Annotated in this window: 222 protein-coding genes, 10 tRNA genes and 1 other annotated feature (2 of these 233 only partly in view); of the genes, 129 read left to right on the top strand and 103 right to left on the bottom strand. The window is 59.0% G+C overall.

Annotated features, from left to right (window positions below):
- The 3 genes in view from metQ to metN are tightly spaced (at most 25 nt apart) and all read right to left on the bottom strand, a layout consistent with a single transcriptional unit that may run on beyond the window.
- Positions 1-629, bottom strand: partial view of a methionine ABC transporter substrate-binding lipoprotein MetQ gene (gene metQ / locus LRL22_RS04660; protein ID WP_216959259.1) — the 5' portion only. Its footprint begins 172 nt before the window's first position; 629 of the gene's 801 nt are visible here — the first part of the coding sequence; its start codon is at positions 627-629; its stop codon lies off the left edge, out of view.
- Between the two features lie 25 nt (positions 630-654).
- The gene (locus tag LRL22_RS04655; protein ID WP_005339070.1) at positions 655-1,308 is read right to left on the bottom strand and encodes a methionine ABC transporter permease; all 654 of its coding nucleotides are present in this window, start codon (positions 1,306-1,308) and stop codon (positions 655-657) included.
- Entirely contained in the window at positions 1,289-2,332 is a 1,044-nt protein-coding gene (gene metN / locus LRL22_RS04650) for a methionine ABC transporter ATP-binding protein MetN (RefSeq protein WP_216959256.1), read from the bottom strand. The genes LRL22_RS04655 and metN overlap by 20 nt, the downstream gene beginning before the upstream one ends.
- A 505-nt stretch (positions 2,333-2,837) precedes the next feature.
- Between metN and LRL22_RS04645 the strand changes: the two genes are divergently transcribed.
- Positions 2,838-3,293 (top strand): hypothetical protein, encoded by a 456-nt coding sequence (locus LRL22_RS04645; RefSeq protein ID WP_270904822.1) that lies wholly within the window; start codon positions 2,838-2,840, stop codon positions 3,291-3,293.
- A gap of 105 nt (positions 3,294-3,398) precedes the next feature.
- Here LRL22_RS04645 and ppgK read toward each other — a convergent pair whose 3' ends face one another.
- Both ppgK and queG read right to left on the bottom strand, forming a co-directional pair.
- Positions 3,399-4,139: a polyphosphate--glucose phosphotransferase gene (gene ppgK, locus LRL22_RS04640; protein WP_005339062.1), complete on the bottom strand. Its 741-nt coding sequence runs from the start codon at positions 4,137-4,139 to the stop codon at positions 3,399-3,401.
- Positions 4,140-4,250: 111 nt separating this feature from the next.
- Positions 4,251-5,405 carry a tRNA epoxyqueuosine(34) reductase QueG gene (queG, locus tag LRL22_RS04635; protein ID WP_270904821.1) on the bottom strand — a complete coding sequence of 385 codons (1,155 nt, stop codon included), beginning with the start codon at positions 5,403-5,405 and terminating at the stop codon, positions 4,251-4,253.
- Positions 5,406-5,465: 60 nt separating this feature from the next.
- Between queG and LRL22_RS04630 the strand changes: the two genes are divergently transcribed.
- From LRL22_RS04630 to LRL22_RS04580, 11 genes are all read left to right on the top strand, one after another.
- Positions 5,466-6,977, top strand: a complete 1,512-nt coding sequence (locus tag LRL22_RS04630; RefSeq protein ID WP_270904820.1) for an NAD(P)H-hydrate dehydratase — start codon at positions 5,466-5,468, stop codon at positions 6,975-6,977.
- A 10-nt stretch (positions 6,978-6,987) separates the two neighbouring features.
- Positions 6,988-7,461: a tRNA (adenosine(37)-N6)-threonylcarbamoyltransferase complex ATPase subunit type 1 TsaE gene (gene tsaE / locus LRL22_RS04625; RefSeq protein ID WP_005339056.1), complete on the top strand. Its 474-nt coding sequence runs from the start codon at positions 6,988-6,990 to the stop codon at positions 7,459-7,461.
- Positions 7,462-7,484: 23 nt separating this feature from the next.
- Positions 7,485-9,173, top strand: coding sequence for an N-acetylmuramoyl-L-alanine amidase (locus LRL22_RS04620; RefSeq protein WP_270904819.1), 1,689 nt, complete (start codon positions 7,485-7,487; stop codon positions 9,171-9,173).
- A 16-nt stretch (positions 9,174-9,189) separates the two neighbouring features.
- Entirely contained in the window at positions 9,190-9,369 is a 180-nt protein-coding gene (locus tag LRL22_RS04615) for a hypothetical protein (RefSeq protein WP_159158265.1), read from the top strand.
- A gap of 3 nt (positions 9,370-9,372) precedes the next feature.
- Entirely contained in the window at positions 9,373-11,238 is a 1,866-nt protein-coding gene (mutL, locus tag LRL22_RS04610; RefSeq protein WP_270904836.1) for a DNA mismatch repair endonuclease MutL, read from the top strand.
- Entirely contained in the window at positions 11,228-12,157 is a 930-nt protein-coding gene (gene miaA / locus LRL22_RS04605; RefSeq protein ID WP_270904818.1) for a tRNA (adenosine(37)-N6)-dimethylallyltransferase MiaA, read from the top strand. The genes mutL and miaA overlap by 11 nt, the downstream gene beginning before the upstream one ends.
- A gap of 72 nt (positions 12,158-12,229) precedes the next feature.
- Positions 12,230-12,493 (top strand): RNA chaperone Hfq, encoded by a 264-nt coding sequence (gene hfq / locus LRL22_RS04600; RefSeq protein ID WP_216980178.1) that lies wholly within the window; start codon positions 12,230-12,232, stop codon positions 12,491-12,493.
- 63 nt (positions 12,494-12,556) lie between these two features.
- Positions 12,557-13,843 (top strand): ribosome rescue GTPase HflX, encoded by a 1,287-nt coding sequence (gene hflX / locus LRL22_RS04595; protein ID WP_270904817.1) that lies wholly within the window; start codon positions 12,557-12,559, stop codon positions 13,841-13,843.
- Positions 13,844-13,934: 91 nt separating this feature from the next.
- Positions 13,935-15,086 carry an FtsH protease activity modulator HflK gene (gene hflK, locus LRL22_RS04590; protein WP_270904816.1) on the top strand — a complete coding sequence of 384 codons (1,152 nt, stop codon included), beginning with the start codon at positions 13,935-13,937 and terminating at the stop codon, positions 15,084-15,086.
- 3 nt (positions 15,087-15,089) lie between these two features.
- Positions 15,090-15,974 carry a protease modulator HflC gene (gene hflC, locus LRL22_RS04585; protein ID WP_005339038.1) on the top strand — a complete coding sequence of 295 codons (885 nt, stop codon included), beginning with the start codon at positions 15,090-15,092 and terminating at the stop codon, positions 15,972-15,974.
- A 106-nt stretch (positions 15,975-16,080) separates the two neighbouring features.
- Positions 16,081-16,269 (top strand): DUF2065 domain-containing protein, encoded by a 189-nt coding sequence (locus LRL22_RS04580; RefSeq protein WP_270904815.1) that lies wholly within the window; start codon positions 16,081-16,083, stop codon positions 16,267-16,269.
- Positions 16,270-16,350: 81 nt separating this feature from the next.
- On the opposite strand, the gene ispB is transcribed toward LRL22_RS04580, so the two are convergent.
- Positions 16,351-17,322, bottom strand: coding sequence for an octaprenyl diphosphate synthase (gene ispB, locus LRL22_RS04575; RefSeq protein ID WP_216949616.1), 972 nt, complete (start codon positions 17,320-17,322; stop codon positions 16,351-16,353).
- 242 nt (positions 17,323-17,564) lie between these two features.
- Between ispB and rplU the strand changes: the two genes are divergently transcribed.
- The 4 genes from rplU to LRL22_RS04555 all read left to right on the top strand — a co-directional run bounded on the left by rplU (position 17,565) and on the right by LRL22_RS04555 (position 21,291).
- A complete protein-coding gene (gene rplU / locus LRL22_RS04570; RefSeq protein ID WP_005304210.1) occupies positions 17,565-17,876 on the top strand; it encodes a 50S ribosomal protein L21 in 312 nt (103 codons plus the stop codon).
- Between the two features lie 17 nt (positions 17,877-17,893).
- Positions 17,894-18,151 carry a 50S ribosomal protein L27 gene (gene rpmA / locus LRL22_RS04565; protein ID WP_005339028.1) on the top strand — a complete coding sequence of 86 codons (258 nt, stop codon included), beginning with the start codon at positions 17,894-17,896 and terminating at the stop codon, positions 18,149-18,151.
- Between the two features lie 200 nt (positions 18,152-18,351).
- On the top strand, positions 18,352-19,554 hold the full coding sequence (gene cgtA, locus LRL22_RS04560; protein ID WP_005339026.1) for an Obg family GTPase CgtA: 1,203 nt from the start codon (positions 18,352-18,354) through the stop codon (positions 19,552-19,554).
- Between the two features lie 366 nt (positions 19,555-19,920).
- Positions 19,921-21,291 (top strand): YjiH family protein, encoded by a 1,371-nt coding sequence (locus LRL22_RS04555; RefSeq protein WP_270904814.1) that lies wholly within the window; start codon positions 19,921-19,923, stop codon positions 21,289-21,291.
- A gap of 183 nt (positions 21,292-21,474) precedes the next feature.
- Here LRL22_RS04555 and LRL22_RS04550 read toward each other — a convergent pair whose 3' ends face one another.
- Together LRL22_RS04550 and LRL22_RS04545 are read right to left on the bottom strand one after the other, a co-directional pair.
- On the bottom strand, positions 21,475-21,816 hold the full coding sequence (locus LRL22_RS04550) for a hypothetical protein (protein WP_270904813.1): 342 nt from the start codon (positions 21,814-21,816) through the stop codon (positions 21,475-21,477).
- Positions 21,817-21,916: 100 nt separating this feature from the next.
- On the bottom strand, positions 21,917-22,246 hold the full coding sequence (locus LRL22_RS04545; RefSeq protein ID WP_164537637.1) for a hypothetical protein: 330 nt from the start codon (positions 22,244-22,246) through the stop codon (positions 21,917-21,919).
- A 305-nt stretch (positions 22,247-22,551) separates the two neighbouring features.
- Here LRL22_RS04545 and LRL22_RS04540 point away from each other — a divergent pair, with 305 nt between their 5' ends.
- The 3 genes from LRL22_RS04540 (at position 22,552) to LRL22_RS04530 (ending at position 24,615) form a co-directional block, all read left to right on the top strand.
- Positions 22,552-23,541 carry an MsnO8 family LLM class oxidoreductase gene (locus tag LRL22_RS04540; protein WP_270904812.1) on the top strand — a complete coding sequence of 330 codons (990 nt, stop codon included), beginning with the start codon at positions 22,552-22,554 and terminating at the stop codon, positions 23,539-23,541.
- 3 nt (positions 23,542-23,544) lie between these two features.
- On the top strand, positions 23,545-23,991 hold the full coding sequence (locus LRL22_RS04535; RefSeq protein ID WP_107682585.1) for a bleomycin resistance protein: 447 nt from the start codon (positions 23,545-23,547) through the stop codon (positions 23,989-23,991).
- A gap of 123 nt (positions 23,992-24,114) precedes the next feature.
- The gene (locus tag LRL22_RS04530) at positions 24,115-24,615 is read left to right on the top strand and encodes a 2TM domain-containing protein (RefSeq protein WP_047436128.1); all 501 of its coding nucleotides are present in this window, start codon (positions 24,115-24,117) and stop codon (positions 24,613-24,615) included.
- Positions 24,616-24,736: 121 nt separating this feature from the next.
- Here LRL22_RS04530 and LRL22_RS04525 read toward each other — a convergent pair whose 3' ends face one another.
- From LRL22_RS04525 to lptD, 6 genes are read right to left on the bottom strand one after another with little or no spacing between them, the layout of a single operon-like run.
- Complete coding sequence (locus LRL22_RS04525; protein WP_113740483.1) at positions 24,737-25,558, bottom strand: symmetrical bis(5'-nucleosyl)-tetraphosphatase; 822 nt, start codon at positions 25,556-25,558, stop codon at positions 24,737-24,739.
- A 6-nt stretch (positions 25,559-25,564) separates the two neighbouring features.
- A complete protein-coding gene (gene apaG, locus LRL22_RS04520; RefSeq protein WP_005341038.1) occupies positions 25,565-25,927 on the bottom strand; it encodes a Co2+/Mg2+ efflux protein ApaG in 363 nt (120 codons plus the stop codon).
- A gap of 4 nt (positions 25,928-25,931) precedes the next feature.
- A complete protein-coding gene (rsmA, locus tag LRL22_RS04515) occupies positions 25,932-26,759 on the bottom strand; it encodes a 16S rRNA (adenine(1518)-N(6)/adenine(1519)-N(6))-dimethyltransferase RsmA (protein ID WP_236348086.1) in 828 nt (275 codons plus the stop codon).
- Positions 26,749-27,744, bottom strand: a complete 996-nt coding sequence (gene pdxA / locus LRL22_RS04510; protein ID WP_216980183.1) for a 4-hydroxythreonine-4-phosphate dehydrogenase PdxA — start codon at positions 27,742-27,744, stop codon at positions 26,749-26,751. Before pdxA ends, rsmA begins: the two co-directional genes overlap by 11 nt.
- Positions 27,744-29,042 (bottom strand): peptidylprolyl isomerase SurA, encoded by a 1,299-nt coding sequence (gene surA / locus LRL22_RS04505; RefSeq protein WP_270904811.1) that lies wholly within the window; start codon positions 29,040-29,042, stop codon positions 27,744-27,746. The genes pdxA and surA overlap by 1 nt, the downstream gene beginning before the upstream one ends.
- A 26-nt stretch (positions 29,043-29,068) precedes the next feature.
- Positions 29,069-31,513: an LPS assembly protein LptD gene (gene lptD, locus LRL22_RS04500; RefSeq protein WP_270904810.1), complete on the bottom strand. Its 2,445-nt coding sequence runs from the start codon at positions 31,511-31,513 to the stop codon at positions 29,069-29,071.
- Positions 31,514-31,687: 174 nt separating this feature from the next.
- On the opposite strand from lptD, the gene LRL22_RS04495 reads away from it, so the two are divergent.
- From LRL22_RS04495 to djlA, 3 genes are read left to right on the top strand one after another with little or no spacing between them, the layout of a single operon-like run.
- Positions 31,688-32,698 (top strand): aminoglycoside phosphotransferase family protein, encoded by a 1,011-nt coding sequence (locus LRL22_RS04495; RefSeq protein WP_270904809.1) that lies wholly within the window; start codon positions 31,688-31,690, stop codon positions 32,696-32,698.
- Complete coding sequence (gene murU / locus LRL22_RS04490; RefSeq protein WP_236301567.1) at positions 32,695-33,363, top strand: N-acetylmuramate alpha-1-phosphate uridylyltransferase MurU; 669 nt, start codon at positions 32,695-32,697, stop codon at positions 33,361-33,363. Before LRL22_RS04495 ends, murU begins: the two co-directional genes overlap by 4 nt.
- 19 nt (positions 33,364-33,382) lie before the next feature.
- Complete coding sequence (gene djlA, locus LRL22_RS04485) at positions 33,383-34,216, top strand: co-chaperone DjlA (RefSeq protein ID WP_129504666.1); 834 nt, start codon at positions 33,383-33,385, stop codon at positions 34,214-34,216.
- Positions 34,217-34,297: 81 nt separating this feature from the next.
- Here the strand turns inward: djlA and LRL22_RS04480 are convergent, their stop codons facing one another.
- A complete protein-coding gene (locus tag LRL22_RS04480; RefSeq protein WP_270904808.1) occupies positions 34,298-35,749 on the bottom strand; it encodes an aminoacyl-histidine dipeptidase in 1,452 nt (483 codons plus the stop codon).
- A 947-nt stretch (positions 35,750-36,696) separates the two neighbouring features.
- On the opposite strand from LRL22_RS04480, the gene gpt reads away from it, so the two are divergent.
- The 5 genes from gpt (at position 36,697) to LRL22_RS04455 (ending at position 41,632) form a co-directional block, all read left to right on the top strand.
- Positions 36,697-37,164 (top strand): xanthine phosphoribosyltransferase, encoded by a 468-nt coding sequence (gene gpt / locus LRL22_RS04475; protein ID WP_005339007.1) that lies wholly within the window; start codon positions 36,697-36,699, stop codon positions 37,162-37,164.
- Between the two features lie 172 nt (positions 37,165-37,336).
- Positions 37,337-38,605: an esterase FrsA gene (gene frsA, locus LRL22_RS04470; protein WP_005349360.1), complete on the top strand. Its 1,269-nt coding sequence runs from the start codon at positions 37,337-37,339 to the stop codon at positions 38,603-38,605.
- 62 nt (positions 38,606-38,667) lie between these two features.
- Positions 38,668-39,060 (top strand): sigma factor-binding protein Crl, encoded by a 393-nt coding sequence (crl, locus tag LRL22_RS04465; protein ID WP_005339003.1) that lies wholly within the window; start codon positions 38,668-38,670, stop codon positions 39,058-39,060.
- A gap of 179 nt (positions 39,061-39,239) precedes the next feature.
- Complete coding sequence (gene proB / locus LRL22_RS04460; protein WP_139461212.1) at positions 39,240-40,343, top strand: glutamate 5-kinase; 1,104 nt, start codon at positions 39,240-39,242, stop codon at positions 40,341-40,343.
- Entirely contained in the window at positions 40,343-41,632 is a 1,290-nt protein-coding gene (locus LRL22_RS04455) for a glutamate-5-semialdehyde dehydrogenase (RefSeq protein WP_270904835.1), read from the top strand. The genes proB and LRL22_RS04455 overlap by 1 nt, the downstream gene beginning before the upstream one ends.
- 96 nt (positions 41,633-41,728) lie before the next feature.
- On the opposite strand, the gene LRL22_RS04450 is transcribed toward LRL22_RS04455, so the two are convergent.
- The 5 genes from LRL22_RS04450 to rsgA are packed head-to-tail and all read right to left on the bottom strand — an operon-like array spanning position 41,729 to position 44,563.
- A complete protein-coding gene (locus LRL22_RS04450; RefSeq protein WP_270904807.1) occupies positions 41,729-42,118 on the bottom strand; it encodes a hypothetical protein in 390 nt (129 codons plus the stop codon).
- A 2-nt stretch (positions 42,119-42,120) separates the two neighbouring features.
- On the bottom strand, positions 42,121-42,372 hold the full coding sequence (locus LRL22_RS04445) for a DUF2960 domain-containing protein (RefSeq protein WP_005338984.1): 252 nt from the start codon (positions 42,370-42,372) through the stop codon (positions 42,121-42,123).
- Complete coding sequence (locus tag LRL22_RS04440; protein WP_005349372.1) at positions 42,362-42,631, bottom strand: VF530 family DNA-binding protein; 270 nt, start codon at positions 42,629-42,631, stop codon at positions 42,362-42,364. The genes LRL22_RS04445 and LRL22_RS04440 overlap by 11 nt, the downstream gene beginning before the upstream one ends.
- On the bottom strand, positions 42,628-43,500 hold the full coding sequence (gene asd / locus LRL22_RS04435; protein WP_181269912.1) for an archaetidylserine decarboxylase: 873 nt from the start codon (positions 43,498-43,500) through the stop codon (positions 42,628-42,630). The genes LRL22_RS04440 and asd overlap by 4 nt, the downstream gene beginning before the upstream one ends.
- 28 nt (positions 43,501-43,528) lie before the next feature.
- Positions 43,529-44,563, bottom strand: a complete 1,035-nt coding sequence (gene rsgA / locus LRL22_RS04430) for a small ribosomal subunit biogenesis GTPase RsgA (protein WP_204827376.1) — start codon at positions 44,561-44,563, stop codon at positions 43,529-43,531.
- A gap of 91 nt (positions 44,564-44,654) precedes the next feature.
- On the opposite strand from rsgA, the gene orn reads away from it, so the two are divergent.
- From orn to LRL22_RS04390, 8 genes are all read left to right on the top strand, one after another.
- The gene (gene orn / locus LRL22_RS04425) at positions 44,655-45,200 is read left to right on the top strand and encodes an oligoribonuclease (protein ID WP_111900716.1); all 546 of its coding nucleotides are present in this window, start codon (positions 44,655-44,657) and stop codon (positions 45,198-45,200) included.
- Between the two features lie 178 nt (positions 45,201-45,378).
- A tRNA-Gly gene (locus LRL22_RS04420) sits at positions 45,379-45,454 on the top strand.
- Between the two features lie 37 nt (positions 45,455-45,491).
- A tRNA-Gly gene (locus LRL22_RS04415) sits at positions 45,492-45,567 on the top strand.
- A 33-nt stretch (positions 45,568-45,600) separates the two neighbouring features.
- Positions 45,601-45,676, top strand: a tRNA-Gly gene (locus LRL22_RS04410).
- Positions 45,677-45,701: 25 nt separating this feature from the next.
- Positions 45,702-45,777: transfer RNA gene (locus LRL22_RS04405), tRNA-Gly, on the top strand.
- A 24-nt stretch (positions 45,778-45,801) separates the two neighbouring features.
- Positions 45,802-45,877 (top strand) — tRNA-Gly (locus tag LRL22_RS04400).
- Positions 45,878-45,901: 24 nt separating this feature from the next.
- A tRNA-Gly gene (locus LRL22_RS04395) sits at positions 45,902-45,977 on the top strand.
- A gap of 24 nt (positions 45,978-46,001) precedes the next feature.
- Positions 46,002-46,077: transfer RNA gene (locus LRL22_RS04390), tRNA-Gly, on the top strand.
- A 228-nt stretch (positions 46,078-46,305) separates the two neighbouring features.
- Here the strand turns inward: LRL22_RS04390 and LRL22_RS04385 are convergent.
- From LRL22_RS04385 to LRL22_RS04375, 3 genes are all read right to left on the bottom strand, one after another.
- Entirely contained in the window at positions 46,306-46,515 is a 210-nt protein-coding gene (locus LRL22_RS04385) for a cold-shock protein (protein WP_005338972.1), read from the bottom strand.
- Between the two features lie 273 nt (positions 46,516-46,788).
- Positions 46,789-47,457 carry a LysM-like peptidoglycan-binding domain-containing protein gene (locus tag LRL22_RS04380; RefSeq protein ID WP_047436096.1) on the bottom strand — a complete coding sequence of 223 codons (669 nt, stop codon included), beginning with the start codon at positions 47,455-47,457 and terminating at the stop codon, positions 46,789-46,791.
- Between the two features lie 99 nt (positions 47,458-47,556).
- Entirely contained in the window at positions 47,557-49,659 is a 2,103-nt protein-coding gene (locus LRL22_RS04375; protein ID WP_270904806.1) for a methyl-accepting chemotaxis protein, read from the bottom strand.
- Between the two features lie 274 nt (positions 49,660-49,933).
- Here LRL22_RS04375 and gltX point away from each other — a divergent pair, with 274 nt between their 5' ends.
- Positions 49,934-51,349 (top strand): glutamate--tRNA ligase, encoded by a 1,416-nt coding sequence (gene gltX, locus LRL22_RS04370; RefSeq protein WP_201908578.1) that lies wholly within the window; start codon positions 49,934-49,936, stop codon positions 51,347-51,349.
- Between the two features lie 172 nt (positions 51,350-51,521).
- Here gltX and LRL22_RS04365 read toward each other — a convergent pair whose 3' ends face one another.
- From LRL22_RS04365 to ettA, 3 genes are all read right to left on the bottom strand, one after another.
- Positions 51,522-52,865, bottom strand: a complete 1,344-nt coding sequence (locus LRL22_RS04365) for an NCS2 family permease (RefSeq protein WP_201955100.1) — start codon at positions 52,863-52,865, stop codon at positions 51,522-51,524.
- Between the two features lie 264 nt (positions 52,866-53,129).
- A complete protein-coding gene (locus LRL22_RS04360; RefSeq protein WP_005343410.1) occupies positions 53,130-53,459 on the bottom strand; it encodes a hypothetical protein in 330 nt (109 codons plus the stop codon).
- A 126-nt stretch (positions 53,460-53,585) separates the two neighbouring features.
- Positions 53,586-55,253, bottom strand: coding sequence for an energy-dependent translational throttle protein EttA (ettA, locus tag LRL22_RS04355; RefSeq protein ID WP_005358378.1), 1,668 nt, complete (start codon positions 55,251-55,253; stop codon positions 53,586-53,588).
- A gap of 242 nt (positions 55,254-55,495) precedes the next feature.
- Between ettA and LRL22_RS04350 the strand changes: the two genes are divergently transcribed.
- Both LRL22_RS04350 and LRL22_RS04345 read left to right on the top strand, forming a co-directional pair.
- On the top strand, positions 55,496-56,071 hold the full coding sequence (locus LRL22_RS04350; RefSeq protein ID WP_270904805.1) for a Crp/Fnr family transcriptional regulator: 576 nt from the start codon (positions 55,496-55,498) through the stop codon (positions 56,069-56,071).
- Positions 56,072-56,128: 57 nt separating this feature from the next.
- On the top strand, positions 56,129-56,692 hold the full coding sequence (locus tag LRL22_RS04345) for a YgjV family protein (protein ID WP_270904804.1): 564 nt from the start codon (positions 56,129-56,131) through the stop codon (positions 56,690-56,692).
- 8 nt (positions 56,693-56,700) lie between these two features.
- Here LRL22_RS04345 and LRL22_RS04340 read toward each other — a convergent pair whose 3' ends face one another.
- The 4 genes from LRL22_RS04340 to LRL22_RS04325 form a co-directional block, all read right to left on the bottom strand.
- Positions 56,701-57,555, bottom strand: coding sequence for a lytic transglycosylase domain-containing protein (locus tag LRL22_RS04340; RefSeq protein WP_270904803.1), 855 nt, complete (start codon positions 57,553-57,555; stop codon positions 56,701-56,703).
- Positions 57,556-57,710: 155 nt separating this feature from the next.
- Positions 57,711-57,899, bottom strand: coding sequence for a hypothetical protein (locus LRL22_RS04335; protein ID WP_043822919.1), 189 nt, complete (start codon positions 57,897-57,899; stop codon positions 57,711-57,713).
- Between the two features lie 202 nt (positions 57,900-58,101).
- Positions 58,102-58,707, bottom strand: a complete 606-nt coding sequence (locus LRL22_RS04330; RefSeq protein ID WP_270904802.1) for a DUF2076 domain-containing protein — start codon at positions 58,705-58,707, stop codon at positions 58,102-58,104.
- A 97-nt stretch (positions 58,708-58,804) separates the two neighbouring features.
- Positions 58,805-59,830 (bottom strand): NAD-dependent epimerase, encoded by a 1,026-nt coding sequence (locus LRL22_RS04325; RefSeq protein ID WP_270904801.1) that lies wholly within the window; start codon positions 59,828-59,830, stop codon positions 58,805-58,807.
- Between the two features lie 309 nt (positions 59,831-60,139).
- Between LRL22_RS04325 and LRL22_RS04320 the strand changes: the two genes are divergently transcribed.
- On the top strand, positions 60,140-60,751 hold the full coding sequence (locus LRL22_RS04320) for a YitT family protein (protein ID WP_270904800.1): 612 nt from the start codon (positions 60,140-60,142) through the stop codon (positions 60,749-60,751).
- A 101-nt stretch (positions 60,752-60,852) separates the two neighbouring features.
- On the opposite strand, the gene LRL22_RS04315 is transcribed toward LRL22_RS04320, so the two are convergent.
- The 5 genes from LRL22_RS04315 to LRL22_RS04295 all read right to left on the bottom strand — a co-directional run bounded on the left by LRL22_RS04315 (position 60,853) and on the right by LRL22_RS04295 (position 67,118).
- Positions 60,853-61,884 (bottom strand): ABC transporter ATP-binding protein, encoded by a 1,032-nt coding sequence (locus LRL22_RS04315; protein ID WP_270904799.1) that lies wholly within the window; start codon positions 61,882-61,884, stop codon positions 60,853-60,855.
- Positions 61,881-62,939, bottom strand: coding sequence for an ABC transporter ATP-binding protein (locus LRL22_RS04310; protein ID WP_270904798.1), 1,059 nt, complete (start codon positions 62,937-62,939; stop codon positions 61,881-61,883). The genes LRL22_RS04315 and LRL22_RS04310 overlap by 4 nt, the downstream gene beginning before the upstream one ends.
- 31 nt (positions 62,940-62,970) lie before the next feature.
- On the bottom strand, positions 62,971-64,788 hold the full coding sequence (locus tag LRL22_RS04305; RefSeq protein WP_270904797.1) for an extracellular solute-binding protein: 1,818 nt from the start codon (positions 64,786-64,788) through the stop codon (positions 62,971-62,973).
- Between the two features lie 151 nt (positions 64,789-64,939).
- A complete protein-coding gene (locus tag LRL22_RS04300; protein ID WP_013724081.1) occupies positions 64,940-65,983 on the bottom strand; it encodes an ABC transporter permease in 1,044 nt (347 codons plus the stop codon).
- A 109-nt stretch (positions 65,984-66,092) separates the two neighbouring features.
- Complete coding sequence (locus LRL22_RS04295; protein ID WP_031227629.1) at positions 66,093-67,118, bottom strand: ABC transporter permease subunit; 1,026 nt, start codon at positions 67,116-67,118, stop codon at positions 66,093-66,095.
- Between the two features lie 739 nt (positions 67,119-67,857).
- On the opposite strand from LRL22_RS04295, the gene LRL22_RS04290 reads away from it, so the two are divergent.
- The 8 genes from LRL22_RS04290 (at position 67,858) to LRL22_RS04255 (ending at position 77,006) form a co-directional block, all read left to right on the top strand.
- Positions 67,858-70,413, top strand: coding sequence for a TonB-dependent receptor (locus tag LRL22_RS04290; protein WP_088870049.1), 2,556 nt, complete (start codon positions 67,858-67,860; stop codon positions 70,411-70,413).
- Between the two features lie 108 nt (positions 70,414-70,521).
- Positions 70,522-71,286, top strand: a complete 765-nt coding sequence (locus LRL22_RS04285) for a DUF3450 domain-containing protein (protein ID WP_005338938.1) — start codon at positions 70,522-70,524, stop codon at positions 71,284-71,286.
- On the top strand, positions 71,283-72,656 hold the full coding sequence (locus tag LRL22_RS04280) for a MotA/TolQ/ExbB proton channel family protein (protein ID WP_005338937.1): 1,374 nt from the start codon (positions 71,283-71,285) through the stop codon (positions 72,654-72,656). The genes LRL22_RS04285 and LRL22_RS04280 overlap by 4 nt, the downstream gene beginning before the upstream one ends.
- Before the next feature lie 10 nt (positions 72,657-72,666).
- A complete protein-coding gene (locus LRL22_RS04275) occupies positions 72,667-73,194 on the top strand; it encodes a MotA/TolQ/ExbB proton channel family protein (protein WP_005338936.1) in 528 nt (175 codons plus the stop codon).
- A gap of 67 nt (positions 73,195-73,261) precedes the next feature.
- On the top strand, positions 73,262-73,669 hold the full coding sequence (locus LRL22_RS04270; protein ID WP_005338933.1) for an ExbD/TolR family protein: 408 nt from the start codon (positions 73,262-73,264) through the stop codon (positions 73,667-73,669).
- Positions 73,670-73,685: 16 nt separating this feature from the next.
- Positions 73,686-74,321 (top strand): energy transducer TonB, encoded by a 636-nt coding sequence (locus tag LRL22_RS04265; protein ID WP_005343441.1) that lies wholly within the window; start codon positions 73,686-73,688, stop codon positions 74,319-74,321.
- Between the two features lie 11 nt (positions 74,322-74,332).
- Positions 74,333-75,574 (top strand): tetratricopeptide repeat protein, encoded by a 1,242-nt coding sequence (locus LRL22_RS04260; protein WP_270904796.1) that lies wholly within the window; start codon positions 74,333-74,335, stop codon positions 75,572-75,574.
- Between the two features lie 511 nt (positions 75,575-76,085).
- Positions 76,086-77,006, top strand: coding sequence for a L,D-transpeptidase family protein (locus LRL22_RS04255; protein WP_005338927.1), 921 nt, complete (start codon positions 76,086-76,088; stop codon positions 77,004-77,006).
- 92 nt (positions 77,007-77,098) lie between these two features.
- Here LRL22_RS04255 and sppA read toward each other — a convergent pair whose 3' ends face one another.
- Positions 77,099-78,943: a signal peptide peptidase SppA gene (gene sppA / locus LRL22_RS04250; RefSeq protein ID WP_270904795.1), complete on the bottom strand. Its 1,845-nt coding sequence runs from the start codon at positions 78,941-78,943 to the stop codon at positions 77,099-77,101.
- 318 nt (positions 78,944-79,261) lie between these two features.
- Here sppA and LRL22_RS04245 point away from each other — a divergent pair, with 318 nt between their 5' ends.
- Both LRL22_RS04245 and LRL22_RS04240 read left to right on the top strand, forming a co-directional pair.
- Positions 79,262-81,289, top strand: coding sequence for an NADPH-dependent 2,4-dienoyl-CoA reductase (locus LRL22_RS04245; protein ID WP_270904794.1), 2,028 nt, complete (start codon positions 79,262-79,264; stop codon positions 81,287-81,289).
- 114 nt (positions 81,290-81,403) lie between these two features.
- Positions 81,404-81,952, top strand: coding sequence for an NAD(P)H nitroreductase (locus LRL22_RS04240; protein ID WP_042080611.1), 549 nt, complete (start codon positions 81,404-81,406; stop codon positions 81,950-81,952).
- 382 nt (positions 81,953-82,334) lie between these two features.
- Here LRL22_RS04240 and LRL22_RS04235 read toward each other — a convergent pair whose 3' ends face one another.
- From LRL22_RS04235 to LRL22_RS04220, 4 genes are all read right to left on the bottom strand, one after another.
- Positions 82,335-82,889: a sugar O-acetyltransferase gene (locus LRL22_RS04235; protein ID WP_270904793.1), complete on the bottom strand. Its 555-nt coding sequence runs from the start codon at positions 82,887-82,889 to the stop codon at positions 82,335-82,337.
- A 66-nt stretch (positions 82,890-82,955) separates the two neighbouring features.
- Positions 82,956-83,933 (bottom strand): D-2-hydroxyacid dehydrogenase family protein, encoded by a 978-nt coding sequence (locus LRL22_RS04230; protein ID WP_270904792.1) that lies wholly within the window; start codon positions 83,931-83,933, stop codon positions 82,956-82,958.
- Between the two features lie 202 nt (positions 83,934-84,135).
- The gene (prmA, locus tag LRL22_RS04225) at positions 84,136-85,014 is read right to left on the bottom strand and encodes a 50S ribosomal protein L11 methyltransferase (protein WP_270904791.1); all 879 of its coding nucleotides are present in this window, start codon (positions 85,012-85,014) and stop codon (positions 84,136-84,138) included.
- Positions 85,015-85,550: 536 nt separating this feature from the next.
- A complete protein-coding gene (locus LRL22_RS04220; protein ID WP_270904790.1) occupies positions 85,551-86,567 on the bottom strand; it encodes a zinc-binding alcohol dehydrogenase family protein in 1,017 nt (338 codons plus the stop codon).
- A gap of 100 nt (positions 86,568-86,667) precedes the next feature.
- Between LRL22_RS04220 and LRL22_RS04215 the strand changes: the two genes are divergently transcribed.
- Positions 86,668-87,540, top strand: coding sequence for a LysR family transcriptional regulator (locus tag LRL22_RS04215; protein ID WP_162504381.1), 873 nt, complete (start codon positions 86,668-86,670; stop codon positions 87,538-87,540).
- 1 nt (position 87,541) lies between these two features.
- Here the strand turns inward: LRL22_RS04215 and LRL22_RS04210 are convergent, their stop codons facing one another.
- From LRL22_RS04210 to acs, 7 genes are all read right to left on the bottom strand, one after another.
- Positions 87,542-88,969 carry a PTS transporter subunit EIIC gene (locus tag LRL22_RS04210; RefSeq protein WP_270904789.1) on the bottom strand — a complete coding sequence of 476 codons (1,428 nt, stop codon included), beginning with the start codon at positions 88,967-88,969 and terminating at the stop codon, positions 87,542-87,544.
- A gap of 89 nt (positions 88,970-89,058) precedes the next feature.
- Positions 89,059-90,516, bottom strand: a complete 1,458-nt coding sequence (gene panF / locus LRL22_RS04205) for a sodium/pantothenate symporter (RefSeq protein ID WP_270904788.1) — start codon at positions 90,514-90,516, stop codon at positions 89,059-89,061.
- A complete protein-coding gene (locus LRL22_RS04200; protein ID WP_270904787.1) occupies positions 90,506-90,769 on the bottom strand; it encodes a YhdT family protein in 264 nt (87 codons plus the stop codon). The genes panF and LRL22_RS04200 overlap by 11 nt, the downstream gene beginning before the upstream one ends.
- Before the next feature lie 207 nt (positions 90,770-90,976).
- Positions 90,977-92,317 carry an acetyl-CoA carboxylase biotin carboxylase subunit gene (gene accC, locus LRL22_RS04195; RefSeq protein WP_216951972.1) on the bottom strand — a complete coding sequence of 447 codons (1,341 nt, stop codon included), beginning with the start codon at positions 92,315-92,317 and terminating at the stop codon, positions 90,977-90,979.
- A gap of 15 nt (positions 92,318-92,332) precedes the next feature.
- A complete protein-coding gene (gene accB / locus LRL22_RS04190) occupies positions 92,333-92,788 on the bottom strand; it encodes an acetyl-CoA carboxylase biotin carboxyl carrier protein (protein WP_216951971.1) in 456 nt (151 codons plus the stop codon).
- Positions 92,789-92,824: 36 nt separating this feature from the next.
- Positions 92,825-93,274 carry a type II 3-dehydroquinate dehydratase gene (aroQ, locus tag LRL22_RS04185; RefSeq protein WP_139743401.1) on the bottom strand — a complete coding sequence of 150 codons (450 nt, stop codon included), beginning with the start codon at positions 93,272-93,274 and terminating at the stop codon, positions 92,825-92,827.
- A gap of 288 nt (positions 93,275-93,562) precedes the next feature.
- The gene (gene acs, locus LRL22_RS04180; RefSeq protein WP_139405692.1) at positions 93,563-95,509 is read right to left on the bottom strand and encodes an acetate--CoA ligase; all 1,947 of its coding nucleotides are present in this window, start codon (positions 95,507-95,509) and stop codon (positions 93,563-93,565) included.
- A gap of 169 nt (positions 95,510-95,678) precedes the next feature.
- Between acs and LRL22_RS04175 the strand changes: the two genes are divergently transcribed.
- Positions 95,679-95,957 (top strand): hypothetical protein, encoded by a 279-nt coding sequence (locus LRL22_RS04175; RefSeq protein ID WP_031227628.1) that lies wholly within the window; start codon positions 95,679-95,681, stop codon positions 95,955-95,957.
- Positions 95,958-95,987: 30 nt separating this feature from the next.
- On the opposite strand, the gene LRL22_RS04170 is transcribed toward LRL22_RS04175, so the two are convergent.
- From LRL22_RS04170 to torC, 5 genes are all read right to left on the bottom strand, one after another.
- Positions 95,988-98,435 carry a sensor domain-containing protein gene (locus LRL22_RS04170; RefSeq protein WP_270904786.1) on the bottom strand — a complete coding sequence of 816 codons (2,448 nt, stop codon included), beginning with the start codon at positions 98,433-98,435 and terminating at the stop codon, positions 95,988-95,990.
- Between the two features lie 153 nt (positions 98,436-98,588).
- A complete protein-coding gene (locus tag LRL22_RS04165; protein ID WP_005349490.1) occupies positions 98,589-98,957 on the bottom strand; it encodes a hypothetical protein in 369 nt (122 codons plus the stop codon).
- A gap of 7 nt (positions 98,958-98,964) precedes the next feature.
- The gene (gene torD, locus LRL22_RS04160; protein ID WP_139409947.1) at positions 98,965-99,633 is read right to left on the bottom strand and encodes a molecular chaperone TorD; all 669 of its coding nucleotides are present in this window, start codon (positions 99,631-99,633) and stop codon (positions 98,965-98,967) included.
- 99 nt (positions 99,634-99,732) lie between these two features.
- Positions 99,733-102,225, bottom strand: coding sequence for a trimethylamine-N-oxide reductase TorA (torA, locus tag LRL22_RS04155; RefSeq protein ID WP_270904785.1), 2,493 nt, complete (start codon positions 102,223-102,225; stop codon positions 99,733-99,735).
- Between the two features lie 27 nt (positions 102,226-102,252).
- Complete coding sequence (torC, locus tag LRL22_RS04150; RefSeq protein ID WP_270904784.1) at positions 102,253-103,419, bottom strand: pentaheme c-type cytochrome TorC; 1,167 nt, start codon at positions 103,417-103,419, stop codon at positions 102,253-102,255.
- Positions 103,420-103,564: 145 nt separating this feature from the next.
- Here torC and torR point away from each other — a divergent pair, with 145 nt between their 5' ends.
- On the top strand, positions 103,565-104,278 hold the full coding sequence (gene torR, locus LRL22_RS04145) for a two-component system response regulator TorR (protein WP_042080622.1): 714 nt from the start codon (positions 103,565-103,567) through the stop codon (positions 104,276-104,278).
- 36 nt (positions 104,279-104,314) lie between these two features.
- Here torR and LRL22_RS04140 read toward each other — a convergent pair whose 3' ends face one another.
- Positions 104,315-104,719 carry a GFA family protein gene (locus tag LRL22_RS04140; protein ID WP_139732875.1) on the bottom strand — a complete coding sequence of 135 codons (405 nt, stop codon included), beginning with the start codon at positions 104,717-104,719 and terminating at the stop codon, positions 104,315-104,317.
- A gap of 37 nt (positions 104,720-104,756) precedes the next feature.
- Positions 104,757-105,800, bottom strand: coding sequence for a TMAO reductase system periplasmic protein TorT (torT, locus tag LRL22_RS04135; RefSeq protein ID WP_270904783.1), 1,044 nt, complete (start codon positions 105,798-105,800; stop codon positions 104,757-104,759).
- Positions 105,801-105,870: 70 nt separating this feature from the next.
- Here torT and torS point away from each other — a divergent pair, with 70 nt between their 5' ends.
- A complete protein-coding gene (gene torS / locus LRL22_RS04130) occupies positions 105,871-108,696 on the top strand; it encodes a TMAO reductase system sensor histidine kinase/response regulator TorS (protein ID WP_270904782.1) in 2,826 nt (941 codons plus the stop codon).
- Between the two features lie 51 nt (positions 108,697-108,747).
- Here the strand turns inward: torS and LRL22_RS04125 are convergent, their stop codons facing one another.
- Positions 108,748-109,032, bottom strand: coding sequence for a hypothetical protein (locus LRL22_RS04125; protein ID WP_263085595.1), 285 nt, complete (start codon positions 109,030-109,032; stop codon positions 108,748-108,750).
- 324 nt (positions 109,033-109,356) lie between these two features.
- Between LRL22_RS04125 and glyA the strand changes: the two genes are divergently transcribed.
- From glyA to LRL22_RS04060, 13 genes are all read left to right on the top strand, one after another.
- On the top strand, positions 109,357-110,610 hold the full coding sequence (gene glyA / locus LRL22_RS04120; RefSeq protein WP_040068624.1) for a serine hydroxymethyltransferase: 1,254 nt from the start codon (positions 109,357-109,359) through the stop codon (positions 110,608-110,610).
- Between the two features lie 150 nt (positions 110,611-110,760).
- A complete protein-coding gene (nrdR, locus tag LRL22_RS04115) occupies positions 110,761-111,210 on the top strand; it encodes a transcriptional regulator NrdR (RefSeq protein WP_005338880.1) in 450 nt (149 codons plus the stop codon).
- A 97-nt stretch (positions 111,211-111,307) separates the two neighbouring features.
- Positions 111,308-112,417: a bifunctional diaminohydroxyphosphoribosylaminopyrimidine deaminase/5-amino-6-(5-phosphoribosylamino)uracil reductase RibD gene (gene ribD, locus LRL22_RS04110; RefSeq protein ID WP_033114136.1), complete on the top strand. Its 1,110-nt coding sequence runs from the start codon at positions 111,308-111,310 to the stop codon at positions 112,415-112,417.
- Positions 112,418-112,472: 55 nt separating this feature from the next.
- Positions 112,473-113,126, top strand: coding sequence for a riboflavin synthase (locus tag LRL22_RS04105; RefSeq protein ID WP_270904781.1), 654 nt, complete (start codon positions 112,473-112,475; stop codon positions 113,124-113,126).
- 149 nt (positions 113,127-113,275) lie between these two features.
- The gene (ribBA, locus tag LRL22_RS04100) at positions 113,276-114,385 is read left to right on the top strand and encodes a bifunctional 3,4-dihydroxy-2-butanone-4-phosphate synthase/GTP cyclohydrolase II (protein WP_088870028.1); all 1,110 of its coding nucleotides are present in this window, start codon (positions 113,276-113,278) and stop codon (positions 114,383-114,385) included.
- 130 nt (positions 114,386-114,515) lie between these two features.
- Complete coding sequence (gene ribH, locus LRL22_RS04095) at positions 114,516-114,986, top strand: 6,7-dimethyl-8-ribityllumazine synthase (protein ID WP_005338866.1); 471 nt, start codon at positions 114,516-114,518, stop codon at positions 114,984-114,986.
- 14 nt (positions 114,987-115,000) lie between these two features.
- Positions 115,001-115,414, top strand: a complete 414-nt coding sequence (nusB, locus tag LRL22_RS04090; protein WP_005343514.1) for a transcription antitermination factor NusB — start codon at positions 115,001-115,003, stop codon at positions 115,412-115,414.
- Positions 115,415-115,471: 57 nt separating this feature from the next.
- Entirely contained in the window at positions 115,472-116,431 is a 960-nt protein-coding gene (gene thiL, locus LRL22_RS04085; RefSeq protein ID WP_270904780.1) for a thiamine-phosphate kinase, read from the top strand.
- Entirely contained in the window at positions 116,428-116,922 is a 495-nt protein-coding gene (locus LRL22_RS04080; protein WP_005349509.1) for a phosphatidylglycerophosphatase A family protein, read from the top strand. Before thiL ends, LRL22_RS04080 begins: the two co-directional genes overlap by 4 nt.
- Before the next feature lie 487 nt (positions 116,923-117,409).
- Positions 117,410-119,134, top strand: coding sequence for a dipeptide ABC transporter ATP-binding protein (locus LRL22_RS04075; RefSeq protein ID WP_270904779.1), 1,725 nt, complete (start codon positions 117,410-117,412; stop codon positions 119,132-119,134).
- Positions 119,135-119,204: 70 nt separating this feature from the next.
- Complete coding sequence (locus tag LRL22_RS04070) at positions 119,205-120,761, top strand: ABC transporter substrate-binding protein (protein ID WP_270904778.1); 1,557 nt, start codon at positions 119,205-119,207, stop codon at positions 120,759-120,761.
- A 99-nt stretch (positions 120,762-120,860) separates the two neighbouring features.
- Positions 120,861-121,835 carry an ABC transporter permease gene (locus LRL22_RS04065; protein ID WP_270904777.1) on the top strand — a complete coding sequence of 325 codons (975 nt, stop codon included), beginning with the start codon at positions 120,861-120,863 and terminating at the stop codon, positions 121,833-121,835.
- 4 nt (positions 121,836-121,839) lie between these two features.
- Positions 121,840-122,781: an ABC transporter permease gene (locus LRL22_RS04060; RefSeq protein WP_270904776.1), complete on the top strand. Its 942-nt coding sequence runs from the start codon at positions 121,840-121,842 to the stop codon at positions 122,779-122,781.
- A gap of 128 nt (positions 122,782-122,909) precedes the next feature.
- Here LRL22_RS04060 and LRL22_RS04055 read toward each other — a convergent pair whose 3' ends face one another.
- Positions 122,910-123,125 carry a SlyX family protein gene (locus LRL22_RS04055; protein ID WP_005335285.1) on the bottom strand — a complete coding sequence of 72 codons (216 nt, stop codon included), beginning with the start codon at positions 123,123-123,125 and terminating at the stop codon, positions 122,910-122,912.
- A 14-nt stretch (positions 123,126-123,139) separates the two neighbouring features.
- Positions 123,140-124,108: a vegetatible incompatibility protein HET-E-1 gene (locus tag LRL22_RS04050; protein ID WP_043820853.1), complete on the bottom strand. Its 969-nt coding sequence runs from the start codon at positions 124,106-124,108 to the stop codon at positions 123,140-123,142.
- Between the two features lie 118 nt (positions 124,109-124,226).
- On the opposite strand from LRL22_RS04050, the gene fkpA reads away from it, so the two are divergent.
- Both fkpA and LRL22_RS04040 read left to right on the top strand, forming a co-directional pair.
- Positions 124,227-125,030, top strand: a complete 804-nt coding sequence (gene fkpA / locus LRL22_RS04045; RefSeq protein WP_005335283.1) for an FKBP-type peptidyl-prolyl cis-trans isomerase — start codon at positions 124,227-124,229, stop codon at positions 125,028-125,030.
- A gap of 151 nt (positions 125,031-125,181) precedes the next feature.
- Complete coding sequence (locus tag LRL22_RS04040) at positions 125,182-126,588, top strand: sigma-54-dependent transcriptional regulator (RefSeq protein WP_270904774.1); 1,407 nt, start codon at positions 125,182-125,184, stop codon at positions 126,586-126,588.
- A gap of 54 nt (positions 126,589-126,642) precedes the next feature.
- On the opposite strand, the gene LRL22_RS04035 is transcribed toward LRL22_RS04040, so the two are convergent.
- The 3 genes from LRL22_RS04035 to LRL22_RS04025 form a co-directional block, all read right to left on the bottom strand.
- A complete protein-coding gene (locus tag LRL22_RS04035) occupies positions 126,643-127,512 on the bottom strand; it encodes a hypothetical protein (RefSeq protein WP_270904773.1) in 870 nt (289 codons plus the stop codon).
- A 113-nt stretch (positions 127,513-127,625) separates the two neighbouring features.
- On the bottom strand, positions 127,626-127,961 hold the full coding sequence (locus LRL22_RS04030) for a hypothetical protein (RefSeq protein WP_107684268.1): 336 nt from the start codon (positions 127,959-127,961) through the stop codon (positions 127,626-127,628).
- 143 nt (positions 127,962-128,104) lie between these two features.
- On the bottom strand, positions 128,105-128,449 hold the full coding sequence (locus tag LRL22_RS04025) for a DUF2956 domain-containing protein (RefSeq protein WP_206877835.1): 345 nt from the start codon (positions 128,447-128,449) through the stop codon (positions 128,105-128,107).
- A 268-nt stretch (positions 128,450-128,717) separates the two neighbouring features.
- Between LRL22_RS04025 and ushA the strand changes: the two genes are divergently transcribed.
- Positions 128,718-130,442: a bifunctional UDP-sugar hydrolase/5'-nucleotidase UshA gene (gene ushA / locus LRL22_RS04020; protein WP_270904772.1), complete on the top strand. Its 1,725-nt coding sequence runs from the start codon at positions 128,718-128,720 to the stop codon at positions 130,440-130,442.
- A 133-nt stretch (positions 130,443-130,575) separates the two neighbouring features.
- Here ushA and dxs read toward each other — a convergent pair whose 3' ends face one another.
- From dxs to xseB, 3 genes are read right to left on the bottom strand one after another with little or no spacing between them, the layout of a single operon-like run.
- Positions 130,576-132,444 carry a 1-deoxy-D-xylulose-5-phosphate synthase gene (gene dxs / locus LRL22_RS04015; RefSeq protein WP_270904771.1) on the bottom strand — a complete coding sequence of 623 codons (1,869 nt, stop codon included), beginning with the start codon at positions 132,442-132,444 and terminating at the stop codon, positions 130,576-130,578.
- A 21-nt stretch (positions 132,445-132,465) separates the two neighbouring features.
- Positions 132,466-133,356, bottom strand: coding sequence for a (2E,6E)-farnesyl diphosphate synthase (gene ispA / locus LRL22_RS04010; RefSeq protein ID WP_064338656.1), 891 nt, complete (start codon positions 133,354-133,356; stop codon positions 132,466-132,468).
- The gene (gene xseB / locus LRL22_RS04005) at positions 133,357-133,608 is read right to left on the bottom strand and encodes an exodeoxyribonuclease VII small subunit (protein ID WP_005338838.1); all 252 of its coding nucleotides are present in this window, start codon (positions 133,606-133,608) and stop codon (positions 133,357-133,359) included.
- A gap of 211 nt (positions 133,609-133,819) precedes the next feature.
- Here xseB and pomA point away from each other — a divergent pair, with 211 nt between their 5' ends.
- From pomA to greA, 3 genes are all read left to right on the top strand, one after another.
- Positions 133,820-134,578: a flagellar motor protein PomA gene (pomA, locus tag LRL22_RS04000; RefSeq protein ID WP_005338837.1), complete on the top strand. Its 759-nt coding sequence runs from the start codon at positions 133,820-133,822 to the stop codon at positions 134,576-134,578.
- Between the two features lie 5 nt (positions 134,579-134,583).
- Positions 134,584-135,477, top strand: coding sequence for a flagellar motor protein MotB (locus LRL22_RS03995; protein WP_031227624.1), 894 nt, complete (start codon positions 134,584-134,586; stop codon positions 135,475-135,477).
- Positions 135,478-135,633: 156 nt separating this feature from the next.
- Positions 135,634-136,110 carry a transcription elongation factor GreA gene (greA, locus tag LRL22_RS03990; protein ID WP_005343528.1) on the top strand — a complete coding sequence of 159 codons (477 nt, stop codon included), beginning with the start codon at positions 135,634-135,636 and terminating at the stop codon, positions 136,108-136,110.
- Between the two features lie 76 nt (positions 136,111-136,186).
- Here greA and LRL22_RS03985 read toward each other — a convergent pair whose 3' ends face one another.
- Positions 136,187-136,768, bottom strand: coding sequence for a PilZ domain-containing protein (locus tag LRL22_RS03985; protein ID WP_216979376.1), 582 nt, complete (start codon positions 136,766-136,768; stop codon positions 136,187-136,189).
- Between the two features lie 103 nt (positions 136,769-136,871).
- Positions 136,872-137,168 carry a ribosome assembly RNA-binding protein YhbY gene (gene yhbY / locus LRL22_RS03980; RefSeq protein WP_033114153.1) on the bottom strand — a complete coding sequence of 99 codons (297 nt, stop codon included), beginning with the start codon at positions 137,166-137,168 and terminating at the stop codon, positions 136,872-136,874.
- Between the two features lie 97 nt (positions 137,169-137,265).
- On the opposite strand from yhbY, the gene rlmE reads away from it, so the two are divergent.
- From rlmE to pnp, 15 genes are all read left to right on the top strand, one after another.
- Entirely contained in the window at positions 137,266-137,895 is a 630-nt protein-coding gene (gene rlmE, locus LRL22_RS03975; protein WP_216979375.1) for a 23S rRNA (uridine(2552)-2'-O)-methyltransferase RlmE, read from the top strand.
- Between the two features lie 45 nt (positions 137,896-137,940).
- Positions 137,941-139,887: an ATP-dependent zinc metalloprotease FtsH gene (gene ftsH, locus LRL22_RS03970; RefSeq protein ID WP_042060094.1), complete on the top strand. Its 1,947-nt coding sequence runs from the start codon at positions 137,941-137,943 to the stop codon at positions 139,885-139,887.
- 59 nt (positions 139,888-139,946) lie between these two features.
- Complete coding sequence (folP, locus tag LRL22_RS03965; protein ID WP_270904770.1) at positions 139,947-140,792, top strand: dihydropteroate synthase; 846 nt, start codon at positions 139,947-139,949, stop codon at positions 140,790-140,792.
- 15 nt (positions 140,793-140,807) lie between these two features.
- Positions 140,808-142,142, top strand: coding sequence for a phosphoglucosamine mutase (gene glmM, locus LRL22_RS03960; RefSeq protein WP_005338823.1), 1,335 nt, complete (start codon positions 140,808-140,810; stop codon positions 142,140-142,142).
- Positions 142,143-142,273: 131 nt separating this feature from the next.
- Positions 142,274-143,038, top strand: a complete 765-nt coding sequence (tpiA, locus tag LRL22_RS03955) for a triose-phosphate isomerase (RefSeq protein ID WP_270904769.1) — start codon at positions 142,274-142,276, stop codon at positions 143,036-143,038.
- Positions 143,039-143,365, top strand: coding sequence for a preprotein translocase subunit SecG (secG, locus tag LRL22_RS03950; RefSeq protein WP_005338811.1), 327 nt, complete (start codon positions 143,039-143,041; stop codon positions 143,363-143,365).
- 7 nt (positions 143,366-143,372) lie between these two features.
- Positions 143,373-143,457, top strand: a tRNA-Leu gene (locus tag LRL22_RS03945).
- Positions 143,458-143,549: 92 nt separating this feature from the next.
- Positions 143,550-143,626 (top strand) — tRNA-Met (locus LRL22_RS03940).
- Between the two features lie 166 nt (positions 143,627-143,792).
- On the top strand, positions 143,793-144,251 hold the full coding sequence (gene rimP / locus LRL22_RS03935) for a ribosome maturation factor RimP (protein WP_005338809.1): 459 nt from the start codon (positions 143,793-143,795) through the stop codon (positions 144,249-144,251).
- Between the two features lie 14 nt (positions 144,252-144,265).
- Positions 144,266-145,768, top strand: a complete 1,503-nt coding sequence (nusA, locus tag LRL22_RS03930; protein ID WP_115544343.1) for a transcription termination factor NusA — start codon at positions 144,266-144,268, stop codon at positions 145,766-145,768.
- Positions 145,769-145,788: 20 nt separating this feature from the next.
- The gene (infB, locus tag LRL22_RS03925; RefSeq protein WP_005338806.1) at positions 145,789-148,482 is read left to right on the top strand and encodes a translation initiation factor IF-2; all 2,694 of its coding nucleotides are present in this window, start codon (positions 145,789-145,791) and stop codon (positions 148,480-148,482) included.
- A 55-nt stretch (positions 148,483-148,537) separates the two neighbouring features.
- The gene (rbfA, locus tag LRL22_RS03920) at positions 148,538-148,975 is read left to right on the top strand and encodes a 30S ribosome-binding factor RbfA (RefSeq protein ID WP_005338799.1); all 438 of its coding nucleotides are present in this window, start codon (positions 148,538-148,540) and stop codon (positions 148,973-148,975) included.
- Position 148,976: 1 nt separating this feature from the next.
- Positions 148,977-149,927, top strand: a complete 951-nt coding sequence (gene truB, locus LRL22_RS03915; protein WP_005338798.1) for a tRNA pseudouridine(55) synthase TruB — start codon at positions 148,977-148,979, stop codon at positions 149,925-149,927.
- A gap of 144 nt (positions 149,928-150,071) precedes the next feature.
- Complete coding sequence (rpsO, locus tag LRL22_RS03910; RefSeq protein ID WP_005338797.1) at positions 150,072-150,341, top strand: 30S ribosomal protein S15; 270 nt, start codon at positions 150,072-150,074, stop codon at positions 150,339-150,341.
- Between the two features lie 167 nt (positions 150,342-150,508).
- Positions 150,509-152,656, top strand: coding sequence for a polyribonucleotide nucleotidyltransferase (gene pnp, locus LRL22_RS03905; protein WP_005338796.1), 2,148 nt, complete (start codon positions 150,509-150,511; stop codon positions 152,654-152,656).
- 98 nt (positions 152,657-152,754) lie between these two features.
- On the opposite strand, the gene LRL22_RS03900 is transcribed toward pnp, so the two are convergent.
- The 11 genes from LRL22_RS03900 to LRL22_RS03850 all read right to left on the bottom strand — a co-directional run bounded on the left by LRL22_RS03900 (position 152,755) and on the right by LRL22_RS03850 (position 164,989).
- Positions 152,755-153,813: a protein-glutamate methylesterase/protein-glutamine glutaminase gene (locus tag LRL22_RS03900; protein WP_005338795.1), complete on the bottom strand. Its 1,059-nt coding sequence runs from the start codon at positions 153,811-153,813 to the stop codon at positions 152,755-152,757.
- A complete protein-coding gene (gene cheD / locus LRL22_RS03895; RefSeq protein ID WP_042080650.1) occupies positions 153,810-154,301 on the bottom strand; it encodes a chemoreceptor glutamine deamidase CheD in 492 nt (163 codons plus the stop codon). Before cheD ends, LRL22_RS03900 begins: the two co-directional genes overlap by 4 nt.
- Positions 154,302-154,304: 3 nt before the next feature.
- On the bottom strand, positions 154,305-155,108 hold the full coding sequence (locus LRL22_RS03890; RefSeq protein ID WP_005349557.1) for a CheR family methyltransferase: 804 nt from the start codon (positions 155,106-155,108) through the stop codon (positions 154,305-154,307).
- A gap of 57 nt (positions 155,109-155,165) precedes the next feature.
- Positions 155,166-156,920, bottom strand: coding sequence for a methyl-accepting chemotaxis protein (locus LRL22_RS03885; RefSeq protein WP_270904768.1), 1,755 nt, complete (start codon positions 156,918-156,920; stop codon positions 155,166-155,168).
- A gap of 43 nt (positions 156,921-156,963) precedes the next feature.
- Positions 156,964-157,533, bottom strand: a complete 570-nt coding sequence (locus LRL22_RS03880) for a chemotaxis protein CheW (RefSeq protein ID WP_270904767.1) — start codon at positions 157,531-157,533, stop codon at positions 156,964-156,966.
- Between the two features lie 12 nt (positions 157,534-157,545).
- Positions 157,546-159,471, bottom strand: coding sequence for a HAMP domain-containing methyl-accepting chemotaxis protein (locus LRL22_RS03875; protein ID WP_270904766.1), 1,926 nt, complete (start codon positions 159,469-159,471; stop codon positions 157,546-157,548).
- A 10-nt stretch (positions 159,472-159,481) separates the two neighbouring features.
- On the bottom strand, positions 159,482-161,692 hold the full coding sequence (locus LRL22_RS03870) for a chemotaxis protein CheA (protein ID WP_270904765.1): 2,211 nt from the start codon (positions 161,690-161,692) through the stop codon (positions 159,482-159,484).
- Positions 161,693-161,714: 22 nt separating this feature from the next.
- A complete protein-coding gene (locus LRL22_RS03865; RefSeq protein WP_270904764.1) occupies positions 161,715-162,041 on the bottom strand; it encodes an STAS domain-containing protein in 327 nt (108 codons plus the stop codon).
- Between the two features lie 13 nt (positions 162,042-162,054).
- Positions 162,055-162,423, bottom strand: coding sequence for a response regulator (locus LRL22_RS03860; protein WP_005338778.1), 369 nt, complete (start codon positions 162,421-162,423; stop codon positions 162,055-162,057).
- Between the two features lie 9 nt (positions 162,424-162,432).
- Positions 162,433-163,647 (bottom strand): methyl-accepting chemotaxis protein, encoded by a 1,215-nt coding sequence (locus LRL22_RS20435; RefSeq protein WP_342214619.1) that lies wholly within the window; start codon positions 163,645-163,647, stop codon positions 162,433-162,435.
- 253 nt (positions 163,648-163,900) lie between these two features.
- The gene (locus LRL22_RS03850) at positions 163,901-164,989 is read right to left on the bottom strand and encodes a ketoacyl-ACP synthase III (RefSeq protein ID WP_021230362.1); all 1,089 of its coding nucleotides are present in this window, start codon (positions 164,987-164,989) and stop codon (positions 163,901-163,903) included.
- A 226-nt stretch (positions 164,990-165,215) separates the two neighbouring features.
- Here LRL22_RS03850 and LRL22_RS03845 point away from each other — a divergent pair, with 226 nt between their 5' ends.
- From LRL22_RS03845 to LRL22_RS03835, 3 genes are all read left to right on the top strand, one after another.
- Positions 165,216-166,157 carry a LysR family transcriptional regulator gene (locus tag LRL22_RS03845; protein WP_270904763.1) on the top strand — a complete coding sequence of 314 codons (942 nt, stop codon included), beginning with the start codon at positions 165,216-165,218 and terminating at the stop codon, positions 166,155-166,157.
- Between the two features lie 127 nt (positions 166,158-166,284).
- Positions 166,285-166,893, top strand: a complete 609-nt coding sequence (locus tag LRL22_RS03840) for a LysE family translocator (RefSeq protein ID WP_058057313.1) — start codon at positions 166,285-166,287, stop codon at positions 166,891-166,893.
- 97 nt (positions 166,894-166,990) lie between these two features.
- Positions 166,991-168,850 carry a peptidase U32 family protein gene (locus tag LRL22_RS03835; protein ID WP_270904762.1) on the top strand — a complete coding sequence of 620 codons (1,860 nt, stop codon included), beginning with the start codon at positions 166,991-166,993 and terminating at the stop codon, positions 168,848-168,850.
- Positions 168,851-168,917: 67 nt separating this feature from the next.
- On the opposite strand, the gene LRL22_RS03830 is transcribed toward LRL22_RS03835, so the two are convergent.
- Positions 168,918-169,391, bottom strand: a complete 474-nt coding sequence (locus LRL22_RS03830) for a methylated-DNA--[protein]-cysteine S-methyltransferase (RefSeq protein WP_270904761.1) — start codon at positions 169,389-169,391, stop codon at positions 168,918-168,920.
- Positions 169,388-170,926: an AlkA N-terminal domain-containing protein gene (locus LRL22_RS03825; RefSeq protein ID WP_270904760.1), complete on the bottom strand. Its 1,539-nt coding sequence runs from the start codon at positions 170,924-170,926 to the stop codon at positions 169,388-169,390. Before LRL22_RS03825 ends, LRL22_RS03830 begins: the two co-directional genes overlap by 4 nt.
- A gap of 401 nt (positions 170,927-171,327) precedes the next feature.
- Here LRL22_RS03825 and LRL22_RS03820 point away from each other — a divergent pair, with 401 nt between their 5' ends.
- The 6 genes from LRL22_RS03820 to LRL22_RS03795 all read left to right on the top strand — a co-directional run bounded on the left by LRL22_RS03820 (position 171,328) and on the right by LRL22_RS03795 (position 175,193).
- Complete coding sequence (locus LRL22_RS03820; RefSeq protein WP_042054203.1) at positions 171,328-171,717, top strand: type IV pilin protein; 390 nt, start codon at positions 171,328-171,330, stop codon at positions 171,715-171,717.
- Position 171,718: 1 nt separating this feature from the next.
- Positions 171,719-172,138 (top strand): GspH/FimT family pseudopilin, encoded by a 420-nt coding sequence (locus LRL22_RS03815; RefSeq protein ID WP_005338751.1) that lies wholly within the window; start codon positions 171,719-171,721, stop codon positions 172,136-172,138.
- The gene (locus LRL22_RS03810) at positions 172,135-172,527 is read left to right on the top strand and encodes a type IV pilus modification PilV family protein (RefSeq protein ID WP_204484027.1); all 393 of its coding nucleotides are present in this window, start codon (positions 172,135-172,137) and stop codon (positions 172,525-172,527) included. Before LRL22_RS03815 ends, LRL22_RS03810 begins: the two co-directional genes overlap by 4 nt.
- The gene (locus LRL22_RS03805) at positions 172,521-173,081 is read left to right on the top strand and encodes a PilW family protein (RefSeq protein WP_204484026.1); all 561 of its coding nucleotides are present in this window, start codon (positions 172,521-172,523) and stop codon (positions 173,079-173,081) included. The genes LRL22_RS03810 and LRL22_RS03805 overlap by 7 nt, the downstream gene beginning before the upstream one ends.
- Positions 173,078-174,697, top strand: a complete 1,620-nt coding sequence (locus tag LRL22_RS03800; protein ID WP_270904759.1) for a DUF7305 domain-containing protein — start codon at positions 173,078-173,080, stop codon at positions 174,695-174,697. The genes LRL22_RS03805 and LRL22_RS03800 overlap by 4 nt, the downstream gene beginning before the upstream one ends.
- 94 nt (positions 174,698-174,791) lie before the next feature.
- Positions 174,792-175,193: a VOC family protein gene (locus tag LRL22_RS03795; protein ID WP_204484025.1), complete on the top strand. Its 402-nt coding sequence runs from the start codon at positions 174,792-174,794 to the stop codon at positions 175,191-175,193.
- Between the two features lie 118 nt (positions 175,194-175,311).
- On the opposite strand, the gene LRL22_RS03790 is transcribed toward LRL22_RS03795, so the two are convergent.
- From LRL22_RS03790 to LRL22_RS03775, 4 genes are all read right to left on the bottom strand, one after another.
- The gene (locus LRL22_RS03790) at positions 175,312-176,790 is read right to left on the bottom strand and encodes a carboxypeptidase M32 (protein WP_270904758.1); all 1,479 of its coding nucleotides are present in this window, start codon (positions 176,788-176,790) and stop codon (positions 175,312-175,314) included.
- A gap of 137 nt (positions 176,791-176,927) precedes the next feature.
- Positions 176,928-177,509 carry a DNA endonuclease SmrA gene (gene smrA, locus LRL22_RS03785; protein WP_159143130.1) on the bottom strand — a complete coding sequence of 194 codons (582 nt, stop codon included), beginning with the start codon at positions 177,507-177,509 and terminating at the stop codon, positions 176,928-176,930.
- Positions 177,510-177,696: 187 nt separating this feature from the next.
- Positions 177,697-177,876: a DUF3149 domain-containing protein gene (locus LRL22_RS03780; RefSeq protein WP_005338733.1), complete on the bottom strand. Its 180-nt coding sequence runs from the start codon at positions 177,874-177,876 to the stop codon at positions 177,697-177,699.
- Positions 177,877-178,012: 136 nt separating this feature from the next.
- Positions 178,013-178,900, bottom strand: coding sequence for a TraB/GumN family protein (locus LRL22_RS03775; protein ID WP_270904757.1), 888 nt, complete (start codon positions 178,898-178,900; stop codon positions 178,013-178,015).
- 88 nt (positions 178,901-178,988) lie between these two features.
- Between LRL22_RS03775 and LRL22_RS03770 the strand changes: the two genes are divergently transcribed.
- Entirely contained in the window at positions 178,989-179,321 is a 333-nt protein-coding gene (locus tag LRL22_RS03770) for a DUF1904 family protein (RefSeq protein ID WP_270904756.1), read from the top strand.
- Positions 179,322-179,412: 91 nt separating this feature from the next.
- On the opposite strand, the gene LRL22_RS03765 is transcribed toward LRL22_RS03770, so the two are convergent.
- The 6 genes from LRL22_RS03765 to LRL22_RS03740 all read right to left on the bottom strand — a co-directional run bounded on the left by LRL22_RS03765 (position 179,413) and on the right by LRL22_RS03740 (position 186,724).
- Entirely contained in the window at positions 179,413-180,240 is an 828-nt protein-coding gene (locus tag LRL22_RS03765; RefSeq protein ID WP_123173634.1) for an SDR family oxidoreductase, read from the bottom strand.
- Between the two features lie 137 nt (positions 180,241-180,377).
- Positions 180,378-181,826 (bottom strand): OprD family outer membrane porin, encoded by a 1,449-nt coding sequence (locus LRL22_RS03760; RefSeq protein WP_270904755.1) that lies wholly within the window; start codon positions 181,824-181,826, stop codon positions 180,378-180,380.
- Between the two features lie 499 nt (positions 181,827-182,325).
- On the bottom strand, positions 182,326-184,263 hold the full coding sequence (locus LRL22_RS03755; RefSeq protein WP_270904754.1) for a methyl-accepting chemotaxis protein: 1,938 nt from the start codon (positions 184,261-184,263) through the stop codon (positions 182,326-182,328).
- 105 nt (positions 184,264-184,368) lie between these two features.
- Positions 184,369-185,253, bottom strand: a complete 885-nt coding sequence (locus LRL22_RS03750) for a DMT family transporter (RefSeq protein WP_270904753.1) — start codon at positions 185,251-185,253, stop codon at positions 184,369-184,371.
- 189 nt (positions 185,254-185,442) lie between these two features.
- A tRNA-Arg gene (locus LRL22_RS03745) sits at positions 185,443-185,519 on the bottom strand.
- Positions 185,520-185,569: 50 nt separating this feature from the next.
- A complete protein-coding gene (locus tag LRL22_RS03740) occupies positions 185,570-186,724 on the bottom strand; it encodes a flagellar assembly protein FlgT (protein WP_019446850.1) in 1,155 nt (384 codons plus the stop codon).
- Between the two features lie 206 nt (positions 186,725-186,930).
- Here LRL22_RS03740 and LRL22_RS03735 point away from each other — a divergent pair, with 206 nt between their 5' ends.
- Both LRL22_RS03735 and LRL22_RS03730 read left to right on the top strand, forming a co-directional pair.
- The gene (locus LRL22_RS03735) at positions 186,931-187,551 is read left to right on the top strand and encodes a FlgO family outer membrane protein (RefSeq protein ID WP_005338718.1); all 621 of its coding nucleotides are present in this window, start codon (positions 186,931-186,933) and stop codon (positions 187,549-187,551) included.
- A 10-nt stretch (positions 187,552-187,561) separates the two neighbouring features.
- The gene (locus LRL22_RS03730; protein WP_064338605.1) at positions 187,562-187,987 is read left to right on the top strand and encodes an LPP20 family lipoprotein; all 426 of its coding nucleotides are present in this window, start codon (positions 187,562-187,564) and stop codon (positions 187,985-187,987) included.
- A gap of 88 nt (positions 187,988-188,075) precedes the next feature.
- Here the strand turns inward: LRL22_RS03730 and pheA are convergent, their stop codons facing one another.
- Positions 188,076-189,248: a prephenate dehydratase gene (pheA, locus tag LRL22_RS03725; RefSeq protein ID WP_005343631.1), complete on the bottom strand. Its 1,173-nt coding sequence runs from the start codon at positions 189,246-189,248 to the stop codon at positions 188,076-188,078.
- A 38-nt stretch (positions 189,249-189,286) separates the two neighbouring features.
- Positions 189,287-189,408: a sequence feature (Phe leader region), on the bottom strand.
- Between the two features lie 170 nt (positions 189,409-189,578).
- Here pheA and LRL22_RS03720 point away from each other — a divergent pair.
- From LRL22_RS03720 to LRL22_RS03640, 17 genes are all read left to right on the top strand, one after another.
- A complete protein-coding gene (locus tag LRL22_RS03720) occupies positions 189,579-190,190 on the top strand; it encodes an HAD family hydrolase (RefSeq protein ID WP_270904752.1) in 612 nt (203 codons plus the stop codon).
- Between the two features lie 18 nt (positions 190,191-190,208).
- Positions 190,209-190,487, top strand: a complete 279-nt coding sequence (locus tag LRL22_RS03715; RefSeq protein WP_005338699.1) for a DUF6482 family protein — start codon at positions 190,209-190,211, stop codon at positions 190,485-190,487.
- Positions 190,488-190,566: 79 nt separating this feature from the next.
- Positions 190,567-191,403, top strand: coding sequence for a hypothetical protein (locus tag LRL22_RS03710; RefSeq protein WP_042054408.1), 837 nt, complete (start codon positions 190,567-190,569; stop codon positions 191,401-191,403).
- Between the two features lie 106 nt (positions 191,404-191,509).
- Entirely contained in the window at positions 191,510-192,082 is a 573-nt protein-coding gene (locus LRL22_RS03705; RefSeq protein WP_118854234.1) for a DUF3157 family protein, read from the top strand.
- 189 nt (positions 192,083-192,271) lie between these two features.
- Entirely contained in the window at positions 192,272-192,913 is a 642-nt protein-coding gene (locus LRL22_RS03700) for an autotransporter (protein WP_005358569.1), read from the top strand.
- A 180-nt stretch (positions 192,914-193,093) separates the two neighbouring features.
- Positions 193,094-194,041, top strand: coding sequence for a YbgA family protein (locus LRL22_RS03695; protein ID WP_005343644.1), 948 nt, complete (start codon positions 193,094-193,096; stop codon positions 194,039-194,041).
- 69 nt (positions 194,042-194,110) lie between these two features.
- Positions 194,111-194,998, top strand: a complete 888-nt coding sequence (locus LRL22_RS03690) for a MerR family transcriptional regulator (protein ID WP_270904751.1) — start codon at positions 194,111-194,113, stop codon at positions 194,996-194,998.
- Positions 194,995-196,416 carry a deoxyribodipyrimidine photo-lyase gene (gene phrB, locus LRL22_RS03685; RefSeq protein WP_270904750.1) on the top strand — a complete coding sequence of 474 codons (1,422 nt, stop codon included), beginning with the start codon at positions 194,995-194,997 and terminating at the stop codon, positions 196,414-196,416. Before LRL22_RS03690 ends, phrB begins: the two co-directional genes overlap by 4 nt.
- Before the next feature lies 1 nt (position 196,417).
- The gene (locus tag LRL22_RS03680; RefSeq protein ID WP_270904749.1) at positions 196,418-196,846 is read left to right on the top strand and encodes a nuclear transport factor 2 family protein; all 429 of its coding nucleotides are present in this window, start codon (positions 196,418-196,420) and stop codon (positions 196,844-196,846) included.
- Positions 196,843-197,577, top strand: coding sequence for an SDR family NAD(P)-dependent oxidoreductase (locus tag LRL22_RS03675; RefSeq protein WP_270904748.1), 735 nt, complete (start codon positions 196,843-196,845; stop codon positions 197,575-197,577). The genes LRL22_RS03680 and LRL22_RS03675 overlap by 4 nt, the downstream gene beginning before the upstream one ends.
- The gene (locus tag LRL22_RS03670; RefSeq protein ID WP_270904747.1) at positions 197,574-198,833 is read left to right on the top strand and encodes an NAD(P)/FAD-dependent oxidoreductase; all 1,260 of its coding nucleotides are present in this window, start codon (positions 197,574-197,576) and stop codon (positions 198,831-198,833) included. The genes LRL22_RS03675 and LRL22_RS03670 overlap by 4 nt, the downstream gene beginning before the upstream one ends.
- Positions 198,830-199,612 carry a DUF1365 domain-containing protein gene (locus LRL22_RS03665; RefSeq protein ID WP_270904746.1) on the top strand — a complete coding sequence of 261 codons (783 nt, stop codon included), beginning with the start codon at positions 198,830-198,832 and terminating at the stop codon, positions 199,610-199,612. The genes LRL22_RS03670 and LRL22_RS03665 overlap by 4 nt, the downstream gene beginning before the upstream one ends.
- Positions 199,612-200,868: an SAM-dependent methyltransferase gene (locus LRL22_RS03660; RefSeq protein WP_270904745.1), complete on the top strand. Its 1,257-nt coding sequence runs from the start codon at positions 199,612-199,614 to the stop codon at positions 200,866-200,868. Before LRL22_RS03665 ends, LRL22_RS03660 begins: the two co-directional genes overlap by 1 nt.
- Before the next feature lie 2 nt (positions 200,869-200,870).
- A complete protein-coding gene (locus LRL22_RS03655; RefSeq protein ID WP_270904744.1) occupies positions 200,871-201,347 on the top strand; it encodes a DUF2878 domain-containing protein in 477 nt (158 codons plus the stop codon).
- A complete protein-coding gene (locus tag LRL22_RS03650) occupies positions 201,344-201,565 on the top strand; it encodes a TIGR02450 family Trp-rich protein (protein ID WP_019445887.1) in 222 nt (73 codons plus the stop codon). Before LRL22_RS03655 ends, LRL22_RS03650 begins: the two co-directional genes overlap by 4 nt.
- Complete coding sequence (locus LRL22_RS03645) at positions 201,522-202,064, top strand: chalcone isomerase family protein (protein WP_270904743.1); 543 nt, start codon at positions 201,522-201,524, stop codon at positions 202,062-202,064. The genes LRL22_RS03650 and LRL22_RS03645 overlap by 44 nt, the downstream gene beginning before the upstream one ends.
- 14 nt (positions 202,065-202,078) lie before the next feature.
- A complete protein-coding gene (locus LRL22_RS03640) occupies positions 202,079-202,618 on the top strand; it encodes a DUF3833 domain-containing protein (RefSeq protein WP_270904742.1) in 540 nt (179 codons plus the stop codon).
- Between the two features lie 73 nt (positions 202,619-202,691).
- Here the strand turns inward: LRL22_RS03640 and nqrM are convergent, their stop codons facing one another.
- The 9 genes from nqrM to LRL22_RS03595 form a co-directional block, all read right to left on the bottom strand.
- A complete protein-coding gene (gene nqrM, locus LRL22_RS03635) occupies positions 202,692-202,916 on the bottom strand; it encodes a (Na+)-NQR maturation NqrM (RefSeq protein WP_005338668.1) in 225 nt (74 codons plus the stop codon).
- A gap of 9 nt (positions 202,917-202,925) precedes the next feature.
- Positions 202,926-203,963, bottom strand: a complete 1,038-nt coding sequence (locus tag LRL22_RS03630) for an FAD:protein FMN transferase (RefSeq protein WP_270904741.1) — start codon at positions 203,961-203,963, stop codon at positions 202,926-202,928.
- A 3-nt stretch (positions 203,964-203,966) separates the two neighbouring features.
- Positions 203,967-205,190, bottom strand: coding sequence for an NADH:ubiquinone reductase (Na(+)-transporting) subunit F (nqrF, locus tag LRL22_RS03625; protein ID WP_005338656.1), 1,224 nt, complete (start codon positions 205,188-205,190; stop codon positions 203,967-203,969).
- Between the two features lie 32 nt (positions 205,191-205,222).
- A complete protein-coding gene (gene nqrE / locus LRL22_RS03620; protein ID WP_270904740.1) occupies positions 205,223-205,819 on the bottom strand; it encodes an NADH:ubiquinone reductase (Na(+)-transporting) subunit E in 597 nt (198 codons plus the stop codon).
- Positions 205,820-205,822: 3 nt separating this feature from the next.
- The gene (locus tag LRL22_RS03615) at positions 205,823-206,455 is read right to left on the bottom strand and encodes an NADH:ubiquinone reductase (Na(+)-transporting) subunit D (protein ID WP_005338644.1); all 633 of its coding nucleotides are present in this window, start codon (positions 206,453-206,455) and stop codon (positions 205,823-205,825) included.
- On the bottom strand, positions 206,448-207,236 hold the full coding sequence (locus LRL22_RS03610; protein WP_005338643.1) for a Na(+)-translocating NADH-quinone reductase subunit C: 789 nt from the start codon (positions 207,234-207,236) through the stop codon (positions 206,448-206,450). The genes LRL22_RS03615 and LRL22_RS03610 overlap by 8 nt, the downstream gene beginning before the upstream one ends.
- Positions 207,226-208,455, bottom strand: a complete 1,230-nt coding sequence (locus LRL22_RS03605; RefSeq protein ID WP_270904739.1) for an NADH:ubiquinone reductase (Na(+)-transporting) subunit B — start codon at positions 208,453-208,455, stop codon at positions 207,226-207,228. The genes LRL22_RS03610 and LRL22_RS03605 overlap by 11 nt, the downstream gene beginning before the upstream one ends.
- A 3-nt stretch (positions 208,456-208,458) precedes the next feature.
- Entirely contained in the window at positions 208,459-209,802 is a 1,344-nt protein-coding gene (locus LRL22_RS03600) for a Na(+)-translocating NADH-quinone reductase subunit A (RefSeq protein ID WP_270904738.1), read from the bottom strand.
- Positions 209,803-210,236: 434 nt separating this feature from the next.
- Positions 210,237-210,551, bottom strand: a complete 315-nt coding sequence (locus LRL22_RS03595) for a BolA family protein (protein ID WP_005349687.1) — start codon at positions 210,549-210,551, stop codon at positions 210,237-210,239.
- A gap of 204 nt (positions 210,552-210,755) precedes the next feature.
- Between LRL22_RS03595 and LRL22_RS03590 the strand changes: the two genes are divergently transcribed.
- The 5 genes from LRL22_RS03590 (at position 210,756) to LRL22_RS03570 (ending at position 215,594) form a co-directional block, all read left to right on the top strand.
- Positions 210,756-211,889, top strand: a complete 1,134-nt coding sequence (locus tag LRL22_RS03590; protein WP_270904737.1) for a methyltransferase — start codon at positions 210,756-210,758, stop codon at positions 211,887-211,889.
- A gap of 17 nt (positions 211,890-211,906) precedes the next feature.
- Positions 211,907-212,491 (top strand): YajG family lipoprotein, encoded by a 585-nt coding sequence (locus LRL22_RS03585; protein ID WP_005349692.1) that lies wholly within the window; start codon positions 211,907-211,909, stop codon positions 212,489-212,491.
- A gap of 2 nt (positions 212,492-212,493) precedes the next feature.
- Complete coding sequence (locus LRL22_RS03580; RefSeq protein ID WP_042053243.1) at positions 212,494-213,081, top strand: peptidylprolyl isomerase; 588 nt, start codon at positions 212,494-212,496, stop codon at positions 213,079-213,081.
- Between the two features lie 170 nt (positions 213,082-213,251).
- A complete protein-coding gene (locus LRL22_RS03575; RefSeq protein WP_270904736.1) occupies positions 213,252-214,631 on the top strand; it encodes an AmpG family muropeptide MFS transporter in 1,380 nt (459 codons plus the stop codon).
- A 156-nt stretch (positions 214,632-214,787) separates the two neighbouring features.
- Positions 214,788-215,594, top strand: a complete 807-nt coding sequence (locus tag LRL22_RS03570) for a nucleoside-specific channel-forming Tsx family protein (protein ID WP_005349699.1) — start codon at positions 214,788-214,790, stop codon at positions 215,592-215,594.
- 107 nt (positions 215,595-215,701) lie between these two features.
- Here LRL22_RS03570 and LRL22_RS03565 read toward each other — a convergent pair whose 3' ends face one another.
- Entirely contained in the window at positions 215,702-216,184 is a 483-nt protein-coding gene (locus tag LRL22_RS03565; RefSeq protein WP_005338634.1) for a YajQ family cyclic di-GMP-binding protein, read from the bottom strand.
- A 200-nt stretch (positions 216,185-216,384) separates the two neighbouring features.
- Between LRL22_RS03565 and LRL22_RS03560 the strand changes: the two genes are divergently transcribed.
- On the top strand, positions 216,385-217,338 hold the full coding sequence (locus LRL22_RS03560) for a ketopantoate reductase family protein (RefSeq protein ID WP_270904735.1): 954 nt from the start codon (positions 216,385-216,387) through the stop codon (positions 217,336-217,338).
- A gap of 37 nt (positions 217,339-217,375) precedes the next feature.
- Positions 217,376-217,936 carry a DJ-1 family glyoxalase III gene (locus LRL22_RS03555; RefSeq protein ID WP_064338583.1) on the top strand — a complete coding sequence of 187 codons (561 nt, stop codon included), beginning with the start codon at positions 217,376-217,378 and terminating at the stop codon, positions 217,934-217,936.
- Between the two features lie 111 nt (positions 217,937-218,047).
- Here the strand turns inward: LRL22_RS03555 and LRL22_RS03550 are convergent, their stop codons facing one another.
- Entirely contained in the window at positions 218,048-218,254 is a 207-nt protein-coding gene (locus LRL22_RS03550; protein ID WP_005338629.1) for a hypothetical protein, read from the bottom strand.
- A 131-nt stretch (positions 218,255-218,385) separates the two neighbouring features.
- Between LRL22_RS03550 and dinB the strand changes: the two genes are divergently transcribed.
- The 6 genes from dinB (at position 218,386) to rlmM (ending at position 225,001) form a co-directional block, all read left to right on the top strand.
- The gene (dinB, locus tag LRL22_RS03545; protein WP_204385167.1) at positions 218,386-219,441 is read left to right on the top strand and encodes a DNA polymerase IV; all 1,056 of its coding nucleotides are present in this window, start codon (positions 218,386-218,388) and stop codon (positions 219,439-219,441) included.
- Between the two features lie 66 nt (positions 219,442-219,507).
- Positions 219,508-221,649: a methyl-accepting chemotaxis protein gene (locus LRL22_RS03540; RefSeq protein ID WP_021230315.1), complete on the top strand. Its 2,142-nt coding sequence runs from the start codon at positions 219,508-219,510 to the stop codon at positions 221,647-221,649.
- 284 nt (positions 221,650-221,933) lie between these two features.
- Positions 221,934-222,854, top strand: coding sequence for a transcriptional regulator GcvA (locus LRL22_RS03535; RefSeq protein ID WP_005338622.1), 921 nt, complete (start codon positions 221,934-221,936; stop codon positions 222,852-222,854).
- A complete protein-coding gene (locus tag LRL22_RS03530; RefSeq protein ID WP_270904734.1) occupies positions 222,847-223,476 on the top strand; it encodes an alpha/beta family hydrolase in 630 nt (209 codons plus the stop codon). The genes LRL22_RS03535 and LRL22_RS03530 overlap by 8 nt, the downstream gene beginning before the upstream one ends.
- Before the next feature lie 51 nt (positions 223,477-223,527).
- Positions 223,528-223,914, top strand: coding sequence for a DUF423 domain-containing protein (locus tag LRL22_RS03525; protein ID WP_270904733.1), 387 nt, complete (start codon positions 223,528-223,530; stop codon positions 223,912-223,914).
- The gene (gene rlmM, locus LRL22_RS03520) at positions 223,907-225,001 is read left to right on the top strand and encodes a 23S rRNA (cytidine(2498)-2'-O)-methyltransferase RlmM (RefSeq protein WP_005338617.1); all 1,095 of its coding nucleotides are present in this window, start codon (positions 223,907-223,909) and stop codon (positions 224,999-225,001) included. The genes LRL22_RS03525 and rlmM overlap by 8 nt, the downstream gene beginning before the upstream one ends.
- An 82-nt stretch (positions 225,002-225,083) precedes the next feature.
- Here the strand turns inward: rlmM and LRL22_RS03515 are convergent, their stop codons facing one another.
- The 3 genes from LRL22_RS03515 to xni all read right to left on the bottom strand — a co-directional run.
- Entirely contained in the window at positions 225,084-225,542 is a 459-nt protein-coding gene (locus LRL22_RS03515; RefSeq protein WP_005358627.1) for a hypothetical protein, read from the bottom strand.
- Between the two features lie 117 nt (positions 225,543-225,659).
- Complete coding sequence (locus tag LRL22_RS03510) at positions 225,660-226,667, bottom strand: isocitrate dehydrogenase (RefSeq protein WP_270904732.1); 1,008 nt, start codon at positions 226,665-226,667, stop codon at positions 225,660-225,662.
- A 159-nt stretch (positions 226,668-226,826) separates the two neighbouring features.
- Positions 226,827-227,283 carry the 3' portion of a flap endonuclease Xni gene (xni, locus tag LRL22_RS03505; RefSeq protein WP_110303307.1) on the bottom strand. Its footprint extends 344 nt past the window's final position, so only the last 457 of its 801 coding nucleotides appear in the window; its start codon lies off the right edge, out of view — the gene reads right to left on this strand; its stop codon occupies positions 226,827-226,829.

Genomic DNA, 227,283 nt, shown 5'->3' with positions numbered 1-227,283 from the left:
TCGGTCGGGGTCAGACCAATCTGACCGGCGAAGGTGTTGTTGATGATGGCCAAGTCTACGTCTTCCAGCGAGCGCGGCAGTTGGGCTGCTTCCAGCTCGACAATCTTGAAGTTGCGCGGGTTGCTGGCGATATCCAGTACGGTGGCTTCCAGACCGGCGCCATCCTTCAGGGTGATCAGACCCTGTTTGGCCAGCAGGATCAGCGAGCGACCCAGGTTGGTCGGATCGTTCGGTACCGCGATCTGGGCGCCATCTTGCAGCTCGCTCAGCGCCTTGATTTTCTTCGAGTAACCGGCAATCGGATAGACGAAGGTGTTGCCAACCGGCACCAGCTTGAAGCCGCGATCACGTACTTGCGCATCCAGATAGGGTTTGTGCTGGAAAGCGTTGACGTCGATGCTGCCATCGTTCAGCGCCACGTTCGGGGTGACGTAGTCGGAGAAGTTGACCACTTCGACTGTCAGACCGTATTTCTCTTTGGCTACCTTGGCAGCCACTTCAACCAGTTCGGTCTCCGGGCCGGCAATAGCGCCCACTTTCAGAACCTTGCTCTCTTCTTTTTGACCGCAACCGGCCAGAACCAGACCAGCCAGCAGGGCAGCTGCAAAGGATTTGATGCCAAATTTCATAAAACCTCCTGTCAGAAATCGACGATTAACGATGATCACATTTGTTGACCAGGCGCTCACCCGCGCTCTGGATAAGTTGAACCAGTACTACCAGGATAACCACGGTCACCAGCATGACGGTCGGGTCAAAGCGCTGATAACCATAACGAATACCCACATCCCCCAGACCACCGCCACCGATGGCCCCGGCCATGGCCGAGTAGTTCACCAGAGTGACGAGGGTAATGGTGACGCTGTTGAGGATGCCGGGCAGAGCCTCGGGCAGCAGCACCTTGGTGATGATTTGCAGCGGTTTGGCGCCCATCGCCTTGGCCGCTTCCAGCAGGCCGTCCGGCACTTCCATCAGGGCCCCTTCCACCAGACGAGCGATGAAAGGGATGCAACCGACAGTCAGCGGCACTATGGCAGCGATGGTGCCGATACTGGTGCCGACAATCAGCCGAGTCAGCGGAATGATGGCGACCAGCAGGATGATAAAGGGCACCGAGCGACCCACGTTGACCACCATGCCCAGAGTACGGTTGAGCAAGGGGTTGGCCAGGATCTGGCCCGCCTTGGTCACATGCAGCGCTACGCCGAGTGGCAGGCCCAGCAGGCAGCCGAACAGGGCGGAGGCAAACACCATGATCAGGGTGTCGCCCAGGGCCGTGATGAGCAGATTAATCATGGCTTCGGACATAACCCATTACCTCCAGCTGAATGTGGTTGTCGATAAGGAACTGCTGGGTGGCCTCGCACTGGGCTTCATCCCCGAACAGCTCGGCCAGCAGGAAACCGAATTTGACGCCACCTGCGTACTCGATGTCTGCGCTCAGTATGCTGATGTCGATGTTGAAACGGCGGCTCGCCTCGGAGATCAGCGGCGTATCGACCGTGCTGCCGGTAAAGCCGAGTTTCACCAGCGGGTAGCTGCTCGGCACCCGCTCGCTGCTCATCCGATCCTGATACTCCTGCGGTACCTCCAGATGGATGGTGGAGTGGATGAAGTCACGAGCCAGCTGGGTCTTGGCATTGCTGAAGAACCAGGCCACTTCGCCCTGTTCGATCAGACGGCCGTCGCTGATGATGGCCACTTCGTCACAGATCCCCTTCACCACATCCATCTCGTGGGTGATGAGCAGGATGGTGAGCCCCAGCTTGACGTTGATCTCCTTGAGCAGGGTCAGGATCGAGCGGGTGGTCTGCGGGTCGAGGGCCGAGGTGGCCTCGTCACAGAGCAGTACTTTGGGGGCGGGTGCCAGTGCGCGGGCAATGGCGACGCGTTGTTTCTGACCGCCGGAAAGCTCGGACGGATAGGCCTGGGCACGGGCTTCCAGCCCGACCAGCGCCAGCAGTTCGGCAACCCGTTGCTGGATCTTCTCTTTGCTCCAGCCTGCCAGCTCCAGCGGAAAGGCGATGTTGGCAAACACAGTGCGGGAGGCAAGCAGGTTGAAGTGCTGGAAAATCATCCCGATCTGGCGGCGAGCCTGGGTCAGATCCCGTTCGCTCAGGGCGACCAGATCCTGGCCATCAACGATGACTTGACCCTCTGTCGGGCGCTCCAGCAGGTTGACACAACGAATGAGGGTACTCTTGCCGGCACCGGAGGCACCGATCACCCCGAAAATTTTGCCTTGGGGTACATGCAGACTCACATCACGCAGGGCGTGCACGGCGTCACTGCCTGTACCGTAGACTTTGTTGAGACCGATCAACTTAATCATGGATTCTTCCGTGCTAACAGCCTTAAAGCACAGGGCGCTACAGGCGGGGAAATTGGGCAGAGGTTCCACTGGGTTACTCTGTCATCATGGAGGATGATGCTAAGATGTCTGGATGGCCATGTCAATGCATGTTTTTACGTCTAGACGTCTAAAAAAGTGATAAGGATTTCTGTCAGGCGGATAACGATCAGGATGGTATTGTTGCTCTGCCAGATCCTGTTTCGTCCCTGCGGCAGATAACCGAATTAAAGATGGTTTATATCGGGTAAATGCTGGTTTTATTAGTGTGTCAGCCCGTTTTTGTTCACATCTGCTGTCGAGCTTAATGCTCCTCCATCGTTACACAAATTGCTGCACAAATCGTTCCCTATTCGCGACCGGATCACCTGACGGCCACTTTGTCGGCGTCAACCTTGATGCAGCGCAAGAGGGGCTCGGATAGGGATTGGGTCAGTTGCGCCGGTTTTTTATACTGATGATGTCGACAAGCATGGAGGGCAGTGCGATGAGATTCCAACAGATCAAAGAGTTGCTGCACTATCTTGAGCAGGTTCATCACCAGCTCGGACTCTGTTACGGGCGTTTGACCAGTCAGGTGGACAGCGAACGCAGCCGGATGTTGCTGGTCTATCTGCAAGGGCGTGAGGATGCGGCCAGTGCCCATCTGCACGAATATGCCGCTCATCTGGGAGAGGCGGTCAGGGAGACTTGGCTGAACCAGAGTTTCAGCGAGGATATGCTGCCTGCCATTACCCGCTTCGAGCTGCCGGCATCAGTCCAGACCCAGGATATCGTCACTCAGGTATGCCGCTGGGAAGAGCAGCTGGTGGGCGAGCTGAGCCATCTGGCCAGGGAGTGCCCGACACCGGCCACCACCGCTTTGCTCGAGAATCTGGCCGGGCTGGAGCAGACCCGCTTGACTCGGCTGGTGCACGGTGTGCATCGACTCGACGACATGTAGCGGGTGATAAGCACCAAACACGCAAGATGGCCGCAAAACAAAAGGGCCCGGCAGCAGTGCCGGGCCCTTTCTCTTGGATATCTACTGATTTGCAGTGAGCCTGGGTCAGCCCTGCTGCTCGGCCGCGTAGAGTGCGGCCCCGATAATGCCCGCCTGATTGAGGCTGGCCGCCGGAATAAGCGGCGCCCGGGTCTCGATGCGATCGACAAACTTATCCAGCTTGGCTGCGCTGCCGCCCCCCAGAATGAATAGGTCGGGGGAGAAGAGAAACTCGAGGCGCGCCAGATACTTGTTGAAACGCTTGCCCCAGCGGTTCCAGGAGAGATCTTCCCGTTTGCGCGCCGCATCGGAGCAGTAGTGCTCGGCGACCATTCCTTCCAGCATCAGATGGCCCAGCTCGGTGTTGGGCAGCAGATGGCCGTTGACGAAGATGGCGGTGCCGATGCCGGTGCCGACCGTGATGAGGATGATGACCCCCTTGCGATCCTTGCCGGCGCCAAAGCGCATCTCGGCCAGACCGGCGGCATCGGCATCATTCAGCACATAGCAGGGCTTGCCGGTGACATCGGCAAACAGATGCTCGGCATCGGTTTCGATCCAGCTCTTGTCGATATTGGCGGCACTCTTGGCAACCCCGTTGTGGATGGTGGCGGGAAAGCCGCAGCCCACCGGTCCTTTCCAGTCGAAATGTTCGACCAGCGCCTTGAGGGTATGGGCGATGGCGGCCGGGGTGGCCGGTTGCGGTGTGGCAATGCGATGGCGCTCGCCAATCAATTCGCCGGTTTTGGTATCGACCAGACAGCCCTTGATCCCTGAGCCTCCAATATCCACTCCCAACATATGCATCAGTGTTGTCCTTGTTGTGTGCCGACCAGTTTGCAGTGACCACGCTGTTATGGGCACTGCAGGTCGGCAGAGCATGAAAAAAGTGCTGCAATCCGGCAAGGGGCAGATCACTTATGCGTGATCCGACAGACCTTTTTCGATGCAGCGGATCAGCAAACGGGTCTTCTTGTTCTCTTCATCCTGACGCCGGGCAAGGGTGGCCAGCGCCCATTCGATATGTTCGGCCACCATGGGATCGGCGGTGGTCAGCCCCAGTTGCAGGGCCGCGATCACCTCGGGGGTCGCCGGGCCATTGCCAAGGGCGACTGCCAGATTGCGGCGCCAGCGCTGGTAACCGATGCGGCGGATCGGGCTCCCTTCGGTTTGCTTGAGAAAGTCGCTCTCGCTCCAGCACCACAGCGCCAGCAGGGGCGGGCGGTGCAGGCTTGGGCGGGGGCTAAAATCGGGTTCCGGGCTGGCATCTGCGTAGCGATTCCAGGGGCAGATAAGCTGGCAGTCGTCGCAGCCGTAGATGCGGTTGCCCATCAGGGGCCTGAACTCTTCCGGAATAGGACCGTCGTTCTCGATGGTGAAATAGGAGATGCAGCGGCGGCCATCCACCACATAAGGGGCAACAATGGCGCCGGTCGGGCAGATGTTGATGCAGGCGACACACTTGCCGCACTGCTCCTTCTCCACTGGCTGGTCGAGCGGCAGCGGCAGGTTGAGCAACAGCTCACCGAGAAAGAAGAAGGAGCCGGCCGATTCGTTGAGCAGCAGTGAGTGTTTGCCAACCCAGCCGAGGCCCGCCTTGGCTGCCAGTGGCCGCTCGAGGATGGGGGCGGAGTCTACGAAGGGGCGCCACTCACCCAAGGTCTCTTCAGTGCCTTGAAACAGCTCAGCGCAGCGCGCTTCGATGCGATCACCCAGCTGTTTGAGCCGGTTGCGCAGCACCTTGTGGTAGTCACGGCCGAGGGCATAGCGGCTGATATAGCCGAGGGTCGGATCGCGCAGGGTGGCAGCAAAGCCTGCCTCGAACGGCAGGTAGTTCATCCGCACCGACAACACCCGCACCGTGCCCGGCAGCAGCTCGTGGGCGCGCGCCCGCATCATGCCGTGACGTGCCATGTAATCCATGCTGCCGTGATAGCCCGCATCCAGCCAGGCCTGCAATCTCGGCTCTTCGATACGCAGGTCGGTGTCGGTGATGCCCGCCTGGTCAAATCCTAGCTCCCGTGCCCAGAGCTTGATATCGTGGGCCAGCTGGTGGAAGTCAGGTGCGCTCATGCGGCTTGGCCTGGCTGGCGTTTGCTGGCGTGGGTCGATTGATAAGAGGCGGGAGCCGTCATGGTAGAGATCATCAGGGGCGCGTTGGGCACAAAAGAGGGCGGCAGTTTACCACAGGGGCTGTGGCAGACTGAACAGATCCACACACTGGAGCGCAACTGGGTCGCGCATGAGGGGCAACCTCTCTATGCCCTGATGGAGCGAGCCGGTGCCGCGCTGCGCACCTATGCCACCCTGCATTGGCCCGACAGTCGCTGTTGGTGGATTTTCGTCGGCCCCGGTAATAACGGCGGTGATGGCTATGTACTGGCCCGCCTTGCCCGCCAGATTGGCATCGAGGTGGTGGTGATTGCCGCCAGAGCACCCGACCAGCTGAAGGGGGATGCCAGACGGGCCGCCGATGAGTGGCTGGCGGCCGGTGGCCGGGTCTGGCTGGCCGAGCAGTTTGATGGGGACCAGCACTCCACCCCGGATCTGGTGGTCGATGCCCTGCTTGGCACCGGCGTCAACACCTCCCTCTCGCCACTACTGACAAAGATCGTCGCAACAATCAATGGCTTGGCTGTGCCCGTGCTGGCGGTGGATCTCCCCTCCGGCCTCAACGGCGATACCGGCCGTGCCATGGGGGCCGTGGTGCAGGCCACTCGCACCCTCACCTTTATCGGTATCAAGCAGGGGATGCTCACCGGCGACGGGGTGGATTGCGTCGGCCAGCTCGACTGTGATCCCCTTGGCGTCACACCTGATGACACTATGCTGCCCGCCGCCTGGCGTATCGATTATCCGCTGCTCTGCACGCAGCTGACCCCGCGCCCGCGCGCTTCCCACAAGGGCTCTTATGGCAAGGTGCTGCTGGTGGGGGGCAATCGCGGCATGCAGGGGGCCATCGTGCTGGCGGCTCGCGCCTGCCTGCGGGCGGGGGCCGGGCTGGTGCGGGTGTGTCAGCATCCGGAACATCCGCCGGTCAGCCTCTATCAACCCGAACTGATGAGTCTCACTACCGCTGATGACGAGGGGTGGGCGTCGGTGCGGGTCATTGGCCCCGGGCTCGGTCAGGATGAGTGGGGAAGCGCGCAAATCGCCCGTTATCTCACCGACCGGCTGCCACTGGTTTTGGACGCCGATGGATTGAATTGGCTGGCGCAATCTCCCCGCCATCAGGATAATTGGGTGCTCACGCCCCATCCCAGCGAAGCAGCGCGCCTGCTGGGATGCTCCATTGCCGAGATTGAAACCGACCGGTTTGCCGCCGTGCAGGCGCTGCAGCGGCGTTATGGCGGTGTGGTGTTGTTAAAAGGGGCGGGAACACTTATTTATGACGGCGAGCGGGTCGCTCTCTGTTGTGAAGGCAATCCCGGCATGGCAAGTGGCGGCATGGGCGATCTGTTATCTGGTATAATCGCCGCCCTTTTGGCCCAGGGCTGGTCTGCCACCATGGCAAGCTGGCTGGGCGCCGTGATCCACGGCGAGGCCGCAGATCAGGCCGCCGCTGACGGCGAGCGGGGCATGCTGGCGTCAGATCTGCTGCCGCTGATCCGCAAACTGGTTAATCCCGACACCATTACAAGTTAAAAAGAAGAACATGGCAAAACAGTTGATGATGACACTGCCGGACGAGGCAGCAACCGTGGCACTGGGTGGCCGTCTGGCACAGGCCTGCCAGCAGGCGACCACAGTGTTTTTGCATGGCACGCTTGGCGCCGGTAAAACCACCCTGACCCGCGGCTGGGTGCAGGGCCTTGGCCATCAGGGCAAGGTAAAAAGCCCGACTTACACTCTGGTCGAACCCTATGAGCTCGATGGTTGGCAGGTCTACCATTTCGATCTCTATCGCCTGGCTGATCCGGAAGAGCTGGAATTCATGGGCATTCGGGACTATTTTGCCGCCAACACACTCTGTCTGGTGGAGTGGTCCGAGAAGGGCGAGGGCTGGTTACCGGCTCCCGACCTGGAAATTACCCTCACTTATGTAGGCGAGCAGCGCGAGGTTCTGATAGAGGCTCGCACTGCTATTGGCGAAGCCATTCTGGAACGGTTGTCATCTACGTGCGCTTGATCCTTGTTATTGCTCTCTCTTTGATGGCGTTACCCTCTTGGGCGAATCAGCTCAAGAGCGTACGAATCTGGCCATCACCGGATAACACCCGGGTGGTGCTCGATATGAGCAGCGCCCCCAATTACAACTACTTCACCCTCACCGGCCCGGATCGGCTGGTAATCGATCTGAAAGGGGCGAGCAACGCCGCCAATCTGGCCCGGATCGAGAACAACAGCGAACTGGTGCGCAAGATCCGCCAGAGCACACCGCTGGAGAAGGGCGGTCTGCGGCTGGTGATGGATCTCAGCTCCGCCATCAAGCCGGTGGTCTTTCCGCTGGCGCCAGCCGGGCCCTATGGTCACCGTCTGGTCATCGACCTCCCTTATGAAGAGAAGCGCTCGGCGGCAGCAGTGCAATCCACGCCTGTCGGTGGCAAGGGCAAGGGGGTGGTGATTGCCATCGACCCGGGCCACGGTGGGGAAGACCCGGGCTCCATCGGCCCGCGCCGTACCTACGAGAAGCGGGTCACGCTGGCGGTCTCCCAGAAGCTGGCGGCACTGATCGATCGTGAACCCGGGATGCGTGCCGTGCTGACCCGTCGTGGCGACTACTTCGTCGATCTCAACAAGCGCTCCGAGATTGCCCGCAAGGCCAAGGCGGATCTGCTGGTCTCTATCCATGCAGACAGTTTTCATAACTCGACTCCGCGCGGCGCCTCGGTCTGGGTCTTGTCGACCAACCGTGCCAACCGAGAGATGGGCAGCTGGCTGGAGAAACAGGAGAAGCAGGGCGAGCTGCTGGGCGGTGTCGGCAAGGTGTTGGCGGAATCCGATCCCAACCCCTATCTGGCACAGACCTTCCTCGACCTCTCCATGGACAAGTCCCGTGCCGAAGGATATGACGTCAGCCGCCAGATCCTGCGCTCCATGGGCAAGGTTGCCCGACTGCACAAGAAGGCGCCGGAGCATGCCAGTCTGGCGGTGCTGAAGGCGCCGGATATTCCCTCGGTGCTGGTGGAGACCGGTTTTATCTCCAACCATGCGGAAGAGAAGCTGCTGGCCACCGCCAGCTATCAGGACCAGCTGGCCCGCGCCATCTTCGAGGGGATCCGTAACTACTACCGCGCTCACCCGACCAAGGGGGCCATGCTGACCGGCAAGGGGCAGGTGAGCCAACCTGCCGCTACTCGCCCTGCACCGGTAGCCCGGCAGCCGGTGAGCCAGCCCTGGCAGGCACAGTCGCAGCCGGTAGTGACCAACAAGATGCCCGCCACCGCCCGCGACGGCGGTGCTGGGAGCGGCTCTGGCGCCGGGGTGATCAAGCCTTACTCGGCTGCAGCGCAGGAGAGCGGTGCACCGGTCAGCAGTGTGGGGGACTATGACAAATCGCGGATGCTCCGCCATGTGGTCAAACGGGGCGAGAGCCTCTCTCGCCTTGCCGAGAAGCATGGAGTGAGTCAGTCCACTCTGGTGGAGATCAACCAGCTGCGCAGCCGGGATATTCAGATTGGTCAAACAATCTATATTCCCCAGCAAGGGCAGAGCCGCGCTGCCGCCCCCGTTCGCAGTGACGACAAGTCGCAGATGATCCGCCATGTGGTCAAGCGGGGCGAGAGTCTCTCCCGCCTTGCCGAGAAACATGGGGTGAGTCAGGCTCGACTGGTAGAGATCAACAAGCTCAAGTCGCGGAATATCCAGGTAGGGCAGGTGCTCTACATTCCGCAAAACTGACGCGCGGGAGCGGGCGATGCCGCTCCCGCTGTTAGCGAATACCATCAGCAAGATTGAAATTCAGGAGTCAGCGATGCCGATCCGTATATTGCCCCCTATCCTTGCCAACCAGATTCCGGTTGGTGGAGAGGTGGTGGAGCGGCCCTCCTGGAGCCTTAAGAGACTGACCATCAGCAAGATTGAAATTCAGGAGTAAATGATGCCGATCCGTATTTTGCCACCCATTCTGGCCAACCAGATTGCAGCCGGAGAGGTGGTGGAGCGGCCCTCTTCTGTGGTGAAAGAGCTGGTGGAGAACAGCCTGGATGCGGGGGCCGACCGGGTCGAGATCGACATCGACAAGGGGGGCGCCAAGCTGATCCGCATCCGTGACAACGGTTGTGGCGTCGCCAAAGACGAGCTGGTGCTGGCGCTATCGCGTCATGCGACCTCCAAGGTGGCCACGCTGGATGATCTGGAAGGGATCAACAGCCTCGGTTTTCGTGGCGAGGCGCTCGCTTCCATCAGCTCGGTCTCCCGTCTCACCTTCACCTCCCGTACCGCCGAGCAGTCCGAGGCTTGGCAAGCCCAGGCGGAAGGGCGGGAGATGAGCGTCACCATCAAGCCGGCGGCCCATCCGGTGGGCACCACGGTGGAGGTGGTGGATCTCTTCTTCAATACCCCCGCGCGGCGCAAGTTCATGCGCAGCGAAAAGACCGAGTTTGCCCATATCGATGAGCTGGTGCGCCGCATCGCGCTCTCCCGCTTCGATGCCACCCTGATCCTGCGCCACAATGGCAAGGTGGTGCGCCAGTACAAGGCTGCCAATACCGTGCCGGAGCAGGAGCGACGTCTCGCCGCCGTTTGCGGCACTCCCTTCATGCACCATGCGCTGGCGGTGGAGAGCGAGCATAGCGACGTGCGTCTGTGGGGCTGGCTGGCGACTCCGGAGGGGGCAAGACCGCAAAACGATCTGCAATACACCTATGTCAACGGCCGGATGATGCGCGACAAGCTCATCAACCACGCTATTCGTCAGGCCTATGACGAGTTGTTGCCTCCCGACCGCTTCGCCGCCTATGTGCTCTATATCGAGCTGGATCCCCGTCAGGTGGATGTCAACGTCCACCCGGCCAAGCATGAGGTGCGCTTCCATCAGGCGCGACTGATCCACGACTTTATCTTTCAGGCGCTGTTTACTGCGCTGCGCCGCAAAGGTGTCAGTGCCGCTCATCAGGATGCGCCGCTGGCCGAAACTCTGGTCGAGTTGCCGGTCAGTCCGCAGATTGAATATCCCGGTCAGGCACCACGTCCCGAATGGTACGGTGCCGAGCACAGCTACCGGGCACCTGCACAGGTGCGGGAGGGGGGCGGTGGGGCTGGCCGAGCCAGCAATTATCAACCGCCCGAGCCCCCAAGCCGGGAGGCGATGCGCGGCATGGGCGCTCTGCTAACTACGCTGCCTATCGAAGCTGAGGCTGCTCCTGTGCAGCCCACTGATCCAGTGCCGTCACCCAAACAGGGGGGATGTCGCGCCCTGACACTGGTGGAGCAGGCCTACCTGTTGATCGAGCGGGATAATCAGCTGGCCCTGCTTTCGCTGGTACGCGCTGAGCGTGTGCTGCTACGCCATTGGCTGCTGGAGACCTGGGGTCAGGGACTGGCGGCCCAGCCGCTGTTGCTGCCGGTCTCCTTCAAGCTGCCGAAGAATTTGATCGCGCTGGTGACCGAGCAGGAACGTTTGCTGAAACGGATGGGGCTGGAGTTGAAAAGCGGGGGGCGCGACACCATGATCCTGACTCGGGTGCCGGCTCTGCTGCGCCAGACCGATCTGGTGCGTCTGTTACCCGAATTGCTGCAAATTATCGAGGGCGGATCTGACAGTGATGCTGGTCAGCAGGCTGAAGTATTATGCCAATGGCTGGTGGAGCAGGGGATAAGCCGCGAGAAGATATACGATTTTTCAACTGCCAGTCGTCTGCTGACGGAACTTGTGATTGATTTCAGTGACCAACTGGCAGACATTCGCATGGTGCGTCCCCTTTCGTTGGCGACCGTGCTGGAGGAGTTTGAACATGGCGAGTGACTTGCCGACCGCAATTTTTCTGATGGGGCCGACGGCCTCCGGCAAGACGGATCTCGCCATTGAACTGTGCCAGGCATTGCCTTGCGACATCATCAGCGTCGATTCGGCGCTGATCTATCGCGGCATGGATATAGGTACGGCCAAGCCGACCGCCGATGAACTGGCACGTGCCCCGCACCGGCTGATCGACATTCTTGATCCCGCCATGAGCTATTCGGCTGCCGATTTTTGCAAGGATGCCCTGCGGGAGATGAAAGAGATCGCCGACCGTGGCCGCATTCCTCTGCTGGTGGGCGGCACCATGCTCTATTTCAAGGCGCTGCTGGAGGGGTTGTCCCCATTGCCCTCTGCCGATCCCGCCATTCGTGCCGGGATTGAGGAAGAGGCTACCCGCCTCGGTTGGCAGGCGCTGCACGATGAGCTGGTGCGCATCGACCCGGTGGCCGGTGCGCGGATCCACCCCAATGACCCGCAGCGACTCTCCCGGGCGCTGGAGGTCTACCGCATCAGCGGCAAGACCCTTACCGAACTGACGCAGGTGCAGGGGGAGGGCTTACCCTATCGGGTGCAGCAGTTTGCCATCGCCCCGAGCGATCGCGCCGTGCTGCATCAGCGGATCGAACAGCGCTTTGACAAGATGCTGCAAGGTGGCTTTGAACAGGAGGTTCGTGCGCTGATGGCGCGCGGCGATCTGACCCCGGATCTCCCCTCCATTCGCTGTGTGGGTTATCGCCAAATGTGGGACTACCTGTGCGGTGAAGTGGGGTATGATGAGATGCGTTATCGTGGCATTGTTGCCACACGCCAATTGGCAAAACGACAGATGACCTGGTTGCGCGGCTGGCCCGATGTGACCTGGTTGGAATCTGGTGAGTCTGGCAATCTCGACCGCGTGCTTGCTCGCGCTGGTGCGGCTTGACACTCCCTGTATAATCAGGTTGTTATATTGATATTCGGTGTTTAAAAACAACAAACTATAAGGAAAAGAAAAATGGCTAAGGGGCAATCTCTCCAAGACCCGTTTTTGAATGCGCTGCGCCGTGAGCGGATTCCTGTTTCTATCTATTTGGTGAACGGCATCAAACTGCAAGGTCAGATCGAGTCTTTTGACCAGTTTGTTATCCTGCTGAAAAACACCGTGAGTCAGATGGTTTACAAGCACGCCATCTCGACTGTCGTACCGGCCCGTGCCGTTAATCATCACCAGCCCACTCCGGGTGGCGCGGCTGATGATCAGGGTGATGCCGAGGCGTGATATCCCTGGGCGAGTCGACTCGCCAACTCAGATTCATCATGATTCCTGTTAAGGAGCAAGCGCTTGTTTGACCGTTATGAAGCTGGCGAACAGGCCGTTCTGGTGCATGTCAACTTCAGTGATGAGGGTGAGCGGGAGGATCTGGAAGAGCTCAAAATGTTGGTGAGCTCGGCCGGAGTCAATGCGCTGGGGGTGATCACCACCAGTCGTAGTGCGCCCAGCGCCAAATTTTTTGTCGGCAGCGGCAAGGCTGAAGAGATTGCGTCCCAAGTCCAGATGCTGGATGCTGACGTCGTCATCTTCAACCATGCCCTGACCCCTGCCCAGGAGCGCAATCTGGAGCGTCTGTTCCAGTGCCGAGTGGTGGACCGAACCGGCCTGATCCTCGATATCTTTGCCCAGCGCGCCCGAACCCATGAAGGTAAACTGCAGGTCGAACTGGCCCAGTTGCGCCATCTTTCCACTCGTCTGGTGCGAGGCTGGACCCACCTTGAGCGTCAAAAGGGCGGGATTGGTCTGCGTGGTCCGGGTGAAACCCAGCTTGAAACTGACCGACGTCTGCTGCGGGAACGCATCAAGGCGATTTTGCGTCGGCTCGACAAGGTGGCCAAGCAGCGGGAGCAGGGACGCCGCGCCCGCAACCGCAATGAAGTACCGACGGTGTCACTGGTTGGTTATACCAACGCCGGAAAGTCCACTTTGTTCAACCAACTTACAGCTGCCAGCGTGTATGCTGCCGACCAATTGTTCGCAACTCTGGATCCCACCCTGCGTAAACTGGTGATCCGGGATGTGGGTGATGTGATTTTGGCGGATACAGTTGGATTTATTCGACACTTGCCCCATGATCTGGTCGCGGCCTTCAAGGCGACCCTGCAGGAGACCCGTGAAGCGGATCTGCTGCTGCATGTGGTGGACTGTGCCGATGAGCAGATGCAGGAGAATATCGACTCCGTGCAGCAGGTGTTGGCCGAGATCGAAGCCGATGACAGGCCCCAGCTGATGATCTGCAACAAGATCGACAAGCTGGCGGATCGTCCGACAGGTCTGGAGCGAGATGACGAGGGGCGCCCGTTGCGCGTCTGGTTGTCGGCCCAGACTGGTGAAGGTTGTGAGCATCTGTTTACGGCGCTGACCGAATTGCTGGCTGGCTCCATGGTGCATCACACCCTGCAGTTACCTCCTTCTGCCGCGAGATTGCGCAGTGCGCTCTATCAGCTGAAAGGGATTGAGCAGGAAGGTTTTAGCGAGGAGGGTGATTTCGTGCTGGAAGTCCGCTTGCAAGTGGCCGACTGGAACCGCCTCGTGAAACAGGAAGGTGAGAGTTTACAACGCTTTATCAGGCATTGATTCGTTGATGAAGATGAACCCTTAGGGGCTTCGCGACGTATGACGGCCCGATAGAGATGATATCCATCCGCATGTATTAATGGAGACGCTGATGGCTTGGAATGAGCCTGGTAACAACGGCAAAGACCGTGACCCTTGGGGGAATAACGGCAAGAATCAGGGACCCCCTGATCTGGATGAAATGCTGCGCAAAGTGAGTCGCCGTTTCGGTGGCTTGTTTGGTGGCGGCAAATCTGGTGGCGATGTAGGTCGCTTTGGTATCTCCATCGCGTTGGTTGTGGCTGTGGTGGTGTGGGTCGTCAGCGGCTTCTACACCATTCGCGAAGCGGAGCGTGGTGCCGTGCTGCGGTTTGGCAAGTTTTCCCATATTGTCGAGCCGGGCCTGCGCTGGAAGCCGACCTTTATCGATCAGGTGATCCCGGTGGACGTCGAGTCCGTGCGCTCCCTGCCTGCCTCCGGTTTCATGCTGACTCAGGATGAGAACGTGGTACGGGTCGAGATGGACGTGCAGTACCGTGTGGTCAATCCCGAGCAGTATCTGTTCAGCGTGACCAATGCCGACGAGAGTCTGGGTCAGGCTACCGATAGCGCCCTGCGCTATGTAGTGGGCCATACCCGGATGGATGACGTGCTGACCACCGGTCGTGAGAAGGTGCGTCAGGAGACCTGGCAGGTGATCGATGGCATCATCGAGCCCTACCAGATGGGTCTGCAGATCGTCGACGTCAACTTCCTGCCGGCGCGTCCGCCGGAAGAGGTGAAAGACGCCTTTGATGACGCCATCTCCGCTCAGGAAGATGAACAGCGCTTCATTCGTGAAGCAGAAGCCTATGCCCGTGAAGTGGAGCCCAAGGCCCGTGGTCAGGTGAAGCGTCTGGAGCAGGAAGCGGAAGCTTACAAGTCCCAGATCGTGTTGAAAGCCCAGGGTGAAGTTGCTCGCTTCAACGAGCTGCTGCCCCAGTATCTGGCTGCCCCCGAGCTGACCCGTGAGCGTATCTATCTGGAAACGATGGAAGAGCTCTATCAGCAGGCCAACAAGGTGGTGGTCGACATGCCGGCTGGCAACAACAGCATGATCTACCTGCCGCTCGACAAGCTGTCTGGCAAGCTGAAGGTAACCCAGTCTGATCGTGCCACTGCCGCCCCGGTCACAGAGCAGGTCCCCGTTTCCAACGAGGGTGCCAACTCTACCCCGACAATGCCGCTGCGTAGCGGTGACCGCTTCAGCTCAGGGAGAAACTGATAGATGAAAAAGCTAGCTATTGGTGCAATCGCTGTCGCGGCCATGGTCTGCTTCTCCTCTGTCTTTATCGTTGATGAAGGTCAGAAGGGGATTGTGGTGCAGTTTGGCAAGGTGAAGCGGGTTGACTCCGGTGAACCCCGCCTCTATGAGCCGGGCCTGCATTTCAAGGTGCCGCTCATCGACCAGGTTCGCAAGATGGATGCCCGCATCCAGACCATTGACAGCCAGGCCGACCGTTTTGTCACCTCCGAGAAGAAAGACCTGATCATCGACTCCTACGTGAAGTGGAAGATCGAGGACTTCTCCAAGTACTACCTGGCAACCGGTGGTGGCAACAAGCTGCAGGCTGAAGATCTGCTCAAGCGCAAGATCAACAACGGTCTGCGTTCCGAGATCGGTAACCGCACCATCAAGGACATCGTCTCCGGTGAGCGCAGTACCGTGATGGAAGATGCCCTGAAGAAGATGGCACGCTCCTCCGAGCTGGGTATCAAGGTGGTGGATGTGCGGATCAAGCAGATCAACCTGCCGGTGGAAGTCTCCAACTCCATTTACCAGCGGATGCGCGCCGAACGTACCGCAGTCGCCCGTGAGCACCGCTCTCAGGGTCGCGAGAAGGCTGAAATCCTGCGTGCCGATATCGACCGCAAGGTGACCGTCATGATCGCCGACGCCGAGAGTAACGCTCGCCAGCTGCGTGGTGAAGGGGATGCGGAAGCCGCCAAGATCTATGCCGACAGCTACAAGAAAGACCCCGAGTTTTTCAGCTTCGTGCGTAGCATGGAGGCCTATCGCAAGAGCTTTGCCGGTGGCAACGACCTGATGGTGCTCAAGCCGGACAGCGAGTTCTTCCGTTACCTCAAGTCTCCTCACGGCACCAAGCAGTAATCGCCACGAGGTCACATTCAAAGGGTCTGCATTGTCAGACCCTTTTTGTTTTTGGTGCCAATGCCAGCCGTCGACCCAGGGGGCTGGTTGCATTGAAGGAGGTCGGATGCTGACATCCATGCTGATAGGTTTGGGATTGCTGCTGTTGTTCGAGGGGCTCGGCCCGTTGTTGATGCCCAGAGCATGGCAGCAGATGTTGCGGCTGCTGAGCGATCAGCCAGCGGAGCAGTTGCGCCGTATCGGCGGTTCGCTAGTGGTGGCGGGTAGCGTGATCCTCTGGATGCTGAGTCGCTGAGTCTGGCGCAATGCACTGTCCAGCAGATAGCAGACAATAAAAAAGAGGCCGAAGGCCTCTTTTTTCATGCATGTCGTTTACTCAGGCACTGCGCTGCACGGCCATGTGGGCCAGTGTTTCCAGCGCCTGTTTGTGCGGGGAGTCAGGCAGGATGGCGAGGGCGGCAATGGCCTTGTCGGCCTCTTCCCTGGCTCGCATGCGGGAGTACTCCAGCGCGCCGGTACGGTCGAGAATGCCGAGGATCTGCTCAAGATGCTCCATGCCGTTGCGGTGCTCGATGGCATCGCGCACCAGCTGGCGCTCTTCCGGCGTACCCACTTCCATGGCGCGCAGCAGCGGCAGGGTCGGTTTGCCTTCGGCCAGATCGTCGCCGACGTTCTTGCCCATCTCTTCGCTCTGGGAGCAGTAGTCCATCACGTCATCGATGATCTGGAACGCGGTGCCCAGATACTTGCCGTAATCGGTCATGGCCTGTTCGACGGGCTCGGGCTGATGGGTCAGCACGGCGGCGAGTCGGGTAGCGGCCTCGAACAGCTTGGCGGTCTTGCAGTAGATGACCGTCATGTAGCTTTCTTCGGTGGTATCCGGATCGTTGCAGTTCATCAGCTGCAACACTTCCCCTTCGGCGATGGTGTTGGTGGCATCCGAGAGGATCTCCATCACCCGCAGGTTGGAGAGTTCGGCCATCATCTGGAAGGAGCGGCTATAGAGGTAGTCACCGACCAGCACGCTGGCGGCATTGCCAAACATGGCGTTGGCGGTCTCCCGGCCACGGCGCAGGTCGGATTCGTCGACCACGTCGTCATGTAGCAGGGTAGAGGTGTGAATGAATTCGATGATGGCGGCCAGTTTCAGGTGATCCTTACCCTCATAGCCCAGCGCACGCGCAGCCATCACGGTCAGCATGGGGCGCATCCGTTTCCCGCCGGCGCTGACAATGTAGAAACCCAGCTGATTAATCAGACTAACGTCGGACTGGAGTCGGGCCAGGATCAGTTCATTGACCGCCGTCATGTCGGCGGCACAGAGCGCACGGATAGTCTGTTGGTCCATAAGTCTCGTAACGTGACAGCAGCAATAACTGCGATTTTAGTAATGGCAGGGATTCTACACGATTTCACAATGGGTTACAGTTAGGCGTTTATCCACGGCGGCAGATATGCGCACAAAATAAACTTTTTGCTAAATTGGCCTTGCCTGAGCAGATCGATTTGCGTAGAATGCCCGCCCATTGTTATAGGTTTTTGCGCATGTCTAGCCTTGAGCAAAAGACATGCCTTTACGGAGTTAATCAAATGTACGCGGTATTCCAAAGCGGCGGAAAACAACACCGTGTGGCCGAAGGTCAAATCGTTCGTCTGGAAAAGCTGAACGTTGAGACTGGCGCTACCATCGACTTCAACGAAGTTCTGATGGTTGCTGCAGGCGACACTTTTAAAGTAGGTGCTCCTTTCGTTGAAGGTGGCAAGGTTGTAGCTGAAGTTGTGGCTCACGGCCGTGGCGAGAAAGTGACTATCGTCAAGTTCCGTCGTCGTAAGCACCATCGTAAGCAAGCGGGCCACCGTCAGTGGTTCACTGAAGTCAAAATCACTGGCATCAGCGCTTAATTAGAGGAGTCCGATAAATGGCACACAAAAAAGCTGGCGGTTCATCCCGCAACGGTCGCGATTCTGAAGCTAAACGCCTGGGCGTGAAGCGTTTCGGCGGCGAAACAGTTCTGGCTGGCAGCATCATCGTTCGTCAACGTGGTACCAAGTTCCACGCTGGCACCAACGTTGGTCTGGGCAAGGATCACACCCTGTTCGCTACCGCGACTGGTAAAATCCTGTTCGAAGTTAAAGGTCCGCTGAATCGTAAGTACGTTAGCATCGTTGCTGAGTAATTACGGACCGCAAGGATCCGAAGCCCCGCCAACAGGCGGGGCTTTTGTTTTTCTGACGTCTTTCTGATGTCGTTGACGAAAAAACGGAACGCAGCTGACTTTGGCTCTGACGGGCATGATTGGCAAGATGCGTATCGCCCGCAGGGGTCTGTACCACTATAATTGCGTATCGGTTTTTCGAATTAAGGTGACGGTTACCTATGAAGTTTGTTGATGAAGTCCAGATTCGAGTCGATGCCGGTGACGGTGGTAACGGTTGTGTAAGCTTTCGCCGTGAAAAATATATTCCCAACGGTGGTCCGGACGGCGGTGACGGCGGTGACGGTGGCGACGTATATCTGATCGCCGACGAGAACCTCAATACCCTGATCGACTACCGTTTCGAGCGTTTCCATGCTGCCGAGCGCGGTGAGAATGGCCAGAGCGCCAACTGTACCGGTCGCCGCGGCAAGGACAAGATCCTGCGTGTGCCTGTCGGTACCCGGGCGACCGATGAGGATACCGGTGAACTGCTGGGGGATCTGACCCACCACGAGCAGAAGCTGCTGGTTGCCAAAGGTGGTTTCCACGGTCTGGGCAACACCCGCTTCAAGAGCTCCGTCAACCGTGCTCCCCGCCAGAAGAGCAACGGTACTCCGGGTGAAGTGCGTACCCTGAAGCTGGAGCTGCTGCTGCTGGCCGATGTCGGCATGCTGGGTCTGCCCAACGCAGGCAAGTCTACCTTTATTCGCGCCGTTTCTGCGGCTCGCCCGAAAGTGGCTGATTACCCCTTCACTACCCTGGTACCGAACCTGGGTGTGGTGCGTGGTGAGAACTCCCGCTCCTTCGTGATCGCCGATATCCCGGGTCTGATCGAAGGTGCTGCCGAAGGTGCAGGTCTGGGTATCCGCTTCCTGAAACACCTCGAGCGCTGCCGCGTGCTGATCCACCTGGTGGATATCTGCCCGGTTGATGGCTCCGATCCTGCTGAAAATGCCGTGACCATCGTCAAGGAGCTGGAGAAGTACAGCCCGGAACTCGCTGGCAAGCCACGCTGGTTAGTGTTTAACAAGATGGACCTGATCCTGGAGGAAGAAGCCCAGGAGGTGATGGATCGCGTCAAGGCGGCCCTGAACCACGAAGGTCCGGTCTATGCCATCACTGCCATCAGCAAGGAAGGTACCAAGAAGGTCTGCTACGACATTCTGGATCTGCTGGATACCATGCCCCGTCAGCTGGCGGAAGATGCCAAAGATGCCATCGAGAAGGTGGAGTTCAAGTGGGATGACTACCACAAGAACCAGCTGGCCAAGGCTGAAGCGGAAGCACTGGCTGCCTCTCTTGCCTTCGATGAAGGGCTTGATGATGACGATTGGGATGACGACGAAGATGATGGCGTTGAAGTCATCTACGTCCGTGACTGATCCCCGTCACTCTCATTGAAAACCGGAGCCTGAACAGGCTCCGGTTTTTTTATGTCTATCGAGCAGCAACTCATTAGATATATTTGTGATATCACTTATTGCCTGCCACTGATAACCGATTATACTGCCCACCAAAATTAACAATAACGAAACAATCATCTGGCGATGTCGATTGAATCGATATGCGCCGCTGTATCTTATTGTTTTAATGGAAGGTTTGCCTGTGTAAATATTTATGCGCAGATTTCTGCATTAAGGGCTTGTTTGTGCATTTTTTTAGGGTATTCTTGCGCCCGTTTTGCCGGTTAATGCATGAATACGCAGGTTGGCCGGGCTAGGGAAAAGTAACATTAGGGCAGTCATATCATGTTGGAAAAGAGTCTCGAAGCACCTGCGGTCAATACTCGCCGTAATTTGTTGATGTTTCTGGTTCCGTCACTTATCGGGATCCTGCTGTTCATGACGCCGGTCGTCTATGACGGTAACGTCACCATCCCGGTGGCCGTGCTGGCCAAGCTGGTGCAGCGTGTTTTTGCCGATTATCTGGTCGCCATGGTCAGTGCGGTGATCACCACCACCATGCTGATGACGGTGATTGCCTGGTTGTTCAAGCCGGCGATTCTGGTGCGTCGTCCTTTCCTCAACAGCTTGTTCAATGTCTCCCCTTTCTGGGCCTGCGTGCGGGTATTGGGCGGTATCTTCGTGCTGCTGACCTTCTTCCAGGTGGGGTCAGAGGTGCTTTACTCCGGCGCAACCGGTGGACTGGTGCTCAACGATCTGCTGCCGGTGCTGTTTTCGGTCTTCATTTTTGCCGGCCTGCTGCTGCCGTTGCTGCTCGATTTCGGGCTGCTGGAATTTGTCGGCACCATGATGACCCGCATCATGCGTCCGGTGTTCCGGTTGCCGGGTCGCTCCGCAGTGGACTGCTTTGCCTCCTGGCTTGGCGATGGCAGCGTCGGCATCCTGCTGACCAGCAAGCAGTACGAAGGGAAGTTCTATACCCAGCGTGAAGCCGCGGTGATTGGTACCACCTTCTCTGCGGTCTCCATCACCTTCTGTCTGGTGGTGATCTCCCAGGTGAAGCTGGAGCACATGTTCGTCCCCTTCTACCTGACCGTCTGTCTGGCGGGGGTGGTTGCCGCCATCGTTGTGCCGCGTTTGCCGCCGCTCTGCTGGAAGAAGGACATCTATGCCGATGGCACTCCCCTGTGCCGCAAGCAGGAAGCAGTGCCGCACCAGCACAGCGTGATGAGCTATGGTTTCGAGCGTGCCCTGACCAAGGCTGACAGCATGACTGATCTCGGCGCCGTCGCGCGGGAAGGGGTGAAGAATGCACTGGATATGGTGTTTGGCGTGCTGCCGGTGGTGATGGCGATCGGTACCTGTGCCCTGATGCTGGCCGAGCACACCCCTATCTTCAACTGGCTTGGCGCCCCGTTCGTCCCCTTGCTGGAGCTGCTGCAACTGCCGGAGGCGGAAGCGGCTTCCAAGACCATCATGGTCGGTTTTGCCGACATGTTCATTCCGGCGGTGTTGGCCTCGACCATCGAGAGTGACATGACCCGCTTCGTGATTGCCGCCATGTCGGTGACCCAGCTGATCTATATGTCGGAAGTGGGCGCCCTGCTGCTGGGCAGCAAGATCCCGGTCAAGCTGTGGGAGCTGTTCGTTATCTTCCTGCTGCGCACTCTGGTTACCTTGCCGGTTATTGCCGGGGTGGCACACCTGCTGTTCTAAGGGCGCAGCGCAGTGAAAAACGGTCAACCTCGGTTGACCGTTTTTTTATGGCTTTTCCTCTTTTCTCCGGGCTTGATGGATGACGTGGGTTATTCGCAAAACGTTCTGCCTTGCAAGGTGTGGGTCATTCGCCGTGGGCTGAGTGTGGGTAACAAGAGAGAAGGGCCTGCGGGCCCTTGCTCATCAGTGTCCCTGCGGGTGGGGCTGTGCCAGCTTGCGGGGACACTGCACCAGCAGGGTATGGATGGTGAAGGTGCTGATCTGGGGGAAGCTCGGGCTAAATCCCCTCATCGGGTCGGTGCCCCCCATGCTCATCTGAACCTTGGTGAAGGTGTGCTGGCTGCGATCGGTTTCCTGATAGCCCTGCGGACAGCTCAAGCTTGCCTGTTGCTGGCAATCATCCGGCGCACTGCACTCGATCTGGAATCGTTGCAGCGAGGAATCTGCGGAGGTGAGCTCAGTGACAGTGGCGGGTGCGCAACCGGACAGCAATATACTGCCCAGCAGGACAATTCTCTGTGACATAAAAGGCGCGTGCTCTGTGGGACAAGAAAAGGGGGGAGCGTGCCGGCCGGACCCTTGGTATCCCGCGCCGGCCGCCCTATGGGTTAGCGTGACGTTATGCTCAGATCGGACACTGGATGGTTAACGAGTGGACCGTGTTGGCGATGCTATAGGGCTTGGCAGCTTGGTAGATTTTCTTCTCCTTGTCATAGCTTCCCCCCAGATACTGGGTGCTGTAGAGCGTCTGCTGGCGGCGGTCGGTTTCCTTGTAACCTTGCGGGCATGTCTGGTTGGCCTGCTGGAAGCAGGCTTTCATGCTGCTGCACTCGATGTAGAAGCCGCGCTGGCTGGGATCGGCAAGGTGCACCGGGGTGACGGTGGGGGTGGGGGGAGACAACAGGGCGCAACCGGAGAGCGTCAGCGCGCCCAGCAGAACGAGATGTTTTGACATAGATAACCTGAACAGTGTGGTGTGACAAAGAGTGAGGGGGAGTCTATTGCTCCCCCTTCGCTATAGGGGCACCGTTATAACCAGCCAGGGGCGCTCAGGCCAGCCCGCAAATGTAAGAAAATATGATCCACCCACGGGCTTGTGCAGCCAGCAGGATGAGCGTTCAAACAATACTTGCCTGAGATTTGTTCCGTTCGATTGCTGCCGCTTGGCAGGCAGAGTGTGGCAGGAGATAGTGATTCATTCAGGTATCCCGTGCTACATTGCCCCACTTGTTACTGGCCTGTAAATCAATGGAGTGACCCATGTCTGCCATCCCCTATTCCGTGCTCGATCTGGTGCCTGTTGCCGAAGGATCTGTGCCTGCCGAGTCGTTTCGCCGTTCGCGGGATCTTGCCCGCCATGCCGAGGGGTGGGGTTACCAGCGCTACTGGCTGGCCGAACATCACAACATGCCGGGCATTGCCAGTGCCGCTACCTCGGTGCTGATCGGCCATCTGGCCGAAGCCACCACCACTCTGCGGATCGGGGCGGGTGGCATCATGCTGCCGAACCACTCGCCACTGGTGATTGCCGAGCAGTTTGGCACTTTGGCTTCTCTCTATCCCGACCGCATCGATTTGGGCCTTGGTCGCGCCCCCGGTACCGATCAGCGCACCATGCGGGCGCTACGGCGTATGCGCAGTGGCGAGGTGGATGATTTCTCGGCCGATGTGCGTGAGCTGATGAGCTACTTTGGCGACGAGATCGGCGCGGTGCAGGCGGTGCCCGGCCAGGGGCTGCATCTGCCCATCTGGCTGCTGGGTTCCAGCCTTTACAGCGCGCAACTGGCGGCGGCGATGGGTTTGCCGTTCGGGTTTGCCTCCCATTTTGCTCCCGCCATGTTGCTGCAGGCGCTGGAGATCTATCGTAGCCAGTATCGCCCCTCTGCTCGCTGGCCCAAGCCCCATGCGGTGGTCTGCATCAACATGATCGCCGCCGACAGCGAGAAGGAGGCCCGCTTCCAGTTCACTACCGTGCAGCAGCAGTTCTTGCGCCTTCATCGCGGTGATGCGGGCAAGCTGCCCGCGCCGGTCGTCCAGCTTGGCGACGAGTGGGCACCTCGTGAGTTGATGGCGATGGAGCAGACCCTGGCCCGCTCTCTGGTGGGCGACCCTGAGCAGGTTCGTCACGGCCTCAAGGCGCTGCTGGCGGAAACCCGTGCCGATGAGCTGATGTTCAATGGGCCCATCGTCGATCATCAGGCCCGATTGCGCTCCTTTGAAATTGGCGCTGAGCTGATGCAGAGCCTGTAAGCCATGACGAACCCTACTGTCGCGGTGGATGGGCCGTATTGGAATCCCATGGTACCGGAGCTGTCGGTTACCGATCTGGCTCGATCTCTGGTTTTCTATACCGGTTTGTTGGGCTTCTCGGTCCGCTATCGGCGCGATGACCCTCCTTTTGCTTATCTTGAGCAGCAACAGATACAGCTGATGCTGGAGCAGGTACATCCGGCGGGTTGGCAGGTCGGGGCGTTGGAGCCACCGTTCGGTCGGGGGATCAATCTGCAGATGGAGCTGGCCGAGATCCAGCCGCTACTCGACCGATTGCAGGCCGCCGAGATTGCACTTTTCCGGCAGCCGACTGAGGTCTGGTATCCAGTGGGCGAGATGCTGGCCGGGCAGCGCGAATTTTTGCTGCAGGATCCCGATGGTTATCTGTTACGGTTTGTGCAATATCTGGGGGAACGAGCGGCTGACTGACAAGAACAAAATCTTAACCATCTGATTTTAAAGGACTGTCAGATGTATGTCGGCTATCTGTCGTGTCACCTTTCGCGGCGCAAGCCCTATGCTGGCCCTGTCAATTACCACAAGGAGTTCGAGATGATCGTCAGGAAGTTGAGATTGCAACGGGGTTGGTCCCAGGATCAGTTAGCAACGTTGACTGGTTTGAGTGTCCGCACTATCCAGCGGATCGAGCAGGGGCAGCAACCCGGACTGGAATCTCTCAAGGCCCTGGCTGCCGTCTTTGAACTCGATGTGGCTCAACTGGATGGATCAGAGCAACAGGAGCGCGAGATGAGAGGAAGTGACACTATGGGTCAGGATGCGGTGCAGGTATCGGCAGAGGAGCGGGCGGCAATGCGCTATGTGGAGGAGCTCAAGGGCTTCTATCACCATGCCGCCAGCTACGTGGTGGTGATCTGCGGGCTGTTTGTCATCAACTACCTGAGCAATCCGGAGTACATCTGGGCCTGGTGGCCAACCTTGGGGTGGGGGCTGGGGCTTGCCTCCCATGCTGTTCGGGTGTTTCAGCCCTTCAAGCTGTTTGGCCCCGAGTGGGAGCGGCGCCAGATTGAGAAGCGGCTGGGGCGCAAGTTGTAACCTAAGCAGCCCGGAAAACAGAGAGCCTAAAAACAGCAAGCCCGGCAACCAGCCGGGCTTTGTTATTGGAACGGGTTGTAGCCATCCGTGCGGCAGCAACCGCCAGATTGCTGCGTCCCCCCTAGCTGGCGTGAACCGGGCAGGGGGTGGCGATCAGGGCATCATCTTCGTAGCGCCAAAGGGTGAGGCTGTTGCCCCAGACGCAGCCGGTATCGAGTGCCTTGATGTCGCTCTTGCCGGTGTTGCCCATCAGCGCCGCCCAGTGGCCGAACACCAGAATGGGGTCATCTACGTGATGCTCGCGCTGCTCGAACCAGGGACGCAGCCCCGGGGTTGACTCCTTGGGGCCCTTCTTGCATTTGAAGTCGAGTCGGCCATCGAAGTAGCAGAAGCGCATCCGGGTGAAGGTGTTGATGATGTAGCGGTAGCGGTCGATCCCGACCAGATCATCTTTCCAGCCATCGGGCTGATCGCCATACATGTTGTGCAGCAGCCAGCTGTACTGGTCACCGCGCAGCAGGCTCTCTACCTCGCGGGCGCAGTTGCGGGCGGTGCGGACATCCCATGCGGGGGAGATCCCGGCATGCACCATCATGATGGGCAGATCCGGATGTTCGGCCAGTAGCGGGCGGTGGCGCAGCCACTCCAGCAGTTCATCCCGATCAGGGGCATCCATCAGGCTTTGCAGCTTGTCTTTCTTCTTGAGCGGTGCAACGCCATTAGCGACCGCCAGCAGGTGCAGGTCGTGGTTGCCGAGCACGGTAACGGCGCGGTTACCCAGCCCTTTGACAAAACGCAAGGTATTGAGTGAGTCCGGACCGCGGGCGACCAGATCGCCGCAGAGCCAGAGCACGTCTTGGTCGGGATCGAACGCGGCAAGATCCAGCAGACGGCGCAAGTCGTCGTAACAGCCCTGGATGTCACCGACAAAACAGTTCGCCATGAAACCTCAGTTGATAATATTGGGGATGGCCAGCGTGAAGGGGGCGATGGACGCCTCGAACTGCTGGCCAGAGCCATCTTGCAGGGTATAGCTCCCTTCCATCACCCCGAGCGGGGTCGCCAGCGGCACGCCGCTCTGGTAGCGGTAGGTCTCACCTTCGGCAATGACGGGTTGTTCCCCGACCACGCCCGGGCCTGCCACTTCCAGCATCTTGCCATTGGCATCGGTGATGAGCCAGCGCCGGTGCAGCAGTTGCACCGGGCCGGGTCCCAGATTCTCAATCTCGATCAGATAGTGAAACTGGTAAGGGTCTTTGGATTCCGCCACATATACGGGGTATGGGCGGATCTCGATGTGCGGGAGTGCCACAGGATCAGGCCTTTGGCTGATCTGCCAGCCAGTTGGCGATCATGACAAACTGCTCGAGGGAGAGATTCTCCGGGCGCAGGTTGCCATCGATACCAAGCTCGGTCAGCTGGGCGTCGGTGATGAAGTTGGAGAAGCTGTTGCGAATGGTCTTGCGACGCTGGCCAAAGCCTTCGGTACAGACGCGATTCAGACAACGAATGTCTTTTGCGACTATGGTCGGATTCTTGTGCGGGATCAGGCGTACCACGGCAGAGTCCACTTTCGGCGCCGGCTTGAAGGCGCCAGGGCCCACTTCCAGCACTGGCACTACCTGGCAGTAGTACTGGGTCATCACGCTCAGGCGGCCGTAAGCCTTGCTGCCGGGACCGGCGGCCAGACGCAGAACCACTTCCTTTTGCAGCATAAAGTGCATGTCTTCAACCCGGTCGGCAAACTCGCACAGGTGGAAGATAAGCGGGGTGGAGATGTTGTAGGGCAGGTTGCCGAAGATACGCAGTGGCCCCTTGCCTTCACCCATCAGGGTGCCGAAGTCAAAACGCATGGCATCCGCTTCGATAACGGTCAGCTTGTCCTTGAGGGTCGGGTGCTCACGCAGACGTGCCGCCAGATCCCGGTCCAGCTCGACCACGGTCATCTTGTCCATCTGGGAGGCGACCGGCTCGGTCAGCGCTGCCAGACCCGGGCCGATCTCCACCAGGTTCTGACCCGGCTGCGGATTGATGGCGGCCACGATCTGATCGATCACGTAGCGATCGTGCAAGAAGTTCTGACCGAAACGCTTACGGGCGGTGTGGCCCATGTGCACTTTGTTGCTCTGCACCTTACTGCTCATATCTTTTTTTCTCTACCATCTTGATGGCGTGGTTGATCGCGGTGATCAGGCTGCCCGAGTCGGCGAGGCCCTTGCCTGCCAGATCCAGTGCGGTGCCGTGATCCACCGAAGTGCGGATGAAGGGAAGCCCCAGGGTGATATTGACCGAACTGCCGAAGCCCTTGTATTTGAGCACTGGCAGACCCTGGTCGTGGTACATGGCGAGTACCGCATCCGCATCCTTGAGGTATTTCTCCTGGAACAGGGTGTCGGCCGGCAATGGGCCGACCAGATCGATCCCCTCCTGGCGCAGTGTGGCCAGGGCGGGTTCGATCACGTCAATCTCTTCACGTCCTAGATGGCCACCTTCCCCGGCATGAGGGTTGAGGCCGCAGACGTAAATACGGGGTTTGGCGATGCCAAACTTGGTGGCGAGATCCTCGTTGAGGATCCGGATCACCTTGCCGAGGCGATCCTCGGTGATGGCCATCGCTACATAGGCCAGCGGAATATGGGTGGTCGCTAGTGCAACCCGCAGTCCCTCGGTTGCCAGCATCATCACCACATCGGCGGTGCCAGACTGCTGGGCAAAGAACTCGGTGTGGCCGCTGAACGAGACGCCGGCCTGGTTGATGATCCCCTTGTGCACCGGTCCGGTCACCACGGCGGCAAATTCGCCGCTGAGGTTGCCATCGCAGGCGCGTTGCAGGGTCGCCAGCACATAGGCGCCGTTGCCTTCGTTCAGCTCGCCCGGTACCACGGGGGCTCCGAGGGGGACCGGACAGACGGTCAGGGTGCCCGCCCGCTGCGGATGAGCAGGGACTCCTGCATCGTAGGGCTCAAGCTCTATGGACAGCCCCAGCAGGGCCGCCCGCTCGCGCAGCAAAGCTGGATCGGCAATGACCACCAACTGGTGCGGCCAATCCTGCTGGGCAATCTGCAGCACCAGATCCGGGCCGATCCCGGCCGGTTCGCCCGGGGTAACGGCAAGGCGACGGCAGCTCATCAGCTCGCAGATCCTTCGACACGGATGTAAGCCTCATCACGCAGCTCATCCAGCCACGCCTGGGACTCTTCCACGAAGCGGCGGTTGTAGATCAGCTGATAGGCACGCTGTTCCAGAGCCTTGTCAGTGGCATCCTGGCTGCGACGATCTTCCACTTGGACGATGTGCCAGCCGTGGCTGGTGCGGAAGGGCGCGCTGATCTGGCCCGGTTGCAGGCGGTTAACCATGTCGCGGAACTCCGGCACATAGACGTTGGGGTCAGACCAGCCCAGTTCGCCACCCTGCACTGCAGAGCCCGGATCTTCGGAGTACTTCTCCGCCATGCTGGCGAAGCTGGCCTTACCGCTCTTGATGTCGTGCAGAATGCCGTCCAGCATCCCCTTGGCTTTCTCTTCGCTCAGGATGATGGAAGGCTTGATCAGGATGTGACGGGCCTTCACCTCGGTCTGCATCACCTGCTGCTGGCCCTTGGTGTCGAACACCTTGACGATGTGCAGACCGGCGCCGGAGCGCAGCGGGCCGACGATATCGCCCTTCTTGGCACCCTGTACCGCTTCGGCCATCAGGGTCGGCATCTCTTGCGGGCTCATCCAGCCCCAGTCGCCCCCTTCCAGCGCCTTGGGACCGTTACTCTCGGCAATGGCCAGTTTGCGGAAGTCGGCACCTTGCTTGAGGGCGGCCAGAATGCGCTCGATCTTGCTCTTGGCTGCATCCAGCTGGGCGGCGGTCGGGTTGTCCGGCAGTGCAATCTGGATATGGCCGACGTGGTATTCGTTCTGCTGTTGACCCTGTTTCTTCAGGATCTCCACCACTTGCTTCACCTCCTGCTCGGAGATGTTGATGCGACGGCGCACCTGGTTGCGGCGTACCTCGTTCATCAGGATCTCGCGGCGCACCTCTTCCCGATACTGGGCATAGGTCATCCCTTCACGGGCGAGCTGAGCGCGCAGCTGATCCAGGGTCATCTTGTTGTCGGCGGCGATGCCCTGAATAGCCTGTTCCAGCTGGGTATCGCTGATCTTCAGCCCCTGGCGCTCCGCCAGTTGCAGTTGCAGGCTCTCCTGGATCAGACGATCCAGCGCCTGTTTGCGCAGGGTGGCATCGTCAGGCAGGGACTGGCCGCTCTCCTGAGCGGAGAGCTTTACCTTGTTGACCAGTGCGTCCTGTTGGCTGGACAGCACCACGTCCTTGTTGACCACGGCCAGCACCTTGTCCATCAGCTCGGGCGCAGCCAGTGCGGCCTGGCTCATGGCACCGAACATTCCCGCGGTCAGCAGGGCAATCAGGGTCTTTTTCATATCCATCTCTCAAGGCTGGGCCAGCATCATTGCTGGCCTTTCAGATTAAACGGGCGAACATAGGGCAACAGCTCGGTATCCAGGGTGACGCTGCGGCCACCGGTACCCACGCTGCCAAGTCCCTTCATTTCAAACTGCAGACCAATGACTTTTTCCGAAGTGGGCTTCAGGGTGACGTTGTCCGGCTGATTGTGCCACTCCAGGCTCATGTTGATGCTCCAGCAGCAGGAGTCGTATTTGACACCGATCTTGCGGTCAATGTTCACATCCTGCTTGATGTCACGGTAGTAACCGCCATACATCTGCCACTGATCGGCGATCGGCGCCATCATCACCAGACCCGCCTGGCTCAGATCTTCTGCCAGCGCCGTGTTGGTCGGATAGCGATAGTCCAGGTTGCCATCCTTGATGTAGCGGTAGTTGACCTGAGTGGTCAGCTTGCCGGTTCGGTACTCGACTGCACCGTTGCCAGCCGTAAATTCACCCTCGGAGGTATCGTACTGGGTCCCCGCGTGGGCAAACCACTCATCGGTGATCCGGGCATCCCCCTCGAACGAGAGCAGGGAGCGAGCGTTGGTGCTTTCCGGATTTGAAGGGTAGAGGCGCACCTTGGGTGGTGTCATTTCGAAGGCCTGGGCCACCGCCAGACGCAACCGTTCATCACCCACATTGTCATAGACCCGGCTGGTCAGGCCAACGGTGACCCGATTGGCATCGCTGATGCGGTCGAGACCGGCAAAGCGGCGGTCACTGAACAGGCTGTAGTAGTCCTGACGGGTGGTGGTGGAGTCGTAGATCCCGATCTCGTCCTGATTTTTGTAAGGGATATAGAGGTACTGGAACTCGGGTTCCAGGGTCTGGGTGCCCTTGCCATCATACCAGTCGAGCGGCCGATCGAAGTTGACGCCCCCCTTGAGGCGGAAGGACGGCAGAGTACGGGTAATGGTGCCCTCTTTCAGGGTCAGCTGTTTGCTGTCTGTATCGGTGAAGCGGCTGCGGTCCTGGCTAACCAGATTATCGGGTACCTCCTGGTTGTAGGAGGTAAACATCAGCTTGTACTGACTGGTCAGGTAGTAACCCGGTGCATCCACCAGGGGCACGGTCAGGGTTGGCGCCAGATGCAGGCGGGTAGCGGTATAGCGCTCACCTGCTTGCAGAGTGGCGGCACTGCCACTGTCATAGCCAAACTTGGTCAGTTCACTGTTCCAGGCCAGATCGAACCACTTGCCTTGCTGATAGTAGTTGTAGTCGATACGCGGCAGCATCTCGTGGGGCAGCAGCGCATATGGGCTCAGGATCTGGTAGCGGCGCACCTCGGAGGTGAGGTTCCAGTTGGGCTGGTAGTAGCCGGCGGTAAAGGATTGCTGCAACTGGCTGTCGACCTGAGTACCCACTTGCGGGCTGAAGTCGTTGAAGTAGTTGTAATCCTTGTCGCGCACCTGGGTGTAGTCGATACCAAAACGCAGGCTGCCATCCATCAGGGCGGAACCGTGGCGGACGTTCATCAGGTAGCGATGTCCATCGGACAGGCCAGCCAGACTCGGATTGCTCGGGCTGTACTGCTTGTCATCCGCCAGATTTTCAAAATAGAGAGTGCCGGTGTGGGCGGGGTCCGGCATGTAGCGGAACTCCACCTGTTCCATCAGGCCGCGTTTGTCCATAAAACGGGAGGTGATGGTGGCATCGTAGTTGGGAGCTATGTTCCAGTAGAAGGGCTGGGTGATATCCATGCCGTTGCTGGAGCTTTGCTTGTAACCCGGGTAGAGCAGACCGGTCTTCCGCTCATCCTTGATGGGGAAGTTGATATAGGGGAAGTAGAACACCGGGTAATCATAGAGCCAGAGGCTGGCATTCCAGGCTTCGCCGAACACCTCTTTCTGGTCGATGTCGATGCTGCCCGCCTTGAGGGTCCACACTTCCTGACCGGGGGGGCAGGTGGTGTACTGGGCCCCCTCCATGGTGATGTTCTGGTTGTTGTTGGTCATCACCACGCGCTTGGCAAAGCCGCGTACCGGTGAGCCATGCACCTGATACTTGCCCTCCTCCAGTTCGGAGTTCTTGGTATCCAGGTTGGATTTGAGGGTCTTGTCGCTGGTGACGGTCACCTGACCGTCGTTGTAATAGATGTTGCCGATGGCGATGACATCCCGGCTCTTCTGGTCGAGCTGGGCATAGTCGGAGTCAAACTTGCGAACACCCTGACGAACCTTGACGTCACCTTCATAGACGGCGGTGCCGCCCTGTTTGGCCTCGAGACGGTCAGCATCAACCTCGACCGGCTGTGCGTTGGCATCCTGATCCGATGCAGGCTTCTCTATCTTGGGAACATAGTCATAGCAGAGACTATCGAGAATGCCGGTGGCTGGCGGCGCTTCGAACGGGGCCGCCTGCACCATCATAGGGGTGAGTGCGGGGGCCAGGCTGATAGTCAGGGCGATGGGATAGCGGTACCCCAGTGTCCATTTTGTCATGTGAAAGACTCGTGCAATCCGTGATAGATACGGTTGATCCAAGGCATGCATTTTACGACAGGTTTCATCGAGTTGACATTGCATGTCATTGCTTTATGTTAGCCGGCAATGATAAAGCATTATTGCGGCCAGGGCTAACAGCCAAGTGCTGCTTTCCACCTTGGTCCTCTACTTATGCACGATCGCGATTCCCTGCTATTGCAGTGGGCACGCCGTATTTCCGGTGATGCCAATCTTCAGTTGACCCTTATTTCCGGTGATGCCAGCTTCCGCCGCTACTATCGTGGTGGTGGTCTGGTGTGGGTGGATGCCAATCCGAAAACCGAAAAAAATCATGAATTTGTTCGTAACGCGGCGGCCTTGCAGGCGCGTCAGCTGTTGGCGCCAGAGGTGAAGGCGGTGGACTACGAACAGGGGCTGCTGGCGGTCAGTGACCTGGGCGATACCCAGCTGATCAGCTGCCTGAACGAACACAATGTGCTGGCTTGGTATGGCAAGGCGATTGATTTGCTGCCCCGCCTGGGGGCGGTTGAACTGGCGCTTGAACCCTTCGATGCGGCTTTTATGGCGCGGGAGAACAGCATTTTCCCCGAGTGGCTGCTGGGCCAGCATCTGCAGCTGACCCTGAGCCATGAAGAGCAGCAACTGCTGGACGAGACCTTCGCCTGCCTCACTGCCTGCAATCTGGCCCAGCCGCAGGGGGTGATGCATAGAGATTTCCACAGTCGCAACCTGATGGTGTGTGGCGGAGACACTCCTGATAGCAGCGAACTCGCCATCATCGATTTTCAGGATATGGTCATCGGCCCGCTCACCTATGATCTGGTTTCCCTGCTGAAAGATTGCTACGTACGCTGGCCGGACGCGGTGATCGAGCAGGGGATGCAACACGGTTTTGCCACTCTGCAGCAGGCGGGACTGCTTGGCGAGCGCGACTACGCCAGTTTCCGCCGCGATGCCGACCTGACCGGGATGCAGCGCCACCTCAAAGCGGCCGGAATCTTCACCCGCCTCTATCATCGCGACGGCAAGTCAGGCTATCTCAAGGATATTCCCCGCACCCTCGGCTACGTGGTGGATGTCTGTCGCCGCCATGGTAGCGCCTATCCGGTGCTGGCCCGTTTTGGTCAGTGGCTGGAGCAGGTGGTGTTGCCAGGGATCGCCAATGCAGGGGTAAAACCATGAAGGCGATGATCCTGGCCGCTGGCCGTGGCGAGCGGATGCGCCCGCTGACCGACCTGCTGCCCAAGCCGTTGCTGGCGGTGGGGGGCAAACCGCTTATCGTCCACCATATCGAAAAGCTCAAAGCCGCTGGCGTGACCGAGTTGGTCATCAACCACGCCTGGCTCGGCCACAAGCTGGTCGAGAGCCTGGGTGATGGCCGTGCGCTTGGCGTGACCATCCACTGGTCAGCCGAGGAGAGCGCACTGGAGACCGCGGGCGGCATCGTGCAGGCGCTGCCGCTGCTGGGCGCAGACCCTTTTCTGGTGATCAACGGCGATACCTGGCTCGATCTCGATTATCACACTCTGGTCAGCCAGCCCCTTGGCGATGATCTGGCCCACCTTTGGCTGGTACCCAATCCGCCCCAGCACCCGAGCGGGGACTTTGCCCTGCAAGAAGGGCGAGTCGTGGATACGCCAGCGTTTACCTTCAGCGGGGTCGGACTATATGATCCGGCGGCCTTTGCCGGTCTCGCGGGCGGCGCCCGCAAACTGGCGCCCCTGCTCCGTGACTGGATGGCGCAAGGGCGGGTGGGCGGCAGCCTGCTCGCTGGCGAGTGGCGCGATATCGGCACGGTCGACCGTCTGCGCGAGCTGGATGACCAGCTCCAGGCCCGCACTCATTAACTTCAAGAGGTCTTGAACCATGCGTATTTGGGGTAAGGTGCTGGGCGCCTTCTTCGGTTTTCTGCTCGGCAATATCATCGGCGCCCTGATTGGCCTCTGGATTGGCCACCGTTTCGACCGTGGCATGGGGCTGCAGGGGGCGTTTCGTCGCGGTCCGACTCAGGCGCAGCAAGCCGTCTTCTTCCATGCCACTTTCTCGGTGATGGGTCACATCGCCAAGTCCAGCGGACAGGTGACCGAACAGGAGATCCGGGTTGCCTCCAACCTGATGGATCGGATGCGGCTGGCGGGCGAACAGCGTGCCCGGGCGCAGGAGTCGTTTCGTCTCGGTAAGGAGGCCGACTTCCCGCTGCGCGAGACCCTGGCCGAGTTCCGCCGTGCCAGTCTGGGGCAGCGCGATATCCTGCGCTTCTTCCTCGAAGTGCAGTTGCAGGCGGCCTTTGCCGACGGGCGGGTGGAGGAGGGCGAGCGCGCCATTCTGCATACCATTGCCGACGAGCTGGGTTTCAGCCGCATCGAGTTGGCCCGCATTCTGGCGATGGCCGAAGCGCAGATGAACTTCTTCAATCAGGCCCATGGCCAGTATCAGGGGGGCCATTCCGGTGGCCAGCAGTATCGGCAGGCGGCACCCTCTGCGGATCGCCTCAAGAATGCCTACCAGCTGCTGGGGGTGAGCGAGAGCGACAGCGATCAGGATATCAAGCGCGCCTACCGCAAGGAGATGAGCAAACATCACCCGGACAAGCTGGCCGCCAAAGGGTTGCCGCCGGAGATGATGGAGATGGCCAAGGAGAAGACCCAGGAGATCCAGCAAGCCTGGGAGTGGATCCGCGAGGCCCGCGGCATCCGGTAAGCGCCAACGTCAGGTTGGAACAGACAATAAAAAGCCCCGCAGCAGTGCGGGGCTTTGTTTTGCCGTGTGGCGCAGGCCGGGTTATTTGGCCGGAATCGCTTCCAGCACGTGCACCAGCAGTTGCCAGAAACGCTCGACCGCCGGGATATGTACCTTCTCGTCAGGGGAGTGGGCACCGCGGATGGTCGGGCCGAAGGAGACCATGTCCCACTCCGGATAGGCGCTCTTGAACAGACCGCACTCGAGGCCGGCGTGGATCACCATGACGTTGGGCATGGTGCCAAACAGTGTCTGGTAGCTGTTGCGAACCAGCGCCATGACAGGGGAGTCCACGTTCGGTGCCCAACCTGGGTAGGCACCGGTGAATTCGCAGCTGGCGCCTGCCAAGGTGAACAGGGAGCGGGTCATCTGCTCGATGCTCTCGCGGCCGGAGTCAATCAGGGAGCGGATCAGGCACTGGACGTACACTTCGCCATCCTGAGTCTTGATGACCCCCAGGTTGGTCGAGGTTTCGGTCACGCCGGGCATGGCATCGCTCATGCGCATCACGCCGTTCGGGCAGGCCATCAGGGCATCCAGCAGGCGCTGCTGCAGGGAGACGCTCATCAGCTTGGCCGGTTTGGCGGCGCTGTTAACCAGCACGGTCAGGTTCGGCTCGGTGGCGGCCAATTCGGTCTGGTAGATCCCGGTGTAGCGGTCAACCAGCGCCTTGAACTCGTTTACGCTGGCAGCAGGCACCAGCAGGGTGGCACGGGCTTCGCGCGGGATGGCGTTGCGCAGGGTGCCGCCGTGGATCTCGGCCAGACGAACATCCAGCGGCTCGGCTGCTTTGAGCAGACGCACCAGCAGCTTGTTGGCGTTGCCACGGCCGCGATGGATATCGCAACCGGAGTGGCCGCCACGTAGCCCTTTGACCGCCAGCTCGAACGCTTCACCTTCAGCAGCATCAACCAGCTCGAGCGGGAAGCGGATATTGGCATCCACACCGCCAGCGCAGCCCATATAGACTTCGCCATCCTCTTCGGAGTCGGTGTTGAGCAGAATTTCGCCCTCCAGCCAGCCCGCTTCCAGACCGAATGCGCCGGTCATGCCGGTCTCTTCGTCGGTGGTCAGCAGCACTTCCAGCGGGCCGTGCTTGATGGTCTTGTCAGCCAGCACAGCCAGACAACCGGCCATGCCGATGCCGTTGTCGGCACCCAGGGTGGTGCCACGGGCCGTGACCCACTCGCCATCGACATAGGCATCGATGGGATCGTTGGCGAAGTCGTGTTTGGTGTCGGCGTTGGCCTGCGGCACCATGTCGATGTGGGCCTGCAGTACCACGGCTTTGCGGTTTTCCATCCCCGGGGTGGCCGGTTTCTTGATGATGATGTTGCCGACCTTGTCCTGCTTGACCGCCAGACCTTCTCCCTGAGCCCATTGGATGATCCAGGCGCTCAGTTTGGCTTCATGTTTGGAAGGGTGGGGGATGGAGCAGATCTGTTCGAAGAAATGCCAAATCAGTTTGGGAGAGAGAGAGCTAAGCTGTGCCACGTCGGGACTCCTTACCAGCACGGAATTAACAGGGCCCCATCAGCGGGCCGGGGAAGAGGATAACGATAATACAGTCAATCACACAAAAATGTGAGCAATCAGCGCAAATCGCAGGCAGCTTGTGCTGGCTGATGGCAACCAGGCAGTACGATCGTCAGGTTCGGACGACGCTGACCGACAGAAAAGAAAATATGTGACCGATCTCACAAAAATATTGAATTTAACGCACCGACTGGTAAATTAGCTCCCGTGGTTCGCCACCCGTCAGGATGACGATGAAAGCCTCCAGGGAACCGAAGCAAAGCAAGTGCGCCTCCATGGAACCGAGTGTTCGTTCAAGGATTTGAGCCCGCATTAAAGGTACGTAACTTGTTAAGCAATCAGGAGTTTCAATATGCCAGGCAGCAACTCAACCTATTGGTTTGCCCCTTCTTTGTATACCCAGGGTTTCAGCTACCCTAACCCCTTCGTCACTCGTCGCTAAGACGAGCTGCCCAACCAGGCAGAGGCGAGAAAGCAGCAGGTGCGTGAGGTAAATCCTCCCCCTGCTATTTTTTTATCTGCGATTTGCCGCACAGCCCATTTGGACTCGGCAGCAGGGACGGCAGGTTAGTCGTTTGGCGCTCTAGATGTGCCGAATGGAGAGGGTGATGCCGATTTTTCCTGTTTTTGGCATACGTTTGCCAGGCATTTTCTCTGCAAACGGTGCTATCATATCGGCCCAACAGCCTGTCCGCGGTTTGGACACATCATCTAACCGATCGCCGGATAAGCCCATCTTGCTTCCATTGTTATCAGATTTGCTGCCGAGGCTTAGCCCTGAGGCAGCCGAAGTGCAATCTGAATTCAGTCGGGCAAGGGCCGCCATTTACTGGCATCCGCAGGGATAATTGCGGATGTTGTTATTTTAAGTGATTGTTTTTAAATAACTATTCGAGATCGATAACATGCCGAAAAAGTTCTATGTGTCGTGGGACAACCTGCAACGTGAAGCTCGCCGTCTGGCCCGTCGTCAGCTGCCTGTCAGCCAGTGGAAAGGTATCATCGCGGTCAGTCGTGGTGGTCTGGTGCCCGCAGCCCTGATGGCCCGTGAACTTGGCATTCGTAATGTGGAAACCCTCTGCATCTCCAGCTATGACCATGACAGCCAGCGCGAGCTGGTGGTCGTGAAGGCTGCCACCACCGCCGGTGACGGCGAAGGCTGGCTGGTGGTGGAAGATCTGGTGGACACCGGCACCACCGCCAAGGCGATCCGCGAGCTCTACCCGAAGGCCAAGTTCATCGCGATTTTCGCCAAGCCGATGGGCGAAGCGCTGCTGGACGATTTCGAAGTGGCGATCCCGCAGGATACCTGGATCGAACAGCCGTGGGATATGGCACTGGAGTTCGCCACGCCGATCTGCGACGAAAAGTAACGGGATCGGGATGTGACGCTCGCTGCGTCCATTGGTCGCAACCGGCAATAATGGTTTCACAGGGCTCCAATTTGGAGCCCTGTTTTTTTGTCTATCAATCTGTTGCAGGGTGGCTGATGGGCAGTAAAAGTGGTTAAGATGAGCTATTGCCTGATATGAATGGGACACTATCTTGGACTTGAACGAAGACCTAAACCTGACCGAACAGCTCTTTACCCGCGTCAAGAAGGTATTGGAAACATCCGAGATCTCCAACTCCAGTGCGGCTGATCTGGCGCAAGCCGAGTCAGACGAGATGTTTATCGATGGCTCCATGTCAAAGAGCTGGTATCGCCTGCTGCGTCGCCCCTCCTGGACTTGGCAGGGGGCTGATCCCATCGAAGTGGAGCAGACCCTGGCCCGCATCGCCATGGCGACCGGCGAGCGCACCCACGATTGCTATCTCGATACCATCAAGGGCTATGTGCCCGGCAACTGGATCTACGAGTGGAGCCAGGTGGCTGGCAACTATTTCAAGCAGGGCCGTGAACTGCGCGAGAAGGGTGATCCTTCTGGCGCCTTGAAGCAACTGCTCAAGGCGGTGCGCTACTACTCCATCGCCAGCTATCCCCATCTCAAGGATGACGAGCTGGCGGATCAGGCCCAGCTGCTTGGCAACATGGCCTATCGCGAGGCGGGTCGCCTGTTCAAGGTGCCGCTCAAAGAGATCCAGGTGCCTTTTCGCGGCAAGCATATTCAGGGTTATCTCCACCTGCCGACGACCGAAAAACCGGTGCCGCTGGTGATCATCAGCGGCGGGATCGACTCCCTGCAGCTCGATTTCCTCAACTTCTATCTCAAACGGCTCGAGCCCAACGGTATCGGCATGCTCTCCCTCGATATGCCCGGGGTCGGCTATGCCGAGCATTGGCCGTTGGTGCAGGATACCAGCCGCCTTCATCAGGCGGTGCTCCATTACCTTTCCGAAGTGGCCTGGGTCGATCATCAGCGTATCGCCATGGTGGGAATGCGTCTGGCGGGCAATATCGCAGCCAGACTGGCCTTTATCGAACCGTTCAAGCTGCGCACCGTGGTCTGTGTCGGCGCCGGGGTCAATCAGGTGTTTACCAATCAGGAGCTGTTTGCCAAGTGTCCGCGCATGATGCGGGACAGTCTGGCCAACCGGTTGGGGGCGGATGCGGCGCAGTGGGACGGCATGCGTACCAAGTGCCAGGTATTTTCACTTAAAACACAAGGATTACTGGGGACTCGCACCTCTGTGCCGATATTGAGTATTGGACACAAGCGAGATTTTATTTGTCCCGAGCAGGATGTACGGGCATTGGCGGCGGCCAGTCGTAACGGCAAGGCCATCGTATTCGACAAACAGCCTTTGCTGGAGGTGTATGACAAGGCACTGGACGAAATCGTCGAGTGGCTGAAACAGCATTTGTGTACCTGATATTGCGCTAAAGAACTGACGCCATCCCGAGGTGGCGTGGCTTGTTTAACAGGGAGGTTAACATGTCTGAAAGAGTGACCTACAAGCGACTGCTGAGGCAGTTTGCTGCCATTGGCCCCTATTTGCGCGAAGATCTCTGCGAAGAGGGGCGTTATCGTTTCGACTGCCTGTCGGTCTGCGTCAGCGCCAAGCCGGCGCCGGACAAACGGGAGTTCTGGGGCTGGTGGCTGGTGCTGGAGCAGGACGATCACCACTTCCGTTACCACTATCAGCTCGGTTTCTACAATGCTGATGGTGAGTGGCTGGACAAGCCGATCCCCAAGAAGCACCAGGTAGAAGTGGAGCGGACCCTCAACCGTTTCTACAAGCTCATCAGCGACAAACTGACGGCTCTGGAGTGTCAGTTAGCGCCAGCGGATCAGGTCACCAATGAGTTGACCGTGACCGCCGCTTGATCCCTGATGCCCGGCGAGCAGCATCCCGCTGTTTGCCGGGCCATCAGTCAGCCATCTTCCCTTCCGCCCGCAATCATCCGGGCCTTTGCCACATCACCTCCCTCCGGCGTTAATTGCCTTGCAGGGCTCCATGGCCGTGGGTATAAAGATATTCCTTACTTTTTAGCCTTTATGCTCCCATGGAAAACAGAACCATAGTTGTCAAGTTGGGCACCAGCGTGCTCACAGGGGGGTCTTCCCAGCTCAATCGTGCCCATATGGTCGAGCTGGTCAGACAGTGTGCGGCCTTGCACCGTCACGGCCACAGGGTCGTGGTCGTCACATCAGGGGCTATCGCCGCCGGGCGTGAACATCTGGGTCACCCGCCACTGGCGCCAACCCTGCCCAACAAGCAGATGCTGGCGGCGGTTGGTCAGACCCAGCTGATTCGGGTATGGCAGGATCTGTTCAACCTCTACGGTCTGCATATCGGCCAGATGCTGCTGACCCGCGCCGATCTGGAAGATCGGGAACGCTACCTCAACGCCCGCGACACCATGCGCACCCTGCTCGATCACCGCATTATTCCGGTGATCAACGAAAACGATGCGGTGGCGACCGCCGAGATCAAGGTCGGCGACAACGACAATCTCTCCGCCCGCGCCGCCATTCTGGCGGATGCGGATCTGCTGATCCTGCTGACCGACCAGAAGGGGCTGTTTACCGCCGATCCGCGCACCAATCCCGATGCCCAGCTCATTGAAGAGGTGCAGACCATCGACGATACCCTGCGCTCGTTGGCGGGTGACAGTGTCAGCGGCCTCGGCACCGGCGGCATGGCTACCAAGCTGCAGGCAGCCGATGTGGCGCGCCGCGCTGGTGTCAACGTGGTGATCGCGACCGGCCAGATGCCGGAGGTGATCGGCCGTCTTGCCAAGGGCGAGCGGATTGGCACCCTGTTCCCGGCGCTGGCGTCCCCGCTGGAAGGGCGCAAGAGCTGGATCCTGGCAGGCCCGCCCCCTCACGGCGAAGTGCATGTGGATCAGGGGGCTGTCGCCGCCATGAAGGAGAAAGGCTCCAGCCTGCTGCCCAAGGGGATCGTCGCGGTCAGGGGCGACTTTATTCGGGGCGATGTGGTGCGCATTCTTGATCCCAAGGGCGCCGAGTTGGCGCGCGGTATCTGCCGTTACGACCATCTGGAGCTGGATAAGCTGCGTGGCGTCCACTCGGATCAGATTGAGCAGGTATTGGGCTATGGATACGGTTCAGTAGCCATCCATCGAGACGATATGGTGCTGCTCTAATCAGGGCGGCACGGCATGAACAAAAGGGAACCGAGATGAGTCTGGAGAAAATGGGGCAGGCGGCCCGTGAAGCCGCCTATCAGCTGGCCACCATCAGCACGGCGCAGAAGAATCGGGCGCTGGCCGCCATCGCCGACGAGCTGGAGGCGCGCAGTGAACAGATCCTTGCCGCCAACGCGAAAGATATCGCAGCCGGCCGAGAGGCTGGCTTGTCAGAAGCCATGCTGGATCGCCTGCTGCTCAATCCGGCCCGGCTGGCCGGTATCGTGGCGGATGTGCGCAAGGTAATCACGCTGGATGATCCGGTCGGCGCCGAAATGGATAGCCGGGTGCTGGAGAATGGCCTGCGCCTCTCCCGTCGTCGGGTGCCCATCGGGGTTATCGGCGTCATCTACGAGGCGCGTCCCAACGTCACCATCGACATCGCCAGCCTCTGCCTCAAGACTGGCAACGCCAGCATACTGCGTGGCGGGCGCGAGACCTTCCACTCCAATCTGGAGCTGGTGCGGGTTATCCAGCATGCCTTGGCTGCCTCCGGTCTGCCCGAGGCGGCGGTGCAGTACATCGACAACCCGGATCGTGCGCTGGTGGCCGAGCTGCTGCGCCTCGACCGCTATGTGGACATGATCATCCCCCGTGGCGGTGCCGGCCTGCACAAGATGTGCAAGGAAAACAGCTCCATCCCGGTCATCATCGGCGGGTTCGGTATCAGCCATATTTTCGTCGACGAGAGCGCCGATCTGGTGCGCTCTCTGGCGGTCATCGACAACGCCAAGGTGCAACGCCCCTCCGCCTGCAATGCCCTCGATACCCTGCTGGTGCACGAGAAGGTGGCAGCCACCTTCCTGCCGCAGCTGGTGACGCTGATGAACGAGCGCAAGGTGACGCTGGTAGCCGCGCCCAACGCCATGACGCTGCTGGCGGGCGCCGACAACCTGTGTGAGGCGGGGCCGGAGGATTTCGATACCGAGTGGCTCGGGCTGACCCTGGGGGTCAGGTTGGTGGCGGATGTGAACGAGGCGCTGGCCCATATGCGCGAGCACAACGCCGGCCACTCCGATGCCATCCTGACCAACGATCTGGCCAACGCCGAGCGTTTCGTCAACGGGGCCGGTTCGGCGGCTGTCTATGTCAACGCCTCCACCCGTTTCACCGATGGCGGCCAGTTTGGGTTGGGGGCGGAGGTAGCGGTGTCGACCCAGATGCTGCATGCCCGTGGCCCCATGGGGCTGACCGAGCTTACCAGCTACAAGTGGGTAGGGCAGGCCGATTACCTCAGCCGCGCCTGATAACAGGCTGTTGCAAAAACAAAAATGCCGACCACAGGGTCGGCATTTTTTTCGCTGGCATCGCACCGATACCACGCCGTGCGCTATCGCTTGGGGTTATTCCCCGTGATAGAGCACCTTGTCACCGGACTTGAGCACATAACCCTTCCAGATAAAGAGGGTGTAGCCGCTGCCCTGCCACGACCAGTTGCCCTCCGCACCTTGACGGGTCAGCAGGTGCTGCTCGCCGCTTGGTAGATGCAGTTCGGCCTGCGTCTGGTCGGTGTTGAACAGCACGAAGGCGCTGCTGGTCTGGCTGGCATCGGTTGGATTGAGCCGGATACCCTGCTCGAACAGGCGCACACATTTGCCGGTCAGCGCTGACCACTGATAGCCCGCACTGCCGATGCAGCCGTGGCTGTCGCGATCGCCGCCCACCAGATGTTGTTCCGGTGTACTGCATGCCGCCAGCAGCAGAGAGGCGGCCATCAGGGTCAATGTGCGCATGGTTACTCCTGAAGATCCCGTTCGATGACGATGTTGGAGAATCCCAACTCTTTGAAGTAGTTCTCCTGGTAATCCTTCACGCTTTTCTTATCACGGCGACAAACCTGAGCCAGCTGGGCCTCCATGGCGTGAAAACTGGTGAGATCCAGCCCTTCGGCAGCAGCGATGGCGTCATAGATGCTGCGGAACTTGTCGTTCGCGTAGCCGATCTCTTTGGCCTGTTTTTTATAGGTGTACGTAATCTTAAAGGCCATCTTGCCCTTCCTTCTTCGATTTGGCTTGCTTGCGCTGGACGTAGAGGTAGAGGCTTTCGACCTTCTCCCGAGCCCAGGGGGTCTTGCGCAAGAACTTCAGGCTGGACTTGATGCTCGGATTATCGGTGAAGCAGCGGATATTGATCTGCTGCCCCAGCTCTTCCCAGCCATAGTGCTCGACCAGTGCGGTGACGATGGCTTCCAGCGTCAGCCCGTGCAGCGGGTTGTTCTTCTGCGAGGCGTTCGGTTGCTCGCTCATGCCTGCTCCGCCAGCTTGGCAAAGGGCTGACCCATGCGGGTAGTGACCCCGTTGGCCAGATGGGGTTCGAAACCGGCCAGCATGCCCGGGCCAAACAGGCAGACCACGGTGCTGCCCAGCTTGAACAGGCCCATCTCGGCACCTTTCTGCAGGGTAATGGCCTCGTCGCCGCTGTAGTCCCAGCGCACCACCTTCTTCTCTTTGGTCGGCGCAATATTGCCGGCCCAGATGGTCTCGATGCTGGCCACAATAGTGGCACCAACCAGCACCAGCGCCATGGGGCCGTGCGGGGTGCGGAAGGTGGCGACCACCCGCTCGTTGCGGGCAAACAGGTTGGGCACGTTCTCGGCGGTGAGCGGGTTGACGGAGAAGAGATCCCCCGGCACGAACACCATGCTCTCCAGCACGCCGTCCAGCGGCATGTGGATGCGGTGGTAATCCTTGGGCGCCAGATAGATGGTGGCGAAATCGCCATCCTTGAATGGCGCCACCAGATCCTCATAGCCGCCCAGCAGCTCGCGGGCGCTGTAGTCGTGGCCCTTGGCCTGGATGATGCGACCCTGCTGGATCGGGCCGAGCTGGCTGACGGTGCCATCCACCGGCAGCGCCAGAGTCATGGCATCTTCTACCACGGGGCGGATACCGGGCTTGAGCTCGCGTGTGAAGAACTCGTTGAAGCTCTTGTAGTGGGCCGGACTCTCGTGCAGCGCCTCACTCATGTCGACCTGATACTGCTTGATAAAAGCCTCGATCACCCTGGTGGTGATGTTGCCCGCTTCGGCGGCGGCAAACTTGCCGATCAGACGGGAGAGGGCGTGCTTGGGCAGACAGTATTGACCGGCAATTTTCAGGTTGTCAGTAATGCTCATGTTCATCATCAACGTAGGTTTATTAGGGTCACAGGCGCGCTTGCTGGCGACCGTGACGGGCTTCCTGCATGGTTTCCAGGATGCGGTGATAGTTGTGGAAGCGATCGGCGCTGATAGCGCCCGCGTCGACCGCGGCGCGCAGGGCACAGCCGGGATCGTCCTTGTGGGTACAGTCGCGGAACTTGCAGCCACCCAGATAGTCGCGAAATTCGACGAAGCACCAGGTGATGCGGTCGGCTTCCAGATGCCAGAGGGCGAACTCGCGGATCCCGGGGGAGTCGATGAGATCGCCGCCGCTCGGGAAGTGGTAGAGCCGCGCCGTGGTGGTGGTGTGCTGGCCGAGCCCCGAGTTTTCGGAGATCTCGCCGGTGAGCACATCCAGCCCCGGCATCAGGGCGTTAGTGAGCGAGGATTTGCCCACCCCGGACTGGCCGACGAAGATGCTGATCTTGTCGGTCAGTGCGGCTTTAAGCTCATCGAGCCCTTCACCGCTCTCGCAGCTCACCAGCAGCACCTCGTAATTGAGTTTGCGGTAGGTTTCGAGCTGGCGTTCGATGCGCGCTCTAGCGGCATCATCGAGCATATCGACCTTGTTCAGTACGATGAGGGGGCGGATCTCCACATCCTCGGCGGCCACCAGATAGCGGTCGACGATATTGGTGGAGAACTCGGGCATCACCGCCGAGACGATGATGATCTGGTCGATGTTGGCGGCGATGGGTTTGACCCCGTCGTAGAAGTCCGGCCGGGTCAGTACCGAGTGGCGCGGATGCACCGCCTCGATGACGCCCGCTGTCGCGGCATTGAGGCCGGGACGCCACACCACCTTGTCGCCACAGACCAGACTGCTGATGCTGCTGCGCCGCAGGTTGCTGCGGTGGATGGTGCCATCGACCGCTTCCACGTCTGCGTGCTGACCAAAACGACTGATCACCACCCCTTCGATGGCCGGGCCAAACAGGGTGTCATCCACCACTGTGGTGTGATCTTTTTGCAGCCGCCGTTCGCGGTTGGCCTGGACGCGCCTTTGTTGACCCAGATTGAGTTTTGCTTTCTTTGCCACTCGATTCGCCAGTTTATGAACAGATCCAAAGCCAGTATGATACATGCAAATTGGCAAAATTCCGCCATTCCTCCCAATAGAGAGAGCAATCATGACAGTCAGCGCGCAGAACCTGGTATGGATCGACATGGAGATGACGGGTCTCGACCCCGAAGAGAACGTGGTACTGGAGATTGCCACCATAGTCACCGACAAGGATCTGAACGTACTGGCCGAAGGGCCTGTCATCGCCATTCATCAGAGTGATGAAGAGCTGGCCAAGATGGACGACTGGAACGTCAACACCCATACCAAGAGCGGTCTGGTCGCTCGGGTCAAGGCGAGTCAGCACGATGAGGCGAAAGCCATTGCCGAGACCCTCGCGTTCATTCGCCAGTGGGTGCCGGAGCGCACCAGCCCGCTGTGCGGCAACAGCATCGGTCAGGATCGCCGCTTCATGGTCAAGCACATGGCCGAGCTGGAAGCCTTCTTCCACTACCGCAACGTCGACGTCAGCACCATCAAGGAGCTGGTACGCCGCTGGCAGCCGGAACTGCTGGATCAGTTCAAGAAGAGCGGCACCCACCAGGCGCTGGACGATATCCGCGAATCCATCGCCGAGCTGCAGTTCTATCGCAGCCACGTCTTCAAGATCTGATTCCCCGGCAAGGGTTTGTCATACTCTGGCTGCTAAAATCGACAGTTCGGCCAGCTTTTGAGCGAACGCGCGCAACCAGACAAAAAAGCCCTTGCAATTGGAATGACTGCTCTTATAATTCGGCTCCCGTACAGTAGCGCAAGCAACCAAATGCTGTACGGCCTGTTTTAAGGTAGTTGCGGGAATAGCTCAGTTGGTAGAGCACGACCTTGCCAAGGTCGGGGTCGCGAGTTCGAGTCTCGTTTCCCGCTCCAAAAATCTGATGATGACACTGGTGCAAACCAGCCCGATGCGGGAATAGCTCAGTTGGTAGAGCACGACCTTGCCAAGGTCGGGGTCGCGAGTTCGAGTCTCGTTTCCCGCTCCAATCATCAGCCAGCCTCAAGACAACCAAATTGTTGCGGGAATAGCTCAGTTGGTAGAGCACGACCTTGCCAAGGTCGGGGTCGCGAGTTCGAGTCTCGTTTCCCGCTCCAAAAAATTTGTAAGTGATATTCCGATGCGGGAATAGCTCAGTTGGTAGAGCACGACCTTGCCAAGGTCGGGGTCGCGAGTTCGAGTCTCGTTTCCCGCTCCAATCACTTGCAGATGACATTCTGTTGCGGGAATAGCTCAGTTGGTAGAGCACGACCTTGCCAAGGTCGGGGTCGCGAGTTCGAGTCTCGTTTCCCGCTCCAAACATTTGTAAGTGACATTCCGTTGCGGGAATAGCTCAGTTGGTAGAGCACGACCTTGCCAAGGTCGGGGTCGCGAGTTCGAGTCTCGTTTCCCGCTCCAATCACTTGTAAATGACATTCTGTTGCGGGAATAGCTCAGTTGGTAGAGCACGACCTTGCCAAGGTCGGGGTCGCGAGTTCGAGTCTCGTTTCCCGCTCCAATCTCTCTTCGAAGTTTTCATAATCCCTTTGAATTGCCCTTCACATCGCGCCACGATGCGTTGTCGTATCTGGCGTTTACTCAGCGTGTCTCCGCCGCCTTTTGCAAACAGGAAGATGGTACGGGTTCATTGTGCGGGTTGTACGAGGGAAAGGTGGTTGGCAGGAAGAATTGCGGGCAAAAAAGAGGAGGGGCCTTGGCTCCTCCTGCATGATTCACTGGCGCGGGCTTAGACCAGAGTAACGTTTTCAGCCTGAGGGCCTTTTTTGCCCTGGGTCACAGTGAACTGGACTTTTTGACCTTCAGCCAGGGTTTTGAAACCGGTGCTCTGGATGGAGGAGAAGTGAACGAATACGTCCGGACCCTGGGATTGTTCAATAAAGCCAAAACCCTTGGTTTCGTTGAACCATTTTACCTGGCCGGTGCGAATGTCAGACATGTGCTAAATCCTATCAATAACAAAATGAAACTAAGCCCGTGCTGGGCTGCATTTGCCTTGCAAGCAGGGGTTGGCTCATGACTGACCACGTCTCTTTGTCCCAGTAGCACGCAGAACAATCCCTGTCTAAAGCACAAACGATTGTACGTTAGCGCCGATCCTTGTCAATTTGACCCCTTTCGTTTTTTGAACAAGCTAAAAATATTGTGAAGTCAGTAGCTTATTTGAAGATATTTGACTGAAAAAAACGGGAGGCCAGCGCCTCCCGTTTTGTTATTCCTTGAGGGCGAACCCTTCGCCCTGCCGGTCATAGCGGTAGACTGCCTGACCGTAGGAGCGGATCTCCACCCGCTGGATGCGGCGGGTGTCGTCCACCAGGATGAAGATAGAACGGCCCGATTGCAGGCGGGTCAGGGGACGATCCGGCCCCTCGATGGCGATCAGGCGGCTCAGCTCGGCACCCGGCAACTCGAATTTACGCCAGATGGAGTAGAGGGTCTCACCCGCCTGCACATCGTGTTGCAGCCAGGTGCCGTTGACCTTCTCTTCGACCGGCTTGGCTGCCGCGGGGGCACTGCCTGCCGCGCCACTGCCGACAGTTAGAGCTTGAGCAGGCACGGCCAGCGGCACTTCCAGTGAGCCGGAAGGGGCTGCTTTGGGGGCGGATGGTGCCGGCTCCCAGGCCAGCACCAGCAACCAGAGCGGGATCAGGATCAGCAGACCTATGGTGTTTTTGCGGGGCAGCGGGCTGGACAGCTTGAATTTGCCTGCTTTGGCATCCTGGCGACGTTGGCCGAGGTTGCTCATCCCTTGGCCAAAACGTTGGCGCAGGGACAGGGTCGCGGCATTGATGCGATGGAGCAGGGATCCTTGAGATTCGTCTTGGCGACGCTGCTGGGCTCGTCTGTTATGGCCTCGTGGGCGACGGTCCGGGGTGGGCACGGCATTTACCTCTCACTACATTGCCTGCCATCAGGCAAATTCGTCGCCTATGGTAAACGGACTCGCCCCCGAGGGGGAGAGTCCTGATGCGGAAAATTATCAGCTGAGACGAAATTGACCCAATAATTGCTGCAATTTGTCGGCTGCCTGACGCAAAGCCTGACTGGCTTTGGCCGTTTCGGTCGCATCCTGAGCAATGTCGTTGGCCAGTGCGTTGGTTTTTGACAGGTTGCCGGAGACGGTTTCTGAGACCGAGCTCTGCTCTTCGGCGGCGGAGGCGATCTGATAGGTCATGTCGTTGATGGTGGAGATGGCCTGGTAGATGCTGCCGAGCGCCTCTTCCGCCAGATCCGCTTCGCTCACTGCCTGATGGGTCAGCTGTTGGCTCTGGGTGATGGCGTTGACTGCATTGGTGGAGCTGAGGCGGATCTTCTCGATCAACTCCTGGGTGTTCTGTACCGCCTGCTGGGTATTGCCCGCCAGTTTGCGCACCTCGTCGGCCACCACCGCAAAGCCGCGGCCCTGTTCGCCAGCCCGGGCTGCCTCGATGGCGGCGTTGAGGGCCAGCAGGTTGGTCTGGTCGGCAATCCCCTGAATGACGGTGAGGATGCTGGTGATCTGGGCGCTGTCGTGAGCCAGCCCTTCCACCACTTCGGCCCCTTTACCTGCTTCCGCCGCGACCTTGTGCATCGACTGGATCACCTGCTGGAAGCGCTCCTTGCCCTGATCGGCTGCGCCTTGCGCCTGTTTGGCCGAGTCGGCGGTGTTGTTGGCGTGGGTGGCGACCTCCTGACTGACGTAGGACATCTCCTGCACCGCGGTCAGCATCTGCTCCATCTCCGCCTGATGGTGCTGCAGGTTGTTGTCGGTCTGGCCGGCGATGCGATCGGTATCACCGGCGTAGCGGTTCACCTCGCTGGCAGTCTTGAGCACATCCCCGAGCAGCCCTTGCAGCTTGTCGATAAAGCGGTTTATCCCCTTGGCGAGATCCCCTAGCTCATCGACAGATCGGGTCGTGAGGCGTTTGGTGAGATCCCCTTCACCATCGGCGATGTCATCCACCAGGCTGACCATCTGACGGATGGGGCCTGTGATGCTGCGGGCAATCACCAGCATGGTGGCCAGCGCCAGCACCAGTACGATAACGGCACCCACCAATTGCTGGGTCATGGCTGCCTGGTTCATGTCGCTCAGCTGGCTTTCCAGTTGATCGGCCCCCGCCAGTACCACCTTGTAGGGCAGGGTGACGATGATGGCCCAGTTGCGGCTCATTCCCGGTACCATGATGGGGACGGAAATACGGAATGACTCGTCCAGCTCCTGACGCTGAACTTCCGGTTTCAGGTACTGCTGCCACTGGTTGCCCAGCACCTTACTTGCGCTGCTGCCGAGCAGGCTGGCATCGCCGCTGGTGCCGGTGATGACACCGGCGGCGCTGACGATCAGGGTTTCGCCCTGGCCGTCATAGATGTTGCTGTTGAGGCTCTTGGCCTGACGGCTGATGGAGTCCACCGCCAGATCGAGCGCTGCGATCCCCTTGAACTGACCATTCACCATGATGGGGGTGGTGATGGTGCTGACCAGCACCTGCTGACCGTTGATATCCACCTTGAAGGGATCGATGAGGCAAGAGCGTCCTTCCCGTTTCGGGCAGGCGTAGTAGTCGTTGGCGGGATTGCCGAACTCGTCCGGGTCGGTTTTTTCGATGGAGAGCAGCAGATCGGTACCGATTTGATCCTTGTCGCGATAGAAGTAGGGCACGAAGCGCCCCTTGTCGTCACTGCCCAGCGCACTCTGGCCAGCAAAGCTGGCATCCTGACTATCGAAACCGTTGGGCTCGAAGCCGGCGAAGGCGCCATAAAGCTGGGGCTCCAACGCCAGTTGTGCCTTGAGCAAGTCGGTGGCCTGCTGGCGATCCAGCGGCAGTTTGCCTTGCTGTTGCAGGGCGAGGGTGCTGGCCATCTGCTGGGTGTAGGAGAGCCCTTTTTGCAGCAGCTGGGTGATGGTGGCCGCCTCGGCGCGGGCATTGGCGCTGACCTTTTGCCATGCCTCCTGCTGCAGCGCTTCACGGCTGGAGCTGATGGTGAGTTGTTGGGTCTGTTTGCCGGAGTATTGGTTGAGCAGGATCAGGATGACCAGGGCTGCGGTCATGGCGATCCCGGCCATCACTAAAATGCGATTCTGGATAGAACGGAACTGCATCGTCTCTTCCTTGTTCGTGAGAAGTGTGGTGAGCGTTATTTGGGTATCGACCGGAGGAGGCAGCTCTCCAGCATTGTGCATAGCAAATCGGAAACGGGGCTTCTGTTTTGCGATCCTCTTCAAATATCGGGCTACAGATGCAAATGGCGACAGATTTAATCCCCTACTTTAGCCCGCAATGGCGTCATGGTTTTCCCATCCGTGATTGTCGGTGCTAAAATGCGACGGTTTTTTCTAACGAATTGGCCCAAGGCCCTCTACACAAGGCTTAAAGATGAAAGTCAAAACCCGTTTTGCTCCCAGCCCGACCGGCTTTTTGCATGTCGGCGGTGCCCGTACCGCACTCTATTCCTGGTTGTTTGCAAAGAACCAGGGCGGTGAGTTTGTGCTGCGTATCGAGGATACCGATCTGGAACGTTCCACTCAGGAGGCCATCGACGCCATCATTGAGGGCATGGAATGGCTGGAGCTGAACTGGGATGAGGGCCCCTACTACCAGACCAAGCGCTTCGATCGCTACAACGCGCTGATCGACGAGATGCTGGCTGACGGCCGCGCCTACAAGTGCTACTGCTCCAAAGAGCGTCTGGAAGCGCTGCGTGAAGGCCAGATGGCCAACGGCGAGAAGCCGCGTTATGACGGCAAGTGCCGCGACCACGCCCACGATCACCCGGCCGATGCGCCGCACGTGATCCGCTTCCGCAACCCGACCGAAGGCTCCGTGGTGTTCGATGACCACGTCCGTGGCCGCATCGAGTTCGCCAACACCGAGCTGGACGATCTGATCATCCGCCGTACCGACGGCGCGCCGACCTACAACTTCTGCGTAGTGGTCGATGACTGGGATATGGAGATTACCCACGTGGTGCGTGGCGAAGACCACATCAACAACACCCCGCGCCAGATCAACATCTACAAGGCTCTGAACGCGCCGGTACCGGAATTTGCCCACGTCTCCATGATCCTGGGTGACGACGGTGCCAAGCTCTCCAAGCGCCACGGTGCAGTCTCCGTGATGCAGTACCGCGACGATGGCTACCTGCCGGAAGCGCTGCTGAACTACCTGGTGCGTCTGGGCTGGTCCCACGGCGATCAGGAGATCTTCAGCCTGGACGAGATGATCAAGCTGTTCAGTCTGGATGCCATCTCCAAGTCCGCCTCTGCCTTCAACACCGACAAGCTGCTGTGGCTGAACAACCACTACATGCGCAGCCTGGATCCGGCCTATGTGGCCAAGCACCTGGCCTGGCACATGGAAAACCAGAAGATCGACACCAGCAATGGCCCGGCGCTGGCCGAGGTAGTCACCCTGCTGGCCGAGCGCTGCAACACCCTGGTCGAGATGGCCGCCCAGAGCCGCTACCTGTTCGAAGAGTACGAGGCCATCGACGAAGCCGCTGCCAAGAAGCACCTGCGTGGCGTCGCTGCCGAGCCGCTGGCTCTGGCCAAAACCAAGCTGGCTGCACTGGATAGCTGGACTACCGAAGCGTTGCACGAGCTGATTGAAGCGACCGCTGCCGAGCTGGGTCAGGGCATGGGCAAGGTTGGTATGCCGCTGCGTGTGGCCGTCACCGGTCTGGGTCAGTCCCCTGCCATCGACGCCGTGATGGCGCTGGTCGGCAAGGAGCGCGTGCTGGCGCGTATCGACCGCGCACTGGCGTATATCGAAGCCCGCATGGCTGCCGAGTAACTGCTGCCAATGTGGCAGGCGAGGGGATAACCCTGCTCTGCCACATGCTGAATAGCAAAAATCCGAAACCACTGGTTTCGGATTTTTTTATGGCCATCGCACAGGCCGAAAATACTTTGGATAAAAAAATGCCAGTCAACTGACTGGCATTTTTATTGGGACAGAGTGCCGCTTAGTGGCTGTCGACCCAGACGAACTTGAGCACGAACAGCAGGGCCACCACCAGCACGCAGGGGTTGATTTCGCGCCAGCGGCCGGTGCCTGCCTTCATCACGCAGTAGGAGATAAAGCCCACGGCGATCCCCTCGGTGATGGAGAAGCTGAACGGCATCATCACTGCGGTCATAAAGGCCGGTACCGCTTCGGTCAGATCTTCCCACTTCACCCGGGTCAGCTCGGAGCACATCAGCACACCCACATAGATAAGGGCGCCAGCGGCGGCATAGGCCGGCACCATGGCGGCGACCGGAGAGAAGAAGATAGCCAGCAGGAACAGCAGGCCGACCACAATGGCGGTCAGACCGGTACGGCCGCCGACGGCGACGCCGGAGCTGCTCTCGATAAAGGCGGTAACCGAGGAGGTGCCCATGAAAGCTCCGCCGACGGAGCTGACGCTATCGACCAGCAGCGCCTGTTTCATGCGCGGGAAGTGGCCCTTGTCATCGGCCAGCTTGGCGCGGTTGGTGACGCCGATCAGGGTGCCGGAAGAGTCGAACAGGTTGACCAGCATAAAGGAGAAGATGATCCCGGCGAGGCTGATATCGAGCGATCCCATCAGATCCAGCTGGCCGAACACCGGTTCGATGCTGGGGGGCATGGAGACAAAGCCCTTGAAGGTGACATCGCCAAACAGCCAGCCCAGACCCGTGGTGACCACGATGGCGATCAGCACGGCGGAGTGGACGCCGCGAGCGGAGAAGATGCAGATCAGGAAGAAACCGAGCAGACCCAGCAGGCAGGGCAGGGAGGTGAGGTTGCCCACGGTCACCATAGTCGCGGGGCTGGCCACGACGATCCCGGCGTTGTGCAGGCCGAGCAGGGCGATCAGCAGACCGATACCGGCGGTGATGCCAACCCGCAGGGTGAGCGGAATGTTGCCGATCAGCCAGTAACGCACCCGCAGCAGGGTGAGGATCAACAGACCCATGGCACCCCAGAAGATGGTGCCCATGCCCACTTGCCAAGAGTAGCCCATACCTGCCACCACCACGAAGGCGAAGAAGGCGTTGAGGCCCATGGCGGGGGCCAGCGCGATCGGCAGGTTGGCCAACAGGCCCATCAGGATGCTGCCGATACCGGCGATGAGGCAGGTGGTGACGAACACGGCCTGGGTGTCCATGCCTGCCGCAGAGAGGATCTGCGGGTTGACGAACACGATGTAGACCATGGTCAGGAAGGTGGTGATACCGGCGATCACTTCGGTGCGGGCGGTAGTGCCATGGCCTTGCAGGGCAAACAGGCGCTCAAGCAATCCTTGCCCGGCGGCCTGATTGGCAGCTTGGTGTTGTTGATTCATGTTGGATTCCAATAGGTGACGTGAAATAAGCAGCAGGGGAACGGGCTATCCCATCCATGCGGGGTAAATTGCCCTGTTTCTGGCGGTTAAGTAACCAGACTCGTCCTGATACCGTGACAGCGCGCACATTTTTACACAGGCGGCGCCGTTTACAAACCCCGGATCTGCGAAGCAGATCAATGAATAGAGCAAAAATTCAAACGTTTGCTTTTTGAGCATGAAAAAAGGTTCTCAGCAGAGAACCTTTTATCGAAAATTGGGGGCTTAAAGGGTCTTGAAGTAGCGTTCGACCAGCTGGGCCAGCACCGAGTCGAGCCGGTCTTGCACTTCACCCAGTTCGCGGCCGAAGCGGCGTAGAAAGAGGCTGGCCTGCTCTTCGGTCAGCTTGCGCCCCTCGATAAAGAACTCCTGCTCCGGTAGTTGCTTGTCGTAGCGGGGGATCAGCACCCAGCTCACCAGCTCGGGCTCCACGGCGGCAAAAATCTTGGCGGCAGCAGCACAGAAGGTCTCTATGTGCTCCTTGCCATCCGGCCCGAGGCAACCCGGTTCAACCCGGATCTGGATGGTGAGTTTTTTCTCTATGGGGGTCGTCATCGTGCTACATCCATGCAAAGGCATCCGTCTAGGATTGTAAGCCAAAAGACAACAGAAAGGGGAGCCGGAGCTCCCCTTGTGACGTTGGTCGCAGCTGCGATGGTACGGCTTGTACCGACTGACAGCTTACTTGGCGATGCGCTTGTACTTGGCGCGGTGCGGCTGGATGGCCTCGGCGCCGTAGGTCTTCTTCTTCCACTCTTCGTATTCGGTGAAGTTGCCTTCGAAGAATTCGATCTTGCCCTCGTCCTGATAGTCCAGGATGTGGGTGGCGATGCGGTCGAGGAACCAGCGGTCGTGGGAGATGACCATGGCGCAACCCGGGAACTCCAGCAGGGCGTTCTCGAGGGCGCGCAGGGTTTCGATATCCAGATCATTGGTCGGTTCATCCAGCAGCAGCACGTTGCCGCCGGTCTGCAGCAGCTTGGCCAGATGCAGACGACCGCGCTCACCACCGGAGAGTTCGCCAACCCGCTTCTGCTGGTCGGAACCCTTGAAGTTGAAGCGGCCGATATAGGCGCGGCTCGGGAACTCGTAGTTGCCGATGCGCAGGATATCCTGACCGTCAGCGACCTCTTCGAATACCGTCTTCTTGTCATCCATGCTGTCGCGGAACTGATCGACAGAGGCCAGTACCACGGTTTCACCCAGGGTGATGGCACCGGAATCCGGCTGCTCCTGACCCGACATCATGCGGAACAGGGTCGACTTACCGGCACCGTTCGGGCCGATGATGCCGACGATGGCCCCCTTCGGAATGGCAAACGACAGATCGTCGATCAGCACCCGATCACCATAGGATTTGCGCAGGTTGGCCACTTCCACCACCTTGTCGCCGAGGCGCGGTCCGGGCGGGATGAACAGCTCGTTGGTCTCGTTGCGCTTCTGGTAGTCGTTGGTGTTGAGCTCTTCGAAGCGAGCCATACGGGCCTTGGACTTGGCCTGACGGCCTTTCGGGTTTTGACGAACCCACTCCAGCTCTTTCTCGATGGACTTGCGACGGGCAGCTTCGGAACTTGCTTCCTGCGCCAGACGGGCGTCCTTCTGCTCCAGCCAGGAGGAGTAGTTGCCTTCCCACGGGATACCTTCGCCGCGGTCCAGCTCCAGGATCCAGCCCGCCACGTTGTCGAGGAAGTAACGGTCGTGGGTGATGGCTACGACAGTGCCTTCGTAGTCGTGCAGGAAGCGCTCGAGCCAGGCCACGGATTCCGCATCCAGGTGGTTGGTCGGTTCGTCCAGCAGCAGCATGTCCGGCTTTTCCAGCAGCAGACGGCACAGTGCCACACGGCGGCGCTCACCACCGGAGAGGTGCTTGATCTTGGCATCCCAGGCCGGCAGGCGCAGGGCATCGGCCGCGCGCTCCAGCTGGTTTTCCATGTTGTGGCCACCCTGAGCCTGGATGATGGCTTCCAGCTCGCCCTGTTCGCGGGCCAGCTTGTCAAAGTCGGCATCCGGGTCGGCGTAGGCTGCATATACCTCGTCCAGACGGGCCATGGCGCGCTTCACTTCGCCAACGGCCTCTTCGACCGCCTCGCGTACGGTCTGCTCCGGATCCAGCTTCGGCTCCTGCGGCAGGTAGCCAATCTTGATGCCGGGCTGCGGACGGGCTTCCCCTTCGATCTCGGTGTCGATGCCTGCCATGATGCGCAGCAGGGTGGATTTACCGGCGCCGTTCAGACCCAGCACGCCGATCTTGGCGCCCGGGAAGAAGCTCAAGGAGATGTTCTTGAGAATATGACGCTTGGGCGGCACTACCTTGCCGACCCGGTTCATGGTGTAAATAAATTGAGCCATTGGCTAATTCTCTTCCTTTTCAGCAGGTTAATGTCTTGGCATTAACAGACTGATGTCGTGGTGGGGCCAGGTCGACACAGGTCAACCGGGTTCCAAAAAACCCGTCGATTGTAAACCAACGGACGAGGGGGGGCAAAGGCGGCACCCGGCTATGTCCCCCCTTTGCCAACAGGGTCACGCCTTGCTGCATCAGTCGTGCAATTTGGGCATGATGTGGGCTGCCGTTTTGTTCCGGAGCCGTCATGAACCCATCTCCTCAAGCCCCCCTGCTTGCCACCTTTTTGTGTGCCATGGGATTGGACGCCGCCCTGAGCGAAGCCCTCTGTCAGCGTTTGCCACGGCAGACGCTGCGAGCCGGTCAGGGGCTGTTGGCGCAAGGGGCCGAACAGGAGGCTGCCTTCTATATCGAAGCGGGCATCGCTCGCGCCTGCCACTACACCCGGGACGGACAGGAGCGCTGCAAGGAGTTCTACTTCGAAGGGGAGCTTTGCCTGCTCTATGACAGCTGGCTCACGGGGTCGCTCGCCCGCTACCAGCTGGAGGCGCTGACGGAGTTGCAGGTGGTGCGGGTGCCGCTCGCCCTGCGGGATGAGCCCGTCTGGCAGCCGGTCTGCATGGCTCTGTTGCGTCAGCAGCTCGGTTACAAGGAGCGCAAGGAGGCGTTTTTGCTGCTCCACTCCCCCGAAGAGCGCTATCGGGAGCTCTGCCACACCTTCCCCCACTGGCCTGCACGACTGACCCAAGTGCAGCTCGCCAACTACATCGGCATCAGCCCGGTCACCCTGTCGCGGATCCGCAGGCGCATTAACACGGGTTAATGCCGCTCTCCGGCCATCCCCTCATGCTGCGTCATCCAAATGACGGACGAGGGGTGGATGATGTCGCTGTTTCTGTGGTCGCAACTGGTGGTGAGCCTGGCCTTGTTGCTCGATCTGTTGTCGTTTCAGTTGCGGGATCGTCGCAGGATCCTGGCCTGTCTGGCCCTCTCCTGCGCGCTCAATGCCGGTCACTTTGCCCTGCTCGGGCAGTGGTCGGCCGCCTGCCTGTTGCTGCTGGCCAGCGTGCGCTTTCTGGTGAGTATTTGGCTGGTTCGCCGCATCTTGATGTGGTTTTTCATGGGGTTGGCCTGTGCGGCTGCGCTGGCGACCTATCAGGGCGAACTCTCATTGATCGGGCTGCTGGCCAGCCTGCTGCAAACCCGGGCCGCGTTTTGCCCGGATGATCGCCAACTGCGGCGCTGGATGCTGCTCGGCACCCTCTGCTGGTTGGCCAACAACCTGCTGGTGGGCTCTCCGGTCGCCGCACTGATGGAGGGGCTGTTTCTGGTCAGCAATCTGGTGGGCTACTATCGCCACTATGGCTTCCACTATTCGGCCGGTAGCGGTCATAACCATAGTTGTCGCAATCCGGAGCAGCCTTCCGAGCGGACTGGCAACTGAGAGTTCGCTCAGGGCTGCTTGTGGCCAGCGAAGTAGAGCACCCGTTTGACATACTCCCGGGTCTCGTCATAGGGCGGTATACCGCCATAGCGCTCAACTGCCTTCTCGCCTGCGTTGTAGGCTGCCGAGATCAGTACCCAGTCGCCATCGAAATGGCGATCCAGCCACTTGAGATAACTGACGCCACCCTTGATGTTCTGTGCCGGATCAAAGGGTTGAGTGACACCAAAACGCTGCTGGGTTTCGGGGATCAGCTGCATCACCCCCTGCGCATTCTTGGCGGAGACGGCGCGGCTTTCGAGGTTGGATTCGGCAATGGCGATGGCCAGCACCAGCCGCACATCGACCTGATGGCGCTTGGCTGCGTGGCGCAGCATGGTGGCCAGCTTCTGTTTGCCCGGTGACTGGCGCGCCAGATAGGCCTCGACATTGAACGGTGTGCTGGGCAGGGCGAAATAACTTCCTTGTCCGCCGCGCATGCCGACACCGCACTGATCGCCCATGGGAGCATTGCCGACCCGCGGGTTGTAGTAGCGGCTGGCCTGCTGGTTGCCAAGGCGTATCGCCATGGCGAGGTAGCTGTTGGCCAGCTTGGCGCTGCGTACCGAGGCGGGGCCGGTGGCGAGCAGGCGGCCGATCCGGAAATATCCTTCGGGATTGCCGGTGCTGGCGGCGACACAGTAAAGGGCGATGGCCTTTTGCAGATTGCCGTGTTGCTGGGCCACTTGACCCTGCTTGATCGCCGTCAGCGCCTTGGGGGCCTGTCTGAAATCCCTGCCCTGTGCCATCGCCTGCGGCGTACCTGCCAGTAACAACGACAAAAAAAGCAGCAAAAACAGTCCGTTTTCGCCGATGTGCCTCATGGGTTATCTCCTGTTTGAGTACAGAAGATATAGAGGAACATGGCTGCTATCGCCACGAACCCAGTGGATCCTGTTGTTATAGCGGGGGGATTTCAGAGAGCAAAACGGTATGGAACTAACGGTATCTCGACAGTTTCACACCATTTTTCATCCGGTTAAAAGTCGTGGTGATACTCCTGCTCATCCAGCACGGCGGGAGGAAGCGCGCGATAGAAGCTGCCAATTTCGCTGACAACCCAGAGCGAAAGCAGGGCCAGCAGGCTGAGCAGGGGAAGCAGAGAGTGGCTCTGGGTCAGGGCATAGGCCGCAATGGCGGCACCGGTCAAAAGCAGGGTTCGGATCATGGGTGGCTCCTTGTCGTCATGGGGGGGGGCGTGGCCACGGACAGAGCGCCTGGGGTCGGGAGTTGTTCCCGGGTGGCACGAAGCGCGCTGAGTATATCGCGTCATGCCGCTGCCGCTCCGTGGTGTCATCACACTTTCCATAGTCATGGGTTTCGTATCGAGTTGAGCCCCGCCAGATGCGGGGCCAGTAATGGTTTGACGGTCAGAAGAAACCGCCGTTGTTATCGTCACCGTCGGCCCAGCCGCCACTCAGGTTATCGTCGTCGAGAAAACTGCTGCCAGCATCGGGAGGTGAATCCCAGCCGTCCCAGCGTACCGGTTCCGCATCGACCGGATTGGCAATGGCCGCCGGTTCAATGATGTCGATGATCTCCTCGGGCCGGTTGTTGTGAAACAGTCCGCCGATCATATCGGCCAGCATCACGCCACCGGCCACACCGGCGGCGGTTTGCAGGGCGCCGCCCAAAAAGGAGCTGGCACGGGACGCGGGCTGGGCAGGCGCGGATGCCGGTGGCGGCGTAAAGCGCGGGGGCGGGCTGCTTTCGCTACCAAAAAGGCCGGAGAGAAAACTGCCGCTGCTCGGGGCGCTCTGGCTGGCTTCCAGCTCCTTGACCCGCTCGTTGAGGCGGGTAAGGGCTGCTTGCTGGATCAGCAGAGCCTGGGCCATGTAGTAGGGGGCATCGGGCTGCTGGGCCAGATGCTGGCGGATCAGCTGATCCGCTTGTTGGTCTCGCTTGCTATCCCTGGCTTGCGCTTGCTTGAGGCGGTCGAACAGTCCATCGATCAGACCCTGTTCCTGTTGTTGCATCTCAAATCCTCGCTATGGTGCGCAGACAGTGCGTTCAGCCATCCTAAAACCCGCGGGGCATCAGTGGTATCTGATTAACTCATCAATGACCGAGGGGTTACCCGCGCTCGTCAGCGGCGGGCCGATAGTAGTCGAGATACCAGCGGACAAACTCGGCAACACCTTGCTTGAGGGGCGTAGCGGGGCGCAGGCCGGTGAGGGAGTGGAGGGGCTCGCTGTCGGCCCAGGTGGCGTGCATGTCACCCGCTTGCATCGGCAGCATTCGCTTGATGGCGGGTTTGCCGAGGGCCTCTTCCAGCGCCTCAATAAAGTCGAGCAGCCGCACCGGCTGACCATGACCGATGTTGAGGATGCGATAGGGCGCTACGCTCTCGGCCGGGCTCTGCTCGTTGGCGTGCCAATCGGGATTGGGACGGGGTGGCAGGCCGGCCACGGCGAGGATCCCCTCGACGATGTCATCGATAAAGGTGAAGTCGCGGCTGAGATCGCCGTGGTTGTATACGTCGATAGGCTCTCCCGCGAGGATGGCGCGGGTGAACTTGATGATGGCCATGTCGGGACGGCCCCAGGGGCCGTAGACGGTAAAGAAGCGCAACCCTGTGGTGGGCAGGCCATAGAGCGCCGAGTAGGCGTGGGCCATCAGCTCGCCGCTCTTTTTGGTCGCAGCGTAGAGGGAGACCGGATGATCCACCTGCTGCGCGGTGGAGTAAGGCATCTGATCCCCCATGCCATAGACCGAGCTGGAAGAGGCGTAGATGAGGTGCTGGATCCCGTGCTGGCGACACCCCTCCAGCACCGTCAGCATGCCGGTGAGGTTGCTGTCGGCGTAGGCAAACGGATTCTCCAGCGAGTAGCGTACCCCCGCCTGAGCCCCCAGATGGATCACGCGCTCGAAACCATGACGGGCAAAGAGAGTAGCCATCGCTTCGCGATCCGCCAGATCGACCCGTTCGAAGTGGAAATGGGGATAACTGGCCAATTGTGCCAGCCGCGCCTCTTTCAGACTCACCTCGTAGTAGTCGTTAAGGTTGTCGATGCCCACCACCTGATGACCCGCCGCGCAGAGCCGGCTGGCCACATGAAAACCGATAAAGCCGGCAACACCGGTGACCAGATAGGTCATGGTTGGGGTCCTGTGCAGATCATGGGGCTCCTGACAGTGATGAGAAAAGGGGGTTGCGCGCTTTGTAGCAGAGCCGGCGCGTTTGCGCCATGGCAAACCGCCTCTGTCGGCGCGGCATGCTGCATCTTGGTGCAGCGGGTGTCAATGCCAGATGACAGGCACCAGAATGGGGCGTTCAGCCTGACTGTTGTGATCCTTTTCACAAAAAATAGACTGGGCCCCATAACGAAGCCCTGTGGACAGGGCTCGCAGCCCGCCCGCAACGGCAGGCGACAGACACTCTCTCTTTACTTCGCTTGGATACAGGTTATGGACAACACCTCGATTCGCACTGCCCATCCTATTTATGAGGATGTGCTGGCCCTGCTGACGGCGGCCGGCTTTGTTTCCCTCGGCATCTTTCTGTTTCATCAGGTTGGCCTGCTCACCGGTGGGACTGCCGGGCTGGCGCTGCTGCTGCAAAAGGTGACCGGCATCAGCTTCGGCCTGCTGTTTTTCGGCATCAACCTGCCCTTCTATGCGCTGGCATGGCTGCGGATGGGGCCACGTTTTACCTTCAACACCTTTGTCTCGGTGGCGGCGGTCTCCTACATGACCGATCACCTCAACGGGGTGTTGCAGATCGGCAAGATAGAGCCTCTCTATGCGGCGCTGATCGGCGGCACCCTGATTGGCATGGGGCTGCTCATCATGTTCCGTCACAAGTCGAGTCTGGGGGGCTTCAACATTCTGGCGCTCTTTATTCAGGATCGTTTTGGCATCCGGGCGGGCAAGCTGCAGATGGGGCTTGATTGCGCCATTGTTGTCGCCTCGTTTTTCGTGGTGCAGCCCAGGATCCTGGCGCTCTCCATCGTGGCGGCGGTTATCTGTAATCTGGTGTTGACACTCAACCACAAGCCCGGCCGTTACCAGATTGCCTGACAAGCTGCGGCAGTGGCTCGATAAGACAAGCGTGACCCGATAGCACGAGGCGGCCTGATAGCCGCCTCGTCTATTTCTACCCTGGGGTTTGTGCGCTGCGCCTAGCTCGCCTGCTCCAGCCTGCTGTCGCCGCTTATAGCGTTGCCGCTGATGGCGTGACCACCGACGGCGAGTGGGGTGTGGCAGGCCACCTGATGATGGGCCTCATCATACGCCTCAAGCTTGGGCGCCTTGCTTTTGCACAGCTCGGTCGCATGGGGGCAGCGCTGGTGGAAGTGGCAGCCGCTTGGCGGCGAGATGGGGGAGGGCACATCGCCGGTCAGCAGAATGCGCTGGCTGCGCCTGCGCGGGTCCGGTACCGGAATGGCAGAGATCAGCGCCTGGGTGTAAGGGTGACGTGGCGCCAGATAGAGCGACTGGGCATCCGCCAGTTCGACGATCCGTCCCAGATACATCACCGCGATCCGATCCGAGATATGTTTGACCACCGACAGATCGTGGGCGATGAAGATGATGGAGAGGTTCATCTCCCGCTGCAGGCTGAGCAGCAGGTTGACGATCTGCGACTGCACCGAGACATCGAGGGCCGAGACCGCCTCGTCGCACACCAGCAGCTTGGGCTTGAGGGCGATGGCGCGGGCGATGCCGATCCGCTGGCGCTGACCGCCGGAAAACTCGTGGGGGTAGCGATCCACCGCGCTGCCCGGCAGGCCCACTTTTGCCAGCAACTCCTGCACCCAGCCGCGGCGCTGCTCAGTGTTGCCTTTACCGTGGATGATAAAGGGCTCCTCCAAAATCTGGCCCACGGTGTGGCGGCTGTTGAGGGATTCTGCAGGATCCTGAAATACCATCTGCATCTCCTGACGCAGGGAGCGCATCTCCTTCGGGCTGAGGGCTGTGATATCGCGCCCCTCGAAGGTGATGGTGCCCGCGGTCGGCTCGAACAGCTTGAGCAGGCTGCGCCCGAGGGTGGACTTGCCGCAGCCTGACTCACCCACCAGCCCCAGCGTCTCCCCCTGTTTCAGGTCGAAGCTGATGCCATCCACCGCGTGAACCGTATATTGCTTGCGCAGGAACCCGCCTCCCAGCCGGAAGTGCTGCTTCAGATCCCTGACCGATAACAGAGTGCTCATACGGTCAACTCCTTCCAGTAGTGACAGGCGACATGGTGGCGCGGATTGAGTTGCTCCACCGCCGGAATGGCGCTGATGCAGAGATCGGTCGCATGGGGGCAGCGGTTGGAGAAGCGGCAGCCAGCGGGCATCTCGTGCAGAGCTGGCACCTGTCCCTTGATGGTCTTGAGCAGGCTCTTGGGCTCATCCTCAAGGCGCGGGATCGAGCTCATCAAGCCGTGGGTATAGGGGTGACGGGGGTGGTCAAACAGCTCGAACACGTCGGCCTGTTCTACCGCCCGCCCGGCATACATCACCACCACCTCGTCGCACAGCTCCGCCACTACCCCCAGATCGTGGGTAATAAAGATGATGGCCATCCCGGTCTGGGCCTGCAGCTCTTTCATCAGTTCGAGGATCTGGGCCTGAATGGTGACATCCAGCGCCGTGGTCGGCTCGTCGCAGATAAGCAGGTCTGGCTCGCAGGAGAGCGCCATGGCGATCATCACCCGTTGGCGCATACCGCCGGAGAGGTTGTGGGGATAGACCGCAAAGCGCTGGGCCGGTTCAGGGATCCCCACCTTCTGCAGCATGGCGATGGCCGCGGCTTTGCGCTGGGCCTTGTCATACTCCGGGCGGTGGAGGCGAAACACCTCCATCAGTTGCTCCCCCACCGTCTGCACCGGGTTGAGGGCCGTCATCGGCTCCTGAAAGATCATCGAGATGCGGTTGCCGCGCACCTTGTACATCTGATCCGGTGCAAGCGACAGCAGCTCCTCCCCCTGAAAGCGGATGGAACCGGCCACCACCTGACCGTGGGGTTTGGGCAAGAGCCCCATGATGGCGAGTGAAGTGACACTCTTGCCACAGCCGGACTCGCCGACGATCCCCAGCGTCTGACCCGGGGCCACCTTGAAGCTGACCCCGTCGAGCACCTTGATCTTGCCGTCATCAACGGCGAACTCCACCTCGAGATCGCGTACTTCGAGGATTGGGGCCTGATGCTGGCCGTTATCTGCGGCGAACTCCCCCCCGTTATCCGGTACGTCAAGGATGGGGACCTGGGTGTTGGGCATAACGGCTGCTCCCTTCGCAATGGCCTGAATATCAATGACGTGCATAGGTCTTGTCGAGCAGGTTGATGGGCGCCAGCGCCTCCCCTGCCTCCTTGGCGTTGCGGGTCTCTTCCTTCACCTTGGGATCGAGCCAGAGCAGACCACCGCTACTGTGAGGATAACCATCCATCGGCCAGTAGAGCAGATCCGGCGTGTTCTTGGTGGCAGGCACCTCCGGCAGCATCACATAACGCCAGCTGCTGGCCCGCACATAGTTGAGCTGCACCCCGGGCACGAAGATGGCGAGATCATAGATGCGCTGCTGGATCTGGCGGGAGATCTCGGCCCGTTTGGCCATGTCGAATTCGACGTTGTAGGCGTCGATCAGTGCGTCCAGCTCCTTGTCAGCCACGTTGAACAGGTTGTTGGTCTGCGGTTTGTTGGCATTGGCGGAGTGGAAGGACTCCCAATATTGTGGATAGAGACCGCCGCCGCCCCAGCCAAGCCAGGCCGCCTCGTGTTTCTTCTCCAGCATCACCTTGAAGCCGGTGGCGCCATCCACTAGGTTAAGCTCCAGATCGAGACCCGCTTTCTTGGCCTCCTCTTTCAACACGGTCAGGCGCTTGGAGTGCTCCTGACTGGTGTAGGTGAGTGCCAGCGTCAGCCGCTCCCCCTTCTCATTTTGCAGGATGCCGTCCGGCCCCGGCTTGTTGTAGCCGCCCTTGGCAAAGTACTCCCGCGCCTTGCCGATGTCATAAGCCCGCTCCGGCAGCGTCATGTCGGTGAACTCGCCAAAACCCGAGCCGAAGGTGGTGGCTCTGTCATAGTCGCCGCGCAGCACGGTCTCGATCATCTTGTCGATGTTGAAGGCGTGCTGGATGCCGAGGCGCACGTTTACGTCTGCCAGTTTGGGGTTGGCCACATTGAGGTGAACTCCCTGACCGCCCTGTTTGGTGTCGGTCATGGCCATCACCTTCTGCACGTACCCCTTCTTGTACTCCGGGGTAACCGCTTTTTCATGCCACCAGTTGGGTAGGATCATCTCGAAGGTATCGATCTCCCCTTTCAGGAAGTGGCGGAAGGCGATGTTGTGGTCGCGGATCACCTGCACCTTGATGGTGTCGATGTTGAATCTGTGCTGGTTATAGCGATCATCCTTTGCCCACCAATCCTTCTGCTTGCTGAAGGTGACCGACTTGCCCTTCTTGACGTCGCTGATCACGTAGGGGCCTGTGGTGGGCACCACGGCCCAGTTGTACTGCTTCACCCAGTTGGGGGTCAGCTTGTAGTAGTGCTTGGGCTGGGGCCACAGCTCGGTGGTGTTGAGCAGGTCCATCTTGGCCTTGCGGTTGCCCGCTTTGACCATAATGGTGTGATCATCGATCTTCTCTACCGCTACCACTTCAGTGGTGTAGTAGTTGTTGAACCAGGGCCCCTTGATGTGTTTGGAGCGCATCATCTCGTAGCCGAAGGTGTAGTCATCGGCATTGACCGGCTTGCCATCCGACCATTTGGCGCGGGGATCCAGCCTGAAGTAGACGGTCTGGCTGTCTGGCGCGATGGCCCAGTGGGTCGCCAGCGAGGGAATGGGGTTGCCGGTATTGGGGTGGAAGCTGATAAGTCGCAACTGGTTATCGAGAATAAAGGAGCGGAACGAACCGTTGGAGTCTGGCCCCACGGTGCGGAACGTCAGCGGAAAGCTCTCCACAAACATATTGAGGCTGCCGCCCGGTAGTGCCTTGGGGGAGGCGAACACCGGATCCGTGTCGTTGGTCTCCCATTTGAGATCCGCGGGCAGGCTGGCCGCCCAGACCCAGGATCCGTTTACCAGCACAAAGAGAGCACCTATCCATTTGATTTTATTTTTCATGTTTGACTTCCAGGTCTGGCCCCTGCACTGGGGGTCTTGATTGATAACGGGATTATCCCTTGCTCCCGGGACCGCCTATGGCGGCGGCCCGTCCTTCATTAATCACTGTTCGTTATCCGACGCCTGCCGATGCGCTTTGGTTGCGGCTGGCTCATTGGTAACGGGTAAATTTGCGCGGATCGAACGCCTCGCGGATCGCCTCGCCGATAAAGGAGACCATGATCAGCACCAGACTCACTGCTGCCACCACCGAGCTGACGATCCAGATGGCATCCAGATTGTTGATGCCCTGGGAGAGCAGCTCCCCCCAGCTCGGGGTCGGCGGTGCCAGCCCGAAGCCCAGATAGTCGAGTGCCGTCAGGGTGGAGATATTGCCCACCACGGCGAACGGCGCCAGGGTGACGATCATCATCAGGGTGTTGGGCAGGATGTGGTTGAAGATGATCCGCCCGGTGGTCGCCCCTTGTGCCCGCGCCGCCATCACATAGTCCCGCGCCCGCTCCTTGTAGGTGAGGGTGCGCATATACCAGGTGATCCCCATCCAGCCGAACAGCACGTTGATGGCGACAAATAGGCCAAAGTTGGGCTTGGCCAGCGACACCAGGATCATGATGACGTAGAGAAATGGCACCTGGGACCAGATCTCGATAAAGCGTTGCAGGATGAGGTCGAAGCGGCCGCCGAGAAAGCCCATCAGACAGCCGATGGTGACCCCGATGGCGTAACTGGCCGCCAGCGCGATAAAGGCAAAGCCGATGGCGATGCGAAAGCCGTAAACCAGTCGCGCCAGTACGTCGCGGCCGCTGGTGTCGGTACCGAGGAAGTGGCGCTCGGCCGCGCTGGGGGCGTAAGGCGGGTAGGCATCCTCTTTGAAATCCTGCTCGTAGGGGTTCCAGGGTACCGGCGGCAGCAACACCCAGTCGCCTTGGCCCTCTGCGGCAAACTTGGCCTTGAGCTGGCGGTAGTTGGTTTCGTACTCGTAATCGAGCCCGAACTGCTGACCGGGGATCACATCGCCATAGGTGGGGAAATGCAGCTGGCCCTGATAGCTCACCATCAGTGCCCGGCTGTTGACCAGCAGCTCCGCCAGCAGGGAGAGCAGCACCAAGGTGGTGAAGATGATGAAAGAGTAGTAACCGCGCTTGATCGACTTGAAGCGCTTGAGTTTTTTCAAGGTAACCGGATTGAGCTTCATGGTCAGTCTCCAAACCGCACGCGGGGGTCAACAGAAGGTGCAACGCAGATATCGGAGACGATATGGCGTGATATCCGCATCGGCATGGCAATAGAGGTCTGCTTCATGGTCAGTCTCCAAATCGCACGCGGGGATCAACGAGGGCAACGCAGATATCGGAGACGATATTGCCAATCAGCATCAGCATGGAGGTGATGGCCAGAATGCCCATGACGGTGGGGTAATCCCGCTCGACGATCGCCTCGTAACCGAGCAGGCCGATGCCGTCGATGTTGAAGATGGTCTCGATGAGGAAAGAGCCGCCAAAAAAAACAGTGAGCACAGACCCCAGGTGACTGGCGATGGGGATCAGGCTGTTGCGCATCGCGTGGTCGGTGACCGCCTTGCGAAACGGCAGTCCCTTGGCCACGGCGGTACGCACATAATCGGCCGACAGGTTCTCCATCAGGCTGTTTTTCATGGTCATGGTGAGGATGGCGAAATCGCCGATGGCGTAGGCGATAAGCGGCAGCAGGGCGTGGGCAAAGACAGTGCGGATCTGATCCCAGCTGCTCTCCATGTACTCAAAGTCGTCTCCCGGAAAACCGCCCATCGGCAGCCACTCCAGATGGAAGGCGAAGACGGTGATGAGGAAGATCCCCACCACATAGGCGGGCAGGGCATAGGCCATGTAGATAAGCATGGAGCTCAACGAGTCGAAGCGGCTGTTGTGCCTGAGCGCCTTCGCCACCCCGAGCGGAATGGAGACCGCATAGCTCAGCAGAAAGGTTGCCAGCCCGAAGAAGGCGGTAACGGGGAGCCGCTCCTTGATGAGATCCCACACCGGTTCGTAGTAGCGGGTCGATTCGCCCAGATCCAGCACCGCCAGCTTCTGCAGCCACTCCCAGTAGGCGACCAGCATCGGTTTGTCGAGGCCATAGAAGGCCTTGAGCTCCTCGATCTGTTCATCGGAGAGGGCCTGCGCCCCCTTGCTGCCGCTGGAGCGGCCAGATTCATTCTGGGAAACCTGGGCTTGCAGCAGCATGCGTTCGACCGGACCGCCCGGCACGAAACGGGTGATGGTGAAGACGAGCAGGGTGATACCGAGAAACGTCGGGATGATCAAAAGCATCCGGCGTAGGAAATACGACAGCATGGTGGAACCTCGTCCTTGTTGTTCTTTTTTGCGGCCAGTCAAATCCGGTGACGGGCCTGTCCTTCCTGGCATTACGCGCTGGATTGGTTGCCAAACTGCAGACAATCCGCTTGGCCACTGTAAAAGCTCTGCAACAAAAATCAAGTACAAGGAAATGGAAAACTGGGACAAATGACCCGCTGAGACCAAAAGCACCGAAAAATGACGTTTTTTATCTGAAAAGTGAAAATCAAAACAAAACGCTACTGCTCAACATTATTTTAAAAAATATAAACAGTTGTTTGTTTGAGTTTTTGGTGTTTTTAAGTTGTTGATTGGTAATGCTTTTTCTTTGGGTGTGAAATTGAAGGAAAACGATATCATCTCGACGATTTTAACTGTTATCCCCATGGGAGCGGTCAGGTTCAACCCTCATGAAGTTAGTGTTTTATTCTTATTAATGCCGATAAATCAAAATAAGATATAAACGGACAGCACGTTAACTAATAAGTTCATAAAATTTTAATTCAGCGCCATTTATGTCATTTAACAATGTTTTTACATTGCGCTGGTTGTTTTTGGCAGAATTATTCACTAATTATGCCGGTCAAAATTAATACACTCCGCTTATTCTACGCCTGACCTCGCCACACCCCTGCTCCATTGACGTCGCTAGTCAAAGATTGATAAGCCTTACACATCGCTCCAAAGAGGGCGGTATCAGGAAGCAAACAATAAACAACCAGGAAGGATATAAGCGATGCTTAGGAAGAGCAGAATCTCTGCTGCGATTGCGTTCGCCTTGGCGAGCCTTGCGGCGGCCCCATCCGTATCTGCCGAAGAAGGGCAGAACGTCGAAAAACTGCAGAAAATCAAAGTCACTGGCTCCCGTATCTCCCGTGTTGATGTTGAGGGGGCAACTCCGGTTGTCTCTGTCAGCAAGGCTCAAATTGAGCAGTCTGGTCAGCAGACTGTGGCCGATTATCTGAAACAGGCCTCCTACAACTCCTTTGGTGGTTACTCCCCTTCCTCTGGCGACTCCTATCAATCTCAGGGAACCGTTGGTCTGCGTGGTCTGGGCTCTACCCGTACTCTGGTACTGCTCAATGGCAAGCGGATCGCAGGTTCACCGACTATGGGTGGTACTTCCATCAACCTCAACACCATCCCCATGGCGGCGGTTGAGCGGGTGGAAGTGAACCTGGATGGTGGCTCCGCACTCTATGGTTCTGATGCCATCGGTGGCGTTATCAACGTGATCCTCAAAGAGGGTTTCGAAGGGCTGACTTTCCAGGGGCGTATCGGTTCGCCGACCGAAGAGGGTGGTGACGAGCAGAGTGGTTCCATTGTCAGTGGCATCACAGGGGACAAGGGTTCTCTGATGATGGTTTACGAGCACGATGTGAAAGATGTGATCTATTACAAGGATCGTGACTATCTGGCCAAGCAGGGTGCCGAAGCCCCCAGTATTTATGGTCGCAATATCAAGGGTGTTGATGCCACGACCGGCAAGACAGTTACCCGTACTCTGGACGGCATTGACTGTGCCAATACAGGCGCCGGTTTCGTGCCCGTGGGGACAGCCTGCCGCTTCGACTTTGCCCAGATAGCAGCCAAAACCGCTTCCCGGACGCGTGATACCGTCTATGTGAACGGCCGCTATCACATTAACGATAACGTGGACTTCGTTCCGCAGTTGATTGGCTCCCGCGTCACCAGTTTTGGTCGCTTCGCGCCAGCTGCCGGTGCCTTCACCGTGGATGGTTCCACCCCCGAAAGCGCAGCAGTCCTGTCTGCCAACAACTTCAGCACCGCAAAGGCTGCGACCGTTTACTACCGCTTTAACAACGTCGGCCCCCGTGACAACGATGTGACTGACATGACCGGTAACATGAACCTTGGTTTTGAAGGGACTGTGCCGACCGAAGCAGTAGGCGATCTGGAGTGGAATGCTGGTTACATGTATTCCAAAACAGATAACCGCAGCAATGGTTCAGGCTACGTTCTGGAGCCAGCAGTACAGACTCAGGTTAATAGCGGGAAATTCATTAATGGCAGCTTCTCTGATGCGGCCACCAAGGACCTTTCGTACGATACCAGCCGTACCTCCAAAATGGACTTCTTCCAGTGGTACGGTGGTCTGGGTTGGGAGATGGGTGAACTGCCCGCTGGCCCGGTCAGCTGGTATCTAGGGGCCGAGTATAACGATTGGGTTTACTCCGACACCTACGACAGCCAGTCCGAAGCGGGTAACGTACTGGGTTCATCCGGCAACTCCGGTAGCGGTGTGCGCGATGTGTTTGCCACCTACATCGAGAGCCTGATCCCCATCACCGAGCAGATCGAGTTGAACCTGGCGGGTCGTTACGACAAGTACAGCGACTTTGGCAGCGCCTTCTCGCCCAAAGCGAGTCTGCGTTATCAACCGCTCGACCAGCTGATGTTCCGTACCTCCTGGTCCCAGTCGTTCCGTGCGCCGGGTCTGGATGATCTCTATGCCGCAGACTCGTTCTCTGCCGACTTTGCCAAGGACTATGTAGGCTGCCAGGCCAATGGTATTGCCAACTGTTCCGAAGCGCAGTACGACACAACGCGTAAAGCGAACAAGAACCTGAAGGAAGAGACCGCCAATACCTTCACCATCGGGGCTGCTTACAACCCGCTGGACAATCTGAACCTGTCGCTCGATTACTACTACATCAAGATTGATGACGTGATCCAGCTGGCTACCACTCAGACCCAGTTCTATCAGGAGCTTAATACCGGCAGCAACCCGAACGTTATTCGTGATGCCAACGGCGATGTCGAGATGGTCTACGCCGGCATGGTCAACCTGGGGCAACTCAAGACCAGTGGTATCGACTTCAAGGCGGACTACAAGTACGACTTTAACTTCTTCACCATGCGCTATGACTTCGGTGGCACTTACATCCTGAAGTATGAAGAAGGTCTGTTTGCCGGTGGCCCAATGATCGACAAGAAGGGTTGGAATGCGTTGCCAGACCTTCGCTTCAACTCCGGGATCGGTGCCAACTTCCCGCAGTGGTGGAATCTGGATGCTTATCTGAGCGCCAACTATATCGACTCCCAGAGTCAGGATTACGTGAATGGACAGGAAGAGGGGCATATCGCTTCCAACACCGTCTGGAACCTGAACGTCGCGGTCGATACCAGCTGGAATGCCAAGATCCAGACCGGTGTGAAGAACATGTTCAACCGCGGACCTTCTCTGTCGAGCGATGGCTTCACCTATGAAGAAGACCTCTACGGCATCGACGGTCGCGTCTACTACATCGACTACACCCAGAAGTTCTAATCAACCCTGTTGATATACAACCTCAGCCGGCCCGGTCGGGCCGGCTGTGCCCAACGTCCAAGGAAGTTACGGAGATAGGGTAATCCTATGAAGACAAGGACCATTACAATGAAGAAAGCGCTCCTTGGCAGCCTGGTTTCGGCCGCCTTGTTGACCAGCTTCAATCTGAGTGCCGCCACTGCCGGTCAGGCCGTGGACGCTCAAGCCGCCACCGACAACGCATCCAAAGTTTCCCAGCAGAAGATCGACAGCTATGCCGAATCTGCCGAATCCGCACTGGCCCAGTACAAGGCAGCCCTGCGTCAGGTCGACAGTCTGCGCACCTACAACGAGCAGGTGAGCAAGATGGTCGAGTCCCAGAGCGCCGAGCTGGCGTCGATGCAAAAGCAGATCGCCCAGATCGACCAGACCAGCACCGAAGTGGTGCCCTTGATGCTCAAGATGATCGACTCCCTCGAGCAGTTTGTGTCACTGGATCTTCCGTTCCAGAAGGTCGAGCGCGAGGACCGCGTGGCGGCTCTGACCGACCTGATGAACCGGGCCGATGTCACCATCTCCGAGAAGTACCGCAAGATCCTGGAAGCCTACCAGATCGAGGAGGGCTTCAGCCGCACCATCGAGGCCTACAAGGCGAGTCTGGACAAGGATGGCAGCGAGAAGACCTACGAGTTCCTGCGCGTTGGCCGCATCGCACTGCTTTATCAGTCCCCGGATGGTCAGGAGACCGGCATGTGGAACAAGCAGACCCGCCAGTGGGAAGAATTACCCCAGGAGTATCGCAGTGCGGTTGAACAGGGCCTTCGCATCGCCAAGAAGCAGGCGCCTCCCGCGCTGATCAAGCTGCCGGTTCAAACTGCGGAGAAAGCATCATGAAAGGAATCAAACTTGCTATTGCCTCCCTGATTGCGGGAGCAACCCTGGTCACCCTGCCGGTGACCGCCGCCGAAAAACCGGTGGATCTCAATGCGCTGCTGAACCAGGTCAAGGCCTCCAGCCTGAGCGAATCCCAACTCAACAAGGAGCGGGAAGCCCGCTTCCTGGCTGACAAGAACGAGCAGGGGGCGCTGCTGGCCAAGGCCAAGGCCGAGCTGGCTGCCGAAACCGCCAAGGGCGAGCAGCTCAAGGCGACCTTTGATGCCAATGACAAGCAGCTGACCGAGCTGACTGAAACCCTGCGCCAGCGTTCCGGCAACATGGGCGAGATGTTTGGTGTGCTGCGTCAGTTCGCCGGTGAGTTCAAGGGGATCTTCAATGCCTCCGCCCGTCGGGTCGAGCATCCGGAGCAATCCGCCCTGTTGACCCGTCTGGCCGAGAGTAAAGAGCTCCCCTCCAGCGACGATCTGGAAGCGTTCTGGACCACCACCCTCAGCCGCATGGTGGACGGTGGCAAGGTGAGCCAGATCCCGGCGACCGTGGTCTACGGCGAAGGCAACCAGGCTGAGAAGACCGTCACCCAGATCGGCGAGTTCAACACTGTTTCCGAAGGCAAGTACCTCACCTTCGTGCCGGAGACCGGCAAGTTCGAGCAGCTCTCCCGTCAACCGGAGAAGAGCGTGCTGGCTCCCATCGCCGAGTTTGAACAGGGTGGTGACGGGGTCAAACCCATCTTTATCGACCCGTCTCGCGGCGTGATCCTCTCCCTGCTGGTGCAGTCACCGACTCTCAAGGAGCGGATCGATCAGGGTGGTTCCGTGGGTTATGTGATCCTGGCATTGGGGGTCATCGGTACCCTGCTGGCCATCTTCTGCGGTATCCGGCTGTCGCTGATCGGCTCGTCCATGCGCAAGCAGCTGAAATCTGATCAGATCATCAAGGGCAACCCCATTGGTGACATGCTGGGGGCCTACCAGAACCATCGCGGTGACAACATCGAGGATCTGGAGTCCAAGCTCGACGAGATCATCCTGCGCAACGTGCCCAAGTTCGAGAAGGGCATCAGCCTCATCAAGCTGATCGCCTCCGTCGCGCCGCTGCTGGGCCTGCTCGGTACCGTAGTGGGGATGATTGCCACCTTCCAGGCTATCACCCTGTTCGGTACCGGCGATCCCAAGCTGATGGCGGGCGGTATCTCCGAGGCGCTGGTGACCACCATGCAGGGTCTGGTCGTCGCGGTGCCCATGCTGTTCCTCTACACCATTGTGCAGACCCAGAGCCGTCGTCTGATCCAGGTGCTGGAAGAGCAGAGCGCCGGTTTCGTTGCCCGTTATCAGGAACGTCTGCACGCCTCCAAAGCCGCAGCGTAAGGAGTCACCCATGTGGTTCTGGTTGATTGAAGAAGTCGAGTCGGTCCGCCGGTTTTTGGGATTGGGGGGCGATGTACTGGTCGCCCTGTTCTTCCTGACCCTGATGATGTGGGCCCTGTTGCTGGAGCGCTGGTTCTACTTCATGGCGGTCTACCCCAAGCAGGTGAAGCAGACCAAGGCCACCTGGCTGGCCCGCACCGATCATCTCTCTTGGTCTGCCAAGCAGATCCGGCGCGAGCTGGTCTCACGGGTCGCCATGGCGGTGGACAAGGGGATGCCGGTCATCAAGGTGCTGATCGCTCTTTGCCCGTTGATGGGGTTGCTCGGGACCGTGGTGGGGATGGTGCAGGTGTTTGACACCCTGGCCATCACCGGCACCGGTTCGCCGCGGGCGATGGCATCGGGGATCTCCAAGGCAACGGTACCGACCATGGCGGGCATGATTGCCGCCCTTTCCGGCCTGTTTTTTGTCAACCAGCTCGATCACAAGGCCAAACTGGCGGTGCAAAAGCTGGAAGACAACCTGAAACACGGCTGATGCAGGATGCATACCCCCGGTGAGGCATGGCCTGCCGGGGGCACAGAACAAGCAAGGAGTTTCTGCTATGAGAAAACGTTACAGCGACAGCGGTGCTGACGAGGCGGCTATCGATTTGACCCCCATGCTGGACATAGTGTTCATCATGCTGATCTTCTTCATCGTCACCACCTCCTTCGTCAAGGAGTCCGGTGTCGAGATCAACCGTCCCAGTGCCAGCACGGCCGAGACGGTGAAGAAGGGCAATATCATGGTCGCGGTGCGCGAAAACGGTCAGGTCTGGGTCGACAAGCGGGTGGTCGAGGTGGGGGCGGTGCGCGCCAACATCGAGCGGCTGCGGGCCGAAAACCCGGAGAGCGCCGTGGTGATCCAGGCCGATAACGAATCCCGTTCCGGTCTGGTGGTGCAGGTCATGGATCAGATCCGCATGGCCGGTGTCCAGAACATCTCCATCGCGGCAGACAAGAGCAGCTGATGCCGGAGAGAGACCTATGAGATACCTGATATCGTTGGCGGTCTCCTGTGTGGTGGTGTTCTTTCTGTTTCTGGGAATGAACAAGCTGATCACACCGGATCACCGGGAGCTGGTGGAGAAGGATGACGTCACCATGACCGATTTCATCCGCCTCAAGCCCCAGGAGACCCTGCAAGAGAAACAGCGGGAGCTGCCCAAACCGCCGCCGCCCAAGCGTCCGCCGCCGCCTCCCGAGATGGAAGTGGCCAGCACGGATCGGCCGAAGATGGAGAGCGCGCCGATGGACATGCCCAAGCTCGACATCCCGGTCAACATCGGTGGTGGCAACGCGCTGGGTGCTTACAGCACCGGCGGCGGTGGTGGTGGCGTCGGTGGCAACAACGGCGCTATTCCGCTGGCGACCTTCGAGCCCATGATGCCCCGCAAGGCGGCACTGGCGGGGCTGGCCTCCGGCAAGGTGCTGGTGGAGTTCACCGTCACCGAGCGCGGCACCGTCAGCAACGTGCGGATCGTCAAGGAAGAGCCGCGCAGTTATGACCTCGGCAAAGAGGCGCGCAAAACCATCGCCAAGTGGACGTTCAAACCGGCCATGGTGGATGGCAAGCCGCAGGCGAGCCGTATGCAGCAAGAGATCGAGTTTGCGGTCAACTAAGGAAGGTGGCGATGAACAAGTTACACAAGATGATCCTCGCCCCGGTCGCCATGGCGGTGCTGCTCAGCACCGCCAGTTGGGCCGCCGAGCAGCCGGCCCTGTCGGATCGGGCCTATCGGGCGGTCAACAAGGCGCAGGAGCTGATCACCGAGAAGAAATACGGTGAGGCCAATGCCAAGCTGCAAGATGCGCTTTCCGGCGCGCGCGAGCGGGTCTACGACAAGGGGGTCATATTGCAGACTCTCGGTTTCGTGGCCGCCCAGCAGGAGAAATACGGTCAGGCGACCAAGTACTTTGCCGATGCCATCGCGACAGGCGGCTTGCCGCCACCGGTGGCCCAGCAGGTGCGTTACAACCTGGCCCAGCTCTATATGGCTGAGGGCAATTATCAGGGGTCGATCAAGACCATGAAGGAGTGGTTTGCCAACCAGGGCAAGGATGACAAGCCTAACTCCCATGCCTATATCACGCTAGCCAACGCCCACGTGCAGCTCAAGCAGTACCGTGACGCGATTCCGGCGGTGGATCAGGCGATCAAGCTGTCGGCAGGTAAAGCGCCGGAGTCCTGGTATCTGCTGAAGATGGGCGCTCACTACGAGCTGAAACAGTACAAACCGGCGACCGAGGTCCTGACCTCTCTAGTCAACATGTTCCCGGAGAAGAAGAAGTACTGGACCCAGCTGTCGGCCATGCATATGCAGGCAGGCAACGATACCAAGGCGCTGGCTGCGCTGGAGTCTGCCTATAACCTCGGCATGTTGACCGAGGCCGCCGAGCTGCAGCGCCTCGCCAACTACCTCGCCTTCACCGGTATTCCCCATCGCGCCGCCCGGGTGATGGAGAAGGGGATGAAGGACGGGGTGATTGAGCAGAACGCCAGCAACTACAAGACCCTTGCCAACTACTGGCATCAGGCCAAGGAGCTGGATCCGGCCATCGACACCCTGGCCAAATCCTATCAGCTGGCCCCGAGCGCCGATCTGCAGCTGAAAATGGCGCGCATGATGATCCAGAGCAAACGCTATCAGGATCTGGTGGCTCTGGCGGCCAAGCCGGCTCCGGGCGCCAGCGGTGAACAGCGTGCGGATCTCAAGTTCCTGACCGGGGTCGCCTATTTTGAGCAACAAAAGCCGAAGGAGGCCCTCAACGCCTTCACTCAGGCGGCTCAGAATGGCAACGTCAGCGGTCGGGCATCCCCCTGGATCAGCTTCCTCAAGGAGCAGAGTGGTGCGGGGGAGGCGGCCGTCCAGTAATTCCAATGACAACTACCTGTAGTCCCTTTTATGGTTGCCTGGTGGCTCCATTAACCGCTCTTCGGAGCGGTTTTTTTATGGTGGCTGCCGGCACCGGCGGGTGGCCGACGCACGGTTTTATCCCTCTTCATGCCAATAAAGAGCCTCCGTCGACATTGGCTTATCTCCCCGGATGCGACAAACGTTTTAGCTAGGGCTGCAACCGTGACACCAGGTGACACAGCGCTGTGGTTGATGGGGGCTTGGGTGGCTCGCTGACTGGCGGGCAGTGCCATTCATCTTTCACTCAGCTGCGACTTGCCAGTGTGGCTTTTGCCCTGTTGATAAGCGTCACATCGAAAACGGCTACTTTTAACAAGAAAAGCAACATATGGAAGTTGAAATTTTGGCCGACTCAGGAAAGAATGCGCGCTCGGTTATTGGCGTCGTGGGGCAGGTTGACCCGCCACCGGCAGACCGAGGATGAGACGGCCCCCGGCCCATTTGGTACAGGAAACCACACAGGAATTTTATGAATCCCCTTCGCACTGCCGCTTCGGCCCTTTTATGCACATTTGCGCTGGTCAGCCAGCAGGCTGCCGCCGTCGAGTACCGTCTGCCTGCGGCCAACAGCCGCCTGATCGGTGAAAATCAGGAATACGTGGTGCCTGCGGACAACCGTCCGCTGGAGCAGATCGCTGCTGACTTCCAGCTGGGTCTGACCAACATCATGGAAGCCAACCCGGGCGTTGATCCCTATCTGCCGAAAGCGGGTAGCACTCTGATCATCCCTCATCAGCTGATCCTGCCCAACGCGCCCCGCGAAGGGATCGTCATCAACGTTGCCGAGATGCGTCTCTACTACTACCCGAAAGGGAAGAACGTGGTGGAAGTACTGCCCATCGGCATCGGTCAGCTGGGGGTAAACACCCCGGAGAACTGGATCACCAAGGTAGAGCGCAAGCGCGCCAACCCGACCTGGACCCCGACCGAGAACATCCGTCGCCGCTATGCCGCCCAGGGCAAGACTCTGCCGGCAGTATGGCCAGCCGGTCCGGATAACCCCATGGGTCTGCACGCCCTCTACATTGGTAACCTCTATGCCATCCACGGCACCAATGCCACCTTCGGTATCGGTCTGCGGGTGAGCAGCGGTTGCGTCCGTCTGCGCGCTGACGACATCAAGTATCTGTTCGACAACGTGCCGGTCGGCACCCGCGTCCAGTTCGTCAACCAGCCGGTCAAGACCACGGTCGAGCCGGATGGCGGTCGCTACATGGAAGTACATGAGCCGCTGTCGCGTACCGAGGAGGAGTTTAACTCCACCGCCTCCGTGCCGCTCCCGATGACACCGGCCATCACCCGCTTCATCGCTCACGCCGAGTCTGACTCCAACGTGGTCAAGCAGGTGCTGGAACAGCGTACCGGTATGCCGACCCGCCTTAATCCCTGATTGAGCAAGTTGGCGGTGCCGCGCGCACTGGCTGAATAAAGAAAACGGCGACCAGATGGTCGCCGTTTTTTTATGGGGCATTCACCGCTTGCTTACTGCACGCAGACCGGGCAGAAGGCGTAGGTGCCTTGCGGATCGTTGAAGCGGGTAAGCGGGTCGAGACTGCGGTTCACTTCCACCAAGGCCTTGCCAAATCCTGCCGGCAGCCAGCTTTGCAACTGGGGGGCCAGCACGCGGGCACTGCTGTCAAACAGCTGGCGCAGGAACTTGTCCTTGGTGGACTCCTCCTGCTCGATGGGGGTCACCTGCCACTCCTTGAGGTTGGCCAGTTCGGCTGCTGCCTTGATGGCGTCATCCAGATTGCCGAACTCGTCCACCAGCCCCAGGGCCTTGGCATCCTCACCAGTCCAGACCCGACCTTCGGCCGCTTTTTCGGCCTCTTCTGGGCTCAGGCCGCGGCCCTTGCTGACCAGACCGATGAAGCGCTGGTAGGTATCCTCCACGCTCAGCTGGATTGCCTGACCGACGTGATCCGGCAAGGCGCGGGTCGGGCCGACGCCGACGTAATCTGTGGTGCCGACCCCGTCGGTATGGACACCGAACTGGGCCAACGCCTTGTCGATAGTGGCGAACATGCCGAACACCCCGATGGAGCCGGTGAGGGTGGTGGGGGAGGCGAAGATCTTGTCCGCATCGGCGGAGATCCAGTAGCCACCGGAGGCGGCATAGCTGCCCATGGAGACCACTACCGGCTTGCCTGCCTGTTTCAGGGCCAGCAGCTCGGCGCGGATCTGTTCGGCGGCGAAGGCGCTGCCGCCCGGGCTGTCGACCCGCAGGACCACGGCTTTGACCTTGTCATCGCGGCGGGCATCTGCCAGCAGGTCGGAGAGGCTATCACCGCCGATGGTGCCGGCAGGCTGGACGCCATCCATGATGGCGCCGCTTGCGACCACCAGACCCACCTCATCCTTGCCGCTCTGGGGATATTGTTCCGGAATGGCAGCCAGATACTCTTTCAGACCGACCCCTTTCCAGCCGTGGTCGTCCGCTTCACCCACCTCTTTAATGACCGCCTGGGTCATCTCGTCGCGGGTGGCCAGCTGATCCACCAGCCCGTTGTCGAGGGCGTAGTTGGCGGCATTGCCACCGGCTTTGCGCAGCAGCTCGAGGAAGCGATCCTTGCCCGGCGCGACCGCATCGGGTTCGATCTCCCGCTGCTCGGCTACATCGGCCACATAGGATTGCCACAGCTGATCCAGCCAGCGCTGGTTCGCTTCTTTGCTCTCGGGGGACATCTCGTCGCGGGTATAGGGCTCGACGAAGGATTTGTAGGTGCCGACCTTGAATACGTGCGGGGTGATGTTGAGCTTCTCCAGCGCTGACTTGAAGTAGGTCTGGTAGACCCCAAGCCCCTCGATCACCACGGCGCCGCTCTGGTTGAGCAGCACGTGATCGGCGTGGGCCGCCAGCAGGTATTGCCCCTGAGTGTAGAAGTCGGCCATGGCGATCACCGGTTTGCCGCTCTCCTTGAACTGGTCGATGGCGCTCGCCACCTCCTGCAGTTTGGTGAAGTTGGCTCCCTGCAGCCCTTGTGGCTTGATCACCAGCGCCTTGATGCGCTCGTCATCCTTGGCACTCTTGATAGCCCACAGCAGGTCGGAGAGAACGATCTCGCTCGGCTGCTCGTCGCTGCTGTCCATCTGGCGCAGCAACTGGACTGTGGGATCGGTCTGGGAGCGTTGCTCCACCAGCACGCCGTTGAGATTGAGGGTCAGCGCCCCTTCGATGGGCGCCTTGGGGGCCTCTTTCTGGCTGATGCTGAAGACGATGACCAGCACTACGATGAGAAACAGCAGATTGACCAGCATCAGCCGGGTGAAATTGAGCAGGCGCCACAGGCTGCGGAACAACCAACCCAGACCTTTGAAAATAGACATAGTCGCGTTATCGCCCTGTTAATGGGTAGAGAAGAGCCATTATTAACCAGTTGCGGGCGAAATTGCCATTTCCGACTGGCGGATCCCGCCTATCTTCGTTCAGGGCACGGCTGTTCGCTGAAAAATTGTCCAAACATTTGTTTGAAAAAGAATTTTCGATTCTTTACTCTAGCCTCAGTTTGATAACAAAAAATTAACTGGAGGCATCGTGAGCCGCTATCCGACCCTGCTGACCCCGCTCGACCTTGGTTTTACCCAGCTGCGCAACCGGGTGTTGGGCGTTGTTCCATGCACCCTGGCCTTAAAGAGGAAGGCATCATGAGTCGCTATCCCCATCTGCTGAAGCCCCTTGACCTCGGCTTTACCCAACTGCGCAACCGTGTGTTGATGGGCTCCATGCATACCGGCCTCGAAGAGGAGAAGGGCGGTTTTGACAAGCTGGCCGCCTTTTACGCCGAGCGCGCCCGTGGTGGCGTTGGCCTTATCGTCACCGGCGGTATCGCCCCCAACTTGCGCGGTCGGCTGGTGCCTCACGGCTCTCAGCTGAGCTTTCCCTGGCAGGTGAGCAAGCACAAGAAGGTGACCAGCGCCGTGCATCAGGAGGGGGGCAAGATAGCGCTGCAGATCCTCCATGCCGGTCGCTACGCCTATCATCCGTTCAGTCTGGCGCCGAGCGCCCTCAAGGCCCCCATCTCCCCGTTCAAACCGCGCGCCATGAGCGAGCGGCAGATCCGCGGCACCATTCGCGACTTCGCGGCTACAGCAGCGTTGGCCAAGGCGGCCGGTTATGACGGCGTCGAGGTGATGGGCTCGGAAGGCTATCTCATCAACCAGTTCATTTGCGAGCGCACCAACAAGCGCACCGATGGCTGGGGCGGCAGCAGTGAAAACCGGATGCGCTTCCCGGTGGAGATTGTCCGCGCCATCCGCGAGCGGGTCGGCACCGACTTCATCATTATCTTCCGCCTCTCCATGCTGGATCTGGTGGAGCAGGGCTCGACCCTGGAAGAGGTGATTGCCCTTGGCAAAGCGCTGGAAGCGGTGGGGGTGACCCTCATCAACACCGGTATCGGTTGGCACGAAGCGCGTATTCCCACCATCGCCACCAGCGTGCCGCGCGGCGCCTTCAGCTGGGTGACCGCCGAGCTGAAAAAGCATCTCAAGGTGCCGCTTATCACTACCAACCGGATTAACACACCAGAGGTGGCAGAGCGGATTCTGGCGGGTGGCGAGGCGGATATGGTCTCCATGGCGCGCCCTTTCCTGGCAGATCCCGAATTTGTCATCAAGGCGGCCGAGAACCGGGCGGACGAGATCAATACCTGTATCGCCTGCAATCAAGCCTGCCTCGACCATGTGTTCAAGCAGAAGCGCGCCTCCTGTCTGGTCAATCCCCGCGCCTGTTTCGAGACCGAGCTGACCTTTGGCCGCGTGCCCCAGCCCAAAAAGCTGGCGGTGGTGGGGGCGGGCCCGGCCGGGCTGGCGTTTGCCTGCTACGCTGCTGAGCGCGGTCATCAGGTGAGCCTGTTCGATCAGGCCAGCGAAATCGGCGGCCAGTTCAACTTCGCCAAGCAGATCCCGGGCAAGGAGGAGTTTCACGAAACCCTGCGCTATTTCGCCAAACGGCTGGAGAAGTGCGGCGTCGAGCTCTATCTCGGCCAGCGCCAGAGTGCCGAGAGCCTGCTCGGCGGCGGTTTTGACGAGGTGATCCTCGCCACCGGTATCCGTCCGCGCACCCCCAATATTCCGGGGATCGAGCATCCCAAGGTGATGAGTTATCTCGATGTATTGCGGGATCACAAACCGGTCGGCCAGAAGGTGGCGGTGATCGGTGCCGGCGGCATCGGCTTCGATGTAGCTGAGTATCTGGTCGAGAAGAAGGTGGAGACGGATGCCGATGGGCACCGTGATCACTGGCTCAAGGAGTGGGGCATCGACAAACAGCTTGGCGAGCGCGGTGGCCTCACGGTTCCTGAAATTGACGCCCCCGAGCGCCAGATCTGGCTGCTCCAGCGCAAGGAGAGCAAGGTGGGTGACGGACTTGGCAAGACCACCGGCTGGATCCATCGTACCGTGCTCAAGAACCGCAAGGTGCAGATGTTCTCCGGGGTGCAATATCTGGGGATCGATGACGAGGGCTTGCACATTCAGGTGGGCGAGTCCAAGCAGTGTCTGCCGGTGGATCAGGTTATCGTCTGCGCCGGGCAGGAGCCCCTTAAAGAACTGCAGGCCGGGTTGCAGGCTGCAGGCAAGCCGGTGCATATCATCGGCGGAGCCGACGTGGCTGCCGAGCTGGATGCCAAGCGCGCCATCCGGCAAGGGGCCGAGCTGGCTGCGATCATCTAGCCAACAGTGCCCTCGTGCCCTTTATAGTGCGATAAACCCCTGAGCCTCAGGGGTTTTCTTCATTCGGTGCTGTGCTAAGGTAGCGCCATCATTGCCCCAGAGAAGGAATTGCCCATGGATGCCCTCACCCTGTTGCTCAATCGCCACTCTTGTGGCCGTCTCGCCGATCCCGCCCCGAGCGGTGAGGTGCTCGATAATATCCTCAAGGCGGGTCTTCGCGCGCCGGATCACGGCACCCTGACTCCCTGGCAGTTCATTCTGTTTGAAGGAGAGGGGCGCGAGCGGCTGGGCAAACTGCTGGCCGAGGCGGCCCGTGCCCGTGGCGAAGATGAAGAGAGCATCAAGAAGTGCAGCGAAGCGCCGCTGCGGGCGCCCTTGATCGTCGCCGTGGCAACCCGTTATCAGGATCACCCCAAGGTGCCGAAACTGGAGCAGGAGCTCTCTGCCGGGTGTGCCCTGATGGCGATGCAGATGGCGGCGCAGGCGCAGGGCTTCAACGGTATCTGGCGCTCCGGCTGGTTTATCTTCGATGAGCAGATCAACAAGGGATTGGGACTGGCGGCAGAGGATCAGCTGGTGGGTTTCCTCTACCTCGGTACTCCCATGCTGGAAGCACGCAAACTGCGCGAGCTGCCGCTCGATGAGTTTGTCCGCCGTTTCTGACTCCTCGGCCACGTTGCAGTTGAGAGAAGCAAAGCCTCGAGAAATCGGGGCTTTTCTGTTTAACCGTGAATAGTAACCAGAGAAATTGGGGAAAATAAATGGCTCAAAGAGGCTTCGCGCGCCATAGCAGGTAATTATTTAAATAGTGCGATGTACCTCGCAATCCTGTTGTATTTCACTATGTAAAACGTTTGCGCATTCGCTAATATCTCCCTGCCAGTTTAGAAGGACACTCCTTCTAATTTTTCTGCGATGAGAGTCGCAATTCCGTAGCACCTTTTAACAGCCCAACGTCTTCGTGACATTGGGCTTTATTTTTTTATGGGGTGTCGGGGCTGTTGTGAACTGATGGCGGTATCGGCATACAACCCGGTTGGCTGCCTTATGCTCTGTTTTTGGCTGGCAGGATCCGGGCCGGGTTGCCGACTACCCGAATACCGGCCGGTACATCTTTGGTGACTACGGCGCCCGCGCCGACGATCGCCTCCCGCCCTATGGTGACGCCGGGCAGCAAGATGGCGCCGCCCCCAATCCAGACCTTGTCTTCAATGGTGACCGGCAGCGCCGTCTCTGTTCCCTGAATCCGTTCGTCGGCCTCCAGCGCATGGGCTGCGGTATAGATCTGCACGTTTGGCCCTATCATCACATGGGCGCCGATGCGAATGGGGGCATTGTCCAGCAGGGTCGCCCCCATATTGATGTAGGAGTCCTTGCCCAGGTGGATGTGGCGGCCATAGGTGCAGTAGAGGGGCGGGCAGATAAAGGCGTTCTCTGCCAGTTCGCCAATCAGCTCCGCCAGTAGTGCCCGCTGCTCAGCCTCATCTTCCGCCTGATTGAAACGGCGATAGCGCTGGGCCGCCTCCCGGCGCAACTGGGCCAGCTCGGGTGCCATGCAGTTGTACGGTTGGCTGCTAATCATCTTCTGGTATTCGCTCATGAAGGTTGCTTTCCTTTATCTGCCAGGGATTTGGATATTGGCGCCAATACTGCAGAAGTAACATGATTACCCACCCGATGTGGGCAGAACCAGGTTGGCAGGTCTGCCTTCGGCAAAGGCCAGCACATTCTCGAACGCCACGCGAAAGTAGAGTTCGTAGCTATTTTGCTCCACATAGCCGAGATGAGGCGTCGCCAATACGTTGGGCAGACGCAGCAGGGGCTCGCTTTCCTGTGTCGCCGGCTCGATGTCAAATACATCGAGCGCGGCCCGTTTCCCAGGATGGTTACTGAGCTCTGCATAGAGGGCGCCCGGCTCGATAAGTTCGGCACGGCTGGTATTGACCAGCAGAGAGTCAACTTTCATGCGGGCCAGATCTGCGCGGGTAACAGCGCCGCGGGTTGCCTCGCTCAGGCGCAGATGCAGCGTGAGGATATCGGCTTGACTGAAGAGAGCCTCCTTGCTGGAGGCGCAGGCATAGCCATCCAGCTCGGCCTGCCTGCGCGAAGCCTCACTGCCCCATATCAGTACCGACATGCCAAATGCCTTGCCATAGCGGGCGATCCGCTGGCCTATCTTGCCGTAGCCCCAGATGCCGAGCGTCAGCCCATGCAGCGTGCGTCCCAAACCGAGGTCACCAGATTGCTGCCATTGGCCTTGGCTTAACGCCTGGCTGTAAGCAGGTATATGGCGGGAGGCTGCCATGATGAGCGCCCAGCAGAGCTCGGCGGGAGCAATAGGGCTGCCGATCCCTTCTGCCACGGCAACGCCGTACTGCTGGCATAGTGCCGGGTCGATATGCTGGCTGACTTTGCCGGTCTGGCTGATGAGTTTAAGGGTGGGAAGCTGTATCAGCAGCTGTTCGTCGATGCGGGTACGCTCGCGGGTCAGCACCAGTGCTTCCATTCCTTCCAGCAGGGCGGCAAGGCGCGTTGGATCGGGTTCGCTCTGGTTGAGGATGGTGACGTCATGACCCGCCAGCAGGGCAAAGCAGGGGAGGTGGCGCACCTGATCCTGATAGTCATCCAGAATGGCAATCCGCATAAGAAATCCTTCTCGGTTGCGTTGGCTCGGACCGCTATCTTACCGGAATAAAAGGTGTCTGTTGTTTTCAAACGAACACAATCAGAAGGGAGTGCAATCAAGCCCATGTCCACGGACCGGGAAGAGCCTGACAGGCCAAAACAATCAGGGCCCCCGAACGGGAGCCCTGATGGCATGAGGTTGGCGTCTATGTTGCCCGCAGTTAGCCGTGCTTGCGGCCGGAGAGGCGGCACCACTCCTCCTTGACGGCGGTCGGGTCCATCTCGAACCACTGGCTGTAGATGGTTTCCAGCTCCGGTGCCTGGCTCTCCAGCACGCCGGAGAGGGCCATCAGGCTGCCCGGCTTGCCGTGACCGGCGATAAGTGGAGCCAGTTCGCGCAGCGGGCCGGCCAGGATGTTGGCGACCACCACGTCCGCTTCGACATCTTGCGGCTGGTCGGCTGGCAGATAGAGCTCAATCTGGTCGGCGACGCCGTTGCGCGCGGCGTTGTCGCGGCTGGCCTGAATGGCTTGCGGGTCGATGTCGATGCCGATGACGCGGGCGGCACCCAGTTTCAGGGCGGCGATGCCGAGAATGCCGGAGCCGCAACCAAAATCGACCACGGTTTTACCGGTCAGATCCAGCCCGTCGAGCCACTGCAGGCAGAGGGCGGTGGTGGGGTGGGTACCGGTACCGAAGGCCAGACCCGGATCCAGCATGACGTTGACCGCATCGGGGTTCGGCACATCGCGCCAGCTCGGGCAGATCCAGAGGCGCTCGCCAAACTGCATGGGGTGGAAGTGATCCATCCACTCGCGCACCCAATCCTTGTCTTCCAGCTGCTCGACCTTGTAGCCGACATTTTCGCCGAATATCTGCTGGAAGAAGGCGATGGTGGGAGCCGGATCGGTTTCGGCATCGAACAGACCCATCACTTCGGTCTCGCCCCAGAGCGGGGTTTCACCGGGCATGGGTTCGTAGACGGGCACATCCTTGGCATCCATAAAGGTCACCGCCTGGGCTCCACGCCCCAGCAGCATGTTGCTCACCTTGTCTGCGGTCTTGGCAGTGGCGTTGATTCGAATTTGTATCCAGGGCATGGCGTCGACTCTTCATAAATGTGAAACCGCGAGATTCTACCATCATGGGGCAGTGCTGTCGTGGTTTGCCCATGACGTGGAGGGATACGGGGGCTTTTGCCGGATTGGCACGGTTCCTGTATTGCTCTATGCAGGCGAAGACGACCGGTTTTCGCTGAACGCTTTGCTCAAGTTCCGTCATCTTTCACTGCCACCCTCGGGTGGCATTTTTTTATCTGCACTTGTTTGCCTGGTAAACAGGCTGCCAGACAAAAAAAAGCAAGGTCGACACCTTGCTCAAGGACGGGCTGACGCCGTTTTGGCGCATTCATGCTGCTGTTGGCACGCCAGATGCAAAGACTAATATGTCCTGAATAAGGATATGTGTGTGATTGTTACCCCAATGTTCAGGTATTCAGGCCATTTCTCGCGAAATGGCCTCTTTTTTGGCTGATTGTCGGACGTTGGCCTGCCACAGGCAGTCATGAATGCCGCTGGTTGTGCCCGTTTGGGGCATCTCCTTGGTGAACTTATCCCATCATGGTGCGTTGGAGGGCTTAGTTGGCAAAGCCGCTCATGTCGATTACCAGCTTGCCTACCATGCGTCCCGCCTCCACCTCGGCATGGGCCTGAGCCAGCGTGACCGGGGTCAGTGACGGGATGGTTCTGGTCAGAGTGGTCTGCAATACCCCTTCATCGACCAGTTCCGCCACCCGGCCGAGCAGGCGGTGCTGTTCGATCATGTCCGGTGTTTGGAACAGGGAGCGGGTGAACATGAACTCTTGGCTGAAGGTGACGCTCTTGCTCTTGAGCAGGGAGAGATCCCACGGCTCGCTCGATTCGGCGATGGTGCAGATATGGCCAAACGGGCGGATCAGCCCGGCCATGGTGGCCCAGTGCTCGGCGGTGGCGTTGGTGCAGAAGATGGCATCGACCTGGGTGATGCCAAGGGCGGTCAGCTCCTCCTGCAACTTGTGGTGGTTTACGACCTGATGGGCCCCCATCTCGAGGCACCACTCGCGGCTCTCTGGGCGGGAGGCGGTAGCAATCACCTCCATGCCGGTGAGCTGGCGGGCCAGCTGGATGGCGATGGAGCCCACGCCACCGGCGCCGCCGATGATCAGCAGTTTGCCACGGCTCTCGCGGGTGAGAGCGAAGCGTTCTAACAGGGTCTCCCAGGCGGTGATGGCGGTGAGCGGCAGGGCGGCGGCCTCCACATCGCTCAAGCTGGTGGGGGCGATGGCGGCGATGCGCTCATCCACCAGTTGCAGGGCGCTGTTGCTGCCCGGGCGGCTGATGTCGCCGGCATACCAGACCCGGTCGCCCGCCTTGAACAGGGTGACTTCGCTGCCGGTGGCGATCACTTCCCCCACCGCATCCCAGCCCAGTACCCGGGGCGAGCTTTCAATTTTGGCCTTGGGGGAGCGCACCTTGGTATCCACCGGATTGACGGAGGTGGCGGTGACCCGCACCAGCAGATCCCGCGGGCCCGGAACCGGATCGGGCAGGTTGGCGGCGATGAAGCAGTCGGGGTGGTTGCTTGGCAGATAGTGAGTCAGGGCAATGGCTTTCATGGTTTTTCCTTTCAAATCGCTGTGTTCGGGATTGCCACTCACTCTAGTCTGGTTGATTATCAAGATTAAGATGGGTAATCGGTAAAGACTGTTTGAATATATGAACAATGTCGATCTGGAGTTGATGGGGCTGTTTGCCACTGTGGTGGAGCAGGGAAGCTTTACCCGAGCCGCCGAGCTGCTTGGTATGCCCAAGTCATCGGTGAGCCAGAAGATCTCGCGGCTCGAATCCCAGCTCGGGGTGCGGCTGTTGCAGCGTACCACTCGCAGGTTGAGCCTGACCCCGCAGGGGGAGCTCTATGTGGAGCACTGTCAGGGGCTGCTGGCACTGGCCCGCAGCGCCAATCTGGCGATGGCACGGCTGCGCTCGGCCCCGGCGGGGCGGGTGCGGATCACCGCCCCCGAGGCGACCGGTACCCTGCTGCTTGGCCGGATCCTCGCCGAGTTTCGCGCCCTCTATCCCGAGGTGGTGCTGGAGCTGACCCTGAGCGACGATCAGCTCGATCTGGTGGGGGAAGGTTATGATTTGGCGCTGCGGGCGGCGCCGCTGAAAGACTCCAGCCTCATCTGTCGGCGCATCGGTCAGGTGGCGCGTCATCTGGTTGCAGCGCCCGCCTATCTGGCGGCCCACGGCATGCCGCAGCAGTTGAGCGAGCTGGGCCGTTATGCCTGTCTGGTGCACTCGGCCATGCCGGTGTGGCCATTGCAGGAGGGGGGCTGGCGGCCGCAGGGGGCCTGTGTCAGCAACAGCTTGTTGGCGCTGCGGGAGATGGCGCTCCATGACGGTGGGATTGCCCTGTTGCCACACCATGTCTGCGAAGGGGATTTGGCGGCGGGGCGATTGCAGAAGGTGTTGCCGGATCAGCCCATTCCGGCCAACCCGTTTTACCTTATCTATCCGAGCCGGGAGCATCTGGCCCCCGCTCTGCGCACCCTGATGGATTTCGTGGCCGAGCGCTTGCCGTTCGCCTGAGTTACCAGCTGCTCTGGCTGGCCGACTCCTGATTGGGTTTGAGGCCGAGGGGGACCGACTGGCGCTCCGCCAGCATGCGGATCTGCCCTTCAATCAGGCTGGCGCTGGGGCCCAGCACCAGCACCAGCTGGTGGTCGTTGAGCTGGATCCAGGAGAGGCAGCCCAGGCCCAGCAGGCGGGATTCATCCACCAGTGAAATATCACGCACCCGCAGGCTGAGGCGGGTGATGCAGACGCTCATCGCCACCAGATTGTCCATCCCGCCCAGCACCTTGAGGTACTGGATCGCCAGCATCTGCGGGTCTGAGGGGGCAACACTGGCAAGGCGCGGATGCTCCACCGCGATGGGCTTGCTCGGCATGCTGAGGGGGGCACGCTCCAGCAGCTGATAGAACAGCAGGGTGTAGGCAACGAAGAACAGGATACCGACCGGAATAATCCAGAAGCTGTGCTCCCCTGCCTGATAGCTCAGCACCAGATCCAGCAGGCCGGCGGAGAAGTAACTGCCCACCTTGATCCCCAGCCCGCTACAGACAGCGAGCGATAGCCCAGTTAGCAGGGCGTGGGCGAGAAACAGCCAAGGGGCGGTAAAGGCGAACAGAAATTCGATAGGCTCTGTGATACCCACCAGTGCCGAGGTGAGCGCCAGGGTGAGCAGCAGCCCGCCCTGTGGCAGCCGCTGCATCCGTTGGCGGTGCAGCCAGATGGCAAAACAGGCGCCCGGCAGGCCGAACATGATGATGGGGTAGAGACCGGCCACATACCCTTCATGAAGGGGCTGGGCGGTGGCCAGCGCCTGCAGGTTGCTCTCGCCAAGGCCGATGACGCTGCCCAATACCTGATGCAGCCCGAGCGGGATCAGCAGTCGGTTGAGTGTGCCGTAGCAGAAGGCGCCAAACGGCGTGGTGAGCAGCTCGGAGGTGAGCAGGGTCAGCCCGCGCTCCAGCGGTGGCCACAGCAGCGAGAGGGGGATGGCGATCAGCAGGCAGGCCAAGGCCGACACCAGCAGGCTGGGAAACTCCCCCCTGGCGATCTGCAGCCAGCGGGGTAGCGTTTGCTGGTGAACCCTGGGATAGATAATGGCGGTGGTGAGTCCCGCCAGCAGGCCGCAGATCATGTCGGCGTGCAGGTTGGGGGCCAGCGTATTGAAAGCGGTGCTGAGCAGCAGGAAGTTGACCGCACCCGCCAGCGTCTGTCCGCCCAGCTCCTGCCGACTCAGGCCAAAGGCGATCGCCACCGCATAGATGAGCGGCATCTGGCTGAAGATCGCCTGACCGGTGAGGGAGAGCACCGCCAAATCGAGCACGTCGGGTTGCCCAAGCCGGTAGATCAACGCCGCCATCGGCAGGATGGAGACGGGCAGCAGCAGGGCATAACCGAGCCGCTGCAGGGCTTGAGTAACGACTTGTCGAGTGGCTTTAACGGGCATACAGCGGCTACGTTCTGTGACTTGGCGCACAGTTTAACCGGAAAACACCTATTTGGGGATAGTTTTGGAACCCCTAATTTATATTTTTATTATCTCTGCCCGAAAAGCTCGCGCACTTCCCGCGAGGGCGGTGCCGTCAGCAGGCTGACCGTGATAAAGACCACCAGCGCCAGCGTGAGGCTTGGCACTATGGCGTGCAGGCCAGCCAGCTTGATCCCCCACTGACTCAGTACCCCATAACTGACGATGCCGCTGACCATGCTGGCCAGTGCGCCCGGGCCGTTGGCCCGCGACCAGTAGAGGCCGAGCACCAGTGGCCAGAGGAACACCGCCTGCAGACCGCCAAAGGCGAGCAGGTTGAGCCAGATGATCATCTCGGGGGGCTGCAACGCCGCCAGCAGCACTAGGGTGCCCAAGATCAGGGTGCAGAGCAGGGAGAGGCGGGGGATGCGCACCTCCAGCTTCTCCTGCTTTGGACTCAGATAGTTGAGGTAGAGATCCTTCACCAGAGTGGCGGAAGCCTGGATCAGCTGGGAGTCGATGGTGGACATGATGGCCGCCATCGGCGCCGCCAGAAAGACCCCGGCCAGCCAGGGGGGCAGCACTTCCATCATCAAGGAGGGCATGATCTTGTCCGGGCTGTCCATGCCCGGCAGGATGGCGCGGCCGAGGGCGCCCGCCAGATGCATGCCAAACATCAGCAGTGCGCTGACCACGGTGCCGATCAGAATGCCGCGATGGAGCGCCTTGCTGTCGCGATAGCCAAAGCAGCGCAGCGCCGAGTGGGGCAGCCCCACCACCCCGATACAGACCAGGATCCAGAAGCTCAGCATAAAGGGCTGGGTCAGCATGTCGCCAGCCCCTTGCGGGCTTACCAGCTTGGGATCGATCTCCCTGAGCTGGTGGATGAGGTTCGGCAGGCCGTCACCGGCAATCAGAATCCCCGCCAGCAAGGCGCCGGTGCCGATCAGCATGATGATCCCCTGCAGGGCATCAGTCATCACCACCGCGCGGAAGCCGCCGATGATAGTGTAGAGCAGCACACAGCTGGCAAACAGCATCAACCCCTGCTGGTAGGAGAGGCCGGTAGCGGTCTCCAGCAGGCGGGCGCCGCCGATAAACTGCACCACCATGGTCGCGATAAAGGCGAGGATGATAGTAACGGAGCCGAGGATCACCACCGCCTTGCTCTGGTAGCGGGCCCACAGCATGTCGTTGATGGTCACCGCATTGACCCGGCGGGCGATGATGGCGAACTTCTTGCCAAGCACCCCCAGGGTGAGCCAGACGGTGGGCAGCTGGATCATCGCCAGCAACACCCAGCCCAGACCGATCTTGTAGGCCGCGCCCGGCCCACCGATAAAGGAGGAGGCCGAGGTGTAGGTGGCCACTAGCGTCATCGCCAGCACCAGCCCGCCCATGCTGCGGTTGCCGATGAAGTACTCCTGCACGAAGTTGCCTTGCGCGCGATGGCGGCTGGCCCAGAAACCGACCCCCAGCACCAGCACCAGATAGATGACGAGCGGCAGCATCAACTCAAGATTCATGGGATGTCTCCTTGCCGGAAGGGGAGTGGGTATCGAGGGGGATCTCCACAAACAGCCGGTTCACCATCAGGGCGCAGAGCAGAATGAACAGCAGCGGCATCACCATGCAACTGAGCAGGAACCACAGCGGCAGCCCCCAAAACTCCAGCTGGAGCGGGATAAAATAGGCGGTGCCATACCAGGCAAAGAAGTAGAACAGGGTCAGCAGCAGGCAGAAAGCTGCTTCCCGGCGGGCGAGAGCAAAACGGTTCACCTTGGCCTCCGACAAATTTGAGGGGCGCAAGGATAACAAAAAAGGGCCATGTCGCCATGGCCCTTTTTCAGCAGAGGCTCCTTGCGGAGCAGACTTCCACCGGAAGTCCGGTCTCTATCAGCGATCCTTACAGACCCAACTTCTTGTGCAGATAGTGGGCGTTGGTACTGCCACCGTGCAATGTCATCGGGTCTCTATCAGCGATCCTTACAGACCTAACTTCTTGTGCAGGTAGTGGATATTGGTGCCACCGTGCTGGAAGTTTTCGTCTTTCATGATCTCTTTTTGCAGCGGTACGTTGGTCTTGATCCCTTCCACCACCAGCTCGTCCAGTGCATGGCGCATGCGGGCGATGGCAATGTCACGATTCTCGCCGTAGCAGATCAGCTTGCCGATCATCGAATCGTAGTGGGGAGGTACCTTGTAACCGGCATAAATGTGGGAGTCCCAACGCACGCCCAGACCACCCGGCGCGTGAAAGCGCTGCACCAGACCCGGAGAGGGCATGAAGGTGGCCGGATCTTCGGCGTTGATCCGGCACTCGATGGCATGGCCACGGATGCGGATATCCTGCTGGGTGATCGACAGGGGCTGACCGGCGGCGATGCGCAGCTGCTCCTTGATCAGATCGATACCGGTGACCATCTCGGTGACCGGATGCTCAACCTGGATACGGGTGTTCATTTCGATGAAATAGAACTCGCCGTTCTCGTACAGGAACTCGAAAGTACCCGCACCGCGGTAGCCGATCTCGATACAGGCGCGCACACAGCGCTCGCCGATGAACTTGCGCATTTCGGCGGTGATGCCGGGTGCCGGCGCCTCTTCCACCACTTTCTGGTGGCGACGCTGCATGGAGCAGTCACGCTCGCCCAGATAGAGGGCGTTGCCCTGGCCGTCTGCCAACACCTGAATTTCGATGTGGCGCGGGTTTTCCAGGTACTTCTCCATGTAGACCATGTCGTTCTTGAAGAACTGGCCTGCTTCGGATTTGGTTAGGGCAATGGCGGAGGCTAGCTCGGCCTCGCTGCGTACCACGCGCATGCCACGACCACCGCCGCCACCGGCAGCCTTGATGATCACCGGATAGCCGATGCGCTTGGCAATAGCGGCATTGCGCTTGGTGTCGTTGTCCACCGGACCGTCAGAGCCCGGTACACACGGTACGCCTGCCTTCTTCATCGCTTCGATGGCGGAGACTTTGTCACCCATCAGGCGGATGGTCTCGGCGCGCGGGCCGATGAAGATGAAGCCGGATTTTTCGACCACTTCGGCAAAATCGGCGTTCTCGGAAAGGAAGCCGTAACCCGGGTGGATGGCCACGGCACCGGTCACCTCGGCGGCGGCGATGATGGCCGGAACGTTGAGGTAGGAGTCGGTACTGGCTGGTTTGCCGATACAGATGGATTCGTCGGCCAGCAGCACATGTTTGAGCTCCCGGTCGGCGGTGGAGTGAACGGCCACTGTCTTTATCCCGAGCTCTTTGCAGGCGCGCAGGATCCGCAGGGCAATTTCACCGCGGTTGGCGATGACTACTTTGTCCAACATGGGTGGCGATTTCCCTTATTCGATGATGAACAGCGGCTCGTCAAATTCGACGGCCTGACCATTTTCAACCAGGATCGCTTTGATCACACCGGCCTTGTCAGACTCGATTTGGTTCATCATTTTCATGGCTTCGACGATGCACAGGGTATCGCCGACATTGACTTGCTGACCCACTTCCACGAACGGCTTGGCTTCCGGGCTGGAGGAGCGGTAGAAGGAGCCAACCATGGGAGAGCGCATCAGGTGACCGCTCGGTGCGGCATCTGCGGCCGGCGCAGCGGCAACCGGGGCGGCGGCTGGAGCGGCAACCGGAGCGGCTGCTTGCTGCATGATCATCTGCGGTGCGGCAGTGACCTGGCCTGCGAAGTTGCGGCTGATGCGAACGGACTCTTCACCTTCGGAGATCTCCAGTTCGGCGATGCCGGACTCTTCAACCAGTTCAATCAGCTTCTTGATTTTGCGGATATCCATTAGCATTCTCTTTCTTCTTTATCTGATCAGTGATTATCAAGCCGCGTGCAGATGGCGCACGGCCGCGGTTAAAGCGAATTGATAGCCATCGGCCCCCAGACCACAAATGACCCCTTTGGCGACATCAGACAGATAGGAGTGATGACGAAACGGCTCCCTGGCATGAACGTTTGACAGGTGAACCTCGATAAAGGGGATGGCGACACCCAGCAGCGCATCGCGGATGGCGACGCTGGTGTGGGTGAAGGCGGCCGGATTGATGATGATGAAATCCACCTGACCCATGGCCTGATGGATGCGGCTGACCAACTCATGTTCGGCGTTGGATTGCAGATGTTCCAGAGTGACACCGAGTTCGCTGGCGTTGAGCTTCAGATCGGCGACGATCTCATCGAGCGTCTTGCTGCCGTAGATACCCGGTTCCCGCTTGCCCAGCAGATTCAGGTTTGGACCGTTGAGCAGGAGAATTCGGCGATGTTGCGACATATTGAGTGCATCCTCGATGATCATGCTGCTATCTGTCAGCTATCTTGTGGACTACCTGAAATCTAGCCATTTTCTGCGCAAATCGGTGTGCCCTGGCACACAGATTTCGCAATTATATTGATTTCGTGAAAATTAGCAGCATTTTACTGGTCTAATCTCTACATCTGCCTATTTATTGCACGTTTCGACCTGAGATACTTCGTCGCTGCCACCTTGCTGTTTGCTGGCAGATAAGAAACGACAAAGCCGGCACAGGGCCGGCTTTGTTGAGCAACAAACGAAGCGGGATCAGGCTGCTTCCGACTTCTCGCGGATGAGTTTGTCTACTACCCCCGGATCCGCCAGGGTGGAGATATCCCCCAGGCTGTCGGTCTCGCCGGTGGCGATCTTGCGCAAGATGCGGCGCATGATCTTGCCGGAACGGGTCTTCGGCAGCCCCTCCGCCCAGTGGATCACGTCCGGCGTAGCGATGGCACCAATCTCCTTGCGGACCCACTCCTTCACCTCTTTGTGCAGCTCGCGGCTCGGCTCTTCCCCGGCGATCAGGGTGACGTAGGCATAGATACCCTGACCCTTGATCTCGTGAGGAACCCCCACCACCGCGGCTTCAGCGATCTTGGGATGGGCCACCAGCGCCGATTCAATTTCGGCGGTACCCATGCGGTGGCCAGAGACGTTCAGTACATCATCCACCCGACCGGTGATCCAGTAGTAGCCGTCCTCGTCGCGACGGGCACCGTCGCCGGTGAAGTAGCGGCCCGGGAAGGTGGAGAAGTAGGTCTGCTCGAACCGCTCGTGATCGCCGAATACGGTGCGCATCTGACCCGGCCAGGAGTCGGTGATCACCAAGTTGCCCTCGGTGGCACCTTCCAGCGGTTCGCCCATGTTGTCGACCAGTGCCGGTTGTACCCCGAAGAAGGGACGAGTCGCCGAGCCCGGTTTCAGGTCGGTGACGCCGGGCAGCGGCGTAATCAGGATGCCGCCGGTTTCGGTTTGCCACCAGGTATCGACAATGGGGCAGCGCTCGTCACCAATGGTGCGGTAGTACCACTCCCAGGCTTCCGGGTTGATGGGTTCACCCACCGAACCCATGATGCGCAGGCTCTGGCGCGAGGTGCCGGTGACCGCTTCGTTGCCTTTGGCCATCAGGGCGCGGATGGCAGTGGGGGCGGTATAGAGAATGGTGACCTGGTGCTTGTCCACCACCTGACTCATGCGGTTGGTGGCCGGGTAGTTGGGCACCCCTTCGAACATGATGGTGGTAGCACCGTTGGCAAGCGGCCCGTAGACCAGATAGGAGTGACCGGTGACCCAGCCCACATCGGCGGTACACCAGTAGATATCCTCTTCGTGGTAGTCGAACACATATTTGAAGGTGAGGGTGGCATAGACCAGATAGCCGCCGGTGGTGTGCAGCACCCCCTTGGGTTTGCCGGTGGAGCCGGAGGTATAGAGGATAAAGAGCGGATCTTCGGCGTTCATCGCCTCGGGCGGGCAGTCGCTGCTGACGGCGGCGGTCGCTTCATGCCACCAGATGTCGCGGTGGTTGTGCCAGGCGACATTGCCGCCGGTGCGCTTGAGCACGATCACCTTGTTGACCTGGGTATCCGGGTTGGTGAGTGCCTCATCCACATTCTTCTTGAGCGGCACCGGACGGCCACCACGCAGCCCCTCGTCGGCGGTGATCACGATGCGCGAGCCCGAGTCGATGATGCGACCAGCCAGCGCTTCTGGCGAGAAGCCGCCGAATACGATGCTGTGTACCGCGCCGATGCGGGTACAGGCCAGCATGGCGATGGCGGCTTCGGGCACCATGGGCATGTAGAGGCAGACCACGTCGCCGCGGTGAACCCCTTGTGCTTTCAAGACGTTGGCAAACTTGCACACTTCGCTGTGCAACTCGCGGTAGGTGAGTTTGCGATCTTCGGCGGGGTTGTCCCCTTCCCAGATGATGGCGACCTTGTCGCCACGCTCGGCGAGATGGCGATCGAGACAGTTGGCCGAGACGTTGAGCTGGCCATCTTCAAACCATTTGATGGAGACATGGCCCGGATCGTAGGAGGTGTTCTTGACCTTGCTATAGGGTTTCATCCAGTCGAGAATTTTTCCCTGCTCTCCCCAGAAGGTATCGGGATCCTCGACGGAGGCCTGATACATGGCGGCGTAGTCGCCCTTGTCTAGCAGTGCATTGCTGCTGATGTGGGGTTTGACCGGGTAGACCTTGCTCTCGCTCATCACTCACTCCTTTGAATACATACTTTTAATAATTAAGTAACAACTTATACCTTTGGCTGATGGGGGCAATTAGACTTTTGGATAGACAGCAACATTTGGTTACAGGGTTATGGGTGACACTCACGCAGTGAGTCGGTAAAAAGGAGGACTTCGATGGATGGAGGTAGTTATGTTTTCTCTATTGCTCTGTGCATCTCTGTGGCAGTTTGATACGACTGTTCTTGCAGACAAGCCTCCCAAAGAGTTTGCGATTACACACCAGGAGCCTTCACAGACTGTGCGGGAGCGGGTTGCTGATCAGCTTGGTCATGCATGGCAGGACAAAAAGTCGGGAACCAAGTTTTCCCTCAGTGAGCCAGGATCCCGTTACTCTGGCGACTCACCGCTCACTCGCATGGCCAATGACCGGGATAATGGCGGTGTTCCTACCCTGACGTTTGGAAAATAGTTTGATTGGCCGTTTGTTTCCTTGGTATCGCTAATGTTGAACGTTTTGGCAATCCAAGCGTTCGTACATCTGTTCTACATGCAGTGGTTTGCTGAACAGATAGCCCTGTCCTTCGCCGCAGTTGAGTGATTGCAAGAAGGCGTGTTGTGCCTTGGTTTCAATCCCTTCGGCGGTGACCTCCATATCCAGACTGTCGGCCAGATTGATGATGGTGCGGCAGAGCTCCCGACTGTTCTTGTCTTCCGGTAATGCCTGCACAAACGCCCGGTCGATCTTGATGCGATCGATCGGCAGGGTCTTGAGCAGACTCAGTGACGAGAAGCCGGTGCCAAAGTCATCGATGGCAATCTGCACGCCGAGATTTTTCAGGCGGGTAAAGAGATCCAGACTCTGTTCGACCCGCTGGATGATGCTCTCCGTCACCTCGATCTCCAGCCGTTCTGGCGGAAATCCTGTCTCGGCCAGAATAGCGGCGACTCGTTCAACGTAGCCCGGGGAGCGCATCTCCCGCACCGACACATTGACCGACAAGCGAGGCACCGGCAGTCCGGCGGCCAGCCAGTTTTGTCCCTGCTCGCAGGCGTTGCGCATCACCCACTCCCCAATTTTCTCGATCAGGCCGCACTCCTCTGCTACCGGAATAAAACGGGTCGGCGCTATCATTCCCTCATTCGGATGCTGCCAGCGCAGCAGGGCCTCCAGTCCACTCAGGTGGCCGTTGGCCAGATTGGTCATGGGTTGATAGAAGATGCAGAGCTGTTCGAGCTCCAGGGCCTTGAGCAGACCCTGCTCAATCTGCATCCGCTCGCGGGCTCGAGCCGCCATGCAGGGGGTATAGAACTGGAATCCGTTGCGCCCCTGACTTTTCGCCTCGTACATGGCGCTGTCGGCGGCGCTGACCAGGGTTTCCGGGGTGTCTGCATGATCGGGATAAATGGCGATACCGATACTTGCCGAGATCGCCACCAGCTCATGGGCCAGCTCAACAGGTTCACGCAACACGGTCAGCAGGGTATTGGCCAGGGTTGCCAGCTCGTCAGGCTCCTCCAGATAGGGGATCAGCACCAGAAACTCGTCTCCCCCGAGGCGGGTCGCCAGATCGTTGTGCTGCAGGCAGCCGCGGATCCGCTCTGCCAGCCGCTTGAGCAGCTCATCGCCGACTCCGTGGCCCAGGCTGTCGTTGATCAGCTTGAAGCCATCCAGATCAATAAAAAGCAGCCCCAACCGTTTGCGATTGAGCTGCGCGGTTTTCAGCTCAAGGGCCAGCCGCTCCTGCAACAGATGACGATTGCCCAGCTCGGTCAGGGGATCGTGATAGGCAAGGTGATTCAGCTCGGCCTCCACCTTGCGAATGGCGCTGATGTCGGAGAGGGCGATCACATAGTGAGTAGTGTTGTTGAAGTTGTCATAGACAGCGCTGATCTGCTGCCAGGAGGAGAAGTAGCTGCCATCCTTGCGCAGACAAACCATCTCGCCATGCCAGGCGTTGTTGCCGGGGCGCAGGTGATACCAGGGATAGTCGAGGTCGGTGTAGCGCCTGGGATGCATGATGATATCCGGGGTGCGGCCTATCACCTCCTCGGCATTGTATTGGGTCAGCATGGTGAAGGCCGGGTTGACCGACAGAATATGGTGCTCGCTGTCGAGGATGATGATCCCTTCGGCCGTGGTATCGAATACCACGTTGGCCTGATGGAGTCGCTCCTCCTGACGGCGGCGGGCGGTGGCATTGTGAATGACTCCCATGACCCGGTGGCCGACCGACTCGGTGGCGGGGACATGGTCGGCATGAATATCGACCCAGTGGCGCTCGTTGAGAGCGGTGAGGTAGCTCAGGGTGAGATGGATGGGGTCATGACTTTGCAGGGCGGCCTTGAGCTGGCTGCCGGATTCCGGTTCAAAACAGTCGACGAACGCTTGCAGCCCGCCGTGGAACTGGTTGGCCTCGATGCCCAGCAGCGGCTCAATTTGGCCGTCGAACAGCAGTCTGTCCTCCGCCACGTGCCACTCCCACACCCCGATTTGGGCCGCTCGCATTGCCAGTTGCAGCCGTTGTTCGGTTTCGTACTGCTCGGTGATGTCCCGCACGATGGCGAGGATGCCGTTTAGCTCCCCTTTCTCATCACGCATCGGGCTGTAGGTGGCCTGAAAGCGGCGTGAGCTGCTGTCGTACGCCGCGGTTTGGCCCGTGATGGCGATATCCACGTAGGGCATGCCGCTTCGCATGATCTGCTGAAACATAGGCTCCAGGGTCGGGGCCAGCTTGGGAACCACCTCTCTGAGGTGCTTGCCCTGATGCTCCTCGATGCTTTTGCCATTGATGTCGGCCAGCACCTGATTGACTTTACGGTAGCGAAATTCGCAGTCAAAGACGCCGATGCCCAGAGGGGCATTATCCATCAGCTGTTCCAGGACGGTGTGATCTGACAGCTGGGTCAACTTTGCCTCGGTGTCGGCGTTGAAAAGCTTCCCATCCATGATGACCTCGGCATTGATTGTTTTATCACTTGTATCAGTTGTCAGTATGGCACGAACTGTTTGGCCGGGAGTCAAGCGGAGTTATCTGGTTGTTTTGACGGCAAGAATAGGCAGAAAAACCTGATAAAAAGGGTGGAAAAAGGGGGCGAGTGGTTATCCCTTCTGGCGACCAAACGCCTGAATGCCGCGCACCAGTACCAGCCAGCCGAGCAGGTGGAACGGGAGGGCAAGCAGATAGAGCAGCAGGAAGTGCGACTCGCTGCCACTGCTGTTGATGAAGTCGATCCAGGCGGCCAGCAGCGCCAGCATGCCGGCGATCTGGAAGCGGCGGCGCAACACTACCTCGACGCCGAGATTGGCAAGGTAGAGGGTGAGCAGGATGCCGGCAAATCCGGTGAGCTGGGCGGTGCCGTAGAGCTCGCGATCCGGGTTGAACAGCAGCGCAATCAGGGGAGTAATGCCCTGATCCAGCGGGATCAGGGCCAGCAGCCAGCATGCAATCAGAAGCAGGGCTGTCTTCATCGCGGCCTCAGTCGGCGGACGGTGCCGGTTTGACCAGAGAGAGGTAGTTGGCATCCATCTTGAGGAAGACCCCCAGCAGGCGGGCACTGGCGCCGTAGAAGCCAAACCGGTCGGCGGCGCGACAGGCGCTTTCGAACTTGTCAAACCAGCCCAGCAGATGACCGTGCAGCAGTGCTTCCTGCTCGTCGAGCCAGCGTTCCCGCTCGGCCGCGTTCTTGGCTTCCGCCGCACGGATGATGAGATTGCCCATCAGATCCAGCTCGATGGCCAGATGGTCGGCAGGCTCTTTGTATTTATCGCTGACATTGATGCCGAGGCGATCGAGGCGGGCCTGCATCTCGGCCATCGGGGCCTGCATCAGCAGCTTGGCCTCGCCGCGGTAGAGCGATTCATAGGGCAGGGCGCCCTGTTTGGGATCCACCAGAAACAGGCCGGCGAAGTCGGCGGCAAGCTCCAGCTGGCGATCCGGGCGCACCAGCAGGCGGGCGATGGCATCGTTGAGCTCGGCCACGGCTTCGCGCATCGGATCCAGGGTGGAGAGGCTTTTCAGGAAGCTTCGCACATCATAGGTGTCATATTCGGCGATCTGCTCATCACTGAGTTCGGCGGCGAACAGGGTGGAGAACCACCAGTAGAGTTCGGCCCGGCGTTCGCTGGTAGCCATAAATTCCTGCATTTTTCCTCCGTGGATGGCAATCGGGAGCCTTGATGGCTCCCGATTCTAACGACTTTAAAAATAAAGGAAACTCAAGGGGGTGCTTTCGTCCCCCCGAGGTCAGAGTGCCGGGAACATGGGGTCGATGCCCTTGGCCGATTCCGGCGCGCCGAAGGCAGTGACGGCGGGCGCCTGTCCGCGGAACTTCTCGATCTCTACCAGCGCGGTATGGGCCGTGGTGGCCTGCGCCAGGCTGGAGGAGCCGATGTCGGCGGTCAGCACGTTGGGATCGCCGTAGGTACAGAGCGTACCCACCTTGCCGCCCTCTTGCGGGCCATACCAGGCACCTTCCTGTATCCGGACTACGCCAGGGGCGTAATCATCGCTCACCACCAGACCAGCCAATACCTGACCGCGACCGTTGAACACCCGCACCAGATCGCCGTCCTTGAGGCCGCGAGATTTGGCATCCTGCGGATTCATGTAGACAGGTTCGCGACCCTGCACCGTGTAGGTGGCGCGGTAGTTGTCGGAGGAGCAGAGCTGGCTGTGCAGCCGCTTGTCCGGGTGGCAGGATTGCAGGTGCAGCGGGTACTGTTTGCTGCCCGGCCCGCCGTGGGAGCGCTCGTAGGGCTCGATCCAGACCGGATGGCCCGGGCAATCCCCATAGCCGTAATCGGCGATGGTCTTGGAGTAGATCTCGATAAGGCCAGACGGGGTACCGAGGGGTTCCAGATCCGGCTCCTGACGGAACGACTCGTGGCGCACCCAGGGCTGGCCCGCCGGGAAGGTGACGAAGCCTTCGCCGTGCCAGAACTGGCTGAAACGGGGCAGTCGAATGCCGATGCCGCGGCCCTGCAGGCGGGCGTCGTCATAGATGCTCTGGATCCACTCCAGCTTGCTCTTGCCACCGGTGAATTCGGCCTCGCGACCGAAGCGACGGCAGAGATCAGCAAAGATGTCGTAGTCATCCCGCGCCTCGAACAGCGGCTCCACTACCTTGTACATGGCCAGAATGCCCGCGTTGGAGTGAGAACCCCACTGCTCGATGTCATCCCGCTCATAGGTGGTGGTGGCGGGCAGCACGATATCGGCAAAACGGCAGCTGGCGGTCCACTGGTGATCGATGCTGACCACGGTTTCCAGCTTGCGCCAGGCCGCGACCATCTTGTTGCGATCCTGCTGGTGGTGGAACGGGTTGTTGCCGCAGAACACCGCCATCTTCATGTGGGGGTAGGTGATGGTCTGGCCGTTGAAGGCGATCTGCTTGCCCGGATTGAGGATGCAGTCGACGAAACGGGCCACCGGAATGTACTTGGAGTAGCCCTTCCAGTCGCCGTCATGGAGCGGCTTGACCCCGGGAATGACCGAGCTGAAACCGGACATGATGGGGCAGCTGGAGGTGATGGTGCCCGCCCCGTTGTAGTGCCAGCCAAAGCCGTAACCGCCCCCCGGCAGGCCGATCTGGCCAATCATCGAAGCCAGTACCACCAGCATCCAGGCGTACTGCTCGCCGTGGTGCATACGCTGCACACACCAGCCGCCGATAAGCTGGGTGCGGCCGCTGCTCATGGTGCGGGCCAGCTCGCGGATGGTCTCGGCTGGTACGCCACAGATGGCGGCGGCCCACTCGGCGTCCTTCACCTGACCATCGCTGGTGCCCAGCATGTAGGGTAGGAACTTGTCAAAGCCGGTGGTGTAGTTCTTCAGGAACGCCTCGTCGTGGCGCTTCTCGCTGTAGAGGGTGTGGGCGATGCCCAGCATCAGCGGTACGTCGGTCTGCGGATTCAGGGTCACCTGATCGCAATTGAGGTACTTCTGGGTCTTGGATTTGACCGGGTCGACACTGATCACCCGGATCTCGCCCTTGGCCACCTTCTCTTTCAGCTGTGCCCAGTAGTCGTAGACGCTGTGATCCGGCACCAGCCAGCCCACCTGCAGGTTCTTGATGGGATCGGAGCCCCAGATGACGATAGTCTTGCTGTGTTCCAGCACCAGCGGCCAAGAGGTTTGCTGCTCATACACCTCCATTGCGCCCGCCACGTGGGGCAGGATCACCTGGGCGGCACCGGTGGAGTAGTCACCGGCCTTGGCCAGATAGGTGCCGTGCAGGTTCATGGCGCGCCCCAGCATGGCACCAGCGGAGTGCAGTTTGCCCACCGACTGCCAGCCGGAGTGACCGGCATAGAGAGCGCTCGGGCCATAGGTCTTCTGCACCCGCTCCAGCTCGTGATAGAAGAAGTCCAGCGCCTGAGACCAGGTGACCCGCACGAAGCGGTTCTGGCCGCGTTCGCTGGTGTCGGACTGGTGCCCCTTGCGCAGCCAGTCCAGCCGCACCATGGGGTAGCGGATGCGGGAGGGGTTGTAGACCACTTCACTCAAGGCCTTGAGCATGTCGGTGGGGTGCTTGTCGTGCTCGAACGGCAGGGTCTCGACCCAGCGGCCATCGACCACCCGGGCACGGAAGGCACCCCAGTGGGAGCCGGACTGCACCAGCTTGTCGCCGGACTCGGCGGCCATCACGGCGCGACCGAGCAGGGAGGGGCCGATCAGGGCAGAGGCACCGCTGGCCAGCAAGCCACCCAGAAAACCACGACGGGAAATATTGATCATCTTGTTATTCCTCTTTCGAATCCGGACTTAGTGGCTGCCCTGACCACCGGTATCGGCGGCATGGTTTTGCAGGTATTTGAGCAGGGTGCGCTCCTCTTCCTTGCTCAGGCGATAGTAGGCAGACATCGCCTTGAGTCCCGAAATCCAGCCGTTGGCAGTGAAGTGAGCGGGATCCGGCGCGCCGTGGCAGGAGTTGCAGGTGGATTTGTACATCTCGCCGGCGTAATCCCAGATCGGCTTGAGCGAGGACTCAAAGCCCTTGCCATCGACCCAGGCCTGCACCTGAACCTGTTCCCACTTGATATGGGTGGCGCTGTCGGTCTCCTGTTTGAGCACTTTCTCGCTCGCTTTCAGTTCATCACGGATGGTAGCGACGAAGACCCGCTTGCCCATGTATTCGCTCAGCACCCGGCCCTTGCCGTCGCTCTCGCGCCACCCTTCGATGGTCACCTTGAGGCGATCGCCGCTGCGGTCCACCACGTCGATACGGGAGGCGGGCAGCAGTTTGCCGACCGGGTCGGTGCTCTGTTCGCTGGCATAGAGATCTTTTTCACCCAGGTTGTAGAGGGTCTCGGCGGCTGGCGCCTCTTGCGCGTCCTTGACCAGAGTGGCGTAAGTGGCCCGGAAGCCCCCCGCCATGTTGGGCAGTTCGTGGGCGATGCCTTTGTGGCACTGGATGCAGTTCATGTTCTTCGCCGCCGCATCTTTCATCGCCAGCGCTGCCGCCGGGGACTGCTTGGCGTGATCCATGTTGTCGTAGCTGTGGCAGGACTTGCAGGTCTTGGAGTTCTGGCTGCTCATCCGTGCCCACACCTTCTCGGCCAGATGCAGGCGCCGGTCCTCGAACTTCTCCTGGGTGTCGATGCTGTGGCCTATGTACTCCTGATAGAGGTCGTTGGCCGCCTCCATCTTGCGGGCCACCTTGCCGACGAAATCCTTCGGCTGATGACAGTCGGTACAGACCGCCTGTACCCCTGAGGCATTCTTGAAGTGGATGGACTCCTTGTACTCCGGATAGACGGTGTCTTTCATGGAGTGGCAGGAGATACAGAATTCGAGGCTGCTGGTTTTCTCAAAGCCATAGTGCAGACCGACGGTGCCCGCGAGGGTGACACCGACGCCTACCAGAAGCAGCGCCAGTACCGACCAGCGACGGCTGGGGGTGCGCAGGAAGTGCCACAGTTTTTTCATCATGCTCTCTCACATCACTTTTTTGATGGGAGCCATGATAGGGAGGCGTTGTGAACAGGGCTGCCGCCACAAATTAATGAAATAGGGGTATTTATGACAAAATGTGAATAGAATAATCCTCCCTTGTCGACCATCGTGAACCCTGCCCATGAGCTACCACATTCTGGTTGTTGAAGATGATGCGGTTACCCGCGAGAAGCTGACCGGCTATTTCGAGCGGGAGGGCTATCGGGTGACGGCGGTCGAAAACGGCCAGGAGATGCGCGCCGTGCTGGCGGAACAGACGGTCGATCTGGTGATGCTGGATATCAACCTGCCGGGAGAAGATGGTCTGCTGCTGACCCGTGAACTGCGGGCGCGCAGCACGGTGGGGATCATTCTGGTCACCGGCCGCAGCGATGCGGTGGACCGGATTGTCGGCCTCGAGATGGGGGCCGACGACTATGTCACCAAGCCGTTCGAGCTGCGGGAGTTGCTGGTGCGGGTCAAGAATCTGCTGTGGCGGATCTCGCTGGCGGCCGCCGCGCCGAGCGAGCCTGCGGTGGCTGACGATGCGGTGCGCTTTGGCCCCTGGCGTTTTGATATTCCCCGCCGCCAGCTCAGCAAGGACGGAGTGCCGGTGCGTCTGACCAAGGCCGAATATGAAGTGCTGGTGGCCTTTGTCGCCCATGCCGGGCGGGTGCTCAGTCGGGAGCGGATCCTGACCCTCATCAGCCATCGCGGCGATGGCCCGAGCGATCGCACCATAGATGTGTTGATCCGGCGGCTGCGCGGCAAGATGGAAGCGGATCCGCGGGATCCCCAGCTGTTTGTCACCGTCCATGGTGAAGGCTATCTGTTTGCCGGCGAGATAGCCTCCTGATCCCGTTGCGGTGGCCCTGGCCTGTTTGACCGGGTATCAGACCGGCGGGCGGGTATCAAATTGCGGGCAGTCGTCGCCAATCTGGTGCCAGGGCGCCTTGGATCCGACGAAGATGTGAAACGCGGGTCGCTGGCTCGGCACATCGTCCAGTACCCCGAGGCGCAGGTTGATCTTGCCGCTGCTGCTCTTCTGGCTGAAGAGGCTGGAGCCGCAGTGACGACAGAAGGCCAGGGTGGTCTCTGCCGATTTCCGGTAGCGGCCGATGGCCTCTTCTCCCTTCACTATGGTGACCTTGCTGCCATCCAGTCCGCCGACCGAGGCGTAATCTCCCCCTGAAAACTTGCGGCATTCGCTGCAGTGGCAGTTCCCCATATAGTCGAACTGATCCGGCAGGGTCAGGGCGACGGCGCCACACAGGCAGCTGGCATGTAACTCTTTCATCTCTTCTCCTTGAGTGTGCTGATCGGATTTGGAACGGCTATTCGACCCGATAGACGGGACGAAAAGCGCCATCCGAGAGGGAATCGGCGGGGTCGGCCAGCGGCGCAGACAGCGTCAGAATGGGTGGCCCCATCACCCGCGGGCACTGTTCGGCATTGGCATCAGGGTGTTGCAGCAGGCAGACCGCCTGAGCGACCGCAAGGCGCCCCTGCAGCCGCATCTGATCGCTGTTGGCGGCCAGGATCTTGCCCCGGTGCAGGCCCCGCTGTATCCCGTGGCTGAAGTAGGTGCTCAACACCTGAGGCCGGTCGAGATGGCGCTGTGACAGTTCGTTGACCGCCACTTCGGCGGCGATGGCCCCTCCCACCAGATAGTCGAGGTCGGGATAGCGGGCCAGCGTCTGCTGCACCAGTGTACGCTGGATTTCCCGGCTGTTGTCGCCGCGCTCGGTGGTGACCAGCTTGATGGCGCTCCCCTTGATGGCGTCGGCAAAGCCCGGCTCGACAAAGTTGTTGCCGCCACTCGCCTGCGGGCCGGGGAAGAGGGCGACCGAGACCGGCTTGCTGCCGGCGGGGTGACGCTGCGCCAGCCAGTGGCCGATTTGCCAGCCCATCTGGTACCAGGAGACCCCCACCTTCGCCTGCACCAGACCGCTGGGCAGATCGTTGACCAACCCAAAGAGCGGCAGCGGCGTGGCCTTGATGGCCTCGCGCAAGCCCTGATAGCTCACCGCGCCGAGCAAGATGGCGTCGCTCTCTTCCTGCACGCAGCGCTGTAACTGCTGACGCTGCTCGGCGAGGGCGCCATAGCCCCCCGCTTCGTGGATCTGCAACTTGACTCCCAGCCGCTTCGCTTCGTCCACCATGCCCTGATTGACCGAGAGCCAGTAGGCGTCGCGCAGGTGGGGGTAGAGGGCACAGAGGGTCAGCGGTTTGGTTGCGGCGGGTTCCTGCCACTGCTGGCGCAGCGGCTGGCCGCTGAATTCGCCGCCGGGCCAGATATCGACCGCAAAGGCGAGGGCGGCGCGGGGAAGCATTAGCAACCAGATCAGCAACAACGGGGAGAGATAGACGCTTCGCATGGCCAGGGGTTTTGTTAAAGTGTTGGGCCATATTATCCGGTCAAAGCCGACCATAACCAAGGGACTTCCCGTGAGAATCTTTTCCGGCCTGGGTGGCAAGTTGCTGCTGGCCTTCTCCCTGATGGCGTTGCTGACCCTGAGTGCTTCCCTGCTGGGCTGGGTGGGGCTTAGCCATCTGCGCCAGCTGGAGCAAGGGGTGCAGCAGACTCTGGCCGATCAGGAGCTGGCGCGCACGCTCTCTCGCCTCAGCGGCGAGATCCAGAGCGCGTCACGGCTGCTGGCCACCGCAACCAGCGAGCAGGAGCGGGAGCATCAGGGACGCCTGCTCACTCTGCAGGGACAACAGCTGCAGCAGGTACTGGCGCAACTCGGTCGTGGGCAGGGTTCAACAAGCCTCGATCAGCTCAATCAGAGCATCATCGGCAATCTGGGTCAGCAGGGCTGGCTGGTGGGAGAGCGACTGACCCTGATGGCGCAGGGCGAGGCGCAGCGGGCCCGTCTGGTGGCGGCGGCCGGGCAGATCGCCGAGCTGGCGAGAAGCCAGATGGAGAACGCTGAAACCGTGATGGTGGCGGGATTGGGTTCCCTCTACCAACAGCAAGGCGCGCAGGCGGCCCGGACGCTGGATCGCCTGATGGAGCAGGATCTCGACTGGCTGGAGCAGATGACCGAGCTGCGTCATCGCACCCTGATGCAGCAGCAGCGCATCGAAGAGATGTGGCGCAGCGAACGGCAGGAACAGTTGCAAACGCTATTGCAAGAGGGGCAGCGGGAGCTGGCTATCTTGCAACTGCGGGCTGGGGCTGTGACCGACCCGGCCCGCCGGCAGGCGGTGGAACAGGCGCTGACCGTGCTGGCACAGAGCGACAAGCTGATGCAACTGCGCAGCGACTGGCTCGGCAAGGGGGAGGCGCTGCGGGTGCTGGCCAGTGCCAATGAGGCCCTGATGAGCAGCCTCAACCAGCAGGTCGGTGAGCTGGTCAGCCGTGCCCGCGATTCGCTGGGGCAGAGCCAGCAGGCGCTAAGTCAGCGTCTCAGGCTGCTGGAGCAGGCGCTGATGGGCATTGGCCTGCTCACGCTGGTACTGCTGATGCTGCTGATGTGGCGCATGGTCTACGGCCGGATCGTCTGGCCGCTGCAACGGGCGGTGGCGGGGATGAGCCGGTTGGTGCGCGGGGATCTGGCCCCCCTTGAGCCGATCGCCAGTACCGGGCGCGATGAGCTGGCGGAGTTGGGGCGGGCCCTGCAGGTGTTTCGTGACAATGCGGTGGAGCTGGGCCGTTATCAGCGCGAGCTGGAGTCGCGGGTTGAGGAGCGCACCCGCCAGCTCAGCCACGCCAACGAGCGGCTCAATGAGGAGGTGGAGAAGCAGCGGCAGGCCCGCGCCGAGGCAGAACAGGCCAACCGCGCCAAGTCGGTATTTCTCGCCACCATGAGTCACGAGATCCGCACCCCCATGAACGGCATTCTCGGGGGCCTGACGCTGCTGGAAGATACCCACCTGAGCGATACCCAGCAGCGCTATCTGGCCGCCATCGAGCACAGCGGCGAATCCCTGCTGGAGATCCTCAACGACATTCTCGACTACTCCAAGATAGAAGCGGGCCATGTGGAGGCGCGCCGCGAGCCCTTCCCCCTGTTCCAGCTGGTGGATGAGCTCAGCGCGTTGTTCCGGCCAAAGGCTGCGGCCAAGGGGGTCACCCTGGCGCTGGAATATGCGTCTGGGCTGGCGCCTGTGGTCGAGGGGGATCTGAGCAAGCTGCGGCAGGTACTCGGCAACTTGCTCGGCAATGCGGTCAAGTTTACCGCCCGTGGCCAGATTACCCTGACGGTGGCGCCTCTTGCCTGCCAAGGCCCTTGCGCCGAGCCCTGCATCCGGTTTGTGGTGCGCGATACCGGCCCCGGCATTCCGGCCGATGAGCAGGAGGCGGTGTTCGAGGCGTTTCGCCAGCGCAAGCGTGATATAGGCCATCAGGGCGGCACCGGGCTGGGACTGGCGATCAGCCGCAAGCTGGTGGCCGCCATGGGGGGCGAGCTGAACCTTGCCAGCGAACTGGGCAAGGGGTGTGAATTCAGCTTCAGTTTGCCGTTGCAGCGCTCGAGTGCCCAGCTGCCCGCTGAGGCACAACCGCTGCACCTTGGCCAGTCCCGCGACATCCTGCTGGTGGAGGATAACGAGATCAACCGGTTGGTGGCTCACGGTATGCTGACCCGCCTCGGCCATCGCGTCACCCTGGCGGAGGATGGTCGCAGCGCGCTGGCGCTGGTGACCGAGCGCCCCTTCGAGCTGGCGCTGCTCGATATCAATCTGCCCGATATGGACGGCATGACCCTGCGCGAGGATCTGGCCGCCATCAGTGAGGAGATGCATGAACGGCCGCTGCCCGCCATCGCCATCTCGGCCCAGATGTATCCGGAGGATATCCGCCACTGCCTTGCCGCCGGGTTTGTCGATTTTGTCGGCAAGCCGGTGCGGCTGGCGGTGCTGGCGAACGCCATAGATCAACTATTTCGGCAAGAAGGGGCCTCTATCGAGCCGCAGGTGCAGTTATCAGTAGCCGTGCCCCCAACTAACCACCCCGAGTGGGCCAATCCGGTGCTGGATGCCGATCTGCCCCTGCTCGGCATGGCGCGGATCCGTCAGCTGGTCGCGCTGTTTGAGTCGCAAGGGCGGGTGTTGGTGGATAAGTTGGCTCAGGGTGAGGGAAGTGAGCAACGTCAGCTGGCGCACAAGCTCAAGGGGAGTGCGCTGGCGCTTGGGTTGACCGAATTTGCCAGCCATTGTGCGGCTCTTGAGGCGGGAGGCGGGGAGCCTGCGACAATCGGGGCGCAATTTGAAGCGGCGGTGAGCGGGTTGCAGCAGTGGCTGACGGCCAACAGGGATGCGCCGTTCTGATCCCTGCTGGCGATGTACGGCGTTTAGGGAGGGTGGCCAGCCCCTGCGCCGTTATTCGATCTCGCGAAACAGCACCTGCTTGCACTTGGCACAGACCCATTCCCGGCGAAAATCGGTCAGGTGCACCATGCCCACCTCCAGCAACTCGTGGTGGCCGCAGTGATAACAGAAGATGATGTCGCCATCGACTGATTCAGGGTGGGCCGCCAGATAGTCGGCTTTGGTGGGGAGTTGATCCCACGAGGTGGTGTGGACATGCTTGCGTTGGCTGGTGTAGTAGACCCAGTAGAACAGAAAAAAGACAGCCAGGATCACGAATGTCAGCAGATGGTCCATCTTGAACTCCTCCGGTTAGGTGCAGCCCCTCGGATGCATGGCTGCAATCAGCTCCATCATCATTAAATTTGTTTCGAATGAATATGTTACAGGATGGATAAAGAGGGCGTTGTGATCCCCTTCGGGTTTTGCCCGTCCGCAGCGGGATGAAAAATGTGTCGTTTGGCGGAGCGGCCGGGGTATTGAACGGGGAGGGAATCTTGCTTTTTACAACATAAATTCAACATTTTTTTAGGTGGTTGGACTGTCTCTTTGATCCAGCTCACGTTACAATGGCCACGCCCACTTCACCTAACGCGCAAACGATTTTCAGGAGAGAAACGGATGTTGAAACGTGACATGACCATCGCCAATTATGATCCGCAATTGTGGCAGGCCATCACAGACGAAACCCGTCGTCAGGAAGAGCATATCGAGCTGATTGCGTCTGAGAACTACACCAGCCCCCGTGTCATGGAAGCCCAGGGCTCCCAGCTGACCAACAAGTACGCCGAAGGTTACCCCTCCAAGCGTTACTACGGCGGTTGCGAGTATGTGGATGTGGTTGAAACCCTGGCTATCGAACGCGCTAAAGAGCTGTTCGGTGCCACCTACGCCAACGTGCAGCCGCACTCCGGCTCCCAGGCCAACAGCGCCGTCTACATGGCCCTGCTGCAGCCGGGCGACACCGTGCTGGGCATGAACCTGGCCCACGGCGGTCACCTGACCCACGGCTCCCCGGTCAACTTCTCCGGCAAGCTGTACAACATCATTCCTTACGGTATCGATGAGTCCGGCAAGATCGACTACGACGACATGGAGCGTCAGGCTGTCGAGCACAAGCCGAAGATGATGATCGGTGGCTTCTCCGCCTACTCCGGCATCGTTGACTGGGCCCGCATGCGCGAAATCGCCGACAAGGTAGGTGCCTACCTGTTCGTCGACATGGCTCACGTGGCTGGTCTGATCGCTGCTGGCGTCTACCCGAACCCGGTGCCCCACGCTCACGTGGTCACCTCCACCACCCACAAGACCCTGGCTGGTCCGCGCGGTGGTCTGATCCTCTCCGCCGCTGACGACGAGGAGCTCTACAAGAAGCTCAACTCTGCCGTCTTCCCGGGTGGTCAGGGTGGCCCGCTGATGCACGTCATCGCCGGTAAAGCCGTTGCCTTCAAAGAGGCGCTGGAGCCGGAGTTCAAGACCTATCAGGCTCAGGTCGTGAAAAACGCCAAGGCGATGGCTGCGACCTTTATCGAGCGCGGTTACAAGATCGTCTCCGGCGGTACCGACAACCACCTGATGCTGGTTGACCTGATCGGTCGCGAGCTGACCGGTAAGGATGCTGACGCTGCATTGGGCAAAGCCAACATCACCGTTAACAAGAACTCCGTGCCCAACGACCCGCGCTCCCCGTTCGTCACCTCCGGTGTGCGTATCGGTACCCCGGCCATCACCCGCCGTGGTTTCAAGGAAGCCGAGTCCATCGAGCTGACCCACTGGATCTGCGACGTACTGGACAACCACGACAACGATGCCGTGCTGGCCACCGTGCGTGAGAAGGTGCTGGATATCTGCCGCCGCTTCCCGGTTTATGGCTGATAAGTCAGACCATCCGGTTTGAGACCAATGCCACCTGCGGGTGGCATTGTTTTTTCTGGCTTTTACCGGTTTTGGATGGCCGTGCTACACTGGCCGACCTAGATCCTGGCCCGCCGGGCCGGTCCCTGTTCCATTAACGCCGGAGGTCCGATGCATTGCCCATTCTGTAGTGCGGTTGATACCAAGGTGATCGATTCCCGTCTGGTGGCAGAAGGCCATCAGGTGCGCCGCCGTCGTGAGTGTCTGCTCTGTCACGAGCGTTTTACCACCTTCGAGATGGCCGAGCTGGTGATGCCCCGCGTCATCAAGTCCAACGGTTCCCGCGAGCCGTTCAACGAAGACAAGCTGCGCGCCGGCATCCTGCGGGCGCTGGAGAAACGGCCGGTGAGCATGGAGGCCATCGAAAAAGCGGTCAACCATATCAAATCCCGCCTGCGTGCCACCGGCGAGCGCGAAGTCGCCTCCGAGCTGGTGGGCAATCTGGTGATGGATGAACTCAAGAGTCTCGACAAGGTGGCCTATATCCGCTTTGCCTCCGTCTATCGCAGCTTCGAAGATATTCGCGAGTTCGGTGAAGAGATCGCCAAGCTGGAGAAGTAAACCGCCATTCTTACCCATGTTGCCGCGTCCGATTACGCTGCGCTAATCGAACCTACGATACTGCGTAAAGCCGAGATGTGTTGTCAAAGGAGCCCGGATGTTTAGTCAAGATGATTACCAATGGATGAGTCGGGCCCTCGAGCTGGCCCGCCGCGGCCGTTACACCACGGCCCCCAACCCCTGCGTCGGCGCCGTGCTGGTGAAAGATGGTGTGGTGGTTGGCGAAGGGTGGCATCAGAAGGCGGGCGAGCCCCATGCCGAGGTCTACGCCCTGCGCGCCGCCGGTGACAACGCCCGTGGCGCCACCGCCTATGTGACCCTCGAGCCCTGCTCCCACCACGGCCGTACTCCCCCCTGCGCCGAAGCGCTGATCAACGCCGGGGTGGCCCGGGTGGTGGCGGCCATGGTTGACCCCAATCCCCAGGTTGGCGGACGCGGCCTGCGCATGCTCTCCGAAGCGGGCATCAAGACCGATTTCGGCCTGCTGGCGAGCGAAGCGGAAGCGCTCAACCCGGGCTTTTTCAAGCGGATGCGTACCGCCTTCCCGCGAGTGACCGTCAAGCTGGGGGCCAGTCTCGATGGCCGCACCGCCATGGCGAGCGGCGAGAGCCAGTGGATCACCTCCCCGGATGCGCGCCGCGACGTGCAACGGCTGCGGGCCCGCCACGATGCGGTGCTCTCCAGCGCCGAAACCGTGCTGGCTGACGGCGCTTCCCTGACCGTGCGCTGGGATGAGCTGCCCCCCTCGGTCAAGGCGAGCTATCCCAAGGAGACCCTGCGCCAGCCGCTGCGGGTCATCGTCGATTCACAAAACCGTCTCACCCCTGACTTGCCGCTGTTCCAGAGCGAGAGCCCGGTGCTGCTGGCCCGTCACAAGGCGTCCGGCGAGTGGCCCGCGTGGGTGCAGCAGCTGGAGCTGCCGCTGCTGGATGGCAAGCTGGATCTGGTCAGCCTCTTCATGCTGCTGGCCAAGCAGAACGTCAACTCGGTACTGGTCGAGGCGGGCCCGCGGCTGTGCGGCGCTCTGCTGGAAAAAGGGCTGGTGGATGAGCTGGTGCTCTATCAGGCGCCCAAACTGATGGGCGACGAGGGGCGCGGGCTGTTCCATCTGCCCGGCCTGACCCGGCTGTTCCAGGCGCCCAAGCTCGCCATCAAGGATGTGCGCATGGTGGGGCCGGATATTCGCATTACCGCCAAAATAGCCTGATCTTTCAATGTTCAAGGGGGCATCTGCTGCCCCCGTCATCAGCAAGGTGATCTGCATGTTTACCGGAATTATCGAAGCGGTGGGGACCCTGGCCGAGCTGCGCCGTCAGGGGGAGGACATGGCCCTTACCGTGCATGCCCCGAGCCTGGATTTTAGCGACGTCAAGCTGGGCGACTCCATCGCCACCAACGGCGTCTGCCTCACCGTGGTGGCGCTGGGCGACAAGAGTTATACCGCCGACGTGTCGCTGGAAACCCTCTCCCGTACTGGCTTTGCCGCCGCCAGAGTGGGCGATCGGGTCAACCTCGAGAAGGCGCTGATGCCCACCTCCCGCCTCGGCGGCCATCTGGTCTCCGGCCATGTGGATGGGGTAGGGGAGGTGAAAAGCGTCTCCAGCAGCGGCCGTGCCATCGAGTACTGGATCAAGGCGCCGGGGGAACTCTCCCGCTATATCGCCGAGAAGGGCTCCATTGCGGTGGATGGCATCAGCCTCACCGTCAACGCGGTGCAGGGGGACCTTTTCCGCCTGACGATCGTGCCCCACACCGCGCAGGAGACCACTATTGCCAGCTGGAAGCCGGGTCACAAGGTCAACCTCGAGGTCGATCAGATCGCCCGTTATCTGGAGCGGCTGATGATGGGAAAAAGTCAGGAGAGCAGCGCCTCGACCCTGACCATGGAGACGCTGGCCAAGGCCGGTTTTCTCTGACGGTGTGCGCTGAGTCTGGCCACCAAAACGATTTTCTGTGATCCCGCTCTGATTGAAATGGAGCCGCTAGCCCCAATCTAGAGCAACATACACACGCATTTGCGTTGAGCCTGCGGGCTCAACCCCCAAGCACACTGATGGAGTAGCCCATGGCGCTGAGCACAACCCAGGAAATCATTGCCGATATCAAGGCTGGCAAGATGGTGATCCTGATGGATGACGAAGACAGGGAGAACGAAGGGGACCTCATCATGGCCGCCTCCTGCGTCCGTCCGGAGGATATCAACTTCATGGCCCGCTACGGCCGTGGCCTCATCTGCCTGACCCTGACCCGGGATCGCTGCAAGCAACTGGCGCTGCCGCTGATGGTGGATCGCAACAATGCCCAGTTCTCCACCGCCTTTACCGTCTCCATCGAGGCGGCAGAAGGGGTGACCACAGGTATCTCAGCCGCCGATCGCGCGGTGACCGTGCAGGCGGCTGTGGCGCCCAATGCCAAGGCGGCCGATCTGGTGCAGCCGGGCCACATCTTCCCGCTGATGGCGCAGGATGGCGGCGTGCTGACCCGTGCCGGTCACACCGAAGCGGGCTGCGATCTGGCCCGTCTGGCCGGTTTCGAGGCGGCCGCCGTCATCGTCGAGATCCTCAACGAAGATGGCACCATGGCGCGCCGTCCGGATCTGGAGGTGTTCGCCGAGCAGCATGGCATCAAGCTTGGCACCATCGCCGACCTTATCGAGTACCGCAACCAGCACGAGACCACTGTCGAGAAGGTGGCCGAATGCAAGCTGCCGACCGAGTTTGGCGAGTTCGACCTCATCACCTTCCGCGACACCATCGACAATCAGGTTCACTTCGCCCTGAAAAAGGGTGAGGTGCAGGCTGACCAGCCGACCCTGGTGCGGGTCCATCTGCACGATGTGCTGAGCGATCTGCTGCTGACCGACCGCCACGCCGCCCGCAGCTGGCCGCTGCCCAAATCCATGGCCCGCATCGCTGACGAAGGCGGGGTGCTGGTGATTTTGGGGGCGGAATCCCATGGCGCCGAGCTGCTGGCTAGGGTCAAGGGTTTTGAAGCCGCCGACAAGGGGTTGGCGCCGGAAGGAGCCAAGTGGCAAGGCACTTCTCGCCGCGTTGGTGTGGGTTCCCAGATCCTCAAGGCGCTCGGCGTGAGCAAGATGCGCCTGTTGAGCTCGCCGAAGAAGTACCATGCCCTCGGTGGTTTCGGTCTGGAAGTGGTTGAGTACATCGGCGAGTAAGCGCGCCGGACTGGTTACATCGCGATCATGGCCGTCTATTGCGGCCATGGTTTTTGTCGTGGGTCTGTTGTGCTAGAATGTGCGCACTTTTGACTCCGGCCCTTTTGATTGCACAGATACAGGATTTCCAATGAAGGTTATCGAAGGAAATATCGCCGCTCCTGAGGCGCGCGTTGCTATTGTTGTTGCCCGTTTCAACAGCTTCATCAACGACAGTCTGGTGAACGGCGCGGTGGACGTACTGAAGCGTCAAGGTCAAGTGCAGGACAGCAACCTGACACTGGTAAAAGTGCCGGGCGCGGTTGAAATGCCATTGGTCATCAAGAAGCTGGCCAAGAGTGGTCAATACGACGCCATCGTGGCGGTCGGTACTGTCATCCGTGGCGGCACCTACCACTTCGACCTGGTGGCAAACGAGAACAGCAAGGGCATGGCCCAGGTAATGATGGAATATGAAATTCCCGTTGCCTTCGGTGTGCTGACCACTGAAAACATTGAACAAGCCATCGAGCGTGCAGGTACCAAGGCGGGTAACAAGGGTGCAGAGGCTGCACTGGCAGCGCTCGAAATGATCAACGTCCTGAAAGAACTGGACGTGTAACGAGGAGAAGTACATTGAAACCGTCTGAGCGCCGTAAAGCCCGCCATTGCGCCACCCAGGCCATCTACCAGTGGCAGATGACCAAGGCTAACGTGGGTGACATCGAAGAGCAGTTCAAGATCGATCAGGACACCAAGGGTGTAGACCTGAACTATTTCCGCGATCTGCTGTTCGGGGTAGCCCTCCACTGCAGCGAGCTGGACAAGGTGTTTGCACCTTTCCTCTCCCGTCCGCTGGAAGAAGTGGACATGGTGGACAAGGCGATCCTGCGTCTGGCGACCTATGAGCTGACCCGTCGTGATGATGTACCGCCGCGCGTGGTCATCAACGAAGCGATCGAGCTGGCCAAAGCTTTTGCTGCCGATGACAGCCACAAGTTTGTCAACGGTGTACTGGACAAGGTGATCAAGTCGCTGAACAAGCGTTGATCCTGCTGTCCGTCAGCATCTAAGAGAGGAGCCAGCTTATTGCTGGCTTTTTACTGTATGGGTGAATTTGAGCTGATTGATAAGTACTTCAAGGTCCCCCACGCCCGCAAGGACGTGGTGATGGGCCCTGGAGATGACTGTGCCCTGCTGACCCTGCCCCCCGATACCCAGCTGGCGGTGAGCACCGACACTCTGGTGAGCGGCGTACACTTCTTTCCCGACATGGATCCGGTGGATCTCGGCTACAAGGCGCTGGCGGTCAATCTCTCCGATCTCGCCGCCATGGGGGCCGAGCCGCGCTGGGTGTCGCTGGCACTGACTCTGCCTGCCATCAACGAAGGTTGGGTCGCCGGTTTTGCCGAAGGGTTTCTGGAGCTGGCCGAGTACTACAATGTGGCGCTGGTGGGCGGAGACATGACCCGCGGGCCGCTCTCCATCACCATCTCGGTGAAGGGATCGGTGCCTGCCGGTCGCGCCCTGATGCGCAGCGGCGCCAAAGCCGGTGACAGCATCTATGTCACCGGCACCCTGGGGGATGCCGCGCTGGCGCTTTCCCACCTGCTGGGCAAACGCACCCTCAACGAGAACCAGCTGGCCGCGGTGCTGCCACGGCTCGACCACCCCCATCCCCGCATTCTGGCCGGTCAGGCGCTGCGCGGGCTGGCGGGTAGTGCGCTGGATCTCTCCGATGGGCTGGCATCGGATCTCGGTCATATCCTCAAGGCCTCCGGTGTGCGGGCCCAGATCGATCTCGATCTGCTGCCGCTCTCGCCGGTGTTGCAGGATGCGGTGAGCGAGCAGGAGGCGTGGCAACTGGCGCTGGCCGGTGGCGATGACTACGAGCTCTGCTTCACCGTACCGGAGGAGCACCGCGGCGCGCTCGATACGGCGCTGGCCCACAGCGGGGTCAAGTTCAGCCGCATTGGCCGCATTGTGGCGGGCGAGCCGGGCATCGACTACCTGCGTGGCGACCAGTCGGTCGAGTTGCAACTGAAAGGGTGGGATCACTTCGCATGAGTTTGTTCAGGATAAAGCCCGAGCTGACACGACTGGATCTGAAAAATCCACTTCACTTTTTGGCGGTGGGGTTTGGTTCCGGTCTCAGCCCCAAAGCGCCAGGCACCATGGGCACCCTGGCGGCCATTCCGCTCTACCTGCTGGTGAGCGGGCTGCCGACCCACTGGTTTATCGCCTTGCTGGCGGTGGGGTTTGTGGTCGGTATTCGTATCTGTCAGAGCGCCACCGATGCCATCGGTATGCCGGATCACGGCGCCATCGTCTGGGATGAGGTGATCGGTTTTGGTGTCACCATGATCGCCGCGCCAGCCGGTTGGGAGTGGGTGGTGGCGGGCTTCGCGCTGTTCCGGTTGTTTGATGTGCTCAAGCCCTGGCCCATCTCCTGGTTTGATCGCCGGATCCACGGTGGCCTGGGCATCATGCTGGACGATCTCATCGCCGGTTTGTTCGCCCTGTTTTGTATGCAATTACTGGCATTCTGGCTCGGTTAAGAGCCACCTTCCGGGGGATGACCGTTCTGGCATCCCCCGATTTATATCTGCTTAATTTTCATTCATCGGCATATGCTGCCGTTTATCATCCATTTCACATAAATATTCACTACTCATTCGGGGCTGGTGATTGTTTTGGAGATAGTGATAAATGCTGCTTGTTGCGTTGTTGTTGAAATTAAAGTAATGATACCAATAGATGTACGGACGCACCGGCCATTTGTGTGATGAAAATCATCATTTATCTCTGCCGAGTTGGTGGTTATCTGCACAAAACATTGCGGAATTGTATAACTCAATCATTTACACCCGTGGTCAAACCGTCTAAGTTACTCGCGGGTTATTCCAAAAAAATGCAAAAAACCCGCCCGGATCGCTGGTTACGCTGCCTCATGGATTGAGCAAATATTGCCCAAGGTAACAACCGGCATCTGCGGCTGATTTACGGACGAATTATTTGGGACGGATGTCCCCCGCAGAGGTAAACATGTCCTTGCTCGAAGTAAAGAACTTGCGGATCGAGTACCCCTCCCGCTATGGGGTGCTGGCCGCGGTGAAGGATCTCTCTTTCTCTATCGAAAAGGGTGAGATTGTCGGAGTGGTCGGTGAATCCGGCGCCGGCAAGTCCACCATCGGCAACGCCGTTATCGATCTCCTGAGCCCGCCGGGTCGCATCGCCCGTGGCGATATCTATCTCAATGGCGAGCTCATCTCCGGCAAGAGCCAGAACGAGATGCGGGCCATCCGTGGCTCCCGTATCGGGTTCATCTTCCAGGACCCCATGACCTCCCTCAACCCGCTGTTCACCGTTGAGCATCAGCTGGTGGAGACCATTCTGGCCAATACCGACCTCTCTCGCGAAGCCGCTTTTGCCAAGGCATTGGAGCTGATGGGGGCGGTGGGTATTCCACAGCCGGAGCTGCGCATCAAACAGTATCCGCACCAGTTTTCCGGTGGCATGCGTCAGCGGGTGGTTATCGCCATCGCGCTCTCCTGCGATCCGGAGCTGATCATCGCCGACGAGCCGACCACGGCGCTCGACGTCTCCATTCAGGATCAGATCCTCCAGCTTATCCGCTCCCTCTGCAAAGAGCGTCAGGTGGGCTGCATGCTGGTGACCCACGACATGGGCGTTGTCTCCAACGTTACCGACAAGGTGGCGGTGATGTATCGCGGCGATCTGGTGGAGTTCGGCCTGACCGAACAGGTACTGGGCAGCCCCAATCACCCCTATACCCGCAGCCTTATCTCGGCGGTACCCCGCTCCGATGTGAAGCTGGTGCGTTTCCCGCTGGTCTCCTATATCGAGGATGCCAGTGCGCCGGATACCAATATCGACCTCAAGACCCACTGGCTCGGCCAGAGTCAGGACGAGCGTGCCTATGAAGGGGCGCTGCTGCGGGTGGAGAACGTCGATCTGAAGTTCGTCACCAAGGACTCCATCTTCCCGAGCCGCCGCCAGTATGTGCGCGCCTGCAACAACATCAGCTTCGAGATCTTCGAAGGGGAGACCTTCGGTCTGGTGGGGGAGTCGGGCTCCGGCAAATCGACCATTGCCCGCGCCATCACAGGTCTCTATCCGCCTGATACCGGCAAAATCTTCTTCGAAGGGATCGATCTGACCGCCCTCAAGAGCGAGCGCGAGCGTCGCCCGCTGCGTCGCCAGATGCAGATGGTGTTTCAGAACCCCTATTCCTCGATGAACCCGCGGATGAAGGTGCGCGACATCATTGCCGAGCCGATCCGCTTCCATCAGCTGGCGAGCAGCGAGAGCCAGATCGAGGGGATTGTCGGCGATCTGCTGGATCACGTGGGTCTTGGCCGTGGTGCTGGCCTCAAGTACCCCCACGAGTTCTCTGGCGGCCAGCGCCAGCGCATCTCCATTGCACGCGCCCTGGCCACTCGCCCGCGCTTCCTTATCTGCGATGAGCCGACCTCGGCGCTGGATGTGTCGGTGCAGGCCCAGATCCTCAACCTGCTCAAGGATCTGCAGCAGGAGCTCAAGCTCACCATGCTGTTTATCAGCCACGATCTGCCGGTGATCCGCCAGATGTGCGACCGCATCGGGGTGATGCAGCACGGTCATCTGGTGGAAGTGGCCGAGACCGAGAAACTCTTTACCAATGCCGAGCATGAGTACAGCCGCAAGCTGATCTCCCTCATGCCGGAGTTCAAGGGAATGTCCCGCGAGGGGCTGGAAATCGCAAGCTAGGAGTGCGCCGGTGCGCCGGTCTGCTTGTCAAAAAAAGTGTCATAAGAAAGCCAAAAGCATGGAGAACAAGATGAAGAAAGGATTGTCCAAGATTGCCCTGGCGCTATTTGCCGCCGGTTTCGCCTTCAGTGTCTCAGCCGCTGATATCAAGGTGGGTGTCGCCTCTGACGCCACTTCGTTGGATCCGCAGGAGCAGCTCTCCGGTCAGACCCTGGAGATGTCGCACCTGGTATTCGATCCCCTGATGCGTTACACCCAGGACCTGCAGTTCGAGCCCCGTCTGGCCGAGAAGTATGAGCGTATTGACGACAAGACCGTCCGCTTCCACCTGCGCAAAGGGGTCAAGTTCCACTCCGGTAACGACTTCACCGCAGACGACGTGGTGTGGACCGTCAACCGCCTGAAATCCTCCGTCGACTTCAAGGCGATCTTCGATCCCATCAGCGAAGTGAAGAAGGTCGATGACTACACCGTCGATCTGATCACCGCCAAGCCGTTCCCGCTGGTGCTGCAGACCGTCACCTACATCTTCCCGATGGACTCCAAGTTCTACACCGGCAAGACCGAAGCGGGCAAAGACAAGGCCGAGATCGTCAAGAATGGCGACTCCTTTGCTTCTACCCACGTCTCCGGTACTGGCCCGTTCACCGTCAAGTTCCGCGAGCAGGGTGTGAAGCTCGATTATGCCCGCAACGCCAACTACTGGGACAAGGCCTCCAAGGGTAACGTCGAGAACCTGACCGTGGTGCCGATCAAGGAAGATGCGACCCGTGTTGCAGCCCTGCTGGGTGGCGACGTGGACATGATCTATCCGGTTGCGCCGAACGATCTGGAGCGCGTGAAGAATGGCAAGGACTCCCAGCTGGTCACCCTGTCCGGTACCCGCGCCATCATCATCGAGCTGAACCAGAACACCAACCCGGCACTGAAAGACAAGCGTGTACGTCAGGCGATCAACTACGCCATCAACCAGGTGGGTATCGTCGAGAAGATCAACAAGGGCTTCGGTACCCCTGCTGGTCAGCTGAGCCCGAAAGGCTATGCCGGTCACAACGAGGCGCTGGTGCCCCAGTATGATCTGGCCAAGGCCAAGGAGTTGATGAAAGAGGCCGGTTACGAGAAAGGCTTCAAGATGACCTTCATTGCCCCCGCGGCCCGCTACGTCAACGACGTCAAGATTGCCCAGGCTGTCTCCGCCATGCTGGCCAAGATCAACATCAAGGTGGATCTGAAGACCATGCCGGTGGCCCAGTACTGGCCCGAGTTTGACAAGTGCGCCGCAGACATGCAGATGATCGGCTGGCACTCCGACACCGAAGATACCGCGAACTTCTTCGAGTTCCTGACCTTCACCAAGGACGCCAAGACCGGTATGGGTCAGTACAACTGCGCCGGTTATGCCAACGCCGAAGCTGACAAGCTGGTGATGGATGCCAACGCCGAGACCGATCCGGCCAAGCGTGCCGAGATGCTGAAGAAGGTCGAAGCCATGCTGATCGAAGATGCTGCCTACGTGCCGTTGCACTGGGAAGATCTGGCCTATGGCGCCAAGAAGAACGTCGACATCAAGCCGGTGGTCAACGTGATGAACTTCCCTTACCTGGGTGACCTGGTGGTCAGCAAGTAAGAGAACGTCGCAAGGAAGGACGGGGCGGGGTGGTCAGCTGGCCACTCCGCCCACTAACAGAAGCCTGTGCCACGACACAGGCCACGTAGAAGGACAAGCATGTTTACATTCCTGCTGAAACGGTTCTATCAGGCCGTGATAGTGATGTTCGTCATCAGCCTGGTCGCATTCTCTATCCAGGACAACCTGGGTGACCCGTTGCGCGAGCTGGTGGGACAATCCGTCTCTGAAGCCCAGCGTCACGAGTTGCGCGAGAAGATGGGCCTTAACGATCCCTTCCTCATCAAATACAGCCGCTTTCTGAAAAATGCGGTGCATGGGGATTTGGGCACCTCCTATTTCTTCAAGCGACCCGCTCTCGAGGTGATCCTCGACAAGCTGGTGGCTACCCTTGAACTGGTGTTTGCCGCCGCGCTCATCATCGTGGTGGTCTCCATTCCACTCGGTGTCTATTCGGCGATCCGCCCGCGCAGCATTCCCACCAAGATCATCATGGCGGGGAGCAGTATCGGCATTTCGATCCCGGTATTTTTGACCGCCATCATGCTGATGTACCTCTTCTCCATCCAGTTGGGCTGGCTGCCGGCCTATGGCCGCGGCGAGACCCGTAACCTGCTGGGCTGGGAGTCGGGCTTCTTCACCAGGGACGGTATCCTGCATCTGATCCTGCCGGCAGTGTCCCTCTCCTCCATCATGCTGCCGCTGTTTATCCGACTGGTGCGCTCCGAGATGCTGGAGCAGCTCTCCTCCGAGTACGTTAAATTCGCCCGCGCCAAAGGGCTGGATAACAACAAGGTCTACTATCAGCACGCACTGAAGAACACCATGCTGCCGGTCATTACTGTCGGAGGGGTGCAGATCGGGACCATGGTGGCCTACACCATTCTGACCGAGAGTGTGTTCCAGTGGCCGGGCACCGGCTTCCTGTTCCTCGAGGCGATCCACCGGGTCGATACCCCGCTGATCACCGCCTACGTCATCTTCGTGGGACTGATCTTCGTGGTGACCAATACCCTGGTCGACCTGCTCTACGGGTTGATTAACCCGACCGTTAACCTGACTGCCAAGGGGTAAGCGCATGACTAATGCTGTAACTGCAAGCCCAAGCCGTTGGGCACGATTCAAGAACTCAGACATCGTCTACTACTTCCTGCGGGACAAGGTAGCCATGTTCAGCTTTGCGGTGTTCGTGGTATTTGTGCTGGCGGCGCTGCTGGCGCCCTGGCTCGCCCCGCACAATGTCTATGACCAGACCAGTTTTGATCTGATGGATGCCGAGTTGCCCCCCTCCTGGCTCGAAGGCGGCGAGGAGCGTTTCTGGCTCGGTACCGACAACCAGGGACGGGATATGTGGAGCACCATCCTCTATGGCGCCCGTATCTCCCTCACCATCGGCCTGTTTGCGGTGGCGCTGCAGCTGGTGCTCGGTATCGTCATCGGTCTGATTGCCGGTTACTTCGGTGGCCGCATCGACAACTTGCTGATGCGCTTTGCCGACGTGCAGCTGTCGTTCTCCACCATGATGGTGGCGATCATCATCTCTGCCATCTTTCAGGCGACCTTTGGCTCCGAGTTCTACTCGAAGTTCGCCATCATGATGCTGGTGGTGATCATCGGGATCGCCGAGTGGCCGCAGTACGCCCGTACCGTGCGCGCCTCTGTGCTGGCGGAGAAGAAGAAGGAGTATGTGGAAGCGGCCAAGGTGATGGGGTTCCGCGCCCCGCGCATCATGTTCCGCCACATTCTGCCTAACTGCCTGTCGCCCATTCTGGTCATCTCCACCGTGCAGGTGGCCAACGCCATCATGAGTGAAGCTGCACTCTCCTTCCTTGGGCTGGGAATGCCGGTTGATCAGCCCTCGCTCGGTTCGCTTATCAGCGTCGGCTTCAACTACATCTTCTCCGGCTCCTGGTGGATCACCGCCTTCCCGGGTATCTGTCTGGTGGTGCTGGTGCTGGTCATCAACCTGCTGGGTGACTGGCTGCGGGATGTGTTTAACCCCAAGATCTACAAAGGTTAACGCGGGCCGACTCTGAGGCGCCGAGTCGCAGCTGTCAGGTCATTTGGATGGAAAAAATCCGAAACCGGTTTAGCCGGTTTCGGATTTTTTATTGGTCTTGAGCAGACAGCTTGTTGATTGCACACCCATCAGTAGTGCGGCGGCGGGGTCTCTTCGGCCATGCTGGCAATCTGGCTGGGCTGTACGCTTTGTAGTTTGTCGATCAGCAGCTGGATCTGGTATTTGAGCCGATCGAGTTCACGGCCCTGGGTGGTCACCTCGTCGTTGAGCTGCTCTATGGTGTATTCCGCATAGGCGAGACGGGTTTCCAGGGTTTCGATGCGATCGTTAAGTTGCTGACTCATGGGCCTTCGGGTCCTTACTTGATTGTCCAGATTTCGGCCAGACCACTGGAGCTGGCACTGACAAGGTGGCTATTGTCGCGCAAAGCGACGCCGTAGACCACTGCGCTGGGCGGTTTCACCTTGGGTTGCGGCGAGACGCGCCAGCTCTGCAGCAGGGCACCATCGCTCACTTGCCACAGGGAGAGCTGACGGGAAGGGGCGCCGGTGATGAGCCACTTGCCATCGTTGGCAAAGCGGGCGCTGGTGTAGACCTCGAAGCGGTGATCATATTGCAGCTGACTCACCTCTTTGCCGGTTTTCAGATCCCAGATGCTGGCCCGGCTGCTGTCGGCGGTGAAGGCGTAGCGGCCGCTCGGCTCCAGTCTGGCCATGATCACCCGGCCACCATGGTTGAAGCGCCAGATCACCTGCCCGCTACGGGTATCCCACAGATAGGCGCTGTAGTCGTTGCCGCCGGTCAGGGCGTAGCGACCGTTGGCGGAGAGATCCACCGTATTGACCTGTTCGGTGTGCCCCAGAAACTGCAGGCGACGGCCGCTTCGGGTATCGAGCCACTCAGCTTTGCCATCTTCCCGCCCGATCAGCACATAACGACCATCGGCAGAGAGCGCGATGTCCCTCAGCCTGGATTCAGGAAGTGAGTAGTAGCCTTGTGATTGCCCGTCGCTCAGCCGCCAGGTTGCAAAGGTATCGGGGGTGGCGGTGACGGCATGGCTGTTGCCTTCGGAAAAGCGGGTAATGAATACCAGATCATCCGCCGAGTCGGATTGCTTCCAGCGCCAGCGTTGACGGTTCTGTTCCAGATCCCAGACGATGATGCCCTGGCTGATGCTGGAGACGATGGCTTGCTTGCCATCACTGGAGAGATCTGCGGTCAGCAGACCCGTGCTGGCGAGGGTCATTTGCTGGTTGGGTTGGGAGCTCTGCTCGCAACCGGTGAGCATTAAACAGAGGCTCACCAGATAAATGGCACTTTTTATCATTTTTGCGGTCTCACGCTTTTGTTACCTGCGATCACGGCGTTAGTATAAGGCGCTTATCACGATAAACCTCTCATTTCACGATGGAACCGAGAGCGGTATTTGGAGTTTGGAGAAACTGATGAACAAATTTCTGAAGGTGTCCCTGTTGGCGGCGGCCGTTGCCGTCGGTCTGACTGCTTGCCAAAAAGACGAGAAGCCTGCTGCGGCCAATACCGCCGAAGTGAAGGCAGAAGCCAGCAAGCCGGCAGAGGCGACCAAGGCCGAAGCCAAGAGCTTTGAAGAGCAATCTGGCTACGCAATTGGCCTCTCCATGGGTCGTTACATCGCCAATACCCTGGAGCGTCAGCAGGAACTGGGCATCAAACTGGACAACGCCGTGATCCTGAAAGGGGTGACTGACGGTCTGGGCAAAGAAGCCAAGATGACTGATGAAGAGATCCAGAAGGTACTGCAGGATTACGACGCCAAGATAAACGAGCTGACCAAGGCCAAGGCCGAGAAAGACGCCGTTGAGAATCTGAAGAAGGGCGAAGAGTTCCTGGCTGCCAACGCCAAGAAAGAGGGTGTTAAGAGCACTGAATCCGGCCTGCAATACGTGGTCGAGAAGATGGGCACTGGCGCCAAGCCGAAATCTACCGATATCGTCAAGGTTCACTACACCGGTACCCTGACCGACGGCACCAAGTTCGACAGCTCCGTCGATCGCGGCGAGCCGGCTACCTTCCCGCTCAACCAGGTTATCCCGGGTTGGACCGAAGGTGTTCAGCTGATGCCGGTTGGCTCCAAGTTCAAGTTCTTCCTGCCGTCCAAGCTGGCCTATGGCGAGCACGGTGCAGGCTCCATCCCGGCGAACGCCGTGCTGGTGTTTGACGTTGAGCTGCTGGCTATCGAGAAGCCGACTGCAGACGATGCCAAGAAGTAATCTTTTCTTGTAGTGAAAAACGGCTCCTTAAGGAGCCGTTTTTACTTGTGTATTCCCTGCAATCGCGGGATAACAGAGCTGTCTTGGCGTTGGGTTTGCGCGCGAAAATAAGGCAAAATAGATCGCAGAATCAAATACAAGGATGAGTCCAGTGGCTGAAAATAAATCGCGTGTCCTGCTGGTGGAAGATACCCGTAGTCTGGCGGTGGTCTATGAACAGTACCTGCGCCAGGAGGGGTACGAGGTGGTGCTGGCCGACTGTGGTCAGCAGGCGTTGGCGCACTTGCTGGCAAGTCCTCCTCCCGTGGTGCTGCTGGATCTGGAGCTGCCGGATATGTCCGGTATGGATATTCTGCAAATGATCACCGAACAGCAGTTGCCCTGCTCTGTGGTGGTGATCACCGCCCATGGTTCGGTGGATGTGGCGGTGGAGGCGATGCGCCTCGGTGCCTTCGATTTTCTGACCAAGCCGTTTGACAGCAAGCGACTCTGCGCCACCGTTCGCAATGCCTTGAAACACCAGCAGTTGAGCTCGCTGGTTGCCCACTATCGGGAGAACTTCGAGCGTAGCTCCTTCTTCGGTTTTATCGGTGCCTCCATGTCGATGCAGGCGGTCTATCGCATCATCGAAAGTGCGGCGCCCAGCAAGGCGACCGTCTTTATCACTGGCGAGAGCGGCACCGGCAAAGAGGTGTGTGCCGAGGCGATTCACCAGTGCAGTCCCCGCAGCGAACAGCCCTTTATTGCCCTCAACTGCGCCGCCATTCCCCATGATTTGATGGAGAGCGAGATCTTCGGTCATGTGAAGGGCTCTTTTACTGGCGCCCAGGGGGATCGCAAGGGGGCGGCCAGTCTGGCCGATGGCGGAACCCTGTTTCTCGACGAGATCTGCGAGATGGACCTGGATCTGCAGAGCAAGCTGCTGCGCTTCATCCAGACCGGCACAGTGCAGCGGGTCGGCAGCGGCAAGCTCGAGACGGTGGATGTCCGCTTTATCTGCGCCACCAACCGGGATCCGCTGGTGGAGGTAAAAGCGGGCCGTTTTCGCGAGGATCTCTACTATCGGCTCCACGTCATTCCGCTTACCCTGCCGCCGCTGCGGGAGCGGGGTGAGGATATCTTGCTGTTAGCGCGTACCCTGCTGCAAAGCTACGCCAAGGAGGAGAACAAACGCTTCAAGGATTTTGACGTTGAGGCGGCGCGAGTGCTGCTCGACTACCCCTGGCCTGGCAACGTACGCGAGCTGCAGAACGTGGTGCGCAATATCGTGGTGCTCAATGACAAGGAGCTGGTGAGCCCGGATATTCTGCCGCCACCGCTCAATGGGGTTCGTCCCCAGCTACCGACTGCGATTGCGGCAGCGGTGGCATCGGCTCCGGCAGCCACCGGCGTGGCCAACGGGCCAATTCGTCCGCTCTGGCTGGTGGAGAAAGAGGTGATCGAACAGGCCATCGCCAGCTGTGATGGCAATATTCCCAAGGCGGCGGCTTTGCTCGAGATCAGCCCCTCCACCATTTACCGTAAAAAGCAGGGGTGGGAGGAGTCCAATCGGGCCTGAACCATTTTGCCAGCAGAAAGGGCAGCTAGTGTGCCGCCCTTGCTATTTTGGGGATCAGAGTTTGGCGAGGCGCTTGAGGCGGGCCAGTCGCTCCCCCTCGTTGGCGCTGAACCAGCGGTCCTGTGACAGCAGAAACCAGGCGCGGGAGAAGTATTCCGCGGCCAGCGGATCGTCCAGCACCAAGGCATTCTCCCCCAGCTCCTCGAACAGATAACCATCCTCAGGTTCGCCAGCCTCGGCCATATCGCCCTTGAGCTGGTGCAGCTCTGCCTGCGCCTGCTGGTGCTGACCCTGGGCCCGGGTCAGGCGAGCCAGACTCCAGCGAGCGATAAACGCCTTGGCCGGCTGGTTATGCTGCAGATGCCAGGCCAGACACTTCTGCTGCTGGATTTTCGCCTCCTCAAAGCGACCCAGTTCGAACAGAGTCCAGCCCTGATTGTTGTAAAGGGGGGCCAGCCAGCCACGTACCTTCTCGTCACTGCTGCGCTCCGCCAGCTCCATCGCCAGTTGATGCCAGCGGCTCTGCTCTTCCAGCGGTGCGGCGATGGCGATCATGTGAGCGGCGTCGATGGCAAGATAGGTCTCCTTCTCCTTGAGCCCCCATTGCCAGGCTTGTTCAAACAGCGGTTTGGCACTGGCTTTGTCGCCCGCCGAGTTAAAGGTGCGGCCTCGTTCCAGCAGAGCCCGGATCCGGGCTCTGGGGGTTGTATCTGTGAGGCGAGGCTCTATCTCGTCGAGCAGCTGGTGGGCTTCGGCAAACTGGCGCTGCAGTGAATGGGTGCGGGCAATTTGGGTCAGCAACTCCAGTTCGAGTTGCAGGTCGGCGGCGGCACGCGCTTCGGGAAGAAGGGTGTGAAAACGCAGGGCACTGGCGGCGGGATCCTGATAATCCCACAGCGCCATGAAATCGGGCGGATTGTCCATTTGGCCTCCTTGCTGGTTATCCTGTCACCAAGATGCCTGCAGGCCATTGTTTGTACAAGGGGCGCCCGTCACAGAGCGCCCCTTGAGTCATGTTAACGGCTGTGGCCAGTTGCTCAGTAGACCATAGCCAGGCTCATCAGCATCAGACCGAGGGCGGCAAAGGCCCCCTCTTTGATGGCGAGCCGTGGCACCAGCGCCTTGGGCAGGGCCGGAAACAGGCTCAGGGCAAAGCCAAGCCCCGGCATCAACCAGTGGAATGCCGGATCGCGCAGGGCGGGATTGGCGGCTCCATTGATGATGATCAGCAAAATAAACAGGGTGAAGGCGGGGAGGATAAACCAGCGTACCCCGCCGGCGGCGACCGCCCGCAGCGGCGAAATGCGATAGAGCAGCATGGTCACAAGGAACAGAACAAAAGGGGCCAGCAGATAGAGCGGAGCGGGGTTCATAACATCTTTCCTGAAAACTGATCGTCAAAAAACAGGGAGTCCGGTGCAAGAGGCGCGGGATTTAACCACTCTTCGCAGGTAATCACCAGCAGCCCGGGCCCGGGCTGTGAAGAGGATCCCGGACAAAGGTTTGCTAGCGCGTCTTAGTGCGACCAGAACCAAGCTGCTGCAAATCCCAGCCAGCTCAACACTAGCAAGATCCAGGGCAGGGGATGCTGATGGCTTACTTCAACCAGCTCCAGCTGATCGTCTTGTTCTTCGGTTTGTGGCGCGCCCTGTGGCTGCCTGGCTTTGGCCTGCATTTTTTTCTGGCGGCTCGCTTCGCGGGCCCGCGCCTTCATCTGTTTCTTGTATTCGTCGATGCCTTTCTGGATCCCTTGCGCGATAAGCTGGGTCTGTTCCTTGGTCTGCCCCGGCTTCTGGTTGGCACGGGCAATTTTCATCGCCTCCTGCTGGGTCTCGGGGGAAATCTTGTCGTACTTGGCCATCAAATCATCTCCTCGGGCATGGCTGGCTGGGGAGTATGCCATAAAGGCGCGTCCGGGTGGCGTCTCCTTGGTGCGGGAGGGGATCAAGTGAGTGACAGCTCAACAAAAAACCTGACAAATCAGCAGGAAGCCGGATGTTGGGCCGAAGATCACAATTAGCAGAATTTGTGAGTCATCGATGAAAAACGGTCATCTGTTGTTTGTTATATTGGCGCCCGACCCGCTGGATAGGGTTGATAAATAACAAAACAATCAAGGTGATATGGAAATGAATAATAACTTTATCAAAGGCGGCGTGGCACTGGCCGTGCTTGCTGCACTGACTGGCTGTAATACCTCGAGCAATGACACCGTTGCACCCTGCACCGAAAATGTCTGCAAACTGACTATCCTGCACACCAACGATACCCACGGCCGTTTCTGGCACAACGCTGAAAATGAGTATGGTATGGCTGCCCAGAAGACTCTGGTCGAACAGCTGCGTGCCGATGCCAAGGCTGCTGGCAGTGACGTACTGGTTCTTTCCGGTGGTGATGTGAATACCGGCGTGCCGGAGTCCGATCTGCAGGACGCCGAGCCTGACTTCATGGCGATGAACAACATTCGCTACGATGCCATGGCAGTGGGCAACCATGAATTCGACAACCCCCTCAGCGTGCTGGAGAAGCAGCGCAAGTGGGCCCAGTTCCCCATGCTCTCGGCCAACATCTATGACAAGGCCAGTGGCAAACACTACTTTGACCCCTACAAGGTGTTCAAGCTTGAGAGCGGTCTCAAGGTCGCCGTACTGGGCCTGACCACCGAAGATACCGCCCAGCTGGTTGACCCCAACAACGTGCAGACCCTGGAGTTCCGCGATCCGACCAGCGAGGCGGCCAAACTGGGCCAGCAGATCCGCAGCAACAAGGAGGCCAATCTGGTCTTCGCCATCACCCACATGGGCCATTACGAGAATGGTCAGCACGGCAGCAATGCGCCGGGCGATGTAGAGATGGCTCGTGCACTGCCGGCAGGGACTCTGGATGCCATCATTGGTGGCCACTCCCAGAATCCGGTCTGTATGGAACCGGGTACCACCAACAAGTACGCCAATTTCAAACCGGGTGATAACTGCCAACCGGACCAGCAAAACGGCACCTGGATCATGCAGGCCCACGAGTGGGGCAAGTATGTGGGCCGTGCCCAGTTTGAGTACCAGAATGGCAAGTTGACCCTGACCAGCTATGACCTGATCCCGGTCAACCTGATCAAGCGCAACGCCAAGGGCGAGGCGATCGATGCCAACGGCGCCGTAACCAAGGACCCGGCCAAGATGCAGTTCGTACAGGACGAGATCACCAAGGATCCCGAGCTGTATAACACCCTGCTGGGTTATCAGGAGAAAGGTCAGCAAGAGCTGAATGTCGTCATTGGCTCGGCAGATGGCTTGCTGGTTGGTGATCGCAACTCGGTTCGCAACAAGCAGACCAACCTGGGTCGCCTCATCACCACTGCGACCAGCAGCAAGCTGGGTGTCGACTTTGGTATCGTCAACTCTGGCGGCGTGCGTGACAGCATCCCTGCCGGTGATATCACCTACCGCAGCGTGCTTCTGGTGCACCCCTTTGGCAACACGGTCAACAAGGCTGTCATGAAGGGAAGCGATCTGGCGACCTATCTGGGCCTGGTGGCAAGCAAGACTCGCAATACCGGTGGTTATGCCCAGTTTGGCGGTATCAACATGGCGGTGGATTGCCAGGCCAAGAGCGTCAATATCACCAGTATCGGTGGCAAGGCGTTTGATCCGGCAGCAACCTACAGCTTCGCGATCCCGAGCTTCAGCGCCTCCGGTGGTGATGGCTATCCGAAGATCGATACCATCAACGCCGGGTTGGTGGATGCTGCCGTGCTGAAGGAGTACATCGAGATCAAGAAGACCATCAACGTGGCCGATTATCAGCCAGGCAATGAGGTGAGCTATCTGAACTCAACGTCTACCGAAGGGTGTAACTAAGCGCTGTCGATCCGGTATCGTCACAACAGTAGTCACACTCTGCTGTCTTCTTAAAAAAATCCCCAGGCATTACCTGGGGATTTTTTCGAACCGTTACTGAATTTTCCTGTCTATTGCCTCACATCGTGTCTCGTCAGGCTTGCAGCCAGCGTTCGATACTGCGCTGGATGCCTGCATCGTCCAGACCGAGCAGGGCATAGATCTCCTGCTGGGTACCCTGTTCCACGAAGCGATCCGGCAAGCCGAGGTTGAGTACCGGCTTGCACTGTTTATTGCGCATCAGCAGCTCGTTCACCGCCGAACCGGCGCCGCCCATGATGGCATTGTCTTCGATGGTGACGAACTGATCGTGGCTGGCAGCCAACGACAGCACCAGCGCCTCATCCATCGGTTTGACGAAGCGCATGTCCACCAGGGTGGCATCCAGCGCTTCGGCGGCCGTTTTGGCGTGGTGCAGCAGGGTGCCAAAGGCCAGAATAGCGGTGCCCTTGCCTTCTCGCAGGATACGTCCCTTGCCAAGCGCCAGTGCCTGCATCTCTGACGAGATGGGGGCGTCGCTCAGGCTGCTGCCGCGCGGATAGCGCACTGCGGCAGGGCCCTGATGGAGATAGCCGGTATAGAGCATCTGGCGGCACTCATTCTCATCAGATGGCGTCATCACCACCATGTTGGGCACGGTGCGCAGGAAGCTGATGTCGAACGCCCCCTGATGGGTCGGGCCATCGGCGCCCACCAGACCGGCCCGGTCGATGGCGAACAGCACCGGCAGATCTTGCAGCGCCACGTCGTGGATCACCTGATCGTAGGCACGCTGCAGGAAGCTCGAATAGATGGCCACCACCGGCTTCTTGTCGGCGATGGCAAGACCCGCAGCGAACGTGACTGCGTGTTGCTCGGCAATCGCCACATCGAAGTAGCGATCCGGATACTGCTGGCTGAATTTCACCAGACCGGAGCCTTCGCGCATGGCAGGGGTGATGCCGACCAGCTTCTCGTCTTTGGCAGCCATGTCGCACAGCCACTGGCCGAAGATGGCGGAGAAAGTAGGTTTGGCACCGCTTGCCTTGGGCAGGGAGCATTCGTCCGGATTGAACTTGGGCACGGCGTGATAACCGATGGGGTCTTTCTCCGCCGGCTCGTAACCCTTTCCCTTCTTGGTTTTGACGTGCAGCAGTTGCGGGCCCTTGAGGTTGCGCATGTTGCGCAGGGTCTCGACCAGCGCCTCGATATCGTGACCGTCGATGGGGCCGATATAGTTGAAGCCGAACTCCTCGAACAGGGTGCCGGGCACAACCATCCCCTTGAGGTGCTCTTCGGCCCGCTTGGCCAGCTCCTTGACCGGTGGCAGGCCCGCCAGCACCTTCTTGCCACCTTCGCGGATGGTGGTGTAGAGCTTGCCGGACATGACCCGGGCCAGATGGTTGTTCAGCGCCCCGACATTCTCGGAGATGGACATCTCGTTGTCGTTGAGGATCACCAGCATGTCCTTGTGCACATCGCCAGCGTGGTTGAGCGCTTCAAAGGCCATACCTGCGGTAATGGCACCGTCACCGATCACCGCAACGACCTTGCGACCCAGCCCTTCACTCTCGGCGGCAACCGCCATACCGAGTGCAGCACCGATGGAGGTACTGGAGTGGCCGACGGAGAGCACGTCGTACTCGCTTTCACCACGCCAGGGGAAGGGGTGCAGGCCATCCTTCTGACGGATGGTGTGTATCTGGTCACGGCGCCCGGTCAGGATCTTGTGGGGGTAGGCTTGATGGCCCACATCCCAGATCAGCCGATCGAACGGGGTGTTGTAGACGTAGTGCAGGGCCACGGTCAATTCGACCGTACCGAGACCGGAGGCAAAGTGTCCGCTGGAGCGGCTGACGGAGCGCAGCAGATATTCGCGCAGCTCGTTGCACAGCACCGGCAGCCGATCTTTGGGCAAGGAACGCAGCTCGACCGGAGTGTCCGCGAGGGCCAGGTTGGGGAAATTGCTAATATCAACGCTCATATTGTTACTGTTATCCAGCGTTTAGTGGGTTCGCTCGATGATGTAATCGGCAAACGCTTCCAGAATGTCGGTATTGTAGGGCAAGGATTGCAGGGCTGTTAAGGCTTTCCCATGCAGTTCGCGAGCCAGCTCACGGGCATTTTCGAGTCCGAGCAGGGCCGGATAGGTACTTTTCTCCAGCGCCAAGTCAGAACCTTGTGGCTTGCCCAAGGTGGCGGTATCACCTGTGATGTCGAGGATGTCATCCTGCACCTGAAAGGCGAGGCCAATCGCGGCGGCGTAGGTTTGCAGGGCAGCCAGCGTGGCGTCATCGACATCGGCTTTGCACAGGGCGCCGAGCGCCACGGCGCATTCAATCAGCGCACCGGTCTTGTGGCGGTGTACCTGCTCCAGCTCGGCAAGCGTGATCTGGCGCCCTTCGGCCTGCAGGTCCAGCGCTTGACCGCCACACATACCGAGATAGCCGGAGGCGCGGGCGAGGGTACTCAGCATCCGCACCCGGTTGGCCATCAAGGAGTCGGGCATGGGGTGATCGGCCAGAATGGAGAACGCCAGGGTCTGCAGCGCATCACCGGCCAGAATGGCGGTTCCTTCGTCAAACGCCTTGTGAACGGTTGGCTGACCACGACGCAGGTCGTCGTTATCCATGGCGGGCAGGTCATCGTGCAGCAGGGAGTAGGCGTGGATGCACTCCACGGCAGCCGCGGGGCCATCCAGCAGTTCGCTCTTGACGCCCAGCATCTCGCCGACCGCGTAGACCAGAAACGGGCGAACCCGCTTGCCGCCCAGCAGCAGGCCATAACTCATGGCATCGCGCAGGCGCGGCGCCATGGCGGGCAAGGATTCAAGTTGTGCTGACAGACAGTCGTCAATACGCTGACGATGCAGACGGGAAAAATGGTCCAGCGCCACTCACTCCTCTCCTTGTTCTGGCTGGAAGGGGGCGAGCTGGTCACTGCCATCGGCTTGACTGAGCAGGATCTGGATCTTCTGTTCGGCCAGTTCCAGCTTCTGCTGACCGGCCCGTACCAGATGAACGCCCTGCTCGAACTGCTTGAGTGCCTCTTCCAGGGGTAGGGAACCTTGTTCCAGCTGATGAACGATGGTTTCCAGCTCTTCCAGAGTGGCATCAAAACTCAGACGGTCGATTTTTTTACTGGCCATGTCCATCCTCGGGGATTGAAAAAAACGGCTTATATTAACATCGACCGTCCACAGGGGGGAGGCAGAAAAGCATTGCCCCCTCAAACTCTCGCTAAACTGGCCGATAATGAGCCATCATTCTCAGTGGATGCATGCTTGCCGCTAGGGTCGCAATAGCAGAAAATTCAACAAACTATAATTAGGCATAAGAACCGGTGACAGGAGTAGGGACGTGGATCTAGGGAGCTTGTTAGGTATCGTTTTAGGATTCGGTGTCGTGATTTACGGCATGATCCTTGGTGGCTCGTTGAGCATGTTTATCGATATGCCATCGGTCTATATCACTATTCTTGGCTCAATCTTCATCGCCATGATGAAGTTCAATATCGGGCAGTTTTTTCTGGCTTTCAAGGTGGCGGGCAAAGCCTTTATGTACAAGGGCGACAAACTCGACGACCTGATCGCCAAAGCCGTTGAACTGGCTGACGCGGCTCGCAAAGGTGGCTTTCTGGCACTGGAGGCCGCAGAGATCCCCAATGCATTTATGAAAAAAGGGATCGACATGCTGGTGGATGGTCACGATGCCGAAGTAGTGCGCGCCGTGATGGAAAAGGATATCGACCTGACAGCCGAGCGCCATGTCATTGCCATCAAGGTCTTCCGTACCCTTGGGGATCTGGGCCCAGCCATGGGGATGATAGGTACGTTGGTGGGCCTGGTGGCTATGTTGTCAAATATGAGTGACCCCAAGTCGATCGGGCCGGCAATGGCGGTGGCCTTGCTTACCACCCTGTACGGAGCGATTGAGGCCAACATGATCGCTATTCCTATTGCTGACAAGCTGGAGCTGCGCAGCGGGGAGGAGAAGCTCAGTCGCACCCTGATCCTTGATGCCATTATGGGGATTCAGGATGGCCAGAACCCGCGGGTGATCCAGTCCATGCTGCAGAACTATCTGAGCCAGTCCAAACGCAATACCGGCGCGGAGTAAGCACCATGTCTGATTGCAAATGCCCCCCCCCCGGTCTTCCTGCTTATATGGGCACCTTTGCCGACCTGATGTCGCTGCTGATGTGCTTCTTCGTGCTGCTGCTCTCCTTTGCCGAGATGGACGTACTCAAGTTCAAGCAGATCGCGGGCTCTATGAAGAATGCTTTCGGAGTGCAGAACATCCTTGAGGTGAAAGATATTCCCAAGGGAACCTCGGTGATTGCCCAAGAGTTCAGGCCCGGTCGCCCTGAGCCCACGCCGATTGATACCGTAATGCAGCAAACCATCGATATGACTCAGACCGAACTGGAGTTTCTGCCCGGCGAGGCGGATCAGGCCGGTGGTCAGGACAAGAGTGATGGTAAGCAGACGGGGGGCGATACCGCGCAGGATGCGAAGAAGGCGCAAGAACAGTCCAATACTCTAGCAAAAGCGCTGGCAGAGCAGATGAAAGATCAGATTCAGGATGGCGCCATCGAAATTGAAGCGTTGGGCCAGCAGATCATCATCCGTATCAGGGAAAAAGCCTCGTTCCCGGCCGGTTCGGCATTTCTGCAGCCACAGTTCTGGCCGGTCATTCGCAAGGTCGCGACCCTGCTCAAGGATGTGCCGGGTGAAATCACCATCTCCGGTCACACCGACAACGTGGCGACTGAAGATGAGCTGTTCCAGTCCAACTGGGAGTTGTCATCACAGCGGGCGGTGGCGGTGGCGCACCAGATGCTGAAGGTCCCCGGTTTTGATCAGGGGCGATTGGTGGTGCAGGGGATGGCGGATTCCCAGCCATTGGTGCCCAATACCACCCCGGAAAATCGTCGGATGAACCGGCGGGTGGAGATCGCCATCATGCAGGGCAAGCCGACCGTTTCGGCGCCAATTTCCGTACCGGAAGGGAAGTAAGCGAGGGGAATGTCGATGATGCAAGTGGGATCTGCATCAGGGGGCTGACGTGGATTTTGTGTTGGCTTCATATTAAGATGCCTCATCCGAACCGATTGCTGCGGCCCCCTTGCAGATGGCCGCAGTTTCTATTTTCAAGCAACCCAGGTTTCGACTATGAATCATACTCCGATGACTGTTCGCGGCGCTGAGAAGCTGCGCGAAGAGCTCGATTATCTCAAGACCGAGCTTCGTCCCCAGATTATCGAAGCGATTGCCGATGCCCGTGAGCACGGCGATCTGAAGGAAAACGCCGAATACCATGCCGCTCGCGAGCAGCAGGGGTTCTGTGAAGGTCGCATTCAGGAGATTGAAGCCAAGCTCTCCAATGCGCAGGTGATCGATGTCACCAAGATGACCAACAACGGCCGCGTTATTTTTGGCGCGACTGTGACTCTGCTCAAGAGCGAGACAGAGGAAGAGGTGGTTTACCGCATCGTGGGTGACGATGAGGCTGATATCAAACAGAACCTCATCTCTGTCAACTCCCCCATTGCCCGAGCCCTGATTGGCAAGGAAGTGGACGATGTCGCAATCGTCAAGACCCCTGCTGGCGATGTGGAATACGAAGTACTGGAAGTCGCTTATATCTAAGCGAATGCTACATACGATGAAACAGGGGGGCTGGAGCTCCCCTGTTTGTCTTTATCTATATGATTGTTGATAAAAATCAGGACAGATACGCCTCGGTAAAGGCGTCTTGATGGCGCTGGAACAGCCAGTGGCGCAGCCGTTCGATGTTGCTCTCGCTCATTTGAAAGCTCAGCGCCCAGGTGGCATGGTCGGCATTGGCTTTGATGCGCCTTACCAGTCGTCCCTGCAGTGGAAGAGGGGCCTCTTGCTCGATACAGAGCTCGCCGTTGATGGGGGTATCGGCCACCATGTCGATTGGCAAATTTTCCACTATGAGTCCATTAAGGGAGAGGCTGAGCACCTGAAACAGGCCGAACTCGCTGCAAAGCTTGGCTTTTTGGGCAAGACGCCAGGCGCGCGGTTGCGCAAACCCCAGCTCCCTGATGACCGGTGCAGATAACCGGGGCTCGACGAAGCCATCTTCCCCTTGGGTAAAGGTCAGGGGAAAACGCAGCTGATGGCCTGCAAAGCGAGCTTCGAGTACAAGGTGGTCGGCTTTTTGCAACAAGCCAAGCATGGGGGCATCGAGGTGACCACTCAGAACATGGGCGTCCTGATTGCTCCCCAAGTCCCGCAGCATGGCCAGCTCATCGTCGGTCAGAATAGGATGGTGAGCCATAATGCGTGTCCGGAAGTATTCATCGCAGGTTAAGGGCTTTGCGACTACTTTGGCAAGCGACTCGGGAAGAAGTGGAATAAGGAAAGAGCAATGCTCTTTCCTTTTACTTGCGGGGCAGCTGGATCTTGGGTTCGTTGGCCTGACGATAAATGGTCAGCACATGACCCATGCTCTGTACTTTGACTGAACCGGTCTCACGGACAATGGCATCCATAACCAGTTGTTTCATCTCGCGATCTTCAGAGGCAACCTTAACCTTGATCAGCTCGTGATGGTTCAGTGCCAGATCGATCTCGGCCAGTACGCCTTCGGTCAGACCATGCTGACCCAGCAGGACGACAGGTTTGAGGCTGTGGGCAAGGCCCTTGAGGTACTGTTTCTGTTTGTTGTTGAGAATCATCGCAATTTCTTCATAAGTCAGGGTTGAAAGGGGCGTATTCTACCCCCACTTAGCCCTTAATACTAATAACCCTTGTGGTTTTTTAAAGTCGATTATCATGACCCAGAAAAAACATTCCCCCAGTTCAACCCGCTGGTTAAAAGAGCATTTTGACGATCAATACGTCAAAAAAGCCCAGAAGTTGGGACTGAGATCCCGTGCCGTGTTCAAGATCGACGAGATCCAGGGCAAGGACAAACTGCTCAAGCCGGGCATGACGGTGGTAGATCTGGGGGCGGCCCCAGGGGGCTGGTCACAGTTCGCCATCGACCAGGTCGGTGACAAGGGCCGGGTGATCGCTTGCGATATTCTGCCTATGGATTCCATCGCTGGTGTCGATTTCCTTCAGGGCGACTTTCGGGAGGAAGCTGTACTGAGCGCGCTGCTGGAACGGGTCGGCCCGGACAAGGTGGATGTCGTCATGTCCGACATGGCGCCAAACATGAGCGGTACCCAGCAGGTGGATCAGGCACGTTCCATGTATCTGGTCGAACTGGCGCTGGATATGTGCAATCAGGTATTACGAGCTGACGGCAGTTTCGTGGTGAAAGTGTTTCAGGGGGAGGGGTTTGATGCCTATCTCAATGAAATTCGTCAACTTTTCACCACTGTCAAAATTCGTAAACCAGACTCGTCCCGCGCTCGTTCACGGGAAGTCTACATTGTGGCTACCGGTTTTAAACTGTAGTACCCTAACCTTCATCGTTAACTGTCAGTCTGCGAGGTTACTGATTTGAGTGACATGGCGAAAAACTTAATCCTGTGGCTGGTCATCGCCGTCGTTTTGATGTCGGTGTTCAATAGCTTCAGCCCCAGCGATACCACCAGTCGCCAGCTGGACTATTCCAGCTTCGTTAAAGAGGTGACCCAAGAGCAGATCCGTGAAGTGCGGATGGACGGTAAGGTCATTAATGGCGTCAAGCGTACTGGTGAACGATTCACCACCATCATCCCGGCGCCGGATCCCCAGCTGCTCAATGACATGCTCAATCACAATGTCAAAGTGATGGGCGAGAAGCCGGAAGAGCCGTCTCTGTTGACCTCTATCTTCATCTCTTGGTTCCCGATGCTGCTGCTGATCGGTGTCTGGGTCTTCTTCATGCGTCAGATGCAGGGCGGCGGTGGCAAAGGTGCCATGTCGTTCGGCAAGAGCAAGGCTCGCCTGATGAGCGAAGATCAGATCAAGACCACCTTTGCTGATGTTGCAGGTTGCGATGAAGCCAAGGAAGAGGTGAAGGAGCTGGTCGACTATCTGCGCGACCCGAGCAAATTCCAGAAACTGGGTGGCAAGATCCCGACCGGTGTGCTGCTGGTTGGTCCTCCCGGTACCGGTAAGACCTTGCTGGCCAAGGCCATTGCGGGCGAGGCCAAGGTGCCGTTCTTCACCATCTCCGGTTCCGATTTTGTGGAGATGTTCGTTGGTGTCGGTGCCTCCCGAGTGCGTGACATGTTCGAACAGGCCAAGAAATCATCCCCCTGCATCATCTTCATCGATGAAATTGATGCGGTCGGTCGTCAGCGTGGCGCCGGTCTGGGTGGTGGTCACGATGAACGTGAGCAGACCCTTAACCAGATGCTGGTCGAGATGGATGGCTTTGAAGGCAATGAAGGCATCATCGTCATCGCTGCCACCAACCGTCCTGACGTACTGGATCCGGCACTGCTGCGTCCGGGCCGTTTCGACCGTCAGGTTGTGGTCGGTCTGCCGGATGTCCGTGGTCGCGAGCAGATCCTGAAAGTGCACATGCGCAAAGTTCCGTTGGCGGATGACGTAAATCCGGCGCTGATTGCCCGTGGTACCCCCGGTTTCTCCGGTGCGGACTTGGCCAACCTGGTCAACGAAGCAGCACTCTTCTCTGCCCGTGAGAGCCGCCGAGTGGTCTCCATGGCCGAGTTCGAGAAAGCCAAGGACAAGATCATGATGGGGGCGGAACGTCGCTCAATGGTGATGAAAGAGTCCGAAAAAGAGATGACTGCGTATCATGAAGCCGGTCACGCCATCATTGGTCGTCTGGTTCCGGATCATGACCCGGTTTACAAGGTCTCCATCATTCCGCGCGGTCGTGCGCTTGGTGTGACCATGTATCTGCCGGAGCAGGATCGCTGGAGCCACTCCAAGCAGCATCTGGAGTCAATGATCTCCAGTCTGTATGGCGGTCGTCTGGCAGAAGAGCTGATCTACGGTGCCGAGAAGGTTTCTACTGGCGCTTCCAACGACATCGAGCGAGCGACTGAAATTGCCCGCAAGATGGTGACCCAGTGGGGTATGTCCGAGCGTCTCGGCCCGATGCTCTACGCGGAAGAAGATGGTGAAGTGTTCCTTGGTCGCAGCATGGCCAAGGCCAAGCACATGTCCGACGATACCGCTCGCGTAATCGATGCAGAGGTCAAGCAGGTCATCGACCGCAACTATGCCCGTTCCAAGCAGATCCTGCTGGATAACATGGACGTGTTGCACAGCATGAAAGATGCGCTGATGAAGTACGAGACCATCGACGCCAAACAGATCGATGATCTGATGGCTCGTCGCGAGGTACGTGCTCCGAGCAACTGGCATGACGAGCACGGTGATACCCCGCAAGGCGGTTCCACTGTGGCTGCCGAGGCCAAGCCTGCCGATGAGGCTGCACCGGTGGCGGATGTCACTATCGACAAAGCCAACGACGCGCCGGCCAAATAATCGTGACTCTCCAGACCCCGGGCTTGCCCGGGGTTTTTCTTTATCAGATGGACGTGAAAATGCAGTTAACCAGCAAGGGGCTTAGCCTCTCCCTCGATCGTCCCCATGTGATGGGGATCCTCAATGTGACGCCCGACTCCTTCTCCGATGGTGGTAATTTCAACCAGCTTGAACGGGCAATGGCCCATGCGCGCCAGATGGTCTCTGACGGTGCGACCCTCATCGACATCGGTGGCGAGTCTACCCGCCCTGGCGCGCCCGATGTGAGCGAGCAGGAGGAGCTGGACAGGGTCATTCCTGTCGTGGAGCAGATGGCCCGTGAGCTGGATGTGATGATCTCCCTCGATACCTCCAAAGCTTCTGTGATGCGGGAGGGTTGCAAGGCGGGAGCCCATCTGATCAACGATGTGCGGGCACTGCAGGAGCCTGGAGCACTGCAGGCAGCGGCCGAGGCTGCTGTGCCTGTCTGCCTGATGCATATGCAGGGGCAGCCGAGAACCATGCAGGTCGAGCCCCATTATGACGATCTGATCGGAGAGGTGCGCGCCTTTTTTGAGCAGCGCATTGCCGCTTGTCTGGCAGCCGGGATCCAACGCGAAGATCTGTTGCTGGATCCGGGATATGGCTTTGGCAAGACCCTTGCACACAACTATCAGCTGTTGGCGGCCCAAAAGGAACTGCTTGATTATGGCTTGCCGCTATTGGTGGGGATGTCGCGAAAGTCTATGATAGGCAACCTGCTGGGCCGTCCGGTGGATGAGCGTCTGGCGGGCAGTCTGGCATGCGCCCTTATCGGCATGCAGCATGGGGCCCGCATCATCAGGGTACACGATGTACGGGAGACCATGGACGCATTGCGCGTCGGTTGGCTGGCAATGACGGGACAAGATTTTATTTCCAGATAATAAAGAGAACAGACAATGGCAAGAAAGTATTTCGGCACAGATGGTGTGCGCGGCAAAGTCGGCGAATACCCGATCACCCCTGACTTCGTGATGAAATTGGGTTGGGCTGCAGGCAAAGTGCTCTCCAAGAAGGGCACCAAAAAGGTGCTGATTGGCAAAGATACCCGTATCTCCGGTTACATGCTGGAATCCGCGCTGGAGGCGGGCCTCTCTGCGGCAGGCCTTAAGGCCATTCTGATGGGGCCCATGCCCACCCCGGCGGTTGCCTACCTGACTCGCACTTTCCGTGCCGAAGCTGGCATCGTCATCAGCGCCTCCCACAATCCATTCTATGACAACGGCATCAAGTTCTTCTCCGCCGACGGCACCAAGCTGCCTGATGATGTCGAGCTGGCTATCGAAGCCGAGTTGGATCACGAGCTCAAGTGTGTCGAGTCGGCCGAACTTGGTAAAGCGGTGCGCATTGATGATGCCGCCGGTCGCTATATCGAATTCTGCAAGAGCACCTTCCCCTCCCACATGAATCTGGATGGGGTGAAAATGGTGGTGGACTGCGGTCATGGCGCTACTTACCACATTGCGCCGTCGGTTTTCCGCGAGCTGGGGGCTGAAGTGATCACCATGGGCTGTGCCCCGGATGGCCTCAATATCAACGATGGTGTTGGTTCGACTGCGCCTGACGCTCTGGTTGCCAAGGTGCTGGAGTGCAAGGCTGATCTGGGGGTTGCCTTTGATGGTGACGGTGACCGTCTGATCATGGTTGACCATACCGGCTATCTCATCGACGGTGATGAAGTGCTCTATATCATCGCACGGGATGCCTTGCGCAACGGTCGTCTCAAGGGCGGTGTCGTCGGTACCCTGATGGCCAACATGGGTCTGGAACTGGCGCTGCAAACCCTGGGTATTCCGTTTGCCCGTGCCAAGGTGGGTGACCGCTATGTGCTGGAGATGATGGAAGAGAAGGGCTGGCGTATCGGTGGCGAGAACTCCGGCCACATCATCTGCCTGGATCAGACCACTACGGGTGATGGCATCGTAGCCGCCTTGCAGGTGCTTACCGCCATGCGCAGCGCCGAGATGCCGCTTGCCAAGCTGCGCTCCGGCATGAGCAAGTTCCCGCAGGTGCTGGTGAATGTTCGCTTTGCCGAAGGCAAGGATCCGCTGGCCGCTGATGCTGTCATGGCTGAGGTTGCCAAGGTGGAACAGGAGCTGGCTGGTCGTGGTCGCGTACTGTTGCGTAAATCAGGTACCGAACCGCTGATCCGGGTCATGGTCGAAGGGGAGCATGAACAGCAGGTGCGTGACATGGCTCAGCGCATCGCCAAGCAGGTTGAATCGGCGTTTTAATGAACAACCAGGGCGGCTTTTTAGCCGCCCTGGTTGTATCTTGTTCAAACGATTCAAAAATTTAAAAATAGCACTTGTCAGCTGAGCATCCTCTGGATATTATCAGCCCCGCTTTCGCAAGGGAGTTGCCGATGGGACATCGCAAGCCGTTTGTAGCAGCCAACTGGAAGTTGTACGGTAGTAAGTCGCAGTTAGAGCAGTTTACGAGTCAGTGTCTAAGCGGCGTTGACGGAAATGTAGATGTGGTTCTCTGTCCTTCCCATGTGCATCTCGACTTTAGCGCTTCACTGCTCAATGAGCAGAAGGTAATAAAGTTGGGGGCTCAGAATGTGAGTCAGCACGCGACCGGCGCTTACACTGGAGAAATCTCGTGTCAGATGCTGGTTGAGGCAGGGTGTCGTTACGTATTGGTAGGGCACTCCGAGCGCAGGCGTCTCTTTGGTGAGACCAGTTTTATCGTCGCAGAGAAGTTTGCGGCAGCCAGAGCGGCAGGCTTGATTCCCATCCTATGTTTAGGTGAATCAGGTGCGGCCAGGCAGGCGAGAAGAGCCTTCGAGGTGATCGCTGAAGAGCTGGATATCGTCATAGAGAAAAATGGCGCGATGGCTTTCGATAATGCTATCATCGCCTACGAGCCGATTTGGGCTGTAGGTACAGGTAAATGCGCCACACCCGAGCAGGCACAAGAGGTTCATTCCTTTATACGTGGTCGCTTGGCGGAGGATACTCCGGTAATAGGTGAGAAAGTTAGAATCATCTATGGTGGGAGCGTAACGCCGAGCAACGCGAGAGATTTGTTTGCACAGCCCGACATCGATGGCGGACTGATTGGCGGAGCAAGCCTCGATAGCGATGCGTTTTTAGGAATTGTTGAAGCGGCAAAGGGTGCAAGTTAAATGTACGAGATTCTTTTAGTCGTTTATCTGCTGGTTTCACTGGCTCTGATTGGTCTGGTGATGATTCAGCAAGGTAAAGGGGCTGATATGGGCGCCTCCTTCGGTGCAGGGGCATCGAACACAGTATTCGGCTCCGGTGGTTCAGGCAGTTTCCTGACCCGAACAACAGCAATTTTGGCTACTCTGTTTTTCGTTATCAGCCTGGTGCTCGGATCTATGTCCAGCAACAAGGTAAAGCAGGGTAGTGAATGGGAAAATCTGCAACAAACCCAACAGGTTGAGCAGACCAAAGCGCCAGTGAAGAAAGATACTGACGTTCCCGAGTAAGAGTTTTGCCGTGGTGGTGGAATTGGTAGACACGCTATCTTGAGGGGGTAGTGCTCTAGGGTGTGCGGGTTCGAGTCCCGCCCACGGCACCAATTAAGCAGTGAGCTCGGGAAGCCGAGTGTATTATAGCCAGTCAGTCTTGTATCGAGAGAGTGAAGTGGCTATAATCTCGCACGATTTCGGACGCGGGGTGGAGCAGCATGGTAGCTCGTCGGGCTCATAACCCGAAGGTCGTCGGTTCAAATCCGGCCCCCGCAACCAAATTTCACGCATTTCCTACGCTCAGGAAGGCGGTCGCTGCGAGGCGACAATCAGGGTAAAGCGCCAAGCCCCGATTTGACATCGGGGCTTTTTGTTATGTGCAATTTACTCTGAATCGATATCTATCTGGGCTTTATGCCCTTTTTTTGTTTTTCGGAGGGTGACTTTGGCTACGTTGGAACAACGTTTGACCGATCTGCTCGAGGCTCCGGTCGTTGCCTTGGGTTTTGAACTTTGGGGTATTGAGTTTATCCGTGCGGGTAAACACTCCACCTTGCGTGTCTATATCGACGGCGAGCAGGGTGTGACTGTCGAGAACTGTGCTGAGGTCAGCCATCAGGTTGGCGCCATCATGGACGTCGAAGATCCCATCACCGAGGAGTACTACCTCGAGGTGTCCTCCCCAGGCCTGGATCGTCCCCTGTTCAAGGTTGCCCATTTCGAAAAATACGTTGGCCAAGAGGCGGCGGTAACGCTTCGGATGGCAACAAACAACCGCCGCAAGTTCAAAGGCGTAATCAAAGCTGTGCAAGGCGACATGATCACCCTGACAGTAGATGGTAAGGACGACGTGTTGGCTTTCACCAATATCCAAAAAGCGAACATAGTGCCGAACTTTGGTTAACGAGGCTATCGGATATGAATAAAGAGATTTTGCTGGTCGTTGACGCAGTATCCAACGAGAAAGCGGTACCCCGCGAGAAGATCTTCCAGGCTCTGGAAACCGCGCTGGCGACTGCGACCAAGAAGAAATATGAAGGCGAGATTGAAGTTCGGGTCGAAATCGATCGCAAGACCGGTGACTACGACACTTATCGCCGCTGGGTAGTCATTGCGGATCAAGCCGCGATGGAGAACCCCTATGCTGAAATCACCCTGGAAGCGGCACAAATTGATCAGCCGGATATCCAGATCGGTGAGTATGTTGAAGACCAGATTGACTCTGTGACCTTCGACCGTATCACTACCCAGACCGCCAAGCAGGTTATCGTGCAGAAAGTGCGCGAAGCCGAGCGTTCACAAGTAGTTGATCAGTTTAAAGATAAAGAAGGCACCATCATCAGTGGTGTAGTCAAGAAGAGCAACCGCGACAACGTCATCCTGGATCTGGGCAGCAATGCTGAAGCAGTGATCTTCCGTGATGACATGCTGCCACGTGAAACCTTCCGCCCGGGCGACCGTGTCCGTGGCCTGCTCTACGCAGTACGTCCGGAAGCCCGCGGTTCCCAGCTGTTTGTCAGCCGTTCCAGCCCGGACTTCCTGAAAGAGCTGTTCCGTATCGAAGTACCGGAGATCGGTGAAGAGATGATCGAAATCATGGGCGCTGCCCGTGATCCGGGTTCCCGCGCCAAGATCGCGGTGAAGACCAATGATCGTCGTATCGACCCGATCGGTGCCTGTATCGGTATGCGTGGTGCCCGTGTGCAAGCTGTCTCCGCCGAGCTGAGCGGTGAGCGTGCAGACATCGTGCTGTACGATGACAACCCGGCCCAGTACGTGATCAATGCCATGGCACCTGCCGATGTGGCTTCCATCATCGTTGATGAAGACAACCACACCATGGATATCGCCGTGGAAGCTGCCAACCTGGCTCAGGCCATCGGTCGCAATGGTCAGAACGTGCGTCTGGCCTCCCAGCTGACCGGTTGGGAGCTGAACGTGATGACCGTTGAGGACATGCGTGCCAAGCACCAGGCCGAAAACGACCGCATCATGAACCTGTTCACCAGCACCCTGGATATCGATGACGATTTCGCCGGTCTGCTGATGGAAGAGGGCTTCTCTACCCTGGAAGAGATCGCCTTTGTACCGGTCAACGAGCTGCTGGCTATCGACGGTCTGGATGAAGACATGGTCGAAGAGCTGCGCAAGCGCGCCAAAGATGCCCTGACTACCAAGGCACTGGCCAAAGAAGAGTCTTTCGATGGCGTTGAGCCGTCCGAAGAGCTGCTCAATCTGAACGGTCTGAGCCGCGAACTGGCTTACGCTCTGGCGGGCCGTGGCGTGGGCACCCTGGAAGATTTGGCTGAGCAAGGTATCGATGACCTTGCTGATATTGAAGGGCTGACTGCCGAGAAGGCAGGTGAGCTCATTATGGCTGCTCGAAATATCTGTTGGTTCGGAGAAGAGCAGTCCGAGTAAGATCAAACGGAGGAAAATGAATGGCAGAAGTATCAGTCAAACAACTTGCCACTGACATCGACACACCGGTTGATCGTCTTCTCCAGCAGTTTGTCGATGCCGGTATCAGCAAGAGCAAGGCCGACGACATGGTCAGCGAGTCTGAGAAACAGGCTCTGCTGGCACACCTGAAGAAACAGCATGGAGGTGACGAGGTCGCCGCTCCTGCCCGCATGACCTTGCAGCGCAAAACCAAGAGCACCATCAGTGTTCAGGGGACTGGCGGCAAGAACAAGGAAGTGCAGGTAGAAGTGCGCAAGTCTCGCACCTATGTAAGACGCTCGGCGCTGGAAGATGAACAGCGTCAGGCGGAAGCCGAGGAAACAGCGCGTTTGGAAGCAGAAGAAAAAGCTCGTCGCGAGGCCGAAGAGAAGGCTCGCCTCGAAGCTGAAGAGAAGGCTCGCCGTGAGGCTGAGCAAGCTCGTCGTGAAGCTGAGGAAAAGGCGCGGATCGAGGCACAATCAAAGGCTCGACAGGCTTCACAGCCCGCCAAAGCAGCCAGTAGCACAGCTCAGCAAGAGGCAGAAAAGATGGCCAAGCGCGAAGCAGAAGAACTGAAGCGCCAACAGGAACAAACAGCTTTGAAAAAAGCTGAAGAACTCGCCGCGAAGAAAGCCGAAGAGGCTCGTCTCATGGCGGAACAGAACGCAGCCCGCTGGGCTGAAGAAGAGGCCGCTCGCGCCAAAGAGAGCAGCGACTACCATCTGACCACCAACAAGCATGCGCAAGCCGCAGAAGACGAGTTGGATCGGAAAGAAGAGACCAGCCGCCGCACTGCCGCAGCTGCCAAGGCACCGAAGAAAGCCGGTCGTCGTGAAGATGATCGTGACTCTCGCAACCCGCGTGCCCGTAAAGGCAAGCGCGGCAAGGTCGCCATGCCGAACGCCATGAAGCACGGCTTCAACAAGCCGGCTGCCGTGGTGAACCGCGACGTCGTCATCGGTGAGACCATCACTGTGGCCGAGCTGGCCAACAAGATGGCCGTCAAGGGCGTTGAAGTCATCAAGGTGATGATGAAGATGGGTGCCATGGCCACCATCAACCAGGTGATCGACCAGGAGACCGCTCAGCTGGTCGCCGAGGAGATGGGTCACAAGGTTGTGCTGCGTCGTGAGAACGAGCTGGAAGAGGCGGTACTGTCCGATCGTGACGAGACCTCCGAAGCCAAGCCGCGCGCACCGGTCGTTACCATCATGGGTCACGTTGACCATGGTAAGACCTCGCTGCTCGACTACATTCGTAAAGCCAAGGTTGCTGCTGGCGAAGCCGGTGGTATTACCCAGCATATCGGTGCTTACCACGTCCAGACCGACAGTGGCATGATCACCTTCCTGGATACCCCGGGTCACGCTGCGTTTACCTCCATGCGTGCTCGTGGTGCCAAGGCGACCGATATCGTTGTTCTGGTTGTTGCAGCTGACGACGGCGTGATGCCGCAAACCATCGAAGCTATCCAGCACGCCAAGGCGGCCGGTGTGCCGCTGGTTGTTGCGGTCAACAAGATCGACAAGCCTGAAGCGGATCCGGATCGCGTCAAGACCGAACTGGCCCGTTACAACGTCATGTCCGAAGATTGGGGTGGAGACTGCCAGTTCGTGCACGTATCGGCCAAGTCTGGCGAAGGCATCGACGACCTGCTGGAAGCCATCCTGATTCAGGCTGAAGTACTGGAGCTGAAAGCGGTGGTTGACGGCATGGCCAACGGCGTCGTGATCGAATCCTTCCTGGATAAAGGTCGTGGTCCGGTTGCTACCGTACTGGTACAAGAAGGTACTCTGCGTCAGGGCGACATCGTTCTGTGTGGTCTCGAGTACGGCCGTGTTCGCGCCATGCGTGACGAACTGGGTCGCGAGATCAAGGAAGCGGGTCCGTCCCTGCCGGTGGAAATTCTGGGTCTGTCCGGCGTTCCCTCTGCCGGTGACGAAGCCACCGTTGTCCGTGACGAGAAGAAAGCCCGTGAAGTGGCGCTCTATCGTCAGGGCAAGTTCCGCGAAGTCAAGCTGGCTCGCCAGCAGAAGGCCAAGCTGGAAAACATGTTCGCCAACATGACCGAGGGCGAAGTGTCCGAAGTGAACGTGGTGATCAAGGCCGACGTACAAGGTTCTGTGGAAGCGATCTGCGATGCGCTGGTCAAACTCTCCACCGACGAAGTGAAGGTGAAGATCGTGGGTTCCGGCGTAGGTGGTATCACCGAAACCGACGCGACCCTGGCTGCTGCTTCCAGCGCCATCCTGGTTGGTTTCAACGTCCGTGCCGACGCTTCTGCGCGCAAGGTCATCGAATCCGAGAGCCTGGATCTGCGTTACTACTCCGTCATCTATGACCTGATCGACGAAGTGAAGCAGGCCATGAGCGGCAAGCTGGCCCCTGAGTATCGTCAGGAAATCATCGGTCTGGCTGAAGTGCGTAGCGTCTTCAAGTCTCCGAAGTTCGGCGCCGTTGCCGGCTGTATGGTTACCGAAGGTGTGGTCAAGCGTTCCAACCGTATCCGCGTTCTGCGTGACAACGTGGTTATCTATGAAGGCGAGCTGGAATCCCTGCGCCGCTTCAAGGATGACGTCAACGAAGTTCGCAACGGCTACGAGTGTGGTATCGCGGTCAAGAACTACAACGACGTGCGCGAAGGCGACCAGATCGAAGTTTACGAGACTGTTGAAATCCAACGGACTCTGTAAGCCGAGAGTTAGACAAAATAGGGGGCCGCGGCCCCCTTTTATCGCAGGATAGAATATGGCCAGAGAATTCAGCCGGACCCGTCGGGTCGGACAGCAGATCCAGCGTGAAATCGCGCTGATCCTGCAGCGCGAGGTGAAAGACCCGCGCATCGGCATGGTGACCGTTTCCGATGTGGAAGTGTCCCGTGACCTCAACTATGCCAAGATTTACGTCACCTTCTTGCAGCTGGAAAATGATGCCGAGCGCATCAAGGAAGGCTTGCAGGGTCTGACCGAAGCAGCCGGATATATCCGTAGTCTGCTGGGCAGTGCCATGCGTCTGCGCGTGGTGCCAGAGCTGCGTTTCTACTACGACCAGACCCTGGTCGAGGGGATGCGTCTCTCCAACCTGGTGACCAACACTGTGCGTGAAGACAAGCGTCGCATGGCCGAATCCGGCCGTGACGAAGAAGCTGAATCCGCACCGGATGACACGACTGAGGATAAAGCCTGAGATGACCCGAAGACGTCGTTTCAAGGGCCGTGATGTGCACGGCATTCTGCTGCTGGACAAGCCGACCGGCCTGACCTCCAACGATGTGTTGCAGAAGGTCAAGCGCATCTACAACGCCGCCAAGGCCGGTCACACCGGCGCACTGGATCCGCTGGCGACCGGCATGCTGCCGATCTGCCTCGGCGAGGCCACCAAGTTCTCCCAGTATCTGCTGGAAGCGGACAAACGCTATGAGGTGACCGCCAAACTGGGCGAGCGCACCAACACCAGCGACTCCGACGGTGAGGTGGTCTCCACCCGTCCGGTGAACGTGGCTGTCGGTACCCTGATCGAGGCGCTGGACCAGTTCCGTGGCCCCATCATGCAGGTGCCGTCCATGTACTCCGCACTCAAGCACAACGGCCGTCCGCTCTACGAATATGCCCGCGAAGGCATCGAGATTGAGCGTGAAGCCCGTCCCATCACCGTATTCGAGCTCAAACTGCTGAGCTTCGAAGGTGATGAAGTGCGCCTTGAAGTGCACTGCAGCAAAGGCACCTACATCCGCTCTCTGGTGGATGATCTGGGTGAAGTGCTGGGCTGTGGTGCCCACGTGACTCAGTTGCGCCGTACCCAGGTGGCCAGCTACCCGTATGAGCGGATGCTGACTCTGGAGCAACTCGAGTGCATCTTCGAGCAAGCCAAGGCCGAGAGCATCCCGCCGCGCGAGCAGCTGGATCCGCTGTTGTTGCCGATGGACACCGCCGTAGCAAGCTTGCCCGAGGTGAACATGCTGGCGGTTGTGGCTGCCTATGTGAATCAGGGCCAAGCCGTGCAGGTGGCGGGTGCGCCGCAAAGCGGTCAGGTTCGCATGACGGTCGGCCCGGAGCGCGAGTTCATCGGGGTTGGCGAGATTGATGATGATGGCCGCGTCGCTCCCAAGCGACTGGTGCGTTATCACGACGAGGAGTGATCCTCAGGCGGTATCAGCACGTCTTTCCCGTTTCGCCTCTTTATCGTTGCGAAAAGGGGCTGGGACGATTATGATACCGCCCTCATTTCACGGCTGAATTAGAGATTGGCTGTGAACCTTTAAACACTCTACTGGAGTATTACCATGTCTCTAAATGCTGAGATCAAAGCTCAAATCGTTGCTGACAACGCTCGTTGCGCCAACGACACCGGTTCCCCCGAAGTGCAAGTTGCCCTGCTGACTGCCCAGATCAACCATCTGCAAGGTCACTTCAAAGAGCACTCCAAGGACCACCACGGTCGTCGCGGTCTGCTGCGCATGGTTTCCCAGCGTCGTAAGCTGCTGGACTACCTGAAGCGTAAAGATTCCGAGCGTTATGCTGCTCTGATCGCCAAGCTGGGTCTGCGTCGTTAATCGACCATCAGATTTCGCGAAAAAGGGGAACCGTCAGGTTCCCCTTTTTTATTGCTCTTCAAGCCGTTGCCTGCCTCACAGAATTTGCGTCGCCGCTTACCTTTTGCATCGAATCAAGTATACTTGTGCGCGAATTTAAAGAGCCAAATTGTAAAAAGGAAATTCACGTGAATCCTATTGTAAAGTCATTCCAGTACGGTCAACACACCGTCACTCTGGAAACCGGTGTGATGGCCCGTCAAGCCACTGCGGCCGTTATGGTCAGCATGGACGATACCTGCGTATTTGTGACCGTAGTCGGCAAGAAAGAGGCCGATCACGGCCGTGATTTCTTCCCGCTGACCGTCAACTACCAGGAGCGTACCTATGCTGCTGGTCGTATCCCGGGTGGTTTCTTCCGTCGTGAAGGCCGTCCGAGCGAAGGCGAGACCCTCATCTCCCGTCTGATCGACCGTCCTATTCGTCCGCTGTTCCCGGAAGGCTTCCTCAATGAGGTTCAGGTCGTTGCGACTGTAATGTCCGTGAATCCGGCCGTATCCCCCGACATCGTTGCCATGATCGGTGCCTCTGCTGCACTGGCCATCTCCGGTATCCCGTTTGGTGGCCCGATCGGTGCTGCTCGCGTGGGTTACATGAATGGTCAGTATGTGCTGAACCCGACCACCACCGAACTGCCGCAGAGCGATCTGGATCTGGTAGTTGCCGGTACTGCCAATGCCGTGCTGATGGTTGAGTCCGAAGCGGCCATCCTTTCCGAAGAAGTGATGCTGGGCGCCGTGGTATACGGTCACGAGCAGATGCAGACCGTGATCAATGCGATCAACGAGTTTGCCGCTGCCGTCGGCACCAAGCCGTGGGACTGGACTCCGCCTGCCGTCAACGAAGCGCTGAAAGCCAAGGTTGCCGAGCTGGCGAGCGCCGAACTGGGTGAAGCCTACCGCATCACCGAGAAGGCAGTTCGTTACGAAACCATCGCGGCCATCAAGGGTCGTGTGGTTGAGCAAGTTATCGCTTCCGGTGTGGAAGAAGATGCCAAGAAGATCGGCGAAGAGTTCCACAGCCTGGAAAGCCGCATCGTTCGTGGTCGCGTAGTACGTGGTGAGCCGCGTATCGATGGTCGCGATCCGGAAATGATCCGCGCCCTGAGCGTAGGTACCGGTATTCTGCCCCGTGCCCACGGTTCTGCCCTGTTCACCCGTGGTGAAACTCAGGCCATCGTGGTCGCCACTCTGGGGACCGAGCGTGATGCCCAGAACATCGACGAGCTGACCGGCAACCGTGCCGATCGCTTCATGCTGCACTACAACTTCCCGCCATACTGTGTCGGTGAGACCGGCATGATGGGTAGCCCGAAGCGTCGTGAAATCGGTCACGGCCGTCTGGCCAAGCGCGGCGTTGCTGCCGTGATGCCGAGCGCTGCCGAGTTCCCGTACGTGGTGCGCGTGGTCTCTGAAATTACCGAATCCAACGGTTCCTCCTCCATGGCGTCTGTCTGTGGTTCCTCTCTGGCGCTGATGGATGCCGGTGTGCCGATCAAGGCCTCCGTTGCCGGTATCGCCATGGGTCTGGTGAAGGAAGAAGAAGGTTTCGTCGTGCTGTCCGACATTCTGGGTGACGAAGATCATCTGGGCGACATGGACTTTAAGGTAGCCGGTACCACCGAAGGTGTGACCGCGCTGCAGATGGACATCAAGATCGAAGGTATCACCAAAGAGATCATGGAGATTGCTCTGAAGCAAGCTCGTGGCGCTCGTCTGCACATCCTGAAAGTGATGGACGAAGCTATCCAGGCTCCCCGTGCCCAGATCTCCGATTTCGCACCGCGTATCCACACCATCAAGATCAATCCCGAGAAGATCAAGGACGTGATCGGTAAGGGTGGTTCCGTGATCCGTGCGCTGACCGAAGAGACCGGCACCAACATCGAGCTGGATGATGACGGTACTGTACGTATCTCCGCCGTGGCCAACGAAGCCGCCATGGAAGCGATCCGTCGCATCGAGGCCATCACCGCCGAGATCGAAGTGAACCGCATCTATGAAGGTAAAGTTGTTCGTCTGGCCGATTTCGGTGCATTCGTCAACATTCTGCCGGGCAAAGATGGTCTGGTACACATCTCCCAGATCACCGACGCTCGCGTGCAGAACGTGGCTGACCACCTGACCATCGGTGACGTGGTCAAGGTGAAGGTTCTGGAAGTAGACCGTCAGGGCCGCGTACGTCTCTCCATCAAGGAAGCGAACGCCCCGACCGAAGCAGCTGCACCTGCTGCTGACGCCGCTCCGGCCGCTGAAGAAGCGCCTGCTGCAGAGTAATTTGCTCGCCTGATACCGGATTGGTTCCGGTTGATGTAAAAAGTCCGGCTCCCCAATGGGAGCCGGACTTTTTTATGGTCAAAACGCGCGATAAGGGATTACTTGCCGAGAATGGCGTATTGCATCTCTTGTAAGGGGAGCACATGACGGGCTGCTCCCAGCTTGATCGCCTCCTTGGGCATGCCGAAGACCACGCAGGAGGCCTCATCCTGGGCATAGGTGTTGGCACCCGCATCCAGCATCTCGCGCAATCCCCGGGCACCGTCATCCCCCATGCCGGTCATGATGATGCCGGTGGCATTCTTGCCGGCATATTTGGCGACGGAGCGAAACAGCACATCCACCGACGGGCGATGACGGTTGATAAGCGGCCCGTCGACCACCTCGACGTGATAGTAGGCACCGCTGCGCTTGAGCAGCATATGCTTGCCTCCGGGGGCTATCAGCGCCAGCCCCGGGATCACCCGGTCATTGTTCCTCGCCTCCCGCACTTCTATCTGGCAGACCCCGTTCAGGCGTTCGGCAAACATGGCGGTAAATTTCTCTGGCATGTGCTGCACGATGACGATACCGGGGCTGACCCTGGGCAAGGCAGTCAGCACGGCTTCCAGCGCCTGGGTACCGCCGGTCGAGGTGCCGATGGCGATGAGCCGCTCGGTGGTTTGTGCCATGGCGTGCTGGTTGGGTGCCAGCATGGCATCTGCGTTGAGTTTGGTGCTGACCGGCACAGAGGAGGGCTTGCCCACGCGCTTGAGATTGGCCTGGGCCGCAGCACGTACTGCCATAGCCAGGTCGTGGGCAGATTCTTGCAGAAAGCTTTTTATCCCCATGGTCGGCTTGGTGATGATGTCCACCGCGCCGGCAGCCATTGCCTGCAAGGTTGTCTCGGCCCCCTTTTCGGTGAGGGAGGAGCAGATCACCACCGGGGTGGGATGCTCTGCCATGATCTTGGTGAGAAAGGTGATGCCATCCATACGGGGCATCTCCACATCGAGCACTATGACGTCAGGCCACTCTTTCTTCAGCTTTTCCTGGGCAAACAGGGGATCCGATGCTGTGGCGATCACCCGGATATCAGGCTCCTGCTCCAGCACCGCTTGCAATACCTGTCTGACCACGGCGGAATCATCCACCAGCATGACCCGGATCTGCTTCATTCTCGCGACTCCCGTTGATGTGGCAGACGATGATGGCGGAGCCAGACACTGCCGTTGCTGAGCTCAAAGAGCAAGCTTCGGTGGCCGCTATGGCCAAGATGATGAGCCTTGATATCAAGGCCAAGGTGTCGGGTCAGCTGCCAGGCTGCCTGAATATTTTTGGCGGCGACATTGTTGTCGCTCTGTGCGTATTGAGGCTCGGTAAACATGTTGCCACCCCCGAACAACTTGGCCTCATATTCATGGATGGGGGCGGGATAGTGACTGGCCGCTTGCAGCAGCAAGGCGAGGGCCTCATCGGCATAGCGCCCATCCAGCTTGGCAGAGGGATTTCGCCGACTTGGCAGCATGTAGTGACACATTCCTCCCTGCTTCTGCTCCGGATGCCACAAGGTGATGGCAATACAGGAGCCCAGTACGGTTCTGACCACCACATCCTCCTTGCCAAAGAAGAGCTCTCCCGGTTGCAGGATCACCTCCCGTGCCATGACTTATCTCTTCTGATAGATGGAAGGAGAGACAAGCTGCAGGCCGTGGTGCAGGCCATGCAGGCTCTCGGCGTGGCTCACCAGCAGGTAGCCACCGGGTTTGAGTCTGGGTACCAGCCGCTGCAATACTTGCCCTTTGGTCTCCTTGTTGAAGTAGATCATCACGTTTCTGATGAAGATGACGTCAAACATGCCGATGTCCGGCAGATCCTGATTGAGGTTGATCTGCATGAACTGCACCTTGTCCCGCAACTTGCGATCGATGATGAAGATGCCCTCCTGCAGGCCCACACCCTTGAGGCAATATTTCATCAAAAAGGGCAGTGGAATATTTTGCGCCCGCTCGATGGGGTAGCGACCGCTCATCGCCTGTTCCAGCACCCTGGACGAGATATCGGAGGCCAGGATCTCCCAGTTGAAGGTGCTGCGTTTTTCCGCGAGGGTCATGGCCAGGCTGTAGGGCTCCTCGCCGGATGAGCTGGCAGCGCTCCAGACCCGCAGCGATTGCTCGGGCGGGAGCGCTGAGACTATCTCCCGCGTCAGAAACTCGAAGTGTTTGGGCTCCCTGAAAAAGTAGGTTTCGTTGGTGGTAAGGAGATCAAGCGCCAGCTGCAGTTCGCTGCTGCGATCGTTCATGATGAGCTGGAAATAGTCGTCATAACTATCAAGCTCATAGTGGCAGAGCCGTTTTGCCAGGCGGCTGGCCACCAGCGCCTTCTTGGCTGGAGACAGCTCTATCCCCGCCGTTTGATGAAGCCAGCGTTGGAAACGGGAGAACTCATCATCATGCAGCTGGGTTTGATACAAAAAACAGTCCCTCTACCTGTGGTGTCGGAGATGGGAGAGGCAACGCCTCTCCCGTGACTAGAACCGGACAAAATCGCCATCGCCCGTGGGGCGTTGGACTGTGGCGGCTCGTTCCCGACTGTTGGCAGTGCTCTCGTTCATAAAGCGACCTCGGGTATTGGGGTGAAGATGCGAGGTGGCTGCTTTACCTTCTTTGGCATGGGCCTCCAGGGTAAAGAACTCCATGGCCAGCTGCAGCTGTTCCGCCTGACTGCTCATCTCTTCTGCTGTGGCAGCCAGCTCTTCGCTGCAAGAGGCATTCTGCTGGGTAACCTGACTCAACTGGTTCATGGCCTGATTGATCTGGCTGACACCGGTGGATTGCTCTACCGAAGCGGCACTGATCTCCTGCACCAGATCCGAGGTCTTGTTGATGGAGGGCACCATTTGATCGAGCAGGCGACCTGCTTTTTCCGCCATCTCGACACTGCTGGAGGCCAGCTCGCCAATCTCCTGTGCTGCCACCTGGCTGCGTTCGGCCAGTTTGCGCACCTCCGCGGCCACTACGGCAAAGCCTTTGCCGTGATCGCCAGCCCGCGCCGCTTCGATAGCCGCGTTGAGCGCCAGCAGATTGGTCTGGTAGGCGATGTCATCGATGATGCCAATCCGTCTGGCGATCTGTTTCATGGCATCCACAGTCAGTTTGACCGCTTCTCCTCCCTCTACGGCCTCTTTGGCTGCCTTGCTGGCCATGCCATCGGTGACCTGGGCATTGTCGGTATTCTGGTTGATGCTGGCGCTCATCTGCTCGATGGAAGCGCTGGTCTCCTCCATGCTGGAGGCTTGTTCACTGCTGGATTGGCTGATCGACTGGGCGGTCGCGCTTACCTGCTCGGCGGCACTGGAGAGGTTGTCAGAGGCGCCGCGCACTTCGGTGACGATGTTGGTGAGCGAAGCGATGGTCTTGTTGAGCGCATCCTTGGTGGTGCCAAACACGCCGGGGTAGTCCGCCTCAATCTGTTGGGTCAGGTCACCTTTTGCCAGACATTGCACGACCCGGATGACGTCGTTGAGGGTGCTATCGATCACTTCGGCAATCTGGTTGATCCCTTCTCCCATCGTCTGAAAGAAGCCGCTCTTGCCAGCAAGTTCCATCCTGCGGTGCAGCTCGCCATTGATCACGGCCTGCACAATGTCGGACATCTCTTTCTCTATCATTACCTCCTTGGTTCTGTCGGCCCATTCGACCACGGATCCCAACCGTTCTCCGGTATCGTTGAAGACCGGATTGGCGATCAGGGAGAAGGTGCGTCCCCCCAGCTGTATCTGGGTGCGGTAGGTGTTGTTGAGTTTGGCCAGCATGGCGCGCTGATGGCCGGGATTTTTATGAAAGCTGTCGATGTTGGCGCCCATCAGCTGATTGGCGTTGAAGCTGTAGAGCTCTTTCTTGATGTCGGTCTCAGCCTGATTGAGCATGCCGGTCACTGCCTCGTTCATATAGATAATGTCGAGGTTGGTATCGGCAATCATCACGTTGGTGCTGGCGCAGTCGAGGGCTTTGCGAACCAGCTGGTTCTCATGGAGCAATACCTGGTTCTTTTTAATGTCGTTGCGGCTCTGTTCCAGCTTGTCACTGAGCAAGGTGACCACCTCGTTGATGGCATGTCCTACTTCACGCAAGGGGCTATCCATACCGGAAAGATCGAGTGGTGCTGGAACCTGCTCTGCCAGGACTGCGTGTTGCAGCTGGCCTATTGCGTCGAGTAACTGGGTCCGCTGTCTCACTTCGGTGGCATTGTCTCCGAAGAGTTTTCCTAAGAGTGATTGGGTCATGAGCGTTTCCTTATGCTGCATGTCGTGGTGTATGGAGGCCTGTTCAGGAGGGTTGCAGGTTGCCTTGTGGCAACCTTGCCTGTAGCTGGGCCAGTTCGTTGAGTTGAGCCATCTCATCGAGTGATAACACTTTCCCGGTATCGATGAGGATGACGAATTTGCCGTTGACCTTGCCCATGCCGCTGATGAAATCGGCTCGGATGCGGGCACCAAAACTGGGTGGGGGCTCGATATCTGCTTGTGGGATACCCAGTACTTCCGATACGGAATCCACCACAACGCCAATATCCTGACCTACAGGTTCATCGCCCTGCGGGGCCATCCCCTCAATAATGACGATGCAACTGCGGCGAGTGATGACCGAAGGTGCATTGCCAAAGCGGGCATTCAGGTCGACGACCGACACTACCGCTCCTCTGAGGTTGATTACGCCACGAATAAAACCCGGCATCATCGGAACCGGAGTGATATTGCCGTATTCGATGATCTCTTTGACCCCCAGAATATTGATGGCGAACATCTCGTTGTTGATCAGAAATGTCAGGTACTGGGCATCGCCACTGTTCTCGTTAGCGGCCGCTGATGGCACCGTGATGTCGGTGGATGTATGCATGGTCGCCTCCGGTTAAAAGCGGACAAAATCCGCGTCATCAATGGAATGGGATGATGGTTGACTGGGCTGGCTGGCCCGTTGTGGGGGGGCGATGAAACTGCCTCTGGGAGGCATGCCCTTGTGGCCGGTTTCATGGGGCCTGGTGTTGAGCTGCGCACTTTTTTCCAGAGCAAAAAAGGCCATGGTTTGCTGCAGTTCGCTGGCTTGCGAGCTCATCTCTTCGGCCGTGGCCGCCAGCTCCTCGCTGCTGGCCGCATTCTGCTGTGTCACCTGATTAAGCTGGTTCATGGCCAGACTGATCTGGTTGGCTGCGCTGGCCTGTTCCCCGGAAGCAGCATTGATCTCTTGTACCAGATCAGAGGTTTTGCGAATGGAGGGGACGATCCTCTCCAGCAGGTTGCCAGCCCGCTCTGCCTTGCTGACGCTGTCGGAGGAGAGCTCGCCAATCTCCTGCGCAGCGATCTGGCTGCGCTCTGCCAGTTTTCTCACTTCGGCAGCAACCACCGCGAAGCCTTTGCCATGCTCTCCGGCGCGAGCCGCCTCGATGGCGGCGTTGAGGGCAAGCAGGTTGGTTTGGTAGGCAATGTCGTCGATGATGCTGACTTTCTTGGCGATTTGCTGCATGGCGGTCACCGTTTGTTGAACGGATTGGCCCCCTTCGGTGGCCTCCAGCACCGAGTTGCTGGCCATGCTGTCGGTGATCTTGGCGTTCTCGGTGTTCTGATTGATGCTGGCGCTCATCTGCTCGATAGAGGCGCTGGTCTCTTCAACGCTGGCTGCTTGCTCGCTGGTGGCCTGGCTCAATGCCTGCGCCGTATTGCTCACCTGATTGGAGGCATTGGTCAGGTTGTCGGCGGCGTTGCGTACCTCTTCGATGATATTGGTCAGCGCAGTGATGGTCCGGTTGAGGCCGTCTTTGGTCTGGCCAAAAATTCCTGGATAGGGCTCATCGATCCGTTGGGTCAGGTCACCCTTGGAGAGCGCGGTGGCGATGCGCATCACATCTTCCAGGCTGGTATCTGTCACATGGGAGAGGCGATTCAGCAGTTCGGATACCCGCTTGATATATCCTTGACGATCCTCCAGCGCAATCTTGTGGCTGAAGTCGCCCTGTTCGACAGCGGCGGTGACCAGCGTTTCGATATCCGTGATCAAGGCCCCCAGTTTCTTGACCATGTTATCCATCGCCATCAAGAGCTGACCCGCTTCATCGTTGGAGTCTATCTGGATCGATACATCCAGATTGCCATCGGCCAGACTATTGGCCACGCGCAGAGCCTGTTCGATGGGGGTGATGATGCTTTTGATTAGCAGCGTGCCAAACCAGGCTGCGAGTGCAATGCCGACCGCGATAACCACCGCCATGGTTATCAGCATGACGTCATACCAGGATTGCGCTGCGGTATATTCCGACTTGGCCACATTGAGCTGCAGGTTGACCAGCTCGGTGATTTTGTTGCCTATCGGGTCGATGGAGCCATAGAGGGCACCGTCAAAAGTGTTCAGCATGCCAGTAATCATGCCGTGCTGGGTGGCGAGGTATTTCTCCAGCTTGCCAATATCGGTATCGGCCGCGTTGAACAGGGTTGTCGCCTCGGCTGACAAACGCTGTTCATCTGGTGTGAGAGTGGTGGACTGGTAGTGATGCCACTCGTTTTTGATTGTCTGCTGTGCCTGTTGTATCTGCTTCAAAGCCTCTTCTGCCGGGATCAGCCCCGCATTGGCCTTGTTGAGGTTGTCGATGATCGAGACGGCATAGCTATCGGAGATAGTCTTCAGCTGCTTGAGGGGAACCACCCTGTCGTTGTAAACGCGCTGCAACCCGGTATTGCTGCTCTGCATGTTGTATAACCCGAGGCTGCCAACGGCCAGCAGCAGCAGGCAGAGCATGCAGAGCAGTACAATAAGACGCAATTTGATGGTGGAATTTTTTAACATGATGGTCCCCTCAGTTGATGCTGGATTGAGGCAGGTTGCGCGACACTGTCAATCTGTTGAGCTGACAGGATTCCTGAGTGATTGCGTGCTGGATCAGCGAAGGAATGTCGAGGATCAGGGCGACTTCTCCCCCCCCCAGAATGGTTGAACCACTAATGCCCTGCAGGCGCTGGAACAATTTCCCCAACGGTTTGATGACGGTCTGGAATTCTCCCAGCAGTTCATCCACTACCAGTCCGGATTTTTTGCCTGCATGGCTGACCACGACAATGTTCTCGCGCCGCCCCTTGCTGCCATTGGTATCGAAGTAGTGTTGCAGGCGGATAAAGGGCAGCACCTCGCCACGTAAATTGATGTAATTGCGACCCTGGGTATCGGCCAGTGCACTCTGGGTCAATTCAACGCACTCGATCACCATATCGAGGGGAATGACGTAGTGGGTGTCGCAGACTCGCACCAGGAAGCCGTCGATGATGGCAAGGGTAAGCGGCAGGCGGATCTGCACACGGGTTCCTTTTCCGGGGATGCTGTCCAGATCGACCGTGCCGCGCAGGGCAGTGATGTTGCGTTTGACGACATCCATACCCACCCCGCGACCGGAGAGGTTGGTTATCGCCTCGGCGGTAGAGAACCCCGGCTCGAAGATCAGGTTGTATATCTCCTGATCCGTCAGCGTGGTGGTTGAGCTGATCAGACCGCGCTCGATGGCTTTTTGCTGGATCTTGGCTTTGTTGAGACCAGCTCCATCATCCCGAATTTCGATGACGATACTGTTGGAGTCGTGATAGGCATTGAGATTCAGGGTGCCACGGGGGGATTTGCCTGCCAGCAGCCGTTGCTCTGCCGATTCGATGCCGTGATCCATCGAGTTTCTGACCAGATGCATCAGCGGATCGGCGATCTTCTCTACCACCGATTTGTCCAGTTCAGTCTCGGCTCCTGAGATCACCAGAGTGATATCCTTGTTCAGTTCCTGACTGACATCGCGCACCACCCGCTGGAAGCGGTTGAAGGTATCGCCGATAGGCACCATTCGCAGGCGCAGTGCACTGTCGCGGATCTCTTCCACCAGCATGGCAATGACTGAGGTGGCTTCCTGCAACTGGCTTTCGCGGGTGCGTTGGGCCAGCAGATTGGCTCCAGAACTGGCGACTACCAACTCCCCGACCAGATTGATTAGATCGTCCAGCTTGTCGGCATGCACCCTGACGTAACGGCCCTCTTTGCTCTTGCTCTCCTTGGTCTGGTTCTGTTTTTTCAGGGCGGCATCGACGACGGCTTCGTTGACAGCACCCTGCGCAATCAGGATTTCTCCGAGTTTGGGCGCTTGTTCTGCCGGGGTCGCTTGTTGTGCCTGTAGACCGCTTGCTAACTCCTCTGCAGTCAGGGCGCCGGTGTTGACCAGCAACTGCCCCAGCATGGCGCTATCTTCCGGCAGAGACTCGATCAGGTTGATGAACTCGGCGATCTTGCTGTGGGGCGGCAAGATGGTGATCTGGCAGTCATCTCTGACAAATTCAAAAACATCGCTGATGGCTGCCTTGTCTGCCTGCGAGTCGAAGTCTATCTCGTAGCCGAGGTAGCAATTCTCCGGATCGAACTGTTCCCAATCCGGTAGCGCCTGATGGATGGTCTCCACCGAGCATATGGTTCCGAGAGTGCCGAGATAGCGCAGAAATGCGGCCGGATCCATGCCATTGCGCAGCACATCGGGGCCAAAACGCAGGGAGATATGCCACAGGGAGGCGGAGCTGGTAATCCCTCCCTCTTTTTCGATTTTGGGTTCCGGCGTATGCACAGTATCTGGCAGCGTGGCATGGGGGACGCACTGATGACGGGTGAGGGTGAGCCTCAGCCGTTCATCCTGGTTGGCATCGCCCTCGCTTAACGTGCTGCCCTGTTCTGCAACGACACTGATGAGCGTCTGGATGTGGTCACAGCTCTCCAGCAGATCCTTGATCAGAGGAGAGGTGACGGTGAGCTGCTGATTGCGGATCTGGTCTAGCAGATCCTCGACGATATGGGTAAACCCGACGATGGGTTGCAGACCAAACAGGCCAGCCGACCCCTTGATGGTATGAGCAGCACGGAAGATGGCACCAATCAGCTCGCTATTGTCAGGGTCAGATTCCAGTGATAGAAGGGCTGACTCCATCTCTTCAAGCAACTCGCGTGCCTCGGCGATATAGGTTTGTAAAGCCTGATCAAGATCGATGCTCACGGTGACTCCTTGTCATGGTGGCTCAGGGCCGTTCGCCATGGGTGATGAGGGTGGGGTCGCCAAAAAAGGCCGAGAGCTGGCAGAGCTCCAGCAGTTCAAGCACAACATGGCTGTGCCAGACCAGCGCCAGGGAGGAGCCTTGCTGCAGAGCGGTTTTCTTTGCTGCCAGCAGCAATTGCAGCCCTGCGCTGTCTATCTCGGATACCGCCGCCAAATTCAGCTCCAGTTCGTTCCCCTGATGCAATAAGGGCGAGAGGGCATCTTTCAGCTCGCTGACTGTATAAATGGTGATCTCGTCCGGCATGGTCACCACTACCTTGTTGTCGAGTATCTCACTCTGTAGTTGCATGATGCGCTCCGGATCACGGCATGATGAGCTTGGCGACTGCGGCCAGCATCTGTTCGGGCTGGAAGGGTTTGACCACCCAGGCTTTGGCTCCCGCGGCTTGTCCCTCCTGCTTCTTGCTGTCCTGAGACTCGGTGGTCAGCATGATGACAGGGGTAAATTTGTAGTTGGCCAGCTTTTTGGCCTCTTTGACGAAGGTGATGCCATCCATGTTCGGCATGTTGACGTCACTGATGATCAGGTTGATCTTCTTGCCATCAAGTTTGTTGAGCGCATCTTTGCCGTCAGAGGCTTCCATGACCTCATAACCGGCGCCCTTGAGGGTCATGCCCACGACTTGGCGAATAGTTGCCGAGTCATCCACGATCAGGATCGTTTTGCCCATATCTCTCTCCTAGAAAAATGTGATGTCGGCGCTGCTTGGTTGCGCGTTGACAGAACGGGTGGTGCGACCATGGTGAATATTGCGCTGTTCGTCGGTGGCGTATGAGAGCTCCATTTCTGCCAGCCAGCGATTGGCATCGATCTGGATTGGCCCTGTCGCATTGCTGCTCTGCTTCGAAGCAACCAGATGGCTGGAGAGGCTCTCCATGTTTTGTCTGACGTGGCTGAGGATCTGGCTGACCCTGTCTTGAAATTGCAGCGAGACAATGACACTGGAGATTTCGCGATGGATATCGGTGCTCTCGTTTTGCAGCAGGGAGGCGGATTCCGCCAGGCTGTCAGTGGCATGGCGAAAACGGGCCAGCACCTGTTCGATTGTCTGCTCCGAATTGAGCGCTGAGGCGTGATCCCGTGCGGCAGCATTTTCGGCAATCTGGAAGGCGCGGCCGATAGCAGTATTGATGGTATCAACCTTGTCGGTCATCTTCTGGGCGGTTTCGCTGGAGAGGCGGGAGAGGTTGCGCACTTCATCAGCGACCACTGCAAAGCCACGACCAGCTTCCCCTGCACGAGCCGCTTCAATGGCGGCATTGAGGGCCAGCAGGTTGGTCTGGGAGGCGATTTTGGCCACATCCATGGCCATGGTGTTGAGCTCTATGGTGTAGGTGGTCAGGCTTTTTATCTCACCCAGCATGGCGTCCCGATTGGCCTGGGCGGAATGCAGGATGGCAACCACTTCATTGAGCTGCTGCTGGCTCTCGCTCAAGACTCCTGCCATGCCACGGGAATTGGCATCACCCAATTCTCCGGCTGCCAGATGAGAAGCATTGACTGCTTCTTCCAGCTTGTTGGCCAAGCCGCTGAAGCGTTGGGTCAGGTCAATCATCGCGGCTTCGGTTTGTTGACGAGAGCTTTCAATTTGCTGGGACCAGATAGGTAGAGCCTTCTCGCACACCTGTTCGAGCCCGATGATGGAGTGGGCGAGAGGATCGGTCGCGACGGTTTGTTCCTCTCCTGCACGATGTCGGAGTGTGTGCTGGTGGAAGTGACTCGATGTCCAGAGCGCGGCGGCAATACCAACCAGCACATTGAGCAGCAGGTAGAGAGGTGACAGCGCATCGGCAAGCTGCAGCAACAGGCAGCTCAGCAGAGCAAGCCCGATGCAGCAAATCCAGCAAACCGGTTCCCAAAGCGGTGTGTTCACGCCACTTTTGTGTTGTGCCATACGTAGCTTATCCCTGTGCAATTATTTGGTAAGAGGTAAAGGCGCGGGACCGAAACAGTCATGGTGCCCCTTGACGCTCTTTTCTTTATTTATAGTTGGCACAATAAGGTTAGCGGAAAAAAATTAATTGGCTGCAAATCGGAGTTGTTTGTATCAGCGATTGCCGTATCAAGCGGCTTGCAAAGTGGGGAGCAGAGCTAGGTGGGGATGAAAAGGAGAGAAGGAGCCTGAGGATTCAGGCTCCTGATGAGGATCACGCCTCGTTGGCGTGAGCCTTCTGGCAACCTTCCACGGCGTGGGCGATGAGCTCCAGCGCGCTCTTGTCGCATGGGGGGAGTTCAGCATCGCACGCCTTGATGGGGGTGACGCGATCGCCCCACTTGATGATGGCGGCTCCCCATGTCAGACCGGCACCGAAGGCAGCGGTCAGCAGATAGGAGTTCGGCTTGACGCGGCCCTGCTCCAGCGCTTCGCACAGAGCGATGGGCACAGTGGCTGCGGAGGTGTTGCCATAGTTTTCGATGTTGACCATCACCTTCTCCATCGGCGCATTCATCCGCTTGGCGAGGGTCTCGATGATGCGGATATTGGCCTGGTGCGGCACGATCAGGTCGACCTGCTCCGGCGCAATGCCAGCTTGCGCCAGCACTGTGCTGGTGGCTTCACCCATGCCGCGTACGGCGCGTTTGAAGATCTCCGGACCTTCGAAGTTGAAGGTGAACAGCCCATCGATATCGGCAAAACGCACCCGATCAGTACCGAAGTTCGGTACGTGCAGGATCTCCCGGGCTTCGCTGTCACAGCCCAGCTTGTTGGCGATCAGGCCACACTCCTGTTCGCTTGCCTCGATCACCACGGCACCTGCCCCGTCGCCAAACAGCACGGCGGTATCGCGGCGTGCCCAGTCCAGCAGGTAGGTGAGGCGCTCGGCGCCGATCACCAGCACCTTCTTCATCATGCCGGTCTGCACCAGCGAGGTGGCGACGGAGAGGGAGTAGACAAAACCGGTGCAGGCCGCGTTGAGGTCGAATACGGCAGCGTTGACTGCGCCCAGCTTCTTTTGCACCGCAGAGGCGGCGCTTGGCAGCAGGTTGTCCGGGGTGGCGGTAGCCAGGATGATGCCATCGAGATCGCTCGCTTCCAGACCGGCGCAGGCCAGTGCGCGGCGACCGGCCAGGGTGGCGAGATCCGAGGTGCTGACATGGGAGATCCGGCGGGCCTTGATGCCGGTGCGCGGATAGATCCACTCGTCTGACGTATCCATGATGGTGCTGAGGTCGTCGTTGGTCAGCACAGAGGGAGGCAGGCATTTGCCCCAGCCGGTGATATTGGCGTATTTCATCTTGTTACCGCTTCTCAAAGTGGATCGCCCGCGGGCGGAAAATCGTGCAATTATGCCGTACGAGACAACCACTGTCATCTTGTGGTCATGGTTATGTGCGGGGGGCTCAGCTGTGCCATCTGGTCGCAAAGGGCTGCAACGTGCTGAGCATGGCTGGAAATTTTGCTTAAAACGCGGGACTCCTCTGCCCTAAGATAGGCGTTTCACCACCGATGAGGGTATCTCCTTGCTCAGAGCCAATCTCAACTTGTTGCCGACCCTCAAGGTACTGCTGGAGACCCGTAATATCAGCCGCGCCGCCGAGCTGCTGCACCTGAGTCAGCCCTCCATCAGCAAGCAGCTTGCCCAGTTGCGCAGCGAGTTTGACGACGAGTTGCTGGTGCGGGAGGGGCAACGCTGGCTGCTGACGCCGCGTGCCGAAGCGCTGGCCGCCCAGCTGGCGGATTCTCTCGGTGCGCTGGAGCGGCTCTACGAGGCCCCCGGGTTTGACCCGAGCCGCTGCGAGCGGGTATTTCGGCTCGCCTCCTCCGATTATGTGGCCCAGCATATCCTGCCCGATATCTGTGCCGCGCTCGCCAAACAGGCGCCGTTGGCGGCGCTGGAGTACAGCCTGTGGGACAAACGTCAGCTGCCGCAGCTGTGGCAGTCCGAGCTGGATCTGGTCTCTACCATCACCGAGCAGGTACCGGAGCAGATACGCGGTCTGCATCAGGGGGAAGATCGGCTGGCGGTGCTGATGGGACGTCATCACCCGCTGGCAGGCAAGACGCTTAATCTCGATGACTATCTCGCCTGGCCTCATCTGCAGGTGAGTGGCGGTGGCGACAAGGACAGCCCGGTGGAGCAGGTGTTGGCGCCGCAGGGACTGAGTCGGCGCTGGTTTGCCAGAGTTCCCTTCTTTCAGGCGGCTGTGGAGGTGTTGCTGCGCACCGATTGCCTGATGACCACCCCTGCTCATATCGCCTGGCAGCTCTCCTGTGGCCATGAGCTCACCTTTGTCGATCTGCCCTTTGCTACCCGCGACCAGCAGTATCATCTGCTGTGGCATCAGCGTCACCATCAGGATCCGGCCCACCGCTGGTTTCGCGAGCTGGCCTACCCATTCCTGCGGGATCACCTGCAACGCACCGTCGGCGAGAGTCGCAAGCTGCTCGATCTCGGCGGTTAGCCCCGGTCAGTTGTGTGGCGTTATAGCCATGGGTTATGGGTTCTATTCATAACTTTCACTACTGGCATAATGGCTCAGCCCGTACCCTGAGTGCAGGTCATCATATCGAGCACAAAAGAGGAAAAGCATGGAACTGACGAGTTGGCTGGCACTGGCCGCAATCTGCGTGATGGGGGCCATCAGCCCGGGGCCGAGTCTGGCGCTGATCATCCGCAATACGGTGCAGGGTGGGCAGGGGCACGGCGTCGCCACCGCGCTTGGTCATGGCCTCGGGGTGGGTATCTATGCGCTGGTCACGGCGCTCGGTCTCTCTATTCTGATCACCCAGACCCCGATCCTGTTTGATCTGATCCGCTACGGCGGCGCCGCATTTCTTGCCTGGCTCGGGGTGAAAGCCCTGCTGGCAAAACCAGCCAGTGACGAAGGGAATGAAGAGGTGCATCAACTGCGCGGTCGGCAGGGGGCCTTTGAAGGTTTTATGGTTGCCTTCCTTAACCCCCAGCTGGCGGTTTTCTTCATCGCTCTGTTCAGCCAGTTTGTGCGCGCCGATACCGGCTGGAGCGAAGGGGGCATCATGATGCTCACCGCTGGCGGGATCGATGCAGTCTGGTACGTGCTGGTGGCGCTGGTGCTCTCTCGTGGTCCCGTACTGGCGTGGCTCAAAGCCAAATCCTTTGTGATCGATAAGGTGAGTGGCTTGGTGCTGCTCGGGTTGGCGCTCAAGGTGGTTATCTAATCCTGTATTTCGCAGATACCTTAAGCGGGATCAAGGCACGGGGGTGGTGAATGGGCTAGAGTAGCGGCCATTTGCTGTCCGCCCTGATCCCGAGACCATGCACCAGAACAAGCACCCGTTAAGCCATAACAACCGGTTGGAGCTGCTGGCTCCGGCCAAGAACCTCGCCTACGGCATCGAAGCCATCAACCATGGTGCCGATGCCGTCTACATGGGAGGCCCTGCCTTTGGCGCCCGCAGTGCGGCGGGCAACTCCATCGAGGATATCGAAGCGCTGGCACGTCACGCCCACCGTTTCGGCGCCCAGGTCTTTGTCGCCTTCAACACCCTGCTGCACGATCACGAGCTGGAGCAGGCCCGGCGGCTGACCCACCAGATCTACGAAGCCGGTGCCGATGCGCTCATCGTGCAGGATATGGGACTGCTGGCGCTGGATTTGCCTCCCATCGCGCTCCATGCCAGTACCCAGACCGACAACCGCACGTCGGAGAAGGTGAAGTTTCTGCAGGATGTGGGTTTCTCTCAGGTGGTGCTGGCGCGCGAACTGTCTCTTGCGCAGATCCGCGAGATCAGTGCGGTGACCAATGTGCAGCTGGAGTTCTTTATCCACGGTGCGCTCTGTGTCTCCTACAGCGGCCAGTGCAATATCAGCCATGCCCGTACCGGCCGCAGTGCCAACCGTGGCGAGTGTGCCCAGCTCTGTCGCTTGCCCTGCTCGCTGCAAAAGCCGGACGGTGAAGTGCTGGTGGCCGACAGCCACCTGCTGTCGCTCAAGGATATGGATCAGACCGACAACCTGGAGGCCTTGATCGAGGCGGGGATCCGCTCCTTCAAGATTGAAGGGCGACTCAAGGGGCTCGACTACGTCAAAAACGTTACTGCCTGGTATCGCCAGAAGCTGGACGCCATTCTGGATAGCCGCTCCGATCTGGTGGCCGCCTCGGCGGGTCGTTGCAGCTACAGCTTCACGCCTGACCCCAAGAAGAGCTTCAACCGCGGCAGCACCGACTATTTCCTCCATGGCCGCCAGCAGGGGATCGACTCCACCAAAAGCCCGAAATATGTGGGCGAACCGCTGGGGCGTGTCACCAAGGTGACCCGTGACGGTATCGAGATTGATGGCAAACAGGTCACCCTCAACAACGGCGACGGTCTCGGCTTCTTCAAGCCGAACAATGAGCTGGTGGGGATGCGCCTCAACAAGGTCGAAGGTAAGCAGTTACTCCTGTCAGAACGAATGTCGGGGCTAAAGGTGGGGACAGAAATCTACCGTAACCACGATCAGGCGTTCAGCAAGATGCTGGAGAAGGCGAGCGCGGATCGCCGCATCCGGGTCGATATGGTGCTGGCTGAGTGCGATGAGGGCGTGATTCTCACGCTCACCGACGAGCAGGGCATTAGTGCCGCGGTGACCCTGCCTTGCGACAAGCAGCCTGCCGACAACCCGGAGCGGGCGCTGCAACAGGCGCGGGATCAGCTTGGCAAACTCGGCAATACCCTGTTTGTGGCGCGCAAGATTGAGTTGGCATTCACTCACCCGCTATTTATCGCCGCATCACAGCTCAACGGTTTGCGCCGGGATGGCATCGCTGCACTGGAGGCCGCACGCGTGGCCAGCTACCAGCGCCCCGAGCGACGCATTGCCCTGCGGGATATCAACTATCCCCAGCACCGTCTCTCCTACCTTGGCAATGTGCTGAACAGCGCGGCTGAACAGTTCTTCCGTGAGCATGGGGTAGAGCGCATTGCTCCCGCCTATGAGGCGAACAAGGAGGAGCGGGAAGTGGTGCTGATGATCACCAAGCATTGCATCCGCTATAGCCAGAACCTCTGCCCGAACGAGGTGCCAGGTCTCAAGGCCGAGCCGCTGGAGCTCAAGATGGGTAAAGACACCTTCCGCCTGCGCTTTGACTGCAACCGCTGCGAAATGCATGTAATGGGCAGCCTGAAACGCTGATCAAACAGCCCCTTTCTCCATCCGGAAAGGGGCAATTTTTTATCGCAGGTGCTCTACTCAGACTCCTTTAATTGCCCCTCTCCAGCGCCAGCAGTGCTTTTTTAATCTCCAATCCCCCCGCATAGCCGGTCAGGCTGCCGTTTTGGCCGATCACCCGATGGCAGGGAACGATGATCGAGAGCGGATTGCGGCCATTTGCTGCGCCCACAGCCCGAACCGCCTCGGGCTTGCCGATAGCGCGGGCAATATCGCCGTAGCTGCGGGTCTCGGCGTAGGGTATGTCGCACAACGCTTGCCACACCGCCTGCTGAAAGGCGGTACCACGGGCGGCAAGGGGCAGGGAGAAGCGCTGCAAGCGACCGGCAAAATAGGCGTCAAATTCGGCGAGGAAGGGGGCCAGTGCACAGTGATCTTGCTGCCAGCCACTTATATCGGGCAGTGCCCGCAGGCCCGCCACAAAGTCCACGTGCACCAGACCGGATTCATTGATGGCGACCAGCAGATCGCCGCAGCGGGTCGGCAGGATATCGTAGCGGATCATGGGGTTATCTCCTGTTGTTGGGTATCTGGCTGTTGTTCGTTGCCAGTGGCACGGAGCAGCAAATCGGGCGCTTCGCTCATGGCGTGCCACAGCCAGCTGGCCGCATAGCTGCGCCACGGTTGCCAGGCGGCGCTTTGCGCCAACACCTCTTTCACCGGCAGCTTGGCACCGCCTCCGAGCGCCTTTTGCAGCACCAGATCGGAGGCGGGGAAGGCATCGGTATCTAGCCCGCAGCGCAGCCGCCAGTAAGAGACCGTCCAGGGGCCTATGCCCGGTAGTGCCAGCAACTGCTCATCACTGGCTGTCGTGAGGGTCAGCTCACCGCTGGCCAGTGCCTTCGCCACTCCCCGCAGGGTACGAATACGGCTGCCGGGCATGCCGATGCCGTCGAGATCGAGTTCGCACAACTGGGCGGGGGTCGGTAGTTGCGCCACCCCGAATTGCGCCTCGGTACGGGCCACCAGCCGCCCGAGTATGGTGATGGCCCCCTTGACCGAGACCTGCTGGCCGACGATGGCGCGCAGCATCACCTCATACTCGTCCCAGCCACCCGGCAGCCGTACGCCGGGCCAGCGCGCTTGCAAGCGGGCGAGCAGCGGATCCTGACCGAGCAGATCACCGATCCGCTGCATATCGGCATCGAGATCCCACATCCGGCGCACTCGATAGAGCAGATCGGGTAGCGCCGCGAGCGGCAGATCATGAACGGTGAGTTGCAGGCTGTGCCCCTTGCCCTGCGCGATGCGCACCAGCGCGACCTGATCACCGACCTGGCAGCGCCGCTCATACACTTCGCCATCTACCCGCTCCAGCCCGGGGATCGCACGCAGCCGGTAGAACGCCAGCATGGCCGCCACATCATACGGGGGACGGTAGGGCAACTGCAGCGTCAGCGTTGCGCCGCGCGGCTCCGAGCCTATGTGCTCTGGCGCATGCTCCTCTTGTTGGCGCAGGGTGCGTGGGGCCAGCCCGTAGGCGTTCAGCCAGGCGTCATTGAAGCGGCGGATGCTGGCAAAACCGGCGGTAAACGCGATGTCGGTAATGGGCAGCCCTGTTTCGGTCAGCAGTCGTTTCGCGAGCAGCAGGCGGCGCGTCTGCTCCACCTGTTTTGGCGAGGCGCCGAGGTGCTGCTCGAACTGGCGGCGCAGGGTACGTTCGCTTATCCCTGCCTCAGTGGCCAGTTTGGCGAGCGTTCTCTCCGCCAGCTCGCCGCGATCGATGCGCGCCAGCAGACGTGCCAGTTCAACCGGCAGATCGCCACGGGCGGCGGGGGCCAGCTCGGGGCGGCAGCGCAGGCAGGGGCGCAGCCCATACTGCTCGGCGGCAGCGGCGCTTTGGAAGTAGCGCACGTTGTGCTCGTGGGGTGGCCGTGCCGGGCAGACCGGCCGGCAGTAGATGCCGGTCGAGAGCACGCCGGTAAAGAAACGGCCATCAAAGCGAGCGTCGCGAGCGAGCCGTGCGGCATGGCACTGCTCGCGGCTGAGGGTGTTGATCACCTCATCTTGTGACGACTCTGGGCTGGGCTTTGCATTCATGGTGTTGGCGGCTTTGCTGGAATAGATGACAAGAGAGTAAGGGGGCTCGGGGGTCATGACTAGCCAGAAACGGACAGGGATAGCAAAAATTGGCCAAAGGTTTTTTTGCTCTTTTATTGCACGGTTGGGTTTCACTCTTCGCTCCGTTGTTGTCCATATGTCGCGGCTCGATAGAAGGGGGCATAACGGATGTCGATTGGCCTAGCTTTATTTGCTTGGCGAGATTAGTGGCGGTGAAAACTGCTTAAAAATTAATAACAGATCACATAACTATCTTTTTTACATTGAGTGTGGTGATTTTGTGTTGTTCAATCGAGTCAGTTAATTTTTGATGATTATTAAGTCATCACATCTGCGGCCTTAGGCCGACCAATAACAACAACACTTGCCAAGGATGATAAGTGAACGACTGTAAGGCATGGCGCCATTGCCGGGGCTTTAGTCTGATCGAGTTGTTGATCGCCATGACGGTTGTCAGCATTCTCGCGGCCATCGCGTTGCCAGCGTATCAGGGTTATCTGCAACAGGGACGTCGTTACGAAGCGCAGCAGCAATTGCTGGAGCAGGCGCTCGCCCTCGAACGTATCTATACCCAACAGGGACGTTATCCCGACACGTTTGCCACCCCTTCCAACACGGATTTCTACCAGTTCAGCTACAGCCAGCAAGATGCTGGCGACTACCTGCTCAAAGCCATTCCAACGACGCGACAACAGGATGAGTGCGGCACTCTGACCCTCGATCAGACCGGTTATCGCGCGGCCAATCGCCATGACTGCTGGGGATCATAAGATGAATGTGCGCGGATTTACCCTGATTGAGTTGATGATCACGGTCGGCATAGCCGCCATCTTGCTACTGGTCGGGTTGCCCTCCATGAGTCAGCGCCTTGCGGCCGAACGGCTCGATCGCAGTGCGACCGAACTCGCGTCTGCCTACCGCTTTGCCCGCAGCGAAGCGGTCAAGCTGACCCTGCCGGTGGTATTGCAGGGCACCGAGAACGGTGGCTGGGAGGTGATGGCTGACAGCAAGTTGCTGCGTCAGGCGGCAGCACCTGCTGGCGGAGTGGTGATCAAGCCGTTTGACCCCATCCAGATCGCGCCAACCGGCAGCAGCAGCCACGCCGAGATCATTCTGGCCAATCGCCTCGGTGAGCAGCGGGTGCTCTGCGTGGCCCCGAGCGGCCAGCTGCTGCAAGGGAGCTGCTCATGAGATACGCCGCACTTGCCCGCCAGCAAGGCTTCAATCTGGTGGAGATCATGGTCTCCATGGTGTTGGCTGTGATGGTGTTTCTCGGTCTCGCCAAGGGGCAGATGGTCTCGTTGCAGCAGGCGCATTACAGCTTGCAGAGCACGCTGGCCACGATCGAGGCGAGCAACAGCGTGGAGCAGATCTGGAGCTCGCTGTGTGAAGTGCAGCGCAAGCCCGAGCGGTTCACCCAAGCCGATTTTCTTGCCCGCTTCACCCTGCAGGATGGCCACCGGCTGGTGCTACCGAACCGTTATAGCGACAACTTTGTGGTCGCTATCGAGTGGCAGGATGAGCGGGTCTCCGGCGCCAAGCGGGTGGAGCTGAACGCAGGATTTCCGCCTTTATGCTAAGCGTCCTTTCACGGCAACGAGGCGTCAGTCTCGTCGAGCTGATGATCTCCATGGTGCTCGGTCTGATGCTGATGCTGGCGATTTTTGCCGGTTACGCCCCGATCAAGAGCACGGTCGAGCAGAGCAAGGCGTTGGAGCAGGCGAACGAAGTGCTGCGCTTTGCCACCCTCACCTTTACCAACAGCATCAAGCAGGCGGATCAGCTGATAGCCGTCACCCCTGATCGTCTGACGCTGGCTTTCAAGGTGGAAGGTGGCAGTCAGGTGCTCTCCTGCCTTGGCAACCAGAAAACCGCCGATTTTACCGAGCAGTACCGCTTCACTCCGCCGGTACTCAGTTGCGATGACGGAGATGGCCCGCGCCTGTTGCTGGCCCATCTTCAGGATCTTGAATTCGGCCAGCAGGGTGCACTGGTCAATATCCGCATCTTGCCCGAAGGGCTGCCGAGCTATCTGGCACCGGGAGTAGAGGTGCAGGTGGCCCGCCGCAAGGCGGTCTGGGCAGCAGCGTTGGCCACATCCGGTGCCAACGCCACTGCAGGGGGAGCGGGATGAACAAGGGATTGCAGGGGCAGCGGGGAGCCGTACTGCTGGTGGTGCTGGTGGTGAGCCTGCTGTCGAGTCTGCTGGTGTTTACCAGCATTCAGGAGAACCAGTTACAGACTCGCCTGAGCGGCAATTTTCACAAGAAGATCAATGCGCAGCTCAGTGCCGAGCAGGGGATGAACGAGAGTTATCGCGCCCTGCATCAGGCGCTTGGCGCCGAACCGCGGATAGAGTGGGCTCAACTGGTGCAGAAGGTGCCAAGCAATGGTGAAGGGGCCATGGCGGGCAGCCGCTTCAGCATCGATCAGCTGGATGCCTCCGCCGGCAGCAAGTTGGCGTTGCAGAGCCATGGCCGCTATTTGGAGGGCAATGCCAGCCTCAATGCCCTGTTTGCCCTTAAGCGCGAACCCGGCAATCTCATCTTTCAGGATTCGGTGGTGGCATGCGAAGGGCTCAGCCTCTCCGGTAGCGGTTTTATCGACAGCTACGATTCACGCAAGGGCAAATATGGCGGCACCAACATTAACCAGAATGCCAAGGTGGCGACTGTCAGCGACAAGGCCAATGTGGTGCTCGACGGCAATTCGCCAATTTGGGGCGATGTACGGGCAACAGGTACCGTGACCCTCAACGGATCTTCTCCCATCTCAGGCAACGTGAATGCCGGGAGTGACGTCATTATCTCCCCCTCTTCGGACAAGATTGTCCGGGTCTCCGGCAATGTGAAAGGGGGCGGTAGTTTGACCCTGAAAGGGGGGCGCATCGGTGGTCAGGTGGCGGTCAACGGTAATGTCTCCATGGATTGGGGCACCAGCATCGACAGCGGCAAACTCAGTTATGGTGGTGCTGGTTTTTTTAAAGATCAGGAGAACCAGAAGTATCTGGATCCCGAGTATCGCAACGATCCCAGGTTGCCACCCGTGGCCGGGCAGGTGTGTGACCCGCTCAATGTGGCCTCGTTGCCCAAATCGTTTCCCCCTGCAACATTGCCCATCAATGGCCCGCTGACGCTGGGCGCCACCCAGCAGATGGTGCTGACCACGGCTCCCGCCACTGGCTCGGTCACCAGCAGCAACCAGCACAAGCCCGGGCTGCCGCTACCCGGCAAGGGGGAGCTGTTTGGCAAGGAGCAGACCGTTTACAAGCTCGACAGCCTCAATATGGGGGCCGATGCCAAGCTCACCATCAAGGGGGATGTGGTGCTGCTGATCGACAAGGATTTCACCATGACTGGCAGCAACAAGTTGACGGTGAGCGAGGGGAGCAGCCTGACCCTGATCGTCAGCGGCAAGGTCGATCTCGGGGCCGGTGCCGAGGTGACGGCAGCCAAACAGGGGCTTACCGCTGGCGGTACGCCTGCTATCTCCCTCTATTCCGCGTATAGCGGCAAGGATGGGATCAAGCTGTCGGGCAATACCCCGCTCTATGCCGCCCTATATGCCCCACTCACCGAGATGAAGATCAGCGGAAGTGGCGGTTTGTACGGGGCGGTGCGTGCCAAGCACCTGACCGAGAGTGGTGCGGGCGGGGTGCACTATGACGAGGCGCTGGGCATGGCAGATTTGGGGGATGATCAGGGGCCGCCTCCGACACTGGCACTGCGGCAGTGGCACTTTGTGCAATGAGGCTGGTGAGCCGCTAAAAAGGATCGAATGGGGCGCGCAACTGTGAGAAGGTGGAGATCTGTCCACCTAGCCGTTCACTGTTGAGGAGTGCTCCATGCCAGGCCCCGCTCGCGCCGGTGCCCTGATCTATGCCAAGGATCCGGGCCTGCTGACCCACTTTTACCGTACATTGCTGCAGATGGTGGTCTGCAATCAGGATGAGCAGCTGGTAGTGCTGGAAAACAGCGATATCCAGCTGCTGATCCATGCCATTCCTGAGCCTTATGCCGGGCAAGTCGTTATCAAGCGGCCGCCAGCACTGCGGGAAGAGGGGGCCATCAAGCTGTTCTTCACCGTCTCCAGCCTCGCCTGGGCGGAAGCGAAGGCGGCGGATCTCGGCGGCGGTTTATTGTCACAGCAGTGGACGGGGCCCGGCTTTGTGGTGCGCAACGCCTTCGACCCGGAGGGCAATATCCTGCAACTGCGCGAGTTGCTGGGTTCCCCGGACCCCCTCTGAACTCTCTCTTTTACAGCATTGCCGTGACGGCGTGCTGTGCCATGCACCGCCATAAAAACGGGGCCCTGTAGTGGTCAACTAAAAAGGGCCCCGTTCTGCTGTTAGCTTACTGAGCTCATTACTTCAGGTAGCGCTGTTCCAGATGCTGGCGCAGCCAGTGCGGGTTGAGCGCTTCACCGGTGGCGCGGCGCACCAGCTCGTCGGTGCTGTGCAGGCTCCCCTGTGACCAGATGTTGCGTCCGAGCCAGCCGAAGATCTCCGGCAGGCGGCCCGCCGCGATCACCTCACCCATGCTGCCCAGCTCTTTCTCGAGGGCAAAGCGCAGCTGGGCGGCATACATGGCGCCCAAGGTGTAGCTCGGGAAGTAGCCGAACGAGCCGTCGGTCCAGTGAATATCCTGCATGCAGCCATTGCGGTAGTTGCCCTTGGTGGAGAGCCCCAGCCACTGCTGCATCTTGGCATCCCACAGCTCGGGGATGTCGGCCACCTCGATCTTCCCTTCCACCAGATCGCGCTCCAGCTCGTAGCGCAGAATAACGTGGGCCGGATAGGTCACCTCGTCCGCATCGACCCGGATAAAGCCCGGCTCGACCCGGCTGTAGAGCTTGGCCAGATTGTCCGGCGCAAACGCCGCCTGTTCTCCGAAGTGGTGACGAATGCGTGGCGCCAGCAGCGCGAGGAAGGTCGGATGATGGCCCAGCTGCATCTCGCAAAACAGGCTCTGGCTCTCGTGGATCGCCATGGAGCGCGCTTCGGCCACCGGCTGACCCAGCAGATGGCGCGGCAGCCCCTGCTCGTAACGGGCGTGACCGGTCTCGTGCACTATACCCATCAGGCTGGAGACAAACTCCTGCTCGTTATAGCGGGTAGTGATCCGCACGTCGGTCGGCACGCCGCCACAGAAGGGGTGACTGCTCACATCGAGGCGACCGTGTGCGAAATCAAAGCCGAGCAGCCCCATTACCTCCTGACCGAGCGCCTGCTGGGTGGGGATGGGGAAGGGGCCTTGCGGCAGCAGCATGGCATCGCCCTTCTGCTGTTCACTCACGGTCTGGATAAGAGCCGGTAGCCAGCTGGAGAGATCGCCGAAGATCTGATCGAGCCGTGCGCTGGTCATGCCGGGCTCATAGAGAGCCAGCATGGCGTCGTAGGGGCGCACGCCAAGCGCATCGGCCCGCAGCTGTGCTACTTCACGGGAGAGTTTCACCACCTCCTCGAGATTGGGGGCAAAACCGGCCCAGTCGTTGTTCTTGCGCTGGCTGCGCCAGGCGTGCTCGCACTTGCTGCCAGCGAGCGATAGCGCTTCGACCAGCTCACCGGGCAGCAGGCTGGCATCTTGCCACTGGCGCTTGATCTCGCCGAGGTTGGCCCGTTGCACTTCATCGAGCGGTTCGCTCTCGGCCTTGGCAATCCAGTCACCCAGCTCGGGGGCGGTACGCTTCTGGTGGATCAGCAGACCGAGTTCGGCCATCGCTTCGGCGCGAGCATCGTTGCCCCCCTCCGGCATCATGGCCGCCTGATCCCAGCCGCAGATGGCGGCGAGGTGGCTAAAGCGGTGGATCTGTTGCTGATGTTGTTCAAGCTTTTGATATGACATGGGATTGTCCTTGTTATCGTCCCTGATGGTATGCCGCCCCGTACCTGGCATGCTCGGGGCCGTTCGATGCTAACACCGCCGCTGGATAGTTGACCACCTTCATGCAGGCGGGCCAAAGGCGTGGGGCGAAACGCGGATTAGCCGAGCCGCTTCTGGTGCCGCTCGCGGTTTTCCACTTTTTTGCGTTCGCTTTTGCGCAGCAGCACATAGAGGGCACCGCTGCCGCCGTGGCGACGCTCGGCACTGTGGATCGCCATGACGGCGGGCAGTTGCGGCAACCAGGCGCTCACATAGCTTTTCAGCAGGGCACGCGGGGTGCTGCGCTCCCCCTTGCCGTGCAGGATCAGCAGGCAGCGGATATCCCGGACTTCACAATCCGCAATGAACTGCACCAGCGTCTGGCGCGCTTCGTTGAGGGTTTTCTGGTGCAAGTCCAGGCTGGCCTGCAGCTCGTATTTGCCGAGCCGCAGCTTCTTGTAGACCCCCTCCTGCACCCCATCACGCTTGAAGCCGACGATTTCGTGCGGATCTAGCATCTCGATGGCCTCCATGGTGAGGTGGTCGAGGGCGAGTTGTTCGGCAGTGGCAGCCTGGCGGCGAGCGAGCTGCGCCTCGGTCGGGGCGGATTTGGCCGCATGGGGATGGATGTTGTCGCTGCGAATGGGCCGCACGTCGGCCACTTCATTCATAAATAGCGAGAGTTCGTCGTTATGAGACACGGCAGGCTCCCCATAAGAAAAAGTGGGGGCCATTATAACGGCCGCAACCGGCACAGAAAACGGGGAAAGGGGGAGGGGATAAGGGGCGCCCAGCATGGACGCTGGTGCAGCCTGGCCCGGGAATCACAGTCGCGAACCATAAAACAGCACAGGCGGTCAGTGTGAACTGCCGCCTGTGGTCAGAGGATTATTTGCCCTCTTTGGGTTGTTGAGAATGGGGTTGCTGTGAATGAGGCGGTTGCGAGTGCATCACCTTGTAGATGAAGTAGGCCGCGTAAGAGCTGATGAGCAAGAAGGTGCCGATAATCACCAGCATCGACATCAATCCCACGCTGTTGCCAAACATCAGGTCCAGCCAAAAGTCCATTTTATTGCTCCTGTCACCCGGTTGATGACAGGCATGATAAATACCTCTTTGCCCTGTCCGGGATGATCCCGATCAACTCCCTTGCAGGTTGTTTAATAACCAGTGCGTTCTGTGATCGTTCTCACTGGACTCCTTGCTACCGAGCCTGCACAGGGCCCGGTGTGGTGAGCGGGGTAATGCGCCACCCTTGCTGCTCCAGCAACGCCAGCAACCCCTGCTCGCCGTAAAGGTGCAGGGCCCCTACCACGATAAAGCTCTCGTTGGGCAGGGTAGACCATTTTTTTAGCCAGTTATGGTTGCGCTCGGCCAGCAGGGTCTGCTCCATCCAGCTTTGTAGCGCGGGCGGGGCCATCTCCTCCTTGAGCAGATTGATCAGCGTCGCCTCATCCCCCTGCTGCCACGCCTTCATCACGGCGGCGAAACCACTCTCCAGCATCGGTAGCTCATCCAGGGTGCTGGCGAGCATCAGGGTCTGGTTGTCACCCACGCTGGCCAGATAACCGAGCTGCTCCAGCAGGGTTTCAAAACCTACTACCGGTTTGCCCTCTTTGGCGGCCCGGACGGCAAAGTGCTGGTCTATCCCGAGTTCACTCTTGAAGTCGGAGCGGGCCATGGCGGCCTGAGTCAGGGTAATGGCGGCAAACCAGGGGCGCAGGGTGGCGAGGGTAGCCTCGTCGATGCCATAGCGGGCACCTGCCATCAGGGTGCGTTGATAGAGCTCGGCAGGCAGATGATCCTTGAGCGGTTTGCCATCCACCAGTCGGGTGAGGGAGCCGGTCTGTTGCCACTGATCCGGCGTGATGCTGTTCATGTTCACCTCCATCACCAGTGCGCGACTCTGCAGCCAGGCACGCTCCACTGGCTCGGGCAGCGGATAGAGGGCTGGTTTGCCCGCATGGATGGAGCCCAGCAACCAGTGTTGCTGGTTGCCCTTGCTCACCCGATAGAAGGCGGGATCGGCAAAGGCGTGCAGCGGTAGCAGCAGGCAGAGCAGGAAGGCAAAGAGGGTGCGATGAAATCTCATGGGGATCCTTAATATGCGCCGGGTGACTTCTCTTGCTGACAATAACCCCTATGATAAGTCCTCATTTCAGATAACCAAGAGGTTTGCCATGCCCCATCTTCGTTTTCGCGCCGTGACGCTCGATACCCTGCAACAGGTGAGCGGCCCGCTGCTGGCCGACCTTTGCGAGCTGACCGGCGGCAAGCCGGAGTTTGTCACCATGGAGCGGATTGATAGCTGCTGGATACGCAACGGCGAGCCAGAGGCGGGATTTCCGTTTGTCGAGTTGCACTGGTTCGAACGGCCGCAGGAGATGCAGGACGCTGCCGCGCGCCTTATCACGCGCCATTTGAAACGGGTGCTGGGGGAGCAGACCTATGTGGTGGTGCAGGTGATCCCTCTGGTCAAGAGTGCCTACTACAGCAATGGCGAGCACTATTGAAGAGAGGGACAAACCAGGTTGGCGGGACGGGGGACGCCGCTACCCGGCTAACACCACTTGGGCGGCAGGATGCTTGTCGCCAATCACGGGATCAGGCCGATTTGGCCAGCAGTATATCGAGCCAGCGAGTGGGCAATACCCGTCGCAAGAAGGCAAACAGCCGGGTCGGAGTGGTCACTGGATAGCGTGCCTTGGGATGGGCGTGGGTCAGCGCATGGAGCAGCGGCGGGATGCAGGCTTCGCTGGAGAGGGTAAAGCCGCTGGTTGCTCCCTCTTTTTCCAGCCGCGTCAGGGTCTGGCGGTAGGCCGACTGATGACGGCTCTGGGCCGGATCGATGTGCCGCAAGAAGGCGCTGCGGGCATTGGCACGAAAACGGGTATCGATGGGGCCTGGTTCAATCAGGCTGATATGTACCCCGCTACCCGCCAGTTCGAGGCGCAGAGTGTCGCTATAACCTTCCAGTGCAAATTTGCTGGCGTTATAGGCGCCGCGATACTTCATGGCAACCAGCCCCAGAACCGAGCTGTTCTGCACTATCCGCCCCTCTTTGGCCTCCAGCATCGGCGGTAGCACCTGACGGATCAGATGGTGCCAGCCAAACAGGTTGGTATTGAATTGTTCCCTGAGCGCCTCGGTGGGCAGATCTTCCAGCGCCCCAGGTTGGCCATAAGCGCCGTTGTTGAACAGGCCATAGAGGCGCCCGCCTGCCAGATGGAGCGCCGCACTGGCACCCAGCTCGATGGAGGCGGGGTCAGCCAGATCCAGCTGTACCGCCAGCAATCCCTGTTGCTGCAAGCGGGCCACATCTTCCGCCTTGCGCGCCGAGGCAATCACGGTAAAACCGTGCTGCCCGAGCGCCTGTGCGGCGGCGAGGCCAATACCGCTGGAACAACCGGTGATCAAAACAAAACGGGGCATGATGGCGTCCTTGTGACTGCTGACAAAAGCGTGCTGGTGAGTGGATAAAACCCTTATCCGGCTCGCATGTTAGCCTGCCAACCGGAAAAAAGAAAACCGGGCCAAGTGGCCCGGTTTGCTGACATCGTATTGCCTGATTACATGAAGGTAAGCGGCATGATGATGTGGAACTTGACGTCGTGCTCGGAGGCGAAGATGTTGGGGTAATCGGTCCAACCGCCGCCCTGGCTGATGTCGTTGTTGTAGTCGGTGTAGTGCAGTTTGAACAGGGTGCCTTTCAGCTTGCCATCCTGCACGGTATAGGTGACATCGAAGTTGGCTGCCCATTCGGTATCTTCACCGTTAGCTGCTTTCTTGCCTTGACCGGTTTCGATATCCCAACCGTAAGCACCGGATATACCGACGGACCAGCCAGGCGCACCAACCAGGTCATCCAGAGAACGGGTCACGCCGAAGAACAGTGCTTTCTCGTTGTTGGCGTTCCAGTCAGAGCGGGAGTCCCACCAAATTTCGTTGGCACCCTGGGAGTTGGCGTAGCCACGGGTCAGACGGGGCAGGTAGTTGCCTTCCGCTCCTTCAGCCTTGGTCCACAGACCTTCCAGACGGAAGCCGTATTGGGCGTAGTTCCAGGCAGCGGTCAGTGCTTGTTGCCATGCCAGGCCGTCGTAAGTTTCAATCTGGGAGCCGCCCTTGGTGTAGGTCTCGGTCTCGGAACCGTAGAACTGGTAGCTGGTGGCGAGGCCGCCCAGTACGTCAAACTTGTGAGCCAGTTTGAAGTGGTAGCTGTCCATGTAGCCTTCGGACTGACCGAAAGAACCGGTCACGGCAGTGCCATTTTCAAAGGTGTAACGAGCCGCGATACCGTGGATATAGTCGATGACGTTTTCATCAGCGAACGGATCCATCCACGCTTTGGCGCGAGAGAAGACCTGAGTCTCTTTGTACCAGGGGGCCTTGTACTCGTCAGCGATGGCGTAGGTCAGGTAGAGACCGCCAAAGTTGCCTTCGACTTGACCACCACGATAGGTACCCGGCTGATAGGACCAGTTAACACCGATTTGGCCAGGGACATACAGCTGGGTGTAACCACCCTTGGCAGTCACACCGCCGTCCAGGAATTTCAGCTTCAGAGCTGCGTTGGAGAGGCTGAAGCCACCCTCGGGAGAGCCATCTTTGTAGTTGTTGCCCCAGGAGTTGCCTGCAAAGGAGAATTCGTTCTCCTGGTTGACCGGATGGTTTTCGGTAACGGCCAGGTCATAGGCACCGAAGCCGCCCAGATCCAGACCAACAGTGTCCCAGGCATAACCGGAGTTGAAGTTGAGAGCTGCCTGGACGGTGGAATGGCTCAGGTTGGACTGGTACTTGCCTTCTTTCTTGGCGGCAGTCGGGTCACCATCGATGCGCTGACGATCACGCTGGAAGTAGAACAGGCCACCGGTCAGTTTGGAGTCTTTTACGAAGGTTTCATAGGACTGGCCATATTCCGGGCTCATCATATCCTGGGCTGCCAACGCCATGCCGGGGGCGACCAGAGCGGCTACCACAGCGGCACTCAAAGCGGCGCGCTTGAAGATCACTTTTTCCATTTTTATTGCTCCTGATTTTATGGACTTAGCTTTTTTCCGGCAGCTGGCATCGGGCCTACCGCTCGGTATTGGCATTGCAATCAAAACCCCGAAGGGCAAAAAATCTTCTCTTGGTTATCTGCAAACCCGGATGTCTTGGCACATCTGTAGTTGGCAGTCCTGATCATCACATGTTGTTTTTTTTGTTCCGATTCTTGGCTATCGGACAACTCCAAGAGTACGTTCGCGGTGCGAAATATCAATGAAAAGTTCCCTCAACGTTTCAAAAGTATGACCGAGTGCAAATAATCATGGGCAAGGTCGTAAACAGCCTCATGGCAGGTATCACGGTGATGAGAGCGTTTTCTTGAGGCCGCAGCCAGCGCCAGTGCGGGTTTTCATCCGGTACGGGGGAAGATGTGTCAGTTAACCTGCCGATAACAGATAATTTTGTGCTACAAAAAAACTTTCCCTCTGGTCGAGGGAAAGTGATCTGGTGAGGATGCGGGGCGAATAGGGGTCAGCCTTGCTGGCCGAGGATGCGGGGGATCTGCTGCGCCTGATGGTGGATATGGGACGAGACCTGCACCGAGAGCTGACTCACCTGACGGGCATGCTGATGGATACGAGCGATCAGATCGGCAAAACTGGCCAGTTTGTGTTCCTGACTTTTGGCGTTGTCGGCGCCCTGCAGTGCGATCACTGCGGTGTTGCGGGCGATCTCCCTCACTGCCTGGGTAGTCTGGCGCAGTTGTTCCGCCTGCGCCCGCTGGCGGCTTGATTCGCTGGTGATCCGGTTCAGTACAGTGCCAAGTTGTTCGCCGGATTGGGTCAGGCGCCCCAGAATATCGGTGATCTGGTTGAGGGATTGCTGGGTATTGGCCGAGAGGTGGCGTACTTCATCGGCGACTACCGCAAAGCCGCGTCCCTGTTCCCCTGCGCGGGCCGCTTCGATGGCGGCGTTGAGGGCCAGCAAGTTGGTCTGCTGAGCGATATGACCGATCACATCGACAATGGCCGTCACATCGGCAACCGAGCGGGTGAGGGCTTGCAGCGCCTCATCGCTCTCGTCAATCGCCAGTCCGGTCTGATGAGTAGCGTGCAGCATGCTGCCCACCAGATCTTCACTCTGGCTCATCGCCTGTTCGTTATGGTGGGCATGCTGGGCGATGTCGGCGGCGACCTGATGGACCTCTCCGGCCAGCTGGTTCAGCTCATCCATCATCTGACCGCTCTCGTCGACCACCTGTTCGGTGGTGCGGGTGCTGTGGTGGATCTCGTCAACCTGACTAACCATTCCTTGCAGACTGAGGGATACCGCTGACAGCTGCCCCTCTTTTTGTTGTTGGTCCAGTTGCAGACGACCGATCAGCCGGTTGTAGCTGGCAACGATATCGGCCAGCTCGTTGCGATCGCGTCCGGTAGGCAACGGCTCGGCCTGCCCCGTCTGATCGAGTTGCATAAAAGCTCCGCGCAGTCGCAACAAGGGGGTGAGCAGCCAACGTCGTTGCACCAGCGCAAACAGCAGGGCGACTATCACCAGACAGAGCGCTAGCGTGCCGAGGATGGTGGCCAGCTCCTGATTGACGGCTTGCCGTTCGCGGGCAAGTTGTTCCCCCATCTGTCTGGTCGCTTGCAACATCGCCATGATGTCTTGCTGCACGGTCTGGCGGCCAGCCTGTTGCTGTTGTAGCGCCGTGCGGCTGTTGGCCAGCTCCTGCGGATAGCGGCCCAGCAGCGAGCGTAATTCGCTGCGCGGTTGCTCTCCCAGCTCCTTGCGCACCGGCTCCCCCAGCGTGAACTCATCGGCGGGCGCCTCTTCATACAGGCCGAGCAGCGGCAAGGCTTGCAGCGCTTGCGCCTGTTTTTGCAGTGCCTCCAGCTCGAAGCGGATCCCTTCGAGCAGCTTTTCATTGCCCTGCTCCATATAGCTTTGGCGCAAATGGGCGAGGCGCGGCAGGCCCGCCAGGATCTCGGCTGCGCTGCTGCGATATTGCTGTGCTGCGGCAGATTGTTCCGTGCTGGCACCTTGCTCCCCATAGCGGATCAGCGCCATGGCTTGGCTGCCCAGCTCACTCTCCGCATTTTGCAGCAGCAGCTGGCTGTTGCCCGAGAGCTTGCCTGCGGCCTGATAGTCGTGCGCGATGCGCTGCGCCATCTGTTCGAGTTGCTGTCTGAGCGGGGCCGCCACGGCATCATCCTGAGCGGCCAGCGAGGAAAGCGCTTGCTGGCGGACCTTCTCCGCTGCTGTCAGTTGTTGCGGATCGCCGCTGTTGAGGTAGTCACGCAGGCTGTTTTGCAGGGTCACTGTCACCAGTTGTTGCAGCGTCTCGTGCTGATGCTGGGCCTGATTGGTATGGGCAAGCTGTTGCCAGCCGTGGTAGAGGGCCAGCGCCTGTCCTCCCGCAACCAGTAACAAAACAAGGGAGGATAGGGTGGCGTAATGGGCGATTTTCACGGGGTAATTCCTGTCAGCACAGACCATGGGGGAGCGTGGCCCGAGCCTAAACAGGGATGATGGCGTTTTTATGACAGCATGGTCAGGTGGCCCTATTTTACCGACTTAACTGGCTGGGGATGCCAGTGCTCTGTTGCGTTGGCCCAGCATACCGAGCAGGGCGCCTCCCATGATAAGTGCACCGGCCAGCAGATGGCGCGAGGTCAGCTCTTCTCCGTTCAATGCCACTAACAGCAAAGTACTCAGCAGCGGTGTCAGGTAGGCAAGGGCACCGATCCGGCGTGGATCGCCGTCTCGCAGTGCCAGATACCAGGTCACAAAGGCCGCCCCCATCGGGCCCAGCGCCAGCCCGATGATGAGGCTCCAGTCCCTAGTGGGGATCTGCGCGAGCGGCAGGGGTCCCTCCAGCAGACGGGCAAGCAGCAGCGCCAGCAAACCTGCGGGCAGGCAGGCTGCCGCAGTGACCACGGCAGGGGCTGGCGGCAGACGGCGTGATAGCACCGAATAGGCCCCCCAGACGACAGCTGCACCGAGCGCCAACAGGTATCCCGGCAGATAGGTCTGTTGCAGTTGCAGCTCGCCATTGACCATCACCAGCATGGAACCCGCCAGACCAAAGGCGCCAGCCAGCAGATGACGGGCATGGAGTGGATGGCCGGGCAACAACAGCGGGGTGAACAGAATGATGCAGAGCGGCCAGAGGTAGTTGATGAGGTTGGCCTCCAGCACCGGGGCATGGCGAAAGCTCATAAAGAGCAGCAGATGGTAGAGCAGCAATGCCGTAACCGTCACCAGCCAAGTAATAGGGCGAGCACGCCATTGGCGCCAAAACGGCAAGGCCCCTACCCCGCAGAAAAACAGCACCAGCCCGACCAGCACCAGCGGTGACACGCTGGTGACCCGTGACGTCAGCGCCGCCAGCGAGGCCCACAGCACAATGGTCAGCAAGGCAAAACCGGTGGATCTATCCCACCAGGAACATCCGGACATCCAACACTCCTTTGCAAGATGAAACAGGGCTTGGCCTCAAAGACAAGCCAAAGGCAAGCAGTCTATCAGAGAGATCGCACGCTCTGAACGCAGAAAGGAGAGGGTCATTACGGTTGGATGGTCGGATTCGTTGTCGCCAAAAACGACCAAGGGGTTGGCATCGTAATGATGCCAACCCCTTGTTTTATATGGCGCTCCCGACTGGAGTCGAACCAGTGGCCTGTCCCTTAGGAGGGGACCGCTCTATCCTGCTGAGCTACGGGAGCTGTGTGGCGGGCATTATACAAGAAGCAACTCCCTTTTAAACCCTTGATTCTTATTCCAATACTGCCAAATCCCCGTTCTGGATGTTAAACGGTGAATATTTGTTCTGGCTGCTGATGATGGCGCCATCGTCGAATACCTGCACCACCTCGAACAGACCATCGGCCGGGTTGCGCATCATGCGCGACTTGCCGTAGGGATCGATGAAGTCAGCGTTATGCTGGATGCGGAACTGGTCGCCAAGCTTGACACCGTTGCGCCGTCCCAGATTGATGTAGGGGCCGCGTTCGTTCTGGCCGACCACTCTTGCGGTGACCGGGGCGCAGGTGAGCTGGGCTACCAGATCTTGAGCCGCCTGCTGCAACTGGTAGTTGACCTCCTGGCCATAGCTTGACTGCCAGAACTGGCCGCTGCTGCTGCCCACCTGCTCCCGCTTGCCAAAGGTCCAGGTGGCGCGCCCTTCGTAGACCTTGCGGTTGACCAGGCTGCCATTGATGCCGTCAAACAGGTAGAGCTGCATGCGAAAGTTACGTACGGGATCCTCATACCAGCTGGTCAGCTGGTTGCCTTGCGGCTCTATGGAGAGATCGTCGATGCTGCCGAGCACCAGATACTGGCTGTCGGTACGCAGGCTGAGCGCCTTGATCTCCTCGAGGGCGCTGCGATCTCCCTGTTGCAGATGGAGCGGATCGATGCGCAGGTTTTCATCCAGCCACTGGCGCACCGCGACCCCTTGCGGCGCATTGGCGAGAGTTTCGAATAGCCGCCGCGAGAGGTTTTCCGGCATGTCGTCCATGGCGCCGTAGCTGGCTTGGTCCGGATAGCGCATCCGCAGCCTCACCAGTGTCAAATCCTTGGCGAAGTGCTGGGTCTGGCAGATCTGGCGCTCGGCCTGAATGTCGGCCACTAGGGTGATATACATGCGGCCGTTGCGCACCTCTTCCCGCTTGAGCCGGTACTGGCGAATGTCGCCGCCGGAGCGGATCTGGATCTGCTCGGATCGCAGGCTGCCATTTTCCAGACGCTGGACGCTGGAAACGGCCGCGCCGCTGGCCAGCAGCGCCTGACGCAGGGCGTCGCGGGTCGCCTGCTCGCGGGCATAGACCTCATCGCCCCCCAGAATGGCGGCGCTGCCCTGCGCTTCGATAAGCTCGGCTCGGGCGCTCAGGCTGGCCAGCAGCAGGGTCAACAGCAGCGGTAATTTCATAGCAGATACCTTGAGTTGGCGGGCAGCCGCGCCATTTTGAGGAAATGGCGCCTGCTGGCCGACATGGATCACAACACGTTCCAAGTGGCAGCGCACGTTGGCGCTGACGATGTCCATTAAAAAGCAAGAATCATGCCTCATTCCCGGCTCAAGCTTTGTCCGGCGCGTCCGATAACAAATCAGGTGCAGATACAGGAAAGGTATCCATGAACAAACTCATCACGGCGTTGGCGCTCGCCCTGGCATTGACCGGATGCGGCTCCGACCCTATCAATCGAGATCAGGGTGACCCCCGCCAGGCGGCGCAGGGGATGGAGCTCAACTGGCTGGTGGCGCGTATGACCGATCAGTTGATGGAGCGCAAATCACTGACCACCCTGACCGAGCCCATCGCGGTGGCCTCTTTCGTCGATCTCGATACCCTGCAGGATACCAACTGGATGGGGCAGCAGATTGAGGAGAGCTTTATCTACGAGCTCAACCGCCGCGGCGAGGTGGTGGTGGACTTCAAGCTGACCGGTAGCATCAAGGTGACGCCGCAGGGGGACTTCGTGCTGAGCCGCAACTATAAGGAGCTCTCTTCACGTTTGCCGATCTCCCGCATTCTGGTCGGCACCTTCAGCCGCAATAGCAAGGGGATCCTGGTCAACGCCCGCGTTATCGACATGCGCACCAAGATGGTGGAGACCACAGCCCAGAGCCTGATCCCGCAAAAATATCTGTTCGGTGCCAACAACTCGTTTGGTCGGGCATCGATCAATCGCGGTTATCTGATGCGTGACAGTCAGGCTAGGCCGGGCGGTCATCTAGTCAACCTGACCCCGTGAGGAGCGAGTCATGAAGATCCTGTTTGGTTGCCTGTTGGCTCTCTTGCTCACCGGTTGCAGCGGTAACCGGGTGGTGGATTACACCCAGGGTGGCAAGCCCGATGATTTTCCGGTGCTCAAGGCGGTGGGTTATGCGGTGATCGACATCCAGCCCGGCCCCTCCCAGCCGGAGAAGATGCTGCAAGCCATTCGCGCCTCCAAGATGGATGCCTATCGCGAGCTGGCCGAGCAGCTCAATGGTCAGCAGGTGCGCGGTCAGAGCAGCTACCGCGACTTGACCCAGACCTCCAACTCGCTGGATGTGTCGGTCGCTGGTGTGGTGCGTGGTGCCCGGGTGGTTGCCTCCTATCCGCGCGGCAACACCTATGCCACCGAGATGGAGCTCGATACCCGTGCCCTCTACAACATCAATCAGTTGATGGCTGGTCAGTTCTGAGTTGATTGTCTGACCTGAAAACAGGCATCAACACAGGCATCAAAACAAAAGGCGAGCAGGGTGCTCGCCTTTTGTCGTTGTGGGCTGGTTAGCTCCCCATCAGCACCGGCGGCACTGCGGTGGGTTTCACATCCTCGCTCGGGTAGCAGCCAAGCACCTTGATATAGCGGGTGATCTTGGTCAGCTCCACCAGTGCGGCCTGCATCGCCGGGGTCTGCAGGTTGGCGGAGACATCCAGATAGAACATCTCTTCCCACGGGTTGCCCTGCACCGGACGGGACTCCAGTTTGGTCATGTTGATCTCGTGGCTGCGCAGCACCAGCAGCGCCTCGACCAGCGAGCCCGGTTTCTGGGAGGTGGACATGATGAGGGTGGTCTTGGCCGGGATCTGCGGTGCCACGTCGATGGGCTTGCGCGCCACCACGATAAAGCGGCTGTAGTTCTCTTTCTGGTTGGCGAGCTGCTCGGCCAGCACATCCAGACCATACAGTTCGCCACCGGCGGCGCTGCCGATGGCGGCGGCCTCCGGGCTGGCCAGTTCTTTCACCTTCATCATGGCGCTGGAGGAGGAGTCGCAGATCTCGTGACGCGCCCCTTCCAGCTTGCTCAGATAGTGGGAGCACTGCTGGAACACCTGCGGGTGGGCATAGAAGGTTTTGATGCGACTCAGCTCGGTCGGCACGGCGGTGAGAATGCAGTGCTCAATGGGGTAGGTCAGCTCGCCGACGATGGAGAGGCTGGTGTGCTGCATCACGTCATAGACTTCGTTGATGGAGCCCGAGCTGGTGTTTTCGATGGGCAGCACGCCAAAGGCGGCGCGACCCGACTCCACCGCATCCAGCACTTCGCGGAAGTTCTGGCAGTTCACCTCGATCACCTGATCCTTGTAGCGCGCCAGATATTTGCGTGCGGCCAGGCTGGAATAGGAACCGCGCGGCCCAAGATAGGCGACGCTGGTCATCGGCTCCTGCTGCTCCGGGTTGAGCAGGCTCTGCAGATAGGCCTGCTGGGAGAGCACAGAGTCTTCGATGATGGTGTGATAGATGCGAGTGATGTACTGGGCATCCAACCCCAGCACGCGTCCTTTCTGGATCAGGGCGACCAGCAGCTCCTGCTCCCGCTGGTGGTCACGAATGGGGCGCGGGTTGGCTTGCTTGGCACGGGCGACCTCGATGCTGAGGGTCTTGCGTTTCGCCAGCAGGGCAAGCAGCTCCTGATCCAACCGGGTGATGTCTTGTCTGATCTCGTCGAGCGTTGCCATGATTGTTCCCTATCCAAGTAATCGATTGATATTAATGCAAAAAAAAGCCTCCGCTAGGGGAGGCTCGATTCGTCTTTGCTTTCTGTTCACACGACGACAGGCCTTCCCTCAAGCGGGCCGGATAAACGAGAAAGCAAAGAAGAATGGTGCGTGCATAGGTGTGTCCTTGAAGTAACGTCATAACCATTAAGGGATTTGTCGGTCTGATGCAAGTAAAACTTGCCCGCAGGCGGGGATGGGGGCAGGGTATCCGGTTAAGAAAATGGCGTATGAGCGATGTTCTATTGACTCTGTTTTGATGACTGACACCCAGTGGGGGAGGTAAAGACGATGGCGATTATTTTCGATCTGGGACGGGTGGTGGTGAGCTGGAATCCGGTAGACATAGTGCGTTCGGTGCGTGGCCCGCAAGGGGCCGAACAGTTGGCCGAGCTGCTTTTTAACCACCCGGATTGGCTGGAGGTGGACAGAGGCACCATGTCGCTCCACACCATGGCCCGGGAAGCGCAAGCGCGCACCGGCCTCTCGACGGCACAGAATCTGGCCATTTTACAGGCAGTTCCCGCTTCCCTGCTGCCAGATCCCGCTATGCTAACCCTGATAGCCGAGCTGCACGGGGCGGGGCACACCTTGTATGCCCTCTCCAACATGGGTCATGCCAGCATCGACTGGCTGGAGCAGCATCAGGATTTCTGGCGCTTCTTCAGCGGCAAGGTGGTCTCGGCGCGGGTTCGGATGATGAAGCCGGAGCCGGATATCTACCGCTATCTGCTGGTGTCGTTCGATCTGAAACCGGCAGAGTGCATCTTCATCGATGACAGTCCCGCCAACATCGCGGCCGCCGAGGCCCTCGGTATCAGGGGGATCGTCTTTACCGACGCGGCGAGTTGCCGCCAGCAACTGGGTGAGCTGGGCTGTTTGCCCGCCACCGGCAGGGGGTGATGCCCCTCTAGGAGCACTATGGAGCATGGCCGGTTTCGCAATTGGCTCAGTCACTATCCCGAGGCGACCCTGATCATCGCCTGCAAGGATGGCAGCGGTTATCAGCTCTGTGTTGAGGCAGAAGGGGAGTGCCTCTGCCTGACCGACAGCGAGGGAGGGCGCCTGACCTTCACCTCGCTGGATCAGGCGCAGGGTTTCTTGCGAGCCCATCGGGTTCACCAAGCAAGATTACGAATTTATGACGCCCAAAATGAAGATTTAGCAGCAGAATCACAGGAAATAATCATCAAGTTTTAATTTTAACCAGACTCTTTAAGGGTCTATTCAGTTTGTTTGCCGCACAATACTGCACCTGTTCATCATCCGGAGCTGTTTAATGGGTGCCAATGTAGTTGTACTGAATCAGGGATATGATCACTCTTTTCAAGCCAGGGAACAGCTGCTGATTGAGCGACTGGCAAGTTTTGACGAGCTGGTTGTCTCTTTTTCGGGACGGTTGGAATCCTGCTACAGCATCGAGCTGTGCCGCGCTGCCGGTGTGAAAATCCATGCAATTACCCTCGATAATCCGACCCGCAGCCGCAGTGAAGTGGCCCGAGCCCGCCGTTATTGCCAGCGTTATGGCATCGATCACTGGGTCATCAAGAGTGACGAGATCGTCTTTTGCGATCGCCTGCCAAATATTGAAGGGCTGATCGACCCGGTTCGCCGCATTGGTGAGTATGTGCAGACTCGTTCTGAGTGGGCTCATCTGCCGTTGCTGGTTCCGGCAGCGGTGGAGGAGCGTGATGATTATCTTGCCCAGTTCGGGTCTCTGCCTGCCAACTCAATCTGGTTTTTTGCCGACAACGGATTGATGCGCCGCGATTATCGTTACGGCTTCAACAAGCGTCAGCTCGGTCGCTGGGGCAAGGGGAGCAACGGTTGCCTTAGCAATCGCTTCACCAATCCACGGCAGCTTGAGCAGCGTTATTTGCGAATGGTGGATCAGGCCGAGCAGATGCTGGCCGACATGGGGCTGGACGAGGCACAGGTCTTTTTCCATACCCTGTGCGACTGCTCCACCACCCTGGCCCGGGTGCGTCTACCCGAGCATCAGCGTGCGCAGGCCTTTGATATGCAATCGGATATTTTGTCCGCCCTCAAGGGGAGCAAGTTCGATCTGGTGACCCTGGATATGGCACAGAAAGAGCGGCACGATCTCGCCATCTAGTCTGCGGGCAAGCGATGCGGGTGCCAGAACGTGAGTGCCGTCATAGGCAAGGGGCGACGGGACTGTTTATACTGTCGCCCTTTCACCCGTTACCGAGCTTCGCCCTATGAAACCCTTCTCCCGTCTGCTGATTGCCCTGTGCCTCTCCCCCGTATTGGCGCAGGCTGCCCCTCTTTCTCAGGTGACGCTGCCCGATGGCCGGCAGGTTCAGCTCAACGACGACTTCACCTGGGAGTATCTGGTGGTCAAACCGGCCGAGCCTGTGCAGGGCGTGGCTGCCGATGGGAAGGCTGGGGCCGTGGTGGCCGTCGCTGCTCCGGTGTTGACCGATCAGGCCAAGGCCAATCCGGAACTGCTTGCCCAGATGGCGCGTGACGGTGTGGTGGTCAAGCTGGACAAGATCGAGGGATCTGACCCGCTGGTGCTGACCTTTATGGTGAGCAATACCGGCACCCGCAATGTGGTCGGGGTGCGTGGCATGGTGACCCTGTTCAGTGCTGACGGGGTGCAGCTGAGCCGTCAGGAGGCCCGCTTCTGGGTTGCCGAGAATCGTCTGCCGGAAACCTATCTGCGCAAGGGGCAAGCCCGCCCGTCACTGGCCCTCGAGATCCCCCGTCCTGCCGGATTGACTGGTCAGCCGCTGGTGCGGGTCGAAATTGACGAGGTGGTCTTCCGCTGATTTGGCGTTGTTCCGGCCCATGCAAACCGTGTGGGCCGGCAACTTGTTGCCGCTGACACCCCCTGCAATATCTGCTTACATCTGACACGGTTCTGCAACAGCTTGCAGCTCGGCAAGTCGGGAACCTGATCGCACAATGACTCCATACCAGCTCGCTAGCAACGGGCCCAATCACATGGAGTTATCATCATGAAAAAAGCAACTGTCTCTCTTCTGGTTCTGGCCGGGTTTGCCTCTACTTCCGTCATGGCGCAGGATGCCTTCAGCTACGCCAAGGGTTCCGCCACCTGGGCGCACACCAAATCCGACTATCTCAACGGTACCTTCAGCAATGACAGCAAAGGAACCCGTGATTTTGGCGGTCTGAGCCTGGATCTCTCCAAGAGCTTCGGCTCCAATTTCTATGGTCGCGGCAGCACTGAATACACCTCTCGCAGCAACGGCAACGACAGCATGTCGATCTCCAGCATTGGTGTCGGTGTATTTACCCCGCTCAGCACGGGTCTGAACCTCTATGGTGAAACCGGTGTGACCGGCTACATGCTGGAGCGTGAACTTGCCAGCGATATCGCTAACAAAGGGTGGGATGCTGTTGCTCGCAAAGATAGCGGCAGCATGTACGGTGAAGTGGGTCTGCGCTACGACATCGGCAATGTCGAGCTCTCCACCGCTTATCGCTACGCCAACATGACCGACGATATGCACGACTTCAAGGTGGGCGGTGCCTACAAGCTCAACCAGAACTGGGCGCTGACTGCCGATTACACCTATCGCAACTGGGATCTGCAAAAAGGTTCCATCTCCAGCCTGGGTGTGAAGTACAGCTTCTAATCCCCCTTCCCGTAGTCCGTAGTGTCTTGATTTTTACCCATGGCGTTCGCCATGGGTTTTTTCTTTTTCCGGTGATCCTCTTTTTCTCCTTGTGTCGTATCAGTCGCAAATAGTTATACAACTTTCATTTTTTTGTATAACTGCTATAACTGAATCAATGCTTATACAAGGAGCGTCATCATGTACAAGATTAAAGTCGGTATCAGTGCCTGCCTGCTGGGACAAGAGGTACGTTTCGATGGGGGCCACAAGCGCTCCAGCTTCTGCGAACGGGATCTTGGCGCTCACTTTGACTATCACCCCGTCTGTCCCGAGATGGCCATTGGTCTAGGGGCGCCTCGCGCCGCCATCCGGCTGGTCAAGCGCAACGGCGAGATCCGTGCCGAGGCGAGCAACGGTAGTTTCGATGTCACCGAAAAGCTGATTGCCTTCAGCGAGCAGAAGGCACGCCAGCTCGACTTCATCTCCGGTTATATCCTCTGTGCCAAATCACCCAGCTGCGGTATGGAGCGGGTCAAGGTCTATGGCGCCAACAACGAGGGGAGCGCCAAGGAGGGGATCGGCCTGTTTGCCAAGGCATTGATGGAGGCCAACCCCCTGCTGCCGGTTGAAGAGGATGGCCGCCTGTGCGACCCCATCCTGCGGGAGAACTTCGTGCTGCGGGTCTTCGCCTACCATGACTGGCAGCAACTCTGCGCCCGCGGCATTACCGCCTCTGCGCTAATCCGCTTCCACTCCCGCTACAAGTATCTGGTGCTCTCCCACGCCACCACCCACTACCGGGCACTTGGCAAGCTGCTCGGCAATCTGGGCAAGTCCACCAATTTGCAGGAGGTGGCCGACAACTACATCAAGGGATTGATGACGGCGCTGACCCTGCGGGCCAACCGTCGCAGCCACACCAATGTGCTGATGCACCTGCAGGGCTACTTCAAGCGGGTGCTGACCCCGGCCCAGAAGCAGGAGCTTGCCGATACCATCGACAAGTACCGCACCGGTATCTTCCCCTTGCTGGTGCCGCTCACCCTGATCCGTCACTACCTGCGCGAGTACCCCAATCCCTATCTCGCCGAGCAGGTTTATCTCAATCCGCACCCCGATACGCTGAAATTGCGTTACGGGCTATGAATCCGTTCTGTTGCCCCGGCGCATGGTTTGCGCCGGGTAGCCTTACTCCTTTGTTTGATGGACGTTGTCATGTCTGATTTATCGCAAGAAGTTGCTCCTCTGGCTGATGAGGGGATCTACCCCATTCGCGAGGTCTCCCGTCTCACCGGCGTCAACGCCGTGACCCTGCGCGCCTGGCAGCGCCGCTACGGTCTGGTGCAACCGGCCCGCACCGAAAAGGGCCACCGCCTCTACAGCGAGCAGGATATCCGCCAAATCGGCGAGATCCTGAGCTGGCTGGAGCGGGGAGTGAGTATCGGGCAGGTGAAGGGGCTCTTGAGCGAACCCCATTCCGAGCCAGTGAGCGATCATTGGCAGCAAACCCTGGAGCAGTTCAGTCAGGCGCTGCTCGCCTTCAACCAGCGCAAGGCGGAGTCCGAGCTTAACGACCTGCTGGCGAGCTACCCGTTCGAGCTGGTGCGCAGCCGGGTACTGCAACCGCTGGTGGAGCGGCTGCTGGGGCTGTGGCGCGAGCGGCCCGATGGCGAGCTGCTGCAACAGGTGTGGCTGGGCTGGCTCCATACCCGCTTCGCCCGCCACCTGATCGAGCAGGAGAAGGGCGTGCCGATCACGCTGGCGAGCTGGGGACAGGTTGGCCCCCTCGAGCTGGTCTGGGCCGCCTACGAGTTGATCGGTCAGGGTTATGAGGTGCAACTGCTGGGTGCGGTCGAGCCGCGCCATGCCAGCCTGCTGGAGGGGCGTGCCGTTACCCCCTGGCTGGTATTGCTGGGGGCAGGGCTTGGCAAACAGGAGCTGGCCGCCGGGTGGCCCGCCGGCACGCGCCTGTTTGGCGAACTGGGCCGTCTCTACGAGGATGAGTGGCTTAAAGCACACGGCTGGCAGGCGAGCCTTGCCGAGCTGATGGCGAACGCACCTGCTGCGGCTGGCGCCAGCGGACGCGGGAGGAAAAAATCATGAAGCTGGTCTGGTTTCGCAATGATCTGCGCCTTGCCGACAACCCGGCGCTGCGGCATGCCTGCGCCGGTGATGAACCGGTGGCCGCGCTCTTTATCGTCTCTCCTACCCAGTGGCGGCAGCACAAAATGGCCCCCATTCGTCAGCGCTTTATGTTGACGCAGGTGGATGAGTTGGGGCGCGAGCTGGCGGCGCTTGGCATCCCGCTCCATCTGCTGCGAGTGGAGACCTTTGCCGAGGTGCCCGCAGCGTTGGCAGGCCTCTGCCGCGAGCAGGGGGTGACCCAGCTCTACGCCAATCAGGCTATCGAGATCGACGAGCAGCGCCGCGATCACGCCGTCAGCGCCGCGCTGGCAGAGCAGGGGGTGAGTTGTCACTGGCTCAACGGCTGTTGCGTATTGCCGCCGGGGCGGGTGCTGACCGGCTCGGGTGAGATGTTCAAGGTGTTCACACCCTTCAGCCGAGCCTGGCTCAAGGCCCTCGATGAAGAGGGGTTTGTCATTCATCGCGCTCCTGCGTCCCGTGGCGAGTCGTTGCCGTGGCAGCCGCTGGCCGAACGTGCGTGGGTTGATGAGGCGCTCGGCGAGCTGACGGCGGATCCCCGCTGGCCAGTGGGGGAGGCAGAAGCTCTGCGTCGTTTGAACATTTTCCTGGAGCAGGCGGTGCTCGACTATGGCGAGACCCGGGATTTTCCTGCCATCGCGGGCACGTCCGTGCTCTCCCCCTATCTGGCGGCCGGCATCATCAGCCCCCGTCAGTGCGTGGCGGCGCTCCAGCAGCGGCTCGGCTATCGGCCCCAGTCCAAGGCTCAGCCCGGCTTTGTCTGGCTCAACGAACTTATCTGGCGCGAGTTCTATCGCCACCTGCTGGTGCTGATCCCGACCCTCTCCATGAATCGCCCTTTCAAACCCGAGACGGCAGCCTTGCCGTGGAGCTGGGATCCGGATGCCTTCGCCGCCTGGTGCGAGGGACGAACCGGCTACCCCATCGTCGATGCGGCGATGCGCTGTCTCAACACCACCGGCTGGATGCACAACCGGCTGCGAATGATAGTGGCGAGCTTTCTCACCAAGGATCTCCATATCCACTGGCGGCTCGGGGAGGATTACTTCATGAGTAGACTCATCGACGGAGATCTGGCGGCCAACAACGGCGGCTGGCAGTGGGCGGCGGGTACCGGCGCCGATGCGGCGCCCTATTTTCGGGTATTCAACCCCACCACTCAGGGGCAACGATTTGATCCACAAGGGGAGTTTATCCGTACCTGGGTAACTGAACTTGCCGATATTCCCGCCGCTTATGTGCATCAGCCCCACGATTGGCTGCGACTCAAGGGGCGACAGGATTATCCGGCACCCATGGTGGATCACGCCGTTGCCCGGGTGAGAGCCATCGAGATGTTTCGCTCTCTGGAGAAATAGGATGAACGAGCCGCTGGCCCGCTTTATTGGCCTCTATCAGCAACTGGACAAACAGCAGTTGCACCGCTTGCCCGAGGTCTATGCCGAACAGGTGGTCTTTACCGATCCGGCTCACCGCATTGAGGGGCTGGCGGCCCTTGGCGACTATTTTACCGCCCTCTATCAGCGCCTCGCCTACTGCCGTTTCGTCATCACCAGTCAGCAGCAACAAGGGCGGCAGGCCTGGCTCGGCTGGACCATGACCTTCTCTCACCCCAGATTGCGTGGTGGTGCGCCGGTGATGGTGGAGGGGGCCACCCGCCTCGAGTTCGACGAAGCGGGCAAGGTGTGCCAGCACCGGGACTATTTTGACCTGGGCGCCATGCTCTACGAGCAGTTGCCGCTGCTCGGGCCCGTGGTGCGCACTATCAAGATGAGGCTGGGCGCATGAGCGGCCGGGTGCTTATTACAGGCGCGACCTCCGGCATCGGTCGTCAACTGGCGCTGGATTACCGGCGGGCAGGCTGGCAGGTGTGGGGTTGTGGCCGCGATGGCGAACGGCTGCAGGCGCTGGGGCTGGATGGCGTCACGCCGCTGCAGTTCGATGCCCGGGATCTGGCCGCAATGAGCGGGGTGGCTGCTACGCTGCCATTCCTCGATCTGCTGATCCTCAACGCAGGCAACTGCGAGTACATGGATGTGGCGGAGGGGTTTGACAGCGAGCTGTTTGCCCGGGTGATTGAGACCAATCTGACCGCCACCGGCCATGCTTTGGCTGCCTTCTTGCCGCTGTTAGGAGCGGGATCACGGCTGGCCATCGTCAGCTCGTCGGTGAGCTGGCTGCCGCTGCCGCGAGCCGAGGCCTATGGTGCCTCCAAGGCGGCCCTCGACTATCTGGCGGATACCTTGCGCCTCGATTTGGCCAGCAAAGGGATCGGGGTGACCCTGATCCGCCCCGGCTTTGTCCAGACGCCGCTCACCGCCAAAAATGATTTTCCCATGCCCTGCCTGGTGACGGTGGAGCAGGCCTCCCGCGCCATCATGGACGGGCTGACCGCTGGTCGTCACCAGATCCACTTTCCCCGCCGTTTCATCTGGTTGCTGCGCCTGCTTGGTGCGCTGCCGGTGGGGCTCTGGCTGCGCCTTGGCCGCGCACTCGTATCGAAAGGAAGCCATTCATGAAGAAAAAGATCGCCATCGTCGGTTCAGGGATCTCGGGGCTCACCGCCGGTTTTCTGCTCCACAAACTCCATGACATCACCCTATTCGAGGCGGCGCCGACTCTGGGCGGCCATACTGCGACCGTCGATGTGAATCAGGCTGGCCGCAGCTATGCCATCGACACCGGCTTTATCGTCTTCAACGATCGCACCTACCCCAACTTCTTGAAGTTGTTGGCGCGGATCGGCATGGCGCGCCAACCGGCCGAGATGAGCTTCTCGGTAAAGAGCCCGGAGGGGCTGGAGTATAACGGTCACAACCTCGACACCCTGTTTGCCCAGCGCAGCAATCTGCTGAGTCCGCGCTTCTACGGCTTTGTCGCCGAGATCCTGCGGTTCAACCGGGAGGCACGGGCCTGGCTGGCGGATGGTCAACATCAGGGGGCTGGCCCCGAGTTGACCCTGGGGGACTTTCTGCTGGCGGGGGAGTTTAGCGACTACTTCGCCCGCCACTACATCTTGCCGATGGGGGCGGCGATCTGGTCATCGACCCTGGCCGATATGCGTGCCTTCCCCCTTGGCTTCTTCCTGCGTTTTTTTGCCAACCACGGTCTGCTTGATGTGGCCAATCGCCCCCAGTGGTACGTGATCCCGGGTGGCTCGCGGGAATATATCGGGCCACTCACCGCCGGATGGCAGTCGCAGATCCGCCCCGCCTGTCCGGTGCAGAGCGTACGGCGGGAAGCGGACGGCGTGGTGATCCAGAGCAGTTACGGCGAGGAGCGGTTTGACGAGGTGATCTTCGCCTGCCACAGCGATCAGGCGCTGGCGCTGCTGGCGGATCCCGGCGAGCGGGAGCAGGCCATCCTCGGCGACATGCCTTATCAGGCCAACGATGTCTGGCTCCACACCGATGCTAGCTGCCTGCCCACCCGCCGCAAGGCATGGGCCAGCTGGAACTATCAGCTCGATGGCAATGACGAGGCGCGGCCGCTGGTGAGCTACAACATGAACATCCTGCAGGGGGTGAACTCGCCGGAGCCCTTCTGCGTCAGCCTCAACCCCAAGGGCAAGGTGGATGAGAGCAAGGTGTTGCGCCGCTTCGTCTACCACCATCCGGTGTTCAATCAGGCCTCCATCGCCGCTCAGCAGCGGCGCGCGGAGATCTGCGGCCAGCAGCACACCCATTTCTGTGGCGCCTACTGGTACAACGGCTTCCACGAGGATGGGGTGCGCAGCGCGCTGGATGTCGCCAGGCGCTTCGGGGCCGAGCTATGAACGGCGCCACCGTTGCCACGGAACATGAGCGTGCCGACGAACTGGCTGGCGTCATCAGCGCCATCTGGCAGGGCTCGGTACGCCACCGCCGTTTTGCGCCGCGGGCTCACGCTTTCTCCTACAGCCTTTTTATGCTGGGACTGGATCTCGACGAGCTGCCGCAGCTCGATCAGGGGCGCTGGTTCGGGGTTGAGCGTTCGGGGCTGCTCTCGTTTCACCGCCATGACTATCTCAAGGGGAGTGAGGGGAGCCTCAAGCAGGCGGTGTGGCAGAAGGTGAGCGAGCTGGGTGGCGATGCCGAGCCCGAGGGGCGGGTACTGCTGCTCGGCAATGTGCGCTGTCTGGGCTTCTACTTCAGCCCGGTCAACTTCTACTTCTGCTACCGGCAGGGCGAGGCACGCTATCTGCTGGCAGAGGTGTCGAACACCCCCTGGAACGAGCGTCACTACTACCTGCTGGATCTGGCGGCGCTGGCGCCCCATGACAAGGATTTTCACGTCTCCCCCTTTATGGGGCTGGCAATGCGTTATCACTGGCGGATCAGGCCGCCCGCGCAGGAGACTCTGATCCATATCGAGAGTCATCCCGTATCCGGTGAAGCCAAGCTGTTTGACGCCACCCTGGCGCTCACGCGCGAACCCTTGTCGCGCAAGGGGCTGGTGGCCCTGCTGGCCCGCTGGCCCTGGATGACCATGAAGGTGCTGCTCGGGATCTACTGGCAGGCCCTGCGTCTATTTATCAAACGAACCCCGATTTTTACCCATCCGGAGAGCCGCTAATGGAACTTGCTCAATCAACCCTCTCTGCCTCTTTCATCGACAAGGGGGCAAGACAACTGCTGCTCAATCTGCTGGGTCGCCTCGAACATGGCCAGCTGCTGCTGCGGGATGGCGGTGAGCGCCACAGCTTTGGCGTCGCGGGTACCGATCTGCATGCCGAACTGGTGGTGCAGGATCCGACCTTCTATCGTCGCCTGTTGCTGGGGGGCAGTATTGCCGCCGGAGAAACCTGGGTGGAAGGGCTCTGGACCAGCCCGGATCCGGTGGCGCTGGTGCGGCTGTTGGCCCGCAATCTGACCCTGCTTGACTCCCTCGAGCGGCGCCTCGGCTGGCTCAGCTTCCCCTTCAACAAGGTGCGCCACTGGCTCAATCGCAATACTCTGACCGGCTCGCGCTCCAACATTGCCGCTCACTACGATCTCGGCAATACCCTCTATCAGGGGTTTCTCGACAGCCATATGCAGTACTCGAGCGCCATCTATCCGAGCGCCGAGGCCACTCTGGAAGAGGGACAGCAGGCCAAACTGCGCACCATCTGCGAGCGGCTGGAGCTGGGGCCTGATGATCATCTGCTGGAGATTGGCACCGGTTGGGGCGGCCTCGCCGTCTATGCCGCCCGCCACTATGGCTGCCGGGTGACCACCACCACCATCTCCCGGGCCCAGCACGACTATGCCAAGGAGTGGATTGCGCGAGAGGGGCTGGTGGATCGCATCACCTTGCTGCTGGAGGATTACCGCAAGCTGGAGGGCACCTATGACAAGCTGGTCTCCATCGAGATGATCGAGGCGGTGGGCCACGCCTTCCTGCCCGACTATTTCCGCCAGCTGTCGCGGCTGCTCAAGCCCGGTGGCCGTCTGCTCATTCAGGCCATCACCATCGCCGATCAGCGCCACGCCCAGTATCTGCGCGGGGTCGATTTTATCCAGCGCTACATCTTCCCCGGTGGCTGTCTGCCGAGCGTCTCCCAGATGGCGGGGTTGCTGGCGCGGGAGACTGACATGCAGCTAGTGCGGCTGCACGATCATGGCCATCACTATGCCCGCACCCTGGCTCACTGGTGCGAGCGTTTTCTGGCGCTGGCGCCCGAGCTGCCCAAGCTCGGTTACAGCCAGGATTTCATCCGGTTGTGGCACTTCTACTTTGCCTATTGCGAGGGGGGATTCCGGGAGCGCACCATCAGCCTGGTGCAGCTGGAGGCCGCCAAGCCGGGACCGGCTGGCTGGGCGGGTGATTTGCCAGTAAGCGGTTACTGACCATGTGGCAGTGGGCTCACCTGCTGGGGTTCAACCTCTATTGGTTGCTGGCGGTGAAGTGGCAGCAGCCGGGCCCGCTGCTGGCAATGTTGCTGCTGCATTTTCTCTTCTCACCCAGCCGCCTGCGTGACTGGCGGCTGCTCCCCATCGCGGTTGCTGGCTGTCTGCTGGATGTCCTGCTCTGGCAGCTCGGCCTGTTCCGGTTCCCGTCCGGTTTTCCCCTCTGGTTGGTGCTGCTCTGGCTCGGTTTTGCCCTGACGCTGGCCCACGGTATGCGCTGGCTGCTGCGCTTGCCTCGCTGGCAGCAGGCGCTGTTTGGCATGGTCGGCGGCACCTCCTCCTATGTGGCGGGAGCTGCCATGGGGGCAGTAAACTTACCCTGGGGCATCTGGATCAGTACGGCGCTGCTGGCAGTGATCTGGATGTGGTGGTTACCCGTACTCCTGTGGGTAATGGTCAAGCTGGAGGGTGAGTCATGACAAACACCTTTTCGACCGACTCGTTGCTTTTTTCCAAATGGACCAAAGAGAGCCAGCATGAGCTCACTGATCGCTTCTATCTGGTGGTTGCCTGCCAGCGGGATGCGCAAGGTCGGCTGGTGCAGGTGGTGATGCAGGATATCAACACCCTGCAGGAACAGGAGATGGACTGGCATGAACTGGAAGACCCCAACCACTGGCATATGGGGTGGAATTAACCCGCTGCTGCTGGCGTTTACGCTCTTTACTGCAACCGCGGTGCAGGCTTCTTCCGCCCCCTGGCAGCAGTTGCGCCCGGTCGGGCAGGGGGAGATGAACTGGCTCTGGTTCAAGCTCTACGATGCCACCCTCTACAGTGCGAGCGGGCGCTATCAGCCCGGTCACTATCCGCAGGCCCTGACCCTCACCTATGCCAGATCCATCGAGCGGGAAGATCTGCTGAGCGCCACTGCCGCCGAGTGGCAGCGACTCGGTCTTGGCTCCGACGCCGAACGTCAGCGCTGGCTCGGCCAGCTCGCTGCACTCTGGCCCGATGTGCAGGCAGGCGACAAGCTCACCTTCTATGTCGACAAGGGCGGGGCAGGCCACTTCTGGTGGCAAGAAAACCTCCTCGGCACCCTGGCCGATCCGCAATTCTCGGCCGCTTTTCTCGCCATCTGGCTGGCTGACAACAGCCGCGATCCCGCCCTGACCCGCCGCCTGCGTGGCCAACCCTGAACATGGATTCTTTGATGTCCTTCTATCGTGCATACCGCTGGTTGCTGCTGCTCCCTTTTTTGCTGCTGAGCGGCTGTGGTGCCAGTCTCGATGACTATCGGGGGCAGGGGCCAAACTGGGATCTCGCCCGTTTCTTCAATGGCAAACTGGTGGCTCACGGCCTGGTGACCGACCGCAGCGGCGAAGTGACCAGTCGCTTTCGGGTCGAGATGGTGGGTAGTTGGAAAGATGGCAAGGGAGAGCTGTTCGAGCAGTTCTACTTTGACGATGGCCGCCAACAGACCCGTACCTGGTATCTGAGCAAGGGTGATGATGGTCATTGGCGCGGTACTGCTTCCGATGTGGTGGGGGAGGCGATGGGTAAAGCCCAAGGGTTTGCCCTCAACTGGCGTTATCAGCTCGATCTGGCGCTACCGGATGGCGAGGTGGTGCGGGTGAGTTTCGATGACTGGATGTACCTGCTGGACGAAGATCGTCTGATCAATCGTGCCGAGATCAGCAAGTTCGGTATCCATCTTGGCGAGGTGATCCTCTATATCGAACGTCAGCCCTGACCGTTAACGCAAGATAACGGCCAGTAAAAAGCGCGCCGATGGCGCGCTTTTGTTTACCGAAAAACCAGAGTCATCAGATGATGCGGTTCTCTTCCAGCATCTTGCGACGGGCCTCTTCCTTGGCCATCTTCTTCTTGCGGTTGTCACAGGGTTCCGGGCAATCGCACTCTTTCTCGATGCCGACACTACCCAGACCGCCACAGGAGCCGGAGATGGTCTTCTTCTGGAAGATGTAACCGATAGCCATGGCGGCTATCACCAGCATGAATACCCCGAAGGTGATCAGAAAAATCTGCATCTCTACCTCTTACTTCTTGACCAGATAGGGCTTGAAGGCATCGGAGTAAGCCTCTTCAAAGCCGTTGTCCGTCTTGGTGATCACGAAGATCGCCAGGCCGCGCTCGTTGGCATAGGCCAGGCTCTTCTCGGTCCCCATCACCATAAACACGGTGGCCAACCCGTCTGCGGTCATGCAGGAGGGGTGGATCACGGTGACCGATACCAGACGGTGCTGGATCGGCTTGCCGCTGCGCGGATCTATGGTGTGGGAGAAGCGCTGACCATCCAGTTCATAGTAGTTGCGGTAATCGCCGGAGGTAGCCACCCCATTGTCACCGGGCACGATCACCTCTTGCACCGTGCCGGTGCCTGCGGTGGGCTTCTCGATGGCCACGCGCCAGGGGTGACCCTTGCCGTTGACGCCATTGATCCGCAGCTCGCCGCCAATCTCCACCAGATAGTTGCGCGCACCCAGTGACTCCAGATACTCGGCTACCTTGTCCACACCAAAGCCCTTGGCGATGGCGGAGAGGTCAACGTAGAGATCCGGAATGTCTTTTTGCAGGGTATCGGCATCCACCGAGGTGGTGACGTGCAGGTTGCCCAGACCGGTCTTCTGGCGAGTCTGGGTGATCAGCTCGTCGGAGGGGACCTTGGTCGGCTTCTTGTCCGGGCCAAAGCCCCACAGATTGACCAAGGGGCCAACGGTGACGTCCAGCGCCCCCTGGCTCTCACGGCCAATGTGAATGGCCTCTGTGACGACCCGTGCGGTATCGCGGGAGACCACTACCGGTTTGTTGTCACGGCTCTGGTTGAAGCGCGACAGTTCGGAATCGGGGCGATAGGTCGACATCTGATCGTTGACCCGCTCCAGCAACACATCCACCTCAGCTTGAAGCTTGGCCGGATCGCTGATGGCGCTGTCCGCCACCTTGATGGAGTAGTAAGTGCCCATGGTGCTACCGGTGATGTGGATCTCCGGTTTGGATTGGACCGTCTCCTGACCGCACCCAGTCAAGAAAAAGGCTAGCCCGAAGGCTAGCCAGGTCTTTACAACACTGTGCATGGATTAACCACCAAAGTCATCCAACAGGATGTTTTCGTCTTCAACGCCCAAGTCTTTGAGCATGTTGATGACGGCAGCGTTCATCACCGGAGGTCCACACATGTAGAACTCGCAATCTTCCGGTGCTTCGTGGTTCTTGAGATAGTTCTCGTAGAGCACGTTGTGGATGAAGCCGGTGTAGCCGTCCCAGTTGTCTTCCGGTTGCGGATCAGACAGGGCGACGTTCCAGGTGAAGTTCTCGTTCTCGGCGGCGAGCATGTCAAAGTCTTCGACATAGAACATTTCGCGCTTGGAACGGGCACCGTACCAGAAGCTCATCTTGCGCTTGGACTTCAGGCGACGCAGCTGGTCGAAGATATGGGAACGCATTGGCGCCATACCTGCACCACCACCGATGAATACCATTTCTGCATCGGTGTCTTTGGCGAAGAACTCACCGAATGGACCGGAGATAGTCACCTTGTCGCCAGCCTTCAGGCTGAAGATGTAGGAGGACATCTGTCCCGGAGGGGCAGTCCAGTTGCTCGGGGGCGGGGTCGCGATACGCACGTTCAGCATGATGATGCCGAACTCTTCCGGATAGTTGGCCATGGAGTAGGCACGGATGATCGGCTCATCGACCTTGGACTCCAGCTCAAAAATCTTGAAGCGATCCCAGTCACCGCGATACTCCTCGGGAATATCGAAGTTCTTGTAGTGCACGTGGTGAGCCGGGGCTTCAATCTGGATATAACCACCGGCGCGGAACGGCACGCTCTCGCCATCGGGGATCTGCAGCTTGAGCTCCTTGATGAAGGTGGCCTTGTTATCGTTGGAGATAACAGTACATTCCCACTTCTTCACCCCGAAGATCTCTTCCGGCAGTTCGATATCCATGTCGGAGCGAACGGTAACCTGACAGGCCAGGCGCTCGCCATGACGGGCTTCGCCCTTGCTGATGTGATCCAGTTCGGTCGGCAGAATGTCGCCGCCACCGGATTTCACCCGTACCTTGCACTGGCCGCAGGAGCCACCGCCGCCACAGGCGGAGGAGACGAAGATACCGCTGCCAGCCAGCACGCCGAGCAGCTTGCCACCGGCCGGGCTGGTCACAGCCTTGGCCGGGTCACCATTGATGCTGATTGTCACGTCGCCCGCGGTCACCAGCTTGGACTTGGCGAACAGAATGACTGCCACCAGTGCCAGCAGGATCACGGTAAACATGACCACACCCAAAATAATTTCCATCTATCGTTCCTTTCTGATTGCAGGAAAGCCGATTACAGGGAGATACCAGAGAAGGACATGAAGCCCAGCGCCATCAGACCGGCGGTGATGAAGGTGATGCCCAGACCGCGCAGGCCTTCCGGAACATCGGAATACTTCATCTTCTCGCGGATACCTGCCAGCGCAACGATCGCCAGCATCCAGCCTGCCCCTGAACCCACACCGTAGACCACAGACTCCATGAAGGTGTAGTCACGCTGCACCATGAAGGAGACGCCACCGAAGATGGCGCAGTTCACGGTGATGAGCGGCAGGAAGATACCCAGCGCGTTGTAGAGTGCCGGGAAGTACTTGTCCAGCGCCATCTCCAGGATCTGTACCAGTGCTGCAATCACACCGATGAAGGTGATGAAGCTCAGGAAGCTCAGATCCAGACCGGATACCAGAGCGCCATCTTTAAGCACGTAGTTGTAGATCAGGTTGTTGGCAGGAACCGCGATGGTCTGCACCACAATAACGGCAATACCCAGACCCATGGAGGTCTTTACCTTCTTGGACACCGCCAAGAAGGTACACATCCCCAGGAAGAAGGAGAGTGCCAGGTTTTCGATGAAGATCGATTTAATCAACAGACTCAGATAGTGTTCCATACCTTAATCCTTCGCCTCCACCTGCTTGGGATCCTTGGTGCGCACGCCCCAAATGATCAGACCAATGATGAAGAATGCACTCGGCGGCAGCAGCAGCAGGCCGTTGGGCACGTACCAGCCACCGTTATTCACCAGCGGCAGCAGCTCGATGCCGAACCAGGTGCCGGAGCCCAGCAGTTCACGCACGGTCGCGACGCTCAGCAGAATGGCACCATAGCCCAGACCGTTGCCGATACCATCCAGGAAGGAGGGGAGCGGGGCACTCTTCATGGCGTACGCTTCGGCGCGGCCCATTACGATACAGTTGGTGATGATCAGACCCACAAAGACCGACAGTTGCTTGGAGATGTCATAGGCGTACGCCTTGAGCACCTGGTCAACCACGATAACCAGTGAGGCGATGATCGCCATCTGCACGATGATCCGGACGCTGTTCGGGATCTGGTTGCGGATCAGGGAGATGAACAGGTTTGAGAAGGCGGTGACCGCCATGACCGCGAGGGTCATTACAAACGCAGTTTTCATCTGGCTGGTAACCGCCAGTGCAGAACAGACACCCAGCACCTGCAAGGCGATGGGGTTGTTGCCCAGCACAGGCGTCAACAGCAACTTCTTCATTTCGCTCTTGTCAGCCATTGTTGATTTCTCCTGCACGAACCTTGGCCAGGAAAGGACCGAAGCCCTTGGGACCCATCCAGAAGTCGAAGGTATGCTGTACGCCGTTACCGGTCAGAGTGGCACCGGAGAGACCATCGATCTCGTGCTCGGAGCCCGCCGGAGCATGGCCCTTGATGACGCGCAGCGCCGGCATGCCATTCTGGTCGAACAGTTTCTTGTCCTTGAACAGCGCCTGCCAGGCCGGGTTTTCGATCTCGCCACCCAGACCCGGGGTTTCACCGTGGTCATAGTAGGTGATGCCCTTGATGGTCTGGCCATCAGCGGCAACGGCGACGAAGGCATACATGGTCGACCACAGACCCTGACCGTAGATGGGCAGGATGATGCTGTCGATCTTGCCTTCGGCATCCTTGGCGAAGAATACCGGGATCTGCTTGGAGATCTGACGCAGGCTGGCCTTGTCGTCAGCGGCGGCAAGACGGATGCTGCGGGCCGGATCTTTGGCTGCCTGCTTGGTGTCGAAGTTGTCGGCATCGCCGTCAACAAAGTCACCGGTCGCCAGATCCACCAGACGTGCTTCGATCTTCTCGCCATACAGTTTGGCCAGATCGCGCTTGGCCACTTCGCTCACATCCACACCGGCTACGGCGAGAATGTTGCTCTGCTTGTCCAGCGCCTTGTTTTCCTGCTGGGTAGAACGCAGGCCCACAGCGGCAACGGATACCACGATGGAACAGGCCAGACAGAGGCCGGTGACCACGCTGACGGTGCCGAGGGTTGAATCTTTATTAAACGCCACGAGCAATCCTCCGCTTGATGTTTGCCTGAGCGACGAAGTGGTCAAACAGGGGAGCAAACAGGTTCGCAAACAGAATGGCCAGCATCATGCCTTCCGGGAACGCAGGGTTGACCACGCGAACCAGCACGACCATTACGCCGATCAGGGCGCCATACCACCACTTGCCTTTGTTGGTAAAGGCTGCGGAGACAGGGTCGGTCGCCATGAAGGCCATACCGAAGGCGAAGCCACCCAGTACCAGATGCCAGTGCCACGGCATGTTGAACATGGGGTTGGTATCGGAACCGATGACGTTGAACAGCAGGGAGGTGGCGATCATACCGATCATCACGCCGGCGATGATGCGCCAGGAGGCGATGCGCATGTAGACGATCATGGCGGCCCCCAGCAGGATCATCAGGGTAGAGACTTCACCAATGGAACCCGGCAGGTTACCCAGGAAAGCGTCCATCCAGCTGATAGCCTGGCCGGTTGCACCGTTGATCAGCGCCATCTGGCCGCCTTGGGCCCACTGGCTCAGGGCTGTCGCGCCGGAGAAGCCGTCAACGGCAACCCACACGGCGTCACCGGAGATCTGGCCCGGGTAGGCGAAGAACAGGAACGCACGACCAGCAAGCGCCGGGTTCAGGAAGTTCTTGCCGGTACCACCGAACACCTCTTTGGCCATCACCACACCGAAGGTGATACCCAGCGCAGCTTGCCACAGGGGGAGCTCGGGCGGCACGATCAGGGCAAACAGGATGGAGGTCACGAAGAAGCCTTCGTTGATCTCGTGTTTGCGCACCATGGCGAACAGCACTTCCCAGAAACCACCGACAAAGAAGACGGTGATGTAGATCGGGAAGAAGTGGGTGGCGCCAATCAGCATCTTGCTGCCGATACCGGCAACAGCCGGATCGAGGTAGGCGCCCAGCATGGTAGCCAGGGCATATTGCCAGCTGCTGGCACCAGCAGCCGAACCCATGTGGGCAATGGCGGCAATCGCCTGGTTACCAACGTTGTACATGCCCCAGAACATGGCCGGGAACACGGCCAGCCACACCATGATCATCATGCGCTTCAGATCGAGCGCATCACGAACGTGGGAGGCGTTGCGGGTAACGCTACCCGGGGTGTAGAACAGGGTGTACGCCGCTTCGAACAGGGCATAGTACTTGGCGTACTTTCCACCCGGTTCGAAGTGGTGTTCCATATTTTCAAGAAGTTGCTTGAAACTCATCGCTTAACCTTCCAGTTCAATCTTGGTCAGGCACTCACGCAAGATCGGGCCGTACTCTGTCTTGCCAGGGCAGACAAAGGTACAGAGCGCCAAATCTTCCTCATCCAGCTCCAGGCAGCCCAGTGCTTGCGCACCGTCGGTATCGCCGGAGACCATGTCCCGCAGCAGCAGGGTCGGCAGGATGTCGAGTGGCATCACCCGCTCATAGTTGCCGATAGGCACCATGGAACGGTCACTACCGTTGGTAGTGGTGGTGAAGTTGATCAGCTTGCCCTTCATCAGATGAGAGAGGGTGGTACGGGTGATAGAGAACTTGTTGGCGCTGGGGTTGATCCAGCCCAGGAACTCTTTCTCGCGACCTTCACCCAGCACGCAAACCTGATTGTGGTAGCGGCCCAGGTAGTCGTGAACACCTTCGGCTTTGGCACCACTCAGGATAGAACCGGAGATGATACGGTTTTCGTCGGCACGCAGCTCATTGTTGGTGAGCTGGCTGATGCAGGCGCCCAGACGGGTACGCAGCAGACGCGGCTTGAGCACGTTCGGGCCAGCCAGGGCGATCACCTTGTCAGTGAAGATCTGACCGGTGGTGAACAGCTTGCCGAATGCGATCACATCCTGATAGTTGATGTGCCACTGCACCTTGGTGCTGCTGACAGGATCCAGGAAGTGGATATGGGTACCCGGCAGACCGGCAGGGTGCGGACCAACGAAGATCTCTTCCTTGACCTGAGCCAGCGGAGAGTGGGGCAGACTGCCTTCGCCTTTACAGACGTAGACGGCGCCGTCGGTCAGGCGGGTCAGTACGGCCAGACCATCGAGGAAGGCCTGCGGCTGTTCCTTGATAATCAGCTCGGCATCGGCTGCCAGCGGGTTGGTGTCCATTGCAGTCACAAAGATGGCGCGCGGGGCAGACGCTACCGCGGGGACTTTGCTGAACGGACGGGTACGCAACGCAGTCCACTGACCTGATGTGACCAGGAGCTCTTGCACCTTGCTGCGCTCGAGCTTGGCCAGCTCGGCAGAGGCAAAATGCTCAAACGTCACCTGTTCATCGGAACCGTCGAGGTCGATGACCACAGACTGGAGAACACGTTTGGCACCACGGTTGATCTCTGAAACCACACCGGTGGCAGGAGCTGTGAATTTAACGCCCGGATTCTTCTTGTCTTCAAAAAGATCCTGACCTTTGATGACGCGATCACCTACTTTGACGAACATAGTAGGTCGCATCCCCACAAACTCCTCGCCCAGTGTCGCAACACGGGTGATGGCGGGGCCATCGTAGATTACTTGCTCTGGCGCACCCAGCACGGGGATGTCCAGTCCTCTTTTGATTGTAATCATACTTACTTGCACTACCGTTACGGGAGAGGTTGGTTAGCGCCGAGAAATACATCACGACGGGTGGTTGAATGAGTCGGTGTTGTGGTTGCGCCAGGTGGGCAGGCTCAACAATTATTCAACATGCAGGCTCACTCAAAAGCGCTTGAGTTTACCACTTAAGGTGCATTTTCTGCCATGCCAAATGGGCAAAATCCCCGTGCCATCACAAAATTAACCTGCAATGAATAAGCCCCCGACACCTTGTAAGTAGTGGTTTTAAAGGTTTTTTTATTTCGATACCTCGATAGGGGTATTTGCCTTTGTCTCCACTATCAACAAAAAGCCTTGATGCCGAAATATACCCCCTTGGATGTAGCCTTTTCGGGGCCAATGGGGGAAATATGTTTAATTTTTGTTGGCAGGTTCTCGAGGGGAATCCTGTGGTACAACCGGTTTCAGGAGAGTGACGGTTTGCCAACGCAGCTCGGGGTGCGTGGGGCATGGCCTTTTTCCTGCCACTCGGTCTCGGTGTAGGTATGCAGTGCCAGTGCATGAACGGCACCGGCCAGCTCGTCGGCCAGCACCGCATTGACCTGACGATGACGGGCCAGCAGCCGCTGCCCTGCAAATTGCTCGCTGACGATCACCACCTTGAAGTGGCTCTCAGATCCCGGTTCCACACGGTGCATGTGGCTCTCGTTGATCACCTCCAGCACGGTGGGAGAGAGGGCGGCGGTCAGCTTGGCTTCAATCAGTTGTTGGATGGTCATCGGATCGGTTTCCAGAGTGAATGTCGGGCCATTCTATCGGCAGTCGCGGGATGGAATAAGCCCCTGTAAGAGGGAAATCACTCGTCAGTTGCCCCCTTGATGCGCATCGAACTGGTGAAATTCCTGCTCCTCGCTAGAATAGCGCCACTTTGCGTCGCCCCTGGCGCCTGTATACACGAATCAAGCCGAGGTTGGACTCTTTCTATGCAAACCCTTCTCGACACACCCCATTGCCAGCTCACGCTCTACCGCTATCCGCGCCAGAGTCAGGAGACTCTGCAAGCCTGGGATGCGGCTGACGAATATCTGATCAACACCCTGGCGGAGTCCCCCCTTGAGCAGGCGGGCCCCGTCATCATCATGAATGACGGTTTTGGCGCGCTGGCCGCCTATCTGCATCCGCACTCCCCCTGCTGCGTCACCGACTCCTACATCAGTGAGCGGGCGACCCTAGCCAATCTGGCCGAAAACGGACTGGATGCAGGCGGGATCCGCTTGCAGGATGCGCTGGCGCCGCTGCCCGATGCCCCTGCGCTGGTGGTGATCAAGGTCTCCAAATATCAGGCACTGCTAGAGCAGCAACTGCTGGCATTGCGTGCGGTGGTGACACCGGCAACCCGCGTTATCGCTGCCGGCAAGGCGAAGGATATTCATACCTCCACCCTCAAGTTGTTCGAGAAGTATTTGGGGCCTACCCGTACCTCGCTGGCCTGGAAGAAGGCGCGCCTCATTCACTGCGAGCCGCAGGCAGAACGTCCCGCGCTGGCCAACCCCTTCCCGACTGTCTGGCCGCTTGAGGGGAGTGACATGCTCATCCACAACCATGCCAACGTCTTCTCGCGCACCAGTCTCGATATTGGTGCCCGCTTTATGCTGGACAACCTGCCCATCCACAGTGCCCGCAAGGTGATCGATCTGGGCTGTGGCAACGGGGTGCTGGGTCTGTCGCTGCTCGCCAAAGACAGCGAGGTGGAGGTGACCTTTATCGATGAATCCTATATGGCGGTCGCCTCGGCACAGCTCAACGTCGAGCACAATCAGCCCGATGCACTGCCGCGCGCCCACTTTATGGTCAATAACTGTCTCGACGGGGTGGCGGTCGGCTCGGCGGATCGGATCCTCTGCAACCCTCCTTTCCATCAGCTGCAGGCGATCACCGATCATATCGCCTGGCAGATGTTCAGCGATGCGCACCGGGTGTTGCCTCAGGGGGGTGAACTCTGGATAGTAGGCAACCGTCATCTGGACTATCACAACAAACTCAAGCGCTTGTTTGCCAACGCACAAGTCGTTGCGTCGAACAGCAAATTCGTTATTTTGAAAGCCATCAAACGCTAAAGCCAAAGGAAACCATGATGAAAAAGTCACTCTTGCTGCTGGCCGCCCTGATGCTGGGCGGGTGTGCCACCCATTGGCCGGAGACAGCGCTGCTCAATCCGCAGGTGATCCCCGCCAACCAGCAATACTACTCTGGCAATCGCATCACCATGGAAGGGGTAGACAAGCGTGAGGCTGCCTACGTCTTCTCCATCAAACATAAAGAGAAAGCGCCCGTGCTGGTCAACAGCGAGCGTCCGCTCAACCTGCTGATGGCCGAGCGGCTGGCCGAAGGTCTGCGCAGCCAGGGTCTCGAAGTGGGCAACAGTGGCACCACCAACCTGACGCTGGTGATCTCCAACGCCGCAGTCAATGTGGAAGAGAAGACCTTTACCTATGTCACCAAGTCCCGCGTCAGCCTGCAGGTGATCGCTGATTTCCAGGGTAACCGTCTGACCAAGCAGTTCAACATGTCTTCCAGCAAGGAGAGCCCGAGCGAGCCAAGCATGGCCGATCTGGAGTCTACACTGAACCTGCAACTGGGTAGCGTGCTGCAGCAGATCATGGCGGATGATGCGCTGCGCGGTTACCTGAAAGGTCAACCGAACGGTGCAGGGGTCTGATGATGAAAAAACTCTGGTTGCTGGCCATGCTGATCGCCCCGCTGGCGTTCGCGGGCCCGAAAGTCAGAATGGAGACCAACCACGGCAATATCGTGGTGGAGCTGGCGTCCAAGCAGGCGCCCCAGACGGTGAAGAACTTCCTGCGCTACGTGGCTGATGGCAGCTATGACGGCAGCATCTTCCACCGGGTGATCCAGGATTTCGTGGTGCAGGGTGGGGGCTACAACCAGCAGTTCCAGCAGCTGCCGACTTATGAGCCTGTGGTCAACGAGTCGCGTGGCGGTCTGCCCAACAAGCGTGGCTCCATCGCCATGGCTCGCACCCAGGCGGTCGACAGCGCTACTCGCCAGTTCTACTTCAATCTGGTCGACAACAATAACCTCAACGCCGGTGGCTCTGCGGGTTATACCGTGTTCGGTCAGGTGGTTCAGGGGATGGAGGTGTTGGACAAACTGGCTCAGGTACAGACCGGTTACAGCCCCATTCTGCGCGCCAACGATGTGCCGACCAGTCCCATCATTCTGAAGAAGGTGGTCTTGCTGGCAGAAACTCCGGCAGACAAGAAAGTCGACAAGAAAGCGGGCAAGTAACTCTCCGGACGCGGTTCGTCACCTCGCTTCGTCAGGTCACAATACAAGGCTCATCCCGTTCGGGATGGGCCTTTTCTCTATCCGGGCTTCTTTGACCTATCTCTTTGCTCGCCTTGGCTATCTGCCATCAACCTGCCAAAATGACGCACTTTTCCAAAGTCGTCAGGTAGTTGAACATGATCCGCAAACCAAGCTGGAGAGAGTCCCTCGCCGTCTATCTCGAATTTCGGGTGTTTATTCTCTTTGCCATGGGTTTTTCATCGGGTCTGCCGCTGCTGCTGGTGTTCGGTACCCTCTCATTCTGGTTGCGCGAGGCCGATGTCAGCCTGACCGATATCGGCTATATGAGCTGGGTGGCGCTCGCCTATGGCTTTAAATGGCTGTGGTCGCCGCTGGTGGATCGCATGCCGCTGCCGTTGCTCTCAGCGCTGCTGGGGCGTCGCCGCAGTTGGATGTTCTTCTCCCAGTTGTTGATTGCCGCCGCGCTGGTCGGCATGGCGTTCTGCGATCCTAAGACCGAGCTGGCCCAGCTGGCGATGTTTGCCCTGCTGGTGGCCTTTGCCTCGGCCACGCAGGATATCGTTATCGACGCCTATCGCATCGAATCCGCCCCCGAGCGGCTACAGGCGGCGATGGCTGCCTCCTACATGACTGGCTACCGACTGGCGATGATCATGGCGGGCGCCGGTGCGCTGGCGCTGGCAGCCTGGTTTGGCAGCAACAGCGGCTATGACTATCGTGGCTGGCAGATTACCTATCTGGTGATGGCGGGTCTGATGTCACTCGGGGTCATCACCACGCTGTTTTGCCACGAGCCGGATATCGATCTGGCCGAGCAGGGTAAACAACAGGTCGAACGCAAGGCGCAGCTCCTGGAAAAAGGGTGGCCAGCTCTGCTGGCGAGTGCGGGGGCCTGGGGCTATGAGGCGGTCTGGTGTCCGTTTGCCGACTTCTTTCGTCGCTATGGCAGCTCGGCGCTGCTGATCCTGGCTCTGATCGCCTGCTATCGGGTTGCCGATGTGGTGATGGGGGTGATGTCCAACAGCTTCTATGTGGATATGCAGTTCAGCAAGACCGAGGTTGCCACCATTACCAAGGTGTTTGGCGTCATCATGACGCTGGTGGGCGCTGCGCTGGGGGGCGTGCTGGTGATGCGCTTCGGTACGCTGCGCATCCTGTTCTTGGGGGCGCTGCTCACTGCCAGCACCAACCTGCTGTTTGCCCTGCTCAATCAGGTTGGCCACAATCTGGAACTGCTGACCCTGATTATCTCGCTGGATAACCTCAGTGCCGGTATCGCGACCGCGGCTTTCGTGACCTATCTCTCCAGCCTGACCAATGTGGCATTTTCGGCCACTCAGTACGCCCTGTTCAGCTCGGTAATGTTGCTGCTACCCAAGTTGCTGGCTGGTTTTTCCGGGCAGGTTGTGGAGCAGATTGGCTACAGTGCCTTCTTTGTCGGAACCAGTTTATTGGGCTTGCCCGTGTTGTTGTTGATTGTGCTTGTCGCCAGAAAAGGGAGTGAGTTGCTCTCAACGGCTGACAAATAGCAAGCGTTTGCGTAGAATCGGGGGTGATTAGATTCACACTTCCGGATAAAGTTCCCGAGAAGTTGTTTCACCCCCAATTTTATTTGATTAGAATCCCTCTCGCTCCTTGTGGGCAGGCTACGGAAAACCTCAACTAACGCACAAGAGACCAATAAAATGGCCAAATTTACCAAGACTCTGATCGCTGCCGGTCTGCTGGCTGCTGCCGCTACCCCGGCCTTCGCTGCTGACTACAGCGGTGATATCCACAAGAATGACTACAAGTGGATGCAGTTCAATATCATGCACACCATCGATCAGAAGCCCCATGGTCCAGATGGTTACAACGATACTTATTTCGAGATGGAGTTTGGTGGTCGTTCAGGCATTTTTGACCTGTATGGTTACGTCGATTACTTCGATATTTTTGACTCCAAGCACAGCGACAAGCACAAGCAAGAAAACCTCTTCATGAAGTTTGCTCCGCGTGTATCTCTGGATGCATTGACTGGCCAAGACCTCTCTTTTGGTCCGGTGCAAGAAGTTTACGTTGCCACCCTGTTTAACATCGGTGGTGTACAAGGCCTGAATGATGCATTTGTAGGTCTGGGTGCTGACGTTATGGTGCCGTGGTTTGGCAAAGTTGGTATGAACCTGTACAAGCGTCATGCTAACGAAACCTTCAGTGGTCAAGGCGAAGGCTGGAACGGCCAACAGTTCTCCATGAACTGGTTCAAACCTTTCTATACCTTCTCCAATGGCAGCTTCGTCTCTTACCAAGGTTATCTGGATTACACCTGGGGCATGAAAGAAACCAGTCATTCTGATGGTCTGGGAACCTTCCACGGTATCTACTGGCATTCCGACCGTTATGCCGTTGGCTACGGTCTGAAGTACTTCAACGAAATCTACGGTATCGACAACTCTGACGCGTTCAAGTCTACCGGTTTCGGCCACTACTTCTCTGTTACCTACAAGTTCTAATAAAACTTGGGGTACAAAAAACCGGAGCATCTGCTCCGGTTTTTTTATGGCCGCGATTTAGATAGCGTGGCGCGAGTCATCAAGTGCGCCACGGCTGAGTGGATAAATCAGTCGCGGAAGTTCTGGAACTGCATCGGTTGACCCAGTTCGGCGCCACGGACCAGTGCCATGGTCTCTTGCAGATCGTCACGCTTCTTGCCGGTAACACGTACTTCATCACCCTGGATGGCGACCTGTACCTTGATCTTGGAGTCCTTGATCAGCTTGACCAGCTTCTTGGCGATCTCTTTCTCGATCCCCTGCTTGAATTTTACGGTCAGGTGGAAGCGCTTGCCGGAGTGAACCGAGTCACCCACTTCCATGGAGCTGTTTTCGATGTTGCGCTTGAGCAGGGCGCCGCGCAGGATTTCGACCATCTGCTTGAGCTGGAAATCGGCATCGGCTTCCAGTTTTACCTCTTCCTTGTTCAACTCGAAGCTGGCTTCTACCCCACGAAAATCGAAACGGGTGGCCAGTTCACGATTGGCGTTGTCGACTGCGTTCAACACCTCGTTCATTTTGACTTCAGAGACAATATCGAATGACGGCATAGCCGGAGCTCCTCATGTTGCGTTATCGGGGGGCAAATCTACCAGAAAACGGGCAAATTTGCTGATTTTGATGGGGTTGCTCTGCTAGAATCCCCTGCGCACAGGACGGGTGGACCCGTTAGTGTCCACCAGCGACATCTTCACTTATCCCCGGTAACAGGTTGAGAGGATTGCAACCCTTACCCTGACAGAGTCACACCATGCCAAGCGGATTAAAAAATTCCCGACAGCTCGTTATTCCACTCGTTACTCCGAAGTGGTCACTGTTGGGTTGTGGCGCCCTCGGCGGCGTTTTTGCCTCCCTGTTGACCCTGAGTGGTCAATCCACCCGTGTCTTGTTGCGCGAACATCATAAGTCCACGCTCCATCCGGGGATCGATTTCACCTCGCTGGAGGGGCATGTCCAGCTGCTCAATATCGAGCGCGGGTTTGTCAGCAAACCCGGCAAGATCCAGCGTCTGCTGGTGATGACCAAGGCCAGTCAGGTGATTGCCGCACTGACACCGCTGGTGGGCATTCTGGATGCCGGCGTGCCAATCGTGCTGCTGCATAACGGGATGGGGATTGCCGAGCAGGTGGTCGAGATGTTCCCGCACAATCCGGTGATTGCCGGTGTCACCAGCCATGGCGCCATGCAGTGCGGCCATTTTGTCTTTCGTCATACTGGCAAGGGGGAAACCTGGCTTGGCCCGATCAATGATGCCGCCAAGGCCCATGCCGCGCTCGCGGATGAGCTGGCGCTGGCACTGGGGCAGGCTGGCTGGGATGAACAGGTGTTGGCGCGCCAGTGGCAAAAGCTGGCCATCAACTGTGCCATCAATCCCCTGACGGCCCTCTACAAGCTGAAAAATGGCGAGCTGGCTGGCCTCCGTTTTGCCGATGCCCTGCAGCAGATCTGCGTGGAAGTGGCGGATGTGATGTGTGCCGAAGGAGTTGCGACCACGGCAGAGGAGTTGCAGCGTCGGGTGATGACAGTGGTGGAACTGACCGCTGACAATTACTCCTCCATGCATCAGGATATGGAGCTGGGACGCGAGACCGAGATTGAGGCCATCACCGGCTTCCTGTTGGCCAAGGCTGCCCGGCATGGCATTGCCGTACCGGTCAATCAGGGTCTCTATCAGGCGATTAAAGAGAAGAGCCAGGCCGTCTGATCTTTTACATGGCAGAGCAAGCTGCAAGGAGGCGAACGTGAGTGTACTGGTGCTGGTGGCCCCCGGGTCGGAAGAGATAGAGACGGTCGCCATTGTCGATACCCTGGTGCGCGCCAGCATCGAGGTGGTGCTGGCCTCTTGTTGCCCTGCCGGATCGCGGCAGGTGAAAGCATCGCGCGGGGTACAGCTGGTGGCCGATTGTCATATCGACGAGCTGACCCGTCGGGACTTTGAAGCCATCGTGGTACCCGGTGGTCTGCCCGGCAGCGAAGTGATCCGCGATACCCCGCTGGCCATCGATCTGCTCAAAGAGCAGGCCGCTCTTGGTCGCTGGCGTGCTGCCATCTGCGCCGCCCCTGTGGTGGTGTTGCAACATCACAGTCTGCTGGGTGATGCCATCGTTACCTGTCATCCCGGCTTTCAGTCCCGACTACCGACATCGCAGCTGTCACGTGAGCGGGTAGTCAGGGATGAGGCTCATCGCCTTATCACCAGTCAGGGGCCGGGCAGTGCCATTGAGTTTGCCCTTGAACTGGTTCGGGGGCTGCGCGGGGATGACGTGGCTACCGCCGTGGCTGGCCCTATGGTGCTGCCTTGAGCGCACTCTGCTGCAGAATCAAGCTGGCCATGCGTTGAAAAACGGGCCCCGGTCATCTTGATCGGGGCCCGCTTGTTATCTGCCGTTGTCGGTCACGCCATCTTGTCCGGCTCAGTAGTCGTACTGTGAGCACTGTTTTTTGTTGTACTCAGTTTTCCAACGTGCCAATTCTTGCTCTGTGCCGAGCTTGTCCCCTTTCTTGATAGCCTGTTCCAGTATCTCAATCCGGTCGTACAGCCAGCGGCACTCTGCCGTCGGGTTGTTCTTGCCGATGCCGGTCAACGGTAGCAAACAGAGTCCCAACCAAAGATATTTCATCCCGAACGCTCCTTGTCATTGTGGTAGTAAAGGTCTCCTTGGAGTCTACTATTTTAGCCGCAACGAGAGAGATAGAGCTGCGATTATCCTTGGGGTAAGATGGTGCCATGTCTGTTTATTTATACAGTGGTATGCGCAAGATCATCCATATCGACATGGACTGCTTTTTTGCCGCGGTGGAGATGCGGGACAATCCGGCGTTGCGGGAGGTGCCGCTCGCCATCGGTGGGGCCTCCGAGCGGCGCGGCGTCATCTCGACCTGCAACTATGTGGCGCGCCGGTTCGGGGTGCGTTCCGCCATGCCGAGCGCGCTGGCGAAAAAACTCTGCCCGCCGCTGGTACTGATCCCAGGGCGAATGGCGGTGTACAAGGATATCTCCCGTCAGCTCAGAGCAATTTTCCTCCGCTATACCGATCAGGTTGAACCGCTGTCACTGGACGAGGCTTACCTCGACGTGACCCACAGTCGCTGCTGTGGCGGCAGCGCCACCCTGATGGCGCAAGAGATCCGGCAAGCCATCGTCACCGAACTGGGATTGACCGCCTCGGCCGGAGTGGCCCCCAACAAGTTTCTCGCCAAGCTCGCCTCGGAGCAGCGCAAACCCGATGGTCTGTTTGTCATTCGTCCCGACGAAGTGGCCGAATTTGTCTGCCAGTTGCCCCTCGGCAAACTGCCCGGGGTGGGGCGCAAGACTGCCGAGCGGCTGGAGGCTCAGGGGCTTTACACCTGTGAGGATGCGCGGGCCTTGTCGGCACAAGAGCTGTGCAGCCGTTTTGGCAAGCTGGGGGAGATGTTGACGACCCGGATCTGGGGGCTGGATGAACAGCCGGTGCAGGCGCACCGGATCCGCAAAACCATCGGGGTGGAGACCACTTTGGCGAGCGATGTTTGTGACGAAGGCGCCTGCCTGACGGTATTGCAGCAACTGCTGCCGGAGCTTGAGCGGCGATTTCAGCTGGCGTGCCCTGCCGAGCAGGTGATGGGGCAGGGGATTAAACTCAAGTTTGCCGACTTCCACCAGACCACCGTCTATCGCAGTCAGGGTGGCTATCAGCCAGCCTTGTTCGTTCCCCTGCTCAAAGAGGGGCTACAGCGGGCGCAAGGGCGTTCGGTTCGCCTGCTGGGCTTGGTGGTGGGTTTGCCAAAAGAGGGTGAAGTTAATCAACTCTCGCTGGATTTGCTGTGAGATAGTTAAGTTTTTGTTTATAAAGTCGATAATCTATCCATATCTGTATGACGTAGGAATATTGGCATGAGCGCTCTTTCTGTCCAGGGTCGGATTACCCTGATCGCCGGTTGCTGTCTGTTGGTGACAGCCGCCGCTCTGGTTGCCTCTTCGATTTACAACGCGAACAAGATGCAACAGCAGGTGCGGCAAGCCACCATGCACGAGGCGCAGCAGTCTGCCGAGAACTGGATGAAGGCGATGGGCTCGGAGCAGGCGGCCAAGGTGACCAGCTATCTCGATGAGGCCTATTTCCGCGCCAGTTTGCTGGCCGAGAGCGTGTTGTTCCAGCGCAAGAATGCGGCTGAGAACTTTGTCCATTCGGAGGCGCTGCGCAGCGCCGTCAATCAGCAACTGCACGATGCCGTTGCCTCATCGACCAATCTGCTTGGTGTCTACGCGGTGTTCGAGCCTGATCAGCTGGATGGGGAAGACAGCAACTATCAGGGCTCAACGGCGCTGGGTTCCAACGACAAGGGTCGTTTTTCCAGTTACTGGGCCTATGACAACGGCAAGATAGAGCCGGAAGTGCAGAATGAGGATGTACTGGCCGATGAGAGCCCGACCGAGGCTGGTGGCATCGAAAACGAGTGGTATCGCTGCAGCATTCGCACCCGTGCCCTCTGCCTGCTGGAGCCCTATCTGGACGATGTGGGCGATAAACAGATATTGATGACCTCGGTGACGGTCCCGCTGCTGGAGCAGGAGACTTTGCTGGGGATGGTCGGGGTCGATATCTCGCTGGCCACTTTGCAGAGTCTGGTCAGTACCATGGACAAGGAACTCTATGACGGCAAGGGCAGAATCTTGCTGGTCAGTCACGAGGGGCGCGTGGCGGGAGCCGATGAGTTCGATGTGACCATGGGGCGTGGGCTGGATCAGAAGTATCAGGGGCTGGCCAGCGAGCTGAAAGGCTGGCTCAGTCAGGGTCAGGAGCTGACTCGCTGGAGCAGCGATGGCACCCTGTTGCAGACCTTTGTCCCGGTATCCATGCGTGGCACCGACCGTAAATGGGGCATCTACATTGAATTGCCACGGGCCGTAGTGCTGGCCTCGGCCCAGCAACTGCAAGATGAGCTGGCCAGTGAGGCCAATCGCAGCGTGGTCTCGCAGTTGTCGATTGGAGTGCTGATCTCGCTGGTGGCCCTGAGCTTTATCTGGTTGATGGCGCGCCAGATTGTGGCGCCCATCCGCGCTGTAGTTGCCCGTCTCAAGGATATCGCCAGCGGCGAGGGGGATTTGACCCAGCGCATCGAGATCCAGCGGCAAGACGAGATCGGCGAGCTGGCCAAGTGGTTCAACAGCTTCCTCAACAAGTTGCAATCCACCATCAGTCAGGTGATTGATACCGTCTCCGGTACGCGCAACAGTGCCGAGCGAGCCGCGCAAGTGGCCGAGCGCACCAGCAGTGGCATGCAGGCCCAGTATCAGGAGATCGATCTGGTGGCGACGGCATTTGAAGAGCTGAGCGCCACGGCGTTGCAGGTCTCCGGTAATGCCGGCTCGGCGGTGGCGGCCGCCAACACCACTGATGCCGCGGCGCAAGAGGGCAAATATGTCGTTGCCGACACCCAGGAGGCGATGCGCAAGCTGATGACCATCATCAACGATGCTCAGCCGGTGGTGGAACGACTCTCCGCCAACAGCGACAACATCAATGACATCCTCATCGTGATCCAGGGGATTGCCGAGCAGACCAACTTGCTGGCGCTGAATGCGGCTATTGAAGCGGCGCGGGCCGGTGAGCAGGGCCGTGGCTTTGCCGTGGTGGCTGATGAGGTGCGCAATCTGGCGGGTCGCACCCAGAATGCCATCGTCGAGATCCAGACTCTGATCAGCCAACTGCAATCCGGTACCGGCGCCGTGGTCAAGGCGATCCGCGATGGTCATGGTCAGGCTGACGAGACCCTCGCCAAGGTGGATCTCTCGGTGCAGGTGCTGGAGCAGATTATCCAGTCGGTCTCCACCATCCATCAGATGAACGAGCAGATTGCCCGGGCTGCACAGGAGCAGAGCCGGGTGGCGGACGAGATCAACCGTAACGTCAGCAACATTCGCGATGTGAGCCACACCATTCGTGCCGAGGCTGCGACCTCCGCCGAAAATGGTCGCGAGCTCTCTGCGCTGGCGGACAAGCAGCAGCAGCTGGTGGGGCAGTTCAAGGTATAGAAGGGATGAAAAAAGGCGCCATCCAGCTGGAGGCGCCAAACACATTCAGATGACAGACTGGGTCAAACCGGTGAGATTTGAGCCCCTCTTCCCGCAGAGGAAGAAACACAACACCACAATCACAGTCGAAAGACTCACTAAAAACACATGTAAACCAACACGTAGTAGAAAATGTGAGCCATATGACGACTGATTGCTGGGCGAATTATGTTTATTCACTGGTCGACCCGCAACCGACAAATTATAATGCGCCCCATTAGAAAAACTCATCGTCGGCTGGTGTCATGTCTCGTCGTTTACCCCCGCTCAATGCCCTCAAGGCCTTTGAAGCAGCGGCTCGTCACTTAAGCTTTACCCGCGCAGCAGAAGAGTTGTTTGTGACTCAGGCTGCCATCAGTCACCAGATCAAGGCGCTGGAGGAGTATCTTGGCATCAAGCTGTTCCGCCGCAAAAACCGCTCCTTGTTGTTGACCGAAGAGGGGCAGGGCTATTTCCTGGATATCAAGGACATCTTTGCCTCCATTTCTGAGGCGACCGACAAGCTGCTGGCTCGCAGTGCCAAGGGGGCGTTGACTGTCAGTTTGCAGCCGAGTTTCGCCATCCAGTGGCTGGTGCCGCGGTTGGTCAAGTTCAGCGAGCGCCACCCTGATATCGATGTACGGATCAAGGCGGTTGACCTCGATGAAGGGTCGCTTACCGACGATGTGGATGTCGCCATCTACTACGGCCGCGGCAACTGGCCGGGTCTGCGCTCGGACAAGCTCCATACCGAATACCTGATCCCGGTCTGTTCCCCCTTGCTGCTGACCGGGCCCAAACCGCTGCGTACGCCGCAAGATTTGACTCTTCATACCCTGCTGCACGATACCTCCCGCCGCGACTGGAAGGCTTGGTTCCGCCAGCTCGATATCGATGCACCCAACGTTAATCAGGGGCCCATCTTCAGCCACTCCACCATGGTGATCCAGGCGGCGATCCACGGCCAGGGGGTGGCGCTCGGCCACAGCGTGCTGGCACAACCCGAGATTGAGGCCGGTCGCCTTATCTGCCCGTTCGAGCAGGTGCTGGTGAGCAAAAATGCCTTCTATCTGGTGTGCCAGGAGCAACAGTCGGATCAGGGCAAGATCGTTGCCTTCCGCGACTGGATGCTGGAGTTGGTGGAGCAGGAAGAGGCGCGTCGCAGGGCAAGGCTCGCCGATGCCTGATGTGATCCGCGAGGGGGCAATTGATGCCCCCGTTCGCATTTTGCTGGCCCACGGGGCAGGCGCGGGGATGGATCATGTTTTTCTTGCCGAGTTGTCACGCCTGCTGGCTGGCCCCGACATCGAAGTGGTGCGTTTCAACTTTCCCTACATGACAAAGCGTGCACAGGATGGCAAGCGCCGCCCGCCTGACAGGGCGCCTGTGCTGCTCGCCCATTGGCGCGACATGATCCGTGAGTTTGCCCATCCACGGCTGTTTCTGGCGGGCAAGTCGATGGGCGGGCGGATGGCGGCGGAACTCTATCGTGAAGGCGAGGGTGAGATGAATGCTGCAGGATTGCTCATTCTCGGGTATCCTTTCCACCCTCCGGCCAAGCCCGACAGCTGGCGAGGCGAGGTACTCAAACATATTGCAGTGCCAACCCTGCTGTTGCAGGGTGAGCGCGACACCTTCGGTAGTCGCGTCGAACTGGCCGATTTTCCCTTCTCATCCGCCGTATCGGTCCATTGGTTGACCGATGGTGATCATGGTTTCAAACCGCGTAAAGCCAGTGGCGTGAGTGAGCAGGAGAATATGCAGCATGCAGCGGCGGCCATCAGCCATTTTGTGGCCCGGCATGGATAGCACGAGAGGGTTGGTTTGATTGCCAGCCGTGATGAGAGAGGGAGTGTGAGGATGCAGGTCCATCGACATTGGCTGATACTGGCCGGTCTCTTCGGGTTGACGGCCACCATGCTGGGGGCTTATGGCGCCCATGGATTGGCGGTTACCGGCATTACGCCCGAGCGTCTGGCGGCGTTCAATACCGCCGTGCAATATCAGTTTTTTCACGCATTGGCCCTGCTGGTTCTGGGCTGGTGTGGTGTGCGCAGCAAGGTGATCCACCTGGCTGGCACCGCTTTTGTGCTGGGGATCATCGGATTCTCCGGCAGTATTTACGCCATGGTGCTGCTTGGCAGCAAGGGGCTGGGGTTGATTACTCCGGCCGGTGGCCTCTGTTTTATGTTGGGATGGACGGCCCTCTGCTGGGCTGGCTGTCGTCTTGGAGGAAAAAATGAATAATCTGCTGCTTTATTGCCGCCCCGGTTTTGAGAAAGAGGCGGCTGCAGAGATCACCGAGCGTGCCGGTAACATGCAGTGCTACGGTTTCGCCCGGGTCAAGGACGACAGCGGTTATGTGATCTTCGAACTGTATGACGAGGAGCAGGCGGACCTGCTGGCTCGCAAGCTGCCGTTCCGAGAGCTCATCTTCATCCGCCAGATGCTGGTGGTCACCCATGAGCTGAAGGATCTGGATGTCGCGGACAGGATCTCCCCGATCCTTGAGGCGGTGAGTGACTACACCATTTGCGGCGATCTGCGGGTCGAAACCGCGGATACCAACGAAGCGAAAGAGCTGTCAGCCTTCTGCCGCAAGTTCACCGTGCCGCTGCGTCAGGCGCTGCGCAGCAACGAGATCCTGACCAAGAAGGAGACGCCGAACCGTCCGGTGTTCCACGCCTTCTTCATGGCCAATGATCATGTCTTGCTGGGTTACTCCTACTCGTTCAACAACTCCGGATTCCACATGGGGATCCCGCGCCTGCGCTTCCCGGCCGATGCACCGAGCCGCTCCAGCCTCAAGCTGGAGGAGGCGTTTTACGTGTTCGTGCCGCGGGAAGAGTGGGATGTGCGTCTCTGTTCAGGCATGAAGGCGGTGGATCTGGGCGCCTGCCCGGGTGGCTGGACCTATCAGCTGGTGCGCCGTGGCATGATGGTGACGGCGGTCGACAACGGCATGATGGCCCAATCCCTGATGGATACCGGTCAGGTCAAGCATATCCGGGATGACGGTTTCGTCTGGCGCCCGAGCAAGAAAAACACCTACTGGCTGGTGTGCGACATGGTCGATAAACCGGCGCGGGTCGTTCACATGATTGCGGACTGGTTCCGTGAGGGCGACTGCCAGGAGGCAATGTTCAACCTCAAGTTGCCGATGAAGAAGCGTTATGCTGAATCGGTACACAATATCGAGGTGTTGCGCGAGATGCTCAAGGAGATCGACAACGCGTTCGTGATCCAGGCCAAGCAGCTCTATCACGATCGGGAAGAGATCACCGTGCATGTTTACAACAAGTACTGGGTCTCCAAACTCGAGCCCAAGGCGTGATGTAGCAGTTCTGCCCGTACGATAAATACCAAGGCCGACAGGGAAACCTGTCGGCCTTTTGCTATTCGGCTGCCGGAAAATATCAGAAACGGTAATCGAGGCGCAGGGAGGATTCGTCGTCGGTCACCTTGATCTCTATCTGCAGCGGGATGGTTTTGTCGACCGGATTGAATTGCATCTTTATCCCGTCTCCTCTCAGCCTGAGGGCGGTGTTCATTCCGCCAGCCTTGAACTTGACCTTGGGTCTGAAGCGTTCGACCGACAGACTGACGCTTTTTTCCGGGGTCAGATTAAGCTGCGGGTAGGAGGTGATCTTTTGATTACCAAAGTTGTCGGTGGAGACTTCAATACCAAACGACAGGGGTTTGGGTGCCTTGAGCAGGTCGTTGGTATTCAGGCTCGAGCGCCATACCTCGGTGGCAGTCCGTTTTTCCTGCTGTGGCAGTTTGGCGGTTTGGGTCTGTTGATCCTGCTCGAAAGCACTGGCAGTGCCACAAACCAGCAGCAGACCCGACACCAGATAGCACCCGTATCCCTTCATGAAAAACACTCCCTGTTCTTCTTCTCTATTGAACATAGTTGCTGTTTGGGGAGTGGCAAAGGATTCGGAAACATAAAAAAGGGAGCCGAAGCTCCCTTTTAAAATCAATGAATTAACTCACAGGCGATCGATGATGGCCTGGGTGAATTCGCTGGTGGAAGCCGTGCCACCCAGATCGCGGGTGACCCGATCACCGGATTCGATGGTAGCTCGCACCGCCTCGCGGATCCGCTCTGCTTTATCCTGCATGCCGAGGTACTCCAGCATCTGAATGGAGGCGAGGATCACCGAGGTCGGGTTGGCAATGTTCTTGCCTGCGATGTCGGGGGCAGAGCCGTGCACCGCTTCGAAGATGGCGGCGCCATCGCCGATGTTGGCGCCGGGCGCCATACCAAGGCCGCCGACCAGACCGGCGCACAGGTCCGAGAGGATATCGCCGAACAGGTTGGTGGTGACCATGACATCGAAACGCTCCGGGTACATCACCAGATTCATGCAGGCGGCATCGACGATCATCTCTTCGCTCTGTATATCCGGATAGTGGCTGGCGATTTCACGTGCCACTTCGAGGAACAGGCCGGAGGTCGATTTGAGGATGTTCGCCTTGTGGATGATGGTGACCTTCTTGCGCCCTTCCTGACGAGCCAGCTCGAAGGCGAACTTGACGATGCGCTCGGCCCCTTCACGGGTGATGATGCTCATCGCCTCTGCACTCTTGTTGTCATCGCTGCGCTTCTGACCTGCACCCGAGTACATCCCTTCGGTGTTTTCACGCACCGTGATGATGTCGATGTTGTCGTAGCGGCTTCTGGTGCCCTTGAAGGAGATGACCGGGCGCACGTTGGCGTAGAGGTTGAACTTCTTGCGCAGGGAGACGTTGATGGAGGTAAAACCGCCGCCGACCGGTGTGGTCAATGGCCCTTTCAGGCTCACCTTGTTCTTCTCAATCAGGTCCAGTGTAGTCTGGGGCAGCAGCTCGCCATGCTTCTCGAGGGCAACCAGACCCGCATCAGCGTATTCGTACTCAAAATCACAGCCCGCATGGGTCAGGATCTGGATGGCTGATTCAATGATGCTGGGGCCGATGCCGTCGCCGGGGATCACGGTAATTTTTCTTTTGGACATGAGAGGGTTCCACTTCCAGGGTATAGGGGAGGATGGGGCTGCTTTATAGCATTTACTCAGCAAACCAACCACATTCCTTTACATTCTACTCACTTTTATCAACGGCGAGGGTGAGTCTTGTCATGGTTCACGCCCTTGTCTGCATTTTTGTTCGGCCATTTAGTCCGGCTGGGGCGGGTAGCGGATGTCCCGCAGGTTGAATCCCAGCGGAATATCCCGTTGCAAGCGCACCAGCCGCTGGGCCAGCAGGGCCTCATCCTGATGTTGGCGCAGCTTGATCAGTGGCTTGGCGGCGTCCTCTTGCTGGCAGGCCTCGAGCATGGCTGCCAGATTGCCATATTGCTGCAACAGCTGGGTGGCGGTCTTGGGGCCAATCCCCGGAACCCCCTTGATATTAGAACCGCTGATACCGGTCAGGGCCCAGAAGTCGACCAGCTGAGCAGGGGCTACCCCATATTGCTGCTGGACGAAGGCGGCATCCAGCCAGCGCTTGTTGAAGTAGTCGCGCACCCGGATCTGCGGGCAGATCAGTTGGCAGAAGCCCTTGTCGGTGGAGATGATGGTCGCCTGATGGCCATGGCTGGCGATGCCACTGGCAAGGGTGGCGATAAGGTCA

Origin of the sequence: Aeromonas sp. PI_26 (genome assembly GCF_027854445.1) — a bacterium.
GTDB classification, from domain to species: domain Bacteria; phylum Pseudomonadota; class Gammaproteobacteria; order Enterobacterales; family Aeromonadaceae; genus Aeromonas; species Aeromonas veronii.
This window is presented reverse-complemented; position numbering and strand designations above follow the sequence as displayed.

Coding starts and splice junctions, on each gene's coding strand:
- LRL22_RS03580 (WP_042053243.1), top strand. CDS start 212,494: ATGAAAAAACTCTGGTTGCTGGCCATGCTGATCGCCCCGCTGGCGTTC.
- pdxA (WP_216980183.1), bottom strand. CDS start 27,744: ATGAGCTGCCGTCGCCTTGCCGTTACCCCGGGCGAACCGGCCGGGATC.
- accC (WP_216951972.1), bottom strand. CDS start 92,317: ATGTTGGACAAAGTAGTCATCGCCAACCGCGGTGAAATTGCCCTGCGG.
- LRL22_RS03775 (WP_270904757.1), bottom strand. CDS start 178,900: ATGAGATTTCATCGCACCCTCTTTGCCTTCCTGCTCTGCCTGCTGCTA.
- aroQ (WP_139743401.1), bottom strand. CDS start 93,274: ATGTCGCAACATCGCCGAATTCTCCTGCTCAACGGTCCAAACCTGAAT.
- LRL22_RS03550 (WP_005338629.1), bottom strand. CDS start 218,254: ATGAAATATCTTTGGTTGGGACTCTGTTTGCTACCGTTGACCGGCATC.
- sppA (WP_270904795.1), bottom strand. CDS start 78,943: ATGTCTATTTTCAAAGGTCTGGGTTGGTTGTTCCGCAGCCTGTGGCGC.
- LRL22_RS04385 (WP_005338972.1), bottom strand. CDS start 46,515: ATGTCTGACATTCGCACCGGCCAGGTAAAATGGTTCAACGAAACCAAG.
- LRL22_RS04075 (WP_270904779.1), top strand. CDS start 117,410: ATGTCCTTGCTCGAAGTAAAGAACTTGCGGATCGAGTACCCCTCCCGC.
- LRL22_RS04175 (WP_031227628.1), top strand. CDS start 95,679: ATGTTTTCTCTATTGCTCTGTGCATCTCTGTGGCAGTTTGATACGACT.
- LRL22_RS04105 (WP_270904781.1), top strand. CDS start 112,473: ATGTTTACCGGAATTATCGAAGCGGTGGGGACCCTGGCCGAGCTGCGC.
- torC (WP_270904784.1), bottom strand. CDS start 103,419: ATGATGAAAAAACTGTGGCACTTCCTGCGCACCCCCAGCCGTCGCTGG.
- LRL22_RS04170 (WP_270904786.1), bottom strand. CDS start 98,435: ATGGATGGGAAGCTTTTCAACGCCGACACCGAGGCAAAGTTGACCCAG.
- LRL22_RS03810 (WP_204484027.1), top strand. CDS start 172,135: ATGAGATACGCCGCACTTGCCCGCCAGCAAGGCTTCAATCTGGTGGAG.
- LRL22_RS04290 (WP_088870049.1), top strand. CDS start 67,858: ATGCTTAGGAAGAGCAGAATCTCTGCTGCGATTGCGTTCGCCTTGGCG.
- LRL22_RS04620 (WP_270904819.1), top strand. CDS start 7,485: ATGGCGTTACCCTCTTGGGCGAATCAGCTCAAGAGCGTACGAATCTGG.
- LRL22_RS04535 (WP_107682585.1), top strand. CDS start 23,545: ATGACGAACCCTACTGTCGCGGTGGATGGGCCGTATTGGAATCCCATG.
- LRL22_RS03535 (WP_005338622.1), top strand. CDS start 221,934: ATGTCTCGTCGTTTACCCCCGCTCAATGCCCTCAAGGCCTTTGAAGCA.
- LRL22_RS04280 (WP_005338937.1), top strand. CDS start 71,283: ATGAAAGGAATCAAACTTGCTATTGCCTCCCTGATTGCGGGAGCAACC.
- LRL22_RS03795 (WP_204484025.1), top strand. CDS start 174,792: ATGCCAGGCCCCGCTCGCGCCGGTGCCCTGATCTATGCCAAGGATCCG.
- nqrF (WP_005338656.1), bottom strand. CDS start 205,190: ATGGAAATTATTTTGGGTGTGGTCATGTTTACCGTGATCCTGCTGGCA.
- murU (WP_236301567.1), top strand. CDS start 32,695: ATGAAGGCGATGATCCTGGCCGCTGGCCGTGGCGAGCGGATGCGCCCG.
- LRL22_RS03565 (WP_005338634.1), bottom strand. CDS start 216,184: ATGCCGTCATTCGATATTGTCTCTGAAGTCAAAATGAACGAGGTGTTG.
- LRL22_RS03690 (WP_270904751.1), top strand. CDS start 194,111: ATGTCTGATTTATCGCAAGAAGTTGCTCCTCTGGCTGATGAGGGGATC.
- LRL22_RS04265 (WP_005343441.1), top strand. CDS start 73,686: ATGAGATACCTGATATCGTTGGCGGTCTCCTGTGTGGTGGTGTTCTTT.
- LRL22_RS04335 (WP_043822919.1), bottom strand. CDS start 57,899: ATGATCCGAACCCTGCTTTTGACCGGTGCCGCCATTGCGGCCTATGCC.
- LRL22_RS04260 (WP_270904796.1), top strand. CDS start 74,333: ATGAACAAGTTACACAAGATGATCCTCGCCCCGGTCGCCATGGCGGTG.
- LRL22_RS04220 (WP_270904790.1), bottom strand. CDS start 86,567: ATGAAAGCCATTGCCCTGACTCACTATCTGCCAAGCAACCACCCCGAC.
- LRL22_RS03590 (WP_270904737.1), top strand. CDS start 210,756: ATGCAAACCCTTCTCGACACACCCCATTGCCAGCTCACGCTCTACCGC.
- LRL22_RS03700 (WP_005358569.1), top strand. CDS start 192,272: ATGAAAAAAGCAACTGTCTCTCTTCTGGTTCTGGCCGGGTTTGCCTCT.
- LRL22_RS04645 (WP_270904822.1), top strand. CDS start 2,838: ATGAGATTCCAACAGATCAAAGAGTTGCTGCACTATCTTGAGCAGGTT.
- folP (WP_270904770.1), top strand. CDS start 139,947: ATGCAGTTAACCAGCAAGGGGCTTAGCCTCTCCCTCGATCGTCCCCAT.
- LRL22_RS03515 (WP_005358627.1), bottom strand. CDS start 225,542: ATGAAGGGATACGGGTGCTATCTGGTGTCGGGTCTGCTGCTGGTTTGT.
- rpmA (WP_005339028.1), top strand. CDS start 17,894: ATGGCACACAAAAAAGCTGGCGGTTCATCCCGCAACGGTCGCGATTCT.
- LRL22_RS04320 (WP_270904800.1), top strand. CDS start 60,140: ATGGACAACACCTCGATTCGCACTGCCCATCCTATTTATGAGGATGTG.
- LRL22_RS04365 (WP_201955100.1), bottom strand. CDS start 52,865: ATGAATCAACAACACCAAGCTGCCAATCAGGCCGCCGGGCAAGGATTG.
- LRL22_RS04240 (WP_042080611.1), top strand. CDS start 81,404: ATGGATGCCCTCACCCTGTTGCTCAATCGCCACTCTTGTGGCCGTCTC.
- LRL22_RS04440 (WP_005349372.1), bottom strand. CDS start 42,631: ATGAGCGAGCAACCGAACGCCTCGCAGAAGAACAACCCGCTGCACGGG.
- LRL22_RS03665 (WP_270904746.1), top strand. CDS start 198,830: ATGAACGGCGCCACCGTTGCCACGGAACATGAGCGTGCCGACGAACTG.
- orn (WP_111900716.1), top strand. CDS start 44,655: ATGACAGTCAGCGCGCAGAACCTGGTATGGATCGACATGGAGATGACG.
- LRL22_RS03780 (WP_005338733.1), bottom strand. CDS start 177,876: ATGGACTTTTGGCTGGACCTGATGTTTGGCAACAGCGTGGGATTGATG.
- LRL22_RS04035 (WP_270904773.1), bottom strand. CDS start 127,512: ATGGACAATCCGCCCGATTTCATGGCGCTGTGGGATTATCAGGATCCC.
- LRL22_RS03530 (WP_270904734.1), top strand. CDS start 222,847: ATGCCTGATGTGATCCGCGAGGGGGCAATTGATGCCCCCGTTCGCATT.
- LRL22_RS03805 (WP_204484026.1), top strand. CDS start 172,521: ATGCTAAGCGTCCTTTCACGGCAACGAGGCGTCAGTCTCGTCGAGCTG.
- LRL22_RS03715 (WP_005338699.1), top strand. CDS start 190,209: ATGGAGCATGGCCGGTTTCGCAATTGGCTCAGTCACTATCCCGAGGCG.
- rlmE (WP_216979375.1), top strand. CDS start 137,266: ATGACCCAGAAAAAACATTCCCCCAGTTCAACCCGCTGGTTAAAAGAG.
- LRL22_RS03815 (WP_005338751.1), top strand. CDS start 171,719: ATGAATGTGCGCGGATTTACCCTGATTGAGTTGATGATCACGGTCGGC.
- LRL22_RS03750 (WP_270904753.1), bottom strand. CDS start 185,253: ATGTCCGGATGTTCCTGGTGGGATAGATCCACCGGTTTTGCCTTGCTG.
- surA (WP_270904811.1), bottom strand. CDS start 29,042: ATGAAAAAGACCCTGATTGCCCTGCTGACCGCGGGAATGTTCGGTGCC.
- LRL22_RS04655 (WP_005339070.1), bottom strand. CDS start 1,308: ATGTCCGAAGCCATGATTAATCTGCTCATCACGGCCCTGGGCGACACC.
- torA (WP_270904785.1), bottom strand. CDS start 102,225: ATGATCAATATTTCCCGTCGTGGTTTTCTGGGTGGCTTGCTGGCCAGC.
- LRL22_RS03850 (WP_021230362.1), bottom strand. CDS start 164,989: ATGAAATACGCCAATATCACCGGCTGGGGCAAATGCCTGCCTCCCTCT.
- LRL22_RS04360 (WP_005343410.1), bottom strand. CDS start 53,459: ATGACGACCCCCATAGAGAAAAAACTCACCATCCAGATCCGGGTTGAA.
- gltX (WP_201908578.1), top strand. CDS start 49,934: ATGAAAGTCAAAACCCGTTTTGCTCCCAGCCCGACCGGCTTTTTGCAT.
- miaA (WP_270904818.1), top strand. CDS start 11,228: ATGGCGAGTGACTTGCCGACCGCAATTTTTCTGATGGGGCCGACGGCC.
- LRL22_RS03760 (WP_270904755.1), bottom strand. CDS start 181,826: ATGGAAAAAGTGATCTTCAAGCGCGCCGCTTTGAGTGCCGCTGTGGTA.
- LRL22_RS20435 (WP_342214619.1), bottom strand. CDS start 163,647: ATGGCACAACACAAAAGTGGCGTGAACACACCGCTTTGGGAACCGGTT.
- LRL22_RS03875 (WP_270904766.1), bottom strand. CDS start 159,471: ATGTTAAAAAATTCCACCATCAAATTGCGTCTTATTGTACTGCTCTGC.
- LRL22_RS04030 (WP_107684268.1), bottom strand. CDS start 127,961: ATGAACCCCGCTCCGCTCTATCTGCTGGCCCCTTTTGTTCTGTTCCTT.
- rplU (WP_005304210.1), top strand. CDS start 17,565: ATGTACGCGGTATTCCAAAGCGGCGGAAAACAACACCGTGTGGCCGAA.
- tsaE (WP_005339056.1), top strand. CDS start 6,988: ATGGCAAAACAGTTGATGATGACACTGCCGGACGAGGCAGCAACCGTG.
- rsmA (WP_236348086.1), bottom strand. CDS start 26,759: ATGAGCAGTAAGGTGCAGAGCAACAAAGTGCACATGGGCCACACCGCC.
- djlA (WP_129504666.1), top strand. CDS start 33,383: ATGCGTATTTGGGGTAAGGTGCTGGGCGCCTTCTTCGGTTTTCTGCTC.
- LRL22_RS03770 (WP_270904756.1), top strand. CDS start 178,989: ATGCCCCATCTTCGTTTTCGCGCCGTGACGCTCGATACCCTGCAACAG.
- LRL22_RS03585 (WP_005349692.1), top strand. CDS start 211,907: ATGAAAAAGTCACTCTTGCTGCTGGCCGCCCTGATGCTGGGCGGGTGT.
- LRL22_RS03835 (WP_270904762.1), top strand. CDS start 166,991: ATGCACCAGAACAAGCACCCGTTAAGCCATAACAACCGGTTGGAGCTG.
- LRL22_RS03630 (WP_270904741.1), bottom strand. CDS start 203,963: ATGCACAGTGTTGTAAAGACCTGGCTAGCCTTCGGGCTAGCCTTTTTC.
- LRL22_RS03660 (WP_270904745.1), top strand. CDS start 199,612: ATGGAACTTGCTCAATCAACCCTCTCTGCCTCTTTCATCGACAAGGGG.
- nqrM (WP_005338668.1), bottom strand. CDS start 202,916: ATGCAGATTTTTCTGATCACCTTCGGGGTATTCATGCTGGTGATAGCC.
- LRL22_RS04315 (WP_270904799.1), bottom strand. CDS start 61,884: ATGAGCACTCTGTTATCGGTCAGGGATCTGAAGCAGCACTTCCGGCTG.
- yhbY (WP_033114153.1), bottom strand. CDS start 137,168: ATGATTCTCAACAACAAACAGAAACAGTACCTCAAGGGCCTTGCCCAC.
- mutL (WP_270904836.1), top strand. CDS start 9,373: ATGCCGATCCGTATTTTGCCACCCATTCTGGCCAACCAGATTGCAGCC.
- LRL22_RS03595 (WP_005349687.1), bottom strand. CDS start 210,551: ATGACCATCCAACAACTGATTGAAGCCAAGCTGACCGCCGCCCTCTCT.
- LRL22_RS04210 (WP_270904789.1), bottom strand. CDS start 88,969: ATGCCCGTTAAAGCCACTCGACAAGTCGTTACTCAAGCCCTGCAGCGG.
- LRL22_RS04495 (WP_270904809.1), top strand. CDS start 31,688: ATGCACGATCGCGATTCCCTGCTATTGCAGTGGGCACGCCGTATTTCC.
- cheD (WP_042080650.1), bottom strand. CDS start 154,301: ATGGCACGGGAGGTGATCCTGCAACCGGGAGAGCTCTTCTTTGGCAAG.
- LRL22_RS03710 (WP_042054408.1), top strand. CDS start 190,567: ATGGGTGCCAATGTAGTTGTACTGAATCAGGGATATGATCACTCTTTT.
- LRL22_RS03645 (WP_270904743.1), top strand. CDS start 201,522: ATGAACTGGAAGACCCCAACCACTGGCATATGGGGTGGAATTAACCCG.
- LRL22_RS04540 (WP_270904812.1), top strand. CDS start 22,552: ATGTCTGCCATCCCCTATTCCGTGCTCGATCTGGTGCCTGTTGCCGAA.
- rlmM (WP_005338617.1), top strand. CDS start 223,907: ATGAATAATCTGCTGCTTTATTGCCGCCCCGGTTTTGAGAAAGAGGCG.
- LRL22_RS04125 (WP_263085595.1), bottom strand. CDS start 109,032: ATGGACCATCTGCTGACATTCGTGATCCTGGCTGTCTTTTTTCTGTTC.
- nrdR (WP_005338880.1), top strand. CDS start 110,761: ATGCATTGCCCATTCTGTAGTGCGGTTGATACCAAGGTGATCGATTCC.
- LRL22_RS04270 (WP_005338933.1), top strand. CDS start 73,262: ATGAGAAAACGTTACAGCGACAGCGGTGCTGACGAGGCGGCTATCGAT.
- LRL22_RS03600 (WP_270904738.1), bottom strand. CDS start 209,802: ATGATTACAATCAAAAGAGGACTGGACATCCCCGTGCTGGGTGCGCCA.
- ribD (WP_033114136.1), top strand. CDS start 111,308: ATGTTTAGTCAAGATGATTACCAATGGATGAGTCGGGCCCTCGAGCTG.
- LRL22_RS03865 (WP_270904764.1), bottom strand. CDS start 162,041: ATGCAACTACAGAGTGAGATACTCGACAACAAGGTAGTGGTGACCATG.
- torD (WP_139409947.1), bottom strand. CDS start 99,633: ATGCAGGAATTTATGGCTACCAGCGAACGCCGGGCCGAACTCTACTGG.
- LRL22_RS03695 (WP_005343644.1), top strand. CDS start 193,094: ATGTACAAGATTAAAGTCGGTATCAGTGCCTGCCTGCTGGGACAAGAG.
- phrB (WP_270904750.1), top strand. CDS start 194,995: ATGAAGCTGGTCTGGTTTCGCAATGATCTGCGCCTTGCCGACAACCCG.
- LRL22_RS04060 (WP_270904776.1), top strand. CDS start 121,840: ATGACTAATGCTGTAACTGCAAGCCCAAGCCGTTGGGCACGATTCAAG.
- ettA (WP_005358378.1), bottom strand. CDS start 55,253: ATGGCTCAATTTATTTACACCATGAACCGGGTCGGCAAGGTAGTGCCG.
- nqrE (WP_270904740.1), bottom strand. CDS start 205,819: ATGGAACACTATCTGAGTCTGTTGATTAAATCGATCTTCATCGAAAAC.
- LRL22_RS03800 (WP_270904759.1), top strand. CDS start 173,078: ATGAACAAGGGATTGCAGGGGCAGCGGGGAGCCGTACTGCTGGTGGTG.
- LRL22_RS03605 (WP_270904739.1), bottom strand. CDS start 208,455: ATGAGTTTCAAGCAACTTCTTGAAAATATGGAACACCACTTCGAACCG.
- LRL22_RS04070 (WP_270904778.1), top strand. CDS start 119,205: ATGAAGAAAGGATTGTCCAAGATTGCCCTGGCGCTATTTGCCGCCGGT.
- thiL (WP_270904780.1), top strand. CDS start 115,472: ATGGGTGAATTTGAGCTGATTGATAAGTACTTCAAGGTCCCCCACGCC.
- hflC (WP_005339038.1), top strand. CDS start 15,090: ATGAAAAAGCTAGCTATTGGTGCAATCGCTGTCGCGGCCATGGTCTGC.
- LRL22_RS03790 (WP_270904758.1), bottom strand. CDS start 176,790: ATGTCATATCAAAAGCTTGAACAACATCAGCAACAGATCCACCGCTTT.
- LRL22_RS04450 (WP_270904807.1), bottom strand. CDS start 42,118: ATGCGCACATTGACCCTGATGGCCGCCTCTCTGCTGCTGGCGGCATGC.
- LRL22_RS04255 (WP_005338927.1), top strand. CDS start 76,086: ATGAATCCCCTTCGCACTGCCGCTTCGGCCCTTTTATGCACATTTGCG.
- LRL22_RS04525 (WP_113740483.1), bottom strand. CDS start 25,558: ATGGCGAACTGTTTTGTCGGTGACATCCAGGGCTGTTACGACGACTTG.
- pheA (WP_005343631.1), bottom strand. CDS start 189,248: ATGGCAACGCTCGACGAGATCAGACAAGACATCACCCGGTTGGATCAG.
- LRL22_RS04080 (WP_005349509.1), top strand. CDS start 116,428: ATGAGTTTGTTCAGGATAAAGCCCGAGCTGACACGACTGGATCTGAAA.
- LRL22_RS03735 (WP_005338718.1), top strand. CDS start 186,931: ATGAACAAACTCATCACGGCGTTGGCGCTCGCCCTGGCATTGACCGGA.
- LRL22_RS04530 (WP_047436128.1), top strand. CDS start 24,115: ATGATCGTCAGGAAGTTGAGATTGCAACGGGGTTGGTCCCAGGATCAG.
- torT (WP_270904783.1), bottom strand. CDS start 105,800: ATGCGAAGCGTCTATCTCTCCCCGTTGTTGCTGATCTGGTTGCTAATG.
- LRL22_RS04300 (WP_013724081.1), bottom strand. CDS start 65,983: ATGAAGCTCAATCCGGTTACCTTGAAAAAACTCAAGCGCTTCAAGTCG.
- greA (WP_005343528.1), top strand. CDS start 135,634: ATGAATCATACTCCGATGACTGTTCGCGGCGCTGAGAAGCTGCGCGAA.
- ispB (WP_216949616.1), bottom strand. CDS start 17,322: ATGGACCAACAGACTATCCGTGCGCTCTGTGCCGCCGACATGACGGCG.
- LRL22_RS03840 (WP_058057313.1), top strand. CDS start 166,285: ATGGAACTGACGAGTTGGCTGGCACTGGCCGCAATCTGCGTGATGGGG.
- truB (WP_005338798.1), top strand. CDS start 148,977: ATGACCCGAAGACGTCGTTTCAAGGGCCGTGATGTGCACGGCATTCTG.
- LRL22_RS03730 (WP_064338605.1), top strand. CDS start 187,562: ATGAAGATCCTGTTTGGTTGCCTGTTGGCTCTCTTGCTCACCGGTTGC.
- xseB (WP_005338838.1), bottom strand. CDS start 133,608: ATGGCCAGTAAAAAAATCGACCGTCTGAGTTTTGATGCCACTCTGGAA.
- gpt (WP_005339007.1), top strand. CDS start 36,697: ATGCCGAAAAAGTTCTATGTGTCGTGGGACAACCTGCAACGTGAAGCT.
- LRL22_RS04050 (WP_043820853.1), bottom strand. CDS start 124,108: ATGATAAAAAGTGCCATTTATCTGGTGAGCCTCTGTTTAATGCTCACC.
- nusA (WP_115544343.1), top strand. CDS start 144,266: ATGAATAAAGAGATTTTGCTGGTCGTTGACGCAGTATCCAACGAGAAA.
- dxs (WP_270904771.1), bottom strand. CDS start 132,444: ATGAGCGTTGATATTAGCAATTTCCCCAACCTGGCCCTCGCGGACACT.
- asd (WP_181269912.1), bottom strand. CDS start 43,500: ATGAGCATTACTGACAACCTGAAAATTGCCGGTCAATACTGTCTGCCC.
- glyA (WP_040068624.1), top strand. CDS start 109,357: ATGTTGAAACGTGACATGACCATCGCCAATTATGATCCGCAATTGTGG.
- LRL22_RS03995 (WP_031227624.1), top strand. CDS start 134,584: ATGTCTGATTGCAAATGCCCCCCCCCCGGTCTTCCTGCTTATATGGGC.
- queG (WP_270904821.1), bottom strand. CDS start 5,405: ATGAGCGCACCTGACTTCCACCAGCTGGCCCACGATATCAAGCTCTGG.
- LRL22_RS04285 (WP_005338938.1), top strand. CDS start 70,522: ATGAAGAAAGCGCTCCTTGGCAGCCTGGTTTCGGCCGCCTTGTTGACC.
- LRL22_RS04025 (WP_206877835.1), bottom strand. CDS start 128,449: ATGGCCAAGTACGACAAGATTTCCCCCGAGACCCAGCAGGAGGCGATG.
- LRL22_RS03525 (WP_270904733.1), top strand. CDS start 223,528: ATGCAGGTCCATCGACATTGGCTGATACTGGCCGGTCTCTTCGGGTTG.
- LRL22_RS04055 (WP_005335285.1), bottom strand. CDS start 123,125: ATGAGTCAGCAACTTAACGATCGCATCGAAACCCTGGAAACCCGTCTC.
- LRL22_RS04545 (WP_164537637.1), bottom strand. CDS start 22,246: ATGTCAAAACATCTCGTTCTGCTGGGCGCGCTGACGCTCTCCGGTTGC.
- LRL22_RS04230 (WP_270904792.1), bottom strand. CDS start 83,933: ATGCGGATTGCCATTCTGGATGACTATCAGGATCAGGTGCGCCACCTC.
- ushA (WP_270904772.1), top strand. CDS start 128,718: ATGAATAATAACTTTATCAAAGGCGGCGTGGCACTGGCCGTGCTTGCT.
- crl (WP_005339003.1), top strand. CDS start 38,668: ATGTCTGAAAGAGTGACCTACAAGCGACTGCTGAGGCAGTTTGCTGCC.
- hfq (WP_216980178.1), top strand. CDS start 12,230: ATGGCTAAGGGGCAATCTCTCCAAGACCCGTTTTTGAATGCGCTGCGC.
- LRL22_RS04555 (WP_270904814.1), top strand. CDS start 19,921: ATGTTGGAAAAGAGTCTCGAAGCACCTGCGGTCAATACTCGCCGTAAT.
- proB (WP_139461212.1), top strand. CDS start 39,240: ATGGAAAACAGAACCATAGTTGTCAAGTTGGGCACCAGCGTGCTCACA.
- LRL22_RS03640 (WP_270904742.1), top strand. CDS start 202,079: ATGTCCTTCTATCGTGCATACCGCTGGTTGCTGCTGCTCCCTTTTTTG.
- metN (WP_216959256.1), bottom strand. CDS start 2,332: ATGATTAAGTTGATCGGTCTCAACAAAGTCTACGGTACAGGCAGTGAC.
- dinB (WP_204385167.1), top strand. CDS start 218,386: ATGCGCAAGATCATCCATATCGACATGGACTGCTTTTTTGCCGCGGTG.
- LRL22_RS04345 (WP_270904804.1), top strand. CDS start 56,129: ATGATGTCGCTGTTTCTGTGGTCGCAACTGGTGGTGAGCCTGGCCTTG.
- LRL22_RS03985 (WP_216979376.1), bottom strand. CDS start 136,768: ATGGCTCACCATCCTATTCTGACCGACGATGAGCTGGCCATGCTGCGG.
- LRL22_RS03510 (WP_270904732.1), bottom strand. CDS start 226,667: ATGTCCAAAAGAAAAATTACCGTGATCCCCGGCGACGGCATCGGCCCC.
- LRL22_RS04550 (WP_270904813.1), bottom strand. CDS start 21,816: ATGTCACAGAGAATTGTCCTGCTGGGCAGTATATTGCTGTCCGGTTGC.
- acs (WP_139405692.1), bottom strand. CDS start 95,509: ATGAGCGAGAGCAAGGTCTACCCGGTCAAACCCCACATCAGCAGCAAT.
- LRL22_RS03860 (WP_005338778.1), bottom strand. CDS start 162,423: ATGGGCAAAACGATCCTGATCGTGGATGACTCGGCAACTATTCGCCAA.
- ppgK (WP_005339062.1), bottom strand. CDS start 4,139: ATGCATATGTTGGGAGTGGATATTGGAGGCTCAGGGATCAAGGGCTGT.
- LRL22_RS04630 (WP_270904820.1), top strand. CDS start 5,466: ATGGTAGAGATCATCAGGGGCGCGTTGGGCACAAAAGAGGGCGGCAGT.
- rpsO (WP_005338797.1), top strand. CDS start 150,072: ATGTCTCTAAATGCTGAGATCAAAGCTCAAATCGTTGCTGACAACGCT.
- LRL22_RS03720 (WP_270904752.1), top strand. CDS start 189,579: ATGGCGATTATTTTCGATCTGGGACGGGTGGTGGTGAGCTGGAATCCG.
- rbfA (WP_005338799.1), top strand. CDS start 148,538: ATGGCCAGAGAATTCAGCCGGACCCGTCGGGTCGGACAGCAGATCCAG.
- LRL22_RS04350 (WP_270904805.1), top strand. CDS start 55,496: ATGAACCCATCTCCTCAAGCCCCCCTGCTTGCCACCTTTTTGTGTGCC.
- LRL22_RS04165 (WP_005349490.1), bottom strand. CDS start 98,957: ATGAAGACAGCCCTGCTTCTGATTGCATGCTGGCTGCTGGCCCTGATC.
- LRL22_RS04340 (WP_270904803.1), bottom strand. CDS start 57,555: ATGAGGCACATCGGCGAAAACGGACTGTTTTTGCTGCTTTTTTTGTCG.
- LRL22_RS03650 (WP_019445887.1), top strand. CDS start 201,344: ATGACAAACACCTTTTCGACCGACTCGTTGCTTTTTTCCAAATGGACC.
- LRL22_RS03670 (WP_270904747.1), top strand. CDS start 197,574: ATGAAGAAAAAGATCGCCATCGTCGGTTCAGGGATCTCGGGGCTCACC.
- lptD (WP_270904810.1), bottom strand. CDS start 31,513: ATGACAAAATGGACACTGGGGTACCGCTATCCCATCGCCCTGACTATC.
- LRL22_RS03830 (WP_270904761.1), bottom strand. CDS start 169,391: ATGATCCGCTACGATATCCTGCCGACCCGCTGCGGCGATCTGCTGGTC.
- LRL22_RS04310 (WP_270904798.1), bottom strand. CDS start 62,939: ATGCCCAACACCCAGGTCCCCATCCTTGACGTACCGGATAACGGGGGG.
- secG (WP_005338811.1), top strand. CDS start 143,039: ATGTACGAGATTCTTTTAGTCGTTTATCTGCTGGTTTCACTGGCTCTG.
- LRL22_RS04375 (WP_270904806.1), bottom strand. CDS start 49,659: ATGCAGTTCCGTTCTATCCAGAATCGCATTTTAGTGATGGCCGGGATC.
- tpiA (WP_270904769.1), top strand. CDS start 142,274: ATGGGACATCGCAAGCCGTTTGTAGCAGCCAACTGGAAGTTGTACGGT.
- LRL22_RS04330 (WP_270904802.1), bottom strand. CDS start 58,707: ATGCAACAACAGGAACAGGGTCTGATCGATGGACTGTTCGACCGCCTC.
- LRL22_RS03705 (WP_118854234.1), top strand. CDS start 191,510: ATGAAACCCTTCTCCCGTCTGCTGATTGCCCTGTGCCTCTCCCCCGTA.
- LRL22_RS03740 (WP_019446850.1), bottom strand. CDS start 186,724: ATGAAATTACCGCTGCTGTTGACCCTGCTGCTGGCCAGCCTGAGCGCC.
- LRL22_RS04065 (WP_270904777.1), top strand. CDS start 120,861: ATGTTTACATTCCTGCTGAAACGGTTCTATCAGGCCGTGATAGTGATG.
- LRL22_RS03615 (WP_005338644.1), bottom strand. CDS start 206,455: ATGGCTGACAAGAGCGAAATGAAGAAGTTGCTGTTGACGCCTGTGCTG.
- LRL22_RS03655 (WP_270904744.1), top strand. CDS start 200,871: ATGTGGCAGTGGGCTCACCTGCTGGGGTTCAACCTCTATTGGTTGCTG.
- LRL22_RS04235 (WP_270904793.1), bottom strand. CDS start 82,889: ATGAGCGAATACCAGAAGATGATTAGCAGCCAACCGTACAACTGCATG.
- accB (WP_216951971.1), bottom strand. CDS start 92,788: ATGGATATCCGCAAAATCAAGAAGCTGATTGAACTGGTTGAAGAGTCC.
- fkpA (WP_005335283.1), top strand. CDS start 124,227: ATGAACAAATTTCTGAAGGTGTCCCTGTTGGCGGCGGCCGTTGCCGTC.
- LRL22_RS03765 (WP_123173634.1), bottom strand. CDS start 180,240: ATGCCCCGTTTTGTTTTGATCACCGGTTGTTCCAGCGGTATTGGCCTC.
- torR (WP_042080622.1), top strand. CDS start 103,565: ATGAGCTACCACATTCTGGTTGTTGAAGATGATGCGGTTACCCGCGAG.
- LRL22_RS03885 (WP_270904768.1), bottom strand. CDS start 156,920: ATGACCCAATCACTCTTAGGAAAACTCTTCGGAGACAATGCCACCGAA.
- ribBA (WP_088870028.1), top strand. CDS start 113,276: ATGGCGCTGAGCACAACCCAGGAAATCATTGCCGATATCAAGGCTGGC.
- LRL22_RS04325 (WP_270904801.1), bottom strand. CDS start 59,830: ATGACCTATCTGGTCACCGGTGTTGCCGGCTTTATCGGTTTTCATGTG.
- cgtA (WP_005339026.1), top strand. CDS start 18,352: ATGAAGTTTGTTGATGAAGTCCAGATTCGAGTCGATGCCGGTGACGGT.
- ribH (WP_005338866.1), top strand. CDS start 114,516: ATGAAGGTTATCGAAGGAAATATCGCCGCTCCTGAGGCGCGCGTTGCT.
- LRL22_RS03880 (WP_270904767.1), bottom strand. CDS start 157,533: ATGCATACATCCACCGACATCACGGTGCCATCAGCGGCCGCTAACGAG.
- LRL22_RS04140 (WP_139732875.1), bottom strand. CDS start 104,719: ATGAAAGAGTTACATGCCAGCTGCCTGTGTGGCGCCGTCGCCCTGACC.
- LRL22_RS04215 (WP_162504381.1), top strand. CDS start 86,668: ATGAACAATGTCGATCTGGAGTTGATGGGGCTGTTTGCCACTGTGGTG.
- LRL22_RS04245 (WP_270904794.1), top strand. CDS start 79,262: ATGAGTCGCTATCCCCATCTGCTGAAGCCCCTTGACCTCGGCTTTACC.
- LRL22_RS03540 (WP_021230315.1), top strand. CDS start 219,508: ATGAGCGCTCTTTCTGTCCAGGGTCGGATTACCCTGATCGCCGGTTGC.
- LRL22_RS04580 (WP_270904815.1), top strand. CDS start 16,081: ATGCTGACATCCATGCTGATAGGTTTGGGATTGCTGCTGTTGTTCGAG.
- prmA (WP_270904791.1), bottom strand. CDS start 85,014: ATGCCCTGGATACAAATTCGAATCAACGCCACTGCCAAGACCGCAGAC.
- LRL22_RS03560 (WP_270904735.1), top strand. CDS start 216,385: ATGCCAAGCGGATTAAAAAATTCCCGACAGCTCGTTATTCCACTCGTT.
- LRL22_RS04615 (WP_159158265.1), top strand. CDS start 9,190: ATGCCGCTCCCGCTGTTAGCGAATACCATCAGCAAGATTGAAATTCAG.
- LRL22_RS04275 (WP_005338936.1), top strand. CDS start 72,667: ATGTGGTTCTGGTTGATTGAAGAAGTCGAGTCGGTCCGCCGGTTTTTG.
- hflK (WP_270904816.1), top strand. CDS start 13,935: ATGGCTTGGAATGAGCCTGGTAACAACGGCAAAGACCGTGACCCTTGG.
- LRL22_RS03570 (WP_005349699.1), top strand. CDS start 214,788: ATGGCCAAATTTACCAAGACTCTGATCGCTGCCGGTCTGCTGGCTGCT.
- LRL22_RS03675 (WP_270904748.1), top strand. CDS start 196,843: ATGAGCGGCCGGGTGCTTATTACAGGCGCGACCTCCGGCATCGGTCGT.
- LRL22_RS03900 (WP_005338795.1), bottom strand. CDS start 153,813: ATGAAGCAGATCCGGGTCATGCTGGTGGATGATTCCGCCGTGGTCAGA.
- LRL22_RS03680 (WP_270904749.1), top strand. CDS start 196,418: ATGAACGAGCCGCTGGCCCGCTTTATTGGCCTCTATCAGCAACTGGAC.
- infB (WP_005338806.1), top strand. CDS start 145,789: ATGGCAGAAGTATCAGTCAAACAACTTGCCACTGACATCGACACACCG.
- LRL22_RS04295 (WP_031227629.1), bottom strand. CDS start 67,118: ATGCTGTCGTATTTCCTACGCCGGATGCTTTTGATCATCCCGACGTTT.
- LRL22_RS04305 (WP_270904797.1), bottom strand. CDS start 64,788: ATGAAAAATAAAATCAAATGGATAGGTGCTCTCTTTGTGCTGGTAAAC.
- LRL22_RS04445 (WP_005338984.1), bottom strand. CDS start 42,372: ATGGCCTTTAAGATTACGTACACCTATAAAAAACAGGCCAAAGAGATC.
- glmM (WP_005338823.1), top strand. CDS start 140,808: ATGGCAAGAAAGTATTTCGGCACAGATGGTGTGCGCGGCAAAGTCGGC.
- LRL22_RS03825 (WP_270904760.1), bottom strand. CDS start 170,926: ATGAATGCAAAGCCCAGCCCAGAGTCGTCACAAGATGAGGTGATCAAC.
- panF (WP_270904788.1), bottom strand. CDS start 90,516: ATGAATCTTGAGTTGATGCTGCCGCTCGTCATCTATCTGGTGCTGGTG.